This is a genomic window from Pseudoalteromonas sp. BDTF-M6 (assembly GCF_018334135.1).
Classification (GTDB): Bacteria; Pseudomonadota; Gammaproteobacteria; order Enterobacterales; family Alteromonadaceae; genus Pseudoalteromonas.
On sequence record NZ_JAGXTQ010000001.1, the window covers coordinates 519045 to 749730 of the forward strand.

The 230686-nt window shown below is 49.3% G+C and carries 211 protein-coding genes, 1 tRNA gene and 1 riboswitch (2 of these 213 only partly in view); of the genes, 110 read left to right on the plus strand and 102 right to left on the minus strand.

The window, feature by feature from the left end; all coding sequences use genetic code 11:
- The 7 genes from KD147_RS02315 to KD147_RS02345 form a co-directional block, all read left to right on the plus strand.
- A protein-coding gene (locus tag KD147_RS02315) for an NAD-glutamate dehydrogenase (RefSeq protein WP_212546744.1) crosses the window boundary here: on the plus strand, positions 1 to 401 show its end. The gene continues 4438 nt to the left of window position 1, outside the view; 401 of the gene's 4839 nt are visible here — the last part of the coding sequence; the start codon falls outside the window, past its left edge; it ends in the stop codon at positions 399 to 401.
- 76 nt (positions 402 to 477) lie between these two features.
- Positions 478 to 1488, plus strand: coding sequence for a quinone-dependent dihydroorotate dehydrogenase (gene pyrD, locus KD147_RS02320; RefSeq protein ID WP_212546745.1), 1011 nt, complete (start codon positions 478 to 480; stop codon positions 1486 to 1488).
- A gap of 135 nt (positions 1489 to 1623) precedes the next feature.
- Positions 1624 to 2151, plus strand: coding sequence for a cell division protein ZapC domain-containing protein (locus KD147_RS02325; RefSeq protein WP_105189830.1), 528 nt, complete (start codon positions 1624 to 1626; stop codon positions 2149 to 2151).
- 53 nt (positions 2152 to 2204) lie between these two features.
- Positions 2205 to 4325, plus strand: a complete 2121-nt coding sequence (gene rlmKL / locus KD147_RS02330) for a bifunctional 23S rRNA (guanine(2069)-N(7))-methyltransferase RlmK/23S rRNA (guanine(2445)-N(2))-methyltransferase RlmL (protein ID WP_212546746.1) — start codon at positions 2205 to 2207, stop codon at positions 4323 to 4325.
- Positions 4318 to 4566: a glutaredoxin family protein gene (locus KD147_RS02335; protein ID WP_212546747.1), complete on the plus strand. Its 249-nt coding sequence runs from the start codon at positions 4318 to 4320 to the stop codon at positions 4564 to 4566. The genes rlmKL and KD147_RS02335 overlap by 8 nt, the downstream gene beginning before the upstream one ends.
- Positions 4553 to 6463: an ATP-binding cassette ATPase Uup gene (gene uup / locus KD147_RS02340; protein WP_212546748.1), complete on the plus strand. Its 1911-nt coding sequence runs from the start codon at positions 4553 to 4555 to the stop codon at positions 6461 to 6463. Before KD147_RS02335 ends, uup begins: the two co-directional genes overlap by 14 nt.
- An 11-nt stretch (positions 6464 to 6474) precedes the next feature.
- On the plus strand, positions 6475 to 8220 hold the full coding sequence (locus KD147_RS02345) for a DUF3466 family protein (protein WP_212546749.1): 1746 nt from the start codon (positions 6475 to 6477) through the stop codon (positions 8218 to 8220).
- A gap of 85 nt (positions 8221 to 8305) precedes the next feature.
- Here KD147_RS02345 and KD147_RS02350 read toward each other — a convergent pair whose 3' ends face one another.
- Positions 8306 to 10681, minus strand: coding sequence for a TonB-dependent receptor (locus KD147_RS02350; protein ID WP_105254089.1), 2376 nt, complete (start codon positions 10679 to 10681; stop codon positions 8306 to 8308).
- Positions 10682 to 10831: 150 nt separating this feature from the next.
- On the opposite strand from KD147_RS02350, the gene KD147_RS02355 reads away from it, so the two are divergent.
- Complete coding sequence (locus KD147_RS02355) at positions 10832 to 11356, plus strand: YaeQ family protein (RefSeq protein ID WP_212546750.1); 525 nt, start codon at positions 10832 to 10834, stop codon at positions 11354 to 11356.
- A gap of 27 nt (positions 11357 to 11383) precedes the next feature.
- Here KD147_RS02355 and yfaE read toward each other — a convergent pair whose 3' ends face one another.
- The 4 genes from yfaE to ubiG form a co-directional block, all read right to left on the minus strand.
- Positions 11384 to 11641 (minus strand): class I ribonucleotide reductase maintenance protein YfaE, encoded by a 258-nt coding sequence (gene yfaE / locus KD147_RS02360; protein WP_158678865.1) that lies wholly within the window; start codon positions 11639 to 11641, stop codon positions 11384 to 11386.
- Positions 11642 to 11701: 60 nt separating this feature from the next.
- Complete coding sequence (gene nrdB / locus KD147_RS02365) at positions 11702 to 12832, minus strand: class Ia ribonucleoside-diphosphate reductase subunit beta (RefSeq protein ID WP_105254092.1); 1131 nt, start codon at positions 12830 to 12832, stop codon at positions 11702 to 11704.
- A 67-nt stretch (positions 12833 to 12899) separates the two neighbouring features.
- On the minus strand, positions 12900 to 15182 hold the full coding sequence (gene nrdA, locus KD147_RS02370) for a class 1a ribonucleoside-diphosphate reductase subunit alpha (RefSeq protein ID WP_212546751.1): 2283 nt from the start codon (positions 15180 to 15182) through the stop codon (positions 12900 to 12902).
- Positions 15183 to 15687: 505 nt separating this feature from the next.
- A complete protein-coding gene (ubiG, locus tag KD147_RS02375) occupies positions 15688 to 16398 on the minus strand; it encodes a bifunctional 2-polyprenyl-6-hydroxyphenol methylase/3-demethylubiquinol 3-O-methyltransferase UbiG (RefSeq protein ID WP_212546752.1) in 711 nt (236 codons plus the stop codon).
- Between the two features lie 191 nt (positions 16399 to 16589).
- Here ubiG and gyrA point away from each other — a divergent pair, with 191 nt between their 5' ends.
- From gyrA to KD147_RS02425, 10 genes are all read left to right on the plus strand, one after another.
- Positions 16590 to 19292 (plus strand): DNA topoisomerase (ATP-hydrolyzing) subunit A, encoded by a 2703-nt coding sequence (gene gyrA, locus KD147_RS02380; protein WP_212546753.1) that lies wholly within the window; start codon positions 16590 to 16592, stop codon positions 19290 to 19292.
- Positions 19293 to 19405: 113 nt separating this feature from the next.
- Positions 19406 to 20488, plus strand: coding sequence for a 3-phosphoserine/phosphohydroxythreonine transaminase (gene serC / locus KD147_RS02385; RefSeq protein WP_212546754.1), 1083 nt, complete (start codon positions 19406 to 19408; stop codon positions 20486 to 20488).
- Positions 20488 to 21768, plus strand: coding sequence for a 3-phosphoshikimate 1-carboxyvinyltransferase (gene aroA / locus KD147_RS02390; protein WP_212546755.1), 1281 nt, complete (start codon positions 20488 to 20490; stop codon positions 21766 to 21768). Before serC ends, aroA begins: the two co-directional genes overlap by 1 nt.
- Positions 21769 to 21935: 167 nt before the next feature.
- Positions 21936 to 22646, plus strand: a complete 711-nt coding sequence (gene cmk, locus KD147_RS02395) for a (d)CMP kinase (RefSeq protein ID WP_105254097.1) — start codon at positions 21936 to 21938, stop codon at positions 22644 to 22646.
- 97 nt (positions 22647 to 22743) lie between these two features.
- A complete protein-coding gene (rpsA, locus tag KD147_RS02400) occupies positions 22744 to 24411 on the plus strand; it encodes a 30S ribosomal protein S1 (RefSeq protein ID WP_105254098.1) in 1668 nt (555 codons plus the stop codon).
- 62 nt (positions 24412 to 24473) lie between these two features.
- Positions 24474 to 24758 (plus strand): integration host factor subunit beta, encoded by a 285-nt coding sequence (ihfB, locus tag KD147_RS02405; protein WP_105254099.1) that lies wholly within the window; start codon positions 24474 to 24476, stop codon positions 24756 to 24758.
- A gap of 25 nt (positions 24759 to 24783) precedes the next feature.
- A complete protein-coding gene (locus KD147_RS02410) occupies positions 24784 to 25083 on the plus strand; it encodes a lipopolysaccharide assembly protein LapA domain-containing protein (protein ID WP_105254100.1) in 300 nt (99 codons plus the stop codon).
- Positions 25084 to 25085: 2 nt separating this feature from the next.
- Positions 25086 to 26222 (plus strand): lipopolysaccharide assembly protein LapB, encoded by a 1137-nt coding sequence (gene lapB / locus KD147_RS02415; protein WP_212546756.1) that lies wholly within the window; start codon positions 25086 to 25088, stop codon positions 26220 to 26222.
- An 11-nt stretch (positions 26223 to 26233) separates the two neighbouring features.
- Positions 26234 to 26941, plus strand: coding sequence for an orotidine-5'-phosphate decarboxylase (pyrF, locus tag KD147_RS02420; RefSeq protein WP_105254102.1), 708 nt, complete (start codon positions 26234 to 26236; stop codon positions 26939 to 26941).
- Position 26942: 1 nt separating this feature from the next.
- Positions 26943 to 27332: a hypothetical protein gene (locus tag KD147_RS02425; RefSeq protein WP_212546757.1), complete on the plus strand. Its 390-nt coding sequence runs from the start codon at positions 26943 to 26945 to the stop codon at positions 27330 to 27332.
- A 14-nt stretch (positions 27333 to 27346) separates the two neighbouring features.
- Here the strand turns inward: KD147_RS02425 and KD147_RS02430 are convergent, their stop codons facing one another.
- Positions 27347 to 28186 (minus strand): CvfB family protein, encoded by an 840-nt coding sequence (locus KD147_RS02430; protein ID WP_212546758.1) that lies wholly within the window; start codon positions 28184 to 28186, stop codon positions 27347 to 27349.
- On the minus strand, positions 28186 to 29535 hold the full coding sequence (locus KD147_RS02435) for a DEAD/DEAH box helicase (protein WP_212546759.1): 1350 nt from the start codon (positions 29533 to 29535) through the stop codon (positions 28186 to 28188). Before KD147_RS02435 ends, KD147_RS02430 begins: the two co-directional genes overlap by 1 nt.
- A 167-nt stretch (positions 29536 to 29702) precedes the next feature.
- Between KD147_RS02435 and trhO the strand changes: the two genes are divergently transcribed.
- The 6 genes from trhO (at position 29703) to KD147_RS02465 (ending at position 38293) form a co-directional block, all read left to right on the plus strand.
- A complete protein-coding gene (gene trhO / locus KD147_RS02440) occupies positions 29703 to 30689 on the plus strand; it encodes an oxygen-dependent tRNA uridine(34) hydroxylase TrhO (RefSeq protein ID WP_105254106.1) in 987 nt (328 codons plus the stop codon).
- Positions 30690 to 30845: 156 nt separating this feature from the next.
- On the plus strand, positions 30846 to 31175 hold the full coding sequence (locus KD147_RS02445; RefSeq protein ID WP_212546760.1) for a hypothetical protein: 330 nt from the start codon (positions 30846 to 30848) through the stop codon (positions 31173 to 31175).
- A gap of 369 nt (positions 31176 to 31544) precedes the next feature.
- Positions 31545 to 32513 (plus strand): efflux RND transporter periplasmic adaptor subunit, encoded by a 969-nt coding sequence (locus KD147_RS02450; RefSeq protein ID WP_212546761.1) that lies wholly within the window; start codon positions 31545 to 31547, stop codon positions 32511 to 32513.
- A gap of 3 nt (positions 32514 to 32516) precedes the next feature.
- Positions 32517 to 35603, plus strand: a complete 3087-nt coding sequence (locus KD147_RS02455; RefSeq protein ID WP_249318872.1) for an efflux RND transporter permease subunit — start codon at positions 32517 to 32519, stop codon at positions 35601 to 35603.
- A gap of 90 nt (positions 35604 to 35693) precedes the next feature.
- Complete coding sequence (locus KD147_RS02460; RefSeq protein ID WP_105254109.1) at positions 35694 to 37589, plus strand: DUF294 nucleotidyltransferase-like domain-containing protein; 1896 nt, start codon at positions 35694 to 35696, stop codon at positions 37587 to 37589.
- Positions 37589 to 38293, plus strand: coding sequence for a 3'-5' exonuclease (locus KD147_RS02465; RefSeq protein ID WP_349304657.1), 705 nt, complete (start codon positions 37589 to 37591; stop codon positions 38291 to 38293). The genes KD147_RS02460 and KD147_RS02465 overlap by 1 nt, the downstream gene beginning before the upstream one ends.
- Before the next feature lie 67 nt (positions 38294 to 38360).
- On the opposite strand, the gene KD147_RS02470 is transcribed toward KD147_RS02465, so the two are convergent.
- The 3 genes from KD147_RS02470 to asnB form a co-directional block, all read right to left on the minus strand.
- The gene (locus tag KD147_RS02470; protein WP_212546762.1) at positions 38361 to 39938 is read right to left on the minus strand and encodes a BCCT family transporter; all 1578 of its coding nucleotides are present in this window, start codon (positions 39936 to 39938) and stop codon (positions 38361 to 38363) included.
- 247 nt (positions 39939 to 40185) lie between these two features.
- Complete coding sequence (locus KD147_RS02475) at positions 40186 to 42351, minus strand: S46 family peptidase (protein ID WP_212546763.1); 2166 nt, start codon at positions 42349 to 42351, stop codon at positions 40186 to 40188.
- A gap of 151 nt (positions 42352 to 42502) precedes the next feature.
- Complete coding sequence (gene asnB, locus KD147_RS02480; RefSeq protein ID WP_212546764.1) at positions 42503 to 44188, minus strand: asparagine synthase B; 1686 nt, start codon at positions 44186 to 44188, stop codon at positions 42503 to 42505.
- Positions 44189 to 44857: 669 nt separating this feature from the next.
- Here asnB and KD147_RS02485 point away from each other — a divergent pair.
- From KD147_RS02485 to KD147_RS02495, 3 genes are all read left to right on the plus strand, one after another.
- Positions 44858 to 45604 (plus strand): membrane lipoprotein lipid attachment site-containing protein, encoded by a 747-nt coding sequence (locus KD147_RS02485; protein ID WP_212546765.1) that lies wholly within the window; start codon positions 44858 to 44860, stop codon positions 45602 to 45604.
- A gap of 109 nt (positions 45605 to 45713) precedes the next feature.
- Positions 45714 to 46235, plus strand: a complete 522-nt coding sequence (locus KD147_RS02490; protein ID WP_212546766.1) for a GNAT family N-acetyltransferase — start codon at positions 45714 to 45716, stop codon at positions 46233 to 46235.
- Positions 46236 to 46335: 100 nt separating this feature from the next.
- On the plus strand, positions 46336 to 46890 hold the full coding sequence (locus tag KD147_RS02495; protein WP_212546767.1) for an Lcl C-terminal domain-containing protein: 555 nt from the start codon (positions 46336 to 46338) through the stop codon (positions 46888 to 46890).
- 38 nt (positions 46891 to 46928) lie between these two features.
- On the opposite strand, the gene KD147_RS02500 is transcribed toward KD147_RS02495, so the two are convergent.
- The 4 genes from KD147_RS02500 to KD147_RS02515 all read right to left on the minus strand — a co-directional run bounded on the left by KD147_RS02500 (position 46929) and on the right by KD147_RS02515 (position 50300).
- A complete protein-coding gene (locus KD147_RS02500) occupies positions 46929 to 47141 on the minus strand; it encodes a DUF2061 domain-containing protein (protein ID WP_212546768.1) in 213 nt (70 codons plus the stop codon).
- Between the two features lie 130 nt (positions 47142 to 47271).
- Positions 47272 to 48216: a 5-oxoprolinase subunit C family protein gene (locus tag KD147_RS02505; protein WP_212546769.1), complete on the minus strand. Its 945-nt coding sequence runs from the start codon at positions 48214 to 48216 to the stop codon at positions 47272 to 47274.
- A gap of 3 nt (positions 48217 to 48219) precedes the next feature.
- The gene (pxpB, locus tag KD147_RS02510; protein WP_212546770.1) at positions 48220 to 48879 is read right to left on the minus strand and encodes a 5-oxoprolinase subunit PxpB; all 660 of its coding nucleotides are present in this window, start codon (positions 48877 to 48879) and stop codon (positions 48220 to 48222) included.
- A gap of 83 nt (positions 48880 to 48962) precedes the next feature.
- Positions 48963 to 50300, minus strand: a complete 1338-nt coding sequence (locus KD147_RS02515) for an MFS transporter (RefSeq protein ID WP_212546771.1) — start codon at positions 50298 to 50300, stop codon at positions 48963 to 48965.
- Positions 50301 to 50407: 107 nt separating this feature from the next.
- Between KD147_RS02515 and msrA the strand changes: the two genes are divergently transcribed.
- Positions 50408 to 51700: a peptide-methionine (S)-S-oxide reductase MsrA gene (gene msrA / locus KD147_RS02520; RefSeq protein ID WP_212546772.1), complete on the plus strand. Its 1293-nt coding sequence runs from the start codon at positions 50408 to 50410 to the stop codon at positions 51698 to 51700.
- 355 nt (positions 51701 to 52055) lie between these two features.
- On the opposite strand, the gene KD147_RS02525 is transcribed toward msrA, so the two are convergent.
- Complete coding sequence (locus KD147_RS02525; RefSeq protein ID WP_249318876.1) at positions 52056 to 53054, minus strand: GlxA family transcriptional regulator; 999 nt, start codon at positions 53052 to 53054, stop codon at positions 52056 to 52058.
- 120 nt (positions 53055 to 53174) lie between these two features.
- Between KD147_RS02525 and KD147_RS02530 the strand changes: the two genes are divergently transcribed.
- Positions 53175 to 55070, plus strand: a complete 1896-nt coding sequence (locus KD147_RS02530; RefSeq protein ID WP_212546774.1) for a beta-ketoacyl synthase — start codon at positions 53175 to 53177, stop codon at positions 55068 to 55070.
- 69 nt (positions 55071 to 55139) lie between these two features.
- Here KD147_RS02530 and fghA read toward each other — a convergent pair whose 3' ends face one another.
- Together fghA and KD147_RS02540 are read right to left on the minus strand one after the other, a co-directional pair.
- Entirely contained in the window at positions 55140 to 55988 is an 849-nt protein-coding gene (fghA, locus tag KD147_RS02535) for an S-formylglutathione hydrolase (protein ID WP_212546775.1), read from the minus strand.
- Between the two features lie 9 nt (positions 55989 to 55997).
- On the minus strand, positions 55998 to 57125 hold the full coding sequence (locus KD147_RS02540) for an S-(hydroxymethyl)glutathione dehydrogenase/class III alcohol dehydrogenase (protein ID WP_105254254.1): 1128 nt from the start codon (positions 57123 to 57125) through the stop codon (positions 55998 to 56000).
- A gap of 93 nt (positions 57126 to 57218) precedes the next feature.
- Here KD147_RS02540 and KD147_RS02545 point away from each other — a divergent pair, with 93 nt between their 5' ends.
- The 5 genes from KD147_RS02545 (at position 57219) to KD147_RS02565 (ending at position 61879) form a co-directional block, all read left to right on the plus strand.
- Positions 57219 to 58127: a LysR substrate-binding domain-containing protein gene (locus KD147_RS02545; RefSeq protein ID WP_249318878.1), complete on the plus strand. Its 909-nt coding sequence runs from the start codon at positions 57219 to 57221 to the stop codon at positions 58125 to 58127.
- An 86-nt stretch (positions 58128 to 58213) separates the two neighbouring features.
- Positions 58214 to 59422, plus strand: coding sequence for an FtsX-like permease family protein (locus KD147_RS02550; protein ID WP_212546776.1), 1209 nt, complete (start codon positions 58214 to 58216; stop codon positions 59420 to 59422).
- Positions 59415 to 60116, plus strand: a complete 702-nt coding sequence (gene lolD, locus KD147_RS02555; RefSeq protein ID WP_212546777.1) for a lipoprotein-releasing ABC transporter ATP-binding protein LolD — start codon at positions 59415 to 59417, stop codon at positions 60114 to 60116. The genes KD147_RS02550 and lolD overlap by 8 nt, the downstream gene beginning before the upstream one ends.
- Before the next feature lie 5 nt (positions 60117 to 60121).
- Entirely contained in the window at positions 60122 to 61354 is a 1233-nt protein-coding gene (locus KD147_RS02560) for a lipoprotein-releasing ABC transporter permease subunit (protein ID WP_212547038.1), read from the plus strand.
- A 99-nt stretch (positions 61355 to 61453) separates the two neighbouring features.
- A complete protein-coding gene (locus KD147_RS02565; protein ID WP_212546778.1) occupies positions 61454 to 61879 on the plus strand; it encodes a DUF4826 family protein in 426 nt (141 codons plus the stop codon).
- Here the strand turns inward: KD147_RS02565 and KD147_RS02570 are convergent.
- The 9 genes from KD147_RS02570 to cspD form a co-directional block, all read right to left on the minus strand.
- On the minus strand, positions 61866 to 62324 hold the full coding sequence (locus KD147_RS02570) for a GNAT family N-acetyltransferase (protein ID WP_212546779.1): 459 nt from the start codon (positions 62322 to 62324) through the stop codon (positions 61866 to 61868). The genes KD147_RS02565 and KD147_RS02570 overlap by 14 nt on opposite strands.
- An 8-nt stretch (positions 62325 to 62332) precedes the next feature.
- Positions 62333 to 63475 carry a cupin domain-containing protein gene (locus tag KD147_RS02575; protein WP_212546780.1) on the minus strand — a complete coding sequence of 381 codons (1143 nt, stop codon included), beginning with the start codon at positions 63473 to 63475 and terminating at the stop codon, positions 62333 to 62335.
- 76 nt (positions 63476 to 63551) lie between these two features.
- Entirely contained in the window at positions 63552 to 64919 is a 1368-nt protein-coding gene (gene purB / locus KD147_RS02580; protein ID WP_212546781.1) for an adenylosuccinate lyase, read from the minus strand.
- 70 nt (positions 64920 to 64989) lie between these two features.
- On the minus strand, positions 64990 to 65592 hold the full coding sequence (gene hflD, locus KD147_RS02585) for a high frequency lysogenization protein HflD (protein WP_212546782.1): 603 nt from the start codon (positions 65590 to 65592) through the stop codon (positions 64990 to 64992).
- A gap of 1 nt (position 65593) precedes the next feature.
- Complete coding sequence (mnmA, locus tag KD147_RS02590) at positions 65594 to 66694, minus strand: tRNA 2-thiouridine(34) synthase MnmA (protein ID WP_212546783.1); 1101 nt, start codon at positions 66692 to 66694, stop codon at positions 65594 to 65596.
- Positions 66695 to 66779: 85 nt separating this feature from the next.
- On the minus strand, positions 66780 to 67226 hold the full coding sequence (locus KD147_RS02595) for an NUDIX hydrolase (protein ID WP_212546784.1): 447 nt from the start codon (positions 67224 to 67226) through the stop codon (positions 66780 to 66782).
- The gene (locus KD147_RS02600; RefSeq protein WP_212546785.1) at positions 67219 to 67872 is read right to left on the minus strand and encodes a pseudouridine synthase; all 654 of its coding nucleotides are present in this window, start codon (positions 67870 to 67872) and stop codon (positions 67219 to 67221) included. The genes KD147_RS02595 and KD147_RS02600 overlap by 8 nt, the downstream gene beginning before the upstream one ends.
- A 57-nt stretch (positions 67873 to 67929) precedes the next feature.
- The gene (locus KD147_RS02605) at positions 67930 to 70152 is read right to left on the minus strand and encodes an NADP-dependent isocitrate dehydrogenase (RefSeq protein ID WP_212546786.1); all 2223 of its coding nucleotides are present in this window, start codon (positions 70150 to 70152) and stop codon (positions 67930 to 67932) included.
- A gap of 304 nt (positions 70153 to 70456) precedes the next feature.
- A complete protein-coding gene (cspD, locus tag KD147_RS02610; protein WP_105254134.1) occupies positions 70457 to 70678 on the minus strand; it encodes a cold shock domain-containing protein CspD in 222 nt (73 codons plus the stop codon).
- A gap of 200 nt (positions 70679 to 70878) precedes the next feature.
- On the opposite strand from cspD, the gene clpS reads away from it, so the two are divergent.
- Entirely contained in the window at positions 70879 to 71196 is a 318-nt protein-coding gene (clpS, locus tag KD147_RS02615; RefSeq protein WP_105189777.1) for an ATP-dependent Clp protease adapter ClpS, read from the plus strand.
- 27 nt (positions 71197 to 71223) lie between these two features.
- Positions 71224 to 73497 (plus strand): ATP-dependent Clp protease ATP-binding subunit ClpA, encoded by a 2274-nt coding sequence (gene clpA, locus KD147_RS02620; protein WP_212546787.1) that lies wholly within the window; start codon positions 71224 to 71226, stop codon positions 73495 to 73497.
- Between the two features lie 84 nt (positions 73498 to 73581).
- Here the strand turns inward: clpA and infA are convergent, their stop codons facing one another.
- From infA to trxB, 4 genes are all read right to left on the minus strand, one after another.
- Entirely contained in the window at positions 73582 to 73800 is a 219-nt protein-coding gene (infA, locus tag KD147_RS02625) for a translation initiation factor IF-1 (protein WP_023401681.1), read from the minus strand.
- Between the two features lie 91 nt (positions 73801 to 73891).
- Positions 73892 to 74602, minus strand: a complete 711-nt coding sequence (locus KD147_RS02630; protein WP_212546788.1) for an arginyltransferase — start codon at positions 74600 to 74602, stop codon at positions 73892 to 73894.
- Complete coding sequence (gene aat / locus KD147_RS02635; RefSeq protein ID WP_212546789.1) at positions 74580 to 75311, minus strand: leucyl/phenylalanyl-tRNA--protein transferase; 732 nt, start codon at positions 75309 to 75311, stop codon at positions 74580 to 74582. The genes KD147_RS02630 and aat overlap by 23 nt, the downstream gene beginning before the upstream one ends.
- Before the next feature lie 42 nt (positions 75312 to 75353).
- Positions 75354 to 76307 carry a thioredoxin-disulfide reductase gene (gene trxB, locus KD147_RS02640; RefSeq protein WP_105190247.1) on the minus strand — a complete coding sequence of 318 codons (954 nt, stop codon included), beginning with the start codon at positions 76305 to 76307 and terminating at the stop codon, positions 75354 to 75356.
- Positions 76308 to 76563: 256 nt separating this feature from the next.
- Here trxB and pssA point away from each other — a divergent pair, with 256 nt between their 5' ends.
- The gene (gene pssA / locus KD147_RS02645) at positions 76564 to 77889 is read left to right on the plus strand and encodes a CDP-diacylglycerol--serine O-phosphatidyltransferase (RefSeq protein ID WP_212546790.1); all 1326 of its coding nucleotides are present in this window, start codon (positions 76564 to 76566) and stop codon (positions 77887 to 77889) included.
- Between the two features lie 49 nt (positions 77890 to 77938).
- Here the strand turns inward: pssA and ald are convergent, their stop codons facing one another.
- Positions 77939 to 79060, minus strand: coding sequence for an alanine dehydrogenase (gene ald, locus KD147_RS02650; protein WP_212546791.1), 1122 nt, complete (start codon positions 79058 to 79060; stop codon positions 77939 to 77941).
- Positions 79061 to 79202: 142 nt separating this feature from the next.
- On the opposite strand from ald, the gene lrp reads away from it, so the two are divergent.
- The 9 genes from lrp (at position 79203) to KD147_RS02695 (ending at position 88357) form a co-directional block, all read left to right on the plus strand.
- Complete coding sequence (lrp, locus tag KD147_RS02655) at positions 79203 to 79685, plus strand: leucine-responsive transcriptional regulator Lrp (protein WP_212546792.1); 483 nt, start codon at positions 79203 to 79205, stop codon at positions 79683 to 79685.
- A gap of 123 nt (positions 79686 to 79808) precedes the next feature.
- Entirely contained in the window at positions 79809 to 82478 is a 2670-nt protein-coding gene (locus KD147_RS02660) for a DNA translocase FtsK (RefSeq protein ID WP_212546793.1), read from the plus strand.
- A 20-nt stretch (positions 82479 to 82498) separates the two neighbouring features.
- Entirely contained in the window at positions 82499 to 83140 is a 642-nt protein-coding gene (gene lolA / locus KD147_RS02665) for an outer membrane lipoprotein periplasmic chaperone LolA (protein WP_212546794.1), read from the plus strand.
- Between the two features lie 46 nt (positions 83141 to 83186).
- Entirely contained in the window at positions 83187 to 84488 is a 1302-nt protein-coding gene (locus KD147_RS02670) for a replication-associated recombination protein A (RefSeq protein WP_212547039.1), read from the plus strand.
- Complete coding sequence (gene crcB / locus KD147_RS02675) at positions 84475 to 84858, plus strand: fluoride efflux transporter CrcB (protein ID WP_249318882.1); 384 nt, start codon at positions 84475 to 84477, stop codon at positions 84856 to 84858. Before KD147_RS02670 ends, crcB begins: the two co-directional genes overlap by 14 nt.
- A gap of 8 nt (positions 84859 to 84866) precedes the next feature.
- Positions 84867 to 86162, plus strand: coding sequence for a serine--tRNA ligase (gene serS, locus KD147_RS02680; RefSeq protein WP_212546795.1), 1296 nt, complete (start codon positions 84867 to 84869; stop codon positions 86160 to 86162).
- 270 nt (positions 86163 to 86432) lie between these two features.
- Entirely contained in the window at positions 86433 to 86645 is a 213-nt protein-coding gene (locus tag KD147_RS02685; protein WP_212546796.1) for a hypothetical protein, read from the plus strand.
- A gap of 159 nt (positions 86646 to 86804) precedes the next feature.
- Entirely contained in the window at positions 86805 to 87224 is a 420-nt protein-coding gene (locus KD147_RS02690; RefSeq protein WP_212546797.1) for a hypothetical protein, read from the plus strand.
- Positions 87225 to 87307: 83 nt separating this feature from the next.
- Positions 87308 to 88357: a peptidase M42 gene (locus KD147_RS02695; RefSeq protein WP_212546798.1), complete on the plus strand. Its 1050-nt coding sequence runs from the start codon at positions 87308 to 87310 to the stop codon at positions 88355 to 88357.
- 48 nt (positions 88358 to 88405) lie between these two features.
- Here the strand turns inward: KD147_RS02695 and KD147_RS02700 are convergent, their stop codons facing one another.
- The 6 genes from KD147_RS02700 to KD147_RS02725 form a co-directional block, all read right to left on the minus strand.
- Positions 88406 to 88810, minus strand: coding sequence for a hypothetical protein (locus KD147_RS02700; RefSeq protein WP_212546799.1), 405 nt, complete (start codon positions 88808 to 88810; stop codon positions 88406 to 88408).
- A 165-nt stretch (positions 88811 to 88975) separates the two neighbouring features.
- Positions 88976 to 90820, minus strand: a complete 1845-nt coding sequence (locus tag KD147_RS02705; RefSeq protein WP_212546800.1) for an ABC transporter ATP-binding protein — start codon at positions 90818 to 90820, stop codon at positions 88976 to 88978.
- 425 nt (positions 90821 to 91245) lie between these two features.
- Positions 91246 to 92958 carry an AMP-binding protein gene (locus KD147_RS02710; RefSeq protein WP_212546801.1) on the minus strand — a complete coding sequence of 571 codons (1713 nt, stop codon included), beginning with the start codon at positions 92956 to 92958 and terminating at the stop codon, positions 91246 to 91248.
- A 250-nt stretch (positions 92959 to 93208) separates the two neighbouring features.
- Positions 93209 to 93751 (minus strand): manganese efflux pump MntP, encoded by a 543-nt coding sequence (locus KD147_RS02715; RefSeq protein WP_212546802.1) that lies wholly within the window; start codon positions 93749 to 93751, stop codon positions 93209 to 93211.
- A gap of 98 nt (positions 93752 to 93849) precedes the next feature.
- Positions 93850 to 96021, minus strand: a complete 2172-nt coding sequence (locus tag KD147_RS02720) for a hypothetical protein (protein WP_212546803.1) — start codon at positions 96019 to 96021, stop codon at positions 93850 to 93852.
- Between the two features lie 96 nt (positions 96022 to 96117).
- Positions 96118 to 96558: a DUF3010 family protein gene (locus KD147_RS02725; RefSeq protein WP_212546804.1), complete on the minus strand. Its 441-nt coding sequence runs from the start codon at positions 96556 to 96558 to the stop codon at positions 96118 to 96120.
- A 250-nt stretch (positions 96559 to 96808) separates the two neighbouring features.
- On the opposite strand from KD147_RS02725, the gene thrS reads away from it, so the two are divergent.
- From thrS to rplT, 4 genes are all read left to right on the plus strand, one after another.
- Entirely contained in the window at positions 96809 to 98719 is a 1911-nt protein-coding gene (gene thrS / locus KD147_RS02730; protein WP_105254152.1) for a threonine--tRNA ligase, read from the plus strand.
- 63 nt (positions 98720 to 98782) lie between these two features.
- Complete coding sequence (infC, locus tag KD147_RS02735; RefSeq protein WP_105254259.1) at positions 98783 to 99343, plus strand: translation initiation factor IF-3; 561 nt, start codon at positions 98783 to 98785, stop codon at positions 99341 to 99343.
- Positions 99344 to 99551: 208 nt separating this feature from the next.
- Complete coding sequence (gene rpmI / locus KD147_RS02740) at positions 99552 to 99752, plus strand: 50S ribosomal protein L35 (RefSeq protein ID WP_022944197.1); 201 nt, start codon at positions 99552 to 99554, stop codon at positions 99750 to 99752.
- Between the two features lie 15 nt (positions 99753 to 99767).
- Positions 99768 to 100127, plus strand: a complete 360-nt coding sequence (gene rplT / locus KD147_RS02745; protein WP_105189760.1) for a 50S ribosomal protein L20 — start codon at positions 99768 to 99770, stop codon at positions 100125 to 100127.
- Between the two features lie 57 nt (positions 100128 to 100184).
- On the opposite strand, the gene KD147_RS02750 is transcribed toward rplT, so the two are convergent.
- The gene (locus KD147_RS02750) at positions 100185 to 101012 is read right to left on the minus strand and encodes an SDR family oxidoreductase (RefSeq protein ID WP_212546805.1); all 828 of its coding nucleotides are present in this window, start codon (positions 101010 to 101012) and stop codon (positions 100185 to 100187) included.
- Positions 101013 to 101133: 121 nt separating this feature from the next.
- On the opposite strand from KD147_RS02750, the gene KD147_RS02755 reads away from it, so the two are divergent.
- The 8 genes from KD147_RS02755 (at position 101134) to KD147_RS02790 (ending at position 109791) form a co-directional block, all read left to right on the plus strand.
- On the plus strand, positions 101134 to 102912 hold the full coding sequence (locus KD147_RS02755; protein ID WP_212546806.1) for a M14 family metallopeptidase: 1779 nt from the start codon (positions 101134 to 101136) through the stop codon (positions 102910 to 102912).
- Positions 102913 to 102928: 16 nt separating this feature from the next.
- Positions 102929 to 103570 (plus strand): MBL fold metallo-hydrolase, encoded by a 642-nt coding sequence (locus tag KD147_RS02760; RefSeq protein WP_349304667.1) that lies wholly within the window; start codon positions 102929 to 102931, stop codon positions 103568 to 103570.
- Between the two features lie 89 nt (positions 103571 to 103659).
- Positions 103660 to 104118 (plus strand): Lrp/AsnC family transcriptional regulator, encoded by a 459-nt coding sequence (locus tag KD147_RS02765; protein ID WP_105254155.1) that lies wholly within the window; start codon positions 103660 to 103662, stop codon positions 104116 to 104118.
- A gap of 125 nt (positions 104119 to 104243) precedes the next feature.
- Complete coding sequence (locus KD147_RS02770; RefSeq protein ID WP_105254156.1) at positions 104244 to 105800, plus strand: SulP family inorganic anion transporter; 1557 nt, start codon at positions 104244 to 104246, stop codon at positions 105798 to 105800.
- Positions 105801 to 105913: 113 nt separating this feature from the next.
- On the plus strand, positions 105914 to 106639 hold the full coding sequence (locus tag KD147_RS02775; RefSeq protein WP_212546808.1) for an SIMPL domain-containing protein: 726 nt from the start codon (positions 105914 to 105916) through the stop codon (positions 106637 to 106639).
- A gap of 126 nt (positions 106640 to 106765) precedes the next feature.
- The gene (locus KD147_RS02780) at positions 106766 to 107158 is read left to right on the plus strand and encodes an MAPEG family protein (RefSeq protein WP_105254158.1); all 393 of its coding nucleotides are present in this window, start codon (positions 106766 to 106768) and stop codon (positions 107156 to 107158) included.
- Positions 107159 to 107263: 105 nt separating this feature from the next.
- Entirely contained in the window at positions 107264 to 109165 is a 1902-nt protein-coding gene (locus KD147_RS02785) for a cation:proton antiporter domain-containing protein (RefSeq protein ID WP_212546809.1), read from the plus strand.
- A gap of 212 nt (positions 109166 to 109377) precedes the next feature.
- Positions 109378 to 109791 (plus strand): hypothetical protein, encoded by a 414-nt coding sequence (locus KD147_RS02790; RefSeq protein ID WP_212546810.1) that lies wholly within the window; start codon positions 109378 to 109380, stop codon positions 109789 to 109791.
- Positions 109792 to 109809: 18 nt separating this feature from the next.
- Here the strand turns inward: KD147_RS02790 and KD147_RS02795 are convergent, their stop codons facing one another.
- The 20 genes from KD147_RS02795 to KD147_RS02890 form a co-directional block, all read right to left on the minus strand.
- Positions 109810 to 110202 (minus strand): hypothetical protein, encoded by a 393-nt coding sequence (locus tag KD147_RS02795; protein WP_212546811.1) that lies wholly within the window; start codon positions 110200 to 110202, stop codon positions 109810 to 109812.
- A 9-nt stretch (positions 110203 to 110211) separates the two neighbouring features.
- Positions 110212 to 115125, minus strand: a complete 4914-nt coding sequence (locus KD147_RS02800; protein ID WP_212546812.1) for a phage tail protein — start codon at positions 115123 to 115125, stop codon at positions 110212 to 110214.
- Entirely contained in the window at positions 115118 to 115534 is a 417-nt protein-coding gene (locus KD147_RS02805; RefSeq protein WP_349304660.1) for a DUF6950 family protein, read from the minus strand. The genes KD147_RS02800 and KD147_RS02805 overlap by 8 nt, the downstream gene beginning before the upstream one ends.
- The gene (locus KD147_RS02810; RefSeq protein WP_212546813.1) at positions 115512 to 116117 is read right to left on the minus strand and encodes a hypothetical protein; all 606 of its coding nucleotides are present in this window, start codon (positions 116115 to 116117) and stop codon (positions 115512 to 115514) included. The genes KD147_RS02805 and KD147_RS02810 overlap by 23 nt, the downstream gene beginning before the upstream one ends.
- The gene (locus tag KD147_RS02815) at positions 116117 to 116722 is read right to left on the minus strand and encodes a hypothetical protein (RefSeq protein ID WP_212546814.1); all 606 of its coding nucleotides are present in this window, start codon (positions 116720 to 116722) and stop codon (positions 116117 to 116119) included. The genes KD147_RS02810 and KD147_RS02815 overlap by 1 nt, the downstream gene beginning before the upstream one ends.
- Before the next feature lie 104 nt (positions 116723 to 116826).
- Positions 116827 to 117783, minus strand: a complete 957-nt coding sequence (locus tag KD147_RS02820; RefSeq protein WP_212546815.1) for a hypothetical protein — start codon at positions 117781 to 117783, stop codon at positions 116827 to 116829.
- Between the two features lie 51 nt (positions 117784 to 117834).
- Entirely contained in the window at positions 117835 to 120696 is a 2862-nt protein-coding gene (locus KD147_RS02825; RefSeq protein WP_212546816.1) for a tape measure protein, read from the minus strand.
- Positions 120656 to 120997 carry a DUF1799 domain-containing protein gene (locus KD147_RS02830; protein WP_105198963.1) on the minus strand — a complete coding sequence of 114 codons (342 nt, stop codon included), beginning with the start codon at positions 120995 to 120997 and terminating at the stop codon, positions 120656 to 120658. The genes KD147_RS02825 and KD147_RS02830 overlap by 41 nt, the downstream gene beginning before the upstream one ends.
- Before the next feature lie 20 nt (positions 120998 to 121017).
- Entirely contained in the window at positions 121018 to 121341 is a 324-nt protein-coding gene (locus KD147_RS02835) for a hypothetical protein (protein ID WP_105198964.1), read from the minus strand.
- A complete protein-coding gene (locus KD147_RS02840; protein WP_212546817.1) occupies positions 121341 to 122240 on the minus strand; it encodes a hypothetical protein in 900 nt (299 codons plus the stop codon). The genes KD147_RS02835 and KD147_RS02840 overlap by 1 nt, the downstream gene beginning before the upstream one ends.
- Positions 122233 to 122406: a hypothetical protein gene (locus tag KD147_RS02845; RefSeq protein WP_212546818.1), complete on the minus strand. Its 174-nt coding sequence runs from the start codon at positions 122404 to 122406 to the stop codon at positions 122233 to 122235. The genes KD147_RS02840 and KD147_RS02845 overlap by 8 nt, the downstream gene beginning before the upstream one ends.
- Entirely contained in the window at positions 122403 to 122843 is a 441-nt protein-coding gene (locus KD147_RS02850; protein WP_105198965.1) for a phage tail terminator protein, read from the minus strand. Before KD147_RS02850 ends, KD147_RS02845 begins: the two co-directional genes overlap by 4 nt.
- 12 nt (positions 122844 to 122855) lie before the next feature.
- Positions 122856 to 123278 (minus strand): phage virion morphogenesis protein, encoded by a 423-nt coding sequence (locus KD147_RS02855; RefSeq protein ID WP_212546819.1) that lies wholly within the window; start codon positions 123276 to 123278, stop codon positions 122856 to 122858.
- Complete coding sequence (locus KD147_RS02860; protein WP_212546820.1) at positions 123278 to 123745, minus strand: phage protein Gp36 family protein; 468 nt, start codon at positions 123743 to 123745, stop codon at positions 123278 to 123280. The genes KD147_RS02855 and KD147_RS02860 overlap by 1 nt, the downstream gene beginning before the upstream one ends.
- 107 nt (positions 123746 to 123852) lie before the next feature.
- Positions 123853 to 124794 (minus strand): capsid protein, encoded by a 942-nt coding sequence (locus KD147_RS02865; RefSeq protein ID WP_212546821.1) that lies wholly within the window; start codon positions 124792 to 124794, stop codon positions 123853 to 123855.
- 39 nt (positions 124795 to 124833) lie between these two features.
- Positions 124834 to 125229 (minus strand): hypothetical protein, encoded by a 396-nt coding sequence (locus tag KD147_RS02870; RefSeq protein WP_212546822.1) that lies wholly within the window; start codon positions 125227 to 125229, stop codon positions 124834 to 124836.
- 2 nt (positions 125230 to 125231) lie between these two features.
- Positions 125232 to 126386 carry a hypothetical protein gene (locus tag KD147_RS02875; protein WP_212546823.1) on the minus strand — a complete coding sequence of 385 codons (1155 nt, stop codon included), beginning with the start codon at positions 126384 to 126386 and terminating at the stop codon, positions 125232 to 125234.
- A 624-nt stretch (positions 126387 to 127010) separates the two neighbouring features.
- Positions 127011 to 127211 carry a hypothetical protein gene (locus tag KD147_RS02880; protein ID WP_212546824.1) on the minus strand — a complete coding sequence of 67 codons (201 nt, stop codon included), beginning with the start codon at positions 127209 to 127211 and terminating at the stop codon, positions 127011 to 127013.
- Between the two features lie 8 nt (positions 127212 to 127219).
- Positions 127220 to 127414: a hypothetical protein gene (locus tag KD147_RS02885; protein ID WP_212546825.1), complete on the minus strand. Its 195-nt coding sequence runs from the start codon at positions 127412 to 127414 to the stop codon at positions 127220 to 127222.
- A gap of 142 nt (positions 127415 to 127556) precedes the next feature.
- Positions 127557 to 127805 (minus strand): hypothetical protein, encoded by a 249-nt coding sequence (locus KD147_RS02890; RefSeq protein ID WP_212546826.1) that lies wholly within the window; start codon positions 127803 to 127805, stop codon positions 127557 to 127559.
- Between the two features lie 345 nt (positions 127806 to 128150).
- Here KD147_RS02890 and KD147_RS02895 point away from each other — a divergent pair, with 345 nt between their 5' ends.
- Positions 128151 to 128582, plus strand: coding sequence for a hypothetical protein (locus KD147_RS02895; RefSeq protein WP_212546827.1), 432 nt, complete (start codon positions 128151 to 128153; stop codon positions 128580 to 128582).
- On the opposite strand, the gene KD147_RS02900 is transcribed toward KD147_RS02895, so the two are convergent.
- The 3 genes from KD147_RS02900 to KD147_RS02910 are packed head-to-tail and all read right to left on the minus strand — an operon-like array spanning position 128579 to position 132307.
- On the minus strand, positions 128579 to 131248 hold the full coding sequence (locus tag KD147_RS02900; RefSeq protein WP_212546828.1) for an ATP-binding protein: 2670 nt from the start codon (positions 131246 to 131248) through the stop codon (positions 128579 to 128581). The genes KD147_RS02895 and KD147_RS02900 overlap by 4 nt on opposite strands.
- A 54-nt stretch (positions 131249 to 131302) precedes the next feature.
- Positions 131303 to 131809 (minus strand): hypothetical protein, encoded by a 507-nt coding sequence (locus tag KD147_RS02905; RefSeq protein WP_212546829.1) that lies wholly within the window; start codon positions 131807 to 131809, stop codon positions 131303 to 131305.
- 15 nt (positions 131810 to 131824) lie between these two features.
- Entirely contained in the window at positions 131825 to 132307 is a 483-nt protein-coding gene (locus tag KD147_RS02910; RefSeq protein WP_212546830.1) for a hypothetical protein, read from the minus strand.
- Between the two features lie 139 nt (positions 132308 to 132446).
- On the opposite strand from KD147_RS02910, the gene KD147_RS02915 reads away from it, so the two are divergent.
- From KD147_RS02915 to KD147_RS03050, 28 genes are all read left to right on the plus strand, one after another.
- Positions 132447 to 132761, plus strand: coding sequence for a hypothetical protein (locus tag KD147_RS02915; protein WP_212546831.1), 315 nt, complete (start codon positions 132447 to 132449; stop codon positions 132759 to 132761).
- Between the two features lie 41 nt (positions 132762 to 132802).
- A complete protein-coding gene (locus tag KD147_RS02920; protein ID WP_212546832.1) occupies positions 132803 to 133246 on the plus strand; it encodes a hypothetical protein in 444 nt (147 codons plus the stop codon).
- A gap of 16 nt (positions 133247 to 133262) precedes the next feature.
- Positions 133263 to 134180 carry a hypothetical protein gene (locus KD147_RS02925; protein ID WP_212546833.1) on the plus strand — a complete coding sequence of 306 codons (918 nt, stop codon included), beginning with the start codon at positions 133263 to 133265 and terminating at the stop codon, positions 134178 to 134180.
- A gap of 2 nt (positions 134181 to 134182) precedes the next feature.
- Complete coding sequence (locus KD147_RS02930; RefSeq protein WP_212546834.1) at positions 134183 to 135862, plus strand: Mu transposase C-terminal domain-containing protein; 1680 nt, start codon at positions 134183 to 134185, stop codon at positions 135860 to 135862.
- Positions 135852 to 137093, plus strand: coding sequence for an AAA family ATPase (locus tag KD147_RS02935; protein WP_212546835.1), 1242 nt, complete (start codon positions 135852 to 135854; stop codon positions 137091 to 137093). Before KD147_RS02930 ends, KD147_RS02935 begins: the two co-directional genes overlap by 11 nt.
- A 44-nt stretch (positions 137094 to 137137) precedes the next feature.
- Complete coding sequence (locus KD147_RS02940; protein ID WP_212546836.1) at positions 137138 to 137497, plus strand: hypothetical protein; 360 nt, start codon at positions 137138 to 137140, stop codon at positions 137495 to 137497.
- Positions 137494 to 137904, plus strand: coding sequence for a phage protein GemA/Gp16 family protein (locus KD147_RS02945; RefSeq protein ID WP_105198986.1), 411 nt, complete (start codon positions 137494 to 137496; stop codon positions 137902 to 137904). Before KD147_RS02940 ends, KD147_RS02945 begins: the two co-directional genes overlap by 4 nt.
- Positions 137894 to 138088: a hypothetical protein gene (locus tag KD147_RS02950; protein WP_212546837.1), complete on the plus strand. Its 195-nt coding sequence runs from the start codon at positions 137894 to 137896 to the stop codon at positions 138086 to 138088. Before KD147_RS02945 ends, KD147_RS02950 begins: the two co-directional genes overlap by 11 nt.
- A 3-nt stretch (positions 138089 to 138091) precedes the next feature.
- Positions 138092 to 138487 carry a Mor transcription activator family protein gene (locus KD147_RS02955; RefSeq protein WP_249318884.1) on the plus strand — a complete coding sequence of 132 codons (396 nt, stop codon included), beginning with the start codon at positions 138092 to 138094 and terminating at the stop codon, positions 138485 to 138487.
- Entirely contained in the window at positions 138488 to 138676 is a 189-nt protein-coding gene (locus tag KD147_RS02960) for a hypothetical protein (protein ID WP_212546838.1), read from the plus strand.
- Between the two features lie 205 nt (positions 138677 to 138881).
- A complete protein-coding gene (locus KD147_RS02965) occupies positions 138882 to 139037 on the plus strand; it encodes a hypothetical protein (RefSeq protein ID WP_212546839.1) in 156 nt (51 codons plus the stop codon).
- Positions 139038 to 139049: 12 nt separating this feature from the next.
- Positions 139050 to 139484 carry a hypothetical protein gene (locus tag KD147_RS02970; protein ID WP_212546840.1) on the plus strand — a complete coding sequence of 145 codons (435 nt, stop codon included), beginning with the start codon at positions 139050 to 139052 and terminating at the stop codon, positions 139482 to 139484.
- Between the two features lie 4 nt (positions 139485 to 139488).
- The gene (locus KD147_RS02975; protein ID WP_212546841.1) at positions 139489 to 139734 is read left to right on the plus strand and encodes a hypothetical protein; all 246 of its coding nucleotides are present in this window, start codon (positions 139489 to 139491) and stop codon (positions 139732 to 139734) included.
- Positions 139735 to 140114: 380 nt separating this feature from the next.
- Positions 140115 to 140561 (plus strand): D-Ala-D-Ala carboxypeptidase family metallohydrolase, encoded by a 447-nt coding sequence (locus tag KD147_RS02980; RefSeq protein WP_212546842.1) that lies wholly within the window; start codon positions 140115 to 140117, stop codon positions 140559 to 140561.
- Positions 140562 to 140571: 10 nt separating this feature from the next.
- Entirely contained in the window at positions 140572 to 140823 is a 252-nt protein-coding gene (locus tag KD147_RS02985; protein ID WP_212546843.1) for a hypothetical protein, read from the plus strand.
- Positions 140823 to 141326: a DUF1804 family protein gene (locus KD147_RS02990; RefSeq protein WP_212546844.1), complete on the plus strand. Its 504-nt coding sequence runs from the start codon at positions 140823 to 140825 to the stop codon at positions 141324 to 141326. Before KD147_RS02985 ends, KD147_RS02990 begins: the two co-directional genes overlap by 1 nt.
- A complete protein-coding gene (locus KD147_RS02995) occupies positions 141326 to 143065 on the plus strand; it encodes a hypothetical protein (protein ID WP_212546845.1) in 1740 nt (579 codons plus the stop codon). The genes KD147_RS02990 and KD147_RS02995 overlap by 1 nt, the downstream gene beginning before the upstream one ends.
- Positions 143058 to 144551: a phage portal protein family protein gene (locus KD147_RS03000; protein ID WP_212546846.1), complete on the plus strand. Its 1494-nt coding sequence runs from the start codon at positions 143058 to 143060 to the stop codon at positions 144549 to 144551. The genes KD147_RS02995 and KD147_RS03000 overlap by 8 nt, the downstream gene beginning before the upstream one ends.
- 3 nt (positions 144552 to 144554) lie before the next feature.
- A complete protein-coding gene (locus KD147_RS03005) occupies positions 144555 to 145172 on the plus strand; it encodes a DUF3164 family protein (protein WP_212546847.1) in 618 nt (205 codons plus the stop codon).
- Positions 145173 to 145181: 9 nt separating this feature from the next.
- A complete protein-coding gene (locus KD147_RS03010; RefSeq protein ID WP_212546848.1) occupies positions 145182 to 145607 on the plus strand; it encodes a hypothetical protein in 426 nt (141 codons plus the stop codon).
- A gap of 12 nt (positions 145608 to 145619) precedes the next feature.
- On the plus strand, positions 145620 to 145799 hold the full coding sequence (locus KD147_RS03015) for a hypothetical protein (RefSeq protein WP_105199000.1): 180 nt from the start codon (positions 145620 to 145622) through the stop codon (positions 145797 to 145799).
- A gap of 23 nt (positions 145800 to 145822) precedes the next feature.
- Positions 145823 to 146365 (plus strand): hypothetical protein, encoded by a 543-nt coding sequence (locus tag KD147_RS03020; RefSeq protein ID WP_212546849.1) that lies wholly within the window; start codon positions 145823 to 145825, stop codon positions 146363 to 146365.
- Positions 146366 to 146367: 2 nt separating this feature from the next.
- Positions 146368 to 147510, plus strand: a complete 1143-nt coding sequence (locus KD147_RS03025) for a phage head morphogenesis protein (protein ID WP_212546850.1) — start codon at positions 146368 to 146370, stop codon at positions 147508 to 147510.
- A 580-nt stretch (positions 147511 to 148090) separates the two neighbouring features.
- Entirely contained in the window at positions 148091 to 148471 is a 381-nt protein-coding gene (locus KD147_RS03030) for a response regulator (protein WP_212546851.1), read from the plus strand.
- Between the two features lie 6 nt (positions 148472 to 148477).
- A complete protein-coding gene (locus tag KD147_RS03035) occupies positions 148478 to 149386 on the plus strand; it encodes an AAA family ATPase (protein ID WP_105254160.1) in 909 nt (302 codons plus the stop codon).
- A gap of 1 nt (position 149387) precedes the next feature.
- Positions 149388 to 150377 (plus strand): DUF58 domain-containing protein, encoded by a 990-nt coding sequence (locus KD147_RS03040; RefSeq protein ID WP_212546852.1) that lies wholly within the window; start codon positions 149388 to 149390, stop codon positions 150375 to 150377.
- Positions 150370 to 152307, plus strand: coding sequence for a transglutaminase TgpA family protein (locus KD147_RS03045; RefSeq protein ID WP_212546853.1), 1938 nt, complete (start codon positions 150370 to 150372; stop codon positions 152305 to 152307). Before KD147_RS03040 ends, KD147_RS03045 begins: the two co-directional genes overlap by 8 nt.
- Positions 152308 to 152311: 4 nt before the next feature.
- On the plus strand, positions 152312 to 153628 hold the full coding sequence (locus KD147_RS03050; protein ID WP_212546854.1) for a Na+/H+ antiporter family protein: 1317 nt from the start codon (positions 152312 to 152314) through the stop codon (positions 153626 to 153628).
- A gap of 177 nt (positions 153629 to 153805) precedes the next feature.
- Here KD147_RS03050 and KD147_RS03055 read toward each other — a convergent pair whose 3' ends face one another.
- The 3 genes from KD147_RS03055 to KD147_RS03065 are packed head-to-tail and all read right to left on the minus strand — an operon-like array spanning position 153806 to position 155943.
- Complete coding sequence (locus KD147_RS03055; protein WP_105254164.1) at positions 153806 to 154243, minus strand: acyl-CoA thioesterase; 438 nt, start codon at positions 154241 to 154243, stop codon at positions 153806 to 153808.
- The gene (locus KD147_RS03060) at positions 154236 to 155093 is read right to left on the minus strand and encodes a M23 family metallopeptidase (protein WP_212546855.1); all 858 of its coding nucleotides are present in this window, start codon (positions 155091 to 155093) and stop codon (positions 154236 to 154238) included. Before KD147_RS03060 ends, KD147_RS03055 begins: the two co-directional genes overlap by 8 nt.
- Positions 155086 to 155943 (minus strand): 6-carboxytetrahydropterin synthase, encoded by an 858-nt coding sequence (locus KD147_RS03065; RefSeq protein WP_212546856.1) that lies wholly within the window; start codon positions 155941 to 155943, stop codon positions 155086 to 155088. The genes KD147_RS03060 and KD147_RS03065 overlap by 8 nt, the downstream gene beginning before the upstream one ends.
- A gap of 237 nt (positions 155944 to 156180) precedes the next feature.
- Between KD147_RS03065 and fabA the strand changes: the two genes are divergently transcribed.
- Positions 156181 to 156696, plus strand: a complete 516-nt coding sequence (gene fabA / locus KD147_RS03070) for a bifunctional 3-hydroxydecanoyl-ACP dehydratase/trans-2-decenoyl-ACP isomerase (protein ID WP_105199010.1) — start codon at positions 156181 to 156183, stop codon at positions 156694 to 156696.
- A gap of 58 nt (positions 156697 to 156754) precedes the next feature.
- Here fabA and rmf read toward each other — a convergent pair whose 3' ends face one another.
- Together rmf and KD147_RS03080 are read right to left on the minus strand one after the other, a co-directional pair.
- Positions 156755 to 156925 (minus strand): ribosome modulation factor, encoded by a 171-nt coding sequence (gene rmf / locus KD147_RS03075; RefSeq protein ID WP_105189745.1) that lies wholly within the window; start codon positions 156923 to 156925, stop codon positions 156755 to 156757.
- 471 nt (positions 156926 to 157396) lie between these two features.
- The gene (locus KD147_RS03080) at positions 157397 to 159214 is read right to left on the minus strand and encodes a protein kinase domain-containing protein (RefSeq protein ID WP_212546857.1); all 1818 of its coding nucleotides are present in this window, start codon (positions 159212 to 159214) and stop codon (positions 157397 to 157399) included.
- 170 nt (positions 159215 to 159384) lie between these two features.
- On the opposite strand from KD147_RS03080, the gene KD147_RS03085 reads away from it, so the two are divergent.
- Positions 159385 to 161124, plus strand: a complete 1740-nt coding sequence (locus KD147_RS03085; RefSeq protein WP_212546858.1) for a hypothetical protein — start codon at positions 159385 to 159387, stop codon at positions 161122 to 161124.
- Between the two features lie 63 nt (positions 161125 to 161187).
- On the opposite strand, the gene KD147_RS03090 is transcribed toward KD147_RS03085, so the two are convergent.
- From KD147_RS03090 to KD147_RS03120, 7 genes are all read right to left on the minus strand, one after another.
- The gene (locus KD147_RS03090) at positions 161188 to 161961 is read right to left on the minus strand and encodes an SDR family oxidoreductase (protein WP_105199013.1); all 774 of its coding nucleotides are present in this window, start codon (positions 161959 to 161961) and stop codon (positions 161188 to 161190) included.
- Between the two features lie 2 nt (positions 161962 to 161963).
- A complete protein-coding gene (gene mmsB, locus KD147_RS03095) occupies positions 161964 to 162851 on the minus strand; it encodes a 3-hydroxyisobutyrate dehydrogenase (RefSeq protein WP_212546859.1) in 888 nt (295 codons plus the stop codon).
- Positions 162852 to 162860: 9 nt separating this feature from the next.
- Positions 162861 to 163994 carry an enoyl-CoA hydratase/isomerase family protein gene (locus KD147_RS03100; RefSeq protein WP_212546860.1) on the minus strand — a complete coding sequence of 378 codons (1134 nt, stop codon included), beginning with the start codon at positions 163992 to 163994 and terminating at the stop codon, positions 162861 to 162863.
- A complete protein-coding gene (locus KD147_RS03105) occupies positions 163994 to 164770 on the minus strand; it encodes an enoyl-CoA hydratase (RefSeq protein WP_212546861.1) in 777 nt (258 codons plus the stop codon). Before KD147_RS03105 ends, KD147_RS03100 begins: the two co-directional genes overlap by 1 nt.
- A gap of 9 nt (positions 164771 to 164779) precedes the next feature.
- On the minus strand, positions 164780 to 165937 hold the full coding sequence (locus KD147_RS03110; RefSeq protein WP_212546862.1) for an acyl-CoA dehydrogenase family protein: 1158 nt from the start codon (positions 165935 to 165937) through the stop codon (positions 164780 to 164782).
- Positions 165938 to 165995: 58 nt separating this feature from the next.
- Positions 165996 to 167486 carry a CoA-acylating methylmalonate-semialdehyde dehydrogenase gene (locus KD147_RS03115; protein ID WP_105254171.1) on the minus strand — a complete coding sequence of 497 codons (1491 nt, stop codon included), beginning with the start codon at positions 167484 to 167486 and terminating at the stop codon, positions 165996 to 165998.
- Between the two features lie 63 nt (positions 167487 to 167549).
- Positions 167550 to 168743, minus strand: a complete 1194-nt coding sequence (locus tag KD147_RS03120) for a thiolase family protein (RefSeq protein WP_212546863.1) — start codon at positions 168741 to 168743, stop codon at positions 167550 to 167552.
- Positions 168744 to 169036: 293 nt separating this feature from the next.
- Here KD147_RS03120 and KD147_RS03125 point away from each other — a divergent pair, with 293 nt between their 5' ends.
- The 9 genes from KD147_RS03125 to KD147_RS03165 all read left to right on the plus strand — a co-directional run bounded on the left by KD147_RS03125 (position 169037) and on the right by KD147_RS03165 (position 180345).
- Entirely contained in the window at positions 169037 to 169453 is a 417-nt protein-coding gene (locus tag KD147_RS03125; protein WP_105254173.1) for a MerR family transcriptional regulator, read from the plus strand.
- A 5-nt stretch (positions 169454 to 169458) separates the two neighbouring features.
- Entirely contained in the window at positions 169459 to 170634 is a 1176-nt protein-coding gene (locus KD147_RS03130) for an isovaleryl-CoA dehydrogenase (protein ID WP_105254174.1), read from the plus strand.
- A gap of 8 nt (positions 170635 to 170642) precedes the next feature.
- The gene (locus KD147_RS03135) at positions 170643 to 172250 is read left to right on the plus strand and encodes a carboxyl transferase domain-containing protein (RefSeq protein WP_105189733.1); all 1608 of its coding nucleotides are present in this window, start codon (positions 170643 to 170645) and stop codon (positions 172248 to 172250) included.
- An 8-nt stretch (positions 172251 to 172258) separates the two neighbouring features.
- The gene (locus tag KD147_RS03140) at positions 172259 to 173035 is read left to right on the plus strand and encodes an enoyl-CoA hydratase-related protein (RefSeq protein WP_105215900.1); all 777 of its coding nucleotides are present in this window, start codon (positions 172259 to 172261) and stop codon (positions 173033 to 173035) included.
- Positions 173036 to 173038: 3 nt separating this feature from the next.
- Positions 173039 to 175003 (plus strand): acetyl/propionyl/methylcrotonyl-CoA carboxylase subunit alpha, encoded by a 1965-nt coding sequence (locus KD147_RS03145; RefSeq protein ID WP_212546864.1) that lies wholly within the window; start codon positions 173039 to 173041, stop codon positions 175001 to 175003.
- Entirely contained in the window at positions 175003 to 175914 is a 912-nt protein-coding gene (locus tag KD147_RS03150; RefSeq protein WP_105189731.1) for a hydroxymethylglutaryl-CoA lyase, read from the plus strand. The genes KD147_RS03145 and KD147_RS03150 overlap by 1 nt, the downstream gene beginning before the upstream one ends.
- A gap of 18 nt (positions 175915 to 175932) precedes the next feature.
- Positions 175933 to 176634, plus strand: coding sequence for a CoA transferase subunit A (locus KD147_RS03155; protein WP_105189730.1), 702 nt, complete (start codon positions 175933 to 175935; stop codon positions 176632 to 176634).
- A gap of 11 nt (positions 176635 to 176645) precedes the next feature.
- Entirely contained in the window at positions 176646 to 177305 is a 660-nt protein-coding gene (locus tag KD147_RS03160; RefSeq protein WP_105189729.1) for a CoA transferase subunit B, read from the plus strand.
- 253 nt (positions 177306 to 177558) lie between these two features.
- A complete protein-coding gene (locus KD147_RS03165; protein WP_212546865.1) occupies positions 177559 to 180345 on the plus strand; it encodes a M16 family metallopeptidase in 2787 nt (928 codons plus the stop codon).
- 189 nt (positions 180346 to 180534) lie between these two features.
- Here the strand turns inward: KD147_RS03165 and KD147_RS03170 are convergent, their stop codons facing one another.
- From KD147_RS03170 to KD147_RS03180, 3 genes are all read right to left on the minus strand, one after another.
- The gene (locus KD147_RS03170) at positions 180535 to 181632 is read right to left on the minus strand and encodes a DUF4241 domain-containing protein (protein ID WP_105189727.1); all 1098 of its coding nucleotides are present in this window, start codon (positions 181630 to 181632) and stop codon (positions 180535 to 180537) included.
- Positions 181633 to 181758: 126 nt separating this feature from the next.
- Complete coding sequence (locus tag KD147_RS03175; RefSeq protein WP_212546866.1) at positions 181759 to 182115, minus strand: hypothetical protein; 357 nt, start codon at positions 182113 to 182115, stop codon at positions 181759 to 181761.
- Between the two features lie 38 nt (positions 182116 to 182153).
- On the minus strand, positions 182154 to 182765 hold the full coding sequence (locus KD147_RS03180; RefSeq protein WP_212546867.1) for a hypothetical protein: 612 nt from the start codon (positions 182763 to 182765) through the stop codon (positions 182154 to 182156).
- Positions 182766 to 183116: 351 nt separating this feature from the next.
- Here KD147_RS03180 and KD147_RS03185 point away from each other — a divergent pair, with 351 nt between their 5' ends.
- From KD147_RS03185 to KD147_RS03195, 3 genes are all read left to right on the plus strand, one after another.
- On the plus strand, positions 183117 to 184073 hold the full coding sequence (locus tag KD147_RS03185; protein ID WP_212546868.1) for an integron integrase: 957 nt from the start codon (positions 183117 to 183119) through the stop codon (positions 184071 to 184073).
- A 187-nt stretch (positions 184074 to 184260) separates the two neighbouring features.
- Positions 184261 to 184596 carry a zinc ribbon domain-containing protein YjdM gene (locus tag KD147_RS03190; protein ID WP_105199032.1) on the plus strand — a complete coding sequence of 112 codons (336 nt, stop codon included), beginning with the start codon at positions 184261 to 184263 and terminating at the stop codon, positions 184594 to 184596.
- A 291-nt stretch (positions 184597 to 184887) separates the two neighbouring features.
- Positions 184888 to 188220: a S8 family serine peptidase gene (locus tag KD147_RS03195; RefSeq protein WP_212546869.1), complete on the plus strand. Its 3333-nt coding sequence runs from the start codon at positions 184888 to 184890 to the stop codon at positions 188218 to 188220.
- A 213-nt stretch (positions 188221 to 188433) separates the two neighbouring features.
- On the opposite strand, the gene hutU is transcribed toward KD147_RS03195, so the two are convergent.
- Both hutU and hutH read right to left on the minus strand, forming a co-directional pair.
- Positions 188434 to 190434, minus strand: coding sequence for a urocanate hydratase (gene hutU, locus KD147_RS03200; RefSeq protein ID WP_212546870.1), 2001 nt, complete (start codon positions 190432 to 190434; stop codon positions 188434 to 188436).
- A gap of 14 nt (positions 190435 to 190448) precedes the next feature.
- Positions 190449 to 191942: a histidine ammonia-lyase gene (gene hutH / locus KD147_RS03205; protein ID WP_212546871.1), complete on the minus strand. Its 1494-nt coding sequence runs from the start codon at positions 191940 to 191942 to the stop codon at positions 190449 to 190451.
- Positions 191943 to 192090: 148 nt separating this feature from the next.
- Between hutH and KD147_RS03210 the strand changes: the two genes are divergently transcribed.
- On the plus strand, positions 192091 to 192993 hold the full coding sequence (locus KD147_RS03210) for a LysR family transcriptional regulator (protein WP_212546872.1): 903 nt from the start codon (positions 192091 to 192093) through the stop codon (positions 192991 to 192993).
- A gap of 65 nt (positions 192994 to 193058) precedes the next feature.
- Here the strand turns inward: KD147_RS03210 and sucD are convergent, their stop codons facing one another.
- The 8 genes from sucD to sdhC all read right to left on the minus strand — a co-directional run bounded on the left by sucD (position 193059) and on the right by sdhC (position 202926).
- Positions 193059 to 193931: a succinate--CoA ligase subunit alpha gene (gene sucD, locus KD147_RS03215; RefSeq protein ID WP_105199038.1), complete on the minus strand. Its 873-nt coding sequence runs from the start codon at positions 193929 to 193931 to the stop codon at positions 193059 to 193061.
- On the minus strand, positions 193931 to 195097 hold the full coding sequence (gene sucC, locus KD147_RS03220; RefSeq protein ID WP_105199039.1) for an ADP-forming succinate--CoA ligase subunit beta: 1167 nt from the start codon (positions 195095 to 195097) through the stop codon (positions 193931 to 193933). The genes sucD and sucC overlap by 1 nt, the downstream gene beginning before the upstream one ends.
- 180 nt (positions 195098 to 195277) lie before the next feature.
- Complete coding sequence (odhB, locus tag KD147_RS03225) at positions 195278 to 196771, minus strand: 2-oxoglutarate dehydrogenase complex dihydrolipoyllysine-residue succinyltransferase (protein WP_212546873.1); 1494 nt, start codon at positions 196769 to 196771, stop codon at positions 195278 to 195280.
- Positions 196772 to 196781: 10 nt separating this feature from the next.
- Entirely contained in the window at positions 196782 to 199595 is a 2814-nt protein-coding gene (locus tag KD147_RS03230; protein ID WP_212546874.1) for a 2-oxoglutarate dehydrogenase E1 component, read from the minus strand.
- A 114-nt stretch (positions 199596 to 199709) separates the two neighbouring features.
- Complete coding sequence (locus KD147_RS03235) at positions 199710 to 200426, minus strand: succinate dehydrogenase iron-sulfur subunit (protein ID WP_105189709.1); 717 nt, start codon at positions 200424 to 200426, stop codon at positions 199710 to 199712.
- A gap of 11 nt (positions 200427 to 200437) precedes the next feature.
- The gene (gene sdhA / locus KD147_RS03240; protein ID WP_212546875.1) at positions 200438 to 202210 is read right to left on the minus strand and encodes a succinate dehydrogenase flavoprotein subunit; all 1773 of its coding nucleotides are present in this window, start codon (positions 202208 to 202210) and stop codon (positions 200438 to 200440) included.
- Entirely contained in the window at positions 202211 to 202558 is a 348-nt protein-coding gene (gene sdhD, locus KD147_RS03245) for a succinate dehydrogenase, hydrophobic membrane anchor protein (RefSeq protein WP_105189707.1), read from the minus strand. It abuts the gene before it with no gap.
- On the minus strand, positions 202549 to 202926 hold the full coding sequence (gene sdhC / locus KD147_RS03250; RefSeq protein WP_105254189.1) for a succinate dehydrogenase, cytochrome b556 subunit: 378 nt from the start codon (positions 202924 to 202926) through the stop codon (positions 202549 to 202551). The genes sdhD and sdhC overlap by 10 nt, the downstream gene beginning before the upstream one ends.
- A gap of 427 nt (positions 202927 to 203353) precedes the next feature.
- Between sdhC and KD147_RS03255 the strand changes: the two genes are divergently transcribed.
- Entirely contained in the window at positions 203354 to 204640 is a 1287-nt protein-coding gene (locus KD147_RS03255; protein ID WP_105254190.1) for a citrate synthase, read from the plus strand.
- A 518-nt stretch (positions 204641 to 205158) separates the two neighbouring features.
- Positions 205159 to 205242: riboswitch (cyclic di-GMP riboswitch) on the plus strand.
- Positions 205243 to 205338: 96 nt separating this feature from the next.
- Positions 205339 to 207153 carry an Ig-like domain-containing protein gene (locus tag KD147_RS03260; RefSeq protein ID WP_212546876.1) on the plus strand — a complete coding sequence of 605 codons (1815 nt, stop codon included), beginning with the start codon at positions 205339 to 205341 and terminating at the stop codon, positions 207151 to 207153.
- Between the two features lie 82 nt (positions 207154 to 207235).
- On the opposite strand, the gene KD147_RS03265 is transcribed toward KD147_RS03260, so the two are convergent.
- Complete coding sequence (locus KD147_RS03265; protein ID WP_105199048.1) at positions 207236 to 208873, minus strand: DUF11 domain-containing protein; 1638 nt, start codon at positions 208871 to 208873, stop codon at positions 207236 to 207238.
- A gap of 400 nt (positions 208874 to 209273) precedes the next feature.
- On the opposite strand from KD147_RS03265, the gene KD147_RS03270 reads away from it, so the two are divergent.
- The gene (locus tag KD147_RS03270) at positions 209274 to 210485 is read left to right on the plus strand and encodes an aminotransferase class V-fold PLP-dependent enzyme (RefSeq protein ID WP_212546877.1); all 1212 of its coding nucleotides are present in this window, start codon (positions 209274 to 209276) and stop codon (positions 210483 to 210485) included.
- Positions 210485 to 210898 (plus strand): SufE family protein, encoded by a 414-nt coding sequence (locus KD147_RS03275; protein WP_212546878.1) that lies wholly within the window; start codon positions 210485 to 210487, stop codon positions 210896 to 210898. The genes KD147_RS03270 and KD147_RS03275 overlap by 1 nt, the downstream gene beginning before the upstream one ends.
- Before the next feature lie 10 nt (positions 210899 to 210908).
- Here KD147_RS03275 and tcdA read toward each other — a convergent pair whose 3' ends face one another.
- From tcdA to KD147_RS03310, 7 genes are read right to left on the minus strand one after another with little or no spacing between them, the layout of a single operon-like run.
- Positions 210909 to 211703 carry a tRNA cyclic N6-threonylcarbamoyladenosine(37) synthase TcdA gene (gene tcdA, locus KD147_RS03280; protein WP_212546879.1) on the minus strand — a complete coding sequence of 265 codons (795 nt, stop codon included), beginning with the start codon at positions 211701 to 211703 and terminating at the stop codon, positions 210909 to 210911.
- 4 nt (positions 211704 to 211707) lie between these two features.
- The gene (locus KD147_RS03285) at positions 211708 to 212373 is read right to left on the minus strand and encodes a TIGR01621 family pseudouridine synthase (RefSeq protein ID WP_212546880.1); all 666 of its coding nucleotides are present in this window, start codon (positions 212371 to 212373) and stop codon (positions 211708 to 211710) included.
- Positions 212370 to 213119 (minus strand): 3-deoxy-manno-octulosonate cytidylyltransferase, encoded by a 750-nt coding sequence (kdsB, locus tag KD147_RS03290; protein ID WP_212546881.1) that lies wholly within the window; start codon positions 213117 to 213119, stop codon positions 212370 to 212372. The genes KD147_RS03285 and kdsB overlap by 4 nt, the downstream gene beginning before the upstream one ends.
- A complete protein-coding gene (locus KD147_RS03295; protein ID WP_105199054.1) occupies positions 213107 to 213304 on the minus strand; it encodes a Trm112 family protein in 198 nt (65 codons plus the stop codon). The genes kdsB and KD147_RS03295 overlap by 13 nt, the downstream gene beginning before the upstream one ends.
- 1 nt (position 213305) lies before the next feature.
- The gene (gene lpxK, locus KD147_RS03300) at positions 213306 to 214322 is read right to left on the minus strand and encodes a tetraacyldisaccharide 4'-kinase (protein WP_212546882.1); all 1017 of its coding nucleotides are present in this window, start codon (positions 214320 to 214322) and stop codon (positions 213306 to 213308) included.
- Positions 214322 to 216064, minus strand: a complete 1743-nt coding sequence (msbA, locus tag KD147_RS03305) for a lipid A export permease/ATP-binding protein MsbA (RefSeq protein ID WP_212546883.1) — start codon at positions 216062 to 216064, stop codon at positions 214322 to 214324. Before msbA ends, lpxK begins: the two co-directional genes overlap by 1 nt.
- A 59-nt stretch (positions 216065 to 216123) precedes the next feature.
- A complete protein-coding gene (locus tag KD147_RS03310; RefSeq protein WP_212546884.1) occupies positions 216124 to 218163 on the minus strand; it encodes a DNA internalization-related competence protein ComEC/Rec2 in 2040 nt (679 codons plus the stop codon).
- 198 nt (positions 218164 to 218361) lie between these two features.
- Here KD147_RS03310 and KD147_RS03315 point away from each other — a divergent pair, with 198 nt between their 5' ends.
- Positions 218362 to 218865 (plus strand): DUF2062 domain-containing protein, encoded by a 504-nt coding sequence (locus KD147_RS03315; protein ID WP_105254200.1) that lies wholly within the window; start codon positions 218362 to 218364, stop codon positions 218863 to 218865.
- 65 nt (positions 218866 to 218930) lie between these two features.
- On the opposite strand, the gene bamJ is transcribed toward KD147_RS03315, so the two are convergent.
- The 7 genes from bamJ to KD147_RS03350 all read right to left on the minus strand — a co-directional run bounded on the left by bamJ (position 218931) and on the right by KD147_RS03350 (position 224525).
- Positions 218931 to 219548 (minus strand): BamJ family beta-barrel-assembly machinery protein, encoded by a 618-nt coding sequence (gene bamJ / locus KD147_RS03320; protein ID WP_105190239.1) that lies wholly within the window; start codon positions 219546 to 219548, stop codon positions 218931 to 218933.
- A gap of 95 nt (positions 219549 to 219643) precedes the next feature.
- On the minus strand, positions 219644 to 219994 hold the full coding sequence (locus KD147_RS03325; protein ID WP_212546885.1) for a hypothetical protein: 351 nt from the start codon (positions 219992 to 219994) through the stop codon (positions 219644 to 219646).
- Between the two features lie 106 nt (positions 219995 to 220100).
- Positions 220101 to 220191 (minus strand) — tRNA-Ser (locus tag KD147_RS03330).
- Positions 220192 to 220260: 69 nt separating this feature from the next.
- Positions 220261 to 220638, minus strand: a complete 378-nt coding sequence (locus KD147_RS03335; RefSeq protein WP_105254202.1) for a hypothetical protein — start codon at positions 220636 to 220638, stop codon at positions 220261 to 220263.
- Between the two features lie 187 nt (positions 220639 to 220825).
- Entirely contained in the window at positions 220826 to 221377 is a 552-nt protein-coding gene (locus KD147_RS03340) for an NAD(P)H nitroreductase (RefSeq protein WP_212546886.1), read from the minus strand.
- Positions 221378 to 221721: 344 nt separating this feature from the next.
- Positions 221722 to 222411: an HvfX family Cu-binding RiPP maturation protein gene (locus KD147_RS03345; RefSeq protein WP_105254262.1), complete on the minus strand. Its 690-nt coding sequence runs from the start codon at positions 222409 to 222411 to the stop codon at positions 221722 to 221724.
- A gap of 143 nt (positions 222412 to 222554) precedes the next feature.
- Positions 222555 to 224525: an NADPH-dependent 2,4-dienoyl-CoA reductase gene (locus KD147_RS03350; RefSeq protein ID WP_105254204.1), complete on the minus strand. Its 1971-nt coding sequence runs from the start codon at positions 224523 to 224525 to the stop codon at positions 222555 to 222557.
- A gap of 210 nt (positions 224526 to 224735) precedes the next feature.
- On the opposite strand from KD147_RS03350, the gene sppA reads away from it, so the two are divergent.
- Positions 224736 to 226601 carry a signal peptide peptidase SppA gene (gene sppA / locus KD147_RS03355; RefSeq protein ID WP_105254205.1) on the plus strand — a complete coding sequence of 622 codons (1866 nt, stop codon included), beginning with the start codon at positions 224736 to 224738 and terminating at the stop codon, positions 226599 to 226601.
- Between the two features lie 85 nt (positions 226602 to 226686).
- Positions 226687 to 227697 carry an asparaginase gene (gene ansA, locus KD147_RS03360; protein WP_105254206.1) on the plus strand — a complete coding sequence of 337 codons (1011 nt, stop codon included), beginning with the start codon at positions 226687 to 226689 and terminating at the stop codon, positions 227695 to 227697.
- Between the two features lie 79 nt (positions 227698 to 227776).
- Here ansA and gnd read toward each other — a convergent pair whose 3' ends face one another.
- Positions 227777 to 229150 (minus strand): NADP-dependent phosphogluconate dehydrogenase, encoded by a 1374-nt coding sequence (gene gnd / locus KD147_RS03365; protein WP_212546887.1) that lies wholly within the window; start codon positions 229148 to 229150, stop codon positions 227777 to 227779.
- Positions 229151 to 229566: 416 nt separating this feature from the next.
- Here gnd and pyk point away from each other — a divergent pair, with 416 nt between their 5' ends.
- Positions 229567 to 230686 carry the 5' portion of a pyruvate kinase gene (gene pyk / locus KD147_RS03370; protein ID WP_105254207.1) on the plus strand. Its footprint extends 317 nt past the window's final position, so 1120 of the gene's 1437 nt are visible here — the first part of the coding sequence; it begins with the start codon at positions 229567 to 229569; its stop codon lies beyond the right edge, outside the window.

Sequence of the window (230686 nt, forward strand, 5' to 3'; positions counted from 1 at the left end):
ACCTGGCGGAAGTGGCGACACAAAGCAAGCGTTCAACGGCCATCGTTTCAAGCACATACTTCAAATTGGGTGCGCGTATGGGCCTACACTGGTTCCTAATGCAAATTACCAATCAGCCGGTGCAAAACCACTGGCAAGCGCTAGCACGTGCATCGTACCGTGAAGAGCTGGATTGGCAGCAACGTACCCTCACGGATGTTGTACTGCGTAGTTTCGATGACAAGGAGCAGGATGTTGATGCCCAGATCGATGCGTGGATGGAAGATCACGATGCCTTATTGCACCGCTGGCAGCAGATGCTAAGCGAATTTAAGACCTCACAAAGTCATGATTTCGCGAAGTTCTCTGTGGCACTGCGTGAATTGATGTTACTTGCACATAACTGTGATCAACGTAACTAAGCTCACTGTTAATAAGCAGTAAAACTCTGTAGAATACCCCAGCTTTTGGCTGGGGTATTTTTTTCTAGGGGGATCCATGTTTTACGAATTAGCGCGCCGTTTTATGTTCACCAAGGACGCGGAATGGGCGCATGACTTTGCACTTAACAACCTGCGTCGCTTTGCTAACACGCCATTGTCCATGGCCTGGTCGCAAAATGTGGCCGATAAACCAACCGAGTTTCTGGGTCTTGAATTTAAAAACCCGGTGGGTCTGGCCGCCGGTCTGGATAAAAATGCCGAATGCATCGACGCCTTCGCACAAATGGGCTTTGGTTTTATCGAGGTCGGCACGGTTACACCGCGCCCGCAGGCGGGTAACGATAAGCCCCGTATCTTCCGTTTGCCAGAGCAGCATGCGGTGATCAATCGCATGGGCTTTAATAACAAGGGCGTTGATAACCTGGTTGCCAATGTAAAGGCATCTAACTACCGTGGTATCTTGGGGATCAATATTGGTAAGAACAAGGATACGCCAAACGAGCAGGGCAAGGATGACTACATCCATTGTATGCGTAAGGTGTTCGAGCACGCCTCCTATATTACGGTGAATATTTCTTCACCAAACACCCCGGGTCTGCGTGACTTACAATACGGCGAAGCGTTGGACGATCTATTGTCGAGCTTGAAAAACGAGCAGCTGGATCTTATCGCTAAGCACAATAAGCAGGTGCCCATGCTGGTGAAGGTGGCGCCGGATCTCGATCAGGTGCAGGTAGAGCAGGTCACTCACTCACTGTTAAACAACAAGATTGACGGTGTGATCGCCACGAATACCACCTTAGACCGCACGGCCGTGCAGGGCTTGCAATATGCCGACGAAGCCGGTGGCTTGTCCGGTCGACCTGTGCGCGCCAAATCGCTTGAAGTGATTAAGGAAATCAAGCGTATCTCCAATGGTCAGTTGCCGATCATCGGTGTCGGCGGTATCGACAGTGCCGAGGCGGCCAAGGAGAAGTTCAATGCTGGCGCGGATTTGGTTCAGATCTATACCGGATTTATCTACGAAGGGCCGGCGTTAGTAAAACGGATCATTAGCGGCTTATAAGGATCCGCTATTGATACGAACGATCCCTCGTAAAATATTATTAGAATTTATTTTACAGGGGATCGCCAAGAGCTATAATCCAAAGTTATAAGCATTGATTTTATTGACTTTAATTAAGATTAAATCGAGGAAGGGATGTTACAGGCACAGCAAGAATGGCAATGGCAAGTATGCGACGAGCGCAATACACTGTTACTCGACATGGGTGACATGCAGTTTTGCACGCCGTACAAAAGCCGCCAGCTGATTGATGAAGCCTTTACCCAGCCAAAGTTTAATCTGCGAGATGCCGAGTTTTATCAGCAGGTGTGTCAGTACCTGAGTGGTTTCTCGCTGTGGAGCGATGCCCATATCTGTCAAATCGCCCTCAATGCCACCGCGGTGAAGCACTACCTTAAGCCCATGCTGGCAAAAAGCTGGTTTTTCGCCCCCTACAGTGGCGACCTAATTAATCATGAAGCCGTGGTGCAATTGACCTCTTCAAAGCAGAGTGGGCAATTCCTTATCGTCGACTGTGCTGAGCACGCCAGCGTGTGTTTATGCCTAGAGCCAACGTTCGACCTGGATGAAAACTTACAGTTGCAACAGTTTGCAGTGATCAAGGTGCTAAACGACCGTATCACACCGATTTTCTCAGCCCAGGGACAACAAAAAAGCGCCTAACGTAAAGGGGCTGTGATACAATCTCGGGGAATTTACGAGATAGGAAAGTCACCTTGCAATTTGTCGCTTCTACATCCATTGGCATCGAACAACTGCTACAACAAGAACTCACCGATCTAGGTGCTGAGGTTAATAAACAGCGGGTCGGAGCCGTCGAGTTCACCGCCGATAGTTTAACGGCGCAAAAGATTTGCTTGTGCACACGCTTGGCCACCCGAGTCATGCTGGTGTTGCAACAAGGAAGCGACATCGAAGATAAAACAGCCCTGTATAACTTTGCTCGTTTTCAGCCATGGCAGGAGTTTTTCGGTCCGGATCAATCGTTTGCGGTTGAATTCAGCGGCACCAACCGCCAGTTAAAAAACACTCAGTTCGGTGCCTTGGTGATCAAAGACGCCATTTGTGACTATTTCTATGACCTCTATGAGCGCCGTCCCAGCGTTAGCAAAGAAACGCCGGACGTACGCATGGTTGCCAAACTTAATCGCGATAAGCTCACCCTGTATATCGACTATTCAGGCCCGCGCCTGTCGCAGCGTGGTTATCGTAGTGCCCAGGGTAAGGCACCGTTAAAAGAACACCTGGCCGCCGCATTAGTAATGCGCAGCGGTTGGCTGGAAGACACCAGCAAGCCCTTATTCGATCCGACCTGTGGTTCGGGTACCTTGCTTATCGAAGCGGCGCTCATGGCGCAAAACAAAGCACCGGGCTTAAGCCGTCAAGGCTTTGCCTTCGAGCGCCTGCCAAGCTTCCGCCTCGCTAAATTCAAAGAGCTTAAACAAAGCATAAAAGACCAGGTTAGCATGGATGTAAAACCTTGGCTTATCGGTCGTGATATCAACCCTCAGGTGATTAAAAAGGCGCAAGAGAACGCCGTTAACGCCGGCGTTAGCGAATGCATCGACTTTGCCGTCGGCGATCTGGCCGATATGAAGGCTCCGGCTAAACGTCCTGGGGTGTTGTTGGCTAACCTGCCTTACGGCGAACGCCTGGGCTCAATGGCGGAAATCGTCGCTCTGTATCGCCAAATGGGTCACCAGTTAAAACAACACTTTTGCCACTGGCGTGCGGCGCTTTTGATCAGCGAGCCGGAAATGCTCAAGCTGTTCAAACTGGTTAAACACAAGCAATACAAGTTTAAAAACGGCCCACTCGATACCTTGTTGACACTGTATGACATTACCGAGCAACAAACCCAGGGGCAAAGCGAGAGCAAAACACCCTTGCATTTTGAAGAGTCGGTGGCCTTTGCCAACCGCCTTAAGAAAAACCGTCAGGCCCTAAAGAAGTGGCTGAAAAGCGATGAGATCAGTGCCTATCGTCTCTACGATGCCGATATCCCGGAATACAATGTGGCCGTCGATGTTTATCAGCACAGCGCGGTAATTTATGAATACGCGGCGCCGAAAAATATTGACCCCAATGTCGCGCAAAAGCGTCTTCAGGATGTGCTTATGCTCACCTGTGAGACCTTAGACATTGCCCCTGCCCAGGTTGCTCTAAAGGAGCGCCGTAAACAAAAAGGCGACAGCCAGTATCAAACCCAGGGCTCCCAAGGGAAGACCCAGGTGATCAGTGAATATGGCGCGAAATTTGAGGTGAACCTGTTTGACTACCTCGACACCGGTATCTTCCTGGATCACCGCCTTGCCCGTAAGCAGGTACGCGAGCTGAGCCAGGGCAAACGTGTCCTGAATCTGTTTGCCTATACCGGCACCGCATCGGTGCAGGCGGCGCTTGGCGGTGCTAAGTCGGTAACCACGGTGGATATGTCGAAAACCTATTTGCAGTGGGCGCAGCGCAACTTTGCCCTCAACAACCTTAAAAGCCCGCGTTACCGGTTTGAACAGGGCGATTGTATCGAGTGGCTTAAGCGCACCCGCGGCGAGTATGACGTGATCTTCTTAGATCCGCCGACCTTCTCTAACTCGAAACGCATGCGCGACAGTTTTGATGTTCAGCGTGATCATGTTGCTCTGATCAAGGACGCCGCGAAACTACTTGCCAAGCAGGGCACCTTGCTATTTTCCAACAATAAGCGTGGCTTTAAGATGGATGTGGATGCCTTGGCATTACAAGGCTTGCAGTGTGAAAACATTACCGAGCAGACTCAGTCGCCGGACTTCGCGCGCAACAAGCATATCCACAATGCCTGGGTGATCCGCCATGGCTAAGGTGGTGCTCTATCATACCGATGGCTGTCATCTGTGTGAGCAGGCGCAGGCATTATTGCAACAGCATCCGGATATCGACGCCATTGAGCTGCGCGATATTATCGACCAGCCGCACTGGCTCGAAGCGTATCAGATACGCATTCCGGTGCTGGCTTTGGCACATAACCCACAGGCCGAGCTGGGGTGGCCTTTCGACCAGCAGGCAATCAGCGAATTGATTAAGCAGTATGGACCTAATTAGAATAACAAACGGGCAACTAGCCTATGGTACGCATCCCTTACTAGATGGCGCCAATGCCGTTATTGAGCAAGGCGAGCGAGTGTGTGTGGTTGGCCGTAACGGTGCCGGTAAGTCGACGTTTTTAAAGGTACTTAGTGGCGATGTATTGCTCGATGATGGCGATATCAACCAGGTGGGCGAGCTTAAAATCGCACGCTTAGAGCAAGATCCCCCTCGCGACAGCGACGGCACAGTCTTTGATTACGTGGCCGACGGTTTACCGGCCTTGGCTCGCCTGCTAAAAGAATTCCATAACCTCAACGCTGCCTTAGCTGACAATGCCGAGGATGAAAAAGCGTTGGCGCGTTTAGCTAGCATTTCCGCAGAAATCGAGGCCAAAGATGGCTGGCGTTTTGAGTCCAAAATTAAGCTGGTACTGGGGCAATTGCAACTGGAAGCCGATGCCATGCTTGCTACCTTATCCGGCGGTTGGCTGCGTAAGGTTGCACTGGCCAAGGCTCTTGTAGGTGAGCCAGACTTATTGCTGCTTGATGAGCCCACCAACCATCTGGATGTGGCCTCGGTGCAGTGGTTAGAGCAGTTTTTAAAAGAATTTAAGGGCGCCATCGTCTTTATTTCCCACGACCGTGCTTTTATACGTGCCTTGGCAACCCGTATTCTTGATTTAGACCGAGGTCTACTGGTCTCTTACCCAGGCGACTATGCCACCTACTTAGAGCGAAAGGCTCATGATTTAAAGGTGGAAGAGCAGCAAAACGCCGAGTTTGATAAAAAGCTCGCCGAAGAAGAAGCCTGGATACGCCAGGGCATTAAAGCCCGTCGTACCCGTAATGAGGGGCGAGTCAGGGCACTAAAATCATTGCGCCAAGAGCGCAAACAGCGTATCGAGCAAGTGGGTAAGGTGGACTTAAACATCGAAACCGCGACCCGCTCCGGTAAACTGGTGGCCGAGGCTCAGCACCTTTGCCACGCCTTTGGCGATAAGGTGATTGTAGATGATTTCTCGACCTTACTAATGCGTGGTGACCGAGTCGGTTTAGTCGGGCCCAATGGTGTTGGTAAAACGACCTTGTTAAAACTATTATTCGGTCAGTTACAACCCAATAGCGGTAAGCTTAAGCAGGGGGTAAACCTCGAAATTGCTTATTTCGATCAGTATCGCGCCAAGCTTGATGAAGAAGCCAGTGTTCAAGACAATGTGGCCGATGGTAAGCAAGAAGTACAAATCGGCGGACGTAGCCGTCATGTGCTGGGCTATTTACAAGACTTTTTATTCCCACCCAAACGCGCTAGAACCCCGGTTAAAGCGCTCTCCGGTGGTGAGAAAAACCGCTTGTTATTGGCTAAGATCTTCTTAAAGCCTTCCAATGTCTTGGTGCTGGACGAACCGACGAACGACCTGGATATCGAAACCCTTGAGCTATTAGAAGAAATCGTTAACCAGTATCAGGGTACCGTGCTGATCGTCAGTCACGACCGGGAATTTATCGACAACACCTGTTCGAGCGTGTGGGGCTTCGATGGTAATGGCAAAATTACCGAGGTCATCGGTGGTTACAGCGATTACGAAGCGTATAGACAGCAGGTAATCGCCGCACAAGAGGCGGCCAAAAAGCAAGCACAAAAAGCTGCCGTTGATACGCCTAAGGCAGTGAAGCAAAAATCGGCCAATAAATTGTCTTATAAGCACAAACGCGAGTTAGAACAATTGCCTAACCAGGTGGAAGAACTCGAAGAAGCTATTGACAGCTTGCAGCAAGAGGTCAATAGTAGTGACTTTTTTAAGCAAGACAATGAAATAACCAATGCCAAATTGAACCTATTGGCAGAGCTTGAGTCGAAGCTTGAAGCTGCGTTCGCCCGTTGGGAAGAACTCGAAGAATTACAAAATCAGTAGTAGGGAAGAAGATGAAAAAATCCTTAGTTGCATTGAGCATAGTTGCCGGCCTCAGTGCCAGCGCCCAAGCCGCGGTATATCAACTAGAAGAACTCAGTACCTTAGCAGGCGCAAAACACCACTACATTGTTGATGCCAATAATAACGGCGAAGTGATCGGTCAGGCCCGTGGTCTTTATAATCTGCCCATTGACGTCAGTTATATCGATTTTACCGAGAGCGCCATTACGCGCGCCTATGACACTTGGGAAGATAACCAATTCGAACAAATCGATAAGGAAATCACCTTTACCCTGGATGATATTGCCGCCGGTGATTTAAATGCCGACGCCTTAACCTTTATGCTGAGCTTTTTATCGTCAACCAATGGCGATGAAAATTGGCAGAAGATTGCCGATGTGGTGGCCGTAAACTTTACTCCGAGCCCGGCGGTTGAGCAGGTATTGATGGATCAGCCTTCTTCCGATTACGAAGGCTATACCCGCAGCGTAAGCAATTTATATAACGCCATCAGCGACGATGGTGTGCGCGTCGGCAGTGGCTCGGCACCTTATAAGAAAATCGAGTTTACGCCCCAGGGTGATGACGAGCCGGAAACCTATTTTGTTCGCGACTATCGCTCGCGCGGTGTAGTGGTTTCGCCCAGTGGCGAAGTAAGCACGCTGCTACCCATCTCGGACCTTTATGGTGGCACCAGCACGGCTTCCGATATAGTACAGCGCCCAGATGGGGGGTACTATGTGGTTGGCAGTGCTTCTATCGGCGTCGCAGAAGATCGTCAGGAAGATTATGACGACCGTTGTGATGATGAAGATGAGCCTATTGCCGTGTGTGTATGGCGCCTGGAGAACCTAGCATCGAGTAATACCCTCAGCGGTTTTTATGATCGTCGTGCTGTTCTTTGGACACTGGATGCCGAGCTAAACCCCGTTGAAACTAAGGAACTTGGCCTTGGCCTGGTACCGGACGAAGATGATGGTAATGCGTTCGTTTCAGTGGCTTTGGCTGTAAATAGCCAAGGGATTGCCGTGGGTTATTCTCATGTTCGTAAATTTGATAATGAGAACTCCATACGCACAATGCCAGTATTGTATAAAGACGGTCAGGTATTAGAGCTTTTGAATCAAGAGGATGATTGGTTCTCTGGTAAGGCAGTGGCGATTAATGATGAAGGTATCATCACTGGGTTTGGTACTAAGCGGGTCGAAGGACGTACCACCACCAAGTTTTTCTACCATGATGTCAATACGGGTCAAACCGTGTTCCCAAGCGATTACTTCGTTAGTTCCAGCTCGGTGGCTCGTGCCATCAATGCCAATGGCGTGATCATAGGTGAAGGTGAAGTTGATGTAGTGAACTCATCGAGTCGTCGTCGCGAAGGCTTTATCTATAGCATTGGCGATGACAAGATTGCCAATATCAATGACTTGCTTCCTTGCTATGATATCGATGGCGAAAGTAACTACCCTTATAACTTTGCCGAAGCCACCGCCATTGATGATGACGGCATTATTTACGGTGTTGCCACTAAAACCAAAGAAAAGCTGAATGCCCGTGGCGAAGTTGAAGTGGATGACTCGGGTAAGATACTGTACGAAAGTGTGGCCACGCCAGTGAAACTGAGCCCGATTGCCGGTGGCGAAATTGAAGAATGTCCACCAGAAGCGGCAGAAACCTATGAGCGCCAAAGTGGCTCGCTCGGTTGGTTAGCTTTATTGGCGCTGCCTTTATTGGCTCTGAGACGCCGATTTAAGTAATCGCGTATAAATAAAAAGGCCCTGTTTTGACAGGGCCTTTTTGTTATTACTCTTATACCACCCGCTTTGGCGGTGGTGAGCCTAGTTAGAAGTAGGCTCTGATCCCTAGACGGAAGTTGCGCCCGGGTAAGGGAGCCTCATCCTTAATAAAGGAGGTATGCACAAAGCCGAGCTCATCTCCAAGGTTTTGTGCCTGTAAGTAGGCAACACCATCGAACTGGCCTAGGCTAAAGTTATAGTTCACCTTAAAGTCGACCAGGGTGTAAGCGTCTGTTTCGGTTTCAAACGCACTGATGTCGTTTTGTTTCAGGTAATGAGTAGCTATCAGGGCGAAGTCCCAATCTTCAAAACCATAACTTAACTGAGAGCCGATTTTTGCCGCCGGGATACGCGGCAGGTGGTCGCCATCTTTGAGTTTGGCCGTAACCGAGTCGGCAAAGCCCTTAATTTGCCAGTTTGCCGATAAGGCATAGTGGGCGTCGAACTCAAAACCGTATAGCTCGGCATCACCACTGCGATACTGGTACACGGCAAGGGCATCATCGTCGGCAAGACCCGCATCGATAAAACCACCGTCATGGTCGAACACTAATCCAGTGTTTTCCTGGTAGTAGAAATTGTCTACATCGTTATAGAAGGCACTGAAGTTAAAGCCAAAGTCGCCAACGAATTTACGCCAGCTAAAATCGATGTTGGTCGCGGTTTCCTGGGCGATATCGTCGCCTTCAAAATGGGCTTCTCCATCTTCGATATGATACGCCAGACCTAGTTCATAGGTTCCGGTCGCAATATGGGTGCCGTTGGCAAGAAGTTCGCCGGTTAGAGGAGCTCGCTCGGAACGCGACAGGCTTAAGGCTAGGGCATAACCGTCCTGGTAATTCCAAATCCCACCAAGTGATAGGCTTAAGTTAGTATCGCTGTACTCATAGGCGGTCGTTGACTCTTCATGGCCCACTTCTTCTTCATGGTCGTGGTGACCGGCTTCGTCGTTTATCTCACTGTCTAACTGGTAATCTTCGATGCGAGCACCTAATTCCAGAGTCCAGCGTGCAAATTCACGCTCTTCCAGTAGATACAGGGCATGCACCTTGGTTTTTGTTGCTGGAGTGAAAGCTTCTTCACCATCGGCGCGATAATCGGAATCACTGTAATGATAGCCAAGGGTACCATGCCACTGACCAAGACGATGTTTGGCATTTAATCGAGCCTCGCGGCTGGTATTGCTAAACAGCGTGCCTACATTCGCGCCTTCGATTTCACCATGCTCATAATCACTGTATCCGGCGCGCAGGGTTAGCGCTTCAATAAAGCTATCATGGAAGGAGTAGCTCGCCAGGGCCTGCCAACGATCTTGCTGCATGCGGGCAAATACTTTTTCTTCGCCTTCATGCTCTCCTTCATCATGGCCATCAAGCTCACCTTCATGGGCGTGCTCGTCTTCGTGGCCGTGATCATGGCCGTGAGCGGGGATCCCATAATCGCTCTCGATAGTCCCGTAGGATAAACCCAGGGTCCAATGCTCGGTGACATAGCTGCTACCGATATTTACCGTGGCGCTATCGATAAAGGTGTTGGCAACGCGGTCATGGCGCTCTAGTTCGCCATCTTCTTCAAGGGTGAAGGTTGGCGTTTCATAGTCATGGCCAACGCGATCGCTGCCATCAACATGGAAATTAAAGCCATCATAACCTGAGGTAAATTTACCGGCATAGGTATTGGTGTTGGAAACCGTATCATGACTGTATTCGGCCGCACCTTGATAGCCTTCGATGCGATCCGTAGGAATGCGGTTATCAACCACATTGACGACACCGCCAATGGCACCCGAGCCATAGAGTAGGGTAGCGGGGCCGCGTAATACTTCTATCTGCTCGGCTACGATGGACTCGGTGGCCACCGCATGATCCGGACCAACCCGAGAGGCATCGCCGCTATCAAGACCATTCTGCGTAATTTTAACGCGAGGTCCGTCTAGACCACGGATCACCGGGCTTGATGAGACCGGTCCGAAATAGCTGGCATTAATGCCAGGCAAGCCTTTTAAGGTTTCACCTAGGGTCGGCTGCGCTCTATCACGTAGCTCATCACCACCGAGTACGGAAACAGGTGACACCATGTCGAGATTGTTTTTGTCCAAACCGGATGCATAGATGACCACGGTTTCAATCGCGGAGGCGCTGAGCATGATATCCAGTTGTTGCGCTTGTGCGCTGACATCCATGCGTTTATCTATGTAGTTTTCTTTACTGAAATGCAATTGCCCAGCTTGGTCGAGTTCTATGGTGAATCGGCCTTGCTCGTCGCTGCGTACACTATGTTGCTTGCCATGATAGTGAATGACGACGTCACTTAAGGGTTGCTGTTGTTCGTCGACGATGCGGCCTGAAACAACGCCGGCAAAGGCGTTCGCCGAGCTCAATAGGGCAGCAACGGCACAGGATAATGCGGCTGGTTTAAACATAAATAAAATCCGTTAACTAACAATGGTGATACTATAACATTATAAAATAACGCAGCACAATAATGTTATAGTATAACTTAATTAAAAAATGATTTAGCGAGATTACACTATAATTAATGCTATTGAATAGCCAGCGTAAGCAGCTTCACCATGAGCGACAGAGGACGGGTATTTAAAGCACATTTTGCGATTGTCGATAATGTCCATCATTGCCAGCTTAACGAGCACTTTACTACCGCCCGCAGAGATGAAGAGCTGCTTGATCACTTCATCCTGCGTTTAATCGGTTTTTGCTTGTTCGCCTATCGTCATGATTTGGTGTTGTGCGAGAGCAAACAAAAGCCGCAAATAGACATTGTCGCCTATGATCTCCATGACGATTATGAACTGGTGATTGAAGTTTTTAATGACAATTGCGATGAATTAACCAAAATTTATAACCGTGCGCAAACCCTGTACGTGATCACCACCATTCCCATTTCAGATGAACTCAATGCCTGGCAAGTAAGCCACGGCAGTGCGGAGATTATTGCTTTGGAGCTGGGTTTTGTGAGTGCGCTTGAAGCGGTACTAGCGCGCTCTTTGCATTGGGACGTGTGTGTCGAGCGTGATCAGCTGAGCATCACCACATCGGACTGCTATGTGAGCTCACAAGTGTTGATCAGCTGGCCTTAGCTGTGCTTAACAGGTGCTTTCTTTGAGTCAGTCGTCGCTGGCAATCACGACATCGCCATCTGGGATACTGCAACACAGGAGGATTTCGCCGTCGCGAACAAAGGCCAATGGCTCGTGACTATATTGCACTGCGCCTTGCTTTAAGGTTGCCCGACAGGCACCACAAAAGCCCTCGCGGCATTGATAGGCAGGGGTTTCACCTTGGCGCTCCAAGCTGTGCAAGATAGATGGGCTATCCGGGCTATGGCTGAGCGTTTTGCCGTTAAAGGTAATGTTAGAGGCGATTGTTTTGCACACGGGTTTATAGATATGAGAAAAATGGGCTCGTAATGAGCCCAGATGTGTTTACAGGTCGAAATCGCCAAAGTCGTTGGCATCAACCTCGGAATCAATTTGACCGACCAGGTAAGAGCTGATCTCGGCCTCCTGGGGTGCGACCTGAACGTTATCAGACACCAACCAAGAGTTGATCCACGGAATAGGGTTACTCTGAGTGGCAAATTTTGCCGGTAAGCCCACCGCGCTCATGCGCACATTGGTGATGTATTCCACATATTGGCAAAGAATGTCTTTGTTAAGACCTATCATTGAGCCATCCTTAAACAGGTATTCGGCCCACTCTTTTTCTTGTTCAGCGGCGTCAACAAACATTTGAATGGCTTGCTCACGACACTCGGCAGCGACTTCAGCCATTTGCGGATCGTCCTTGCCTTCTTGCATGATATTAAGAATATGCTGTGTGCCGGACAGGTGCAGAGCTTCGTCACGGGCGATCAGCTTGATGATCTTCGCATTGCCTTCCATCAACTCGCGCTCGGCAAAGGCAAAGGAGCATGCAAATGACACATAAAAGCGGATAGCTTCAAGGATATTCACCGACATCATGGCCAGGTACAAACGCTTTTTAAGCTCGTACAAGGACACATCAACGACTTCACCATTAACCGTGTGATGGCCTTCGCCGTACAGGTTATAAAGTGAGGTTAGGTGGATCAGGTCGTCATAATAACGAGTTACTTCTTCGGCGCGCTCATTGATTTTATCATTGGTCACTATGTCGTCGAAAATTACTTCCGGAGACTGGGTGACGTTGCGAATAATGTGGGTGTATGAGCGGCTGTGGATCGTTTCACTAAAAGCCCAGGTTTCAATCCAGGTTTCAAGCTCAGGTAGAGAAACGATGGGCAGCAGGGCCACATTCGGTGAGCGGCCTTGGACGCTGTCGAGCAGGGTCTGATACTTCAGGTTGCTTAAGAAGATATGACGCTCATGCTCGGGCAGAGACTGAAAGTCAACGCGGTCTTTGCTGACATCTACTTCTTCTGGACGCCAAAAGAAAGACAGTTGTTTTTCGATCAGCTTTTCGAAAATAGGGTACTTTTGCTGGTCATAGCGCGATACGTTCACCGTTTGTCCAAAGAACATAGGTTCTTTCAATTGGTCATTACGATTACGGCTAAAGGTGGAGTATGACATATTCGTGGGATCTCAAATCAGGGTCGAACAACAAAGCGAAGCGGCTAAAAAGCCGCTCGCTTAATTATTATATCTTACAAGCGCCGCCTTCACAGCCATCATCGGCCTGTGGCTTAAACTCATCTTGGGCGTCTGCTGCGCCATCACGGGTATTGTGATAGTACAGGGTCTTAACACCCAGTTTGTAGGCGGTGAGTAGATCTTTGAGCAAGAGCTTCATCGGCACCTTGCCGCCATCGAACTTGTTCGGATCATAATTGGTGTTGGCCGAAATAGTCTGGTCAACGAATTTTTGCATAATGCCCACTAGTTGTAGGTAGCCATCGTTCGATGGAATGTCCCACAGCAACTCGTATTGATCTTTTAGACGCTCATACTCTGGCACAACTTGCTTAAGGATACCGTCTTTAGACGCCTTAACGCTAATATGACCGCGCGGAGGCTCAATTCCGTTAGTCGCGTTGGAAATTTGCGACGAGGTTTCCGATGGCATCAGCGCCGACAGAGTCGAGTTACGCATGCCATAGGCTTGGACGCTTTCGCGCAGGCCATCCCAATCCAGGTGCAGTGGCTCATCACAGACGCTATCGAGATCCTTCTTATAGGTATCGATAGGCATAATGCCCTGTGAATAGGTGGTTTCGTTAAATTTAGGACACGCGCCTTTTTCTTTAGCCAGCTCGTTTGATGCTTTCATCAGATAATACTGAATCGCTTCAAAGGTTTTATGCGTTAGGCCATTGGCGCTGCCATCCGAATAACGCTTACCATTTTTAGCCAGGTAATAAGCGAAGTTAATTACGCCTACACCCAGGGTACGACGACCCATGGTGGCATTGTATGCGGCCGGCACAGGGTACTCTTGGTAATCCAACAGGTTATCAAGGGCACGTACCGCCAGCTCGGCAAGCTCTTCCAGCTCATCCAGTGACTCAATGGCACCTAAGTTGAAGGCTGACAAGGTACACAGGGCGATTTCACCGCTGTCGTCGTTCACATCGTTCAGTGGCTTAGTTGGCAAGGCGATCTCTAGGCACAGGTTAGACTGGCGAATAGGTGCAACCTTGGCATCAAATGGGCTATGGGTATTACAGTGGTCAACGTTTTGCAGGTAAATACGACCCGTGCTGGCACGCTCTTGCAAGAACATAGAGAACAATTCAACGGCCTTAATGCGCTTCTTACGAATTGACTCGTCCTGTTCGTATTTCACATAAAGCTGCTCGAACAAGTCTTGGTCTTCGAAGAAAGCATCGTAAAGACCAGGCACATCCGATGGGCTGAATAAGGTAATGAAACCGTCTTTGATCAAGCGGGTATACATCAGCTTGTTAAATTGCACACCGTAATCCAGGTGGCGAACACGGTTGTCTTCAACACCACGGTTATTCTTAAGAACCAGCAGGTTTTCAACCTCTAGGTGCCATAGCGGATAGAACAGGGTAGCGGCACCACCACGTACGCCGCCTTGCGAACAGCTTTTAACCGCGGTTTGGAAGTGCTTATAAAAAGGCACACAACCTGTGTGATACGCTTCACCGTTACGAATTGGGCTACCTAGGGCGCGAATGCGACCGGCGTTGATACCGATGCCTGCGCGTTGAGAGACGTATTTTACAATCGCCGATGACGTAGCGTTGATAGAGTCTAGACTATCGGCACACTCGATCAGTACACACGAGCTAAATTGACGCGTAGGTGTACGAACACCCGACATAATAGGTGTGGGTAGCGAGATCTTAAATTGAGAAACCGCATCGTAAAAACGCTTCACATAATCAAGACGCGTTTCTTTTGGGTAATCCGAGAATAGGCTGGCCGCAACCAACATATATAGGAACTGGGCGCTCTCATAAATATCGCCGGTAACGCGGTTTTGTACCAGATACTTACCTTCTAGCTGCTTAACGGCGGCATAGCTGAAGTTTAAATCGCGGCTATGGTCAATAAACTGATCCATTTGCTCAAATTCAGACTGAGTGTAGTCGGTAACTAAATGCTGGTCATAACGCTTATCTTCAACGAGCTTAACAACATGATCATACAGTTTAGGTGGCTCAAAACGGCCATAGGCTTTTTTACGCAGGTGGAAAATAGCCAGACGCGCTGCCAAATACTGATAGTCAGGCGTATCTTTTGAGATCAAGTCCGCGGCCGATTTGATAATCGTTTCGTGAATATCTTCGGTGCGAATGCCGTCATAGAATTGAATATGGGACTTAAGTTCTACCTGAGATACAGATACATTATTGAGCCCTTCTGCGGCCCAAGTAATGACACGATGAATTTTATCTAAATCCAACGCTTCCTTACGTCCATCGCGTTTGCTAACAGATAACTGTTGAGTCATAGTTATTGCCCGTAATTATAATTAATTGTATTAGCGCACAGCTGCTAAAGATGTCTTTAATCAGCTACAGCAGGCGATGTATTTACTACGTCTAAGCATACCTTTGCTTTGCGCCATCGCCCACGGCCACCAAGCATTTATAGCTGTGTAAGATTTAAACACTAGATATGGTGTTTTCATCTCTGTGATTCACAAGATAGTGGGGTCTGCGTGTATTTGCAAGAGGCGCAAACTGTGACAATCTGTGGATAAGTTGCCGCAGTTAGTAACCGTTAACCTTCAAACATTTTTAATGCTGTCGGTCGGCGAAAATCAACGTCAAAAAACACAAATTTAATGATTTTTTTCTAGTCTAACCGACTGGGTTTTTTATCATCAAGTCGACCATCTTTTCATCACGCGATTAGCACAAGCGCACTATATCTGGTGTTTAAAAAATAACAAACCACCAGATATAGTGTATGCGCTCATTTGAAAAACACAAACCGGATTGGCTACGCTTTGTTTACGCTAGCTTTTCAAAGTGCAAAAGGTAGTTAACGTCCAAGTCCTGGCCTAGGGTGTATTGCTTGCTCAGCGGGTTGTAACTGAGTCCTGCGCTGTGACGCACTTTCAATCCGGCTTGCTCGGCCCACTGGATAAGTTGTGATGGACGGATGAATTTCTTATGGTCGTGTGTCCCCTCAGGTACCAGCTTAAGCAACTTCTCGGCGCCAACAATGGCGAACAAATAGGCCTTGGCCGTTTTATTTAAGGTAGAGAAGTAAACCTGGGCACCGGGTTTTGCCAGAGCGGCGGCACTGGCGATCACCGATTGCGGATCCGGCACATGCTCAAGCATTTCCATACAGGTCACCACATCGAAGCGCTCGGCATGCTCGACGGCATATTGCTCGGCGGTAATTTGTTGGTAGTCGACTTTAATGCCCGACTCGAGACTATGAAGCTTGGCGACATTAAGAGGTTCGCGACCCATATCGATACCCGTGACCTTAGCGCCAAGCTTGGCCATGCTTTCCGCTAAAATGCCACCGCCACAGCCTATATCCAAGGTTTCTTTATCGGCTAAGCCATTGGCATGTTGGGCGATAAAATCCAGGCGCAGGGGGTTGATTTCGTGTAAGGGCTTAAACTCACCATCGAGATCCCACCAGCGCTGTGCGATGGCTTCAAATTTGGCAATTTCATCCGTATCTACATTTTGATGTTCGGTCATAAAAAACTTCCTCGTTTGTCTGAGGCCATTATACGGGGGGATTTTGTGAAATCGCAAAGATTTAGCGCCTGTAAAAATAAAAATTATGTGATAGCATGGTCTGAGATAATAACGACAATGGGGCAGGTGATACGTTCGGCCAAGCCCGTACAAATTGCACCCTGTCGCAAATAAGAAGGAAAGTGATATCAATGACTGATCTCGCCAATGAAGTCCTTCCGGTTAATATTGAAGATGAGTTAAAAAACTCCTACCTGGATTACGCCATGAGTGTAATCGTAGGACGTGCGCTTCCCGACGTTCGTGACGGCTTAAAGCCGGTGCACCGTCGTGTATTGTTCGCCATGAATGAACTCCGCAATGACTGGAACAAACCGTATAAAAAGTCTGCCCGTGTAGTGGGCGACGTCATCGGTAAATACCACCCGCACGGCGACAGTGCCGTATACGACACCATAGTACGTATGGCGCAACCGTTTTCACTGCGTTATATGCTGGTCGATGGCCAAGGTAACTTTGGTTCCGTGGATGGCGACTCGGCGGCGGCGATGCGTTACACCGAAGTGCGCATGGCAAAACTTTCCCAAGAGTTATTAGCCGACTTAGAAAAAGAAACCGTTGATTACGTGCCTAACTATGACGGCACCGAGCAGATCCCGGATGTATTACCGACCAAGGTGCCTAACCTGCTGGTCAATGGTTCATCGGGTATCGCCGTAGGTATGGCGACCAATATCCCGCCACATAACCTCACTGAGGTGATCAACGGCTGTTTAGCGTTAATCAAAGAGCCGCAAACCACCATTGATGAATTGATGGAATACATTCCAGGCCCGGATTTCCCGACCGCCGCTATTATCAATGGCAAAAAAGGCATCGAACAGGCTTATAAAACAGGCCGTGGCAAGATTTACATTCGCGCCCGCGCGGAAGTGGAAGTGGATGAGAAAACCGGTCGTGAGACCATTATCGTTCATGAAATTCCATATCAGGTGAACAAGGCCCGTCTTATCGAGAAAATCGCCGAGCTGGTGAAAGATAAGAAAATAGAAGGCATCAGTGCACTGCGCGATGAGTCCGATAAAGACGGTATGCGCATCGTTATTGAAATTAAACGCGGTGAAGTGGGTGAGGTAGTACTGAACAATCTGTACGCCCAAACTCAGATGCAAACCGTGTTTGGGATCAATATGGTGGCCCTGGACGGTAACCAGCCGAAGTGCTTTAACATCAAGGAAATGCTTGAAGCCTTTATCCTTCACCGTCGTGAAGTGGTGACCCGTCGTACCGTATTCGATTTACGTAAGGCCCGAGAACGTGCCCACACCCTAGAAGGTTTGGCAATAGCGCTTGCTAATATCGACCCGATCATCGAACTTATTCGTAAGTCGCCCACACCGGCAGAAGCCAAGCAAGCCCTTGTCGCTCGCCCGTGGGAGCTAGGCAATGTTAAAGCTATGCTGGAAAAAGCAGGTGATAACGCTGCACGTCCAGATTGGTTGGCGGATGATTTAGGTATTCGCGACGGCCAGTACTATCTGTCCGAGCAGCAGGCTCAGGCCATCCTTGAGTTACGTCTACATAAGCTAACCGGTCTGGAGCACGAGAAGATCCTTGATGAGTATCAAGAGCTACTCGAGCTAATCGCAGAGCTATTGCATATTCTAGGCTCGCCAGAGCGTTTGATGGAAGTGATCCGCGATGAATTGGTTACCATCAAGGAAACCTATGGCGATGAGCGCCGCACCGAAATCAGTGCCGCAGCCCACGATATCAGTCTCGAAGATTTGATCACCGAAGAAAACGTTGTTGTCACCCTGTCTCACGAAGGCTATGTGAAGTATCAGCCACTGAGTGACTACGAGGCACAGCGCCGTGGTGGTAAGGGTAAATCTGCCACCAAGATGAAAGACGAAGACTTTATCGAACGTCTACTGGTTGCTAATACCCATGACACCATCTTGTGCTTCTCGACCGCCGGTCGTTTGTATTGGTTGAAGGTCTATCAATTGCCGTTGGCTAGCCGCGCTGCTCGTGGTAAGCCTATCGTCAACCTGTTGCCGCTGGAAGCCGATGAGCGTATCACCGCTATTTTGCCGGTGCGCGAATACGAAGAAGACAAGTATGTCTTTATGGCCACCGCCTTCGGTACCGTGAAGAAAACGCCATTAACCGCTTATAGCCGTCAGCGTGCCAGCGGTATTATTGCCGTGAACCTTAACGAGGGCGACAGCCTGATCGGTGTGGATATCACCGATGGCAGCAATGAGATCATGCTGTTCACCGACGCCGGTAAGGTTGTACGCTTTAAAGAAGCGGAAGAATCAGCGGTCGTTGACGAAAACGGCAACCCGGTTCTTGACGAAGAAGGCAACCCGGAAATCAAGTTCAAGGGTGTGCGTCCTATGGGTCGTACCGCCACCGGTGTACGCGGCATTAAGATGGCCGACGACCAGCGCGTGGTGTCACTCATAGTGCCTAAGTCCGAGGGTGCTATCTTAACCGTAACCGAAAACGGCTATGGTAAGCGCACCGCTTTAGAGGATTACCCATCTAAGAGTCGTGCGACTCAGGGTGTGGTGTCTATCAAGGTGAGCGAGCGCAATGGCGCCGTGGTCGGTGCCGTTCAGGTGGATGACAACGACGAGATCATGATTATCTCGAATCGCGGCACCCTAGTGCGAACCCGTGTGAACGAAGTCTCTACCGTGGGCCGAAATACCCAAGGGGTTATTTTGATCCGTACGGTTGACGGCGAGCAGGTGGTTGGTTTACAACGTATCGAAGAAATCGATGAAGATGAACTGGCCACGCTGGAACACGACGAAGCCGTGATTCAGGAGGAAGCTCCTGGCGATGAGGCCGAGCAGAGCCCTGAACAAGACTCTGAGTAATCTATAAAAGCGGCTTCGGCCGCTTTTTTTATCCCTGTATAAAATATTTTCAAGTTACATCGTCTGCACAATGGGTATTGTGTGGGTACGCGAAGTGGAATGAGGAAGAAGTAATGAGCGTATATAATTTCTGTGCCGGTCCTGCCATGTTACCTCCGGCTGTGATGCAAAAAGCACAACAAGAATTTTTAGATTGGCAAGGGCTTGGCGTGTCGGTCATGGAAGTCAGTCACCGTGCCGAACCTTTTTTGACCATGGCACAGCAATGTGAAGCACGTTTACGTCGCCTGATGAATATCAGCGATGAATTTGCCGTACTTTTTATGCACGGTGGTGGTCGCGGCCAGTTTGCCGCGGTACCCATGAATCTGCATCTTGATGACGCACCGGCCGTGTATATCAACACGGGTATCTGGTCCGACGGAGCCGCCAAAGAAGCGAAAAAATACACAGATGTGGTTGAAATCAATGTCCGTGATGATAAAGACGGCCAGTTTGGTGTGCTTCCCGTATCGAAGTGGCCTCTACCTGAAAAAGCAAGCTATATCCATTATTGTCCTAATGAAACGATTGATGGCGTTGAATTATTCGACGTCCCAAGTCACCCGACGGCACCTATTGTTGCCGATATGTCCTCGATGATCTTATCGCGCGATATCGATGTGAATCAGTTCGATGTTATTTACGCTGGCGCCCAGAAAAACATAGGCCCATCGGGTCTGGCCATTGTCATAGTACGCAAAACCTTGCTCGCGCGTGAAGGTGTGCCGCGTCCGGGAATTCTCGATTACGCGGTTGAGGCCGAGCAGGGCAGCATGTACAACACGCCACCGACGTTTGCTTGGTATCTGGCCGATGTGGTCTTTAAGTGGCTTGAAGAGCAAGGCGGCGTGCCGGCCATGCAGCGTCATAACAAAAATAAGGCGGCGATTTTATACGATTACATCGATGCGTCCGATTTCTACAGCAACAAGGTTGAGAAAGACTGCCGCTCATTGATGAATGTGCCATTTTGGTTGAACGATGAGAGCCTTAATGATCGTTTCCTGGCTCTATCACAACAGGCTGGCTTACTGGCATTGGAAGGACACCGTTTTGTCGGCGGTATGCGTGCCAGTATTTACAATGCCATGCCGGTCGCGGGTATCGAGGCCTTGGTCACCTTTATGGAGCAGTTCGCCCAGGAGCACAGTTGATGGAATCATTACGCTTAGAGCCCATTAACAAGGTGCAAGGCGAAGTGGTGCTACCGGGCTCGAAGAGCTTGTCTAATCGTATTCTTTTGTTAGCCGCCCTATGCCGCGGTACAACCAAGGTAACGAACCTGCTCGATAGCGATGATATTCGTCATATGCTAGGAGCGCTCGCCTCTATGGGGGTGGATGTTGAGCTCAGTGAAGACAAGACTCAGGCCCTGGTCCACGGCCAGGGCGGTACGCTGAATACACCGAAAGAACCCTTGTTTTTAGGTAATGCAGGCACAGCCTACAGACCCTTAACGGCAGTGCTGGCGGCAACGCAGGGTCAATTTGAGCTTGGTGGTGAGCCGCGTATGGAAGAGCGCCCAATTGGCCACCTAGTTGATGCGTTACGTGCCTTAGGGGCGGAGGTTGAGTATCTGAAAACGCAGGATTACCCGCCGTTGGCAATTAAAGGCCAAGCGTTGGCCGGTGGCGAGGTGAGCATAGATGGCAGTATTTCAAGTCAGTTCTTAACCGCGTTATTAATGGCCGCGCCACTGTTCAGTGGTGATACCAATATCACTATTAAGGGTGAGCTGGTATCTAAACCTTACATCGATATCACCTTAGGTGTAATGCGCAAATTCGGCGTCGAGGTTAGCAATAACCAGTATCAGAGTTTTCACGTTAAGGGTGGCCAGCAGTATGTGTCTCCCGGTGAAATCATGGTGGAAGGAGACGCGTCGTCGGCCTCCTACTTTATCGCTGCTGCCGCTATCAATGGTGGCGAGATCACCATTCATGGTGTGGGCAAGGCGTCGGTGCAAGGTGACATTGGTTTTGCCGAAGTGATGGAGCAGGTCGGTGCCGACATCGATTGGTATGATGATAAGCTGGTGGTACGCAAGGGGCAGCTCAAGGGTGTGGATATCGATGCCAATGCCATTCCCGATGCCGCCATGACGCTTGCCACGGTGGCACTGTTTGCCAAGGGTAAAACCGCCATTCGCAATATTTATAATTGGCGGGTTAAAGAAACCGATCGCTTGTATGCCATGGCAACGGAATTGAAAAAGCTTGGAGCCGACGTGGTGGAGGGGCATGATTATATCGAGATCACGCCATCGGCCCATTTACAGGATGTGGCCATCGATACCTATAACGATCACCGCATTGCCATGTGTTTTTCCATGGTGGCGGTCGGGGGCTGGCCGGTCACTATCAATGACCCAGGCTGTACGGCAAAGACCTTTCCTACCTACTTTGATACCTTAGCCAGCGTCAGTCACGGCTAATATTTATGCCCGCCTACAGCCTATGCTAGGCGGGCATTTCCATTCATACAATTATTGAACTGTTACAAAACAATCGTAAAATTCTGACCTAATAACGCGAATTTACAAAAAAGTTCACGTATAATACGGCGGTTTTGAAATGTTTGCTGTGCATGCAGGAGGTTTAAATGCAGGCATCTATGCCGGTGATCACCATTGACGGGCCCAGTGGGTCGGGCAAAGGTACAGTGTGTCGTTTACTCGCGCAAAAGTTGGGCTGGGACGTGCTCGACAGTGGCGCGATTTATCGTGTTTTGGCGCTCGCAGCGCTGCATCACCAGATCGCACTCGACAATGAAGAAGCCTTAGTCCCGCTTGCAGCAAATTTAGATGTGCAATTTAGCTTCGATGCTGAAAATGAAAGCAGCAAGATTGTCCTCGAGGGCGAGGAAGTGACCCATGGTATTCGTAATGAAGAAGTGGGCGCAGCAGCATCAAAAGTGGCCGCCTTGCCTCGGGTACGTGAGGCCTTATTGCGTCGCCAACGCGCCTTTCGCGGTGAGGCAGGGTTGATTGCCGATGGTCGCGATATGGGCACCGTGGTGTTTCCCGATGCCAACGTGAAAATCTTCCTGACCGCCAGCGCCGAAGAGCGCGCCGAGCGACGCTTTAAAGAGTTGAAGGCCAAGGGTCTGGATGTTACACTAAGTGGTCTACTTGTAGACATTCAAGCTCGTGACGAGCGCGACATGAATCGTGCCGTAGCACCGCTTGTCCCAGCTGAGGACGCGGTCAGCTTAGATACCACTGAGCTCAATGCCGAGCAAGTGTTTGCCAAAGTGATGTCGATTCTCGACGATGCCGTTGTTAACGGTAAATTGGCAAACCTAAGTAAGTAAAAATTCCTACGCATGAGCAGGACGCCCGTGCTTAATTAATAACCCCGCTGAGCAGTGACGCGACGTGGAGATTTAAACTTATAGAGACGTATTAAGTATGTCAGAAAATTTTGCGCAGTTATTTGAAGAAAGCCTACAGGGTTTTGAAGCTCAACAGGGCTCAATCGTAAAAGGCACCGTAATCGCTATCGAGAACAACATCGTTCTTGTAGACGCTGGCCTTAAGTCAGAAAGTGCTATCCCTGCAGAGCAGTTCAAAAATACTGCTGGTGAACTAGAAGTTGCTGTTGGTGACGAAGTAGATGTTGCTCTAGATGCAATCGAAGACGGTTTCGGTGAAACTATCCTTTCTCGTGAGAAAGCGAAGCGTCACGAAGCGTGGATCCGTCTTGAGAAAGCATGTGAAGAAAACGAAACTGTTACTGGTGTTATCAACGGTAAGGTTAAAGGTGGTTTCACTGTTGAAGTTGATTCTATCCGTGCCTTCCTACCTGGTTCACTTGTTGACGTTCGTCCAGTACGTGACACAACTCACCTTGAAGGTAAAGAGCTTGAGTTCAAAGTAATCAAGCTTGACCAGAAGCGTAACAACGTTGTTGTTTCTCGCCGTGCAGTTATCGAATCTGAAAACTCACAAGAGCGTGAAGAACTTCTTCAAAACCTTGTTGAAGGTCAAGAAGTTAAAGGTATCGTTAAGAACCTTACAGACTACGGTGCGTTCGTTGACCTAGGTGGTGTTGACGGTCTACTACACATCACTGACATGGCGTGGAAGCGTGTTAAGCACCCTTCAGAAATCGTAAATGTTGGCGACGAAATCAACGTTAAAGTTCTTAAGTTCGACAAAGAGAAGACACGTGTTTCTCTAGGTCTTAAGCAGCTTGGCGAAGATCCATGGCAAGAAATTGCTAACCGTTACCCAGAAGGCGCTAAGCTATCTGGTCGTGTAACTAACCTAACTGACTACGGTTGTTTCGTTGAAATCGAAGAAGGCGTAGAAGGTCTAGTACACGTTTCTGAGATGGATTGGACTAACAAAAACATCCACCCATCTAAAGTTGTTTCACTAGGTGACAACGTAGAAGTAATGGTTTTAGAAATCGACGAAGAGCGTCGTCGTATTTCTCTAGGTCTTAAGCAATGTAAAGCTAACCCTTGGCAAGAATTTGCTCGTCTACAAAACAAAGGCGACCAAGTTACTGGTAAGATCAAGTCAATCACTGACTTCGGTATCTTCATCGGCCTTGACGGTGGCATCGACGGTCTTGTACACCTTTCAGACATCTCTTGGAACACTCCAGGCGAAGAAGCTGTACGTGAGTACAAGAAAGGCGACGAAATCACTGCTATCGTACTTCAGGTTGACCCAGAGCGTGAGCGTATCTCTCTAGGCGTGAAGCAAATCGAAGCTGATCCTTTCAATAACTACCTGGACGCAAACAAAAAAGGTGCTATTGTTAAAGGTAAAGTGACTGCTGTTGACGCGAAAGGCGCAACTGTTGAGCTTGCTGAAGGCGTTGAAGGTTACATCCGTGTAGCTGACATCGCTCAAGAACGTGTTGAAGATGCAACTGCCGTTGTTTCTGAAGGCGACGAGATCGAAGCTAAGTTCGTTGGCGTAGATCGTAAGAACCGCGCTATCAGCTTGTCTGTTAAAGCGATCTTCGAAGCTGAAGAAAAAGAAGCATTAGAGAAATTGAAGGCAGACGAGCCTCAGTTCGAAAATGCTATGGCTGCTGCATTCAAAAATGCACAGAAAGACTAAGAGTTAGTCTAGTCTTAGGAAGGGCGCAAGCCCTTCCTTTGTAAGCCCCCTAAGGAAACATTATGACCAAGTCAGAATTAATAGAACAACTTGCACAAAGCCACTCTCATATCCAAGCCCGCGATGTCGAGAATGCCGTTAAAGAAATTCTAGAACAAATGGCCGGTTCATTGTCTGAAGCAGAACGAATTGAGATTCGTGGTTTTGGTAGTTTCTCTCTACACTTCCGTGCTCCGCGCACAGGTCGTAACCCAAAAACTGGGGAAACCGTCGAACTAGACGGCAAGTACGTACCGCACTTTAAACCGGGCAAGGAATTACGCGACCGCGTTAACGCCAGTATTTAATCATCACGGATGGAGTAACCGCTGAGTGAAGGTTGTAAAGTTCATTCTGTTTGTACTGTGTATTTTCATCGCCTTCGTATTAGGTTCGCAAAATCCACAGCTAGTCCAGGTTAATTACCTTATTGCCAGCGCCACCATGCCATTAGCCGCGCTAATGAGCTTTTGTTTTATTGTTGGATTATTCTTCGGCTGTTTCGTCAGCTTCCGCCTATTTTCCAAGTTAAAGTGGCAAAACTATCGGTTGCAAAAGCGTAACGAGCAACTTTCCCGTAACGCCCAAGAGCAACGTCAAAGTACCGCTCTGGCGCCTATAAAAGATAACTAGTTATGCTTGAGCTGTTGTTTTTACTCCTGCCCGTTGCCGCCGGTTACGGCTGGATCATGGGTAAAAACAGTGCCAAAAATCAAGCTCATCAACACAGCCGCAAAATTACCGCAGAATACAGTAAAGGCCTGAAATTCCTGCTCGACAGGGAAGACGATCAGGGTCTTGAACACCTTATTCAACTTCTCGAAGTATCCGCCGACTCGGTGGAACACTATTTAACCTTGGCGACTTTATTTCGCCGCCGTGGCGAGCTCGACCGCGCCATTAAAATTCACGAATTGCTACTGGAACACCCCAACCTCAACGACGATCAGCTGACGACCTGTCGCCTGGAGTTAGCGCAGGATTATATCCTGGCCGGGTTGTTGGACAGTGCCGAAGAGCATCTGCTCATTTTAATTAAGCAAAAACGCCCACAAGCGTTAGAGCCGCTGATCACCCTGTACTCGCAAACCCGCGAATGGCATAAGGGGATTGCCTTACATCAGCGGTATGCCCATTTATTTACTCAGCGCCAGCAAAAAATTGCCATTGCTAATTTTTATTGTGAAGCGGGCGCGGCGGATAATGCCCCGGAACTCATGTCCCAGGCATTGGGAGTGGGGGAGCCAAGCGTACGTCCTTTATATGAGCTAGGGCAGCTGGCCTTTCAGCGGGAGGACTACGTACAGGCCATTCACTACTGGCGTGATTTGATCTGCCAATTTACCTATTGCTCGCCCTTAGTGCTCGAGCGTTTAAGCAGCAGCTATCGTCATTTGCATTTAGAGCATCAGTTTGAACATCTATTGGCGGAGTTGGTCGACAAGGGCGGTATTGGTTTAAAGATCCACTATTGCCAGCATTTGGTCAAAGCAGGGCAGCGCAAGCAAGCGGTTGAGTTCATTACCAAGAGTTTAAAGAAACAACCCAATATTCGTGGCTTTCGTTTTTTGCTACAATTACTGGCCGGGCAAAACGCGCAACTAGACGAAGCGCTAAATCCCATAGATAAACTTATTCAATCATATATAGATACCAAAGCAGATTTTCAATGTCAGCATTGCGGCTTTCAAAGTCATAGTCATTATTGGTTGTGTCCGTCTTGCCGCCATTGGGAATCTATGCAACCAAGCCGAGGGCTTGATGGTTTTTAAACAGGAAAAACATGAACGCTGTTGACTCTAAAAAAGTACTTATCGCTTTAGACTACGATGATAAAGCCAAGGCATTGGCATTTGTACAACAACTTTCACCGGATAGCTGTCGCCTCAAGGTCGGCAAAGAAATGTTTACCCATTTTGGTCCGGATTTTGTGAAGCAATTGGTCGAGTTGGGCTTTGATGTATTCCTGGATCTCAAGTTTCACGATATTCCTAACACGGTTGCCAAAGCGGTTAAAGCCGCGGCGGACTTGGGTGTGTGGATGGTAAACGTCCATGCCAGCGGCGGTGTGGAAATGATGCAAAAGGCCAAGGAAATCCTCGTCCCTTATGGTGATAAAGCGCCCTTGTTAATTGCCGTTACTGTGCTGACCAGCATGGATGAAATGCAATTAAAACAATTAGGTATTGAAAAGACACCGCAAGAGCAAGTATTGTATTTAGCGCAATTAACCAAACAGGCCGGCCTTGATGGCGTGGTGTGTTCGGCACAAGAAGCATACGAACTAAAACAACAATTGGGCGCCGATTTTAAACTAGTTACTCCCGGCATTCGACCGGCGGGCAGTGATGCGGGTGACCAAAAACGCATTATGACGCCGAAGCAGGCGATCGAAAGCGGCAGCGATTATCTGGTCATTGGCCGCCCGATCACTCAAGCCGATGATCCGGTTGCGGTGCTTAAGGCCATCAATGAGAGTCTAGGAGACTAAGGTGAAATATTTAGTGCTGATCGTTGCACTCGCTGCAGCGGGTTATTACTACCTTGAGCGCACCAGGGCGCAAAGTAACGCCGAGGCGCTGGCTTTCGTCATCGCTGAGTCCAAGCGACAGGGTGAGGTTGATCTGTTTGATCTAAAAGCGGCACTGACTAAACATGTTTATGCTATTTGTGACAACAATTCCACCATGTTACTGGAGACGGATCGTACCGTAGGGGATTGTGAAGACCTTCATGACAATAAGCATATGCAATGTGATGAAGCTGTTTTTCGTCTGGCGCCGTTAACCATTACCGATAGCGATGAGCTTATCGACTATGCAAAGCGCTACGTACGCTGCGCTTTGCCATATGAAGATCTAATCTATCAGCCAATAAAATAATAAAAAACGCGACCTTATGGTCGCGTTTTTAGTTTTATCTGAGTGGCTTCAATATCGATTACCCCATCTTTAAAGAGGCCGCCTATGGCCTTTTTAAAGTTTGCCTTCGAGGTACCAAACTGACGTTTAATGGCCTCCGGCGCCGATTTATCGCCAAGCGGTAGCAGGCCGCCTCGGGCATTGAGTTCATCGAGGATCTGTTGTTTCAGTGGATCAATCTTCGCCATCCCCGGCGCTTCAAGTACGATATCCAGTTTGCCGTCTTCGCGGCACTGCTGCACGTAAGCCTTTAGGCGCTGGCCCACAAACAGGCTGCGGTGTACACGGTTATGGAAAATAAGACCCCAGTGCAGTTCATCGACAATGACCTTAAAGCCAAGGTCGGTTTTTCCCGCGACGATAATATCGACCAGGTCGCCGTTTTTATAATCCGGTTGGGTACGGCCAACAAATTTATTGAGATTACTCGAGGCACAAATACGTTTTGAAGCATTATCCAAGTAAAGCTTTACCAGGTAACTGCGCTCGGGTTGCATACGCGGCTTTTGTTCGTTAAAGGGCACCAAGAGATCTTTTTCCAGACCCCAATCCAAAAAGGCACCAATTTTATTCACCTGTTTGACCTGGAGCAGGGCAAAGTCACCAACCTGAGCGCTTGGTTTCGTGCGGGTTGCCGTTGGATGCCCCATGTTATCCAGGTAGACAAAAACGCTCAGGCTATCACCGCGCTCAACGTCATCCGGAGCCTGCTCGGCGGGTAGGAATACTTCGCCAAGGTCTGGGCTATGTAAATACAGGCCTTCGCCGGCCACTTCATCAACAAACAGAGTTTGCCATTGTCCTAAGCTACTCATTATTCTTCCTCATCCTGCATCGGTTTTGGCTTGCGTTTCAGTGAACCCATGGCGTTGGGGTCAAAGGGAGCCGCGAGAGGTTTTCTTGGCTTTCCTGCGCCGGCTTTACGCGGCTTCGCTCTGGCAGGCTTGCCACCCTGAGAGGTGACTTTATCTGCTTTTTTAGCTTTGTTGGTCTTCGGCTTAGGCTGGGTAAAGCCTTTAAATTTGCCTACCAAGCCGTCAATTTCACTAAAGGGGAGCGGGCGACGCATAAACTGATTAATGGCTAAATAGCTTTGCCAGTCCTTGGGACCCACAAGGGAAATTGCAAAGCCCTTGAAACCGGCACGGCCGGTACGACCGATGCGGTGGATGTACTCCTCGGCATTTTTCGGCAAGTCGAAGTTAATCACATGGGTCACATTCAAAAGGTCTAGACCTCGAGAGGCGACATCCGTGGTGATAAGCACCTGATATAAGCCGCGGCTGAAGCTGTCCATGATATCAAGGCGCTTATTTTGTGCCAGGGTGCCCTCAAGCGCCACGGCCTTAAAACCCTGCTTGCTGATTTTGTCGCACAGGCGTTGAGTGTCCTCGCGGGTGGCGGTAAAGATAATGCACTGACCTAAGCCTTCTTCGTTAGCGAGGAGATGGTCAAGTAGCGCTTCTTTATGGTCTAAGTGATCGGCTAAGTAGAGACGTTGGGCAATATCCCCATGCTCGTCGGTGGCGGCGCTAATGCTTACCCCTTTGGGGTTTTTCAATAAATTACGCGATAGGGCGCCTACTTGGGCATGCTCAAGAGTGGCCGAAAATAACAGACTTTGGCGCAATCTGTGGTCGGCGCTTTTATTGATAAGTTCGACTTGCTCACTAAAGCCTAAATCAAGAATACGGTCAGCTTCATCGAAAATCAGCATTTCCAGACCGGCCAAGTGCAAAGAGCGGTCTTCGAGGTGATCGGCAATACGTCCCGGGGTGCCAACAACAAAATGCGGGTCTTTGCGCAGTGCTTTTACCTGATCGTTATAATTCTCACCGCCGAGCACTTTTACGGCGCTCAGGGCGGTGCCGGCAATCAGCAAACGCAGTTGGGTATAGACTTGGGTCGCAAGTTCACGGGTAGGAGTAACGATCAACACCCGAGGGTCGCGCTTCGATAAGGCCTTTTGCTTCATCACCCTTTGTACCGCAGGCAACAAAAACGCCAAGGTCTTACCGGACCCCGTTTTTGATTGCGCAAATAAATCGTGCCCGGCTAATGCCAATGGGATCGCCTGGGCTTGAATATCGGTAGGGGTGGTAATGCCCTGGTGCATGATCTGTGCACACAGGCGTGTATCGATACCCAAATCACTGAATTGCAAATTCACTCTCCAACAAATAAATACAGTTAATACAGCGCTATTATAACGTATTGCATCCCTTGGCTGGCAGCTTATTTTGCGTTTTGAGCCATTATGAGTAAAATACGCGTCCTTAATGCGCCGGATTTACGATTCGGTAGAGTTTAAAGCAGAGAAAAGGTGTCTTCATGTCACAACAATACGTCGTGTGTGCGCTGTATAAATTTGTAGCGCTTCCTAATTTTGAACAAATTCGTCAACCCCTATTAGATGTTATGCTGGCCAATGATGTACGCGGTACCTTGTTGCTTGCCAATGAAGGTATTAACGGTACGGTCGCCGGTAAGCGCGAAGGCATCGATGCCTTGCTAGCCTGGTTAGATAAGCAGCCCAACCTGGATAACATAGTAACGAAAGAGTCATTCGATGACGAATGTCCGTTCTACCGCACAAAGGTTAAGCTGAAAAAAGAAATCGTTACCATGGGCGTTGAGGGCATTGACCCGCGTGAAGTCGTGGGCACCTATGTTAAGCCTAAAGATTGGAACGCCTTGATCAGCGACCCAGACGTAGTTCTGGTTGATACCCGTAACGATTATGAAATCGAAATCGGTACCTTTGAAAACGCCGTGGATCCAAAAACCAAGACCTTCCGCGAGTTTCCAGCCTGGGCCGAGCAAAACCTTGACCCCAAAAAGCATAAAAAGGTCGCCATGTTCTGTACCGGCGGTATCCGCTGTGAAAAGTCAACCGCCTACATGAAAGAGCAGGGTTTTGAAGAGGTGTATCACCTTGAAGGCGGTATCCTAAAGTATTTAGAAGAAGTGCCCAAAGAAGAAACCATGTGGCAGGGTGAGTGTTTTGTATTCGATAACCGTGTTGCCGTTGATCACGACCTGAACAAAGGCCAGTACGACCAATGTCATGCCTGTCGCATGCCGATTACCGAAGATGATAAGCAAAAGCCGGAATATATGCAGGGTGTTTCTTGCCACCACTGCCACGAAAATGTCAGTGATGAGCAGCGTGCCCGTTTTGCCGAGCGTCAAAAGCAAATCGAGCTGGCCAAAGAACGCGGCGAAGGCCATATCGGTCACGAAGCACAGGAAATGCTGCATAAGCGCAAAGAGCTTAAGCAGCAGCTTAAAGAGCAACAGCGCGCCGCGAATAAATAGTAGCCGCCTGTGAATCTTTATAAAGGAAGTCGGTATGACTTCCTTTTTTTACGCCTAAACCCTAAAGTCAGGAATATAGGAACAATAACTCCCGTAGCAGTGAAAGCGCAATTGGCTTTCTAACGGGAATAAAATAATGAAAAGGGACGTCAGATCATGAAAAATGCATTACTTATTGTCAGCTTGGTATTTGTCTTGTGTGCTTGCTCAAAGCCCATCCCCAGAGAAAAGGCCGACTATATAGGTTATTGGCGAGGAGGGAACATGGAGCTAACCATACACCCTGACGGCAGCTTTACTTATGAGAGGGAAGAAGGAAATACGTCAACTTCCATTAATGCGCCTTTACAAAAGTTTGAAGGCGATGACTTTGTTGTCGGAATTGGCTTTTTTAATACCCGCTTTGAGGTTTCTCAGGCGCCGCATCAAGTCAACGGTCAATGGCAGATGGTGGTCGATGGGGTGTTACTGACCAAAAAAATGTAATAACTAGATAGAGGGGGGTATGACCCCTTTTTTACTATTCTTTTGCCCATCATCTTTGAAAATACACATCTCCTCTCAAGTGCGCGAGCGCTGTTCAGCGAAAGTAAAGATATGTAAAACCGGCTTTCAAGGCCGATGATTTGTGATCTAATGCTATTAATTAGTACGTATCTGTAATGCGTTAATGTAATTAGTCGCGCGATATCGGGCATTGACCGAAGCGAGGGCGAGTCTCAAAGCGACAAACTGTTACACTGACGCAACAGGATATTTACCCCTTAATAGCCGACGCGGGTCGGGATATAACAAGAAGGAAGGTTCAGGTTGCGACAGCTTTTCAGTGCAATTATTTGTAGTTTAATAATCACTATGCCAGCGTTCGCTAAGGCCACTAAGGTCGTGGTCGAAAGTGTAAGCTTAGAACGCTCACAACAACAGGTTCAAGCGGTAGGCAGTGCCGAAGCGATTCATTCGGTGGTGCTGTACCCGGCCGTGGGTGACAGAGTCACAGCGGTTCACTTTACGCCCGGGCAGCAGGTGCAGGCAGGCGCGTTATTGCTTGAGCTGGATTCTCGTTTGCAACGGGCGGCGCTGGAAGAAGCTAAAATTCGTTTAGCCGATGCCGAGCGGACCTTGGAGCGCCTACAAAACAGCTTCGCCAAGGGCGCGATCCCCAAAAGCGAGCGCGATGATGCGTTAACGACACGGGATCTTGCCAAGGTGGCACTGACTAAGGCCAGCGCCGAGCTTGAAGACCGTCAGGTGAGAGCGCCATTCGCCGGCGTGATGGGGCTCACCGATGTTGAAGTCGGTGACCGTATCAGTGCACAAACCGCCATTGCTAGCATCGATGACATCACTTCTCTTTACATCAATTTCAATGCGCCCGAGGCGGCTTTAACCATGCTCAGAGCCGGCGCCGAAGTCAGCGTGCAACCATGGCAACAGCAACAGGCCATCAAGGCGAAAATCGCGCAATTGGACTCGCGTATCGATACCGACTCGCGCACCCTGAGAGTGAAGGCCGAAATTGCCAACCCAGGTGCCCAGTATATTCCCGGTATGAGTTTTCGTGTGCAATTAAGCATGCAGGGTGAGGCCTATGCGGTAGTGCCCGAAGCGGCCTTGCTATGGGGGGCGACCGGTCCCTATGTTTGGAAAAGTGTAGATAATGTCGCCACCCGGGTTGATGTAAAAATTGCGCAACGACTGTCTGGCCGTTTATTGGTGAGCGGTGCCCTAGACGAAGGCGAATTGCTGATTGTCGAGGGGGTCCAGCGACTGCGTCCAAACCAGAGCGTGCGCTTCGAGCAAACTCAACTGGCGGATAGGAACTAAGCCATGAGCGAGCAAATGAATACGCAAATTCAAGATTTGCCATCGATGGCGATTCGTCGTCCGGTGCTGATAGTGGTGCTCAACCTCTTGATTATCATTGCCGGTATCGCCGCCATCGCCGGCGTAGAAGTAAGGGAGTTACCGGATGTTGACAGACCACGCATCACAGTGTCGGCATCATTCCCCGGAGGCTCGCCGGAAACCGTAGACACAGAGGTCACCAGCAAGCTCGAAGGAGCAGTGGCCCGGGTCAGCGGCGTGAAATCCATTCGTGCGCAAAGTGAAGAAGGCAGCGCCCGTATCGTAGTCGAGTTTCGCCCGGGTGTGAACCTGGATGATGCCGCCAATGAAACTCGCGAGTCCGTCTCCCGGGTGCAACGGGAGCTTCCTGAAGAGGTGGAGCGGGTATCCATTATTAAGGCTGATAATGATGCCGAAGCCGTGGTGTCGCTGACCGTAAGCAGTGAAAGCTTGTCTTTAGAAGCACTCACCGAGCGGGTTGAAACCGACCTGGCCCCGCAATTTTTGACCATCCCAGGGGTTGCCGATGTGCGTCTTAATGGCGACCGAGAGCGGGTGATGCGGGTTCGTATCGACCCCTTAAAACTCAGCAGTTTTAACCTCACCGTGCCCGATGTCGCCGCAGCGCTGCGCCAGGCTCCGTTCGATGTGCCGGCGGGCAGCTTAAAATCCGATGACCAACAACTCATCGTGCGTGCCGATGCTACCTCCGTTAGTGCCGAGCAGGTGGGGGACATCATAGTGCGCGGTGACACCCGCATTGCCGATATCGCTGCGGTGTATTTTGGCCCCGCCGATCCGCGCTCCATGGTGCGTTTAGACGGTAAGCCGGTGATCGGCATGGAAGTCATTCGCCAAGCCCAGTCCAATACCATAGAAATTTCCGATGAAGTGCTGCTGTTATTGGAGCGCATGCGTGAGCGATTCCCGCAAATGGAATTTACGCTGACATCGGACGATGCCCAGTTTATTCGCAGCTCAGTGGATGAAGTATTGAACTCTCTGGTACTGACCATAGTGCTGGTGGTGATCACCCTCTGGGTGTTTATCGGCTCCTGGCGCGCAACCTTGGTGCCAGCTTTTGCCATTCCCGTGGCCTTGGTGGGATCCTTGGCGCTTATCTGGGCCCTTGGCTTTTCCATCAATATTCTGACCCTGTTGGCGCTGGTATTGGCGACCGGCTTAATCGTCGATGATGCCATCGTGGTGAGTGAGAACATTCAGCGTCAGCGCAGCATGGGATTAGGGCGCCGTGCCGCCGCCGTTATCGGTACCCGTGAGGTCTTCTTTGCCGTGGTAGCGACCACCGCCGTACTCGCTGCGGTGTTCGTGCCCATCGCCTTTTTGCCTTCCACCGCCGGACGCCTATTCCGGGAATTTGGTGGCGTGCTCGCCGGTGCGGTGATCATTTCCAGCTTTGTCGCCTTGTCGTTAGTGCCGGCCTTGACCTCAAAATTAAAGTTGAAGTCCGGTGGTCGTCACCCTTTTGCTAGATTTGGTCAGGCCTTGGCGCAAAGTTACCAGTGGTGTATTCACAAGGTCCTCGACCACGCCTGGGTTACCTTTGTCATTTCCCTGCTGGTTGCCGCCAGTTCCGCTGCCTTATACCTACAGCTTGAAAATGAACTCTTGCCATCGGAGGACAGGGGCAAGATCCGTATTTTTGCCCGCGGCCCTGATGGTGTCGGTTTAAACTTTATGGACCGTCAAGCCAAGCAGATGGAAGACGTGTTATTGCCGTATGTTCAAAGCGGGGAAATCGAGTCTATTTATACCGTGGTCGGTCAATGGGATCCAAATATCACCTTTATTACGGTGCCGTTAAAGCATTGGGATGAACGCCACTTTAGCCAGCAAGAGATCATTGCGAAATTGCGCGCTCCGCTGGGGGATATTCCCGGTGCTCCGGCGCGCGCCTTTGGCTCCAACAGCCTTAACCTGCGTGGACAGGGCGGCGGTGTTGAACTGGCATTATTGGGTCAGGACTACAACGATATTTACGCCGCGGCACAGGATTATGCCAAGGCCGTCGAGCAGGCCATTCCAGATGTCGCGCCGGTGCGTATTTCCTATCAGCCCTCACAACCGCAATTGCGGGTTAATATCGACCGTCGCCGTGCCCAGGAGCTGGGTGTGGAGCTGAGCGATATTGCCGTGACCCTGCGCGCCGCTATCAATGGTGATGACGTGGCCGATTTAAACGTTGGCGACCAATCCATTCCCATTATGTTGCAGGCGCAAAATCGCACCATAAATTCGCCCAGCGATCTCGCTAACTTGTATGTGGGTGGCAGCAATGGTCAATTGGTACCGCTGAGCTCGGTGGCCACCATAAGCGAAGAGGGTGTGGCGGCAGAACTTGAGCGCCATGCGCAGCGTCGCGCCATTGAAGTGGATATGCAATTGCCTGAAAAGATGGCCATGGCTGAGCTGGTCAGCGAGCTGCGCGACATAGGTGAAAACACCTTGCCAAGCAGTGTCACATTGGCATTTAAGGGAGAGGCATTGACCTTTGAGGAAACCGCCAATGAGGTGCTGTTGACCTACGTGCTGGCGTTTGTCATCGTGCTTCTGGTGTTGGCGGCGCAATTTGAAAGCGTCAACAGCGCCGTGGTGGTGATGATCACCGTACCCTTTGGCATAAGTTCGGCTATTTTGGCCTTGTATCTCACCGGAACCTCGCTCAATATTTTCTCGCAAATTGGTTTGGTGATGTTAATAGGCTTAATTGCTAAAAACGCCATTTTGCTGGTGGAGTTTGCCGACCAATTACGGGATAAGGGCTATCAGGTGCGTGAAGCGGTTGAGCGTGCGGCCTTGGTGCGTCTGCGCCCAATCACCATGACCCTGGTATCCACCTTGCTGGGTGCCTTACCCTTAATTCTCTCTAGTGGCGCCGGTGCCGAGGCTCGTAATGCCATTGGCTGGGTGGTCTTTGGAGGCTTGGCTCTGGCCGTTCTCTTTACCTTGTTCCTCACGCCGGTGGTGTATTTGGGACTGGCACGCTTTACCAAGCCCAGGGCCGATGAGAGTAAACAATTGGCCGCGGAGCTTGAACAAGCCTCGTGAAGAAAATGTCCGCGATTTCCCGCGGACATTTTTTTTTATGGCCATTTATATTAAGCTTCAGCCTATTAGCACCAGTTTTGAGGTCGCACCATGCAAGCTGAACAGCTAGAAATAGCCCAGTTTCTCAGTAGTCACTCGCCCTTTGACGAGCTCCCCGAAGACGCCTTAGCCCACCTTGCCCAGGAAGTGGAAGTTGCTTACTTTCGTGCCGGTACGGATATTCTCCATTATGGCGACGACATTGCCGACCTTTATGTGATCCGCTCCGGTGCGGTGGAGTCTTATCGCCGCAGCGGCGAGCTCTACAACCGCATGGACAGTGGCGGTATTTTCGGGCAAATGGGTCTGCTGATGAATCGTAAGGTACGCTTTCCGGTGACCGCCATGGAAGACACCCTGGTGTATTGCATCGATGTCGATCTCTTTACCGAGTATTGCGATAAATTTGAGGTGTTTGCCGATTATTTTGAGGCCGATGGCAATGTACGTTTGCACCAGGCCATCGTTGAGCAGGCCGACAGCAATGATTTAACCACGGCTAAGGTAAAGGCGCTGCTACATCGTGATGTGGTGACCGTGGCGGTGGACAGTAGCATTCAGGAAGTGGCCTTGCTGATGAGCGGCGAGCATATCTCCAGTGTGCTGGTAACCGACCCCAATAAGCCCATCAGCGACGACCCGGAAGAAGACGATGGCCAGGTGGTGGGGATCATTACCGACCGGGATATTCGCTCTCAGGTGGTGGCCCTGGGCAAAAGTTTGGATACCCCGGCCCATGAAGTGATGTCCAGTAATCTAACCTTACTCGATGCCAACGCCTATGTGTTTGAAGCGGTACTGGCGATGCTCAGGGACAATGTTCATCACTTGCCTATTTTGCAAAAGCGCAAGCCCATCGGCGTGATCTCCTTATCCGATATCCTTCGTTACGAATCGCAAAGCAGCTTGCTGTTGGTGCGTGGCATTCTCGCCCAACAAACGGTGGAAGACCTAACCCATTTTGCCCAGCAATTGCCCAATGTCTTTGTGCGCATGGTCAACGAGGATGCCAATTCCCATATGATAGGCACCGCCATGGCGGTGATAGGGCGTACCTTTAAGCAGCGCCTGCTGGCCCTGGCCGAAGAAAAGTTTGGCGCCCCCCCTGTGCCATATTGTTTTATAGCCCTGGGCTCCATGGCGCGGGATGAGCAGCTAATTGTTACCGATCAGGATAATGCCATCATTCTCGACGATGCGTTTGATGAGCAAAAACATGATGCTTATTTCCAGGCCTTATCGGATTTTGTTTGCGACGGCCTGGCGGCTTGTGGTTATACCTATTGCGATGGCGAGATCATGGCGTCTTTTAAAAAGTGGCGCCTCACCCGCAGCCAATGGCGAGAGCAATTCGCTTCCTGGATAGCCGAGCCCAAACCACAGGCGCTACTGCACAGTTCTATCTTTTTCGATTTGGACGGCGTGTGGGGTAAAACCAAGTGGGCGGATGAACTTAAGTCCTATATCGCCAAAGAAGGCAGGGCGAACCGTCGCTTCCTGGCAAACCTGGCGGCCAATGCCCGCAACCGTACGCCGCCGCTGGGCTTTTTTAAGGGCTTTGTGTTGGAACACGACGGTGAACACAAGCATTCCATGAACCTCAAACGCCGCGGCACGGCACCCTTGTCCGATGTTATTCGTGTGCACGCGCTGGCGGTAGGTTCACGTAAGCAGAATTCATTTGAGCGCCTGGAAGACATTATTGACGCCAAGCTGTTGCCACCGGGGAAGGCCCAGGACCTTCGCGACGCCCTAGAGTACATTGCCATGATGCGCATTCGCCATCAGGCCTGGCAAATTGAGCAGGGTGAAAACCCAGATAACAACCTGGATCCGAATCTGTTATCACCGTTTGAGCAGCGCAATTTGAAAGAAGCCTTTGCCATATTAGAAAAAGCACAGAGCTTTCTTAAATTCCGTTATCAAAGCGGCAATGGGCTGAACTAGTGTTATCTAATGTGCTCATCGACTGGCCGGCACGATACCGGCAGTTGGCGCTTCAGACGTGCTATCCCGAGTTGCAACGTTTTTATCAGGCCGGCATAGCGAGTGGTGAGCAAACGCTGGGCGAAACCGAGTTTGTTGCCATGGACTTTGAAACCACCGGGCTCGATAGCGCGGGTGATGAAATTGTCAGCATTGGCCTGGTGCCCTTTACCTGGCAACGCATATATTGTCGCCAGGCGCGTCATTGGTTGGTGCAACCCAAGCGTAATTTGGCCGAGCAATCCATTGTTATTCATGGCATTACCCACTCTGAAGTCGAAGACGCGCCGGATTTGATGTCGGTATTGGCGCCCTTGTTAGAAGCACTCGAAAAGCGGGTGGTAGTGGTGCATTACCACGCCATAGAGCGGCCATTCTTAGCCAATAGCCTGTTTCGGCGCATTAACGAGGGCATTGAGTTTGCGCTCATTGATACCATGGCCGTTGAGCGCCAAGCGCTGTTGGCGCGTCGTGGTTTTATCGGTCGTTTACTGGGTGAGAAAATCGGCTCTTTGCGCTTAGCAGACTGCCGTACCCGCTATAATCTGCCGCCTTATGGCGTCCATAACGCCATGACCGATGCCTTAGCCACCGCCGAGTTGTTGCAGGCACAGCTGCGTTATCACTATCGCTGTGACACGCCCCTTAATCAGTTGTGGATGTGATACGCGCGTTATCTTAAGCGATAAAAAAACGCCGCAGATGCGGCGTTTTGTTTTAGTCGAGCGTGCGCTATGAGCTTCTGGGCTCGGTGCGCAGGCCTAAAATCAAGCTCACACACATTAGCAACAGCACTATGGTGAAAGGCAGGCCGGTCGAAACGGCGCCGGCCTGCAGCGCTTCCATGGCTTCTTTGCCACCAATCCACAGTAGGGCCGCGGCAATCGCGCCTTCGATGGAAGCCCAAAACACACGCTGTGGTACCGGCGCATCAACCTTACCGCCGGCGGTGATCGAGTCGATAACCAAGGAGCCCGAGTCCGACGAGGTGATAAAGAACACCAGTACCAGCACAATAGCAATAAACGAGAGTACCTTGGTCATAGGCAACTGCTCAAACATCTGGAACATGGCGAGCGGCACTTCGGTGAGGCCTTTTTCGCCTAACGAGCCCACACCCGAGGCCACTTGATCTATGGCGATGCCACCATAAATTGACATCCATAGCGCGGTCACCAGGGTTGGGATAAGCAACACGGCAATGAGAAACTCACGAATGGTGCGGCCCTTAGAAACCCGGGCGATAAACATGCCCACAAAAGGAGACCAGGAAATCCACCAGGCCCAATAGAATACGGTCCAACCATGCATCCAGGTTTCGTCTTCACGGCCATGGGGGTTACTCAGCGGGATAATATTTTCAACATAGCCAAGAAAGGTGTTGGGTAAATTGCCCATGGCTGCGGCAAAGCCAACAAGAGCAACGAACAAAAGCAGCGCAAAGGCGAGTATCATATTGATGTTACTTAGCACCTTAACCCCGCCTTCGATGCCGCGCACAACAGAGATAATAGCCAACAGGGTCACACCAATAATCACACCGATTTGCAGGCCGACGCCGCCGTCTGTCCCAAAGACATGATTAAAGCCCGCCGAGGCTTGCTGCGCACCTAAGCCCAAAGACGTTGCTAAACCAAATAGCGTTGCCAGCACGGCAAGTATGTCAATGACATGGCCCGGCCAGCCCCAGGCGCGATCGCCCAGGATAGGGTAGAAAATAGAGCGGATCGACAGCGGCAAGCCTTTGTTATAGGAGAAAAAGGCCAGTGACAGAGCCACCACCGCATAGATGGCCCAAGGGTGCAGGCCCCAGTGGAACATGGTGGCGCCCATGGCGGTTTTAGCCGCCTCTGCGGTCTTGGCTTCAACCCCCAGTGGCGTTTCATACCAACCAGTGAAATAGGCCACCGGCTCAGCCACGCCCCAGAACATTAAGCCTATGCCCATGCCCGCTGCAAACAGCATGGCCAGCCAGGAAATACGTGAGTGTGAGGGGGTTGCCGAGTCGCCGCCGAGTTTGATTTTACCGTAGGGGGAGACGATTAATGCCAGACAAAAGAGCACAAAGAGGTTGGCTGCCCACATAAATAACACATCGAAATTACCTATGATGTCCCATTTTATGCCATCCAGGGCCTTTTTAGCGGTGGCAGGATCGGTAACCAGAATAGCTACCAAAAAGATGATGATAAGGCCTGCGCTAATGCCAAAGACGGGATTATGAACATCAAACCCCCACTTTTGTACATTATCCTGGCCGACGGTGTAATCGGTATTCTCTATACTGTATTTGTCATGATATTCACTCATGCCTACCTCTAGTTGTTAAAACCATTAGAGCTAAGGCCTAGTTGAGTGAGTCCACGTAAATCAATGATTTGTAGACTAACTAAATTAGACCCCTTCATATGTACAATAGTTTAGGGGTTAAAATATAAATGTAAATTGTCAGCGCGATAAATGCCATAAATTAGGGCTTTTTATGTTTTTAATGCATAAAAAAAAAGCGCCGAACGGCGCTTTGATTTATATGGAATAATTCGCGGTGGAATTAGTTTTATTTCACTATCACCATTTCTTCAAGCAGGTTATCGGCCTTATCGACGTGGCGCATGACCCATAACATATAACGGCTATCGACATGAATAGAACGGTTTAAGTTGGCATCATAGTCCCAGTCACCGATGATGCTTTCGCTTACACCGTCGAACAACAAACCTACCAGCTCGGCATTGCCATTAAGTGTGGGTGAGCCCGAGTTACCGCCCGTAGTATCCACGGTACTTAAGAAGTTAACCGGCACCGAGCCCAGACTGGCCATTTCGTATTCGCCGTAGTTTTTCGCGGCAATTTGCTGCATTTGCGCTTGTGGTGCATCGAAAGGCGCTATACCCGTGTATTTCTCGGTGATCCCTTCCAGGCGGGTAAACGGCGTATAGGTCAAGGCATCGCGCGGGCTATAGCCTTTAACCGTGCCATAGGTTACACGTAAGGTGCTATTGGCATCGGCGTATACCGGCAGACCTTGCTCCTGGTTGTAGGCAATGATGGCGGCCATGTACTGAGGACGAACACGGTTTAACTCACCACTGAGCATTTTCTTTTCTTGTTCACGGGCTTGGAAGTCGTCGTATGTTGCAACGGCCAAGGCGATGAAGGGGTCGTCGCTTTGTTTGAAATTGGCTACCGACTTATCCATCCACTCCAGACGCACTTGCTCTTCATTGAGCGCCGTTTGCTCGTACATCTTAGCCAGGCGTGTCAGCATGGCATCCTGGTCGTATCCTTTATCCAGGCCAAGGGCCTTATCAAGCGAGCTAATACGTGCTTTGGGTTCAAGTTGAGCATATAGATCAACAAAGTGCGCAAATAACGCTTTATCGACGGCATCGTCATAACGGCGAGACAAGCTGGTCATACCGGCTTTGAAACGGGTCATATCACGTTCTTGATAGCCAGGCTCACGCTGAGCATCCGGCAACTGTTGCTCATTCGCCAGGCGATATAGGCGAGTTGCGGTGGACATCATGGCGCTGCGACCCATGTAACCTAAAATTAGGTCTAGCTCGCTGGTGGCATGTGACTTGGCAATCAAGCTATCAAGTTCTTTAAGTACGTGGGCATATTGCTTTTTACGCGCTTTATCGGCGTTGATCCAGGCGCTGAGATCGGTAGCCAAGTTGTCCTTGCGCGCTTGCATATCGGTTTTTTGGTACGAGTTGACCATACCGCCGTAGTTTTTCGCGTAGTTGGCCAGACCGGCTAGCGTGCTCTCATAGGCGATGCGGGCTTTAGAGCCTTCTGCGGCGGTGGCCTTAATGATGTCCATGGACTGCTCGCGATAGGCCTTGGCTTTAGGGTAGACCTCGGTAAATTGGTGCTCCACTTCGGCATTGGTGCGATAGCGGTTGGTACGACCCGGGTAGCCGGTAACCATCACAAAATCACCTTCTTTAACGCCCTTGGCGCTGACCTTGAGGAAGGAATCCGAACTAAAAGGCACATTGTCTTCACTGAATGGGGCCGGTTTACCGTCTTTACCCACGTAGGCGCGGTAGAAAGAGTAGTCACCGGTATGACGTGGCCACATCCAGTTATCAATATCACCGCCGTATTTACCTATGCCCTGCGCCGGGTTGTAAACCAGGCGTACGTCTTGAATTTCTAGGGACTTGATCAGGTAATACTCTAAGCCGCCGTGGAAGCTATAGACATTACAGCGGTAGCCACCGCCTTGCTCACACTCGGCAACCAATGCCTTTTGTGCCTGCTCAATGGCCTTGTAGCGCTCGTTGCCATCCATTGACTCATTTAACTGGGCGTTGACCTTGGCGGTGACATTGGTCACTTCTTCGGTCACATAGACACGCGAGCCCGGTGAGGCGGGCAGCTCTTCACCATAGGTCTTGGCCAGGAAGCCGTTTTGTAGAATATTGTTTTCAGGCGTTGAATTATATTGAATTGAGCCGTAGGCACAGTGGTGGTTGGTTACCACCAAACCTTTTGGAGAGACGAAAGACGCGGTACAGCCGCCCAGGCTGATCACCGCATTCATAGGGAATTCGGTCAGTTTTGAAATGCTTTTGGGGTCAATTTCCAGGCCTTTCGCCTTTAATACCGACTCAAGTTGCGGTAATTGATGCGGTTGCCACATGCCTTCGTCGGCAAGCGCGGGGTTGATGGCCGTCGCCAATAGGGCGGCGCCAATTAGAGATAAACGCATAGTTCCATCCTAGTTGTTATATTTTCGCCACGCAGTGTCGCGCAGCAAAGGGACGGGTGCAACTTTTTACGTTTACAAAATGTTTCAAGTTGTTGGAGCCGTTAATTAATAAGAATGAGGTTGGCGCAGCCGAGGCTGCGCCGGGTAGGTGCTATTCCTTGAGTGCAGCCTTGGCCGTGTAGGCGGCTTGGTGGGTGTTGGCAGCGCGCCCCGAAGGGTCGGCATTGGCTTGAAATGATGCATCCCAGGCCAGCGCCTGTGGCGTAGAGCAGGCCACCGACTTGCCGTGGGGCACACACAAGGTCGCGACGCCGCCGGGGAAGTGTTGCTCGAAGATATTGCGATAAAAGTACGCCTCTTTGCTATCCGGAGTGTTAACAGGAAATTTAAAGTGGGCGTTTTGCATATCACGGTCGGATACCTGCTCTTCCACATAGGCTTTAAGCGAGTCTATCCAGTTATAGCCGACCCCATCGGAGAACTGCTCTTTTTGCCGCCACAAGACCTCATCCGGCAGATAGCCATCGAAGGCTTCACGTATAATGTGTTTTTCGATGCGCCCGTCCTTACACATTTTCGCATCCGGATTAATGCGCATGGCGATGTCGATAAACTCCTTGTCCAAAAACGGCACCCGTGCCTCGACGCCCCAGGCGGCCATGGATTTATTGGCGCGCAGGCAATCAAACATATGCAGCTTGGCCACCTTGCGGTTTAATTCGTCATGGAATTCCTCGGCATTGGGCGCCTTATGGAAATAGAGATAGCCGCCAAAGAGCTCATCGGCGCCTTCGCCGGAAAGCACCATCTTTATGCCCATGGCCTTAATGTGACGAGCCATCAGGTACATGGGGGTGGAGGCGCGCACCGTGGTGACATCATAGGTCTCCAGGTGGTAAATGACCTCTTTAATGGCGTCAATTCCTTGCTGCACGGTGAAGTGAATAGGGTGGTGAATGGTACCAATATGTTCGGCAACCTTGGCAGCGGCGGCTAAGTCCGGCGAGCCTTCAAGGCCAATGGAAAAGGAGTGCAACTTTGGCCACCAGGCATCACTGGCATCGTTATCCTCGATGCGCTTGGCGGCAAATTTTTGGGTAATGGCGGAGATAAGCGAAGAGTCCAGCCCCCCTGACAATAAAACCCCGTAGGGCACATCGCACATTAGCTGGCGTTTTACAGCGGCCTCCAGGGCATGTTTAAGGGTTTCTGGCTTGGCCTCATTGTTTTTAACCGCCGTAAATTCTTGCCAGTCCCTGTGATAATAGCGCTGGTATTCGCCTACCTCGCTATCGAGGAAATGACCCGGAGGGAACTCCTCAATGTGGTTACAAATCGGCGTCAGCGCCTTGAGCTCACTGGCCACATAGAAATTGCCGTATTCGTCGCGGCCGGTATAAAGGGGGATAATGCCGATATGATCCCTGCCTATCAGGTACTTATCCTTTTCTTCGTCGTACAGACAAAAAGCAAAAATGCCGTTGAGCTCATCGAGAAAGGCACTGCCTTTTTCTTCATACAGGGCGAGGATCACCTCACAATCGCTCTGGGTTTGAAATTCGTAGTCTATGCTCAGGGCATCGGCGAGTTGCTGATGGTTATAGATTTCGCCATTGACCGCTAACACATGGTTGCCGGCTTTATTAAACAACGGCTGAGCACCGCTTTGTACGCCAACGATCGCCAGACGCTCATGCACTAAAATGGCCTTATCGCCGGTATAAACGCCGGACCAGTCCGGGCCGCGGTGGCGCAACAGTTTCGACATATCTATAGCTTGCTCGCGCAATTGCGCAATACTGGACTTGATATCGAGCACCGCAAAAATTGAACACATATTTGTTTTCCTCATTCCTATCTCGAGCTTTTGTTGTAGCAGAAAAAATATGCCAAGTCACACGGGAAATAAGGAGGTGGATGGATTTTTTATGCGTCAATTTAGTGCACGATTTCACCCTTATGCACTAAGGTGGGTTTTTGGTGGTCAATATCCGACCTGCTATCGCAATTTTATGGCAAAAGCGGTCTTATTAAGCGCTCTGGTCTTTGAGGCAATTTGGCTGGTGGACATTTGTTTGCACCAAATAAGCGCAGGCTATAGATGGGGGTATTTGCGTTTATTTAACTGCTTATTGGTGGGAGTAAGAAGACGCACTTCATAACTCGTAAATTTATTGCTCTGTCGTAATTGTTCTCAATAAATACTGCCGAGTCAGCAGATAATCTGAGATGTAATTTAAGTAGGGTGAAGGTGTTTTCATCTTGAGTAACCATTGACTGTGTATATGCACAGTGGTGATTGAATTGTGTGATAGTCAAGAAAACGACCCAATCGCTTCTATTTTGTCGGGCTGCTCTTTTAAGCTACCAGCTTTGAGTTCCACACTAGTAAGGGCTACAAGAATTTGTTATCAATAGAGAAAGGAAAAAAACAAGCAAAACTGTCGTAGAAAAACGTGCAATTTGCTGTTTATAAACATGTTATGCTCAAAAAGGAATCGTACCAATGAAAAGAATATTCGCAATTGTCATCACTTTCATACTGGCTGGTTGTTCGGCAACTAACCCAACCTATTCGTCGCGTTCAACAGACAATATTGCACAAACTTCCTCGGTTACACCTAAATGGGAGCCTTTGGTTGAAGGGGCAGAGTTAAAAACCGACGTTAATTACAAATACTATCCTAGCGAGATGAAGCTAAGTAACGACATGCTCTTACGAGGTGACACTTGGAACGGATTCTTAAAAGAGTATGTTGAAAGCCTTCCATTAGGTAAAAGAAATGACGTACTGAATGGGGTAACAAGATTCTATAAGGAGTATGATAAAGTAGATAAAATCATAAAATTTGAGCCACTTAGATATATATCTGGCCCATACTCTTCCAATTCATACGTTTCGCTGAAAGGTAGTTTTACGAAATCCAAAGCGAGCGCGTTGCTAAAAATACGTTACTACGGAAGCGATTGGATCTTTGCCAATAGAATTACAATTGTTGCCGATGATTTTACCTGGAAATCCCCTGCACTTAAATTCTATAGAGATCACTACACTAAAGTATGGGAATACACCTACCTCGATCTAGATAAAGCGGAGTACCGTATGCTTGTAGACAAAATATCCTCTTCAAAAGAAGTAATAATTCGTTTTCATGGAAAGCAGTACTATGACGATCTGCAGGTTACTGAAAGAATGAAGCAGGATATCTCAGCAATGCTTAAAGCTATAGATGCTATCAATAAAAAAGCATAACAATCGCATTCACTCGGACAGCAAAATGCGCCGCTCCTTCGTCGCTTTTCCCTTTGCTTCCGGTGATGCAAGGCGTTATACCCAGGACTTACCCATAAAAAGAGGCTCTATGTTCCTAAAGATATCCAGTGATATACACCTTGAACATCTAAGCGTTGCAGATGCACCGGCACTGTATGAGGCGGTTGAGCTAAGTAGAGCAAACCTAGCGCAATATATGGCGTGGGAAAAAAGCGTTGCAGATGTTTCCGGTGCTCGAGCCTATATAAAAAGCCGTTTAACGAGTGGCCTAGATAGGGCGCAGTGGTTCTCGATTCAGTTTCACAACCAATTCAGTGGTGTGTTTGGGGTTAAATCCCTTGATCGTGATAAGGGGGTTTGTGAGCTCGGTTACTGGCTTGCCGACAACGCCCGAGGCAATAGGGTGGTTGGGCAAATCTTAGCGGTGATGATCCCCTACTTAGCGAATGAGCAGGGTGTACGAACCATTGAATTCCAGTGTTTAGAAAACAATTTTGCCAGCATTAAAATAATTGAACGTGCCGGAGCAAGGCTTTTAAGGAAAGTGTCAAATACATTGGACATCCCAAATAAAGAACAGGCAATCGGCATATACTCGCTGCACGTATAGACGCTGCTTACCACTGCGTTAAGCCTGAATTGGCTGCGGCAATGTTTAATTAGATAGAGAATAAACAGCCTTGTGCTGGACTAACTAAATTAAGAGACACATGAAATTCAAATTAATTGCAGTAATAGCACTTGCATTGAGTACTACAGTCAGTGGCTCCAGCAATTGCGCTTCTCTCGCAAATAGCTGTATTGATGTCTTCGATACGGGGAGTGGAAAATTGTTTACTAACTCACCATCAGTGGCTTACCTAGACAGTATTGGAGGAAGTCCAACACATCCAACACACCCAACTTGGACTGTGGATGGCACACGGGGACCATCCGGCATTTTCTACCTATTCAATTGGAATAATGCAAAGGCACTGTGTAATACCTATAATTCCCAAAGTCTCGGAGGGCGAACCAACTGGCGCTTACCAACGCGAGAAGAGTTAATAGGGTTATACGACAGTTACGGTAATATGTTTAGCGCCCGCGGTTGGCCAACCGATGGCACTTACTGGTCGGTGACAGCTGATGATTCTAACTATCACGACGTGGATCTCGGTTATGGCTATGTGAGCACCAGTGAACCGAACATCACGAGCGACAACCCCCACTTATTCCCGAGCTTTACTACCTACGCTTCCTGCGTTTCAAATCCTGAGGATTGAGTGTTTTATTTAAATTCACTAGACATAGAGACGCAGCTTTAAGCAAGCATCACACTAGTGTCTTCTACATTAATTGCGTTCTTACGCTCAATCATCCCCCAGGCCTTTTCGTGGAAGTAAAATGCCACTGTATTCACCGCCGGCTCGACAATGGCGACCAGACCGCCGAGCACCAGGCTACCGGTTAATAGGTAGGTGACGCCAAAGGCAATGGTAAAGTGCATGGTTGCAAAGGTGGCTGTTTTTTTCATGACTAATTTTCCAAATCTCCAGTTCTAGTTCGTTTATTATTAGCCAGACATGCTGATAGATAAAATGGATTTATATAATTAATACAATCATAAAAACAGAATGAACAACTCAAATCAGCTTTTGAGCGTTTTAACAAGACTCGCGGCGATAGCGCATGGCCAGACGCAGGCGGTTCAGCTCGTTCTGATGTTGTTGGTTTAAATGTCGCGCCTGTGCCAGTGTCACAGCCATAAAGGAGACGCTGTGGCCGCCCCTCAATTGCCCTAAGCGCGGCAAGTCCGCGGCGATCACCTGACCCAGCAGCGGATAACCGCCGGTGGTTTGGCAGTCATTTAACAAGACAATGGGCTCGCCACTGGGCGGCAGTTGTATACTGCCTGGAGCCACCGCGGTGCTTTTAATGCTTAGCGTATGGCTAAGAGCAGTATTGTTTGGCTCTGCCTGCAGGCGCAACCCCATGCGGTTACTTTGCGCCGATACCTGCCAACTTGTCTCGCTAAACGCCAGTTTCAAGTGCGGTGATAGGCCAAACTCTCTGGGTTCGGCAATATAATGGATTGGGCCCTGGCGCCTGGGTAACTTGGCCCCCCAATTAAGCCACTGAAAGTCGCTGGTGGCGAAGGCAAGTTGTTGCCCCGCTTGCAGGGCTTGTCCATCGAGGCCGCCAAACCCGGCCATGCAATCCGTGCTGCGACTGCCCAAAACCGGCTCTAAGGCAAAACCGCCGCTAACGGCCATATAACAGCGCAGGTTAAGGGACGAGGAGGCAAAAGTCAGCGTTTGTCCAGCATTGGCCTGGTAACACCAGCCCGGCTCTATGCGCCGGCCATCTAGATTGGCGCTCATATCGGCACCGCTGAGGGCAAAACAGGCTGGGCGCTCAAAGCGGAGTTTGGCCATGCCCAGGGTGATTTCCAGGGCGGCGGTTTGTTCGTCATTGCCTACAAGTAAATTGGCGACCCGAAGGGCATCGCTATCGAGCGCACCGCATTGGGAGACGCCTAAATGTCGTTGGCCAAAGCGACCAAGATCCTGAATGGTTAGCTGAGGACCGGGCTTAATTACAGTCAACATGGTTTAGGCCTCCGTAAAGCTCAAGGTATCGCCTGGGGCGAATAATGCCGGTGGCTGACTGAGTGGGTCAAACAAGGTCAGCTCGGTGTGGCCGATAATATGCCAGCCGCCCGGGGAGTTGGCTGGGTAGATGGCGGTTTTATCACCGGCAATGGCAACGCTGCCTTTGGGAACCAGGGTGCGCGGCGTAGCCAGACGTGGCAGATGCAGGCGCGAGTCTAGGCCACTGATATAGGCAAAGCCGGGCTGAAAGCCGAGAAAGTCGACGTCGTACTTACTCGCGCAATGAGCATCGATGACCTGTCGCTCGGTTAAATTGCATTGCTCGGCAACACGCGCTAAATCAATGCCATGATCAGCACCATAACGCACCGGAATAAGGTGATGGCGCGACACCAAATGGCCGTCGTCAAACCCTGACCACAGATCTGTGCACTGACGTTCTAAGGTACTTAAGTCGGTACCAAGTTCGCAGTACAAGGTGAGACTTTCATCGGCACTCACCGCATCTACCACCTCATGGCGAGCATGGCATTGCATGGCCACATAATTAATAAGCCGCTGCTTTTGTTTATGATCTAACTGATTTATGTGTTGGCAATCAATGACCAAGCAAGTGTCGTCGAGGCGATAGTATTGTGGCGGTGGCAGCTTTGCTGACATGGTAGTTTAGGTCCTTCACACGGCTTACCTTAAACCCTGGCAAGCGTCAGTTATGGTTTAATAATTAGCAGGTTGCAAGATAATCACTGTCGAGGCAACAAAATTGCGCTCAACGCTCCTGCGATCCCCATGAGGCTATATATCAAAATGAGTTCGGCATTGTTTAACCAGTTACCCAAAAAGCCGAGGCTACCCAAGACCAGCAAGCACACCCCGATCACCGTATTGCTTACCGCAACATAGTCGGTGCGTTTGTTGCCGTCGGCCATATCGACCAAGTAGGTTTTTCTTCCCAGACGCACACCTTGGTGAGCAATGGTCAATATTAGGTACATGCCGGGTAAGAAGAAGGTACTTGCTAATAACGAGGGTAAATTGGTGGCAACCAAATACACCAAGAGACCATTAACGCTCACCAGTATGGATGCGAAAACCAATACCTGCTTTGAAGAGCGGTCGCTTAAGTGGCCCCAAAAAGGGCCGGATATCAAGGATGCAAAGCCGGATAAAGCCAAAAACACGGCAAGCAGGGAGAAGTTAAACCCTTGCTCTGAGGCTAGGACGATATAAAAAGGTGCACTCAGTGCCGAGCAAAGCAGTAACGCCCGAGTCAGCACAAAATGAGCAAAGGGTTTATCGTCGATAAGCAGGCGTAACTTACCTAGCGCGTGAAGCAAGCCATTTTTTCCACCTTCGGTTGCACCTGGGTATTCGTCGATTTTTGCATAAACCAATGCGGCTAAAACCCACATCAGGGCGCCTGCCCCGAGGGCAATTAATACCGAGGCTTTATCGCCGTGGCGTTGAAAGTACCAAAGCCCAAGGCCAAAGGTGATGGTCGCAAATCCGGCAGCGCTGGCCGCATAGCCAGAGACTCCGCCTCTTTGCTTTTTGGGAATGGTTTTACCCAGTACGTCTTTTGCCGCGACCGAATTAAACCCGCGCGCCAGCGAAAAAATAACGAGCAAGGCAATAATGGCAAACCCGGCCAGGTTGCCTTCTAGGTTGCCATCAAGGTTGCCATCAAGGTTGCCATCTAGGGTCAGGCCCACTAATACCATGGCAAAAATACTCAGGGCTTGCACCAAAGCACCGAAAACCCACACCCATTTGCGAATAGGCAGACTGCGGACATAGTCGGCAATGGCAAGTTGGGGTAACAAGGAGCCCGATTCACGAATAGGCACCAACCAGGCAATGAAGGCACTGGGCACATTAAGGGCGTGTAACAGCCAAGGCAGGGTCACTTTTGGGTTGAGCAGGGCGTCGGCAAACTGACTCAGTACCTGCGAGAGCAATAAGGTGACATAGTTACCCGAGACCACCTTGCAGGCGGCGTCATCAATCCCTTTGCAGGCTCGTGCATCTTCGCTGTTGGCTAAACGCGTGAAGAGTTGTTCTTTGCTTATTTTTGTTTTCATAACCTCAAATGAATAAATTGCATGTTTATACGGTCATCTAAATAGTAAGGCCGATTTTTATGCGGCTATGTAGGTGCGCTGTCATAGTTTAGTTTAGAGAGGTTAGAATGTTTAACAAGTTGTTTTTATGCATAATTTCATTGCTACTTGGGCTCGGCGCAAGCAGCGTGCTCGGCGCCGACAAGGCAAATATGACCGATGCGACGACGCAAATTGTTCTGGGGGCCGGGTGCTTTTGGGGAGTGGAAAAACGCTTTGAAGCCATGCCAGGGGTGCTCAACGCCGAGTCCGGCTATGCCGACGGGCGCGGTTTTAAACCGACCTATAAAAACATCATTGCCAGAAAACGCCGTTACGACGAAAACAACTATGCAGAAGTGGTGCGCGTCACCTTTAATGCCAATGTTGTCGGCTTAGAGCAAATATTGCGGTACTACTTTGAACAACACGACCCCACACAGGTAAATCGCCAGGGCAATGATAGGGGAACCCAGTATCGCTCTACCATTCTGACCTATAATGAAGAGCAGCAGGGCATTGCCGATACAATAAAAAATCAGTATCAAAAATTACTGACAGAGGCAGGCTATGGCCAGATAGCCACGGTGATAAAGCCATTGGATAGGTTTTATCCCGCCGAGCAATACCACCAGGATTATTTGCAAAAGAACCCAAATGGCTATTGCCCGGATCACTCAACCGGGGTTCGTTTTGCAAAACAAGAAGAAGCTCGGATCGATAATACGCTGCTGTTAAAGGGTAAGCATATTGTCATGCTGGATGCCCGTGCCTATTGCCCTTACTGTGAAAAATTTAAGGCGGATGTACTGAATGACTATCAAGGCTCGATCAAGGTACATATGCGCTATGCGTCTCAGCTTGATGGCCTGACGGTGACCACGCCCACCTTTGCGACGCCGACCATACTATTTTTAGAAAACGGCAAGGAGGTGGCGGGCTATCAGGGCTATATGGAACCAGGTCTTTTTTATAAGGCATTGGGCGCGTTCAAATTAGGAAACACCGAGGCCTATCGGGTCGCTTTTAACAAGGGCACGGATAATCGCTTTTGTAAGGAATATGAAATCTTTAAAAACACCCCGGACGGTGTGTTCATAGACAAACTCTCCGGGGCGCCTCTATTCGATACCAGAGACCGCTTTAATTCCGGCACCGGCTGGTTGTCTTTTACTAAGCCCGTTGCCGGGCAGGTCACCCGTCATCAGGACAACAGCTATGGTATGCGCAGGGTGGAAATTCGCTCTAAATCCTCCGGTATTCACCTCGGCCATGTATTCGCTAACGAAGGACCGGGAGGAAAACCGCGTTATTGCATCAATGCCACCGTACTTGAGTTTGTGCCCCGTGCCCAATACCTTGCTGGCACCAAGGCGCAATAGAGCTTGGGCCAGGGTCTGTTTATCTTTGCGGTTTACTTTATGTTCAATCTAAACGCATTCTGATGAATATAATCACTGATTTATGTGGTTAAATTCATCCATGAAGCTTGGTTACATCGCGCATCCATGCGCTCACCTCGCTAAGCTGCGAAGCATTGCTTCGGCCTTGCTCGCCTATGTACATAGCGAGTAACACAGAGCAGGATGCGTTTAGATGAACCCGTAGGGCAGCGCTTGTAGCGCATTTCTACTGTGTTGTTACATGTTTATGTAGAATAACTACACCACACATGTGCCGCCTTGTATAAATACACTACAAGCTGCTGCAGAAACAAACAACAAAGGTCAACAGACCCTAATCACTGTCGCTGCTAAAAAGCTTCTTCCGCACCAGGGTACGGTACTCACTCGGGCTTTGCCCTAATTCCTGGGCAAAGAGCTTATTGAGTAGCGCCTGGTGGTTAAAGCCCAATTCCAGGGCGATGTCGTTAATGCTGAGGTTGGAATTGGCGAGTAACTCTTGCCCGGCCTGTACCTTAAGCTTGCGCCAATATTGATTGGGGCTTAGGCCGGTGGCCTGCTTAAAGCGCCGAGTGAGGGTGCGCTGAGAAATGGCAAATTGACTGGCTATTTCGGCGATGCTTAGTTCGGCACTGAGGTTATTCTTCAGCCAAAATTGGACCTGGGCGATAAGCTCATCGGGGTGGCGCTCATTCATGCCCTCCAGATAACGCTGTTGCTCATAGGGTTTGCGCACCTCATGGGAAAAGTTGCGCTGCACATGCAGGGCACATTCACGGCCATACAGGTTTTCAAGGATATGCACAATGACATCCGCCAAGGCATTAAGGCTGGCAACACAGTAGAGCCCTTCGGCCTGGGTAATAAAGTACTCGGGCTTTAGCTCAACCTTGGGGTAATCCCGTTTAAACTGATCGGCATAATGCCAATGGGTGGTGGCCGGGTGGCCATCGAGCAACTTGGCCTCGGCGAGAAAGCAGTTGCCGGTGCCAACGCCTATCATGGCACAGCGTTTTGGGTCGAGCTTTGACAGTGCCTGTATCATACGCTCCTGTTTTCTCAATACCGGACGCGGGTTACGCCACAGGCTGGGTAAAATAAGTAAGTCACACCTATCTAATGCATCCAAACCGACGTTGGCGGTGAAGGGCAGGCCACTGTGGGCGAGAACCGGCTCAGTGGTTTGTGCCATCAACTGCAGACAGAGTTTTGGCGCTTCTTTATTATGGCGCCGCGCAAAGGCATAGCCGGCGTGGAGCATCTCAAAAGGCAGGGTCAAGCTGGTGGCCAGCATCTGTGGATACAGGGCAATTAAGACGTTAAAAGGCTTCATAAAAGATCCGACCATTTAAAATTGGCCGCATTTGATAAATGTATGGCCATTAAAGCACATATTGACCGCGTTGTTCCACTTACACTAGGGACAATTTCCAAAGTAAAAGAATGAGTTGTTATGAGTGCATTACCTGTAATTGTTGCCATGGGTGGTATTAATGCCGCCGGGCGCACTTCATTTAACCAGGGTTTTCGCCGCGTGGTGCTCGACGCTTTACCATTGGCGCAGCGTCAAGAAACCCTACTAGGCCTGGCCAGTTTAATGAATCTGGTAAGTGACGAGCAGGGACAATTGGTGAGCCAGGATGGCGTTGCCATCAGCGCCGATAATGTAGAGGCCCAACTGGGCGAGCAGATCCTGGCCGGCACCCTGATTCGTCGTATTGAAGAGCGTTTCTTCGATGTCGATGCCACTCATTCACATCAAAAATTGGTTGCCCAAGCCAGCGCACCAATTAGTTTTACTACCCGTAAACGCCAGCTACCTGAGCCGCTGCCAAGCAATTGGCAAGTGACCGAGCTGGAAAAAGGCCAGGTTGAAGTGACGATTTGTGGTGACTTTGAAATTAAGCACGACAGCTACCGTGACAACCCCATTAAAGCGGCGGGTCAATTGCCTACCGGTTTTGAACCATCGCTAATGTATAACAGCCGTTACCAGCCACGTGGCCTGCAAGCCACCATCTTCGCCGCCAGCGATGCCATTCATGCCAGCGGTTTGGATTGGCAAAAGGTGATGAACTCGGTGGAGCCGGATCAAATCGGTACCTACAGTGCGTCTGTGGCTGGTCAGGTGAACAGCGAAGGTCTGGGTGGTCTGTTTAAGGCGCGTCTACAGGGCGACCGTGTGAGCACTAAGCAACTGGCACTGGGCCTTAATACCATGTCCACCGACTTTATCAATGCCTATGTGACCGGTAACGTGGGTACTACCTTTACCACCTCGGGTGCCTGTGCCACCTTCTTGTATAACTTGCGTGCCGCCGTGCACGACATCAAGGCTGGTCGTACTCGTGTTGCTATCGTGGCTTCAAGCGAATGTGCCATCGAGCCGGAAATCATCGAAGGTTTCGGCAATATGGGCGCCTTGGCCAATGACGAAAACCTGAAAAAGCTCGATGGCAGCGACCAGGTGGATTACCGTCGTACCTCGCGTCCATTTGGCGAGAACTGTGGTTTCACCATAGGTGAGGGTGCTCAGGTTACCATCCTAATGGATGATGCCCTGGCATTGGAACTGGGCGCAGACATTCTTGGCAGTGTGCCGGATGTGTTTGTAAATGCCGATGGCTTTAAGAAGTCTATTACCGCACCGGGTCCGGGTAACTATATCACCATGGCCAAAGCGGTAGCCCTTGCTCAGGCCATTGTTGGCGATGAAGCCATCAGCGAGCGCAGCTTTATCCTTGCCCATGGCTCAAGCACACCGCAAAACCGTGTGACCGAGTCGGCGATTTACGACCGTATCGCCACTGCCTATGGCATAAACGATTGGCCTGTTGTGGCGCCAAAAGCCTTTGTTGGCCACACCATAGCGCCGGCCAGTGGCGATCAGCTTGCCTTTGCCCTGGGTGTGTTTAGCGACAACATCATGCCGGGCGTAACCACCATAGATAAGGTGGCAGACGATGTATTTAGCGAGCGCCTTAATATCAGCCTGGAGCACTATCAGTGTGCACCGCAGGACGTGGCCTTTATAAACTCTAAAGGCTTTGGCGGTAATAATGCCACCGCGCCTGTGCTGAGCCCAAGTGTGACGAAACGCATGTTGGCGGCCCGCCATGGCGATGCGGCCATTGCCGCTCACGAAGTGGCTTATAAAGAGACGGCTGTACAGCAGCAAGCCTATTTTGAACAGGCGCAGCGCGGCGAGTTTTCATTGATCTATCGTTTCGGCGAAGGCCTAATCGATGAAAATGCCATCAGCTTCGACACCGAGCAGATGCAGATCCCGGGTTTTGATAAGCCGGTACGTCTGGATATTGCCAATCCGTACAGTGACATGACCAAATAAACCGGTTATAAAAAAATAAAAAAGCCCCGAATGTTCGGGGCTTTTTTATACTCTGCAAATGCGCTTTCGTTAGCCTAGGTATTTGGCGTGAAAACGCAGATGCTGGTCGATAAAGCTACTGATAAAGAAGTAACTGTGATCGTAACCCGGGTGTTGCTCAAGGCAAAGTGAGACACCGGCTTGCTCGGCCGCTGCGACCAAACGCTCCGGGCGTAACTGGCTTTCCAAAAAGGTGTCATTCATGCCTTGGCTGACCAACAGCGGCGGGCAGCTATCAACCGGGGTATGACGCAGCAGCTCACAGCTGTCATAGGCTTTCCAACTCTCCCTGTCTTTACCAAGATAACCATTGAAGGCCTTATCACCCCAGGGGCAATTTAGCGGGTTGGTAATGGGAGCAAAGGCACTAACACTGCGGTATTCGCCGAGGTTACGTAAACCCAGTACCAGGGCCCCATGGCCACCCATGGAATGGCCGCTGATGGCCTTTTTGCCATTACTGGGGAAGTGCTCGTCGATTAAAGCAGGCAGCTCAGAGCAAACATAGTCATACATTTGGTAGTGCTGCTTATAGGGCTCCTCGGTGGCATTGACGTAGAAGCCGGCGCCTAAACCGAAGTCGTAACTGCCCTCGGGATCATCGGCCACCCCCTCGCCTCGCGGGCTGGTGTCCGGTGCCACAAGAATTATGCCGAGCTCGGCGGCGGTTTTAAACGCCGCTGCTTTTTGCATAAAGTTTTCATCGGTACAGGTTAATCCTGACAGCCAGTACAGCACAGGTGCCTTGGTTGTTTCATCCACGCCGGGCGGAAGAAAAATGGCAAAGGTCATGGTGCAGTTATTGACCGACGATTTATGGCTGTAGCGTTTATGCCAGCCACCGTGGACCTTGTTGTTGGCAAGTAACTCTAGGCTCATGTTGCCCCCTTACTTATCGTAATGGATGACGCTGCGAATACTTTTACCTGCGTGCATCAACTCAAACGCTTCGTTGATGTCCTCAAGCGCCATGGTATGAGTGATAAAGTCATTCAGCGCGAACTCATTATTAAGATAACGCTCAACGATTTCTGGCAGCTCGGAGCGGCCTTTTACGCCACCAAAGGCAGTACCACGCCATACACGGCCGGTAACCAATTGGAATGGACGGGTTGAGATTTCCTGACCGGCACCGGCAACACCTATGATCACCGACTCACCCCAGCCCTTGTGGCAACATTCCAGAGCGCTGCGCATGACATTGACATTACCGATACACTCGAACGAATAGTCCACACCGCCGTCGGTCATCTCAACGATCACTTCCTGAATTGGCTTATCATAATCGTTGGAGTTAATAAGGTCGGTGGCGCCGAGCTTTTTCGCCAGCTCAAACTTACTTTCATTAATATCGATACCGATAATACGACCTGCGCCGGCCATTTTAGCGCCGATAATGGCCGACAGACCAATGCCGCCCAGACCAAAAATGGCGACGCTGTCACCGGGTTGTACCTTGGCGGTATTAAGCACCGCACCCATGCCGGTAGTGACGCCACATCCAAGCAGACATACCTCTTCCAAAGGTGCATCCTTATTGACCTTGGCAAGTGAAATTTCCGGTAACACAGTGTACTCGGAGAAGGTTGAGCAGCCCATGTAGTGATAAATAGGCTCACCGTCTTTATAAAAACGCGTGGTGCCGTCTGGCATCAGGCCCTTGCCCTGGGTTTCGCGAATTTTTTGGCACAGGTTGGTTTTACCCGAGGTACAGAATTTACATTCACCGCATTCCGGGGTGTAAAGAGGAATAACATGGTCGCCAACGGCCACGCTGGTTACGCCTTCGCCCACGGCTTCTACCACACCGCCGCCTTCGTGGCCCAAAATGGCCGGGAAAATGCCTTCAGGGTCTTCACCTGAAAGGGTAAAGGCATCGGTATGACACACACCGGTGGCATGGATTTTCACCAGCACTTCGCCGGCCTTAGGCATCATCACATCGACTTCTTCAATTTTAAGTGGTTGCTTAGGGCCCCAAGCAACGGCGGCTTTTGATTTAATAAATTCAGCCATAACCATGGATCTCTTCTTATGAAATGAGGTGAAATTATTACACATTATGGTAAGTTTCAACCGGAATTAAGATACTTTTACACAGAGGTAATAATGCGTTGGCAAGGTATGCCGGAATTTATCGCTGCGGCGCAAGCCCAATCCTTTACCGCCGCGGCACGGCAAATTGGCACGTCGGTGGCCCATATCAGTCGTTCCGTCAGAGCCTTGGAAGAGTATTACAACACCCAATTCTTTGTTCGCAGCACCCGTAAGGTGGTGTTGACGCAACAAGGGGAGTTGTTATTGCACCATGCCAAAAAAGCGCAAAGCGTATTGGAGCAGGGGGAGTGGGCACTGCAACAGCAACAGGCCCAACCCAGCGGCCAATTGAAGATAACCGCGCCGGTGATGTTCGGTGAGCAATTTATTATGCCTCTGGTGCATGACTACATGGCTCGCTATCCCAAGGTCAGCGTGACCATGGTATTGAGTAACCAAACCATGGATTTGATCGGTGAACACATAGACCTGGCCATTCGCATCGGTGAGTTGGCGGACTCCAACCTCAAGGCAAGGCGGCTGGCCTCAAGGGCGGTAGTGGTGTGCGCATCGCCTGACTATTTAAACGAATATGGCCAGCCCTATGCGCTCAGTGAGCTTGCTCATCATCAGTGCCTGCTGGGCCATTCCGATACCTGGCGGTTTCTAGAGGGCACGCGGCTGAGGCAGGTAAAAATTGCCAAGACCAAGTTGCGCTGCAACAGTGGCTGGGCCTTAGCCGATGCGGCTATGCGTGGCTTGGGGTTGGTACAGCTGCCGGATTACTATGTTCAATCGGCATTGCATCAGGGTCTGCTTAAGGAAGTGTTGCATAGCTTTGCTATCCAAAAAGAGCCGATCTCCGCCATTACTCCGGCAAATTTATACCAAGCCAATGCCACCAAGGCGTTGATGGATTATCTGGCCGAGCACCTGAGCGCTAAACTTGGTGCCAGCAATGACCTGGGGCTGGGGCGATAAATTCGCCTAGCAGAGGCGCTGAGCATACCCATGGCCGCGTCCCTGTGTTAGCATCGTGACAATTTCGATTTATTGTTAAGCTGTTGATGTATAAGCCTGTCAGTTTATTTATTGGTCTACGCTATTCGCGCTTATCTAAAGGCAGTGCGTTTGTCTCCTTTGTCTCGTTTTTTTCTATCGCCGGCATCGCCCTCGGCATCACCGCCTTGTTTACCGTGATGTCGGTAATGGATGGGTTTGAAAACAACTTAAAACGCACCATGCTGTCGATGATCCCCCATTTGCAATTTACCATGGCCGAGCGCGAGCCCCAGGCGCAGCAGGAGTTAATTGCCGGTTTAAAGGCACAACCGGAGGTTATGTCGGTTAAGCGTTACCACCAGGCTCAGGCCATAGTACAAAGCGCCGCCGATATTCAGGGCGTGCTGTTGCAAGCGCCTTATACCAGCTTGCCTGATAATGTGGTTGATAACATCGAGGTGGGCAGGGCACAAAGCCTTTATGATGAGCGCTATCACATCGCTATTAGTCGCTATTTGGCCCGTACTTTGGGTGTGGGTGTGGGCGATAAACTGCGCGTTACGATACCCAGCGTCTCTACCTATACCCCCATGGGCCGCATTCCGGCCCAGCGACTATTTACCGTGGCAGTTATCTACCGCACCGGCTCTGAGCTGGACATGCACACCCTGTTTACTTCCGGCGAGTCATTACAACGTTTATTGCGCGTTAGAAACACCGAGGATGCGCCAATCGAAGTCATGCTTGACGATGCTTTTAGCAGTGAGTTGGTGTTGTCGCGCTTAAGTGAGGAGCAGCGTCAGGGAGTGAGTGACTGGCGCCAAAGCCAGGGCAGTCTCTTTGCCGCGGTCGCCATGGAAAAACGCATCATGAGCCTGTTACTCGGGCTGATCTTCCTGGTTGCCGTATTCAATATATTATCGTCCTTGACCATGATGGTCAGGGAAAAACAAGGCGAGGTCGCTATCTTGCAGACCCTGGGGTTAGATCATAACCAAATCGCCCGTATTTTTATGATCCAGGGCCTGTATAACGGCGTGGTCGGCAGTGTCATTGGCGCCATTTTAGCCGTGCTTGTGGTGTACAACCTCAATGCCTTGTTGGCGGCAGTCGGTTTACATTTATTCGGTCAACAGCAACTGCCCGTGGTGGTGTCCTACAGCAATTTGGCGTTGATAGTGCTTGGGGCCGTGGTCATGAGTTTTGTCGCCACATTGTATCCAGCGAAAAAAGCCGCCGAGGTGCGCCCAGCAGAGGTATTAAGGTATGAGTAGTATAGTGATTAGTTGCCACAAGCTGACCAAAGTGTACAGCGATGCGGCGGAGCAAATTGAGGTGCTCAAAGGGGTCGATTTAACCGTCGAACGTGGCGAAAGTGTGGCCATCGTCGGCTCATCCGGCTCAGGTAAGAGTACCTTGTTACATATTCTCGGCACCTTGGATAAACCCACTTCGGGTAACCTGGTTATTTGTGATACCGAGGTAGCGAAATTATCCCGCAAACAACAGGCACTGTTTCGTAATAAGCACTTGGGCTTTATCTATCAGTTTCACCATCTTTTAATGGAGTTTACGGCGCTGGAAAACGTCGCCATGCCCTTGTTGATAGCCGGGATGGATGCCAAGCAAGCTCAGCAAAAAGCGAAAGTCATGCTGGAAAAGGTGGGCCTGTCACATCGTGCCGACCATAAACCGGCCAAACTATCCGGTGGTGAGCGCCAGCGTGTCGCCATCGCCCGCGCCGTGGTCAGCGAGCCCGATCTGGTTCTGGCCGATGAGCCAACCGGTAACCTGGATAAACATAACGCCCAACGGATCTTTGCCTTGCTTATGGAGTTGCAACAGGACCTGGGGACTAGTTTTGTGGTCGTAACCCACGACCTAGACCTGGCCAGTCGCTTGACGCGCACCGTGGTGTTGGACGAGGGCCTACTGAGCCCGCAGCACACCGAGGTTGATACCCTATGAAGGCTATGTCTTTAAGTCTGCTATTGGCACAGCGTTTTCGTAAATCGCAGCGCCATAGCGGTTTTATGGGCTTTATGGCCCGCAGCTCTAGTCTTGGCATTATACTCGGTGTGGCAGTACTTATATTGGCGCTGTCCGTTGTCAACGGCTTTCAGCAACAATTGGTGGAGCGCTTATTGGCTCTGGTTCCTCATGTTGAATATGTGGCCGCCGATAAGCCCATTGCCCAATGGCCGCAAAAGCAACAGCGTTTACAGCAACAGGATAATGTAAAGGCGGCGGCGCCTTTTATCGCCGTTAATGCCATGGCGCAATACCGAGGTCAATTGGAAGCGGCTCAGGTCCGCGGCGTGGTGCCGGAGTTAGAAACCAAGGTGTCCATCGTTGATGAGTTTATTCGCGGTAAAAAGCTCTCGCAGCTGACCAGCAACGAAGTGGTGATGGGAGCGCAGTTAGCCAATGCCCTGGGGCTTGAAACGGGTGATAACCTCACGCTCTTAATGACGGACATCAGCAATCACAGTGATGCACTGAGCGCGCCAATACGATTAAATGTACAGGTAGTCGGATTAATACACAGCCAGGGTCCGCTGGACAAAGTGCAAATTTTTCTGCCGCTGGCCACGTTACAACAGCCCTTTGAGCTCGAACATGATCAGGTGACCGGCCTGCGAGTGACGCTCGATGATGTGTTTAGTGCCCCCAGCGAGGCCATGCGCATTGGCCGCACCCTGGACAACTATGTGTATGTAAATAGCTGGGTAAGAACGCAAGGCGGTCTGTATCAGGACATTCAGATGGTACGCACGATAGTGTATCTCAGCGTGTTTCTGATCATTGCCGTAGCCAGTTTTAATATTATTTCTTCGCTGTTTATGGAAGTTAAAGAAAAGCAAAGTGCGATAGCTATCTTGCGCACCATGGGCGCCGGCGATCTGGTGATCATGCAGGCCTTTATGCTTCAAGGCGTGGTTTCGGCCGTAATAGCCACCTTGATTGGTGCCCTGGTGGGCGTCTTACTGGCCCTGAATATCACGGATATTTTCGTGCTTTGGAGCGATTTTATCGGTGAGAATAAATTAGCCGGCGTCTATTTTATCGATTTCTTACCGGCACAAATCCACTGGCAGGACATCACCCTGGTCTCGGCTATTACCCTGGTGATCACTGTATTAGCATCCATTTATCCGGCGTGGCAGGCTGCCAAGATAGACCCGGCCAAGGTGCTGGGTAATTAACACTAACAAAACTAAACTCCTGCTTTGTATCCTTTAGGGCTTGCAAGGCAGGGCGCTTCTTCGTAAAGTGACCCTAGCAACAACAATAGAAGTAGTATTATGTCGCAACAACAAGAACAATTAGCACAACAAGAACAACAAATTCGTGCCTTTCAACGCCATTGTTTTGAAACCGCCCAGAAGCATTTAGCGAAAAAAGGCATTATGCCGAAAATCGTTGTAGATAAAGACAGCCGCTTTATAGCACCGCTCTGTGCGGTATGGAAGTTTAAGGCACAAAACGGTAAAACCTATTGGGTGATCACCGGTCAATTACCAGCGGATCATGTGGAAGTCTCAGCAGCAAACACGGCGCGCGAAGCCATCCGATATTTTTCTTTGCAATGGCAGGTGAAAGCCGAGCAACTGCTTAGCAGCACCCGATTGGAGAAGACCCAGCAGGATTTCGCCCAGCTTTTGATTAACCGTGCACATGGCCTCTATGAGCTGTACGACAAACAAGATCTATGGGCTAATGAACCATAGTAAAGGGGCTACTGTCACAGCGTGACACCGAGCATTCCAAGCGCTGTCTTGGAATGCCAGCCTCCATAAAGACACACCCACATGGCGAAAAGCCATTCTTCTTAAAGCGTTCCACCTCGTCCAACACGCAATTAATACAAATAGATTCAAAGCCGCAGTTGGCGGCGTTGCTGAGTACAAATTTAAGTATTTCGGTATAGATACCGCGATTGCGGTGTTCGGGCAGAACGGCGATGCGACCCAACAGGCCATCCTGGCAAAGCCGTGCGGTAGCGACCGGCTCGCCATGTTCATCGTAGGCGACAAAGTGAAGGGCACTTGTGTCGCGCTCGTCAAATTCCACGTTTTTGGGAATGTTTAATTCGAAGACAAAGACTCGCTCACGAATTTGGCGTATTGGGTTATCTTTAGACCCCCAGTCGACTTGGTGGATCCGATAGGGCATAAACCCTCCTAATCTGCAAACCAATAACCTTCATTAATCAGTGTAGCCAATGTCTGCCTGAAAAGTAAACAACTTGTATTCATAGCAAGCACATCTGAGGCGGTTGTTTGCTCATCACACAGCAGCTTGATGCTTTCCAAGTGTTTGATTGGCAGGCAAAAGCTGTGACCTTCCACGGCGAGTATCACGGCGTCCGCCTGTTCGATATACAAGGCTCTCAGGCCTCCGGCCTTGTGCAAAACGGGATAATCGCTAAGAAAATCCATTACTTGGTTCTCTTCCAGCGGCTCATCCAGGGGTAATAAATCCTTATCGTGTTTTGCTTCGCTGAGGTTCTCACTGATAAAGCGTAGGAAGGTACTGTCGTCCTCAATGGCGGCAATCATTAACTTACGCAGGCTGGCGATTTCATCGGCGCTAAGCTCGCCGCGACTAGCGCGCTCCGTTAGCTGTTCATCGCTATACCGGGCTTGCCCTAAGTCATGGTCAATCAGATGATCCGCAAAAGAAGAGAGCAGGTCGGTTTGATTCGGCGCCCTAAAACCAATGGAATAGTTTAGCGATGGTTCAATGGCGTAACCTTCATGGGGGGCATTAGGTGGAATATAGAGAATGTCGCCGGGTTCTAACTCGACATCGATCACCGCAGTAAAAGGCCCAACCTGGAGCAGCCCTTTATTGGCGCTAAATTGTTGTACGCTTTTATCAACCTGACCGACTCGCCAATGGCGTTTACCCGAGCCTTGAATTATGAACACATCATACTGATCTATGTGCGGGCCCACACCGCCGCCCGGGGTGGAATAGCTCACCATCAAGTCATCAATACGCCAGTTCGGAATAAAGCGAAATGGCTCAACCAGCTCGGCAGCATCGGGGTGCCAATGGTCGACCGCCTGCACTAGCAGGGTAGAGTGCTCTTCGCCCAAGGCACTGAAATCTTCAAATGGGCCATTGGTACATTGCCAACCGCCGCTATTGGTGACAATACGCGATTCTATGCCTTCTTCCATCGCCAGACCGGCGAGTTCTTCCGCATCGATAGGATCGGCAAAGTTTTTAAAGCCACCCTTTATAAGTAGGGGTTGTTTCTGCCAGTATTGCGCTAAAAACTGCGCCTTGCTGAGCTCGTTTATTGTTAGGCTGTACATGGTTACTCCAATAAAAAAGCGAAAGAGCGACACTTGGTCACGTCTTTCGCTTTATAGCATATTCTAGTGCGACTAATTAAAGGTTATCAATGAACTCAACGGCGCGGCCAATGTAATTGGCTGGGCTTAGCTCTTTTAATTGCGCTTTAACTTCTGGCGGTAGCTCAAGAGTGTCGATGAACTCGGCCATAGCCACCTGATCAACACGCTTACCACGGGTAAGCTCTTTTAGTTTTTCATACGGTTTTTCGATGCCGTACTTACGCATTACTGTTTGAATTGGCTCGGCAAGTAGCTCCCAGTTTTGGTCTAGCTCGGCAAGTAAACGATCGGCATTAACTTCTAGCTTGCTGATCCCTTTAAGAGTGGCTTGATAAGCGATCAGGGTATAACCCATGCCAACACCCAGGTTACGTAGAACCGTAGAGTCGGTCAGGTCACGCTGCCAGCGTGAGATGGGTAGTTTTTGCGCCAGGTGAGCGAAAATCGCATTGGCCAGACCCAGGTTACCTTCTGAGTTTTCGAAGTCGATCGGGTTAACCTTGTGCGGCATGGTTGATGAACCGATCTCGCCGGCAATGGTCTTTTGCTTAAAGTGGTTAAGGGCGATGTAACCCCAAACGTCACGATCGAAGTCGATAAGAATGGTGTTGAAACGCGCTACCGCATCGAACAACTCTGCGATGTAGTCGTGTGGTTCGATTTGCGTGGTGAACGGGTTGAAGGTCAGACCTAGGCTGGTAACAAACTTTTCTGCATGTGTGTGCCAGTCGTAGTCAGGGTAGGCGCTTAGGTGAGCGTTATAGTTACCAACGGCACCGTTGATTTTACCTAGCATGCTTACTTGAGCAACCTGATCGCGCTGGCGCTTAAGACGCATGTACACGTTGGCAAACTCTTTACCCATGGTTGAAGGTGAAGCAGGCTGACCGTGAGTACGTGTCATCATGGCGATTGACTTGTATTCAACGGCTTTTTCTTTAACTGCGTCAAGTAGCTGATCCATGTAAGGAAGCAATACGGTATCGCGCGCTTCGCTTAGCATTAGGCCATGTGACAGGTTATTGATATCTTCAGAGGTACAGGCGAAGTGGATAAACTCGTTAACGGCATTAAGCTCGGCGTTATCGGCCACTTTTTCTTTTAGAAGGTACTCAACCGCTTTTACGTCGTGGTTGGTGGTGCGTTCAATTTCTTTAACGCGGGCCGCATCGGCTTCGCTAAAGTTTGCAACTATGCTATCAAGCAGGGCATTGGCTTCTGCGCTTAACGCTGGAACTTCTGCAATTTCCTTGGCCTCGGAGAGGGCTTGTAACCAACGTACTTCTACCTGTACGCGGTATTTGATCAGACCAAATTCACTAAAAATGCTACGTAGTTCAGTTGTCTTACTACCGTAGCGCCCATCTACCGGAGAGATCGCGGTTAACGCTGAAAGCTCCATATTAACTCCTAAGTTACGTTGAACGATTATCTTTTATTTGCTTGCAAGGCAATAACTCACAAGCCGGGGTTTAAATGTGTTCTTTAGCTAAGGCCAATATTTTGCGTTTGGCAAATATAAAGTGGCGGCGTTTACCACCGACCTGACGCCATAGCACCGCCGCGCGTATGCCTGCCAAGAGCAGGGCGCGAATACGGTTTTGAATGCTGCTTTGTTTTAATAGTGCCGGTTGACCGAATACCTGAATGCGCTGTCCAAGCGGACTGATGATGCGGGCATAGGTATCGGCAAAGGCGGCAATAATAGACTCATCAAGCAGGTCTAAGTGGTTTAATTTATTTTTTACCTGGTCTATATCGCGGCCAAGCTCGGCCAGGGCTTGCGGCTTGCTGCTCAGGATGCGTTCAAGTTGAATTAAGCCACCGACGTATTTGACCAGCTCGACGTTTTTATCACTGCCCGGGCTTAACTGAGAAACCAGGGCGCGATAGCCGGAATGAAGATTACGACTGCTACCGTAAATTTGCTCGGCATTATCCGCATCTGTGGCCAGCAGTGAATTGAGCAGCGGCTCAATTTCATGCTGTTGTGACTGGCCGTATTTGGCCAGCTTTTGCACCTGCAGGGCTACTTGGCACATGGCCGCCAGGGCCATCACTTGATTGGCGTTCATACTAGCGGATCACCGAGTCGATTATACCGCCACCAAGGCAGACATCGCCGTCGTAAAATACCGCTGATTGACCCGGAGTTACCGCCTTTTGCGGCTCATCGAAGAGCACGCGAGCAACGCCGTCTTGGCCAACTAATAAAGTACAAGGGATGTCGTGCTGACGATAACGGGTTTTCACCGTAACGCGTGCCGTGCCTTTAGGACCAACGCGGTCAACCCAATGCAGCTGATCTGCATTAAGGCCATTGCTATACAGGCGAGGGTGGTGTTTACCCTGACCTACAACCAGCACATTGCGCTCTATGTCTTTGTCGACCACATACCAAGGCTCGCCAGAGCCTTCTTTTAGACCGCCGATATGCAGGCCCTTACGCTGACCTAGGGTGTGATACATCAAACCTTCGTGTTCACCCACCTCGTTACCATCCGTGTCTTCGATTACACCGGGTTGGGCTGGAAGGTAGCGTTGTAAAAAGTCTTTAAACTTACGCTCGCCGATAAAACAGATACCGGTACTGTCTTTTTTATCGTGGGTCACTAAGCCTTGTTGCTCGGCGATTTCACGTACCTGCGGCTTAGGTAATTCGCCTACGGGGAACAGGGTTTGGGCGATATGCTCATGGCTTAGGGTGTACAGGAAGTAACTTTGATCCTTGTTGTCGTCCTCACCGCGGAGCATGGCAAACTTACCATCGCGCTCTTCACGGCGCACATAGTGGCCGGTGGCGATATAGTCTGCGCCCAGGGCTTCGGCGGCAAACTCTAAAAAGGCTTTAAATTTGATTTCCTTGTTACACATAATATCCGGGTTGGGGGTACGTCCCGCCTTGTATTCGGCAAGGAAGTACTCGAACACGTTATCCCAGTATTCGGCGGCAAAGTTAACCGTGTGTAATTCGATTCCTAACTTTTCACAGACCATTTGTGCGTCTTTCAGATCTTCTGCAGCGGCACAATATTCATCGTTGTCGTCTTCTTCCCAGTTTTTCATAAACAGGCCTTCGACTTGATAGCCTTGCTCTTTTAACAGGTAAGCGGATACGGATGAGTCAACACCACCGGACATGCCGACGATTACTTTAATTTGGCTGTTATCGCTCATAGGAACTGAATTTTCACATCACTTGGCTTTAAAGGCGCGAATTATATCACGCTTACCCAAGGGCTTGAAGTAGCAAGCGCGCTGGTTATGCATCAACTTGATAGTGTAAATAGTTAAGCGGGATTAACGGCTTGGATTGAGCATCACGAATACACTGGCGTACTAGGTCGGAACGAAGGGGAGAGGTATCAATTTCATCCTGAGTGAGCCAATGGCAAGCGATAATATCGGTATCCTGTGGCTGAGTTTTCTCGCATTTATCAAGCTCGGCGTAAAAGCAAAAACGCAGATAATGGACGCCGTTTTTTGCCTGTAAACTGTATATACCCACCAGGCCAGAAGGCGTCGCCGTTAATCCGGTTTCCTCAAACAGCTCCCGGGTACAGGCATCGAGCAGTGATTCATTTTCTTCTAAATGCCCGGCGGGCTGATTAAAAACCACTTCGCCGCTGAGTTTGTCGCGTTCTTGTACCATCAAGTAACGCTCGCCGCTTTTTAGCACCATGGCCACGGTGACATTGGGTCTATACATGCTGTTTCTCCAAGCGGTATTCACCACTTTGTAAATCGCCCAGGCGATAGGTGCCTATGGCGGCACGAATTAAGCGCAGCGTCGGGTGTCCAACATGAGCTGTCATGCGTCGAACCTGGCGATTACGGCCTTCACGAATTTGTATTTCCAACCAGGTGGTGGGGATATTCTTGCGCTCGCGTATCGGTGGCGTGCGCGGCCAAAGCCCTTGTGGCTCGGCAATAATCTTCACCTTGGCGGGCAGGGTCATGCCGTCATTGAGCTCGACACCTTGTTGTAACATCTGCACAGCCTGATCGCTGACCGCGCCTTCTACCTGAACCCAGTAGGTTTTATAGGTGTTTCTTTTGGGGTTGGCGAGCTGGTGCTGCAACTTGCCGCAGTTGGTCAGTAGCAAGAGACCCTCGGAGTCGCGGTCGAGCCGACCGGCGGCATAAACCTCTTTAATATCTATGTAGTCGGCGAGGGTTCGACGGTTCGCATCATCGGTAAACTGGCACAGCACGTCATAGGGTTTATTGAATAAAACCACTTTAACTTGCTGTGGCGCCAGACTTGGCTTGGCGGCTTTACGCTTGAACCGGTGTTTATCTGCTGGTTTTCCTGCGAAGGGGCGTGGGCGCGTGTTATTTGGCTTTTTTGTCATGGAGTTAAAATAAAAAAAGGCACCCGATTGGATGCCTTGATAATGCAATCGATACGATTAAGCTAGTTTAGCAAGAATCGCATTGAAAGTATTGCTTGGACGCATAGCTTTGAACGCAAGCTCTTCATTTGGCTGGTAGTAACCGCCGATATCCATGCTTGGACCTTGAGCGTCGTTTAGCTCTTTAATGATGGTCTGCTCGTTCTCGCGAAGTAGCGCCGCTACCTCGGTAAAGCGAGCTTTAAGATCTGCATCCTGGTCTTGTGCCGCAAGTGCTTCAGCCCAGAACAGCGTTAGGTAGAAGTGGCTACCACGGTTATCAATTTCACCCACTTTACGTGATGGTGACTTGTTCTCGTCAAGGAACTTAGCCGTTGCTTGATCCAGTGTATCAGCAAGTACTTGCGCTTTGGCATTGTTAGTGCGTGCGCTCAGGTGCTCGTAAGATGCAGCTAGAGCAAGGAATTCACCTAAAGAATCCCAACGTAGGTGGTTCTCTTTTTGGAACTGTTGCACGTGCTTAGGAGCACTACCGCCCGCACCAGTTTCGAATAGACCACCACCGTTCATTAGCGGCACGATAGATAGCATCTTCGCACTGGTACCCAGCTCAAGAATTGGGAATAGGTCAGTTAGGTAGTCACGCAGTACGTTACCTGTTACTGAAATTGTGTCCTTACCTTCTTTGATGCGCTCAAGTGAGAACTTAGTCGCTGCAATTGGGTCAAGGATATGGATTTCCAGGCCTGTTGTGTCATGCTGTGGCAGATAGGCGTTAACCTTTTTGATAAGCTCGGCATCGTGTGCGCGCTCTTCGTTTAGCCAAAATACTGCTGGTGTGTTTGTCGCACGGGCACGGTTAACGGCAAGCTTAACCCAGTCTTGGATAGGTGCGTCTTTCACCTGACACATACGCCAGATGTCACCGGCTTCAACGTCATGCTCGATAAGCACATTGTCGTTGGCATCAACAACACGTACCTTACCGGCACTTTTGATTTCAAACGTTTTATCGTGTGAACCGTATTCTTCTGCTTTCTGTGCCATTAGGCCCACGTTAGGTACGCTGCCCATGGTGCTTGGATCGAATGCGCCATGCTCTTTACAGAATTCAACGGTCGCATCGTATACGCCAGAGTAGCAACGATCTGGAATTACGAAAGCCGTGTCTTGTAGCTGACCGTCGGCATTCCACATTTGACCAGAAGAGCGGATGGCCGCAGGCATAGAGGCATCGATGATCACGTCGCTTGGTACGTGCAGGTTAGTGATACCACGGTCTGAGTCTACCATGGCAACCGCTGGACGCTGCTCGTATACCGCCATGATGTCGGCTTCGATTTCTTTGCGCTTGGCTTCGTCCAGGTTTTCGATGCGAGCGTATACATCACCGATACCGTTATTTACATCAACACCTAGCTCTTCAAATAGGGCACCGTGCTTAGCGAATACATCTTTGTAGAAGACTTTAACCGCGTGACCGAAGATGATTGGGTCAGAAACCTTCATCATGGTGGCTTTCATGTGCAATGAGAACAAGATGCCTTGTGCTTTAGCAGCGTCGATTTGCTCGGCGATAAAGGCTTGAAGCTTAGATGCACTCATGCAAGAACCGTCGATGATTTCGCCATCTAACAGTTTTACTTCCGGCTTCAATACCGTGATGTCACCGTTAGTTGCGACGTGTTCGATACGTACGCTGGTTGCTTTTTCAACGGTCACCGATTTTTCAGAACCGAAGAAGTCGCCGTCCGTCATTGACGCGACGCGAGACTGAGAGTCTTTGCTCCATTTACCCATTGAATGTGGGTTTTTACGGGCATAGGCTTTTACCGATGCTGGTGCGCGACGGTCTGAGTTACCTTCACGTAAAACCGGGTTTACCGCACTGCCTTTAATTTTGTCATAACGAGCTTTAACGTCTTCTTCTTGCTCGTTTTTAGGCTCATCTGGGTAGTTAGGAAGCGCATAACCCTGGGCCTGTAATTCTTTAATAGCCGCTTTAAGCTGCGGGATTGAAGCACTGATATTAGGAAGCTTGATGATGTTCGCTTCTGGCGTCTTAGCCAATTCGCCTAATTCGGCAAGCGCGTCGCCAATACGCTGGTCTTCGTTTAAAAACTCAGGGAATACGGCAATGATACGGCCGGCAAGAGAGATATCGCGAGTTTCTACATCGATACCGGCAACGTTTGAAACTGCTTCGATTACAGGAAGCAAAGAATAGGTAGCCAGAGCTGGCGCCTCATCAGTCTTGGTGTAAATGATTTTCGAGGTCATTTTGTGTCCTAATTTATCGTTGTGTATTATCGGCCTAGGTAAAAATTTCACCTAAATTAGCCGACATTTGCTGTCACTGCGGTGCAGTGTATCAAGCAAAAGAGAAAAGCTCCATTCAACTTAAGGTTAGGGCGAATGTTAAAATTTCAAGTATAGTTTACAAAATGGACGGAAACTTTACGTTGCGACGTGCAAATTCATGGGGATAGGGAAGGGATCAAAGCGAGCTAGTTACTGCATAAGCTCGCTCTTAGACGTGACCGAACAGCTAGGCTGTTACTGCAAAACGCTCACTATTTACCGACTAAACGCCTTCGGAGCCATCAGTGGGTAGAATGTTTGTGGCGTGTAGACCCTTGGGGCCTTGTTGCAGTTCGAAGGTTACATCCTGGCCAGCTTTTAATGTTTTGTATCCATCCATCTTAATGGTTGAGTAGTGCGCAAAGATGTCTTCCTCACTGCCTACTTCCTGGATAAAACCGAACCCTTTGGCATTGTTGAACCATTTGACTTTTCCACAAGCCATACTTCTACATCCTTCTATAAGTTGACTAATTTAGTTAATCTAAACCTGATAGTTTGATAGACTGGCTAATAGATAGACAGCCCAAATCTGACTGTAGTTTATTTGCCCATTCAGTCAAGTTTTTTGTGCATTTTTTTAACAGTTTATTTATTTTTGATTTCGGGTTTGCTTGAGATCTACAGAGAAGACTATATTTATTTATGAGTGGAATGAAAGATTCTGGTGTTGTAGAGCGCAGCCGTGACGAGCAGAAGCAAAAGTTACAGCCGCCGCGCAAATATAAGGTGATACTCAACAACGACGACTACACACCAATGGACTTTGTTATCGAAGTTTTAATGACTTTTTTCAATATGGATAGCGAAAGAGCAACAGACGTTATGCTCAAAGTTCACCATGAGGGTAAAGCGGTATGCGGTATCTATCCTGCAGATATTGCCCACACCAAAACCGAGCAGGTTAATCGCTATGCCAGAGAGCATGAGCATCCGCTGCTTTGTAGTTGTGAGCAGGAATAACGAGTTTTTCAGTTTTGGGGGTTGCCAATGCTAAATAAAGATCTTGAAATTACTTTAAACGATGCGTTTAAAGAAGCCCGCACCCGTCGTCATGAATTTATGACGGTCGAGCATTTATTGCTGGCGCTATTGGATAACCCATCGGCCAACGAGGCCTTAATCGCCTGCGGTTCGGACCTGGCGCTGTTGCGTACCGAGTTGTCTGAATTTATCGATGAAACCACGCCGGTTATATCTGACCTTGAGCAAGAGCGTGAGACTCAGCCAACTTTGGGTTTTCAACGTGTTTTACAGCGCGCCGTGTTTCATGTGCAGTCGTCCGGTAAAAATGAAGTAACCGGCGTCAACGTGCTCGTGGCGATTTTCTCCGAACAAGAAAGTCAGGCCGTTTATTTACTTAAAAAGCATGACGTAAACCGTCTTGATATCGTCAACTTCATCTCCCACGGCATTTCACGCGCCGATGATGAGAATGAACATATCGACGACCATGAGGAAATTTCCGAAGAGTTGGTCGGCGACGCCAGCGAAGAGCAAAATATTCTTGATAAGTATACGACCAACCTCAACGTCGAGGCGCAAAGGGGGTCTGTTGATCCACTTATTGGCCGCGATCAGGAAGTTGAGCGTACGGTCCAGGTATTGTGTCGTCGTAAAAAGAATAACCCCTTACTGGTGGGTGAAGCCGGGGTGGGTAAAACAGCGATTGCCGAGGGGCTTGCGTATCGTATCGTGAATAACGAGGTACCCGAAGTCATCGCCGATGGCGTGGTGTACTCGCTGGATATGGGCGCCTTGTTAGCCGGCACCAAATACCGCGGTGATTTTGAAAAACGCTTAAAGAGCCTGCTTAAACAGTTGCAACAGCAACAGGGAGCCATTCTCTTTATCGATGAAATTCACACCATTATCGGAGCCGGAGCGGCCTCGGGTGGGGTGATGGATGCCTCAAACCTGATCAAACCTTTGTTATCAAGTGGCCAGTTACGCTGTATGGGGTCGACCACCTATAACGAATTTAAGAATATTTTCGAAAAAGACCGTGCCTTGGTGCGTCGCTTCCAGAAAATCGACATCAATGAGCCAAGTGTCGATGACACCACGAAAATTCTTAACGGTTTAAAAGAGCGCTACGAAGAGCACCACGGCATTCGCTATACGCAAAAAGCACTGCGCGCGGCGGCCGAATTAAGTGCCAAGTATATTAACGAGCGTCATTTACCGGACAAGGCCATCGACGTGATCGATGAAGCAGGCGCCAATCAGCGCCTGCAGCCTGTGTCCAAGCGTAAGAAAACCATCAATGTGGCCGATATTGAGCAAATTATCGCTAAGATTGCCCGTATTCCACAGCAGAGCGTTTCTTCGTCCGATAAGGAAGTGTTGAAGAATCTGGACCGCAACCTCAAGATGTTGGTGTTTGGTCAGGATCAGTCTATCGACGCCTTATCATCGGCCATTCGCTTGTCCCGTTCCGGGTTAGCCAATGAAGACAAACCGGTAGGTTCATTCCTGTTCGCCGGTCCTACCGGGGTGGGTAAAACCGAGGTCACCAAGCAGCTGGCCAAATGCATGGGCATCGAGTTTTTGCGCTTCGATATGTCCGAATACATGGAGCGTCATGCTATCAGTCGTTTGATCGGCGCGCCTCCGGGCTACGTAGGGTATGAGCAGGGTGGTTTGTTGACCGATGCGGTGATCAAGCATCCTCACGCGGTGGTCTTACTCGATGAAATCGAAAAGGCGCACAGTGATATTTACAACATTCTGCTGCAGGTGATGGATCACGGTACACTGACGGATAACAATGGCCGTAAGGCCGACTTCCGTAATGTGGTACTGGTATTAACCACCAATGCCGGGGTGCAGGAAACGGTGAAAAACAGCATCGGCTTTGCCGATCAGGATTCCTCCTTTGATGCCATGAGCGAGATCAACAAGGTGTTTTCACCTGAATTTAGAAACCGTCTTGATAACATTATCTGGTTCAATCACCTGGATAGTAACGTTATCTTGCAGGTGGTGGATAAATTCCTGGTTGAACTGCAAGCCCAGCTTGATAAAAAGTCGGTCAATTTGGAGTTGAGTGAAGCAGCTCGTCGCTGGCTGGCTGAAAAAGGCTATGACAAGGCGATGGGTGCACGTCCCATGGCCCGGGTTATTCAGGAGCAATTGAAAAAGCCGTTGGCCAATGAAATTCTCTTTGGCAGCCTGGTCGATGGTGGCGATGTTCAGGTGGATGTCGATACCGACAATGATCGCTTGGCTTTCACCTATGCGGCCCAATTAAGCCCGGCCTAACAATGTAGCGTTAGGTTAAATCGGATAACAAAAAGCCCAGCAGTTGCTGGGCTTTTTGCTAAATCGGCTTAGCGTGCACGCATATTAACGAGCACGGAAAACGATACGGCCTTTTGATAGATCGTAAGGCGTAAGTTCCACTGTTACTTTATCGCCAGTTAAAATACGAATGTAGTTTTTACGCATTTTACCGGAAATGTGAGCCACAACCACGTGACCATTCTCAAGCTCTACACGGAACATTGTATTAGGCAAGGTTTCTAGTACCGTACCTTGCATTTCAATTACGTCTTCTTTCGCCATATCTAGCGTAACACCTCTGTGATAGTTAAACGCATGGGATTGTGCCGAAAAGCAACGGATAAGTAAAGCCAAGGCACTGAATTTGTCGATTTTACAGGCAAATTACATCTTCCCAATGATTATTGCGCAGTTGTTGTGCCGGTAAGTACTGCAGCTTGTATCGCATCTTGCGACATTGGTCTATTTGATAGCCAAGATACAGGTAGCGCTTGCCCCAATCCGCAGCCAATTGGATCTGTTTGATAATCATCACGCTACCAAGGCTTAATTGCTCATAATCCGGGTCGAAAAAGGTATAAATGGCCGATAATGAATGGGCCATCACATCGGTCACCGCCACGGCGATCAGCTTGTCTCTGTCCCAAAGCTCAATAAAGTCGATATCCATCCAGTGACAAAACAAAAAGCTGTCAAATTGTGAGCGCTGCGGCGGATACATGGTGCCGTCGCTATGGCGGGCATTAATGTAGCGTTCGTACAAAGGATAATAGTCGGCTTTTTCACGTTTACTGATGCGAACATGGAAGTCTTTGGCCTTGGCTATGAGGCGTTTTTGTGAGCGGCTTGGCGTATAATGGGGCGCTAACACCCGCACCGCCTGACAGGCATTGCAGGTGGGACAATGAGGCCGGTAAATCTGCTCGCCACTGCGTCTAAAACCTTGTTTTAATAGGGCTTCAAATCCGTTTGGACTGTAACAAATAGGGTCTAGTATAACCAGTAATTGCTCTTCCTGAGCGGCCAAGTAGCTACAAGGAAAACGCTGACTTAGGCCGATTTTAATCGGAAGGTGTTGCGTCATAAGGAGTCTCTAACTGCCGAGCTTGCCAAAACGACAAGTCTATCGACTGATGGTTACTTTCCTTTAGTTTAGTCAAAAATTGCTGGCGTGACAGCGCCTTTGCCCCTAATTGCGCAAGGTAGGGATTCATTAGCTGACAATCGATAAAGGCGCCATTATTGGCCTTGAGTAATTCAACCAGCGCCCACATGGCGAGCTTGGAGCACTCCGGCACACGAAAGAACATCGACTCACCACAGAAAACCCGTGACTGCATAATCCCGTACAAGCCACCAACCAGGCTATCGCCTTGCCATACTTCAACACTGTGTGCCAAGCCGTTTTCATGGGCGTGAATATAGGCTTGCTCCATGGCATCGGTGATCCAGGTGCCTTCGGTGTCTTGGCGCTGCATCTTGCAGGCATGTATGACATCGGTAAAACAGGTATTGATAGTCACTCGGGTGTTGAGGCGACGTGCTGCCTTTTTAAGGCTGCGACTGACATGAAATTCATCCAGCTCTATGATGGCGCGCTCACTTGGCGACCACCACATGAGCGGCTCACCTTCACTGTACCAGGGAAAAATACCTTGTTGATAGGCCTGTTGCAGGCGTGCAAGCGATAAACATCCGCCTATGGCAAGTAAACCATCGGGTTGGGTCAGGGCGGTGTTGGGGTCGGGGAAACCATCGGCAACGCTGCCAAGGTAATGCAAATATTGAGTCATAAAAGCTGGGGTTTAAGGTCTTTACCCTAAACCCCATTTATCTTACTTAAGGTTATCTAAGTAACGTTCGGCATCAAGTGCCGCCATACAACCTGTACCGGCTGAGGTAATAGCCTGACGGTAGATGTGATCCGATACATCACCAGCGGCAAACACGCCTTCAATGCTGGTTTGAGTAGCATTGCCGTTTAGGCCTGACTCAACAACTAGGTAGCCGTCTTTCATTTCTAATTGGCCTTGGAACATGTCGGTGTTTGGCTTGTGACCAATAGCGATGAATACGCCGGCTAGATCAAGCTCCTCGGTCGCATCAGACTGGCTGTCTTTCATGCGCAGGCCGGTTACACCCATCTCGTCACCCAGTACTTCGTCAAGCGTGCGGTTCCAGTGAATAGTCACGTTGCCGTTTTCTGCTTTTTCTAACAGACGGTCCGATAGGATTTTCTCACTGCGGAAACTGTCGCGGCGGTGGATCACATGCACTTCAGAGGCAATGTTAGATAGGTAAAGGGCCTCTTCAACGGCGGTATTACCACCACCGACAACGGCTACTTTTTGGTTCTTGTAGAAGAAGCCATCACAGGTTGCACAGGCAGACACACCACGACCCTGGAATGCAGTCTCTGATTCTAAGCCTAGGTATTTCGCCGACGCACCGGTGGCGATGATCAAAGCATCGGCGGTGTAAGTGCCACTGTCACCTTTAAGCTCGAACGGGCGCACATTCAGGTTTACTTCGTTGATGTGGTCAAACACGATCTCCGTTTCGAAGCGCTCGGCGTGTTCTTTCATGCGCTCCATCAACGCTGGGCCTGTCAAACCGTGGGCATCACCGGGCCAGTTTTCAACTTCGGTCGTGGTGGTCAACTGACCGCCTTGTTGAATACCGGTTACCAATACCGGATTTAGGTTTGCACGGGCAGCGTAAACGGCGGCTGTGTAGCCAGCGGGGCCTGAGCCAAGGATAAGTAACTTACAGTGTTTGGCGCTCATAATACTTCTCAATTAATTTATAGAATTAGGTTATGCGGGTGATTCTAAGAAAAACAATCCATATGTAAATAAAATTACGAATTTTCCATTTGCATAAATACTTAAGCTGTCAAAATAACTGTACTGTGTGATTAAGCAGCAAATAGCGACGGCCTAAACGTTATTTCATGACCTTAGATATTTTTTTTGCTATGTTCTAGGCAAATAAAAACTCGCCAACAGCGCCAAGCCGGCGGCGAAGCAGAAAAATAAGGGCCTTATGTATTTTTGGCAACATCAAGCAGGCTATGGCCTCGAACAACAAGATATAGACATACTACTTGATGCAAAAAGCTATCGAACCAAGCTACTTGAGCTGATCGCAAATGCGAAACGCCGTATCTACATCACTGCGTTATATCTGCAAGATGATGAAGCGGGACGTGAAATTCTAGCGGCCCTGCACACAGCCTCGCGTAATAACCCTGATTTAGAAGTAAAGGTACTGGTCGATTTTCATCGTGCCCAACGAGGTCTTATTGGCGCCGCGGCCAGCGAAGGCAATGCCGCCTTGTATCTGAGCGCTCTTGAACAACATCAATCCAATGTTCAGGTCTATGGTGTGCCAGTCAAGGCCAAAGAGTTATTTGGTGTACTTCACCTAAAAGGTTTTGTAATCGATGATACCTTGCTTTATAGCGGTGCCAGCCTTAATAATGTCTACCTGCAGTACTTCGATAAATATCGCCTCGACCGTTATTTCTTGGTACGCCAACCTCAGCTATGCGATGCCTTTGTCGAATTTACCGAAAGCACCTTGCTGGCCAGCGAAGCGGTGCCGCGTCTTGATACCAGACCCATACCCAAATTTATCGATATCAAGGGCGCTCATCGTCAACTCGTTAAGGCACTCAAAAAAGCCAGTTATGCGCTTGCCAACAATGAGGACGAGGGCGACTTAACGGTGCGACCCTTTATCGGCTTAGGGCGCAGAAATAACAAGCTCAATCGTCTGATAAAGCAGCTGTTCGATATCACCGAGCAGGAATTGGTACTTTACACCCCTTATTTTAATTTCCCGACGCCTCTGTTACGCGCTTTGCGCCGACTTTTACGCCAAGGTAAGCAGATCACCATAGTCGTTGGCGATAAAACCGCCAATGATTTTTATATTCCACCCGAGGAAAAGTTTTCCAAGGTCGGGGCGCTGCCATACTTATACGAAACCATTTTGGCTAAATTTTTAAAAACGCAGCAGCGTTATGTAGAGGCCGGCAACCTGAATGTGTACTTGTGGAAGCACGATAATAACTCGTTTCACCTCAAGGGTATTTGTTCTGATAACCGCTACCATCTGCTGAGCGGCCATAACCTTAATCCCAGAGCCTGGGGCCTGGACATCGAAAATGGCATTTTTATCGATGATAAAAAAGGGCAAATCAGCGATGCGGTAGCACAAGAAAAAGCGGCGATCATGGCCCATTGTACGCGCTTGCAAAGCTACACCGAGCTTGAGCAACTAGGCGATTACCCTGAGCCGGTGCAAAAGATATTGGGTCAGGCCAAACGGGTAAAGGTCGACTTTATTATTAAGCGCTTTATTTAAAATAAAAAACCCGCCAATTGGCGGGTTTTTTGTGAACACTAACTAGAAATTATAGTGTTTCAACGGCAGTGCGTGGGTCAACATATTCCATGTTGAACGCTTCTGCTACTTCTTTGTAAGTTACCTTACCCTTGATCACGTTCAAGCCTTCTAGGAAATGCTTGTCTTCAAGTAGCGCTTGCTTGTAGCCCTTGTTTGCTAGCTTGATGATGTAAGGTAATGTTGCGTTGTTAAGCGCGAACGTAGAAGTACGTGGTACAGCGCCTGGCATGTTAGCAACACAGTAGTGAACAACGTCATCAACGATGTAGGTAGGCTCATCGTGCGTAGTCGGCTTAGAAGTCGCGATACAACCACCTTGGTCGATTGCTACGTCTACGATAGCGGCACCTGGCTTCATCGCTTTGATGTGCTCGGCAGTTACTAGCTTAGGCGCAGCAGCACCTGGGATAAGTACGCCACCGATCACTAGGTCGGCATCAATAACGTGCTTCTCAAGGGCATCAGCAGTTGAGTAAACAACTTTAGCCAGTGAGCCAAACTGTGCGTTAAGGCTGCGTAGTACGTCGATGTTACGGTCAAGGATGGTTACGTCAGCACCCAGGCCAACAGCCATTTGCGCTGCGTTACGACCAACCATACCACCACCGATAACTACAACCTTCGCAGGCTCAACACCAGGAACGCCACCAAGAAGCATACCAAGACCTTGCTTAGACTTTTCTAGCGCCTGAGCACCGGCTTGGATTGACATACGGCCAGCTACTTCTGACATAGGTGCTAGTAGCGGTAGACCACCTTTAGCGTCGGTTACTGTTTCGTAAGCGATACAGATCGCGCCACTTTTCACTAGGTCTTCTGTTTGTGGAAGATCCGGTGCTAGGTGCAGGTAAGTGAATAGGATTTGATCTTCACGTAGCATCGCACGCTCAACGGCTTGCGGCTCTTTTACTTTGATGATCATTTCAGCTTGAGCAAAAATCTCAGCTGCAGTTGGCAAGATTTTAGCGCCAACTTCAATATAGTCTTCGTCGGTAAAGCCAATACCTAAGCCCGCGTTGGTTTCAACGATCACTTCGTGACCGTGGTTGATCAGCTCGCGTGCGCTCGCTGGGATCATGCCCACACGGTACTCGTGGTTTTTAATCTCTTTTGGTACACCGATAATCATAAGTAACTATACCTTTTTTGAACGGAAAAATTTTTCACTATTGTACATATGGCTAAATAGTGTGTCTCACTATTTTGCAATCTACAGCCAGTGTATTACACTTTATTAATTCTAAATTCAGTGCAATTAACTATTATCAAATATGCATCAACAACTCGATAGAATCGACCGTAAAATTTTAGTCGAATTACAGCGCGATGGCCGTATTTCTAACGTTGAACTGGCCAAGCGCATTGGCTTGAGTGCGACTCCGTGTTTAGAGCGAGTAAAAAAGCTGGAACGCGAGGGGTATATCCGTGGCTATAAGGCGGTGGTTGACCCTGCCAAACTAGGTCAGGGCTTATTGGTGTATGTCGAGGTGACCATTACCAAGACCTCGCCGGATGTGTTTGACGAATTTAACCAGGCGGTGAGAAAGCACGACGAGATCGTCGAGTGCCATTTGGTGTCCGGTAATTTTGACTTCCTACTGAAGACACGGGTAACGGATATGTCTGAATACCGTCAGGTGCTTGGCGACATACTTTTAAAGTTGCCAAACATCAGCGAGAGCCGGACCTATGTGGTGATGGAGGAGGTGAAAGGCGAAGAGGCCTTGATCATCCGCCCTCAGGTGCCCCAATAGAGGCGTAAAGCCTAGGTTGGAATTACAATTACTGATTATAAACCCAGTGCATCTTGTGCTTAGAATTGGTAAGGTAAGGGTATTGCGCTGAAGTACCTAGATAAATAATAAGGATAATGGAATATGCGCCTAAATGGTGTACAAAGACTGCTTGAGACGGGCTTAATCATAAGCACCGCCTTTGCCATTTTTATATTATGCGCACTCATCAGTTTCGATCCTGCCGACCCCTCGTGGTCGCAAACCGGCGAATTTGTCGATGTAAAAAACATTACCGGCACCGCTGGCGCCTGGTTAGCCGATATTCTTCTCTTTAGTTTTGGCTGGTTGGCATTTTTAGTGCCCGCCGGCGTACAGTTATTTGGTTATTTTGCCTTTAAACGCCCTCACCAGGTGTTACGTTTAGACTATATCACCTTGGCTTTGCGCCTTATCGGCCTGGTGTTGTTTGTGCTAAGTGCCACTGCAATCAGTTCGGTTAATTTTGACGATATTTTTTACTTTTCTTCCGGTGGGGTAGTAGGGGATGTAATCGCCGGCGCCATGATGCCCGCCTTTAATTTTACTGGCACCTCCATTCTTTTATTGTGTTTCTTTTTCGCTGGTCTAACCCTGTTAACCGGTATTTCCTGGGTGCAGTTTGTTGACACCTTGGGCGCCTATGTCATGAAGGCCGGGCTATGGCTTTGGAATTGGTTGCAACGTAAACGTGGCCAGTGGCAAGAGGAATACGACCAAGCCGAATTACAACCGGTCATTGAAGGCAGCGCATCCGAACTGGCCATGATTAAAGAGGTTTCTGCAGATAAAGAATTAACCTCGGACTTAGAAGACAAAAATACCGGCAAACAAAAAGCGGCTTCGCTCTTGGATAAGGCGGCGGCCATGTTTGCACCCGAGCCTCAAGCCGAGGAAAAAGAAGAGCCAGCCTTTATTGGCGATTTAGATACAGCGCAGCGCGCCTCAACGGATCAAAAGACGCAAAGTGCTCAGGCTAACAATCAGCCTGCGCGCCAGCATGCCGCCTTAGATGAGCTCGATGATATTTTTGCCGATGAAATGGCCTTCAGTGCCATCGATGATGAAGGCTTTGATACCGTCGATGCATTAAACGAATTAGACCGCGAGCAGCCGTTAGCGAAAGCTCAGTCGCAGGCGGTGCCAAAGGCCGCACCTCACGAACAGACTCAAACAACGACGAGGGGTGCACCGCGACAGGCACATCAGCCCACACCTGTGAATAACAAGCCGCTGTCTGCGAAAGAAAAGTTTGACCAACTGATGGCCGAGCAGCCCCCCATGGCGCCTTTGCCTTCGCTTGATTTACTTGACCGTCCGGATAAACAAAAGAATCCGATTTCCGAAGAAGAGCTTGAGGCGGTATCGCGTCTGGTCGAAGCCAAGCTACAGGACTTTGGTGTGCAGGCCGCGGTTGTCGGTGTGTACCCGGGCCCCGTGGTCACTCGCTTTGAATTAGACTTGGCGCCGGGCGTAAAAGTGGCGAAGATTTCCGGCCTTGCCAAAGACCTGGCTCGTTCATTATCTGCGGTCAGTGTTCGCGTGGTTGAGGTGATCCCAGGTAAAACCTATGTTGGTCTGGAATTGCCAAATAAACACCGTGAAGTGGTGCGCCTGTCAGAGGTGATTAACGCGCCAAAATTCGAACAAAATAAATCACCACTGACCATGGTGCTGGGTAAGGACATTGCCGGCCAGCCGGTGGTCGCCGATCTGGCTAAAATGCCACACCTGCTTGTGGCCGGTACCACGGGTTCCGGTAAGTCAGTGGGCGTTAATGTGATGATCTTAAGCTTGCTGTATAAGTCGCCGCCGGAAGATGTGCGTCTTATCATGATTGACCCGAAGATGCTTGAGCTGTCGGTGTATGAAGGGATCCCACACCTTCTGTGTGAAGTGGTTACGGATATGAAAGAAGCGGCCAATGCCCTGCGCTGGTGTGTGGGGGAGATGGAGCGCCGCTACAAGCTGATGTCGGCGCTTGGGGTGCGTAACCTTAAGGGTTACAACCAGAAGGTACTCGATGCCAAAGCGGCGGGGGAACCAATTCTCGACCCGCTGTTCAAAGACACAGATGGTATGGCCGATGGCCCGCGAGAGCTTGATAAGTTACCAAGTATCGTAGTGGTGATCGATGAATTCGCCGACATGATGATGATTGTTGGTAAAAAGGTGGAAGAGCTGATTGCGCGTATCGCGCAAAAGGCCCGAGCCGCAGGTATCCACCTGGTGCTGGCTACGCAGCGACCCTCGGTTGATGTAATAACCGGCTTGATAAAAGCGAATATCCCAACCCGTATGGCGTTCCAGGTGTCGTCTAAAATCGACTCGCGCACCATACTCGACCAGCAAGGTGCCGAACACCTGCTGGGTATGGGTGATATGCTCTATCTGCCGCCGGGCACCAGCGTACCTATTCGTGTACATGGCGCGTTTGTCGATGACCACGAGGTGCATGCGGTGGTGAACGATTGGAAGGCGCGAGGCAAACCCAATTATGTGGAAGAAATCCTCAACGGTGATGCGGTGGAAGATGTATTATTGCCAGGCGAAACGCCAGAGGACGAAGATGGCGAGGCCGATCCGCTTTACGATGAAGCCGTGGCCTTTGTTATCGAAAGTGGTCGCGTATCGGTTTCCAGCGTGCAACGTAAACTACGCGTTGGCTATAATCGCGCCGCACGATTGGTTGAGCAAATGGAAATTTCCGGGCTAGTCAGTCCGCCGGGACATAATGGCTCCCGAGAAGTATTGGTGAAGAATAACGCCAATTAATTGCCTGTAATGGAGGTAGTATGAAACGTATTTTTATGTCCGCTGTGCTTTTTTCTCTGACAGCGACGCATGCCTTGGCCGATGACGCCAAGGCGCTAAAAGCAAAACTCGCGACACTCAATTCGCTAAGCAGCGAATTCTCGCAGCAGGTTTTTGATCCCGAGGGTGAACTGGTGAGTCAAAGCCAGGGCCAGCTGCAATTAGAACAACCACGTAAAATTCGCTGGCAACAACAAACGCCGGATGAAACCTTGTTTGTGTCTAACGGTGTTGACAGCTACTACTATGACCCGTTTGCCGAGCAGGTAACCCTGCTTGATACGACCAAGCTCATCGATAATACGCCGTTCATTTTGTTGACCACGGACGATGAGCAGCTGTGGCAGAAATTTACCATTACTGCCATAGAGCAGGGATTCGCCGTTAAGCCAGTCAGCAAAGAGCAGGGGCAGGTAGAGCAGCTGAGTCTGTACTTTAACGAGCAAGAGCAGATCTCCGCTTTGGAGGTAATTGATCAATCCGGACAGCGCTCTAAGTTTCAGTTTAAGGATGCTAAAATCAACGGCGACATCGATGATGGACGTTTTGAATTTACCATTCCTGAGCAGGTCTTTATCGATGACCAACGAGAGCCGCGAGGAAGCCAGTTAAGTGGCGAATAGTTTTTCCCTCGACTTTGCCCCCGATGTGCGCCCACTGGCGGCGCGCATGCGGCCAACGTCCCTGCAGCAATACATAGGCCAAAGCCACATTCTTGGCCCCGAACAACCCCTTTATCGCGCTATTACCTCTGGTCATTGCCACAGCCTGATCTTATGGGGGCCGCCGGGGGTGGGAAAAACCACCTTGGCACATATTATTGCCCATCACTGCGATGCCGAATTTATCACCTTATCGGCGGTGACGGCCGGGGTAAAGGATATACGCGAAGCGGTCGAGCAGGCCCAACTTAGTTTGCAACAAGGGCGCCGTAGTCTGTTGTTTGTGGACGAAGTACATCGTTTCAATAAATCCCAACAAGATGCCCTGTTACCTTATGTGGAAAACGGCACCTTTATCTTTATCGGTGCGACGACTGAAAACCCGTCTTTTGCGCTGAATAACGCGGTGCTTTCGCGAGCTCGGGTATACACCTTAAAAAAACTCAGCCTGGATGAGCTAAAGGCCGTGGTCAATCAGGCCCTGACCCAGGATGATGAGCTGAAAAATGCTCATATCAGCATTGCCGATGACAGCCTGGAGCAACTGTGCCAGGGGGCCTCTGGCGATGCGCGCAGCGTACTTAATCTGCTTGAGTTGGCAACCACCTTTGCCATCAGTGCCAAGGAGACGGCAAGAGGCAAGGGGGTGGTGATCGATCAGCAGGTAATGCAGCAGGTTGCACCGCAAATGGTCGCCCGCTATGACAAGGGCGGTGACCATTATTACGATTTAATTTCCGCCTTTCATAAGTCGGTACGAGGCTCAAGTCCGGACGGGGCTCTTTATTGGTATTGCCGTATTATTACCGCCGGTGGCGATCCCCTGTATGTGGCACGTCGTTTATTGGCCATTGCCACCGAAGATATCGGCACCGCTGACCCCAAGGCGATGGAGGTGGCCTTGAACGCCTGGGATATCTATCATCGCGTGGGCCCAAGCGAAGGGGAACGTGCTATCGCCCAGGCCACCATTTATCTTGCCAGCGCGCCAAAAAGTAATGCCGTATATCGTGCCTTTAACGAAGCAAAACAACATGCGATAGCGACCGCCGATCTCGACGTGCCTTTGCATTTGCGCAATGCTCCCACGGCATTGATGAAAGAGCAGGGCTTTGGTGCCGATTACCGCTATGCCCATGATGAGCCAGGCGCTTATGCTGCTGGCGAGAGCTTCTTGCCGCCGGAAATTGCCACAACTCAGTACTATCAGCCCAGCGACAGGGGTCTGGAAAAGCGCATCGCCGATAAGCTGCAATATTTAAAGGAGCGCGACCAGCAGAGTCCGCGTAAACGCTATGAGCGTGATTAATACCTATCTTTTGATTGCTCTCGGTGGGGCGCTTGGTGCTTGTATGCGCTTTGGTATTAATGAATTAGCGCTAAAACTCCTGTCCAAGGGATTCCCTTTTGGTACGCTGACGGTTAATATTCTCGGTTCATTGTTAATGGGCGTTTTATACGGCCTTTTGGATCGTGAAATACTGACCGATCCGCATCGCCTGACCCTGGGCATAGGGTTTTTAGGCGCACTAACAACATTTTCAACATTTTCGCTCGATACCCTGCTGCTAATGCAGCAAGGTCAGTGGCTGAAAGTGGCGTTAAACATCCTGCTCAATGTCGGGGTGTGTATTTTTATGGCTGCATTAGGCCTCATGCTAACAACGCAAAAAGGTTAATAACTCACATGTTAGACTCAAAGTATCTCCGTCAGGACGTAGAGCAAACAGCCGCACGTTTAAAAACGCGTGGTTTCGAATTAGACGTTGCCAAGCTTGCCGAGCTTGAAGAAAAGCGCAAAGCACTACAAGTAAAAACACAAGAACTACAAAGCGAGCGCAACTCCCGTTCCAAGGCCATCGGCCAGGCAAAAGCCAAGGGCGAAGATATTCAACCGCTACTCGATGCCGTTGCGCACCTCGGTGATGAGTTAGAGAACGCGAAAAAAGAACAAGACGATGTTTTAGCCGAGCTAAACGATATCGCCTCTGGCTTACCAAACTTACCAGCTGAAGAAGTCCCCGTGGGTAACGATGAAGACGATAACGTTGAGGTTACTAAATGGGGTGAGCCTAAGTCGTATGACTTTGAGGTAAAAGACCACGTCGATCTGGGTGAAGCCTTGGACAAGGGTCTGGATTTTGAAGCCGGCGTTAAACTATCGGGTGCCCGCTTTACCGTGATGCGCGGCCAGGTTGCCCGCATGCACCGAGCACTTGTGCAATTCATGCTTGATACGCATACGGATAAAAACGGCTACACCGAGATGTATGTGCCTTACTTGGTAAACAAGGACAGCCTGTTCGGTACAGGTCAACTTCCTAAGTTCGCCGAGGATCTCTTCCACACCGAAAAACTGGGTGAGCATGATGCAGGCTTTAGCTTAATTCCAACCGCTGAAGTACCGCTTACAAACTGCGCGCGCGATGAAATCTTCGATGAAAAGCAGTTACCTGTACGCATGACGGCGCACACACCCTGTTTTCGTAGTGAAGCGGGCAGCTATGGCCGTGACACGCGCGGTCTAATTCGTCAGCACCAGTTTGATAAGGTCGAGTTAGTACAACTGGTTAAACCGGAAGACTCAATGCAGGCTTTAGAAGAGCTAACCGGCCACGCCGAGCAGATTCTACAGGCTCTTGAGCTGCCGTATCGTAAAGTCGTGCTGTGCACCGGCGACATGGGCTTCGGCGCGGCCAAAACCTATGACCTAGAAGTGTGGTTGCCGGCTCAAGACACTTACCGCGAGATCTCATCTTGTTCCAATATGGGGGATTTCCAGGCACGCCGCATGCAAGCACGTTTCCGCCGTGCCGGTGAGAAAAAGCCAGAGCTTCTTCACACCCTAAATGGCTCAGGCCTTGCGGTTGGCCGTACCCTAGTTGCCATCTTGGAAAACTATCAACAAGCCGACGGCTCTGTTGTGGTACCAAGTGTACTGCGTCCATATATGGGTGGCTTAGACGTTATTCGTGCGCAATAAGCTCTGATACAGAAATAAAAAAGGTCGCCTGGTGGTGGCCTTTTTTTGTGCCTTGAATTTAAGCCTTATACTTGTGCCTTTATTTAATTTGCCACTATGAAGCTGGTTTACTAACCAAGTTGGCGGATTGAGTCTACCCTGGCAAAGGTTGTAACTATCTGTTATCAATAGAAGAAGTGAATAAACAGGGAAACACGTTGGCGGAGTATGCCTATGTCCTGGTACAGCATTCACATAATAAAAATATACAACGATTAACAAGGAATTATTATGAAAGTTATCCCATCTACGCTGTTACTGATCCTAAGCACATTCTTACTATCATTTTCTGGGCTGGCAACGCTGTTGGCGACACCGAACGCCAGTGATAGCCGAGGCATCTTCATTATCGCCCTCGGTGCGGCAGGCCTTGTCCTTGGTGCAATGGCTATTTTGCAGCTGAAGAAACTGAATCGGCTCTTGGTTGCACAACAGACAGCGTAAAAAGAGAAGGTAGCTTTGAGGTAAGAGCAAGGAATTGTACCTTAAGCCACCAGCGACCTAGGTCGCTAAAATGCCCGCATGGTCTAGACTATTTAGTTAGCGACCCAGGCAATGACTCCCCCTAGCTGGGGAGTTTTTTATAATAGAAAGGACTCAACAATGAAATACGCGTTTTACCTGCTGGCCCCCGTGGCCGTGGCCCTCTCTTCATCGGCATTGGCCGAACAGCTTAGCTTTGAACAGGCAAAATCCCGCGCCGATAACATAGAGGCTACCATGTCGGCAAATGAAGCCGAGCGCTTAGTTCAGGCACAAGGCAAGCTGGCTTCTTCGGCATTTCCGCATTGTTTACGGCAAACAAACTCAATTCCCATCAAGTTTACGGTTGTAGTGCAAATTGACGCATCGGGACAGGTGATCAACTCCTGGCATCAGGGTAGCAGCAAGTTTTCCGAATGTTTTGCAGATGTTATGGCCAGTTCCTTGTCATACACGTCCGACAGACAGCCATTTTACACCTCGTTTGAATTCGAAAACGTCAATCAATATCAAAGTAAATCAATGCCTAGTGTGAAATAGATTGACTCACACATCGGCCTGCTCTAGCTTCGCTTATTGAGAACACACCCATTTTATTTTCGTTTATCGAGTTAGATGCAGCTATGTTAAACAACGAGTTTATTGATTTGCTAAAAACCATTATCCGCCAACCCAGTGTGGTGGGGGCTGAGCACTCATTTTTTAGGGTATTACAAAGGGAATTAGAGGAGCGTGGTGCGCATGTAACCTGGTATGAGGGCTTATTGGTAGCCCAGGGAAGTAAGCCCTTTAGTACCATGTTCTCGGCCCATATCGATAGGCATGGCTTGATCTGCATCGGCCCCAATGAGTTTCAATACGCGGCGTTTATTTCCGCCAATCGCACGGATCTATTGAATAATTCGGTGTCTGAAGAGCTGATGGCCAAGGTCACCGAGCGTTTTCAAAATGAGCCGGTCTATGCTTACGAGCCATGGTCTGGTGCCTACCGCGGCAGTGGGGTGATCACCAAGGCTTATGTCTGCGAGTATCGCAATAACCTGATCTTCGAAATTGATGGCTTAGAAGGCCTAGTCGCGGGGACCCCTGTGGCATTTAAAGATAAGCTGAAAATACAAGAGCAGCGTCTTTATGGGCAACTGGACAATGTGCTGTGTGCCGCCGCACTGGTACACATGTTTAGTCTCGGCTTCCAAGGCACGGCGTTTTTTACGGCACAAGAAGAAGCGGGCAAGAGCTGGCGTTATCTGCTCGAATGGTTCCGCCGTTTTGGTGGGTCTACAAACCGCCTGTTTGTGGTCGACACCAGTCCGTTTCCCGATGTCGCCGCGGCCGATAATCAACAAATCGTGCTAAGAAATAAAGATGCTAACGCCGAATTTAACAGCGACGCGACTCAGTTGGTGCAACAGCTATGTGACCAGGAGAACATCAGCTATCTGTTTAAGGACAAGTATGTGGAGGCCGCGAACGCGCAGCTAGTTGCTCAGGGTGAAGAGCCAAGATCCATTGGCAGTACTGAATTGGGTCGGATCATCGCCGCGTCAAATGGCTTAGTGGACGGCACCACGATACAGATCCCTTCGACCGGTTATCACACCATGGCGGAGTCTGCGTCCGTGGGATCCGTTGACACCTTTTTATCCTTACTCAACGCCTTATCAAAGGGGTAGGTGGGCTGTGGCAAGCAGAGCCAGCCGATGGGCTCTGCTTGATGTGAGCTAATCCCTGAACTTCATTTCCTGCAATAAATAGGTGCTCATAATGGTGCGATACTCGGCACGATTACCACTTTCTTCATGCATCTTTTCCATGCTCTTCTTAACCCAGGCGAAGTAAGCTTCTCGGCGCTTTTCATTCTCGGCGACCGACGCCATATTTTCAAACACCCGAACTATGTATAGATCGGGTTCGTCTGCTCTGGGATGAACATTTTTAACAATGGAGTAGCTGCTGATCCAGCCTTGTTCCACCGCAAAATCCGAGCTTTTGCGCCACTCGGACGCTAACCACTTCGCATATTTTAAGCCAGCTCCATCTGCTATCTTGATCCCGGTCACTTCCCAGTAGTTGCCCCTGATGAAGGGAGGTTCGTGATCGTCAGCGTGTACGACTTGAATAGACATCAAACTAAAAACACAAAACAACGCTCCTATTAGTAAGTTCTTATACATAATAAGCCCCTTGTTTCAAGTTGCGAGATTGCAACAGGCCCTATAAAACCTAGTCCCAGTTAGTGGGTCTGTCTATTACTGTCGTAAAGCTCCGCTATAGGGTAAGTCACATAGTCATTACTCGGTACCAATGAAGCCGCCTGTTTGATGCGCCCACAGCTGAGCATAAATGCCGCCGGCGGCGATCAATTCTTGGTGCGTGCCTTGTTCAACGATGTGACCCTTATCCATGACCACCAGGCGATCCATTTGCGCTATGGTCGATAAACGGTGGGCGATGGCAATGACCGTTTTATCCTGCATCAGGGTATCTAAACTGGCTTGAATCGCGGCTTCGACCTCGGAGTCAAGGGCGGAGGTCGCCTCATCGAGTACCAAGATAGGAGCGTCTTTTAGCAGCACGCGTGCTATGGCAATACGTTGGCGCTGACCGCCGGAGAGCTTAACTCCGCGCTCGCCCACCTGGGCGTCCAAGCCCTTATTGCCCTTGCTGTCTTCAAGTTCTCCGATAAATTCCCAGGCCTTGGCTTGCTTGGCGGCATTGATGATCTGTTCATCGCTGGCATCGGCCAGGCCATAGCCGATATTTTCGCGCACACTGCGGTGTAACAGGGCGGTGTCCTGCGATACCATGGCGATATGCAGGCGCAGGCTTTCCTGGGTAACGCAGTCGATTGGTTGATTGTCGATGCTGATGGAGCCTTGCTCAACGTCATAAAAGCGCAGTAAGAGGTTAACCAAGGTCGATTTTCCGGCGCCGGAGCGTCCAACCACACCGACTTTCTCGCCGGCGCGAATGTGCAAGTCTAACCCCGCCAGAACGCTGTGCTGTTCATCCTGCTGGGCCTTGCCATAGTTGAAACTAATACCATTAAAGCTAATAGCGCCGGATGTTACCTTAAGTTCTTTGGCATCGGGTTTGTCTTCAATGGCGATGGGCTTAGTGAGGGTACTCATGCCATCGGTAACGGTACCAATATTTTCAAACAGGGCGCTTATTTCCCACATGATCCACTGAGCCATGCCATTTAGACGCAAGGCCAGGCTTACGGCAATTGCGATGGCGCCGACGCTGATGGCACTTAAGGACCAGAGGTAAATCGACAACGCCGCGGTGATGCCCACAAGCGTGTAGTTGAGCACCTGGACACTGACTTGTAATCCGGTGGCCAAACGCATCTGGCGATAGACGGGGTCTAGGAATAGCTCCATCGATTCCTTGGCGTAGCGCTCCTCGGTCGACGAATGTGAGAAGAGCTTAATTGTGGAAATATTGGTATAGCTGTCAACGATGCGCCCGGTCATTTGCGAGCGCGCCTCGGCCTGCTGCTCGGCAACGCGTTTTAAGCGAGGGATAAAATAGCGTTGGATACAGGCATAGCCTACCAGCCACAGCAGCATGGGCGCGATTAGGCGCCAGTCCGCCTGACCAATAAACAGCAGCATAGCGGAAAAATAAACCAGTATGTATACCGCTACATCTAGCAGTTTGATCACGGTTTCCCTTACCGCCAGGGAGGTTTGCATCACCTTGGTGGCGATGCGCCCGGCAAAGTCGTCCTGATAAAAGCTCATGCTTTGGCGCAGCAGGTAGCGGTGCGCCAACCAGCGAATCGACATGGGGTAATTACCAAGCAAGGCCTGATGTAACACGGCAGAATGCACAAAAACCAAAATGGGTAGGATCACCAGGGTCAGTATGCCCATAAACCAGAGTTTAGCGCTGTCTTTTGCGAACAATTCTTCGGGGGTGGTCTGATTAAGCCAATCAACCAGCTGGCCCATAAAGCTAAACAGGGAGACTTCAATCACCGCCAACAGCGCAGCACTGATTGACATAACCGCCAGCGGCCATTCCATTCCTCGGGTGTAATAACGACAAAATGCCAGCAGGCCCTTAGGCGGCGCTTGCGTGGTGCGCTCGGGGAAAGGGCGGGTTAGCTTTTCAAAAAATGTAAACATAAGACCATAAACAACTAATTCCGTTAATGGCGCAGTGTAGCGGCTTTAAAAAGAGCTGCCTAGGGTCTGTTGACCTTTGTTGTTCGTTTCTGCAGCAGCTTGTAGTGTATTTATACAAGGCGGCATATGTGTGGTGTACTAATATACATGAACATGTAACAACACAGTAGAAATGCTCTACAAGCGCTGCCCTATGGGTTCATCTAAACGCATCCTGCTCTGTGTTGCTCGTTACTGACATAGAATAACTATGCGGTATAACGAGCGTCGTGATCAGAATGCGTTTGGATTGAGCATAAATTAAACCGCAAAGATAAACAGACCCTAACCATGACGCGTGGCAATTCGGCGACAGTGTGCGGCTTAGGTTATTAATTACTGTTACTTGGAAGATAAGAAAGGCCCCGGTATTGGGGCCTTCGGGCTTATACCGCTAACGCTTGCTGTGCTTTAAGCTTTTCAATCATTTGCTCACGCATCTTGAACTTTTGTAGCTTGCCGGTCACCGTCATTGGATATTCCTCGACAATTTCTATGTACTTGGGAATTTTAAAATAAGCGAGGTGCTCCTTAAGGTAATCACTTACCTGCTGCTCGTCGAGGTAATGACCGTCTTTAAGTTTCAGCCACAAACATACTTGCTCACCGAATTTATCATCAGGAATACCGAAGACGGCGGCATCGCTGATGGCGTCATGCAGATAAAGTAACTCTTCAATTTCGCGCGGATAGATGTTCTCGCCGCCACGAATGATCATGTCCTTAATACGACCGACTATGGTGACATAGCCTTGCTCGTCCATAACCCCGAGATCGCCGGAGTGGAGCCAGCCTTGGTCGTCAATAGTGGCCTTGGTTTTCGCGGCATCGCCCCAATAACCATGCATCACACAGTAACCACGGGCGCATATTTCCCCAGCGCTACCGATGGCGGCAATATCGCCGCGCTCATCGATGATTTTTACCTCGGTGTGGGCCATGGCGCGACCTACGGTTTCAACCTGTTTCTCGATGGGCGAGTCTATTTCGGTAATATGATTAATGGGGCTGCATTCGGTTTGCCCGTATCCGATCAACACTTGGGTCATGTTAAATTGGCTATGGACCTTACGCATTAATTCCTGTGGGCAAGTGGCGCCGGCCATCACTCCGGTGCGCAGGGTGCCGAGGTCAAACTGCGCGAACTCGGGTAACTCAAGCTGGGCGATAAACATGGTCGGTACACCATGCAGGGCAGTGCAACGCTCTTGCTCCACGGTTTGCAAGGTGGCAAGCGGCTCAAACGAAGGACTCGGATAGATGGCGCAGGCGCCACTGGCAACGCATACCAGGTTGCCCAGCACCATGCCAAAACAGTGGTACAAGGGCACAGGAATGCACAGGCGGTCAGTTTCGCTAAATTGCATGGCACGTGCAACGAGCAGGGCGTTATTGAGAATGTTGCTATGACTTAGGGTTGCGCCCTTGGGGTTGCCCGTCGTTCCGGAGGTAAACTGAATATTGATGGCGTCATCCGGGCTTAACCGGCCGGCGAGGTCATGCATTTGCTGATAATGTTGTGCTTGTCCCAAGTTCTGAAGTTTAGAAAAGGGAAGCATGCCGGCGCGCTCTGTTTCACCTATGCTGATTACGCCCGTTAATGACGGCAGTTTAGTAATGGCACCCTTGTGGTGTGAATCTTTCAATTCCGGTGCCAGTTGATAAAGCATTTCTACGTAATTAGAAGCCTTAAACTGCTGCGCCATCACCAGGAATTTTACTTCGACATTATTAAGGGCAAATTCGAGTTCATGGGGCCGGTAAGCGGGGTTTAAACACACCATAATGGCACCAATTTTGGCGGTCGCCATTTGAATCAGTGACCATTCGATATTATTGGGAGACCAAATACCCACTCTATCGCCGGGCTGCACTCCAAGTGCCAGCAACCCGGTGGCCACCCGCTCTATTTCTTCAAGATAACGGCGATAAGTCCAGCGAATGTTTTGATGGCGTACCACGATGGCCTCATGGTCAGGGAAGGTGTCGACAATGCTCTGTAGGTAATTGCCTATGGTGAGATCACTTAAGCTTACCTCGCTACTGCCTCTATAGGCACTGCTGGCAAGGGGAAATTGCGGTGTTAAATGCATCGGCATACTGAGCCTCCTTGGCGCAAAATGAATTTATTTCAATCAATTCTTACTCACCAATGAAGCATAGATTGTCGACACATTCCATTAAAAAAGACGATTTAGACCTTGTTTGCGACTAAAGGTGTAGAGGGGTGTCGACAAATAAAAACAGACAGAACATGGGTAGGTATATGGAAACTGAGGAAATAGAGGATAAATCAATAAGGCGGGAAGCCGGGCCCAGGACAGCTGTGCCCGGGCCGTGTAAGTTCGACTATTTGAAGAGCAGTATTTTAAAGCCGATCAGGATCAACACCACACCGCCGAGTAATTCCGCTTTGTTCTCTAACCAGGTGCCGCTGCGCGCGCCAACGAAGACACCGGCAACACTGAATATCAAGGTGACGACACCAATAATTGCACACGCCAGTAAGGGGTGCACACCGAGCAGGGTTAAGGTAAAACCCGCAGCCATGGCATCGATACTGGTGGCGATGGCAAGAATCAATAGTACCTTGTGGGTGATTTGGGCAATGTCCTCTTCAATGCCTTCGCTAAGGGCTTCATAAATCATTTTCGCACCGATAAGGAGCAACAGACCAAAGGCTATCCAGTGAGCATAGGCTTCCACCCAACCCAATACGCCTTTACCACCTAGGTAACCGAGAAGTGGCATTAAACCCTGAAATAAACCAAAATAAACGCCGGCTTTAAGTGCCAACGAGCGCGTTAAGCTGGTGTGCTTTGAGCCAAGCCCGACGGATACGGCAAACGCATCCATACTTAGGGCCACGGCCAAGATAAAAACTTCAATCATCTGAAAACTCTTAAAAAACTTTTGTACTCGCTACTGACATAAAGTGACTCAAAACCTTATCCATCAGTAAGAAAATGCATTATAACAATTCTTTATAACTAGTATGAGTCATCACTTTCTCCGTAGGCCTGCCATACTAGAGAATTTTCAATTATTTTTACAAATTGATTGGCATCGAACCCTTGGTTATACAGAGAACTAGCTGTGAATCTTTCCTCTGATTCCTTTGGAGTTAAAATTTCATTTTCTAAATCAGACAAATAATGCGCGCTGTCAGACAAAGCTATCAATATTTCTTGTATAGATACTTTTGGGTATCCAGCAAAATATTCATGGTCAAACTCAATAGAAGTATCCGCAATCCAGCCGACTATGGTTGGTTTGCTGTCTGCAATGCCTAGCTGTTGAGCCAAGCCATTCTCTAACTCCCTTTTGATTGCCGTAACTTTGTTTCTAATTTGTATACCGGCTTTTCGCAAAGTCCTATCACGGTGGTACACAATTTCTTTTTTACTTGTGCGATAAAACGTCGATTTAACTTCGATTATTATGACGAGGTTATCAATTGCACAAATCAAATCTATTTCGCCAGCTTGAGGGTCTTGTGGTGTGTATCCTTTTAGAACATTGAATCCTTGATTGGCAAATGCGTCTCCTAATTTACTCTCTATTCTTGAAGTTTCATCCTTTAATGAGGGACGCGCATTTGCAAAACGTCTTAAGTTGTTAATGACATTAACTGAACTGATTTGGGAGGGCATAAGCCATGGCAATTGAACACAATAATTTCCAATTTTGAAAATAGGGCGTTCTGTTAATTGCTGGCGATTAATAGCTGTTTTAGACCGTAATAACTTACTGTGTTCCTTTAAATCAACGCTCCAAAAGTCAAGCATAGCTTTGGCCGCATTTTTATCACCCTTAGGATGTTTGTCACACACAGTCCAGCCAACCAGGTTGTTAATTTTGTCTTTAATATTTGACCAAGTTATCGGAAAGCGGTTTTCACCTTGCAGAAGGCCATTAAATGCCAGTTGGCTCAGAGCTGTTTGCCAATGCCCTGTTTCTTCGACATATTGATAGAATGTCGCAGTATACTCTTTCAGGTAAAACGCCATCATTAACTCTTGAGCTAATATTGCTTGAAAGATATTTACTTTGACGTTTTTCCCTATAGCGACGTACTGGCTGAATCCATACACCTCTTCAAGCTCTATCTTGCTGGCTAGAGCTTTTACATAGGCAAATTGATTCTCTTCATGATTTTCTGCAGAGCCGATTTGATTTCCCGCGATGTCACTGTTACAAAATTCATCGATTGCTCTATTAAACCAATAGCCCCTTAGTGCGCGTTGCCTCCTGCCATTACGCTCCCAATTATCATTGGCGCTACTTTCTGAGTTTAAGACCAATTCACCATTGATAAGTGAGAAACTAAAGCCTTCATCAAAACAATACGGGTGAATACTTCGTGATATGAATTCATTCAATTCCACTTGCGCTTGCATAAGGAGAGAAAATTCGTTTAACAGCCTTATAACGCGTGGGTTTTGCTCATCGTTAGGGAAGATAAAAGGTACTTGAAATATTTTTATAGCTAGGGCTATTTTGTCGTCAGTGAGATAAAACTCGTTCAGGTTGCTTTCTTTAAGTTTCCAATTAACTAGTTCTTTAAGAGCTATTAATTGCATATCTACAGTTAGGTTTTCACCGTTCATAGTTTCCGCCTTATTAGTCATGCACTTAAATGAATAGATGGCAGATAAGGCTAAAAACTCAAAAATTGTCAACCGACTAAAGGGCTCAGCTTGGCTTTTTAGGAAGTTTAGTCGTTCAGAATGTGCATTTTGAAGCGCATCACATGTTGCAATAAGATCTTCTAAGTTGTCTGGGTATTTCCTTGCAAGGAAATGGATCTCATGCCATTTAACATGATCCTTTTTCAACACCAATTCAGCTTTAAGAATTGCAGCCTTCAAAACATCCGGCTCGTGCTGTAAGACCTTGACTAAAAAATCATAATTGAACGTTGAGGTAAGGGTAAAATATCTGGTTAATACTAGCTGAAAGTCTTCACTGCGATAGAAGCTAGGTGGGAGTTCATGAATAAATAGTGAATTCCAAAAGCTTTCGTCTTTATTTATATTTTTGCTTGTTGTTTTTCTGTAGAGATAGGCTTCTAGTACCAATTGATGTGGCGTAATGGGAGAAGATGAACTTTGAAATTTTGAGAAAAGGTTATCGTAATAATTGACGTTATTGGCTGCCATTAGCTTCCTCTGCTTATGAAAAAATGATTAAACCAACAAAAGCCGCTAGAGAAAGCGGCTTTTGTTGGTTTAATCATTAGCGTTTATTTTTGGCGCTTAATCCTTAACGTAGGTACGCTGCATGATATACACATAAGCGGTGATAAATGCTTGTTCTTGGAATTTCTTCAAGCCAGTTTCTTCAAAATCGATAGGAACAGGGTTGCGCTTCAATTGCTCTTTCATGGTGGTGGCATTAAGTACACACACATCTAGGTCGGGAATAAGTTGCAGCGCTGTTTCCATTTTAAAACCAACGGCACCACCGGCGAACTTGCCCTTTTGTGGGCGACCTTTAATGGCAATTGAATCAACGCCATAGTCTTCCATCAGCTTTTTAAAATCGCGGTAAAACTTTTGTACTTGTTCCGTGTCGTCGGCGTCACTGAGTACAAAACGTGTTTGTCGTACGTCGCGAATGTCGAAAACGTCATTGTCTTTTGATAATAAGCACAGCAGCACTTCGCTGCCTTTTATTTCTACACCACAGGTATTCATGTTATATCGCCCTTGTATTCAATGGCATCTAGTATATCAGAGATGGTGTAAAAACAATGGAATAAAATTATTCCCTTAGCCTTGAATTTGTATGCAGGGCACGCGAGAATAGCCGCTTGCGCTCATACTCGGGCGCAACAACATCATCGCAATGCTTGTTGGTATAAGCGTTGATTATGAATTAAATCGATTAAATATAACTTACTACATGTGGCGCGGCGTAGGTGTCACCACTGTAAAAGGATTAAACATGCCTGTAATTACTCTTCCTGACGGTAGTCAGCGTATTTTTGATAACCCAGTCTCAACTTTGGATGTGGCCCTTGATATCGGTCCTGGCCTTGCTAAAGCCACCATCGCCGGTCGTGTAAACGGCGAGCGCGTTGATGCCTGTGACCTAATCACCGAAGATGCGCGTTTAGAAATTATCACCGCCAAAGACGAAGATGGTTTAGAAATTATTCGCCATTCGTGTGCTCACCTTATTGGCCACGCCATTAAGCAGCTTTACCCGGACGCCAAAATGGCCATTGGTCCGACAATCGACAACGGTTTCTATTACGATGTTGATATGGAGCACTCGCTGACCCAAGAAGATCTTGAAGCGCTAGAAAAGCGCATGCATGAGCTTGCCAAAACAAAATACGACGTTGTGAAGAAGGTCGTCAGCTGGCAAGAAGCGCGCGATGCTTTTGCAGCGCGTGGCGAAACCTACAAGATGGAAATCCTTGACGAGAATATCTCTAAAGATGACCGTCCGGGCCTATACCATCACGAAGAGTATGTCGACATGTGTCGCGGTCCACACGTACCAAACATGTCGTTCTGTCAGCACTTCAAACTAATGAAGGTGGCCGGCGCATACTGGCGTGGCGACTCAGACAACAAGATGCTGCAGCGTATCTACGGCACCGCCTGGGGCGATAAAAAGCAACTTAAAGGTTACTTGCAGCGCCTTGAAGAAGCGGAAAAGCGTGATCACCGTAAGATAGGCAAAGCCCTTGATTTATGGCACTGGCAAGAAGAAGCGCCTGGCATGGTGTTTTGGCATAACGATGGCTGGAGCATTTACCGCGAACTAGAGGACTTCGTTCGTGAAAAATTACGCGAGTACGATTACGAAGAAGTAAAAGGCCCATTGATGATGGACCGTGTACTGTGGGAAAAGTCGGGCCACTGGGACAAATATGGCGATGCTATGTTTACCACCGAGTCGGAAAAGCGCGAATACGCCATTAAACCGATGAACTGTCCGGGACACGTACAAATTTTTAACCAAGGTTTGAAATCGTACCGCGACCTGCCACTGCGTATGGCCGAGTTTGGTTGTTGTCACCGTAATGAGCCATCGGGTGCCCTGCACGGTTTGATGCGTGTGCGCGGCTTTACCCAGGATGATGCCCATATCTTCTGTACCGAAGAGCAGATCCTCGACGAAGTAGCAGCCTGTATCGACATGGTGTATGACACATACTCCACATTCGGATTTGAAAAAATCGTGGTTAAATTATCAACTCGTCCAGAGCAACGTATCGGTGAGGATGCGCTTTGGGGTAGAGCCGAGCAAGCGCTTGCCCAAGCACTAACAGATAAGAATATTGAATTTGAATATCTGCCGGGTGAGGGCGCCTTTTACGGACCAAAAATTGAGTTTACGCTTTATGATTGTTTGGAACGTGCATGGCAGTGTGGTACTGTGCAGCTAGACTTTATGTTGCCGGGCCGTTTAGGAGCAACTTATGTTGCTGAAAATAACGACCGTCGCACGCCGGTAATGATCCACCGTGCGATTCTCGGTTCAATCGAGCGCTTTATCGGTATTTTGACCGAAGAATATGCCGGCTTATTCCCAACCTGGTTGGCGCCAAAGCAGGTGGTATTGATGAATATCACCGATAAGCAGGCGGATTATGTGCAAGAAGTTGTACAAAAATTAAATAAACTGGGCATTCGTGCCGCAGCCGACTTGAGAAATGAGAAAATTGGCTTTAAAATTCGCGAACATACTTTAAAACGTATACCTTACTTATTAGTTGTTGGCGACAAAGAAGTTGAACAACAAGAAGTCGCAGTGAGGACACGTACAGGTGAAGACCTGGGCAAGTTTAAAGTCGATGACTTTATTACAAAAATCGCAGATGAAATTAAGAATAGACGCTAGTCTGTGATGGAAAAAGGGTGTGCCAAATACTGACGGTAACACCCTTTTTTGTTTTTAATATTCTTGGAGGAACGTACCATTAGAGGCGGAAAAAAGGGTCAACAAACGACTCAAAAAAATCGTATTAACGAAGACATCACGGCAAAAGAAGTTCGACTAATTGGCTTTGACGGTGAGCAAGCAGGCATTGTGTCTTTAAGTGAAGCGTTGTCATTGGCGGAAGAAGCTGGTGTCGATCTCGTTGAGATCAGCCCTAATGCTGAGCCACCTGTTTGTAAGGTTATGGACTACGGTAAGTTCATTTTCGAGAAAAGCAAGGCACAAAAAGAACAGAAGAAGAAGCAAAAGCAAATCCAGATTAAGGAAGTTAAATTCCGTCCGGGTACTGACATTGGTGACTACCAGGTTAAGCTTCGTAACCTTCGCAAGTTCTTAGAAGCTGGCGATAAAGCGAAAGTAACTATCCGCTTCCGTGGCCGTGAAATGGCCCACCAAGAGATCGGCATCGAGCTTCTAAACCGCATCAAGACGGATTTAGAAGATTTGGCAACCTGCGAGTCTTTCCCTAAGAAAGTCGAAGGTCGTCAAATGATTATGATGCTAGCGCCAGTGGCTAAAAAATAGTATACTGCGCGCCTTAAGATTTAGTGCAGGTTTACAAGCTACTTGAATTGCTTCGGTAATTTATTTAGCACCTGTATCTATCCGGTTGAAAGTAAGGGGCTTTTTAAGTCCCTTCACCGGTTTTGGGAGTAAGTTAGGCCACTAAAGTGTCAGCGTAAGCTGGACGCCTGCTTGCTAAATTTAAGCAATATCAATTGGAGTTATTGCAATGGCTTATAAGCTAAAAACACACCGTGGCGCCGCTAAGCGCTTCAAGAAAACTGCTTCTGGCGGTTTTAAGCGTAAACAAGCGCACCTTCGTCACATTCTGACCAAGAAAACCTCTAAGCGTAAGCTTCACCTACGTCCTAAGCTAATGGTTCACAAGAACGACCACGGCTTAGTTTCTCGTATGTTACCATTCGCTTAATAGGGGTATAGAATAATGGCAAGAGTAAAACGCGGTACTATCGCGCGCGCACGTCACAAGAAAGTTTTAAAGCAAGCTAAAGGTTACTACGGTGCACGTTCACGTGTTTACCGCGTAGCTTTCCAAGCGGTTACTAAAGCGGGTCAATACGCTTACCGTGACCGTCGTGCGAAGAAACGTACTTTCCGTCAACTATGGATTGCTCGTATCAACGCTGCAGCTCGTCAAAATGGTTTGTCTTACAGCCGTTTCATCAACGGTCTTAAGAAGACTTCTGTAGAGATCGACCGTAAGATCCTTGCAGACATCGCTGTTTATGACCAAACTGCATTCGCAGCACTAGTTGCTAAGGCTAAAGAAGGCCTAGAAGCTTAATTTGTGCTAGCAGAGAAAGGAGCCGATTGGCTCCTTTTTTATTGCCTGAAATTCCCGTTAACGGGATTTGGTTAAGACCCAGTCCATCCAGCTAATAGGCAAAATTCTTCTCAAAAAGCCGAATAAATAGGTTGGGGTAGTGACATAATACCTTGCCTGTGGTCGTTGCGACTCCAAGGCATGGACCAAGCGCTTATAAACAGCCTCCGGGCCCAAAGTAAAGGGTTGCGGCCCAGTGGCCGATTCCAACCGGCGTTGTTGCGCCAAGTAGTTTTCCCGGTGTGCACTCGTTTCAATATTTATTCCCGAGGTTAAAAAAGCCTGTAGGGCATTTTCGCGAAATTTCGAGGTAATGGGTCCGGGCTCAATCAGCGACACCTGCACGCCGCTACCTTTAAGTTCTAATCTCAGGGTGTCTGTTAGACCTTCTAAGGCAAACTTACTGGCGTTGTAGGCGCCGCGATAGGGTAAGGTCACCAAACCCAACACCGACGAGTTTTGAATAATGCGGCCATGGCCTTGTTGGCGCATTATTTTACAAGCCAACTGGGTGAGGTGGTGCCAGCCAAACACATTGGTTTCAAATTGCTTGCGTAGCGCCTCTATGGGTAAGTCTTCTACGGCTCCGGGTTGACCATAGGCGCCATTATTAAAGAGTGCATCGAGTTTACCGCCACTTTGGGCAAGTGCCTCGTTAAAGCCGCTTTCTATGGATTGCGGATCGCTGTAATCAAGCTGAACACAGGTAATGCCCTCGGCGTTGAGTTTACGAACGTCCTCTAAGGCACGACAGCTGGCTATGACCTTATAGCCACGCTTTAGTAATTGTTGCGCGCAGTAATATCCTATGCCGCTGGAGCAGCCGGTGATAAGTATGGTTTTCATGGTTTGATTTTATGCTGTATACATCCTTTGCGAGCAAACTACCATTTCATCGCAGCCCTCGCCAGTGTTTGTTTATCCTTGTTATACTCAAACCCACTTATAAGAATAACAAGAGCTTATTATGCTAACGTCTTTATTACTTAGCGCTGCCCTAAGCCAAGATGCGCACCTACCACCTTTAATTTCTTGGCACGGAGACAGCGAAGTGCTGATGCAAAGTGACGGTCCCTTACAGACCGACTTTGAGCGCTCCGGTGGTGTTGACTCACCAAATTATGAAAACACCATGGCGTATTTGGCACAGCTGGTGAAGGCAAATAGCGCACAGTTCCATACGGTGACTATAGGCAAAAGCGATGCCGGGCGAGATATTCGCATGCTGATTGCCACCGAGCATGGATTGAGCTCCGCCGAGCAGCTTGTTGCGGATAACAAACCCACCTTGCTTATTCAAGCGGGTATACACAGCGGTGAAATCGACGGCAAAGACGCAGGTTTTATGCTGCTTCGCGATATCGCCAAGGGTCATCGCCCGGACATACTAAAAAGTGTCAATCTGCTGTTTATTCCTATTCTCAATGTCGATGGTCATGAACGCCGTAGTGCCTTTAATCGCATAAACCAACGTGGCCCGAACATCATGGGCTTTCGCACCAACGGCCAAAATCTTAATTTAAACCGTGACTACACCAAGCTGGACACTCCGGGTATTCGCGCCATCGCTCATGTTGTTAATACTTATCAGCCGGACCTCTATATTGACGTTCATGTCACCGATGGCGCCGATTATCAGTACGATATTACCTATGGTTATAACCCCAGCTTTGCCAGCAGCACGCCCAAGGTGACGCAGGCTCTGGACAAGTGGGTCGCTCCGGTTATCGATGCCAAGCTGCAAAAGCAGGGGCATATACCAGGGCCTTTGGTGTTTGTGATGGATAAAATGGAATTTTCAAAAGGCCTGGCCGGTTGGGTTGCCGGGCCCAGGTATTCGAATGGCTGGGGGGAGTTGCGTCATCTGCCCACCATTTTGGTTGAGAACCATTCCTTAAAGCCCTACAAACAGCGCGTGCTTGGCACCTATGTGCTGTTGGACGGGGCAATTGAAGCCTTAGCAACACACGGTGAGCAAATTGATAAGGCGGTTGCGGACTCGATTAACACCAGTTACAAAGAGCTGGTCGTTGCACGAGACTATGCCAGTGAGCCAGACTCTATATCCTTTAAGGGGATCGCCTACGAGCATTATACCAGTGCGGTTACCGGTTCCCGCGAGGTACGCTACCTAGGGGAAGCTCAGGAGTATGAAAGTTTGCCTATTTACTGGCAAAAAGAGGTGAAAACCAAGGTGGCAATTCCCAAGGCCTTTTATATTCCTCGTCAATACGCCGAAACCTTGACGGTGCTGAGCCTTCAAGGGGTTAAATTAGAAGCCGTGAGCGAGCCTCTCACACTCGCATTACGCCAAGCGCAGATAACTAGCTACGAGTTTGCCAAGGCGCCATTTGAAGGGCGCTTTCGCGTAACCCCCGAGCTTGAATACACCCAGGTTAACGTCAGGCTTGATAACAATTGGGTAAAAGTCGACACAGATCAGAAGCTCGGCCTGTTGGCCACCCATATACTGCACCCGGATGCTCCGGATTCCTTATTGCAGTGGGGCTTTTTCCATACCCTTTTTCAGCGTACCGAGTATGTTGAGAATTATGCCTTGGCTCCCTACGCAGCGCAGCTGTTAGCTAGCGATGAGGAAATCAGAGTCAAGTTTGAACAAAAGCTAAAAGATCCTAGTTTTGCTCAGGATGCCGAAGCACGTCGCGCTTGGCTTTACCAGCAAAGCCCGTATTATGATCAGCAATATTTGAATTACCCCGTTTTAATGCAGTACGAAAACGAATAGATAACGAGCTATGACAATTAAAATACTAACGGTGCCGGTGACACCGTTTCAGCAAAATTGCCGTATTCTGGTGTGTGAGAGCACCAAGAAAGCGGCTATCGTGGACCCGGGCGGCGATGCGCAAAAAATCGTAGCCATCTTGAATGAGCATGGACTTAAGCCTGAGGTCATTTGGCTCACCCATGGTCATCTGGATCATGTGGGGGCGGCCGATGAGTTGGCTAAAGCTTACAGCGTAGAGATTATCGGCCCCCATAAAGACGAGCAGTTTTGGTTTGATGCGCTGCCACAGCAGGCACAGATGTTTGGGTTTTCGCCTCGTCCTGCTTTTCTACCGACACAATGGTTGAGCCATGGTGATACCTTAAGTTTAGGTAACCTCAGTTTTGAGGTACGTCATTGCCCCGGACATACCCCAGGCCATGTCATTTTTGTGGAGCACGCACAAAAGCAGGTACTGGTAGGGGATGTGATTTTTAAAGGGTCAATTGGGCGCACCGACTTTCCAAAGGGGGATGCACCCACATTGATTGCATCTATCAAGAGTCAGGTATTGTCTTTGCCGGATGATTTTGTCATCTTAAGTGGTCATGGTGAAAACACCACGGTGGGCCAGGAACGCGCCACTAACCCTTTTATCAGTGGACGTTTTGGCTAACTTGAATCGGTTTCGGCCCTAAAAAAAAAGACGATCCCCGCAGGATTGTGTATAATTTTACCTAATTAAAGAAAGAATAAGAAAAATCAATGTCATTAAATCAAGTTGATCGCCAGATACTGGCGCTATTGCAGCAAGATGCAAGTCTCTCTACTGCAGAAATTGCCGATCAAGTCGGCTTGTCGCAATCGCCTTGTTGGCGCCGTATTGCCCGTTTAGAGCAAGAAGGGTACATCAAGGGGAAGGTGGCTTTACTCGATGAGAAAAAGCTCGGCTTTGATATGCTGGTGTATGCTCACGTGCGTTTATCTAACCACGGCCGCGATCAATTGGCACAGTTTGAAGAGCTCATCATGAGCTATGACGAGGTCACCGAGTGTTATACCATGGCCGGAACCATGGACTTTATGCTGCGTATTATCTCTAAAGGCATAGAGGGGTATGAATTGTTTGTGCGCGACAATTTACTCAGTCTGCCTTATGTACAAGAGGTACACTCCAACGTCACCATGACCTGCGTAAAACGCTCCACTTCTTTACCTCTGTAAGCTTACTTCTTAGGCGATCGTTACGGTCGCCTAACTCTTTGCTGAATTGTTAATTTCTCTTTGTTTTGCTAGAATCTGCACCCCTTTCGCAGCTTGTTTCTAATCGCACCGCAAACGAGGAATGAATGTTTAACTTACTCAGCAAAGCTCCTAGCTCTGCTAAAAACGATATCCTATCGGGATTAACCGTTGCCTTGGCATTGGTACCCGAAGCCGTGGCCTTTGCCTTTGTAGCTCAGGTAGACCCTCTTGTTGGCTTATACGCCGCCTTTATCGTCGGTTTGATCACCTCTCTAATTGGTGGCCGCCCTGGCATGATCTCCGGTGCAACCGGCGCTTTGGCCGTGGTGATGACCTCGTTAGTTATTACCCATGGTGTCGAATATCTGTTTGCGACTGTGCTGCTGATGGGTCTCTTACAGATCCTGGCGGGCGTATTTAAGCTCGGCAAATTTATTCGCATGGTGCCCCATCCGGTCATGCTGGGCTTTGTGAATGGCTTGGCCATTGTAATTTTCCTCGCTCAGCTAGGACAATTTAAGGTCCTGGGTGACGATGGGCAAATGCAGTGGATGCAGGGCGAACTCATGTATACCATGTTAGGCCTAGTGGCTTTAACCATGGCCATCATTCATTTCTTACCGAAACTAACAACGGCCATTCCATCAAGCCTTGCTGCTATCGTGGTGGTCACAGGTTTAGTGCTGGGCTTAGATCTGGAAGCACGCACCGTTATCGACTTTGTTAAAGATATGACCGGCGATAGCGCCGCAACCATAGCCGGTGGCTTCCCCGAGTTCCATATCCCGCAAGTACCATTTAACCTTGAAACCCTGAAGATCATTCTGCCTTACGCTGTGATTTTGGCGGCCATTGGTTTGATCGAGTCGCTTCTGACCTTAACTCTGATCGACGAAATTACCGATACCCGCGGCCATAGTAATAAAGAGTGTGTGGGTCAGGGCGCGGCAAACGTAACCTGCGGTTTCTTCGGTGCCATGGGTGGTTGCGCCATGATAGGTCAATCGATGATCAATATTAATTCCGGTGGTCGTAGCCGTTTATCGGGTATTACCGCGGCATTGTTGCTCCTGGTCTTTATTCTATTTGCCGCCAGCTACATTGAAATGATCCCGCTTGCCGCGCTGGTTGGCGTTATGTTTATGGTGGTTATCGGCACCTTCGAATGGTCAAGCTTCCGTATTATGCGCAAGGTACCCAAATCCGATGCCTTCGTTATCTTCTTAGTGAGTGCGGTAACCGTAGCCACCGATCTGGCCATTGCCGTATGCGTGGGCATTATTGTCTCGGCCCTGGTCTTTGCATGGCAACATGCCAAACACATCTACACGGAAAGTTATGTCGATGAAGAAGGCTCTAAAGTGTACGAATTACATGGCCCCTTGTTCTTTGGTTCGGTGAAAAATTTCTTAGAATTGTTCGATATTAAGGACGATCCAAAAGACGTGATCATTGAGTTTAAACACAGCCGTGTGGCCGACCACAGTGCCATCGAAGCCATCGATACCTTGGCGGATAAATACACTAAGGCCGGTAAAACCTTGCACCTGCGCCATGTCAGCGCCGACTGTAAAGAGCTCTTACACAAAGCCCGTGATCTTGTGGAAATCAACGTAATTGAAGACCCCAAATATCGCGTTGCCTCGGACGAGCTAGGTTAAAACGCATTTCTAACCTAATCATAAGGCCAGCACTCCGCTGGCCTTTTTTATTCAGTTGCAATTAACCAGCCTATACATAGACTTAAAGCAATTCTTCAATAATGGGTACGACTATGAAACGACTAATTTCGGTGTTACTGACTTCCACCTTGGCGATGGGCGGAGCCTTTGGCGTGCAAGCGCAATCCATACCCGATGAGCCCCATTTACAGGTACGCGGCATTGGTGAGGTGTGGGCCACCCCGGATAAGGTGACCATAAATCTCAGCGTTAACGAACAAAGTATGGATGTGCTTGAAGCTAAACGCGCCGCAGACAGTAAACTGGCGAACATGATCCTTGCGTTAAAAGAGCAGGGCATTGAAAGCAAGGATATTCATGCCAGCCAACTCAGCATCCACAGTAAAACCCGTTATAACCGTGACACGCAATCCAATGAGTTTGACGGCTATGAAGTAAGCCGTAATGTCAGTGTTATTCTGCGCCAAATCGATAACTATGCATCGGTTTTGCAGTTGTTGGTACAGCAAGGAGCCAATCAGGTAGGGCAATCCCATTTTGGTCTGAGTAATTACGACGAACTGTATAACCAAGCGCAACAGCAAGCCTTTAGTGATGCCAAGCAAAAAGCAAAAACCTATGCAGAGGGCTTTGATACTAAGGTGGGCAAAGTTTACAGCATTAACGTAATGAGCCATGACAGACCGATTCCATATCCGCGTGCGGAAATGAAAATGATGGTCAGTGCGGATGCCGCGCCCGGTGTCGAGCAAGCGTACAATGTTGGCGAGATCAAAGTCACCGCCTCGGTCAATGCGGTATTTTTACTGGATAATTAACCTAGAAAATAAACGCCGTGCGTAACCTCGCCGAAGGCAAAACCGCAAAGAGTTTTCCTTCGGCGCTTTTCTTTTAAATCAATTACCTGTACCTTCTAGCCTGATAATGTACTCAGGAGAGCAGACGTGATTGTTTCCATCTACGCCGCCATTTTAGCGCTGGTCTATTTGCAACTTAGTCTTTACGTGGTCAAAGAGCGCCGTCGTAGCCAACGTTCTATCGGCACCGGCGACAGCGAAGCTCTGCAACGTGCCGTACGCGCTCATGGTAACTTTATCGAGTATGTGCCGCTGGCCTTGCTACTGCTGTTTTTTAATGAGTATCAAGGACTCGCAAGTCACTACTGCCATGCTCTTGGGGTGACCTTAGTATTAGCACGATTAATTCATGCCAGTAATATTTCCCAGTTAGATGAAAATATCAAGGTGAGGGTAGTGAGCATGATGCTGACCTTCGCGGTGATATTAATTACCTCGGTGTCTTTATTGCTCGACGCCACCTTGGGTATTTATCTTTAATCTGAACCTTCGTTATCTTCTTGGCAAAATCAATGCCTTAGTATAAATAGTCGTCTAAAATTGCCCTTAAGCGTGATTCAAAATTACTAGCTCAAGGGCAAATTGATGACAGACATTCTTATTGTTGCCTGTATTTTTCTCATCTCCTCCATAGTGGCCGTTCCCATTGCCACGCGCTTTGGTTTGGGCTCCGTTCTTGGCTATCTGATAGCCGGAATTATCATTGCGCCCTTATTGGCGCTACTCAATATTGATCTGATATCCATTCAGCATGTCGCCGAATTTGGCGTAGTAATGATGCTATTTCTGGTCGGTTTAGAACTGGAGCCAAAAAAACTCTGGTCAATGCGCGCTCAGTTAATCGGTCTTGGGGGTGGGCAGGTGATACTCACGGCCTTGGCTATTATGGGCGCGGCCATGTTTTTGGGGTATTCATGGCAACTAGGCCTTAGTATCGGACTTATCTTAACCTTGTCATCCACAGCCATAGTATTACAGAGCTTGGCCGAGCGCTCAGAGCTTGATACCGAGGGTGGGAAGGCGACGTTTTCGGTATTACTCACCCAGGATATCGCCGTTATCCCTATTTTAGCGGTTTTACCCTTACTGGCCATGACCGATATAAGCGGCGCCGACATGGCTGGTGCACATGCTACGTCCCAACTAAACATACTAAGTGGATTAAATGGCTGGCAAAGCGCGTTAGTCGTGCTGGCTGTAGTGTTAGCCGTGGTAATAGGGGGCGCGTACCTCACCGGACCCATCTTCAAATTTGTTGCCCAGGCTAGATTAAGAGAGCTGTTTACCGCAACCGCTTTATTACTCGTGATTGGCATTTCGCTGATGATGACCTTAGTTGGGTTATCACCGGCGCTCGGTACCTTTATTGCGGGTGTGGTTTTAGCCAACTCACCCTATAAGCATGAACTTGAAAGCAACATTGAGCCATTTAAAGGGCTGTTGCTTGGGGTTTTCTTCATTACCGTGGGGGCGGGAATCAACTTTGGCCTGTTGGCAGAGCAGTTTACTGTTATTGCACTAACCACGTTAGCTTTGATAGCCGTCAAGGTAGGCGTGCTCTTGGTCTTGGGCAGAATACTTGGCATCAAAGGCGCGGCACTTTGGCTCTTGGCATTGGGATTGGCGCAGGCCGGTGAATTTGGCTTTGTTTTACTGTCGTTTTCCGTTAGTAATCAGGTAATGGCAGCGGCCATGGCGGACCAAATCTTGCTAGTCGTAACCTTGTCCATGCTGATATCGCCTTTGCTTTTTATCCTTTACCAATATGTGATAGCGCCACGTTATGTGGTGGAAGGGAAAAGCCGTGAAGACCAGTTTCCGGAGCAAAGCCATGTTATTATTGCCGGCTCAGGTCGGGTTGGCGGTCTAGTGGATAGGATACTAAAAATCGGCGGGTTTCGTGCCACCGTGATTGACCATAACTATCACCATTTAGAAGCCATGGCCCGAGTCGGCGTGCATTATTTTTATGGTGATGCGACACGACCGGATTTACTTAACAGTGCCGGGATAGACAAAGCCAAGTTATTGGTCATCGCGTTAGACGACAAAGAACAAATCACCACGCTAACACACTATGTACTTCAAAATTACCCGCATGTTCATGTGCTAACTCGGGCGGTCGACAGACATCACGTTTATCAGTTGTGGGCATTGGGGTGCCGTGACATTATCCGCGAAACCTATGACAGCTCACTGCGCATGGGGCGCGCCGCGTATGAAGCGTTAGGAATTAAAAGCGAACAGGCGCAGCAAATCATTTCAAAGTTCGATGCCTATGATAAAAAAATGATGCGGGTCACTGCTGAGGCCTTTGATGCCAGTTTGCCATTTCAGGATAATGATGAGTACGTGAAGTTAGTGAAAGACTATATGCAGCAATACGCGCCGGAATTAAAAGAGTCTGTTGCAAGCATCATCAATACCGAGAAACAATCCAGTACCACCGACAAAGACACTTACGCTGACTCTAGAGACAGACACTGAAACTAGGCAAAAAAATACCGTGGTAAATTCAGAGCAGGAAAAAGGGCTGCTGTAAGCCGCTACGAAATTTTGGATTTTGCGACGCTGATTATTGGAATGAATCAATTATGTTAAATGAGGCCTATTTAAAGTCTGTTTGAAGTAGGTTTAAAGAATGTTTAAAGTCGTAGGCTGGATCAATTGGTTGATATGTACAGATACGGAGTTAAACAATGGAAGTTGGTGATAAAGGGATAAAGCAGGAAGAAGACAAGATACCAACATGGTGGTGGTTGAAGGCTGGTTCTCCTTTTTATTTCAATAGATGGGTTTTGTTAGTGGTAGCGATTGTTTATTTAGTACTTTCTATTTGGTTTTCATTTAAATTCGATTTACCTACTCTTGTTTCTTCTTCAGGAGCTGTGATCGGTCTTATGGGCTTCTTACTCACAATCAAACACTCCCAACTATTTCATAGAAAAGATTTAAGTTTAAAGGATAAGTATGATGCGGCTAATGGGGCTATGAGTTTTGGTTCAACTGCTTTCCCAGTGTCACATCAAGTATGGATAAAAAACATCATGCTTGATGAAAAATTGAGTGTTCTATTAATGATAGCAGGGACGTTAATATGGGCTTACGCTTAACGCCCCTAAAACTAGAGATTAGATAGCAAGGAAAGTAGTAAGCGTGCTTTTCTTGCGCACAACTTTGGGGATCATCTCAGCACTTACATCAGCAATCCAGGTGTAAATGTCTTCCGTGCCGTTGTTCACCGCCTCAATGTTAAGCGAGTGAACCTCGCATACCTTAATTTCCCGACCTGAAACTAACACAGCGCTTGCGGCTTCGTCGTTATTAACAAGCTGGACAGTAAATTTACCATCCAGTGTTTCTATAGTGCCGTTGCCATCAGTATCTTCAAAGTTTTTGCCGACGTTGACCAGCACTAAATGTTGAGCGCCGTTGTCCGTTACTATAAACGCTCGCTCCGTAATTTCACTTGTTTTTTGCAAACTAAATAGCAAGGTGGTTTCATCGGCAGGCTGTATGTTCATATAGGTTCCTTAAGGTTTATAAGTGCCGTTGTGGGTAATGATGCGATTATGTTTATCAACGCCAGCAGCGAATGAACCATCACCAATTGATATGTGATAGACAACATCCTCTTTGATTATGTCGGCGCGAGTTACGTGCTCCCAATAAAGTGTTGGGTCATCTCCCTTTAAAGTCGCAATCAAGTCGATGCCTGGTCGAATATCACAGGCTCTTATTGTTTTGTGATCACGAAGTTCTATAGGGGTTTCCGCTGATACTTGTACAATCGCACCACTAGAAGTTTGAATTTCAACGATCGGTTGCACTCTTGCAATAGGCCGGATTTGCAGTATCGGACTTTTGATGCTGTCTTCTCCAAACCACCAGGTATCAATCACGTCCTTCTCACTAGCGTCTTTCGCTCTTAAATGAGGAGTAAGGTACATATCAGGCGTTACACAATCCCCCGGGTCGGGCCATGTAGAGCCACCGCCATTTGCAGGTGTAGTGACAGTTGACACAAATATACGATGGTTGCCGGCGGCCACAGTTTGTATATTAGTTGTGGCATGGTACGTCACAGCACCGCCTGTGTACGTTGGATCATCGTAATACACGTAATATTTGGTGCTAAAAGCTAACCCTGTTATTGAACCAGCGTTAAGAGACAGGGAGCCAAATCCATACTGTCTTGAGTGGCTAGCAATGGTGATTTTTGCGCTAGAACCATTGTCGCTTGCTGACAACGGGTTAACATTTAGAGCTGTGCCGGCACCCGCTGATACTAAATTAGGCATGTATTTTTGATTGGCTACTTCTGTATCTTCTATTGCTGGCGTCCAAGCCGTTGCTTTAGTACCTTTCTCAAATTTCAAATCCGCAAAAGTGACAACATCACCGTTAACTAAGCCACCTAATTTATGAAATAGCCAACTGCTTCCTTGCCAGTCCTGAGTGATCTCAAAATATCCCGTGCTCGGATCGTAATTATGTTGTTGTAGGTTGTTGCCATAGGTACTGCAAAGACCCGTTCCAAATTGCGCTGACGTGCCAGGCGTGCCATTAACCAAAAAATAGCCGCTTATCGTATGCAAACCTGACGGCATCACCCAGCCACTCTTAATTAGCGTGAAATAGCCAGTAGTATCGCTTACATACGTGGTGGTAATAACGTTATCCGACTCAGTCGGTGTGGTGTTATAAGGTGTATACGACGACCAAGGGTAGCTTTTTTGCAGAAGGTTCCTGCCGCTTATTTTCAATGCATCAAGTTTTGCCTGGGCTTCTGTATCGGCTGCAGCAATTGCGGCGGCTTGTGCAGCATCGGCTTTAGCAGTGGCATCAGCAATAGCTCGTGCTTCTTCAGCAGTCACGATACCATCGGCATAAGCTTCGGCTTGTGTTTGCGCTAAGTCAGCTTTGGCTTGTGCAGCTGTCTCAGCAGCGGCTATAGCTGCGGCTTCGGCCGCATCAGCTTTGGCGGTCGCATCAGCGTAAACGTCTTCTATTGCTGGCGTCCAAGCCGTTGCTTTAGTACCTTTCTCAAATTTCAAATCCGCAAAAGTGACAACATCACCGTTAACTAAGCCACCTAATTTATGAAATAGCCAACTGCTTCCTTGCCAGTCCTGAGTGATCTCAAAATATCCCGTGCTCGGATCGTAATTATGTTGTTGTAGGTTGTTGCCATAGGTACTGCAAAGACCCGTTCCAAATTGCGCTGACGTGCCAGGCGTGCCATTAACCAAAAAATAGCCGCTTATCGTATGCAAATCTGACGGTATCACCCAGCCACTCTTAATTAGCGTGAAATAGCCAGTAGTATCGCTTACATACGTGGTGGTAATAACGTTATCAGACTCAGTCGGTGTGGTGTTATAAGGTGTATACGACGACCAAGGGTAGCTTTTTTGCAGAAGGTTCCTGCCGCCAAGTTTAATGGCGTAATTACCTATCCGGCTGTCAGTATAATCTGTAGTATCGCTAACCAGCACCCAATCACCAGGATCATAACTATCTCCCACTTCTTTGGTATTAATACTGCGTTTAATACCACCGCCAATATCCCACAGATCGCCCGCGTCATAAGGTGGTGCTGGCTGAGCGACGAACACGCGACGTTTGCTGTCGGCGGTGTCTTGCGCTTTAGCTGCATCGGCTAAGGCTTTGGTAACATCACTGTCGCTGACTTTGTTCCATGAGTAAACTGTGGCATTAATCATAAACCGGTAGGCATAGCCCGTTACGTTGTCATAGTACAAGTCACCCAGATGGGTATTTTTATCATCGGTAGTTGCCCAGTTCACAGCCGGCTGGTTACTCAGGGTTGGCTCGCCGTCATAAAACCATGTTGTTATCGCTTTATCTATTTGCGCCTGCAGTACCGCTTTTTCTTGTGCGTACAGGTCTTCGGTGACAAAGCCGGTTATTGCTGCGTTACTAATGCGAGGGTCTGTATGGTCGATGCTATCGGCGTCTAATACTTCGTCAAACATACAATAGTCAACCTCTGCAATGCCGTTCCCCGATGCATAGTTAACAATAAACATAGGTCGCACATATACCGTATTGGCACGAAATTGATTAGCTAATAAGCCGACCCCTGTGATCACAGCATCAAACATTTGCCAGCCATCTGCAACGGTAATGGAGTGGCCTTTTACTGCAAAATAACGATGCGTACCGGCACCACCCGTTAGATTGTTAAAGTCTTTATCGAGAGTGGCTACCCCTGCATAGACGTTAGCACCGCCGCTAGTGGGATCTTGGGTTTGGCGAACCTTGAAGCGCATCCGATATGTTTTATTGACGTCGATCGGTATGGCTTGACGCCAATAAAGAGTGGCTTGGCCACTTATTTGAGCTGAATTACCGCCATATGACCCCGATTGGACGATAGATAAATTGGGGTTGTTGACGCCTGAAATTGCTTCGCCAACATAATCTTCTGACCACTTACTCAAACCCTCACTAAACGTAGGATCACCAAAGCGCGAATACATAGGCGAGGGCACAGACACGGCAAAATTTAACGTGGCGACTTCACTTACATATTTAGCAGTTAAGGCGCTTAGCTTAGCTACATAAGAGCCAATTTCTAAATTAAACAACTCCAGCGTGAATTCGGCGGTGTCGACGCTCTTTATCAGCTCTGTGCCAGCGTAGATTTCAATGCGATGCTTAATTACCTTTATGTTCTGTGGGTTATCCCATACCAGCCGGCCTTGTAAGGTGTCATGGTTTTTGTATTGCGCGTAACTCAAACCAGTTGGGCGGGCAGGGGCTGCAACAATATAGGCAAACGTTATAGTGTCGCTCTTTTGACCAAACAGGTTTACAGCTGTAAGTTTGGCAGAAAAGCTACCTTCACCTAGATCAGGCAGCAATGCCTGGCTATCGATGACAGATGTTTTGTGTTTTAAACTCCCAGCTTGATAAATCTCTAATTCAAACTTATCGACTGCTGCAATGGCCGGGTGCGACCAAATTAGATAGGCTTTTTCATCGTCAGAAACGTCTACCCGGACATCAAAAACGGGTTGAGGTTTACCCAATCGATACGAGCTGTTGGGGGTTAAGTCTTGCGCGCCTGGTACCAGGTTGTCGGCCCAAAGGGTCGGACCGTCCTCGATACACATCAAGGTTACACCGCCATCTAAACGAAAGCGGCGCTCCACCACGCGGTAGATTTTATTACTCAATGCCTCTTTAGGCAGGTTGACATAAATAGTGCGGCCAACGGCAGCGGCTAAGCCTTTGTGTTTTAGTGGCAGCTCTATACCGCCCAGGCGCGACTGTTCAAGGTGAATAGCGCTTAAGCGCTGTGCTGTTGTGCTCGAACGTACAAAGGGCAGGGAAATAGACTTTTCCAAGCGCTGACCGTCTTTTTCCATATAGCCGGCCGCTTCAACCGGCGGCGCGTCGGTACGTTCGTAGTTCTGGTCTGGGTCACTAAAGGTCGCCCGGACAATATTGGCTCTATCACGCAGATCAGCATGCCACTTAATTTTGATATTGCCATGCACATCATCCTCACTCACGGTATAGGTTGGCGTGCCGTACCAGGCACCCACGCGCACATACCACTGGCCCATCTGGCGGAATATCTTTCCTGCAAAGCTGCGCTCAAGCTGGCTCAAAATGTCTAAGGGGTTATTGGTGAACTGGAAAGAGCCATTTACCGTGTAGCGCTTTTCGGTGGTCACCGTACCACCGGGCTCGGTGTACTGGGCGTCTTCGTCACACACGTTAATGCCGGCTATCCACCAGGTAAGCGGCAGGCGCTCAAAGGGCACCTCATGCGCACCATAAAAACGCACATAGTGCAGGGCACATAGCACCGCGTTCTGGCTCCATTGCCAGGTGTTTTGGTCGTCCGGGTCTTGGGCTGGATCACGCGGGTCCCATACTCGCACACCGCGTATCAAAAACTCACAATCACTGATCCCGTCTGGGAACACTTCACGGTTGTTTTCAAACTCAAGGAAGATATGCGCCTGGCCATGGCCGATATGCGCATTCGTCCAGCCGGCCATTTTGCTAACCGCTTTGGCGCTGGCGGTAGTATGGCGGCCATCTTTGAGCTCATAGTCGTAACTACCAGCTGGGTAATCGGTGATTGGCTTATCGGCAATATAGATCTCTTCCAGCGCATCGATGGGCGCGCCATTGATAAGCACAATGAGCTGCATGTACTTTTTATCGCCGCGTTCAACTTCCGCCTGGTGGGCAATAACCCCACCAACACGGTCGCGGCCAAAGGTCACCCTCCGAGGCTGATCAATGCCTTTTTGCAAGCCCTTACCCAAGGTTGCCAGGTCTTCTTCTGGCAGCTCAGGGGTAAGCGAGTCCCACAAGGCGCCAATGGTTTTATTGTATACACTGCGCCCAATGCCAAACAGGTCACCACCGGTATCTACTACTATGTCGGTTGCTTTAGACACTGCGCGCCTCCAACGGGAAAACCTCGGCAACGCGATCCATTGGCAGACTCACCAAGCCTTCTTCACATACGCAGTAAACAGACCCCACACCAATAATGCCACCGATCAGCTCGCCGTTATCTTCTACCAAAGCCAGGTCGCCCCGGCGCGCATAATGTACCGGCACAGGCGTATTTAAACGGTCTTTAAACACGCTTCGAACATCTTTAAAGCCGAGTTTAAAAATGTGTTTAAAGGCACCTGCTTGGGTCGAGTATGCATCTCTGCAGCCAAAGGCTGGGTCATGGCCAGTGGCACATTCAACCCAATCGGCCACAAATAGGCAGCAGTCGTTAATACCCCACTCGAAGGGCATATTGGTGCGTGCCGTTATAAAATCGTGAAACTTAACGTTGATACTGACGTCCACCTTCTTTATTCCCTCTACTTCCGCCAACATAACTACCTGGTTGGGTGTCATTGATGTTTTGTGTCGACGATGCCTGCTCGCTAAAAAATTCATCGTCCGGGTAAAGTGCTTTTTGGGTAGCGTTATTCCAACGTTGATTGAGTCGCGCCTGCTTCCAGCGCTCGGCCTCACCAGCTACAGAGAGTTGAATTTGCGATACATCGCCGCGCTCCACTTCGCAAGAGACGATATAGCCGCTTTCCAGCAACTGGCTTTGGCTTACGCGGTAATGCTGATCAACGGTTACCAGGTAGATCTCACACACCACACCAACGGGGTCATTCTCGGCCACCTCGGCCATGAGCGCGGTGTCGGTGGTGTGCAGGGTTAAGCGAATACGGTTACTGTTGTTTTTATCGCTGGCCGGGATTTCGCTTACCTGGCCAAGCATGCCCAGGCCATACCAGGTCCAGCCCATAAAGCGGCGTTCACCGACCCCAGTGTGCAACAGCACATCGCCGCTTTTAAACATCAGGCGCACAAAGTAACGGGCACGCCCAGCGGTTGCCAATTCACTCAGTAGCCCAGCGTTTAACGACTCCATTAAAACGCCTCCCGGCAACGAATTTTCCAGCTGGTAACAATGCCGCGTTTAAACTGGGCGGTATCGATACCTTGTTTGTTATCGGCCAGGCGAAATACGCCCACAGGCTGTTTAAATATGATTTGGGTGTTATGCGCAGGGATTTTGCGCATGGGTGGCTCAAACACAACGGTCGCTGCGCCGGTTCCGTCGGTGACTAAATCCTGAGTGAGAATTTTAAGCTCGGCATTTTCGCCGGTATTAACCTGGATACGCTCACCGGTGAGGGCGACTGTGGTCGATGCGGGCAGGCCAGCGATGTTTAATATATTGCCGTCCTGGTCGGCTCCGCTAACAAAGGCGGTAAAGTCTTTATCAAGCTGTTCGCGGCGGTAATCAAACATCAGGAACTTGCCTACCTGGCCACGCAGACTGGCTAAAAAGCCCTCCAGCTGCAACGCATCTTGCTCACGCACATGGGCCAGTTCAATGTCAAACTCCCAATAGGCACCTTCATGGTCGTAAACCTCGGTGGCATTGTTGGCTTTATTGACATGGGTTTGGCTGTTGGGCACCAGCTTAAAGGTGCAGGATTTAGGTCGTTTAGGTAAGGGGAGTAATTGCATCGATGCGCGTTCGCGATTAGATAAAACACTGGTATCGAGTATAAAAAAACGGCCCTAAGTGGGCCGCTGGAAATGGGTTTACATAGTCCCTTTTGGGTGAACAATTAAGGTAGCATGGTTTTATAATTTGGGTCTAGTGCTGGCTGCATTGCATAGATCAAGTGTAGGTAGTCTAGCTTATCGAAAACCATATTAAACATTTTTATTTGCTCTATATAACTTTCATCTCTGTTCAAATCATCAATGGCACCTAAAAGCAAAAACGCCATCACTTCGGTAGACAGCCTACTCAACACCAATTGACACAAAAACTTAACCTCGGGGTTGTCATGCCACTCCTGAAGTAGTTCGCATAATATTTTTCTATGCAATCTGAAATAAGATTTCTTTTCAGGCCGTTTTAAATAGACGTCGCTAGCAAAGAAGTGTACGTCAGAAAAATGCTCTAATGTTTCACTAGTATGATCGTTTGAATAATAAAACCTCAAATAATAACCTATCATAGTCATCATGGTATAACTTCCCTGACACTCTATCCCCCGTCCTATATGAGTCAATTTCTGCTCGTTAGAGCACTCTGACCAATCGAAAGCTGGGCTGCCCAATCTACTTTGGGCTTGACTACGCTGTACATCTAATGAAGGAGTACATTGCCACCGGTCTATATTGTTAACAATTTGCTGCCTAAAAGCAGGACCTAATGGGATTGTTGTATTGATATCTTTAGACAGCTCATCAACAATCAATAACACCTGCTTCCTAGCTGACTCATAGTTAGCATGCTCAATCTGGTTTTTGATTAATTGCCTAGTTCCTTGAAGTTCGGCCTTGTTATCTCTGTACGTAAAATAAACCAGAAATATCGTAATAAGCAAAAACACCGGGGAAAGAATGTTATTGAAATAGACTGCCGTGTTGACCCAGTCTGACATCGGTAGTGAGGGGTTGATATCGAAATACAATAAGAAAACGACTAATGTTCCAACTGAGTACACTACTGCAATGGCTACAAGCCATTTAGCGAGTACGTCTTTGTGATTATTTGTAGCTAACACCGACATAAAACCTCCCTTTAAAAGAGAGGTTTTACATCATATCTAGCCACGCATCAACTAAGCTGCACTGCGTATCGCCCTGATTAGCGGGCCATTTTCACTTACGCTTTGCACCAGGTGCGCCTCTATTTGACGACCAATATCACCACCAATGCGGTTGGCTTGCTGCTCTGACGCACCGCCTTCAACCATGATCTGATTGACGATATCAAAGGTAATACTGCCGCCGGCTTGGCTACCGGCATTGTAATGCCGTGCCATGGCACTGATTTCGGTGTTCTGTTTGGGGCTCAGTACGCGCTCACCACGTTGCAATAAGTAGGTCGATTCATTGGGCACATAATCCAAACCACCGTGGGCAATACCCGCCGGCTGTTGTGCTTTAATTTGCCTAACCTGCTGCATACCCATTAGCACCGCAGCCGCAGCTGCTGCACCGCCAAGCACCGGGCCAACAACGGGTATCGATGCCAGCGAGTTAAACGCGCCTGTGGCCGACTGGTAGGTATTGATGATCGCCTGGCTAATGGCAAAAGCCTTATACGCCTTAAAGGCCTTTTTACTCTGTGCGCCCATGGTTTTAAACATGGCCGCGCCATAACCGACAATGGAGCTAGCTTTTTCAGCCTGGGTCTGCTTCTCAAAGTTAGCAAACGCCATGATATGCGATTGCATAGCGCCCATGTGCTGGGTACCAATTTGTACCAAACGCTCCTGGTGCGCCGCTTCGTGCGCTTCGCGTTGGCTATGGTAGCCCTGGGCGGCTAGCAGCTCTTGCTGGCGCTCCATTTCACGAATTTGATTATCCGTGTTGTACTCGAGCTCGCCTTTTTCATCATTGGCATCTAAACCGAGCTGTTCACGGCGCTTGGCATCGATACGCGCTTGCTGGCGCGCTTGTTCTACGGCCATTTCATTGTTATAGGCTGCCAGCGCTTCGCGGCCAGCAAAGCCCTTAACCACGGCAATACGGTTTTCTAACTCGCGGCGCAGGGCATTGCGGCGCGCTTCTTCGGCCTGGTTCTGAATGCGGGTTTTATCCGCCTCGCGTTTGGCGGTCAGGGCTTTAACGTCTTCGCCGTACTTGGTATCGAGGTTCTTTAAAATGGCATCGTATTTGGCCTTGTTGGCCACATCGTTGTCACGCGCCTTGATCACCATGTCACGGCGTTTCTCATAGCTCGCCTTTAAACGCGCTTCTTCGCCCAGCAGGCTCAGCTCCAGGCGCTTAATGTTCTCTGGTAACTCGGCCCCGGCTGCTGGGGCAGTGTCGGGCTCGTTCTTAATGTTTAGCACCGCCTGCAAGGCAACAATTTCATTTTTGAGCTTAGTAACCTGTGCTTCAGCGGCTTCTACATCTGCAAACTTGCCTTTTAAGAATGGGTTGTTAAAACGCTGTCTGGCTTCATCAGCCAACTGAATGGCCCCTTTAATACGCTCCTGGGCCATTAGTAACAAGCCTTCGGCCTGTTTACTGGTAAGGTTGGCGTAGGGGTTAAGGTCTTTGGTTGCTTTTTTGAGTTGATTCACCGAGTCGGTGGCATCGTCGCTTTGCGAGGCAAAATAGGCAATGGCAAGACCAGCTGTTACCGCGATACCCACAGGGCCACCCAGCAGACCCATGGTCATACCCAGGGTACGGCTGGCTAAAGACGCTCGCGTCGCCGCAGCTGAATAGGTATTAGTGGCAGCGGTTAAGGCAGCTTCGGTGGCTATAGCGCGTTGATTGGCGGCAGCCAAACGCGCAATTGCAGCGGTGCGCATATCGGTGGTGCGGGCCACTTTAAGCGTATGGGCAGCATAGGCTTGCTGTTGGGTTGCGCGCTGATGCTCAAGGGCTGCACTGGCCATGCTCTGTTTTGCCAGGGCGGCATCGGCAACCAGGGCGCGGTTCTTGGCAACCACATTGGCGATAAAACCCTGGGCGCTACGAGTAAGGCCTGCAGCCAAGTGGCCACCAAGTACAGCGGCCAACGCTGCAGCAGAGGTGGCTAGGCCATCAACCACACCTTCGTTTTCACGCAGATACTGCATCACCTCGGTGGTGGCATCGATAACGCCTGTCACCGCAAAGTTAACCGGCTCTTCATACTGGCGCACAAGTCGCTGGTACTCGTTGCTCATCTCGGCGAAGCTGGCCTTAATTTTACCTTCGGTGGCTTCGGCAGCGCCGGCATATTCGTTCAGGGCTTTAACCAGGTATTGCTTAAACATCTGGCTGGTAACTTGGCCATCGTTAACCATTTGTCTAAAGCCGCCGGCAGCCATACCCGCCGCTTGGTCCAGCTTTTGTAAAAGTCCGGGCAGCGGCTCAGTCACCTGGTTAAGTTCTTCGGCACGCAGTACGCCAGCGGTCATACCCTGGGTCATACCGAATAGGCTTTGCTCTAATTGAACATTGCTGGCACCGGTTTTAGCGGCGGCGTTGGCCATGCCTTCTAAAATAGCGCGCCCTTCTTCTTGAGTAACTACGCCTACCTGCTGCAGGTTGAGGATCTTGCTGTAAGAGTCTGCCAGGGTAGTGTAGTTGGTGTTGAGGCGATCAGAGCTTGAAAACAGGTACTCTTGCACCTCGGCGTATTCTTTCGACGAGCCGGTAAGGCCTTTTAAACGCTGATCCAACATTTGTGCTGCAGAGGTGTCGCGCACGTACATGGTAGCGGTGCCAATACCCACCAAGGTGGTAATGGCAGCGCCAACCTGGTTGTAAGAACGTTCGAGCAAGCCCAGCTGGCGCGACATAGCGCCTTGTTGAGCCATCAACTGCGCCTGGCTGGTACCGAGCGATTGATTTGCAGCAACCTGACGGCTAATGGCCTGGGGAATGCGGTTTAGCTCGGCAACGTTCTGCCGAGCACCGGCGCTAACAGCCCTGCCGTCATACCGTAAGCGTAACGCCAAATTCAGATTGTTGCTCATCGGGCCGCCTTATGTGTCCTATTATTGTTCTTTCTAAGGTTTGTACCCTGGCGAAATCGTCCGGGCTTAACTCTATGCCGGCATAACGCCAGGCTATATCGGCGCAGTTATAATCCAGCGCCAGTTCAACGCCTTGATGGTCTAGCTTCCACTGGGTTCCGGCGGTGGTGATGGCCGTCACGGCCTGCCAGTTATCGCTTAAAACCCACAGGGTTGGCTGTTCAACCGGCTTTTCCTTGGGGGCGCCGAAGTGGGCAAGGTCATCGTCTAGGGTTTTACTTTGGGTTGCCAGGTCGCCCACGAACCACCTGGCAACGTCGGTTAGTTTTTTTCCTGTACGCGGTAGTTAGCGTTAATACATTCCACTGACAAACGCCCAGTAACAGCAGGAACCGACAACAGCTGCTCCAGCACTTCGTCACTAAAGGGGACGTCTTTACCTTCGTCCTGGAAGTCTTCCCAGCCAGCGAGCAGTTCTTTGACTATCTCTTTATCTTGCTGAGCGCCAGAGGTGATTTTCTCCAGCTCTTCATTGGTCTTCACCCGCACATGCAAGGTCATGGCGATGGTTTCACCGGCAAAGGTAAAGTTGACTGGCGCGGCTATAGTGGCTTTCTTAAGCCGGTCTAAAAGTTTCAATTTCATTATTCAAATACCCAGGTTAATTCGTCATAACCGGCACCGCTTGGTACCAACTTGCCATCGAGCTCGTAGCCCGTCAGTTCAGACTCCAAGCTGGCATACTTGGGCTGCGGCATTTGGAAGCGGCCCAGCAAGGTCACTTTTTTGCCCACGGCCGTGCCATGGCTAAACTCGTAATCCACCACGGCGCCTACCTGATTGAACGGGTCGAAGTTGGCCAGGGTGTCGGCTGTTAGCGTCATGCTGGTTGTGCTTTCGTGGCCGGTGATCATGATTTCTTCATGGTTAATCGCACGGTCGAATACCACGTTGTTGCCTTGGTCCACGGTCAACTTATGCAAGGTGCGCTGCACGCTATCGAGCAAGAAGTCAGAGCTATTGGCCACGCCCAATACCTCGGGGCGCTTCCAGCGGTCCCAGTCCACTGCCGGCGGCGCGGCACTTTGAATGGGTTTGCTAAACAGGCCTTTAAATTGCCAGTTCAGTTTGGGAATACCTTTTTCCAGGCTCAGACTGACATTACCCAGCATTTCATCGATCGCATGGGTGTTTTGGCCAAAGCGCACCAGACACTTGGCCTTAGTGGCCGTGCCCTTGGTGTAGGTAACCGAGGCCACATCGGCGACTTGCACCATGCCACAGGCTAGCAGCAGTGGCGCAATGGCCGGCGCATCACCAGGTGTACCGCTTACCGCCAACGGCGTTTTAAAGTTCAGGGTGACATGCTCGCCGTAGAACTCTTCCAAGCTGGCACCACTGTGCGGGGTTTCCAGCTCGTCTTTCTCGCTTTCGCTCTCGATATTAAATTCCACATCGGTGGCATAAATCGCATGCAGGCCGGTTAAGGTCGTACCCAGCGCATCAGCCAGGATCAGTTTGTCTTTAAAGCGCCAACTACTCATTGCTATCTCCTTCGGTAGATGCCTTTACCGGCTGCAGCCCTTTGTCTGTCACCTTGAAACTGCCGCTTAGCTCATTACGCTGACCGGTGCCATGCAGTTTGGCATGGACGTTCTGGGCAATTTGCTTTGCCTTAGAAGGCGCGGCTTTCTTTGCTTGTGTCGTCATGTGATCACCTTGGTTTTTACGGTTAACGTGCCTTTTACGCTGAATTGGCACTGGTAAATTAAGTTATTGGTTTCGCGGTTAAGCTCGACAATGCGTGAACGGTTTAGCTTGATGGGCTCCCAGGGCAGGAAGGCCACACCGGCCAAGGTAGCTTTAACCTGGTTGCGCAGTTCTTTTATTTGCTGATCCGTTGTCGCGTTGGCCGCCAGACAGGGGATCACTATCATCACCGCAAAAATGTCATTCACCCGATACTCGTCTTCGCCGGTGATGGCGGTGGTTTCCTCGTTGTTGTCATCGATGCCAATCACATACAGACAAGGCGACTGCACCGGGGTTTTGCGCGCCTGATTAAAGTCAGATGCAAACCCCACTCGGGCAAAATTCGCCTCTTTAAGCAGGGTTTCAACGCGCTTTAAATCAAAGTTAAACTCCATTCGAACCCTCCTTTAAACCAGCCAGTCGCTGATAATGTCGTCAATTTCATTGGCCTGCAGAGCACCAATACCCACTATTGGTCGGGCCGGAAGTAAGGTTGCTTTGTTGCGCCCAGTGCGGCCACCAAAATGGTGAATAGCTGCATATTCTTCGCCCAAACCATGCTCAAGGGTGTCGCCAACTACATTGTGGGTAATTGAGCCTGCCAGGTTGCGCTTATCCGTTAGCGTTAAACCGCCACGGTCTTTGGCCGCTTCTGATTGCTGCCACTTAACCCCCTCTGGGGTCTGTTCCTTCATAAAGCGAAGGGTGACGTCCGTGTCCAGGAATGCGCCGATCTCATCCAATACATCGGCAGGCCGCTCAGCCTTGTCAGCAAGTAAACCTAAGCGGGGAATCGCATCGCCGCTAAATTCGATAAATACGCTGGCCACTAATAGCCGCCCCAGTTAAAAGAGGTGCCCGCCGCCTTGGTGCGCATCCCAGTTCTGGCAGCGGCGGGCGCATCTTCCTTAATTTGGATCAAGCCTTTACTAACTTTCTCTAACAGTGCCATGGCACTAGTTTTACGCGCTTTGATATTGTCATCGCCCGGATTCACTGCCAGCTCAAAATAGAGCAGGTCACAGGCAATGCCCGGAAGCACAGAATTGTCGATTTGCTCCTGGCTGATATCTGTGTTCGGCAAAAAGCCGCTCACAATCGCAGTGACATTTTTCTCGGCACTTTGGTACCAGGCGAGGATCTGCTGCTGCAACTCAGTAGCCGGCACACCAAGCAGGGCAGTGGTCACATCATCCGATGTGGGGTAACTGCCAGCCTCTGCGAACTTGCCACTGGCGAATTGCAACAGCACATTCACGCCAATTTTGTCGATAACGTATTGAGTGGTAACAAACATCAAAACCTCTGTTTAGAACTCGTGTATGTACTCAGTTGGTAAAAAAGGCGCTTGAGCTAGGGAGAACCCAAGCGCCTTTGACCACAGGGAACAACAATCGGAATTAATTACGCGGCGGGTGCCAGCACATTGGTCAGCAGGATGCCGCAGTCTTTGGCGATAACTTGCTCTTTCACCGCTTCACCCACCATGATTTCAACGCCACCATTTAAGCCTGCTGCAACGTCACGCATACCCGATGTACGCTCACCGTAACGCGCCGTCAAAGCAAAGGTCATGCGGTTGTTTTGCAGTGATGCGAGTGGGTCTTGATAGGTAAATGACAAGCTATCGGCCCACGCCTGCTGCAACTGCAGTGGCTTGCCTTTTTTGGCGGTATTAAGACGCGCCTGGCCAACGTTAATAAAGTCCAGCTCCAGCACTTCTTTAATGTAGCTCCATGGCACCAGGCCCTGGTCGCCGTTTGAGCCGTTGTAGGCTTTCACCAACAGCGGGTTAGTGCGCAGCGCCGTGCCCACTTTTTGTGAAACGGTCATGGTGTTAGGGCGCATAATGGGCGTATCGAGCATTTCCAGTAGGAACTTCAACAAGCCAGCATGGTCTGCTGCGTCCAGGTATTGCTTGCCGGCTGAACCGTCGAGTGCCAGGGTGTTACCGAAGTTGGCGGCGGTGTTCATCATAGTGGCCACGCGAATCTCACGTTGCAGCAGCACCAAGTCTGTTAGGCCTTCCACGGCGTGGGTGCGTGGGTTATAACCCGCTGGTGCGTTTGTTACGTCATCATTGGGGATCACATCTGAAAGACCGTGGTCTTCTACGCTAGCAGTCTGTTGCACCGAACCGAACTCAACCTGGTTAGGGCTCGACTTACGGCCAATCTTAGTGTCTGGTACAGTGAACTTGTCACCTTTACCAAACTCCATCCACTTGAATTCACGTTTACCAACTGGCGAATAGGGCGCTAATTGGTCTGCAATTAGCTTGCGGTTACTGTAAGCAATCGCGACTGCGGTTTGCTCTGTATCCGGGGTAAATGGCATGCCATTCATGGTATTTCCTTACTATTAATGTGTTACTAAACGTCGCGGTTAAGCTGCAGGGATATTTGCAACCAGATGCGGGTTTAAGAAAATGTCACCGATGGTGCCGGCATCGCCGTCTTCCATCACCCAGCCAGCTACATGCACTTCACTGGCGCCGACAAAGTTGGCAGGGTCAAACTCAACGGCTTTGCCATCAGCATCTGCAACAACCCACATGCCAGCGACAAGATCGCCACCAAACTCCACCGGGGCGATTTGCGTCATCACCACATCAACGCGGTTGTTGTTGTCGGTGCCTTGCTCGGTCACACCAGCAAAGACCGCTGTAGCGCCATTGGCCTGGTTGACTTCAAAGTCATTGGCCGCCGATACACTCACCAGGCGGTTAGCTGCAATGGCGCCCGCCGCGATAAAGTTACGAATAAATCCAGGTAAGGCCATGCTTACGCTCCTTCTTTAGTTACGTGGGCCATGGCTTGTGACACGCTAATGGTGACGCCCTGGTCCGCTTGGGATTTTTGATACTCCAGCGCCTTGCTAGCTAACTGCTGGGCGTTAAGCTCTTCCGGCTCGTCATCGCCTTCTTGCTTGTTAAACTCGCGAGCAAGGCCTTTTTGCTCTGGCAGGCTGGTCAGGAACGACTTAAACCAGGCCGCTGATTTAAGCTGCTGCGGCTGCTCGCCGTCGGCTGCTGCGAACTCAAATGTTTGTTCGCCTTCGGTTTCCAGGCTGGCCATGAACTCGGCCACGCCTTCGGTCTTGGTTAAGCGCGGGGCATCGCCGCCGTTTACTTCCTTATCGATAAAGGTTTGCGCTGCCGCTAGACGCTGGTTGTATTCCAGCTGGGCGTTTTTGTCCTGCTCGGCTTTGAGCTGGTCTTCTAACGCTTGGCGTTCTTCTTCTGTCACGGTGTTATCCTCGTCGGGTGTGTGTGGATCTGATTCAGGGTTAGCGCTGTACTCGCTGTGCACGTCTTTGTTGCGCACATGCTCAGCAATGACCGTCTGCTCTTTCAGCCATTCGGCTTCCCATTCGGGCACAACTTGGTCGGCGGTTTCGGTACCAAACTTATCTGCAATAAAGGTGCGCAGGTTTTTGACTAGACGGGTGACTACATTCGACGTCTGCAGGGCAATACGATCAGCATCGTCAGCGGCACTAAATTCAAAGGTCAGGGCAGGGGCGTTGTCTTCGGCGTTAAACTGCCAGCTAAGGCCATCGACCGCTGGCGGCTTACCGCCTAAATAGCCGATATGGCCAAGGCGATAACCGCCATCATCGGTGGCAAACAGCTGCACGCTGCGGTTGGGGTAGCGCTTATCGGCTACAGCGTCGGCGAACTCGCCACAGACGTCTTCGGCCTGGGCATACAGTACGCCGTCTTCCACTTTGAGGGCGCTGGCCCAACCCCATGCGGGGTCGTCAATTTTAGGGTGGCCAATGACCAGGGGCGATTTTTTCGCCTCAAAGTTGGCAACCACGCTTTGTAGGTCTTCGCTAGAAAACTCTTGGGTAGTGCCTTTTGAGTCCGTGTGCGTACCGGCACGGAAAATATCGAACCAGTCAAAGGTAGTGTTGGGCTTTTTCTGCTGTGGCATTTCGGTTAACCATCGTTGTTCTGATGGCAACCAGTGTATGAAGTAGGGGGCGCGTTAACCCCTGGAAATGGGTTTACATAGAAGGGTTAGGGGTAACGTTATTAGGCTAATCTGCTGTTAAGTTTAGATCAAGAAGAAAATAAAAAGGCCCGCTTGGGGGCCTTGGAGGGTTAGTTGTTTCCTATATTTCATCAATTGCATGTATCTGTTCTATCGTGATGGGTGTCAATCGTAATAGCGACCTAATTTTATTGACCGCTTCCATTGCCTCTTCCCTGGACAAGCCATCACTATCAAAAACTTCTACAGTGCAGCTTTTCACCAATTCCCCATCAACATAACTAACTCTAAATTTCGACACTCATTTCCCCTCTACTGAAATTCCGAAAATGACTTTATTATCCAGTCCTTTCTCGGCGCCATTTTATCTGACTTAACCACTTCACTTTCCGGCCGAGGACATTCAGTTGGAACTCGCCAGAACGTAGCTTCTTTCGCCTTATTGTCGGCTTGATGTGGAATTACAAATCCAGTGTCTTTGCATCCGAAAATAAGCATCCCCATCGCGTCAGATACGTTGATTCTCGGGCAGTTACCGCACGTTTTCTCGGCCATAAATTTTTCCTATGTTTTTTCTATGCCCAAAAAAGCCAAGCTGATGATTGTCAGTTTGTCGTGATGTTCAGGCTCTATCAGCGGCTTAATATTCATGTAATCCTGGTTGTTTGTGATCCTGCTTTCTAAAAGCGCAATCCCATCGATATTAACAAACTGGCCTGGTGTAGTTTGATACTTAGCGCAATAATGATAAATGTATCTCTTCACAATATTACCTATTCAACTGGCACCGCACTTAAAACGCATTTTTGAGAGCGGGGCAGCTCCCGCTCACACGCTTCTATCGCGGCCTTTGCTTGTTCTTCCAGTTTGCTATCAAAAAAGATGGCATTGACCCCATATCCGAGAGCGGCAATACCAATAACGGTTGCCGCGAAAACAACGAGTATTAGACTTTGAATCTGGTGCATGGCAGGTTCCACTTTGTTGTAACTTGGAGTAGCGCCCCGACTGCAAACCGGGGCTGTTGGTTTTCCCAACCTAGCGCATTGCTTTATCTCCAATAGGTTATCGATGTTATTCGACGCACCGACACGCCACTAGAATATTTATTTAGTGAGCACTAAGCCATAGAGCCTCTATGGTGCCTTTCACTTTCTCCCTGGCATCCTCAACAAACGGATCAAATGCCTTCGACAAGATAAAAAACAGCGCGCCTTCATTTTCGTATTCGCCGTGTTCCTCGCTGTAACAGTACAAACGCCAACCTTGGTCTAGTGACTCCAGTTTGACGGTGCTGCAAAACGAGCGAAGATGAATAAGCATTTGCTCAACAGTAAAGCCACGGTAGGTAGATGCCATCTTATCAACCTTAAAAATGTGTTGGAAAAGGCTACAGAGTAGTGGGGGTTAAGAATAAGCGCTCAGGGAAAACACTTTACATGGTGGTTGGAAGGGGGATGGCCATGGTAAATCCCACTGGTAAATTTACCACAGCTTTTAACCTTGTCTTTAAAAGTGTTTCAAACCAAGTTTAAACCCTGTTTAAATCGCACCAGATTTGTTTAAACGGTTTTTAGGTGACACATCGTACACCTAAAAGCAGCACAGGCCATTACAGAGCGTTACAGGCGCTTTACTCATTTATGGCTAATAACGTATGGTTAGGGTGCCAATTAAGGCCAATCATAAAAACAAGGACTCATTATGAAACGATTGCTACTTATCGCAGCGCTTGCTGCCACCACCATGGGCTGTAAGACAACAAGCAATGCCTATGAACAGGCCAAGCTGCTTAAGTACCCGCCAGCAGCAAGCGAAGAGGATGTATTGGCAGAGGCCAGCTACAGGATCAAGCCTCTGTTAAAAGACCCGGACTCGCTCAAGAACGTGACGATCAGCAATGCTTATAAGTGCTACGCCAGCAAGATGGGGGTTGCCGACAACGTATCGCCCAAGTACGACTACGGCTATTGGTGTTACTTTCTTACCTACAATGCCACCAACAGCTACGGCGGTTACGTGAAAGAAGGGTATGACCTTATCTTTGACGGCGAGCGCCTTCTAACCGTTGAGCAACTAGGTGAAACGGTAAGAAAGCACGATGATGTGTGGACCTACCGCTCGCCCATGAATTAACCCGCCTGGCCTTGCCGCTGCTCAAGAATAAGCGGGAAGGCCAATTTAACCCTAGTCCCTCGGCGGCGGTTGGAAGAAAACACTAGCTTGGTGTTGTAGTGCTTCGCCACTTGACCCATTACATAATGCCCCAATCCAAAATCGGTTTTACGTGACAGGCGTCTGCAACCAATGCCGTTATCGCTAACCTTAACCTGAATACTCTGGCCCACCTTATTCACCTGCACATCGATGCGCGAGGCTTTGGCATGCTGCTCTACATTTTTAATGGCGTGATACAACACGCTGTATATGTCCTGTTGCAGCTGCGGTGCTAAACGCTCTACACCCAGGGTTACATCGAAATGGGTTTCCAGCGCCGCCTCGGTCAGGCAGTAGGTTTGCAAGTTGGTAATACCATCGTGCAGGCTAGACGAGCCCAGACTGGCATCGGTGTTGGCGATGGGGTAGAGCCTGCACATAGCTTCGTCAAGCTTTACCAAGCCTTCGCACAGCATGTTTTCATCACCACTGGCGCACAACTGCTTGCCTTCGTTCAACTTCATTACCGCCTCTGATAAGCCCTCGCGCTGCATCTGCGTTTGGTGCGAGCGGAATACCCGATGGAAGCTCTGTATCCATTGCATCACATAGACGATACAGAAGATCACCAAAGCACCAGCAATACCGGCATAAGCCAAAAATGCGGTCTTGGTGCGATACCAAGGGGCATCGACAATAAACTGAAACGAGTGACTTGGCGACCAGCTGTCTTCGTTTACCGCCACGCGCCAGTCTAATTCGTAATAGCCGGTACCTAGCTTATTAAGCTGGATAAGCGGGGTAGGAATGTTATGCCAGGTACCATTATTGATACGGTACTGGTATTGCACATCCGGTTTAGTCGCAAAGTCGTAGTCGGTCAGGGCAATATCAAGCCAGCGATCATATTCAATGCGCACCTGGGCTGGGTTTAAAATGGTCTTATTCTCTGAGCGCACATAGCTTATTTGTGGGTTCAAGCCAGCATTTGGGCCGCGCATCAATACCGTTAATACACCTTGGTTACTGGCCGCAGTAATCGTATTGCCTACTTCTAAAATACTGCCCGGAGTAAAGGCGTGCTCGCCGGTACCCTTGAGTAGTTCGGTATGGTCATGATTTGCGGTTAGGGTATGAATACCGTGGTTGGTGGATAAATATAAGGTGTCGCCGTGTACATTCAATTCATTAATAAATAGCGGGCTTACCACCGCTTCCCACTTGTTAGCATGCAAACGAAACAAGCCATTGCCATAGGTGGCCGCATAAATTTCATTACCGAGCTGTGCGGTATCTGCCACCGGCACTACGTCCACCAAGGCCGTGCGCGAACCCGCGCTATCGCGGATCACCAGGCCTTTATCGGTGGCCACATACAAGTCATCTTGGTGTTGTCTTACACTCCACACGGCACCTTCAGGCAAGCCGCTATTCAATGTCGTACTATCCAAGGCTGCCAGCGAGGCATTAAAGATCTGTATGCCGCTATTGTCTGTGGCTAAATACAGCGCCCCATTAAGTACATGCGCGCTTATCACATAACCGCTAAATAGCTGCAGCGTTACGCCCGTTGCTAAGTCATAGGCATAGGCACCTTTGTTGGTGGCGATAATAGCCTGGTCGGCAAACTCCAACAAGGTGGTAACCGAGAATGCCCCAGGGCCAATAGCGGCATTAATATCGGTATGTGGTTGGAACCCTTGTGGGGTTTTCAGATACACGCCCTTAGTAGTGCCCACCCAGGCTTGACCTTTTATATTGGCCATCACGTTATACACCGAACCGATATCTAAACGCTCAAGACTCATATCGCCACTAAAGACTTCAAAACGGTTGGTGTTTAACCCCCACAGGTTTGACTGGCTATCAACAAATAAACGCTTGTAGGCGCCAGGGGCCGAGTTAATATTGCGACGGGTATAACTCAGGGTCGACATTTCCATCTCTTGGATATAACCCCGCTCGGTAAAGTACAGGTAGTGGGGGGCTGCAAAGGTTAAGTTGTTAAGCTCTTTGATGGTGTCGTTTTTAATTGCGTGATTATGCTTGTGTGAGTATGAGAAAAGTGTGTCGTTGATATAATACGCAGCCCCCCAGGTGGTTGCTGCTAGTTCTCCATGCGTGACCTGCGCCTGGGTCAGCAATGAAATACGATCCCCGTTAAGCAAATACACGCCATCGTTGGTCAACGCATAGGCATGGCTCTCATTGGCCGATAGCGAGAATATACGAGCTTTATTGTCCAGCACCTTGGCCTGCAGGCCGGTGCGTATATCCATGACCACCACGCCCTTGTTGGTCAACGCATAAAGGTGGCTGCGTGTCGCTGCCAGGCGCAGGGCTGACTGCTGGATAATAGGTTTGGCGCTATAGTCGCCTAAGTCTAGTTGCCATACCTGGCCATTGTTATAGGCAATGTACAATATCTCGTCCTGGTAAATCGCATCGCTGGTCCACTTTTTCGGTAGCGACGACACAGTTGCCAGGTTTAAATAGTGATGGCCATCGTAGCGATAGACGCCGTTATGGGAAGACAAATAGATATTGTTGTTGTTGTCTTGAGTTACCGCATTCAAATGCTGCATCTCAATTGCCGCGCTACATACAGGGGCAAACACTAATAGCAATGTAAGTAGGAATTTCATTGGCAGGTTCCATCTATAAAGATGGCCAGCTGGGCTGGCCATCGCATCCTTTTATTATAATTCGTAGGGAATATGGTCCCGTGAACCACACGACCCATAGAGGCCAGGCATACTCGATGTGGCGCTGTCAGTACTCATGTCCAGCGATTGACTGCTAAGCGTGTCGTTGCTGAGCTTTGGTGCGGTTTGTTGCCAGTCGAAGGTTTGGCTTCGCGGTGCGGTGATCACCAAAAAGGTGGGCTTGCGCGGGTCAGACTCGGCGACCTTGTTATTCCATTTGTCCATAACCTGCTGGCCAAACTCCACACCGTATAAGTGGGTATAGGCTGCTGCCAGCAATTGCGCGCCGGCGTCGTTGGTCACCAGCACAGCGGTATCGTGGAAGTCGCTGCCACAATCAAATGACATATCAACGTTAAGCAGGGAACCATCAGGTAGCAGTAAATCGCTGTTCATATGCTGTACTACGGCTCGGTCTTCCAATGGCTCAAGGGCCTGAGCAGGTGAACACAAAGCGCCCATAGCCAGGGCAGCACATAAAATCAGAGTTTTCTTTAGCATGTTTTCTATCCTTAGTTATGCCATATGAAGCGCTCCCTCCGCCGTCGTCCGCACAAACAACTCATTTAAATCGTATTTAAACGCCGTTTGAATCAGTTTAGGCCTGAGCTTCTTACGTACAATCAGTTCGCGGTCAGCTGGCAAATTTTTATGAAAAAGTACATCGTCCAAAACCTTCTCAACGAGTGCGTCAGCTGCAATTAAATCATCAACGTTGGGCACTCGCTTTTCAGGCTCTTTTTGTTGCGGCTGGATAGGGCTCGGTTTGCTCTTGGCAACCTTGATACCAAAAATCTCATCTGTTGATAAACCGTACTTCGCACATGAGTTAACAATTGCAGAGTAAGGCAGAGAGTTCTTTCTCCTAGCCATTGCGATGCCAGAGTGGGATAGGCCCAACTTTAGCGACAACGCCCTATCACTAGGTGCATCAAAAGCTTCCGCGAGCCGATCAATAACCCCATCAAGCTCAACAGCACTTATCTTATCGGTAAACATATTTAGCAGTCAACGCCTATTTTATTTAGCATTTATTTTAATCCGCCTATTGACGGTAAATATATTTAGCGCTATTACTAAAAAAGGCAAAACGCTAAATATATTTGGCAAACTAATTTACATAGGATTTAAATTTACCATGACTTCGCAAGAAATGACATTTGATGAAATCAAACGAGAGCTAAACGAAAGAAAGGTGCTTTTCTCAGATATAGCTGAGGCTATGAAAGTTAAACCTTCCCACGTATCGAATGTAGCTCGAGGCTTAGTCTCTTCTTTTCGTATAGCCACGGCTCTAGCACTGTCACTAGATAAACCCATTACAGAAGTATTTGGTGACAAGTACGCTAACCCTGGAAAACGTGGCCCTAAAGATCGCAGTGAAAGAAAAAGACAAGTCATTGAGGCTTTAACAAACAATAAGCCAGTTCCAGCACCAACCACTATTTCTTAATTGAATCCGATAATAAAGGTTAATTTCAGGGAATAATTACCATGAACAACAACGAGTTAAATAAAAGCATTCTGCATTCTGAAACTCCGCCATCCTGCGGCATTTACGATTTGTTCTGCCATACAGTAAACCGCTGCATGCGCCAAAGCCCTTATTCGCGCCCCGGCATTGCAGACCGTATGAACAGCGCCTTAGACACCGGCCTCAAAGAAGTGGACGAAACCAAACTCAATAAATGGTTTGCGCCAAGCCAGCCCAACAACATGCCCACCCATTACCTGCCAGCTCTGTGCTGGGCACTGGAGTCGGTCGAACCCGCCGAAGTGCTGTTAGGGCCAATCCAGTTTAAACCCGTGGACCAACGTGCCCAGCTGTTACAACAGCATGCCGAACTGGAGCTGGAAAAAGAGCAGCTCACCCAACGACAGCACCAGATCCTTCAAACCCTGTCGCCAAGCAAACTTTCCCCAATCGATCTCGCGTAATTAAGTAGGTTTAACCATGACAATCAAAGACCAAGATCTGTCTGAAATTCACGCTTTAAGCGCCGAAGAGCAGCAACAGCTGATCGCCAAAATAGAAAAGCTGGCCGGGCATATTCAAATGGTGCTACCCGACACCCTAGACGAAGCCTGGCAGGAAGTAGTGCGCTTGGAAGAGCAAGCAGTAGTCAACACGGCTAAGCGTGGCTTCTTATATATGAGCATCAAGACTCAATGTGCTCATGGCGAATTCGAATCGAAGTTAAAAGAATTCGGCATCGCAGCGCGTACTGCACAGGATGCAGTATCTATTGCGAAGATGTTTTTAGCGTTACCGGATGCAAAAACGCGGACGTCCGCGCTTTTGAATATAAGCAAAAGCAAACTCGTTGAACTGGCACGGTTGCCAGTAGAAACCGTTGAAGCCCTGGACGAAGACGATCTCGACTCCCTTAACGAGCTGTCGGTTCGTGAGTTCCGCAAAGAAATCAAAAAGCTTAAAGACAAGAACCAGGAGCTAAGCGAGGGCAACGCCAGCCTTATCAACGAACTTGAGAACGAGCGCTTGCGCAAAGCGCCAGACCAGCTCTATGGCATTCCTACCTTGTGTGCCCATGTACGCCGCGAAACCTTTGCCCATTCCAGTGTAGTGAACGAGTCGCTGGAACAGAACATTGCTGAAGTCGAGGCATTGCTGCAGCAACGTGACCTAGACCTGGACGCCCGAATCGGGGCAGGGCAGAGCGTGTATCACCTGTGGCTGGGTGTACAGCAGCGCATCAACAAGATGTTGCAGTCGGTCGTTAATGAATTTGGCGAAGAGCACTTTATTGGTGCCGAGTCGCTGCCTGTGTACAGCGAAGACGAATGGCAAGACGCCCAGGCCAACCGCGAATTTATGTTGTCGCAGTTCGCTGCACGTAAAGGAGGGCAGTAGCCATGCACCCAGCCGTTCAGAAATACAATAACCTGCCGGTGCAGGCCGAGCAGTCGCCCTGGAACAGCGCCAATGAAAAAGCCCGTAAAACGGCGAGCCTGCGCGCTGTGATCATACGTTACCTGGTAAGCAAAGAAGACGGCGGCATTGCCACTGCCTTTGCCAACCTGGTTGCCCAGGTTCGCCAGGGTACCGCACCCGCTGCCGTGGCCAATGCGATATCGACCATTGGCAAACTGCCCGGACGGGCCACTGTTTATAACTGGTATAACGCCTATAAAGAGCAGGGCATTAACGGCCTGCTACCGGGCTACAAGGGTAAAACGGCCATCGCCCATAAGTGGCTGCCCCGTTGCCTGGAGCTATACCACAGCCCCAACAGCCCAAGCTTCGCCCAGGTGGCCGATCAACTGGTGAAAGAGGGCTATGACGCCCAGCATCATCAGGTACGCCGCTTTATTAACAGCCTGCCGCATGAGCTGGGGCCAAAAAGCCCGTACCGCATGGGCGCTAAATTGTACCGTGAGAAGCACAAGGATCACTTGCTGCGCTCCACCGCCAACATTAAGCCTGGGTTCTTATACAACGGCGATGGCCACACCTTGGACGTCTACCTGGCGCACCCTAAAACAGGCAAGCCGTTCCGCGCCGAGCTTACCGCCTTTCAGGATGTGGGCAGCCGCTGCATCGTTGGCTGGGAGCTGGGTTTTGCAGAAAACACCATCGATACGCTGACCGCCATTAGCCGCGCCATGCAGGTGCATAACCATGTGCCGGCCATGTTCTACCTGGATAACGGCTCAGGCTACAAAAACAAGCTGATGAACGACGACACCACCGGCTTTTATGCCCAGTTTGAGATCGATGTGATTTTTGCCATCCCAGGGAATGCCCGTGCCAAGTGGATAGAGCGCTTCTTCTTGTACATGGAAGACCGCGTTGGCAAACGCTTCGACAGCTATTGTGGCCGCCACCATGACGAACGTCATAAGCACCTGGTGCTTAAAGAGGTGAAGCAAGGCAAGCGTACCTTGCCGACCATGGAAGAATGGATTGCCGAGTTCACCGCCTTTTTGGATGACTACCACAACAGCCCGCACCCTGAAATTGAGGGTAAAACCCGCCAGCAGGTGTGGGATGAAATAGAGCGCGTACCGCCGCTTGAGAGTGATTTTGTCATTCTACCGCGTGAGAAGGTGAATATTCGCCGCGGCCGCTTTGTACTGCATAAGCGTACCTACAGCGCCGATTACCTACACCAGTTTAACGACCAGGAGCTGGTAGCCGCCTACGACTTGCACGACGACAGCTACGTGAAGCTTTACCGCCTAAGCGGCGAGTTTTTGATGATTGCCAACCTTAAAACCAAGGCGATGGCCCTGCCTGACTCGCGTATTGAGCAGGCCGAGCAAAAACGCCGCGCTGGTCGCCTTAAGCGTCTTGAAGCACACCGCCAAGAGGTATTGGCCCAGGAAGCAAGCGACCGTGTGATTGACGTTGATGCCGTAGAGCAGCTGGCGGCGCCAGCCCAGACACAGGCACTGGATCACAAGCAAGGCAACACCTTCGACGTATTCGATTTTGCAGTAACCACTGAGACTACGGCCAAAGCGCCGAATCTAGAAGACCTTTTTAGTCAACCTGAACAACACAACAAGCAGGAAAGCAGCTATGAACTTTAACAACAACTACACCGAGCGCCAGCAACTACAAGTCACTCTGATAAACACCGAGCTAGAAGCCACCGGCATGACCGATGTGGAGCTAAATTGTGGCTACGCCCTAAGCGCGGTTAAAACCATTTTGGCGGGAGAGTCGCCGGTTAACCCGGCCAAGGTAATAGACGCACTATGGCAGATGATTTTTGGCGATGCCGACCCAGAGCAGCTCGATGCCGGCTTGGGTTACCAGGACTCATATAGCCCGGATGACGTAACCCTGTGTACCCGCATTCGCTTGCGTTTGCATGCACCAGAGCTGCGCGCCCAGGGGGTGACCAGTGCCAGCATTGCTAGCAGCTTAAAGAAAAGCCCCGGCACTATTTCGCAGCTTATTAACGGTAAATACCAGGCTAAGCCCAGCAAGCACCTGCACGACATTTGGGGCTTGATTGCCCCGGCAGAACTGGAGCAGGCCAAGCAGGCTGATGCCGAGGCAGAGCGTAAAGAACCGATACATATCGTTTACGGCGCTGAGCCATTTGTAGACATCAGCACAGTGCGCCTTATCACTCTGGCCTGTGAGCAAGCAAAGCAAAAACGCCGCTTTAGTGTGTTCTCCGGACAAGCCGGTATCGGCAAAAGCAAAGGCATTGCCGAATACTGCCGCAACGACACCGACGCCATTTTGATTGAGGGCTCGGAGCAAACGACCAGTACCCAGGTGCTTGAAGCCTTGGTGTATCAGCTGGGTTTAGCGCGCAGCGGCAGCGGCTATAAGAACATGGAGAAGATCATTAAAACCCTGCGTGATACCAACCGGGTGATCATCTTAGACGAGGCCGACAAATGTAAGCCCAATGCCTTGGACCCACTGCGCACCATTAGTGACCGTGCCCGCGTAGGGGTGACCCTGGTGGGCAATATCCAGTTACAAGACAAGCTGCAAACCCACGAACGCTACGAGCTGATTTCCAGCCGTGTGTGCTTTTGGCCCAAGCCGGTTGGCCAGATCACCGTTGAGGATATTCGCACCCTGTTCTTAGAACTGACCCAAGGCACGGTAAAGCTCGCCAAAGACGACGCAGCATGGTGGACCTGGTTACACAAGCGCGTTGAAGGAAATGCCCGTGAGCTGGTTGGCAACCTGCTGCCGCACCTTTTAAACCACACCTACAAGAAGCCGGATGTGCCCGTAGACAAGCTTTTGGTGAACGGGATCTTTTCTTCTGTATTAAACAAACCCGCCGTTTAACGGCGGTTTAAACCCACTTTAAATTTTTAAAAAGGAATAACAACATGGCTTTTTCAATCACTGTAAACACCATTCGTTTTAGCGCTCGTATCGCCGTTAACGATAACGTATCGAACACCACCATGATGCAGTCGCTACGCGATTTAGACCCCGAGGGCACGCGCCTGGATATGTGCGACGGCAATGTTAAGGGTGCCTTCGCCATGCTGGTTGCGGACAAGTTCCACTCTATGGCCGAGGTGCATAAAGACAACAGCATCGAGGTGACCTGCCGCCGCTTTAACCTGTACAACCGCAAGTTGCCACCGCTGCACACCGGCGACGATGAAAACTGGTCGGTGCGTATTATCTCTATTAAGCCGTCACCCTCGTTTGAAGTGAAAACCCTGGAGCAAAGCGCATGAGCAACCTGGTGCAACAAATTAAGATTGCACAAAAAGCGGCAGGCATCAGCGATGATGCCCACCGCGCCAATGTGCTTTATATCTCAAACCGGCGCGAAAACAGCAGCACCAAATTGACCAAGCTGGAGCAACAGCAATTGCTTACGCGCTACCGCTCTATGGCACCCAAAGAAAGTAAAGAGCTGCCGCCACAGCTCAAAATGATTTACAGCCTGTGGGGCCAGTTGTTCCGCGCCGGCGCGGTAAACATTGATTCAAAGCAAGCCTGCGACAACTTCTGCGCCAAACACCTGCAGGGTAAAACCCTGGCGCAAAGCGCCAGCCAGTGGGGCGCCATTATCGAGGTGCTTAAGCAGTGGCTTAAGCGTGCTAAGGCGCAACAAAAGGAGCGTTGCCATGGCCAGTGAAATTCAGTGGAGCATGGTGATAAACCCGCGCCACCCACGTTACCAGGAAAAGGATGTGTCGGACCGCCGCAAGGTGAAAGAAAAGGACAAGGAGCAGCTACGCATTCGCCGTGATATCGAGGCATATCACGAACAAAGAGCGATAGACCGCAGCCACGGCCAGGATCATTTGTTGGAGGACTGAATTATGGCCTTAGATATTGATACCCGAGCATTGCCTTATGGCCTGCGCATCATAGTTGAAAAGCTGGGTGCCGAGCAGGCGATCACCGTGTTAACCGAGCATCAAGGGCAGGTGTTTTACATCCCGCCGACGCCTAAAAAAGGCGATGTGGTGGTTAAGGTGTTTGGCCAGGAACTGGCGCAGTTGTGGGCGGAGCAAATGGGCGGTGGCACTTACCAGGTGCCCATGCTCAACAAGGTGCTGATGCAGTTGCGTAACCGCGAGATATGCAGCGCCCTGGATAAACGCGAGTGCTCGATACAAGAGCTGGTGCGCCGGTTCCGTATTACCCGCCAGCAGATCACCTCGATTTATGCCGAGCACAAACAAGATCGCTCGCAGCTGGGGCTGGGCTTTTAGATGGATAAGGACAACTTTGTAATGGCTACCGCCTTGCAGTTATCAGGTGGTACCAAGCCAAACAAATGGCAACTTAACTTTGGGCTTAAGTTACTGGCCCAACACATCAAGCAAAGGCAGTTACTTGGCTTACAAGTCGAGGCACTGTTAAACGAACTGCGCGAAGCGCAGCAAGAATTAGGGAAATAAGATGATTAATTACCGAAACATGGCGATACGTTTTGCCGGTTCACTGTGGTCTTTCCATGGCGTATGTCCTGAATGTGGATGCAATAAAGAGAACCACTTTGATTCATGTAAGAGAACTTACGAGAAGTTGGACAATCCACGCGATGCCGAAAAGGTATTTGCCGAAGCGTTTGAGTCCACGGATTCAAAATAGAAAGAGGTCAGTATGGATAAGAAACACAAGTTTGAACGCTGGATCATCACTCAATTTGGCGAGCATATAAAGCGCAAGCTAGCCGACTTTGATATTGAGGACGGCTATCACGATGAAACGATAAATGCCATGTGGATCGGCTTTTGTGCCGGCATGATGGTTGGCTAAGGGAGAAATAGCATGACGATTTTATCTGAACAAGAACTACAGGAAATAAAAGACCTTAGTGCAAGAAAAAGTGAAATTGAAACCCGCCTTGCAGAATTGAAAGACAAAGAAAAAGATCACCATATGTCGACCTATGTCGGCAGGTGCTTTAAGTATAGAAACAGTTTCTCGGTGCCCGAAAACGAAGAGGATCACTGGGATCTTTATTATTACGTATATGGTCAACTTGATGACGGGCAAATTACAGCCATCCAATTTGAAAAGCGTAAAGACAATTCAATAGAGATTCGGTTTGTATCCTGGTACCAGAGCATGACCTTACGTGATTGCGATGAAATTCCTTATGAACAACTATGCCAAGCTCTAGACGAGTTGAAAGAAATTGTGCAAAGCATAAACCTTGAGTCAGTGCCTGATTTTGTAGACTTCCACTACTATGAGGGCTAAGCCAATGAGCGGAGCTAAAGAAGTGGCGGCGCTGGCCGTCGATAACATCGAGCCACTGTTAACGGATATGTTCGACGGGGATTATGCCGACAACGAGGTGTCACTGGGTGAGCTGCAAAGCGGCAACGAAGTTATCCAGGTGCAACTTAAGATCACCCGCATCCCAAGGGATTTTGTTGATACCGACTATGCCGACCCGGAGAAGTCGTTTAAAAGCATCAATGAAACCGACTATTTAACCCATGTTTAAACGCACTTTAAATTAACTGGCGTGCCCCTCTTGTAATGGCACGCCTTTTTATTCTAACCTAGTTACTCCCCGTAGATATTCCCTCGCTGAAAAGCACTTTACATAGGTTTTAAACCCTCACAATTGACACACTTGGGGCATGACAACATCGCATGCACCGCTTCTGTGTTTATTGGCCGAACAAATCGCCCATGAGCCTTGTGAGCAAAAACGCAATCAACTATGGCAGCAATGTCCTGATCGCTATTCGTTTATTTTACGAAAGCAAGTTGACGCCATAATTGAGCGCGAAACACAGCCCACACCGCCGCCTAAACGACTGCCTGCGTGTTATCTGATGAATAAAAACAGACTTAAACAACACAACAGGACAGTATGCGATGAAGCCTCATGCTAGAGTGAAAGTGCCCAAGGCACCCAACTTTATCTTCCAAGAACTGGTACCCAAGGATGTGTATGAAGCATTCGCGGACAACCCGTTATTTCTAACCAACCTTTTTGACCCCCGCGCCCTGGAAACACTGCAGGCACTGCGCGAAGCCTTTGGCCCTTGCATTGTAAATACCTGGCACACGGTTAACGGCGGCTTGCAATACCGTGGCTATCGCCCCTTGCTGTGCGAGGTTGGCGCCACGCGCAGCCAGCATAAGCTAGGCAAAGCCTTTGATTGCTCGTTTAAAGACTTTAGCGCCGAAGAAGTACGCGAGTATGTGCTGGAGCACCCCCACTTATTCCCTCATATCACTGCCATTGAAGCCGATGTGAACTGGTTCCATTTTGACGTGCGCACGCCCACCTGGGCTGGTATTAAAGTCTTCAAACCATAAAGGTGCCAGTATGACTCCAGAACAAGAAAATCTACTTTTTCAGAATATAGGCCAGATTCAGGCCGGGCAGACGGCGATTCTAAAGCAGATCAGCTCGCTAAAAGAAGACATCAATGCCCGTGTCGATAAGCTGGAAGACCGTGTTTCGACCGTTGAGCAACAGGTTTCAAACAACCGGGTAAAGATGGCCAGCGTCGGTGGTGCAGCTGGGCTGGCCGTCGCTTTGGTGGCCGAAGCCCTCAAGCAGGGGGTGCTTAGCTAATGGCTCACTCCCAAGACGTCAAAGATGCTGTACGTCACAGCTATGTCACTGAGTTACTGGCGCTGTCTGTGGCGGCCATTAAACATAGTGTTGCCGATGGCACCGCACGGCGCTGGAAGATGGAAGCCAAGGCCGCAGGCGATGACTGGGATTTAGCCCGTGCCGCCAGCCGTCGCACAGAAGGTGAAGCGGGCGAGTTTACCGCCGACTTTATCGAAGAGTTTACCATCCAGGTAAACGAAACGTTTAACTTGCTCAAAGAAAATGGCGAGGGATTGCCTTTACCTGAGCGCACTAAGATCCTTTCCAGCCTCACCGATATGATGAGCAAGGTAATGAAGGTGTCAGGCGGTAATAAGCGCCTGGAAAAGCGCACCATAGCTACCGAGGTGATTAAGAAGCTGGCGCAGTTTGTGTCGCGCAAGCACCCTGAGTTTACCGAGCCCCTTGTCGAAATACTGCAGTCGTTTGGCCCTGTCCTGGATAAGGAGCTAGACGACTAATGGCGGATATGAATTCCAAAGAGTTCTTGCAAGAGATAGAGCAGATCACCGGCGCGCTGCGCCGCGACATAGAAGCCAAAGAGCGCAACATAGACCCAAGCCCTGCGGCCATCGCCGAGCGCCGCAAGCGGGTGTTAGGCGGTGATTTCGAATTCTTTGTGTATACCTATTTTCCGCACCATATGTGGTTATTGGAAGGCCAAAAGCCGTCCGAGTTTCAGCAGTATTTTATGGATTGGTTCCCCAAGGCGCTTAATCTTAAAAACGGCTGGAAAGATTGGTTTGTGGCGCCCCGTGGTGAAGCTAAATCGACCTTGGCGGTCAAACTTGGTCCTGTGTATGTGGCCGTTCTGGCTTTATTGCAAGATGCCGAGGTGCGAGCAGAAACGGGCCTGAGCAAGCCGGATATCTTTATCGACTTTGTAATCTTGTTTGGTGCCGAAACCAAATTACCGACCAAAACCTTAGAGGTGGTTAAAACCGAGCTGTTGAACAATAACAACCTGGCATTGGATTTCCCCGAAGTATGTCAGGCCAGCCCGGTGTGGAAAATAGGCGAGTTTATTACCGCACAGGGCGTGCGCTTTGAAAGCCGAGGTGCGGATCAATCGGTGCGCGGTACCTTCCACGGCGCCAGCCGCCCCAAGCTGCTTTTATCCGATGACATTATCACCGATAGCGAGGCCAAATCGGCCACTATGCGCGATGCGCGCTGGCGTTTCCTTGAAGCTGCAGTGCAATACCTGGGCCCACCCGATGGCACTGTTAAGTTCCTCGGTGTGAATACGGTGCTTAACAACGACGACCCTATCTCTCGTGCCGAGCAAGCGCCGGGCCATATGGTGCACCGCTTTAAGGCCATTAAACAAATGCCCGAGCGCATGGACTTGTGGGAAGAATGCCGTGAGCTGATGCTGCACAAGGATAAGGAGTATCAGAAGAAGGCTGCAGCCAAAGGCGAGGCGGTAAGTACCGAGGACAAGCCAAGCTTTAAATTCTGGCTTAAGAACAAAAAGCAGATGAGCAAAGGGGCGCAAACGTCTTGGCCCAGCGTGCGCACACTGTATGACTTGATGGCCATGTGGGCAGCCAACAAACGCGAATTTAATCGAGAGATGCAGGGCATCGCCAAATCTGACGAAGAAGCGATTTTCTACCAGTTCGATTTCTGGGTAGACCGCCTAAGCGACTGGATAGCCTACGGCGCTTGCGACCCGAGTATGGGCAAAACTGAAAAGGCCGACCCCAGCGCCATATTGGTGGGCTTTTATAGCCGTGACCTGGGCAAGTTGCACGTTGAGTACGAGAGCCGCAAAGTGCGGGGTGCCAGTCGTTTGCTTAACGACATTATCCGCGCCCAGCGCGAGTACAACTGCAAGGTGTGGGGCTTTGAAAACAACAACGCTTTTGACTTTATGCGCAGTGAGTTTATTAAGCGCGGCCTGGAGCAGGGCATAGCACTGCCGCTGCGTGGGGTTACTGCATCGCTGAGCCAGGAAGAACGCATTGGCGCCCTTGAGCCTTACGTTACCAACCAGCCCGCGCAGATTGCCTTTCATTCTAATTGCCGTCTGGTGCTTGATGAGCTGGAAAACTGGCCCGACAAACAAACCGGCCACCACTATGACCTGAGCTGTACGCTGGCCATTTTGTGGATGCTGGCAAGCACAGGGGCGGGCGGCATTCCACGTACGGCCAGCCGCCGCGTGACGAAATTAATACGAGGTTACCATGTATAGCAAGAGCAAGCCGCGAGTTAACTCGAAGGCCTATGAAGCCATTACCCGGATGTTTAGCAGTAGCACGCTGGATCAACGCCTGTTGCCGCTACTGGGGGAATTACCGAACCTCGATCCAATATTGCGCAAAGCCGGTAAAAACACCGCTATTTATAACGAAATAAGCCGCGACCCCCATGTAATTGGTGAGCTGCGATCGTTACGCAGTGGCCTGCACAGCTTTAACTATGAGCTGGTACCCGGCGGCGAAGACGCAGCCAGCATGAAAAGCTATGAGCTGGCTAAGCGATTCTTTGCTCGTCGTCCGATGGTAAATACCTCTTGGCTTGATATGGATTGGCATGCCTACAGCGCTATTTTGCACGGCTTTAGGGTGTTGCACCTGGGCGCGTATGAAAAGAGCGATGGCCAGTGGCTGCCGGGCAGTGTTGAGGCGTGGAAGTCTACCCAATTTGTCTTTAACCAGGCGCACGAACTTAAGGTTAAAACCGCAGAAAGCCCCATGGGTGAGCCAACCGATCCCCGCCGCTGGGTATGTGTTCGCCATATGCCAGAAGCCGATAACCCCTATGGTGTGGCGCTGTTGAGCAGCTGCTTTTGGCCATGGACCTTTAAACACGGCGGCTTTAAGTTCTTTGTCCAGCTATGCGAGCGCTTTGGTATTCCATTCCCCGTGGGTAAATACCCAATGGGCGCCGACGATAAGGAAATTGGCAACTTACTTGATGGCTTAGCCAAGTTGGTTGAAGACGGCATTGCTGCCATTCCCGACGATACCAGTGTGGAAATACTGGAACGCAAAGGCGGCGGCGAGCCTCTCCCTGAGCGCTTAATCAACCTGTGTAACGCCGAAATCAGCAAGGCACTGACCAGCCAAACGCTGGCCACCGAGCAAAAGGGCGGCGGCGCCCGTGCTGCCAGCGAAACCCACGCCAAACGAGCCGGAGAAAATCAGCGCGCCGACAGAGCCCTGGTAGCCGATGCTCGCAACCAAATTATCGAGCAGTTGCACCAGGTTAATTTCGATGGCGGCGAGTTGCCTAAGTTCATCTACAAGGATAAGCGCGATGTAAACGTAGAAACCGTTAACCGCGTGAAAGAGTCGGCCAAATTGGTGCCGGTGTCGGTGGCATGGGCCTATAAAGAATTAGGCATTCCCCAGCCTAAAAAAGGCGAAACTCTGCTGGATGTGCCAGAAGACGGTAAAGGCATAGCTACCCCGGCTAAGTCTGAGTTTTCCTTTGCCAGCCCGCCGGAACTCGATATTGATGGCCAGCAGCAATTCGATGCTGCAACGGATCACACCCTTAAACGGATCTTTGAGTTTGCCAAGGCCGCCGAGAACCTCGAACAGCTTAAAACCAAGATTAAAGACGCATTCCCGCACATGAACGACAGCGAACTAGCCAAGGTTACCGCCAGCGCGTTGGAGTATGAATTTGCGGCGGGCATGTTTGACGCCAATACCACAGAAATGACGGAGTAACCCATGACAAACCCAATCCCCGAAGGCTACAAACAAGACGGCAAAGGCAACCTGGTAGCTATTGCCAACATCAAACAAACCGACTTGATCAAAGACGAGTTTGTGCAAAAAGCCGTTGCACTGGCCGAAAAGCAACAAGCAGAGCTGGCCGCGTTTAAACAGGCACAAATGCAGGAGGTTGACGATTTTATCGAGCTGCTTGCCCAGGAACATGAAGTAGAGCTGGGCGGTAAAAAGGGCAATGTGACCCTGCGCTCGTTCGACAACAAGTTGTCTGTAAAAGTGCAAACCCAGGAGCGCATCGAGCTTGGCCCTGAGCTGACACTGGCCAAACAACTCATTGATGAGTGCCTGGAAGAATGGACCGCCGACGGCAACCAAAACATTCGCGCCATTGTCAGCAAGGTGTTTTCAACCGACAAGCAAGGCTCGCTTAATCCGCAGCGCATCCTATCGCTTCGTAAGCTCGAAATTGCGGACGAGTCGGGCAAGTGGCAAAAGGCCATGAACATTATTGCTGAGTCGGTTGGGGTAGTGGACTCAAGCCGATTTATTCGCTTCTACAAGCAAGACGCCAATGGCCATGACGTTGCCATTTCGCTAGATATCGCCAAGTTGTAGGAGGTTCCTATGCCCATCACAAAAGAGCAATGGAGCGAGATAGAAACCAACTTAGCGGCGATTCTAGGCCATGCGCGATTCAAGCTAGGGGAGCACGAAATCTCTGTGCATCGAGTTAAGAAATCGGAGTCAACAACCATGCTAGCCGTTTACATCGACCATGAAATCAAAGGCGAGTGGTATACAAAATCAGATAGCCGCCCCAGCTGCTTAGAGCAAGTGTGGCGTAAACGTACCTTCAGTGTTTTTAAGGCTGCTGACATCAAACGCATAGAGAAGGCGTTTGGTAAACGCGGTGCCAAGAAGCACTACCCAAACTTGTACGAAAAACGTGAGTTCTTCGACTGCTCATTTACTACTGCAAAGTCGCTGGTACGCCAGTTCAAGCGGATTGAAGGGTTAGAGCTAATAGATACCAACAGTTGCCAATTTTAATAGGAGAAAGCTATGAGTGAACAAGTCCCATCTTTAAAACCTTCTCAAGATGAGCGGAAAAGAAAATTGCTTGAGTATATGCGAGAAGCAGAAAAGCTAGCTCATGAATACTTTGTAAATTGCGAGTTGGGCCCTGAAAGAATCGCTGCAGCTCAAGTATATGAAAACATCAGAAACGCCACTCGCGTATAACATTAAGGCACTAGGAGAATCCTATGGAACCGATCACAATTGCGCTTGGGTTAGCCAAGCTTACTGGCCTGGATAAAAAAATAGGGCAGTGGATAGGAGGCGATAATGGTGAGGCGGTGGCCTCAAAAGTCGTTAACATTGCGCAAACGCTCACCAATAGCGCTACGCCTGAAGAAGCTTTAGCCCGTGTTCAACAGTCAGAAGAGCTGCAGAACCAGCTGAAGATGATGCTCGTTAACCGCGAGAATGAGCTTGATAAACTCGCTTTTCAAAACACCCAAAGCGCACGACAAATGCAAATATCAGCCCTTAACCAGGATGATAAATTTTCAAAGCGCTTCATCTATTACTACGCCTGGTTCTGGTCGATTGTTACTGCACTATATATAGGCCTTATTACGTTCACCGAGATACCCGAAGCGTCAACGCGGTTTGCCGATACCATCCTTGGTTTTATCCTTGGTACCGTGGTTGCTTCGATACTTAATTTCTTCTTCGGTAATAGCCGCGACAATTCCCGCCGCAATGAAATTCAAGACATCCAACAGTCGTTAAAAGAGCAGTAACAATGCCTATAAGCGCCCCCCAATATGGCGATTTAACTCCTTTTAAAGAAGCGATCGCCTTTTTTCGCCAGAAAATTAAAGTGCCCACCGCTGAATACCGCGATATGCGCGGCCTTATTCACTCAAAGGCTTTTACCGTTGCCGGCGTGACCAATATGGAAATGCTCACCGAGTTCTATAAAGCGGTGGACAAGGCCATTGCCGATGGCGAGACGATCACTGCGTTTAGAAAGCGCTTTGATAAAATCGTCGCGGACCATGGCTGGTCATATAATGGCAAGCGGGGTTGGCGCAGCGAGGTCATTTACCAAAACAATAAAAACACGGCGCGAGCTGCAGGGCGCTGGCAACAGCAAGAAAGGTTGAAAGGGCGCAGACCTTATCTTTTATATACCACTGCAGGTGATAGTCGGGTTCGCCCGGATCACAACCGCTGGAACTACATCTTACTGCCGCTGGATCATCCGTTTTGGGACACCCATTACCCGCCAAATGGCTACGGCTGCCGCTGCAAAGTGGTCTCACTAAACAAACGTGATATCGAGCGCATGGGCTTGAAGGTTACAGACCCCAGCACCTTATCCGAGCACCTTAAAACATTCGATACCACTGATACGGTTACAGGCGAGGTATTACAGAAGTACCCAGGTATAGATCTTGGCTGGGATTACAACCCAGGTAAGGCATGGCTAGGTGCAGACATTTCAGCGGGCAAAGCCATAGCTAAGCTGGATAGTGAATTACAAAAGATAGCGATTCCTCAGTTTAATGAAGCGGTGGCCAAGGCTAACGGCTTTTTAAGCAAACAGGTGGCGGCCATTGCAGCACAAAGCGCGACGCAAACAATTAGCGCTGCCAATAAAGCATTTACCTTGGGGCATATGTCAGCGGATGCACTTGGAAAGCTGCGCATCAAGAACAAAGCAGCAGAAACGAGTACCGTGGTGATCACATCCCAGGTAATAGTAGAACTATTGCAAAACGGTATGGCCTTAGAATCGATCACTAATATAGTAGAGGTAATTGCTGGCGCCACGAATGCGGTGGCTACGGGCAAACAAATCCAATTGCTCCTAGGTGATGTCATTGTAGTGCTTGAGCGAGGATCACAATTTAACTCTGTAGTAGCGATCAGAAATCTTTAAAGCGGATTTAAAACGTATTTAAAGGGCGTTTAAAGTGAGTTAAACCCATCCAAAAATAAACGTCGAATGAGCAATAGTGAATGGGTTTTGAGATAGTTTGAACGGTGTTTGTCTAAAACTCACCGTAATCGATGTTTTATAAAATCGACGCGCAGGTTGCCCGAATGCCAGTAAAATAGGGCTTTGCAAAAACCAGATGGCCAAATTTTTCATAACCTCTGCATTCTAGAAATGAACAACCCCTTACAGCTGCGCAAACACATGTTTTATTAAGGGGATAATGCTCTTTATTCATGTAAATATCTAATTTAACATAACATAAATTATAGGTGGTTTTGGATTTTGCGTATCATGCTCGGTTCCTTCACCTTTTAAATGTCCAATACTAGACGGTATCGGACATTTTCTTGTTTATTGCCGCTCTTATACTTAGCGCTAGCATTGATCTTAGACAGACGCTGTAAGTGCACGTTAAATTTCAATTAAATTAACGATAAGTGTTTAATCATGCGTTGGTTGTATTGAGCAAATGCGCCTTATCGCATAGTATTATTTAAAACAGCAATAAAAAAGACGCATTATGGAGTTTGTTCGCCCGCTGGAGCCAATTCTGATCATCGACAATGATCAGTCCATGCGCTGTTCTTTAGCCGCGATTCTCACCGACCTAGGTTATGACCAGATCACCGGTAGCGCGGATATTAACGACGCTAAGCCTTTACTCGCACAACTAGACCCTAAGGTTATCTTTGTCGATATCGCCTTACCCGATAGCGACGGCTGCGATATCATCAGCTACCTGTCAGAGCTACACCCGCACTGTAAAATCATTCTTTGTGCCGATCATAACTCCTACGAGAATGTTGAGCACAACTGGGAATTTGGCGCCGAGGAATACATTAGTAAGCCTTTTAATGCCAATAAAGTCGACATGGTAATGAAGCGCTTAGAGCTTAATTAATCCCTTATGCAAGAAAAATTAAAACAACTTACGCTGGGTTTGGCGGATGTCATCTATGGCAAAGAACAACAAATCAAGCTAGCGCTGTGCGCCATGCTTTCTCGCGGTCACTTGTTGCTGGAAGACCTTCCTGGCATGGGTAAGACAACCCTGTCTCATGGTCTGGCGCAAACCCTGGGCATGAGCTATCAACGTATCCAATTTACCAGTGACTTACTGCCCGCGGATATCCTGGGTGCCAGTATTTTTAACACCAAAGAACAAAAGTTTACGTTTCATAAAGGCCCTATTTTCAGTCAAATTGTTTTGGCCGATGAAATTAACCGGGCCGGCCCCAAGACCCAAAGTGCCTTGCTTGAAGCCATGGAAGAAGGCTGTGTCAGCATCGACTCCGAGCGCTATACCTTGCCAGCGCCCTTTTTTGTTATTGCCACTCAGAACCCGCAACATCAATCCGGCACCTTTCCACTACCCGAATCCCAGCTGGACCGGTTTTTTATGCGCATAAGCCTGGGTTTCCCACCGGCAGACGCTGAAAAACTACTTATTAAGGGCCTTGGTCCACAAAGACACAAGATCATCGAGCCCATTATCACCTGTGATGAATTGCAGCATATGCAAAATCAGGTGGATACAGTCAACATCGCTAACACAGTGGTCGACTATATTCTTGCTTTAGTGACCTTAACGCGTCACGACCGGGATATTACCCATCCATTATCACCGCGAGCCAGCATAGCTTTGGCCCAAGGTGCTAAGGCTTGGGCTTTTTTGGAAGGCCGTGACTACGTAATGCCCGAGGATGTACAGGCTGTGTTTGCCAGTATCTGTGAGCATCGTGTAAATCCACACGACAATTACAGCCAGGCCAGTGTCTGCGAGGATATTTTGCGCCGGGTGAAGGTGCCTTTGTAGTATGGCCGCCCTGCTACACAAGGTCTTCGCCCCACTCCATCACCGTCTACAACATTGGCTACTAAGGGATAAACATAAAACGGCGGCCTTGACCTTAAGTCACAACACCGTTTACGTATTGCCCTCAAAGCTTGGCTTTGGTTTTATTCTGGTCGCCGGGCTCAACTTTATCCTCGCCGCCAACTACCAAAATAACCTGGTGCAATTGAGCTCCTATTTAATGCTGGTGTTGGTACTTATGTCCTTGATCCAATCCTACGCCAATATCAAAGGGCTGCAGTTGCAATTTAAAGAAGTTGCCAGCGGTTATGCCAATCAAGGACGAACCTATCGTCTGAGTGTGGCGAACAAGCAGCGTAATAGCTATGCCATTCAATTACAGTGGCGTGGTAGCACGGCCTTGGTGGAAAAGGTCGATAGTAATAGTCAGGATGTTACTATCGGTGGCGAAAAACAGCCTCGGGGTTGTTACCAGGTACCAAGGTTAAAGATATTTTCGACCTATCCCTTTGGCCTTGCAAAAGTATGGAGTTACCTTGAGGCCAATGCCGATTATTACGTTTATCCGGCGCCCCAGTCTCACAACCATGGCCTCAGTAAAGAAGCGATCGTCGAGTCCCCACAACAAACCCGAGGTGCTTTAACTCAGTCCGGCAACGACGAATTTGATGGCCTTAAAGAACATAAACAACTGGCCGATTATCGCCGTATTTCCTGGAAGCACTTCGCCAAGCGAGAGCAGCTGTTAGTCAAAGAATTTATAACCGAGGCGGACAGTGCCTATGTTGTTGATTTTGATAAACTACCTGGTGACGTTGAACATCGCCTAAGCCTGATGGCGTATAGTGTCGAGCAGGCGCAGCTCCAACATATAGCCATCGCCGTTAAGTTGCCCGGCGTTACCTTGGCCTGTGACAACAGCGATGAACATTACCTAAAAGCGCTGCGCGCCCTGGCCGTTTATAGAAACCGGGGCACACATTATGACTAATTTTGCCAGCAGCGCCTTAAGTTTTATCTATATTGGCATCATCATGTTGTTAGCAAATGAGCTGCCGACCATGCTGTTGAGTTTGTTGCTGCTCTTGTGTCTTTGGAACCTCTTGATGGCGAGTAAGGGGCTCACTCGCCCTGCGACGCTGATCACCAATATTCTCGCGGCGGCCTTATTGGCGGTACTCTTTATTACCGTGGACTTAAAACAAAGTGTTTTATTGTTTGTGACCATGTTGCTTCAGGCCAGCATTTTAAAACTACTGCAAGCAGGTAATGCAAAACAGCAACAAACGGTGATCGTACTGACCTTTTTCTCTATTTCAACGGTCTTTTTGTATCAGCAATCACTCTATAGCACCCTACTCGTAGGTCTTTTTTTCATCACCCTAACCATTGCGCTGGCGAGTCTTAACGGCTTACCAACCACGCGTTTGGCCACGCGTAAGAGCATTTATTCGCTGAGCATAGCAGTTCCCCTGGCAGCGTTGATGTTGGTATTCGTACCAAAAATGCCGGCCTTTTGGCAGTTGCCCGGGGCTAATTCCGCTAAAACCGGGCTGAATGAGCGAATCGACCCCTTCGATATTGCCAGCTTGGCAAAATCCGATGAACTGGTATTTCGCGCCGAATTTAACGACACTCAAGCCGCTCCTCCCTATTACTGGCGCGCCATGTTACACACGAGTTTCGATGGCAAAGCCTGGGTTAAGGAGCAAGGCCCGGCACAAGTGCGCCAAGATATCGACTGGCCAGCGTATAGTGGCTCGGCACAAATTTACCTGGAAAAAAGTGCCAACCGCTGGCTTTATACACTCGGTGACGGAGTAAGTCGCGCATCCGAGGTCAGAAACCTCTATGATGGCTTGTTACAACGTAAAGACCCTTCCGCCTCAAGCTTTAAATACCCTTTGCGCTATCGCCCGCAATTACCCGCGACCCTTAGTCGTTACGAATACCAGTTTTACACCCAACTGCCACAGCAAGGTAACCCCCACGCTCGCAGATTGGCGAAGCGCCTCGGAGCCTCAAGCAAGGACGCTGAGGCGTTTGCTTCCGAGCTATATGGCTATTATCGCAACCAGGGCTTTACTTATACGCTGACTCCAACGCCTATCACCGGCAGCGATACGCTGGATATTTTTTTAACCCAGACACAGCGTGGTTTTTGCGGCCATTACGCCAGCGTCAGCGCCTTTATGATGCGCAGCGTGGGAATACCGGCTCGGGTGGTCTCCGGTTATTTGGGTGGAGAAAATGTGGGTGGCAGCAATTACCTGTCCGTCTACCAGTATGATGCCCATGCTTGGGTGGAATACCATGACGGCGAGCGTTGGCAACGCTTTGATGCCACTTCTGTGGTGGCACCCGAGCGCCTCAATGGCTCGCTCTCCCAGGTTGATCAGCTGCAGCAGGAATTTCGTGCCAACCTGGAGCTGGGCCTTTTACAACTTAGCAATTTTGAGTCATTGAATTGGTTGCGTATTCAATTGGAAAAAATTGATTATACCTGGACTAAATGGGTGCTTGGCTTCGACCAGGAAAAACAAAATAACTTACTAAAGGGTTTACTGGGGAGTCAGTTTGCACAATACAGCATGGCCTTAGTCGTGATTGTCATCGCCCTTGTATTGTTTATTGTATTGATGTTAAGTTCACGCCAACGCAAGGTGCAACTAAGCTTTGGTGCCACACAGCTAGCCAAGTTGTTTAATGCCGCTGACGCCAGCGCCCTATTGTCGCCACAGCAATTGACTCCGGTCGCGCAACTCGCCTACCTGGCCACCCATACACCAAAACTAAAAGCGCAGATGGAGCAAATATCTCGCCTGTATGTTCAGGCCACTTATAAGCAAAAGCCATTGACGAATAAACAGCGTCTGGAGCTCAAAAAACTAGTGAATCAATCTATAAAAATAATAGGTTAAAAAAATGAATTCAGTCATAGTCGGCGTGCTACTCATGCTCCTATTAACCCTGTTTCGGGTTAATGTTATTGTCGCCATGACGGTGGCGGCACTTGCCAGTGGCTTGGTCGGCGGCCTCTCCCTCACCGATACGGTAAATGCTTTCAATAATGGCCTTTCAGGTGGTGCAGAAATAGCCTTGAGCTATGCCATGCTCGGTGCCTTTGCCGTGGCCATCGCCAAGTCTGGCCTTACAAATTTACTCGCGGCGCGACTGTTGGCACTAATGGGTAAGGAGCAAACCTCTGAGCGCTATTTATCCTTTGCCATCATGACTATTGTTCTCTTTTGTGCGTTAAGTTCGCAAAACCTGATCCCCGTGCATATCGCCTTTATCCCCATTTTAATTCCGCCCCTGTTGGCAATCTTTAATCGCTTGCAATTAGACCGCCGCGCCATCGCCTGTATCCTCACCTTTGGCCTAGCCACCGCGTATATGGTGCTGCCCTATGGTTTTGGCGGCATTTATCTCTATAACATTTTGCATCTTAACCTGGTTGAAAATGCCCTGGTGATTGATAAAAGCTCGGTGCCAAAGGCCATGATACTTCCGGCCATCGGCATGTTCGTCGGCTTGTTGGTGGCGGTGTTTATTAGTTACCGTCGTAAGCGTGAATACAATCACACCTTAGTAACCGAGGCCGACGTTATTCAGGTAGAGAGCCCGGGCAAAGTAATATTGGTTGGTACACTGGCCATCGTTTTGTCGCTGATAGCCCAGTTTATGAGTCAGTCTATGATCCTGGGTGGTTTGGTTGGGGTCATGGTCTTCACCGTCTTTGGTATTGTTAAATGGCATGAAAACCAAGATGTGTTCTCTAAGGGCGTGGCCATGATGGCAATGATAGGCTTTATTATGATATCCGCTCAGGGCTTTGCCGAAGTGATGAAGGCAACCGGGCACATCGACACCTTGGTCAGCGGTGCCGCGGATATGATAGCCGGGAATAAGCCGTTGGCCGCCCTGCTAATCCTGTTAGTTGGTTTGATGATCACCATGGGCATAGGCAGCTCATTTTCCACCGTGCCCATCATCGCCGCCCTTTTTGTGCCACTGTGTTTGCAACTCGGTTTTTCACCCATGGCCACCGCCGCTTTAGTGGGCACCGCCGGTGCGTTAGGAGATGCAGGCTCCCCCGCTTCCGACTCGACCTTAGGGCCAACATCGGGCCTAAATGTTGATGGCCAGCACGATCATATCTGGGATTCCGTGGTCCCTACCTTTATCCACTTTAATATTCCTTTGGTGATATTTGGCTGGATTGCAGCCATGGTGCTGTAACACCTCTTTGTAAAACCTAAATGTGCCGCCATGCAGCCAAATATCGCTTTTACTTACCTTTTGGCAGTCATGTTCTCACTATTATTCACGATGCTAAGGTTTACATCATCAAGTATAGGTATGATGTGTTCAATATATGTGCCATTATAAAAAAGGGAGCCTCAGCTCCCTATTTCATTAGTCTTGGAATCCGTTGAGCATGCGCTCACAGACCACGGGGGTCGGTCTATGGTTTTCATCAACGGCAACAAAGGTGAAGCTACCACGAATAGCCAGGTGCTTATTGTCTTTGTGCATAGTCTCTAGGAATATTTCCACGTCGACTTTTAAACTGGTGTTACCTACGTGTACGACAGTAGACACCAATTCGGCAAACGTACCAGCCGGGATAGCCTCTTTAAAGTCAACCCGATCTGAGGAGATGGTTACTAAAGGCTTACGGCAAAAACGCGTTGCGGCAATAAAGGCAACCTCGTCCATCCAAGCCAAGGCGTCACCGCCGAACAAGGTGTTATGGTGGTTGGTTCGCCCAGGAAACACGGTTTTAGTTACGTGGGTGATTGAGTCTTGTATACGCTGTGCAACAATTGCGTCTTTATCTAGGGTATTAGTCATTCGTGTTAGTTTCGCTCGCTAGAGTATCTATCATCATAAGTTGTGGATCTAACCGGGTGTTAAACCAGTTAAAACGCCAGTCTAAATGCGGGCCTGTTACCCGCCCTGTGGCACCGATTTGGCCGATGCGCTCGCCAGTTTTAATCATTTCACCTTCATCCACCAACACCTTGTGCATATGAATATAGGTAGAACTAATGCCGTGACCATGGTCGATGATCACCGTACCGCCGGAGTAATAAAGGTCCGGGTGTGCGAACACCACGCGCCCAGGTAAAGGCGCATAGATGGGCGTGCCCGTTTTATTAGCGATATCTAAACCGAAGTGTGGGCGCTTAGGCGTACCGTTGAAATAACGTTGGCTGCCATACACTCCCGAAATACGCCCTTGAGCCGGGCGATAAACCGGAGCCATGAATGCCGTTAAATCCGACTCTTTGGCACGGGCTTCACGAACCATGGCGGCATCACTGCTAATTCGCTCTAACACTTCTTTGGGTGGGGCGACATACTTTTGCTCCACCCCTTCTATTTTATCTATCTTGTAGTCGCGCTGGCTCACAGTGAAATCCAGCTGCTGCCATTGGCCCTGCTTATCAAGCCATTTAAGTTGTTGCTGCGCCTCGGCATCGCGACCAATGCCAAACACAAAATAGCCTTCGGCGTTTCGTTTTAGTTCGCGCTCGGCAAACACGACTTTTTGCGCGTTGGGCAATTGCCCGATGAGCATGGCGCCTTGGGTAAGCGAGCCCTTAACTAAAGGCGCAGGTAAGTCACCCCCTTGGGCGGCTAACGAATTACCTAGGCATGCAAGCGTAATAAAACCTGAGCAAATGAGTCGTTTAAGCATAACTGATGGATCCTTTCCCTACCCCTTCATAAGCGGTGACCTTCACTTTCCTGTCGGGATATTGTTGCTTTAATTCTTGCGCCATAAAATCGGCGATGCATTCAACCGTGGTATCACAAGGAAGAATTTCAACACGCTCGGCGCTAATGGCCAACTCAAATTCACCCTGGGTCGAGCGATAACGGCTGCATAGGTCGCCATCTTTAGCCTGGATATGCTGCAGTTGCGAGGCCTCAACCCGATCTTCGGCGCTCAGTAAATAAATATCTTGCCAACGATCGGCCCATTCCTTTTGCAGCCTTGGCATCGCCATACCATCAAGTTCGATACCCAGGGTACTGCGGTGGCCGTGAATAATGCGCTGGCAATTACCGTCGTGCTTTTTCAGGCCGTGAGAATAGTGGTAATAGAAGCTATTACTTGGTTCCGGACGCAGATTCAAACCCATGCCGGTCACATTTTCCGGCAATTGCGGGGTGATCAAGGCAATTAGGTGTTCAGTCAAGGCCTGCTCGTCGATGCGTGGCGCGTCTATTTTACTGACCGCCTGCAACGGTGCACTCATGGCTAGATGGGAATTGTCACCAAATTGAGCGTCTAGAATCACCAAGGCGTCATTTTCAACCAGGCGTAAATCAGCCTGCATCGGCACGGCCAAGGTGTGGTCGACGCTGTCATCGATAATGCGCTTTATCTGCTTTTTGACCAAACCAAAATCAAGCACCATGGACTCATCATTCAGATCGCCATCCAGGGTCAAATCAACAATCCAACTTTCTCCTACCGGTCCGCGGTCGGGACAAAAATATGAAAAATCGATAACGGTAAGATCGTTGACAAACAAAGTCATAGGCTAGCCTAACAAGCAATTAAGAAGTTTGCCCAAATTATACAGAGGAAAGGTTTAAATTGCTGCCCTTTTGGGGATTTATTGAAAATTCTCGCCCCTGTAACAGCGACACAACGCCACATTCACATAAATTAAATAAAAAACCTGTAAATCTAGACCATTAAATGACTGCTCAGAGTTGTTTAGCGTACAGGTGTACGCTAAAGTAGCTGCAAATTTTCAAACAATAAGTGTGTTATGGAACGTAAGAATAGCTACTCAAAAGAAGACTTGGTGTTGTGTGGTGAAGGTAAAATGTTCGGTGAGAACAACTGCCGCCTTCCTAGCGACAATATGTTAATGATGGACCGCATCGTTTCTATTACCGAAGACGGTGGTGAGCACGGTAAAGGCCAGATTGTAGCCGAGCTGGACATTGATCCATCACTGTGGTTTTTTGACTGTCACTTCAAGGGCGACCCGGTTATGCCTGGTTGTCTTGGTCTTGATGCTATGTGGCAAATCGTGGGCTTTTTCTTAGGTTGGTCAGGTGGTCCTGGTCTGGGTCGTGCACTAGGTGTGGGTGAAGTTAAATTCACCGGTCAGATCTTACCGACGGCTAAGAAAGTGACCTACCGCATCGATATGAAGCGTGTTATTAAACGCAAACTATTCATGGGCATGGCCGATGGTACCGTAGAGGTAGATGGTCGCGTTATCTATGAAGCGAAAGATTTGAAAGTGGGTCTATTCCAAGACACCAGCGCGTTTTAATCAGCACGATTCAAAACGTAAAAACGCCGCTATTTAAGCGGCGTTTCTATTTGTAAATTTAGACTTTAAATTGGGCTCGTTCTTCGATGGCCTCTCGCCACCCGCCAAGCCATTGTGATCGCGGGTCGAGCTGTTGGTAGGGGCAGTTTTCTTTTGAGCGGCCTGCCATGCCTGCTTTATAACCTTGAGAATGGGCGCGTTCTAGACGATCACGTTTTTGTCTCTTCATAGGTAAAGTCCTCACCATTGTAGTTTCGTCATTTGTAGTGTTTTTATCATCTACAAGTAATGGATAATTAATAGAACTGTCACTTTTATTGGCCATACTTAAAATCACATTGGGTTAGTTTGGCTCATTGAACAGTTGTTGACTGCGAAAAAATAAGTGGCCGTACCTCTGTTTCTTCGACCGATTACATGGACTCCGTAATAAAGGCATCGTCTAAAGTGCAAAACCCCGTGTAATTGACGGTAATATTTTTTTGCACAAAACGGACGATACTTACAACTACTGACAGCAAAAGCGACTAATAAGTTCCGCTGTCCCTAAGTTCAATCTGCCGTCTCTTGAGGCAGTTTTCAAGTCTTATTTTTTTATCCAGCTAGATATAATATGTGCACGCTTTTGGTAGAAAACAAAAGTGGCTCGGATCTTCTCGACAATGCGTTTTCGAAGCGCGATCTTATGTTAATTTTTGCATCAACTATGTTTTTTTGGGTTCTTAGATAAAAATTTATCCGGCTGTTTTGCACACAGCGAAAACTCTCGTGTGTTCTTATAGGGCAGCTTCATAAAGCCCGCCACACCTACCCCGTCTATGCTCATGGCATACTGCATAATTTCATTTAAGAGTTGCGTAAAACGGGCCTCTTGGCTGGCATCAAGTAGGCGATAATAATGGTGGATTTTCAGACGTTGCGCTAAAGACTCAAAGATAATACAGCCGGTGTGGTGAATTTTATTGAGCTCAAAAACGCACTGGATGATCTTTTTCGGCAACTGCAACTGTTCGTCCGGGTCTTTGCCATCCTCAAAGTACGAATGCGGCCTCAGCATCTCCGTGGAGGGTATATCTATGACGTCATAGCTCAGCTCGGGTAACTGCTCAAACACAAAGGCGCCGGTGTCATCTCTCTCCACTTGAATGGTTTGCCTGGCGTCAAATAAACAACACTTAAATAAGCCCTTTTGTTCAATGCCTTGCGCCAATTTAACCGTATTATCGACCGCACCCTGAAACGCTAACTGCAAGGATTCGTCATACAAAATCAGGCTTGACTCGACAAACAGGTTTTCCTGTTTCCAATGAAAACTTAGGCCACCCACCACCGGATATTTAGCCAAACGGCTAATGGCGGCAAGGAAGGCCTTTTCCGTATCACCCGTATCGAATAGAAACTCGCGGTAATAACGCTCCAACTGGGCATCATTCACATCACTTAAACGCTTATCGCTGTCGGCCTGACGCAAAAACTGTTTGCGCGAGCTATAAACCACGGTATCTGGCAAGGTGGTCGCCACCGAGCTCCAAAATGGGATCAGTGACTTGGATGGGGCTCGAAGCTGCGCCGGTACATAGGCCCGCGCCATGGACGGCATATTACGGATAAAATAATCTCCTGCCTTGTCCCGCGTGGCCTTGTCCTTACTGAGCATACCGTCTATGACCTTGGCGAACTCCATAGGCAGGCCCAAGGTGCTGGCCGGAATAACCTGGGCGCCAAAGCGACAAGACTGAGCGGAAGCAAGGGCATACAGGGTCGAAGCCACGCCCTGCTCATCGAATCGCGGCGATGATTTTGCACCGGACATCTGCTCATCGCCGATAAAGTACACATCGCCCATGCGAGCATTGGTATTGGCCATATCCGCCGACATTAAATCCATCACATTGGCCCCCACGGGATGCCCCTCGGCATCCAGCTGGGCATACACCGAGCTGCCCCAATCAACCAGGGATAAGGCCCCGGTGCGAGGGTCCCACACCAGGTTAGAGGGTTTAATATCTCCATGAACCACGGGCGTGGGCGTAATGCCGTTTTTGTGCTGGCGCAACAGCAAGAGTAACTGGTGTAATTGCAATGCCAGAGCCAGCAGTTGTTTGGCGGATATTTTCCCTAAACGCAGAGAAAAATGCTCTAAATCATGGCCCGAGGAGCGCTCCATCATTAGGATCCCTTGTTTTTTAATGCGCTCAAAGGCATAAAACTTAGGGATCATCGGATGGTTAAAGCGCGACAGCATATAGGCTTCGTCTTCGAGGCGATCGCGGACCGATTGCGCCAAGGTAATACGAGAGAATTTAAACACCCATTGCTGCGCTTTGTCGTCGACACCGGCAAATACAAACCCATAGGCACCGGAGCCGATCAACTCAACATCTTGATACCCGAGCATAGTCAGTTGCTTAATACAGATATTAAGCCACTGTTTGTGTTTTTTTGCATCACGGTGTGAGAGCAAGTAGATAGACTGCTCTTCGTTGATGTAAAAGTTCGTGATCGGCCGTTGCGCCACCGCCACCTCAAGGTATAAAGAAATGCTAACTATCTGCTCAGTTTACGCTTTTTTTTTGCCATTCGAAATAATAGGAAACAAATTCGTCATTTCTGAGCGCTTGTTAAGGCAGGTTCAATACAGTATGCTTTTTGCTCACAATTACTCATATAAATAGAAATGGAGTTCTCATGAAGAAAGTCCTCGTTGGCGCGGCGGTTGTTGCTGCCCTTGGTGCTGGTGTGTATTACCAGCAAACGAATCAAACCAGCGCTGCAATTAATCTCGCCGAATTGGACTATGTGCCCGCAGACACGGTGTTTTTCGCCTCTCAGCTTGCCCCCTTCCCCTATGAACAATATGCCAAGCTGCTACCGGCGACCATGCTGAGCGATGAACAACGCGGTCAGTTTAGTGAAATCACCGAGGCACTAAGACAAGAAGGCGACGCTACGGCGGTATTCATTGCCGAGGTTGTGAGTAAGTATGAGCAGGCCATGGTGAATCAGAGTGCAGATAAGATTTGGGGGTTTGGCAGCGAGCTGCGTTACCTAACCTATGCGGTTGGCCTTATGCCGGTTGCCCGTATCGAGCTGGCCGAGCCACAAACCTTTATCGCTACACTTAAAGAAGCGGCCGATAAAGCGGGCCTGAATTATCAAGAAGAAACTTTGGCTAACACCGCCTACACCCGGTTTATCCTCGAAGCCAAGCAAGGCCAGTCTCTCGAACTCATCACCAGCGTGCAAGGCCAGTGGTTAACCCTGACCTTAAGCAGTGACATGATTACCAGCGACGACGACCTCGCCCTTGCCTTGGCAACTAAAAAGCCCGCAAACTCTTTGGCTGGCACCGGTCGCTTACAAGCCTATGCGAAAAAATACGACTGGGACGGCAGCTCGGTCAATTTTATCGACAATAAGGCCTTGGTTTCAGCCCTGGTTGCCGAAAAGCCTTCACGCCTGGGTACCATGATAGACACCTTTATAGCCAAAGCCGGTAAGGAAGATGCGCTAGACGCACTACGCACCCCCGGCTGTAAAAAAGACCTACCCGCCATCGCCACCAAATTCCCGGCCGTGGTATGGGGCACATCGGATTTAGAAGTCACCAACAGCTATGCCAATTTTGATGCCGATGTTATTTTTGAAAGCAGTGATAGCGACCTGCTTGGCACCCTGGCTACCCTGCGCGGTTTTATTCCACAACATGTTACCCAAGCCGATGCAGCCATTTTGAGCCTGGGCTATGGCATTGACGTGTCAAAGGTGGGGTCACTAACCAACACCTTATGGAGTTCCTTCACCCAAGCCGAGTTTGAATGTGAGCCGTTATTGATGGCCCAAGAGCAAGCCCAGGGGGCCAACCCCATGGCCATCGCCATGGCGACGGGGATGTTTGCCGGCGTTAAGGGGGTCAGTGTCACCATAAACGATTTAGAGCTGGATTTAACGAACCCACATGCGCCTGATATCAAAGAGTTTAGCGGCCTGGTAACGCTCAGTGCCGACGACCCTATGACACTCATCAATACCGCCAAATCGCTGGTACCAGAGCTTGCCCAGGTAACAATTCCAAGCGATGGCAGTGCCGTTTCAGTGAGCGAGCTACTGGAAATGGGTATGGAACACGACTTAGACGTGAAATTAGCGGTCAAAGGTAACCACATTACCCTCTATACCGGTGAGCAAGCCCAGCAGCAAGCCGGCGCCTTGCAAAACCAAGCGCTTGAAGCCAATGGCCTGCTTGGTATGACGGTTAATCTTGCACCATTAATGGAAATAGTTGTCGCCGCCAATGAAGCAAGCGGTCAAGAGCTGCCGCCGGAGTTAAAAGCTCTGGCCGAGCAAAATATTTCCGGTTCAATGACCACGGACATCAATGGTCATGGGATACAGCTAAGTTCTAGCTCGCATATTCGCAAGAACTAACGCATAAAAAGAGAACACAAAAAAGGCGGTCATTGACCGCCTTTTTTACGTCGAATATACGTCTTACAAACGAATACCACCGTCGATTTCTACCACACGTCCGGTGAAGAAATCGTTTTCAAAGATATACTTGGCGGTATGGGCGATTTCCTCGGCTTCACCAAGGCGACCTACCGGCTTCATCTTCACCAGGCGCTCTTTGGCTTCTGGCTTCATGGCATCCGTCATCTTGGTACGAATAACTCCTGGGGCAATGGCGCCCACGCGAATACCAAAACGACCCAGCTCTTTAGCCCAGCTGGTCGTCATGGCAACCACGCCGGATTTAGCCGCCGAGTAGTTGGTCTGACCCATGTTACCGGCACGTGCCACGCTACTCATGTTGATGATCACGCCACCCTCGCCGCTTTCAACCATGTGTACCGCAGCTTCACGGCCACATAGGAAAACACCGGTAAGGTTAACGTCAATAACAGACTGGAACTGCGCCAGTGACATCTTATCAACCACCTTGCCTTCTTTGGCCTTGATAAAGAGACCGTCGCGCAGAATACCGGCGTTATTGATAAGGCCATGAATGGCACCAAAGTCTTGAGCGATAGCAGCAAAGGTTGCTTCCACTTCCTGCTCAACACTGACGTTGGCTACATAGGCTTTAATTTTTGCATCCGCATTGGTACTGGCCTGACGTAAATGCGTCACGGCTTCATCCAACAGAGCACTGTCCATATCGATTAGGGCCAACTGGGCGCCTTGCTCGGCGGCCATTTGTGCCATAGCTAAGCCCAGGCCCTGAGCGCCACCGGTGACAACTATGGTTTTATTATTTAAATCCATGCTTATTTCTTCTCAAATAGGGTAAAAATAGCGCTGAAGTCTTTCGCTCCTGCCCCTTGGTTTTGCAACAGGGTGTAGAGGTTTTTGCTAAGCGCACCAAGTGGGGTTACCGAGCCTGAGTTTTGCGCCGCTTCCAGCGCCAAACCTAAGTCTTTGGCCATCAAATCAACCATAAAGCCCGGCTGATACTGGTTGCTTGAAGGCACGGAATCAATCACACCCGGACATGGGTTATATAGCTCTAGCGTCCAGTTACGGCCTGAGCTGTTAAGCATTATCTCAGACAGCACTTTAGGGTCTAAACCGTGGTTGATACCCATTTGCAGCGCTTCACTGGTACCGGCCATCAAGATACTCAACAGCATATTGTTACAGATTTTAGCCACTTGTCCGGCGCCAATGGCACCGGCATGGAAAATATTCTTACCCATATTTTGTAAAATGGGCTCAACCGCGTCGAAATGTTCCTGCGCGCCACCGACGATAAAGGTTAAGGTACCTGCTGCGGCCCCTGCTACGCCACCTGAAACCGGCGCGTCGACAAAGGCAATGCCCTTGTCCATTAGCGCTTCGCCAAGGCTCTTGGCACTGGCCGCATCTATGGTTGAGCAGTCGATCACGATTGCATCGTCATTAAGGTGGTTAATTAAGCCATCTTCGCCTAAATAAAGTGATTTCACGTGCTTGGCCGCTGGCAGCATGCTGATCACAAAATTCGCACCCTGGGCGACATCATTGGCGTTCTTACACGCCGTTGCCCCTTCCTCGGCCAACTGGCTGACCACATGCTGGTTTAAATCAAATACTTGCACTTGGTGGCCGGCGGCAATCAGGTTACGCGCCATTGGCGCGCCCATATTACCCAGGCCGATAAATCCTATTTTAGCCATGCCTTTCTCCTAAGCTAAGCTTGCCAACGGGTGGCTCTCACCCATGGGTGCAAAAAATCGTTCAATTACATCCGCAGGCACACTCTCTAAAGTGGGGTATTGCCACTTCGGTGCCATGTCTTTATCGATCAAGAGCGCGCGCACGCCCTCTTGGAATTCACCTACATGACAGCAGGTTACCGACATGCCCAGTTCCATTTGGAAACAGGCTTTAAGGGATAAACCCTGAGCGCGTTTAAGCTGTTCGAAAACCAGGTGTGCGCTGAGCGGACAGCCGTGTTTCAGGGTTTTGATGGCCTTGGCCAACCACTTATCCTCGGTCTCTATGCCGCTCAGGTAATCAACCTTGGCTGCCAGAGTGTCAAACTCGGCTAGCTTGGCGATAACTGCCTGATGCTTGCGCAGGCCACCTTTTTCCATCGCCTTAGACTCGCTTTCGAATTTCTTCAACAGCTGCGTCAATTTATCGTGATTAAGAGCGGAAACCTGGCCCCAGCTTTGTTCACACAAGGTGCTGAGCAACTCAACAAAGCGCTCGCTGTCGATGCTGTGATCCGCCAAACTGGCAAAACGAGCATCATCGGCATTCATTAATGCCCCGGTTAGACCGAGGAATAAACCCACCTGGTCTGGCGCTTTTTGCAAGAAATAGCTGCCGCCCACATCCGGGTATAAGCCTATGGTGATTTCCGGCATGGCAAGCTTAGAGCGCTCGGTGACCACGCGGTGGCTGGCACCGGCCATCAGGCCCATACCGCCCCCCATGATAAAGCCATCACCCCACACGATGATCGGCTTGTCATAGCAGTGGATGGCATAATCCAGGCGGTATTCTTCGCTAAAGAAGGTCTTACCATAGTCTTTGGGCTCACCCGTGGCCATGGCGCGGTGCAGGCTGACCACATCGCCGCCGGCGCAAAAGGCTTTGTCGCCGGCGCCCTTGATGATCACCAAGGCAACCTCGTCGTCGCTTTGCCAATTGGTCAGCTGCTCGTCGAGCAGGCGGATCATATTCAGGTTTAAGGCATTGAGTGCTTTTGGCACATTTAAGGTAGCAAGGGCGATTTTTGCGCCATTGCTACACTGAGCCAGCTCAAACACCACCTCTGATTCTGGGTTATTGAGAGGGATCAGTGTATCCATTAGCCGTTCACCCAGTTCGCTTTGCGTTTTTCCAAGAAGGCATTTACACCTTCTTTTTGGTCTTGGGTGTCGAACAATTTCACAAACAGTTCACGCTCAAGCGGCAGTGCACTGGTGATATCGCCGTGACGACCTTTTTGAATCAGCTCCTTACAGTAGCTAACCGCTACCGGGCTTTGGTCGCCCACTTGCTCGGCAAGGGCCATGGCTTTATCAAGGGCACCACCTGTCGCTACCACTTCTTCTACCAGACCGATTTCTTTGGCCTTGTCGGCTTTAATGCGCTCACCACACAGGATCATGCGCTTGGCCCAGCCTTCGCCCACCAGCCATGACAGGTTCTGAGTACCACCGGCACAAGGAAGCAGACCCACCTTGGCTTCCGGCAGTGCCATTTGTGTTTGCTCTTCGGCAATACGGATATCACAGGCCAGGGCCACTTCTAGACCACCGCCCATGGCATAACCATTGATAGCGGCAATCGACACACCGCGGAAATTGCTTAGCGCTTCAAAGGCGGCGCCAAATACTTGTGACATCTGCGCCGCAACGCCCTTGTCACCACTGGCGAATACATTCAAGTCGGCGCCGGCAGAGAAAAACTTCTCACCCTCACCTGTCAGTACCAAGGCGAAGATGTCTTTATCGGCGTTAAGGGCTTCAACCTGCTCTTTAAGGCTGATTAGCGTTTGTTCAGTCCAGGTGTTTGCCGGCGGATTACTCATGGTAAGGACGGCAATGTGCCCTTTTTTTTCTAGTTGAATTTGTGCTGACATAACTTCCTCCTAAAGAATTTCGTTCACTTCATCGGCCAGAATACGTCTAGCAACGATTAAGCGCATGATTTCGTTCGTACCTTCGAGAATTTGGTGAACACGTACATCACGCAGATGACGCTCAAGCGGGTATTCTTTGATGTAACCGTAACCACCGTGGATCTGCAGTGCATCATCACACACCTTCACGCCCACATCGGTCGCAAAACGCTTGGCCATGGCGCAATAGGCTGTTTTTTCGCTATCGCCACTGTCCAGTTTAAACGCCGCCAGGCGAACCATTTGACGTGCTGCCACCAATTCGGTGTTCATATCCGCCAGTTTAAATTGCAATGCCTGGAATGCCGCCAACGGCTTACCGAACTGCTCACGCTCTTTAAGGTAGGCTTTCGCCGTGTTCAAGGCTTGTTGTGCGGTACCGATTGAACAGGTGGCGATATTAATACGACCACCATCCAGGCCCTGCATTGCAAACTTAAAGCCTTCGCCTTCGTTACCTAACAGGTGATCGGCTGGGATACGTACGTTTTCGAAGGTAACCAGACGAGTCGGCTGTGCGTTCCAGCCCATTTTCTCTTCCGCTTTACCATAGCTGATACCTTCCGCGTCCGCAGGAACCACAAAGGCGCTAATGCCTTTCGGGCCTGCTTCACCGGTACGGGCCATGACCACCAGCACTTCTGTGCTGCCGGCGCCAGAGATAAACATTTTCGAACCCGTGATGTAGTAATGGTCACCATCACGTACGGCCTTGGTTTTAAGCGAGGCCGCATCCGAGCCGCTGCCCGGCTCAGTCAAACAATAAGAAGCCAATTTTTCACCGGTTACCAACTCAGGGCAATAGATGTCTTTCGCCGTTTGGGTACCGAAACTTGCTACCATCCAGGTCGCCATATTGTGAATGGTCAACATCGCCGTGGTCGCCGTACAGCCTTTAGCCAGCTGTTCAAAAATAATGCTTGAGTCTAGGCGAGAAAGACCTAAACCACCGGCTTCTTCCGGGGTGTAAAGGGAACAGAAGCCAAGCTCACCGGCTTTCTGAATGGTTTCTTTGGGGAAAATATGTTCCTGATCCCACTTTGCTGCAAAGGGGGCTAGTTCCTGGCTGGCAAAACGCTCGGCCATATCGGCAAAGGCCAGTTGATCTTCACTAAGATTAAAGTCCATAACACACTCTCTTGTACTACATGCTTATCGGGCCGCTCCCAGGCGACCCGTAAAGAAATTATTTAAGGTGAATACTCATGTTTGGTCCACTTACCACGTCGTCTTCAAACCAACGCGCGGTAATAGTCTTGGTCTCGGTATAGAAACGGACACCCTGCTTACCATAGGTATGCTGGTCGCCGTAGAACGAGCCTTTCCAACCTGTGAACGAGAAGAATGGCAATGGCACAGGGATTGGTACGTTCACACCAACCTGACCTACTTCGATATGGTGCTGGAACTTACGCGCCGCAGCGCCGCTGGCGGTAAAGATAGAAGTACCGTTACCGTATGGGTTGTCATTGATAAGGGCAATGGCTTCGTCCAGGGTATCTACAAACACACAGCACAATACCGGACCGAAGATTTCTTCGCGGTAAATGGCCATGTCAGGCGTGACATTGGTGAACAGCGTAGGTCCAACCCAGTTACCTTCTTCATAGCCTTCAACGGTGAAGTCAGAGCCATCAAGCAGACAGTCGGCGCCTTCTTGCTTACCTTGGGCAATTAGCGACAGGATACGTTGCTTCGCGGCGATGGTTGTTTGCGGACCATAGGCTGAGTCAGCTTGGTCCCAAGGACCTGGCTTAACAACACTCAGTGCATCTTTAAGCTCATCAACCCAGTCTTTCGCACTGCCAACGAATACGGCTACCGAAATACCCATACAACGTTGACCGGCAGCACCTACCGATGAACCAACCAGGTTATTGATGACGTTTTGCTTGTGAGCATCTGGCATGACGACCATGTGGTTTTTTGCACCCACACAGCATTGCACGCGTTTTAGGTTTGCTGTGCCCTTGTCGTAGATATACTGACCAACACCACAAGAACCTACGAATGAAATAGCACGGATATCTGGGTGCTCTAGTAGCTGATCTACCTGACCCTTGGTGCCGTGAACTACTTGCAGTACGCCCTTAGGTGCACCGGCTTCTTCGAACAGCTCTACTAAGCGCATTGGCGTTAGCGGGTCTTGTTCAGACGGCTTCAATACGAAGGTGTTACCGCATACAATCGCCAGTGGGAACATCCACAATGGGATCATCGCCGGGAAGTTAAAGGGTGTTACACCGGCACACACGCCTAATGGCTGGATAAGTGAATAGGTGTCGATATTACGTGCGACGTTAGACACGGTTTCACCCATCATGTTCGATGGTGCGTTAGCCGCTTGCTCAACCACTTCGATACCACGCCATACATCGCCCTTGGCATCCTCAAAGGTTTTACCAAGCTCATGACAGATGATGGTGGCCAGCTCGTCGTGGTGGTCTTTTAGCAACTGAGCGTAACGCATCATAATGCGCGCACGCTCACTTACCGGTACTTCTTTCCAGGTTTGGAACGCTTCTTTGGCAGAGGCTATGGCTTCACTTACTTCTGCTTCGGTGGCCATAGGCACTTGTGCAAGCACTTCCTGGTTAGCCGGGTTTACTACGTCTAACCACTGAGATGTTTCAGATTGGCGCATTTCGCCGCCGATATATAATGGTACCTTGTGCATAATACAGGTCTCCCCAAATTGACTGCGCGCCCGGAAATTATCGTTATACGGGCGCTGGATAAATTAAAGTGCTTCGACTGCCAAGGCTACGGCTTCGCCGCCACCGATGCATAAAGAAGCAACACCACGGCGTTTGCCCTGGTTACGCAAAGCGTGAATAAGTGTGGTCAGAATACGGGCACCGCTGGCACCGATTGGGTGACCTAGGGCACAGGCGCCGCCGTTAACGTTCACCTTGTCTTTATTCAGACCCATTTCATTAATGGCCAACATGGTCACCATGGCAAAAGCTTCGTTGATTTCCCATAGATCAACGTCATCCGTGCTCCACTCTAGCTTGGCCAGCAGTTTTTCCATGGCGCCCACGGGAGCAATGGTGAATTCCGCAGGCAAACGCGAATGTGTGCTGTGACCGCTGATACGAGCGATAGGCGCAAGACCCAGCTTTTGCGCTTCAGCATAGCTCATTACCACTAGCGCAGAGGCACCATCTGAAATAGACGATGAGTTTGCCGCAGTGATAGTGCCGTCTTTTTTAAATGCTGGACGTAGCGAAGGAATTTTATCTGGGCGGGCATTACCAGGTTGCTCATCGGTATCAACTACCAGGTCGCCTTTGCGCGTGCTGATGGTATGGGCAACAACTTCGTTGCTAAATGCACCGCTGCCGATGGCCTTATTGGCTTTTTCCAATGAAGCGACGGCAAATTCGTCCATTTGTTCGCGGGTAATGTCGTATTGATCCGCCGTGGCCTGGGCAAAACAGCCCATTGCTAGGTTATCGTACGCATCTTCAAGACCGTCCATCATCATATGGTCTTTTACTTCACCGTGACCCATGCGCATACCGCCACGGGCTTTAGGTAACATATAAGGGGCATTAGACATGCTTTCCATGCCGCCAGCCACTACGCTGTTTACGCTGCCGGCCTTAATAAGGTCATGGGCCAACATAACGGCTTTAAGACCAGAGCCACACACCTTATTAATGGTGGTTGCGCCGGTGTGCTTGTCCATACCGGCTTTAATCATTGCCTGGCGCGCCGGTGCCTGACCCAGACCCGCAGGCAGAACACAGCCCATAATGACTTCATCGATCTCACTAGGGTTAATATTCACACTCTCGAGCGCGCCTTTAATAGCAGTGGCACCCAGTTCGGTGGCACTTGCGCCGCTCAAGGCGCCCATAAAACCGCCCATGGCGGTACGCTTCGCACTGACAATTACAATGTCGTTATCGTTTAACTGTGAGCTCATATTCCGGTCTCCATAATCAATTTCACTTGAGCATACATAAAATTTACGTTTACGCCAACGTCAATTAGATAAGTTTAATCTGTCCACTTTTTGAGCTGTAAACTTATCTAACCAGCCCAACCCTGCTTCCTAAAAACCCCTGCACTTTCTCGCAAGGCCAATAACAACCGGCTCTGGCGCCCATATTTGTGATTTTGTACCTCTCCAAAAGAGAGTTGAAATCCAGCTTTACCTTTACGTAAACTTCACTTATATTGGTGTTAATATTTTGTAGTAGATAAGACTAAATAACGATGACTGAGCAAAGCCAAAGCCCCAGCGAGCAACCGGAACAGACTTTCTCCATCAGCGATCTGGCAAAAGAATTCGATATCACCACCCGCAGTATTCGTTTCTACGAAGACCAGGGACTGATCATGCCACGTCGTAACGGCCAAACCCGCATTTACTCAAAACGCGATAAGGTCCGTCTAAAGCTGATCTTACGGGGCAAACGCCTGGGCTTTAGCCTGGCAGAAACCGGCCGTTTGTTCGAGCTTTACGACGCCGACAAATCCAGCGCCAAACAGTTAGTCACTATGTTAGACCTTATCGAAGAGAAAAAAGCACACTTAATACAGCAAATGGACGACATTAAAGTCGTACTAATGGAACTCGTAACGGCCGAAAAACGCTGCCGTGAAACTCTCTCACATTTACAACAGGATTAATCATCATGAGTACTATCTCTCTATATAAAGAGCTTAACTTTGGCTTAGGCGAAACCGCCGACATGATCCGAGCCCACGTTAATAGCTTTGCCAGCGCCGAGATCGCGCCTTTAGCAGAGCAAACCGATGAGCAAAATATGTTTCCTAATGAGCTGTGGACCAAGTTTGGTGATATGGGCCTGTTGGGCATGACGGTTAGCGAAGAGTTCGGTGGTGCCGGCCTGGGTTACCTAGAGCACGTAATTGCCATGGAAGAGATCAGCCGTGCCAGCGCCTCTATCGGTCTAAGCTATGGCGCTCACTCTAACCTGTGTGTAAACCAAATTTTCCGTAACGGTAACGAAGAACAAAAAGCAAAATACCTGCCTAAGCTAATCAGCGGTGAACACATCGGTGCCCTGGCCATGAGTGAGCCAGGTGCAGGTTCAGACGTGGTTTCTATGCGCTTAAAGGCAGAGAAAAAAGGCGATCACTATATCCTTAACGGCAATAAAATGTGGATCACTAACGGTCCAGACGCCCACACCTATGTGATCTACGCGAAAACCGATTCTAACGCCGGTCCTAAAGGCATCACCGCCTTTATCGTTGAACGTGACACTCCGGGATTCACTCAAGCGCAAAAGCTAGACAAACTAGGTATGCGCGGTTCAAACACCTGTGAGCTGGTATTCGAAAACTGTGCGGTTCCAGAAGAAAACATCCTGGGTAACCTAAACGAAGGCGTTAAGGTGCTAATGAGCGGCCTGGATTACGAGCGTGTAGTTCTGTCTGGCGGTTCACTGGGTATCATGCAGGCCTGTATGGATGTGGTTGTGCCTTATATCCACGAGCGTAAGCAATTCGACACGCCTATCGGTCAGTTCCAGCTGATCCAGGGTAAGATTGCCGACATGTACACGCAAATGAATGCCGCGCGTTCATACGTGTATACCGTAGCCCGCGCCTGTGACCGTGGTGAAACCACACGTAAAGATGCCGCTGCGGTTATCCTTTACGCTGCCGAGCTGGCAACCAAGATGGCCCTGGATGCGATTCAAATCCTAGGCGGTAACGGTTATATCAACGAATACCCTACAGGCCGTCTATTACGCGATGCTAAGTTATATGAAATCGGTGCCGGTACGTCTGAAATTCGTCGTATGTTGATCGGCCGCGAACTGTTCAGCGAAAGCCGCTAAGGTGTTGTATGACCATTCTATCTTCAAGTATAAACCCTAAGGACCCGCAGTTCGCCGTCAATGATGAAGCGATGCGTGCCCTGGTTCAAGACCTGCATGACAAGGCGGCCACCCTGCGCGGTGGCGGCGGCCCTAAATATGTAGAACGTCACCAAAGCCGCGGCAAGTTATTTGTGCGCGACCGTATCGAACACCTGCTCGATGAAGGCTCACCCTTTTTAGAGATTGGCCAATTCGCCGCGTTTGGCGTGTATGAGCAAGACATTCCGTGTGCTGGCGTTGTCGCCGGTATCGGCCGCGTTCAAGGCGTTGAGTGCATGATAGTGGCTAACGACGCCACGGTTAAGGGCGGTACCTACTTCCCACTGACGGTGAAAAAACACTTACGTGCCCAGGAAATCGCCGAGCGCTGTCACCTGCCCTGTATTTATCTCGTGGACTCAGGCGGTGCGAACCTGCCGGAGCAGGACGAGGTATTCCCAGACAAGCTGCACTTCGGTCGCATCTTCTTTAACCAGGCGCGCATGTCGGCCAAAGGCATAGCGCAAATCGCCGTGGTAATGGGTCTGTGTACCGCAGGTGGTGCCTATGTACCGGCCATGGCCGATGAAAGCATTATCGTTAAAGAGCAAGGCACCATTTTCTTGGCCGGTCCACCGCTGGTTAAAGCGGCTACTGGTGAAGAAGTGAGCGCCGAAGACTTGGGCGGTGCGGATGTGCACTGTAAGGTGTCTGGTGTGGCGGATCACTATGCCGATAACGACGAGCATGCGCTGTCTATCGCCCGTCAGTGTATTGCCCGTTTAAACCATGTACGCCCTGTGGCGCCTGTTCTGAATGAGGTGAAAGCGCCTCGTTACGATATTCATGAGCTTTACGGCATTGTCGGTAGCGACCTGAAAAAAAGCTTCGATGTACGCGAAGTCATCGCCCGTATTGTCGACGATTCATCGTTTGATGAATTTAAACGCTACTTTGGTGAAACCCTGGTAACCGGCTTTGCCCATATTTATGGCCACCCGGTGGGGATTGTCGCTAACAACGGCGTGCTCTTCAGCGAGTCGGCGCAAAAAGGTGCCCACTTTATCCAGCTGTGTGCCAAGCGTAACATCCCACTGATTTTCTTACAGAACATCACCGGATTTATGGTTGGTCAGAAATATGAAGCCGAAGGCATTGCCAAGCACGGCGCCAAAATGGTGACCGCGGTTTCTTGTGCCGAAGTGCCTAAATTTACCGTGTTGATCGGCGGTTCATACGGCGCCGGTAACTACGGTATGTGTGGTCGCGCCTACGACCCTACCATGATGTGGATGTGGCCTAACGCCCGTATCTCGGTCATGGGTGGTGAGCAAGCCGCCGGCGTACTAGCTCAGGTGAAACAAGATGGTCTTGCGCGTCAGGGTCAATCCATGAGCGATGAGCAAGTCGCAGAGTTTAAAAAGCCCATCGTTGAGCAGTATGAGCGCCAGGGTCACCCCTACTACGCCAGTGCGCGCCTATGGGATGACGGCATTATCGACCCAGCGGATACCCGCTCTGTTCTCGGTTTAGCCCTTGAAGCGGCTGCGAACGCGCCACAAAAAGACACCGAATTCGGTGTGTTTAGAATGTAGGAGGCGCTATGTCAGTTACACTCAATATTAGTAAAAGCCGTATCGCCACGCTTACTCTGCAGCGCGTAGAAAAGCACAATGCCTTTGACGATGCGCTAATAAGTGAAATGATCCGCTTAATCGAGCATGCAAGCACACTCGATATTCGTGCCTTGGTGCTTAATAGCGAAGGCAAACACTTCTCAGCGGGTGCCGATCTGAATTGGATGAAATCCATGAAAGACAACTCGTTCGAGGACAACGTCGCCGACTCGCTGGAGCTTGCCAAACTCATGCATGTGCTGCACACCTGCCCGCACCCAACCATTTGTTTGGTGCAAGGCGCGGCCTTTGGTGGGGCCCTGGGTCTAATCGCCAGTTGTGACATTGCCCTTGCCAACCCGACTGCCAAATTCTGTTTGTCAGAGGTAAAACTTGGCCTTATCCCGGCTGTGATCAGCCCCTATGTGATCAAAGCCATCGGCGAGCGTAACGCCAGACGTTACTTCTTAACCGCAGAGGTCTTTAACGCCGACAAAGCGCACGCCATGGGACTAATCCACGAAGTGTGTGAAGACCTGCAAGCAGAATGCGACAAGTTTCTCGATATCATTACCGACAACGGTCCCATGGCCGTTAAAGCAGCGAAGAACTTAATTAATGACGTTGCCGGTAAAGACATTGATGCCGACCTGCGCCATTTAACTGCCGAGCGCATTGCCGCCATTCGCGTAAGCGACGAAGGGCAAGCGGGCTTAAACGCGTTTTTCAATAAACAAGCGCCGGCTTGGCAACAACAAGGATAACTCATGCTAAAACGAATTCTTATTGCCAACCGAGGTGAGATCGCCTGTCGCGTTATTCGCAGCGCCAAAATGCTGGGTATGCACACCATTGCCGTCTATTCCGACGCCGATGCAAATGCTCAGCACGTACAAATGGCCGACAGCGCCTACCACATAGGCCCGGCACCGAGTAAGTCGTCTTACTTGGATATGGACAAGCTGTTTGCCGTTGCCGAACAGGCCGGCGCCGACTGCATCCACCCGGGTTATGGTTTCCTCTCTGAAAATGAAGCCTTTGCCGCACAGTGCGAGCAAAAAGGCATTACCTTTATTGGTCCCTACGCCAAAAGCATCGAAGCCATGGGTTCAAAAACCCGCGCCAAAGAGATTATGGCTGGCGCCAACGTGCCTTTGGTACCCGGCTATTACGGTGACAACCAAGACCCGACTTTTCTAAGCGATGAGGCCGATAAAATCGGTTACCCTGTGCTTATCAAGGCCGCCTACGGCGGTGGTGGTAAGGGCATGCGCGTGGTACGGGATAAAAAAGACTTTATCAGTGCCCTGGAAGGTGCCAAGCGCGAAGCGATCAGCAGCTTTGGTAATGACCTGGTGTTGATTGAGCGTTATGTCGATAATCCGCGTCACGTGGAAGTACAAGTATTTGCCGATAAACACGGCAACTGCGTGTACTTGGGCGACCGCGACTGCTCATTGCAACGCCGCCACCAAAAAGTGATTGAGGAAGCCCCCGCTCCCGGTCTGAGTGACGCCATGCGCAAGAGCATGGGGGAAGCGGCGGTACGCTGTGCTCAAGCCATCGATTATGTGGGTGCCGGTACGGTTGAGTTCCTGCTGTGTGGCGAGGAATTCTTCTTTATGGAAATGAATACCCGCTTGCAGGTAGAGCACCCGGTTACCGAAATGGTTACGGGTGTGGACCTGGTGCAGTGGCAGATCGCCATTGCCGGCGGTGACACCTTGCCTCTTTCGCAAGAGCAGGTAACAATCACAGGCCACAGCTTTGAAGCCCGTTTATACGCCGAAGACCCAAGCGAGCAGTTTATGCCTTCAAGCGGACGTCTGACGCACTTACGCTTCCCGGAGCAAAATGCAAACGTGCGTATTGATACCGGTGTTACCTGTGGCGACGAGATCAGCTCATTCTACGACCCCATGGTTGCCAAGCTGATCGTCAAAGGCGACAACCGAGCTCAGGCGCTGTCATTGCTGGAGCGCTCTTTACGCCATACCTATGTTGGCGGCGTTAAGGCCAATACCGGCTTCCTTGTAGCCCTGTGCGAGTCGCAGCCACTGCAAGATGCCACCATGGACACCCATTTTATCGACAATAACTGTGACAACCTGACTCAGGCACCACAGGCCGATGTGCATGCCTTAGCCATGGCTGCTTGGGTGTACTATTGTCACTTACAGGGTACCAGCAAAGCCCCAGCTACAACCTCACCTTGGCAGAGTTTATCGGGCTTTAAACTGAATTCCATCAATGAGATCTCCGTGCCGCTAGCGGATCATCAGGTCATGCTGCATGTGACATCTACCGGAATTAAAGTCGATATCGATGGCCAAGGCCATAGCTTGAGCGGTGAGTATCAAGGTCACGGTCACTATGTTGCCGTAGTCGACGGTCAGCGCCTAAGCGCCGATGCTCAAATCGATGACGAAGCACTGAGCATCATGTATCAGGGTGCTCAGTATGACTTCGCCCTGACCTCTAAGCACTATGTAGGCGCCGAGCAAAGCGGTGGCGATGCCCTGGCAGCACCTATGAACGGCACTGTGGTAAAACACCTGCTGGATATTGGCACCGAGGTAAAACAAGGCGATGCCATAGTCGTCATGGAAGCCATGAAGATGGAATATACCCTTAATGCGCCATTCGATGGCGTGCTCAGCAGCTACTGCTATGGCGAGGGCGAATTGGTCAGCCATGGTGCCCTGCTTGCTATCGTTGAGGAGCAAAGCTAATGGCTTTTCCACAACAGGTGCGTGTCGTTGAGGTAGGTGCTCGTGATGGCCTGCAAAACGAGGTCAATGTCAGCCTTGAAGACAAGGTGACCTTGATCAACAGCCTGGCCAAGGCGGGATTAAAGCATATTGAGGGCGGTGCTTTTGTATCGCCTAAATGGGTGCCACAAATGGCCGACTCCAGTGCGGTGTTTGCTGCCATTGAGCGCCATGATGATGTGTTGCTCAGTGCCCTGACGCCAAATCTTAAAGGTGCGGAATTGGCATTGGCAGCCGACGTGGGCGAGTTTGCAATTTTCACCGCCGCCAGCGAGGCCTTTACGCAAAAGAACATCAATTGTTCAATCAGTGAAAGCATTGAGCGCTTCCGCCCCGTGGTAGAGCTTGCCAAGGCAAACAACATCAAGGTACGCGGCTATGTCAGCTGCGTCCTAGGTTGCCCTTACCAGGGCGCGGTTGCGCCTGAACAAGTGCTTGAAGTGTGTAAACAATTGTTGGCTCTGGGCTGCTATGAGGTCAGTTTGGGTGACACCATAGGCGTAGGTACGGCCAATGAGGTTGAGCAGTTGCTTGCCCTGTTGCTTGAGCATCTGGATGCAAGCCAGCTTGCGGTGCATTTTCACGATACCTATGGCCAGGCCATTAGTAACATTTATGCCGCCTTAAAAATGGGCATTAGCACGGTAGACAGTGCGGTTGCAGGCCTGGGTGGCTGCCCTTATGCCCAAGGTGCGTCAGGAAATGTTGCCACCGAAGATGTGGTCTATCTGTTACAAAAACTTGGCATAGACACAGGAATTGATTTAAAAACACTGGCCCAAGCAGGCGCTACAATTTGCAAGGCGCTGAACAAGCAGCCCCAGAGCAAGGTGGCCAATGCCATACTTGCCCAATGTGACCAAGAACAATAAACCTAGGAGTGCTTAGACATGTCCGGATTCGATAAAGTAGTAACAAGTTATGCCGATGCCATGGCAGGACTAAAAGACGGCGATACCATTATCGCCGGTGGCTTTGGGCTATGCGGCATCCCCGAGGGCCTAATAGCCGAAATTAAGCGCATGGGTACCACAGATCTTACCGTGGTTTCTAACAACTGTGGTGTTGATGATTTCGGTTTAGGCGTGCTGCTTCAAGACAAGCAAATCAAGAAGATCATCGCCTCTTATGTCGGTGAGAACGCGCTATTCGAAAAACAAATGCTCGACGGTGAGCTGGAAGTAGAACTGACACCTCAGGGTACACTGGCAGAAAAAATGCGTGCCGGCGGTGCGGGTATTCCAGCATTTTATACCGCTACCGGCTACGGTACACCGGTTGCCGAAGGCAAAGAAGTAAAGGAATTTGATGGTCGCCCGTATATTCTTGAAGAATCCGTTACCGGTGAATTTGCCATCGTTAAAGCATGGAAAGCAGACCGTTACGGAAACCTGGTATTCCGCCACACGGCAATGAACTTTAACCCTATGGCCGCCACTGCCGGTAAGATCACCGTGGCCGAGGTAGAAGAAATCGTTGAGCCGGGTGAACTGGAGCCAAGTCAAATCCACACCCCAGGCATTTATGTTAATCGCGTTATCAAAGGTACCTTTGAAAAACGCATCGAACGCGTAACCACACGTAAAGCCTAAGGAGACTCAAGATGTCATTAAATCGTGAACAAATTGCTCAACGTGTTGCCAAAGAATTGGCCGACGGCTATTACGTAAACCTGGGTATTGGTATCCCTACCCTGGTTGCTAACTATGTACCCAAAGGCATTGAAGTCATGCTGCAATCAGAAAACGGCCTGCTGGGTATGGGTCCCTACCCAACCGAGGACGAGCTTGATGCAGACATGATCAATGCGGGTAAAGAAACCGTTACAGCAGCTAAAGGTGCAGCGATTTTTAATAGTGCCGATAGCTTTGCCATGATCCGCGGTGGTCATGTAGACTTGACGGTCTTAGGTGCATTTGAAGTTGATCAGCACGGCAACATTGCCTCGTGGATGATCCCGAAGAAGTTAATTAAAGGTATGGGCGGCGCAATGGACTTAGTTGCCGGCGCGAAGAACATTATTGTTACCATGACCCATGCCAGTAAACACGGCGACTCTAAGTTACTAGAAGAGTGTTCACTGCCACTGACCGGCGTGAATTGTGTGAAAAAAATAGTAACCGACCTGGCCGTGTTAGAAGTCAAAGACGGCGCTTTCCATTTGCTAGAGCGCGCCCCGGGTGTTAGTGTTGATGAAATCATCAGTAAAACAGCGGGTAAACTCATCGTCGAAGGCGATGTACCAGAAATGAGCTTTGACTAACGGATAGCCTGACAGAGTGTCTTAGGCATACCCGTAAATGTACCGACCTCATTCCCAGTGCTAGTTGGCACTGTGTTACCCAAAACCCCTCTTGCGAGGGGTTTTTTTTCGCCTTCCTCCGTGTAAATTATATATTAAACATTTGCTTACAACTTTATTGCTGCAGACTAACGCGTTCAATTTAACCGTTCCCAATATAGTGTTAGATTAGTTTTGGATACATAGGACACCAACTATATTAATAAGGACTCCCATGAATAAGATGACACTCAGTGCCCTCAGTGTGGCAGTGATGATCTCTCTTGGCGGCTGCTCTGCCACCAGCGATACGCAAACCTCGGCACAGCAACAACAAGTTGCACAAAATGCCGCTAATTATCCGTTTGTAGATATCAAATACGACTCTTTCACCCTGGATAACGGCCTTAAGGTTATCGTTCACACCGATCGCAAGGCACCCATAGTTGCCGTCAACGTTTGGTATGACGTGGGTGCCAAAAATGAAAAAGTGGGTAAAACCGGTTTTGCCCATTTGTTTGAACACCTGATGTTTAACGGCACCGAGAACTACGACGACGAGTATTTCGGTCCGTTCGAGCGTGCCGGTGCCACCGAGCAAAACGGTACCACCAACTCGGACAGAACCAACTATTTCCAAAACGTACCAACCCCGGCGCTGGATATGGCGTTGTGGATGGAGTCAGAGCGTATGGGCCACTTGCTTGGCGCCATCACGCAGGACAAGCTCGATGAGCAACGTGGCGTAGTGCAAAATGAAAAACGCCAGGGCGAAAGCCAGCCTTACGGCACCATGTGGGACAACATCTGGAAGAATACCTTCCCTCAAGGTCATCCCTACTCCTGGTCTGTGATCGGCTCAATGGAAGACTTAAACGCGGCGTCGTTAGACGACGTACACCAATGGTTTAAAGACTACTACGGCCCGAACAATGCGGTGTTGGTGTTAGCCGGTGATATCGATGTTGAGACGGCGAAACAAAAAGTGGGTAAGTACTTTGGCGATATTAAACCGGGTAAACCGGTAGCCAAGCTGCAAAAATGGATTGCCAAGCGTGACGAACAGACTCGTTTAGTAATGCAAGACCGCGTGCCAGCCTCACGTATTCTCAAGGTTTGGAACACGGCGGAAAAAGGCAGTGTCGATGGTGAATACCTGTCGCTGTTAAGCGATGTCATGGCCGGCGGTAAAAACTCTCGTCTGTATCAGCGCCTGGTGTATGACGAGCAACTGGCTTCAAGTGTCTTTGCCTTTAACTATCAGCGCACCCTGGCCGGTCAGCTGATGATAGGGGTCGATGCCCTGGATAAAAACAATATCGACAAAATTGAGCGCATTATCGATGAAGAGATAGCCCGTCTTATCGCCGAGGGCCCAACGGCCGAAGAGCTAAGCCGCATTAAATTTGCCAATGCCGCCGGCTGGGTAAAAAATGTGGAAGGCGTGGGTGGTTTTGGCGGTAAGTCCGACGTATTGGCCTCGGGCGCCGTTTACCACAATAACCCCACCTATTATAAAGAAGCCTTTGCCATTACCGCCAATGCGACACCGAGCGACATTCAGATGGTGGCTAACAAGTGGTTAAGTAGCGGCGACTTTGTACTGACCGTTCACCCATTTGCCGAACTGAGCGCCAACGACCAAGGCGTGGATCGCAGCACGGGTGTGCCCAGCGCCGGCGAGGTTCCTGCCCTGGACCTTCCTGATGTTGACAGCTTTACCCTGAGCAATGGCCTAGAAGTGGTACTGGCTAAACGCAGCGATACCCCGGTGATCAACATTCGTTTAGACTTTGCCGGCGGTACCGCCACCGATGCTAACGACAAGCCTGGTGTTGCCAATTTCGCCGCCAGCATGCTTGATGAAGGTGCCGGCGAGCGCGACGCGTTGCAACTGGCTGCCGAGCTCGAATCTTTAGGTGCGTCCATCTCGGCCAATGCCGGATTGGATAAAACCTCGGTGATGATGTCGGCCATGACCACCAACTGGCAGCCAAGCCTGGCACTGTTTGCCGATGTGCTGCAAAAGCCTCGCTTCGCCGATAGCGACATTGAGCGTGTACGTAAACTGCTGCTTCAAGGTATTAAGCAGGAAAAGGCGAGCCCAAGCTCCAATGCCCTGCGCGTGTTACCGCCGCTGCTCTACGGCGAAAACCACCCTTATGGTAAGCCGCTAACCGGCTCAGGCACGGAGCAATCGGTCGCGCAAATCAGTCGTGATGACTTATTAGCCTTTACTTCGACCTGGTTACGTCCGGATCTGGGCCGTTTAGTAGTGGTTGGTGATATCGATAAAGCCGAACTACAAACATCCTTGGAAACGGCTTTGGCAAGCTGGGAAAAACCACAAACAGCGGCACCGAAACTTGATATCGCCGATGTGGCCATTCCTGAAAAAGCACGGGTATTTGTATTGAACAAGCCTGAGTCGCCGCAGTCCTTGATCATCTCTGGCCTATTGGGTCCAAACAGCCAATCATTAAGCGCTCAGGATGAAGTAACCCTGGATATGATGAACACCATCATAGGCGGCAGCTTTACCTCGCGCATGAATATGAACCTGCGTGAAGACAAGGGTTGGTCATATGGCGCGCGCACCATTCTTATGGATACCAATGCGCAAAGCCCCTTCTTTGTTTACGCCCCGGTGCAAACCGATAAAACCAAAGAGTCTATTCAGGAAATCCTAAAAGAACTCAATGGTTATATCGGCAATAAACCGGCAACCGATGAAGAGCTGGCCAAGGTGGTATCGAATAAAACGGCTAAGCTACCCGGTCGTTACGAGAAGAAGTGGTCACTGCTTAACTCACTGGCGGATGCCTACAGTAAAGACCGTGACGTCACCTATCTGGAAAATTACGCCGAGCTGGTTCGTAAGCCGGATACAAACACCCTGGCCGCAGAGGCCAAGAAGGTGATTAAACCTGAGCAACTGACCTGGGTGATCGTCGGTGATGTAGCCAAGATCAAAGAGCAAATCGAAAGTCTAAATCTAGGTGAAGTAACTTACCTGGATTAAGCACCAAGTTTAATCTTTGAAAAAACAAGCCCCTGCCTATGCAGGGGCTTGTTTATGGGTTGTTTATAGAGATTGATGCTCAGAGCGGGCTGTGAGAAAAGAGTGAGTGGTGGAAACGCTTTGCGCTTTGCTCTGAGGCAAACCGGAGCGCAGCGTAGGTTTATCCCTAGCAGCACTTTATAAGGTGATTTAGATTGATTCATATATGCCGTTTTCATTCTCTTTTACAAGTATCATGAAATCGATATATAGAGAGATTACTTCATCTTGTTTGTTGACACCCCAATATGCAGGATAAGCGCCATCACCAAAGCCACTTGTGGATATAACGCAGTCATTCGTGCTTGTCATTGACACTAATTCAGGCTTGCCTGAAATGCACCATCCATTAAAGATTTTTTCTTTCCCTATTCTGTTTAATACCATGAGCTTACTCACATCAAATATAGCTAAATTCCCTGCATCTACGCCATAAACTCCGTTACCACTTGGAGTGTTAGCTGCATGCCATTTTATTGGTTCTTCGCTATCGCTGAATTTGACTCGAATACCAGCAACCCGGTCATGTATTGTGACTGTTTCTACTGGGTACTCCCCTGGCTTTATTTTTCTATGCAGAGGTTCAAAGTCGTAAATGTCATAGCCAAAATCTAAAATACCGACAACCCCGGAACTGATTCGTAGATTTCCGATTCGTTCCAATCTTGCCTCACCTTCATCTAAATGTGGGGTCTTAATATTGCGAACTTTTTGAAAAAGAGTATTTTCATTGAGATCTATATGTTTCGCTCTCTCCATGAAAGGAGCATCTTCGCTGCTCATAGCTAGGATTTCTGCATGCTTATTAACATCGATGACAGAACTCTTAGGTGGGTGAAAGAGTGTAAATATATCAGTTATTTTCCAGCCACTCTCTACATCACGCACAAGTTCATAAACGTGATACTTTGAGAACTTACGTGACTCTTGGTAAATCTCCGTAAATACTTGAGCGATTTCTCCATCAATTTCGCATTCTGTTATTTTTTCTGTTTTAGGATCATAATCAGGTGCTAAGCCAATAGAATTTCTAGATCCTGAACTTCGGCCAGTAATGAAGTGGGTCTCATCAACTTCCGATATTTGATTACCCCAATAATCGAAATCTACATTTTCGCCCATTTTTTTTCGGGCTTTCGACCATTGTTCATGCCAGTGAGAAATAAACGCTTTGACTCTATCTTCAGGAGAATCTACTCGGTCACTGAAACTATTCGTTTTTTTAAAGAAATTAAATATATTTTTCATGCTCGATTTCGAATTCCGGTTTCACCTAACGCCCTAATAATGGGCAAAAAATTGTTTGCTAAAATGTTGAGGAACGAAAACAGCAAACTGTTTTTTGTCCTTATTTATTAGCTTGTTATATGGCACTTACCTTAACTCAGAGTTTAGAGGTGAGCCACTTTTAATTAAAGTTATTATTTCTGAACACTGTTGAGCAATCTCAGAATTATTAGAGCTCCAATATGTTCTTTTTTGCATTTGAGCTAAATAATCATATTCTGACTCGTTAGCTTTAACCTGCTCAACTAGCCAATGATTTGATTTTAACCATTGGCTTATTTCATTATTTGCGCCACACGACTCTTGTGAGGTTTCAATAATCGACAGCATCCAAGCCGCTGCACTACCCACTTGAGCACATTTTTTTGAATTAGCATCACAAATTTCATTTGAGCTAACTTGCCATGAGAATAACGCAATAATTAGAAATAAACACCGAGCCATATTTGTGCCATATAACGTTTAGCTAAGGGGTCGGCCGACTAGGCCAGATCCGCTTGAGCGACTTGTTGTATGGCTTTTTTAAAGCGGCCATTAAGTAAAAATAATGCAAACCAAACAACTAGCCCCAAGGCAGCCATAAACCATGGTGTCCACTGTAAATGTCCCTCTGGCTTGATATACCCGTAGTAGAACTGAGGCCAAAACCATAGGCTGAGTACGAGCAATAGTATGCAACCTGAAAGAAAAAAAGCCCCAAAACCTGCAACGAGGTACCACTCTATCCGTGAGTGTGCAAACAGCGAAATAACTCCAACGAATGTAAAAGCCCACCCTGCCAATAACAACCAACCAGTTGAGGTCTCGGAGTGTGCTGCCATGACTGAAACTGCGTAATAAGTAGGCACCAGCAATAATAGGGCGAAGAACAAACCAACAGATGCTAGCCCTCGGTTTAGTTCGAAACGCTGGATATGAAACTCGGCTACAGCTACCACCGGAATGCCGGAAAAGAAAACTGCTGCTTGAAACTGACCAACAAGATCACGCTCAGACTCGGGCGCGAGGCTCAAACCAGCTGTAATGATAGAGACAATAAGAAAACAAGCCCATGTGAGGCTGCGAGCTAGTGTAGATACGAAGTTACGTGACATCCATCTAATCCGTACAACAGCTTATTAGTGCGAATTCCCGGTTAAGGAAGTTATCCACAGCAGGAGTAACTCTCACTAATAAAAATTTTATTTAATAATAACACCAAGTTATCAGGTGTTTTTCTCACACGCAATCAAGAAGTAAGCCATAAAAAACGTGCCTTCATTTATTCGAGCCTTCACTGGCTCGCTATGCAATTTATTTTTTTAATAAATATCAGATACCTATATTTCATTGGCACATAAACGAGCCATTTTTTTCATTACATAACGTGCCATTTCATTGATATTTTCAACACATCCACTTATAACTGTATATATATACAGCTCCAAATCCAAAAGGAGATCAGGATGCAATCACCATTTTTGGAAACCGTTCGAACAGAGCTACGGACACGCCGTTACAGCCTTAAAACAGAGAAAGTGTACTTAACATGGATTAAATCATTTATTTTGTTCAACGATAAAAAGCACCCTAATAAGATGGGTAACCATGAAATAGAACGTTTCTTAAATCATTTAGCCATAAATCGCCAAGTCAGCGCAGCAACACAAAACCAAGCCTTGTGTGCCATCATTTTCCTTTACCGCTATGTAGTTAAAAAGGAAATTCACGGGCTGAACTATTCATTTACTAAAAGAGAACAATGCATACCAAGCGTTCTTACCCATCACGAAGCAAAAAAGATTCTGTCTCACATGACAGGCATTCATTGGTTAATAGCATCAATTTTATATGGGAGCGGTCTTAGAATAAATGAAGCTCTCAGCCTCAGGGTTAAAGATATCAATCTGGCAGACAACACAATATTCGTCTTTAGAGGTAAAGGTAAAAAAGACAGGTATTCAATTTTACCCAAATCATTGAACCATGCCATTGCCAACCAGATAGATAAAGTAAAAACGATACACAATAAAGACGTGAGCGAAGGCCATGGATTCACATCGTTACCTCCTGCACTGATGCGTAAGTACAAAAACGCTCTCAAAGACTTTTCATGGCAATATCTTTTCCCCTCAACAACTCGCTGTGTTCACCCCTATGATGGTTATGTATGTCGGCATCATATTCATGAGTCAGCGTTTAGGAAGCACCTTAGAAGAGCCGTTCTGTGTGCTGATATTGGTAAACGTGTAAAAGCGCATACTTTCAGACATTCCTTCGCCACCGAACTTCTTCGAAATGGTACAGACATTAGGACGGTTCAGGAGCTACTTGGGCACACCGATTTAAAAACAACAGAAATCTACACGCATGTAGTAGGTTCCAGATTTAGTCATACGGTCAGCCCCATTGATCGACAATAAACCTAAGGTCTGTTCTCGGCGCGGATCCGACCATTAAATTGCCTATCTGTCACCGTATAGGTATGATAATTTATTCGTCTTTGGCATATTTTAAGCCTTAATTCACCGCCTAAATTCACTGCGCGCTCGATCCCTGTGCTGAGAAGTTTTATTATTGGCGTACAGTAAACTAAAGAGCCCGAGCATTATGGCCCACCCAGCTTGTTTAAATTGTAATTCTCCCTATGTGTATCAAGATCAAAATCAACTTATTTGCCCCGAGTGTGGCTATGAATGGGATCCGGCCCAACTGGCCGAAGAAGAGCTGATCACCGCCAAGGATGCCAACGGCACCGAACTTAACGCCGGCGATAAGGTGACGCTGGCCAAAGACCTTAAGGTCAAAGGCAGCTCCATGATTATGAAAATAGGCACCAAGGCGCAGATCCGCAGCATCAAAGACAGCAAAGACCATGAGCTGGATTGTAAGGTTGATGGCGTCGGCGAAATGATGATCACCGCCAAGTTTGTTAAAAAAGCCTGACCAAGGTTAATCATCGCCTCTTTGCGGCTGGCCTTTTCTGCCAGCCTGTAACACCCCCTAGTCTTCTTTTTACATTAGCGGTCAATAGGTAAGCTGTTGATTGCGAACTTTTAATTGCAGCAGGCATAAATAAAAGCATTCAAAGATGCAAAAAGCAGTACTAAATTACTAATTTTTTGTTGCTGTTTTGTAAACTTTAACTAACCTAAATCTGGTACTAAAGGTCAATTGGAATTGGGTCGTATCTTTTTGCCCTCATAAACTCTTCCCTTTATTGATATAGGTTCGACAATGAACAAACAGATCACAACAACAACCAGCACAATTGCTCTTGCCATTAGTTCCGCGCTTAGCTTTTCGACCCTTGCCAACGAATTAAGTTTGGCGCCAAATCAACCCTCGAAATTAAATACGCAGCTAAACGTACAGCAAAAAGCAATTCAAACTAATACTGAGCGCCGTATATATATCGTTGAACTTGAATCCGCTCCCGTGGCCACCTATGAGGGTGGCGTTAAGGGCCTAGCACCAACCAGTAATAAAATTACCGGGGCAAAGAAACTCAATACTCAAAGCAAGCCTTCGCAGGCCTATAGAAAATTTTTAAAAGAGCAACAACGCCAGCTATTAGCCAGCACCAAGTTGAATAATCGCGTCAAATACGATTATCAATGGGTGTTTAATGGCATGGCGCTGGAGATGAGCGCTGCCGAGGCTAAACGCATGGCCAGTATGCCAGGTGTTAAAAGCATCGCCCTGGAACGCCATGAAACCCTAAATACCGATTCTGGACCACAATGGATTAATGCCGAAGTAATTTGGGGCAATTCACCGAGCAATGTGCCCCATTCCCAAGGCGAAGGCATAGTGGTAGCTGTGCTTGATACCGGTATTAATGCGGATCACCCTTCATTTGCACCGATAACCTCCGACGGCTATCAACATATCAATCCTTTGGGCTCTGGTAACTATGTACCCGGCAGCTATTGCGATGTTGCCGATGCCAGTTTTTGTAACGACAAGCTTATTGGCGCCTGGTCGTTCGTCCCCTTTGACGCTAACTATCCATCCCCGGAGGACAGTGACGGGCACGGCTCACACACCGCCAGTACGGTAGCGGGAAATCATCTGAGTGCTGAAATATACGCACCGACAACAAGCATGACGCGCGCTATCTCTGGTGTTGCACCTAGAGCTAATATTATCGCCTACGATGTGTGTATCGAAACCTGCCCAGGCTCAGCGCTATTGGCGGCTGTAGAACAAGTTGTAATTGATGCCTCCAACTTACCCAATGGTATTCACTCGCTTAACTACTCCATCTCAGGTGGCAGCAATCCCTACAATGACTCCGTTGCCCTGGGCTTTCTTAATGCCACTGCCGCCGGTATTTATGTCGCGACCTCTGCCGGTAATGGCGGGCCCGGCGCATCAACGAACGGCCACAATGCTCCCTGGGTAGGCACTACGGGCGCCAGTACACATACCCGCGTACTGGCCAATAGCCTAATTGATATGAGTTCGGATACCGACAGCCTCGCCGATATAAATAGTGTTGGATTCACTTCGGGCTATGGCCCTGCACCCATTGTCTATGCGGGTGATTACCCGACCAATAACGGCTCGAGCAATGACACCCAGCCCGCTCAGTGTCTAGAGCCTTTCCCTACTGGACACTTTGACGGTCAAATCGTGATCTGTGACCGCGGCACCATCGCCCGGGTGGCCAAAGGTGCCAATGTTGCCGCCGGTGGTGCTGGTGGCCTGGTGTTGGCAAATCTTGCAGCGCAGGGTGAGTCGGTCTCGGCCGATGCTCACTTTATTCCAGGTATTCATGTCGGCGTCAGTGACGGCGATACCCTCAAGGCTTGGGTTGCCTCGGTAACTAACCCGGTCGCGTCAATCAGTGGCTTCAGTGCACAAGATGATGAGCAAAGCGCAGATATCATGGCTGACTTTAGCTCTCGCGGCCCAAATAATCGACTTGATATAATAAAACCAGACATAACAGCACCTGGCGTCAGCATCTTGGCGGCGGTAAATACCAATGACCCGAGTGCCCCCGCAGAATTTGGGTTCCTCAGCGGCACATCCATGTCTTCCCCCCACCATGCCGGGGCTGCGGCTATTTTATCGGCGGCGCGTCCCGACTGGAGCCCTTATATGATTCGCTCGGCATTGATGATGACCAGTGACAATTCAATGGTGCGCAAGGAAGATGGTGTAACCCCGGCGGACGCCTTTGATATGGGCGCCGGGCGTATTGATTTATCTCGTGCCGTCGAAGCCGACCTGGTACTGGATGAATCACCGTTAAACTTCTTTGGCGCCAACCCGGACGAGGGTGGCGACCCAAAAACCTTAAATATCGCCAGTATGCAAGACAGCCAGTGTCTGGCCACTTGTAGCTGGACTCGCACCTTTACCAATGTCACCGCGCACACGGTTCATATGGACTTAACGACACAAAGTCATGGCGATGCCTCTTTTTCAGTTAGTCCCTCTCACCTCAAAGTAAAGGCCGGTGAAACTGCCACTGTGACAGTCACGGCAGACACTCGCTTTGCCAGCGGCTGGCAGTTTGGTCAGGTCAACCTTAACCGAGATGGCGATGGCCCGGATCTGCACCTGCCCATCGCCGTAAAAGCCATAGATACCACAGCAGCTGGCGTCCTAAGTAAAACCGTAAGCCAACCACAGGCACAGATAGGCGACACCCTTAGCTATGTTATCCAGATAAACAATGGCCCATACACTGATGTTATTAACCTCAGTGACCATATTCCTGAGGAACTCGAAGTGGTTCCCGGCTCGGAATCGGCTGTGATAGATGGTGGCAGCACCCTGACCCCATTTACCATAGAGGGTAATCATGCGAGCTGGAGCGGCACACTCAATACCAGTGGGTTAGCAGTCAATGCCTCACCCGCCCCATTCGGCTATGTTTCTTTGGCTAGTCTTGGTGTTAACCCCTTTGGCTGCCCTGGCAACTGCGATGACGGCGGCACAATCTTGAATGTACCTAGTTTTACCTACAATGGTGAGCAATACAGTTCGGTGATCTGGTCGGTCAACGGTACTTTGGAAGCCGGCATTTCAAGCATGCTAGCCACTTCCGCTAGCAATACAAATATGCCTAGCAGTGCTGTGCCTAATAATTTGTTAGCGCCTTTGTGGATGGATCTGAATATGGGTGTCAACGGTGACGGTGCCGAGTGGCGTGTTGCCGTTCTCAGTGCCGGCCCTGACCAATACACCGTCTACGAATGGGACAATGTCCCTAAGTTTGGCGACGCCGCCAACCGCTATAGCTTCCAAATTTGGGTACTCAATGGCCCTACTCAAGGTATCTGGTTCGCCTATGCACAATTAGGTGACCTAAGTACGGCTACGGTCGGGGCTGAAAACTATAACGGCACCCTAGGTAGCAGCTATTGGTATAAAGGAACCGGCACAACGCCTATGATAGGCACGGACTTACGCGTGGAGTCCGTAGCCGGTGGCACGGCGACCTTTAGCTTTGATGCCAACGTTAAAAACTGTACAGACGGTTTTGCTAATATCGTTGAGGTTGATCACGATACCAAGCAAGATAAAGCGATGGCCGCGACCAGTTGTAATTAAATCTTGCAACGGCTAATACACAAACGCCACTGCTTTTTATGCGGTGGCGTTTTTATAACTAGCCTTAATGCAACCAGTACGCTGTTGATAACTCTCGGGCAAACGCATTGCAGACAATTTAATCCCCTAACAAAACTGGCTGGGGAAACATCAAGTAGGGATAAAAAAAGGAAGCACTTAGGCTTCCTTTTAAAATTACATTTGTTCGGCAAATTAGAATGACAAGTTATTGAGGATCTCGTCATCAACCAGGTTTGCCAAGGTTACCTTCAGCTTAGGCGTACGGGCCATTTCGCGCTTAATCGCGAAGTTGGCTTCTTCGTTACGGGCCCAGCTACGGCGTGCAATACCATTGTTTACGTCGAACAACAGCATGGATTTCAAGCGACGCTCGGCACCTTCAGTACCATCAAGCAGCATACCGAAACCACCGTTGGTTACTTCACCCCAGCCTACACCGCCACCATTGTGGATAGAGACCCAGGTTGCGCCACGGAAACTGTCGCCGATCACGTTGTGAATCGCCATATCCGCGGTAAAACGGCTGCCATCATAGATGTTTGATGTTTCACGGAACGGTGAGTCGGTACCGCTCACGTCATGGTGGTCACGACCTAGTACGACCGGGCCAATTTCACCGCGATTAATGGCATCGTTAAAGGCTTTAGCGATTTCCATACGACCTTGGGCGTCGGCGTAAAGAATGCGCGCCTGTGAACCCACAACCAGCTTGTTTTGCTTGGCGTCTTTGATCCAGGTGATGTTATCCTGCATCTGCTGCTGAATTTCTTCCGGCGATTCGGCCATGATCTTGTTCAGTACTTCTGCGGCGATGGCATCGGTTTTATCCAGATCTTCCGGGTTACCAGAGGCACATACCCAACGGAATGGACCAAAGCCATAGTCGAAACACATAGGACCAAGAATATCCTGCACGTACGACGGATATTTAAAATCGATGCCGTTTTCGGCCATCACATCGCCACCGGCGCGCGACGCTTCCAATAAGAAGGCATTACCATAATCAAAGAAATAGGTACCACGGGCCGTGTGCTTGTTTACCGCATCGGCATGACGCTTCAAGGTCTCTTGTACCTTAACCTTGAATACTTCTGGCTCTTCACGGATCAATCGGTTTGACTCTTCAAACGTAATATCAACCGGATAATAACCGCCCGACCAAGGGTTGTGCAGTGACGTTTGGTCTGAACCCAGGTGAACAAAGATTTCTTGCTCGTAGAAGCTTTCCCATACATCAACAATGTTACCCACGTAGGCGATAGACACCACTTCTTCATTGGCTTGCGCCTGACGAACACGTTCAATCAAGGCATCCATGTTGTCGATCAGCTCATCAACCCAGCCCTGCTCGTGGCGCTTAATCGCGGCCTTGGCGTTCACTTCGGCACACACGGTAATACAGTTGGCGATGTTACCCGCTTTTGGCTGCGCACCACTCATGCCGCCCAGGCCCGCGGTTAAGAAAATTTTACCCTGCGGACTTTCGCCTTTTTCAAGCACCTTACGGAAGGCATTCATTACCGTAATAGTTGTACCGTGTACGATACCCTGTGGGCCTATATACATAAATGAACCGGCGGTCATTTGCCCGTACTGAGTTACGCCCAGGGCATTGAACTTCTCCCAGTCATCCGGCTTGGAGTAGTTCGGGATCATCATACCGTTAGTCACCACCACGCGCGGCGCATCTTCTGATGATGGGAACAGCCCCATAGGGTGACCCGAGTAAATGTGCAAGGTTTGGTCTTTTTCCATCTCGCTCAGATACTTCATGGTTAACAGATACTGGGCCCAGTTTTGGAATACCGCACCGTTACCACCGTAAGTGATCAGCTCCTCGGGGTGCTGAGCAACGGCTGGGTCCAGGTTATTGTCGACCATCAACATGATGACCGCAGCTTGCTCACATTTAGCCGGGTAGTCAGAGACCGAGCGCGCCTTCATGTCATAGTTAGGCTTAAAACGATACATGTAAATACGGCCAAACTGCTTCAGTTCCTCGGCAAATTCAGCGGCAAGTTCCTGGTGCCATTCTTTAGGGAAGTAACGCAAGGCGTTGCGCACCGCCAGTTGCTTTTCCTCTGGGCTAAGAATGTCTTTACGCTTTGGCGCACGGTTAACACCGGCCGGGTATGGCTTTGGCTCAGGTAAAACACTGGGAATACCTTGTTTAATTTGTTCTTGGAAATTCATTGTAATTAGCCCCCTTAGTTCACGCTAAACGCTTGTGCTTTAACTAGTTCAATCATGGCATCGATATCCGGCTTAAGTAGACGGTCTTCTTCAAGCTTGGCCACCTTTTCGCGAATAATGGCGAAGTTTTTCTCTATGATCTCAGAGCATTTATTCGGACGACGGAACTCGATAGCTTGTGCCGCATACATCAATTCGATGGCAAAAATCTTTTCCAGATTACCCAGGATTTGATTCAGCTTTCTGCCCGAAATGCTACCCATGGATACGTGGTCTTCCTGGCCCATAGAGGTAGGTACGCTGTCTGCCGACGGTGGGAAACACAGTGATTTATTCTCTGTTACCAAGGCTGCCGTCGCATACTGCGGGATCATCATGCCCGAGTTCAAGCCACCGGAGGTGGTCAATAAACGTGGCAGACCGTGCAGGCCTTCAAGCATTAAATAACAACGGCGGTCGGCGATGTTGCCAAGCTCGGCTGCGGCAATCGATGCATAGTCCAATACCATGGCCAATGGCTGACCGTGGAAGCTACCGCCAGAAATCGCTTCTTCTGAGCTGATCACGATTGGGTTATCGGTCACCGAGTTCATCTCGATTTCTACCAGCTCTTTTAGGTGGTTATAGGCATTACGTGACGCACCATGTACCTGCGGGATACAACGCAGTGAGTAAGGGTCTTGCACGCGGTCACAGTCAGTGTGCGAGGCCATGTTCTGTGAGTCTTTGAAGAAAGAACGCATGCGCTTGGCCACTTCGATGTTACCCTCAAACGGGCGGGTTGCATGCAACTCTTCTCTAAATGGTGAAGCACTGCCCTGCATGCCTTCAATGCTCATGGCACCGGCTAAATCGGCTAAATCAAGCAAGTAGCGCATCTTAGTCAGCGCGGTAATACCGTGTGAAAGAATAAACTGGGTACCATTAATTAGCGCCAGGCCTTCTTTGGCGTGCAGCTCAAGCGGCGCTAAGCCATTGGCTTCAAGCAGTTGTGCCGCTGGTACGGCTTTACCGTCTTGCCAGAATTCACCTTCGCCGATCAGTGGCAGGAATAGATGTGAAAGCGGCGCCAGGTCACCCGATGCACCGACCGAGCCTTGCTCAGGCACCACGGGGATAAGATCTAGCTCCAGGAAGGCCAACATGCGCTCTACCACTTCCAGGCGAATACCCGAGAAGCCCTGACTTAAGGCGTGCACCTTAGTGATCAGCATCAATTTTGAAATTGATTTGGCGATAGGCTCACCCACACCCACGGCATGGGTGATCAATAGGTTTTTTTGTAAAAGATGGGTTTCTTCTGGTGAGATCTGCGTATCGCACAAAGGACCAAAGCCGGTATTAATACCGTATACGGCCTTATCGGAAGCGGCCATCACATCAACATTCTGGCGGCTTTTATTAATTTTATCCAGTGCTTGTTGGCAAAGCTCGGCTTTAATGCTGCCATCGGCGATGCCATTAACAATGTCAAGATTTAGCTGGTCTACACCATATCTAAACGTCATCTTATTCTCCTAACTCGTTGTCTGTGCAAAGCAATACTGCTTAATACGGCCATGCTAACTTGCCATAGATGTTTTATAAATACATAATAATCGTAATTCATTCCGATTTTATCGAACTAAAGCTTATAACAAACAGTAAGGGGGTCTGGTGCAAGTTCATGATGTTGATTTACGCTTACTACGCATCTTTGTTGCGATTGTCGAATGTGGCGGATTGGCGGCGGCGGAATCGCGCTTAAACATTGGCCGATCAACCATTAGTTCACATTTATCGGACTTAGAAGTACGCCTCGGCATTAAGCTCTGTAAACGCGGACGCAGCGGATTCGAACTCACCGAGCCCGGACGCATTACCTATCAGGCCTCTTTGGAGCTGTTGCAGCAATGCGAGGCCTTTGCCAGCACGGTCGCGACCTCAAAAAATGAATTATCGGGTCGGGTCAGCCTGGCCATCATAGACACCCTGGTCAGCGACCCGCGCTGCGCCGTTGCGCACGTTATTGCCGAACTTAAAGAGCGAGGCAACAACGTTCAGTTCGATATCAATGTGTGTGAGGCGCGCGAGGTGGAAACCTCTGTGGTTAATGGTCGTGCGCTGGTGGGCATAGGCGTAAGCCGCCATCATTTAAGAGGCCTGGACTATTACCCACTCCATGATGAAACCAACTACCTGTATTGCGCCGAGGGCCATCCCCTGTTCGACTGTGAAACGTCCGCCATTACCGAACTCTTGCAAGATGCAGAGGTGATCACCAGTAACTATATGCGCGACAGGGAAAGCCGAAATGATGGTTTAAATTATCAAAACAGTGCCATCGCCTATCATGACGAAGGTATCGCCCATTTGATTTTATCCGGGAAGTTTATCGGTTACCTACCCGAGCATTATGCCCAGCATTGGGTGGACAAGGGGTTGTTTAAGGCCATCCTGCCCGAGGTGTATAGCTATACCATTCCTGTGGTGTTGATCACCTCAAAAAGCAATTCCGCCTCACCGTTAGCACAGGCGCTGATAGAAGAAATGAAGCGCTGTCACAATGCCATGGCGTAAGTAGGCGTCTTGCAGAAACAAAAAACCCGCCAAGAGGCGGGTTTTTCATAAGCGTTATGCGGAGATTACCAACCGGTTTTCTCTTTAAGCGCTTTACCGATATCGGCAAGTGAACGTACAGTTTGTACGCCAGCTGCTTCAAGGGCTGCGAACTTCTCGTCAGCAGTACCTTTACCACCGGCAATGATGGCACCAGCGTGGCCCATACGTTTGCCCGGAGGAGCAGTAACACCAGCGATGTAAGATACTACAGGCTTAGTGACGTTTTCTTTGATGTACGCTGCCGCTTCTTCTTCAGCTGTACCGCCGATCTCACCGATCATTACGATAGCTTCAGTTTGCGGATCTTTTTCGAACATCTCTAGTACGTCGATGAAGTTAGTACCAGGAATTGGGTCACCACCGATACCTACACAAGTAGACTGACCGAAGCCAGCGTCAGTAGTTTGCTTAACCGCTTCGTAAGTAAGCGTACCAGAACGAGATACGATACCTACTTTACCAGGCTTGTGGATGTGACCAGGCATGATACCGATCTTAGTTTCACCCGGAGTGATAACACCTGGGCAGTTAGGACCGATCATACGAACGCCAGTTTGATCAAGCTTAACTTTAACGTCAACCATGTCTAGCGTTGGGATACCTTCAGTGATACAAACGATAAGCTCGATGCCAGCATCGATAGCTTCAAGGATTGCATCTTTACAGAAAGGTGCTGGTACGTAGATTACTGATGCAGTTGCGCCAGTTGCTTCTACTGCGTCACGTACTGTGTTGAACACAGGTAGACCAAGGTGAGTTTGACCGCCTTTACCAGGTGATACACCACCTACCATCTGCGTGCCGTACTCCAGTGCTTGCTCAGAGTGGAAAGTACCCTGACCACCAGTGAAACCTTGGCAGATTACTTTAGTGTCTTTATTAATTAGTACAGACATTATTTGCCCTCCGCAGCAGCAACAACTTTTTCAGCAGCGTCTGTTAGAGATTCTGCAGCAATGATGTCTAGACCTGAGTTCGCAAGAACGTCACGACCTAGTTCAGCATTAGTACCTTCAAGACGTACAACTACAGGAACGTTTACGCCCACTTCTTTAACTGCACCGATGATGCCTTCTGCGATCATGTCACAACGTACAATACCGCCGAAGATGTTAACTAGAACAGCTTTAACGTTGTCGTCAGAAAGGATGATCTTAAACGCTTCAGCTACACGCTCTTTAGTCGCGCCGCCACCAACGTCTAGGAAGTTAGCTGGCTTACCGCCGTGTAGGTTTACGATGTCCATAGTACCCATTGCTAGGCCTGCACCGTTAACCATACAACCTACGTTACCGTCTAGTGCAACATAGTTAAGTTCCCACTGTGCCGCGTGAGCTTCACGCTCGTCTTCTTGCGAAGGATCGTGCATAGCGCGGATTTTAGGCTGACGGTACAACGCGTTACCATCAACACCGATTTTACCGTCTAGACAGTGAAGGTTACCTTCTTCTGTGATTACTAGAGGGTTGATTTCAAGTAGAGCGAAATCGAAATCGTTGAACATGTTCGCAAGACCCATGAAGATCTTAACGAATTGCTTCATTTGTGTTGGGTTAAGACCCAATTTGAAGCCTAGTTCACGAGCTTGGTAAGCTTGAGGACCAACTAGAGGATCGATCTCAGCTTTGTGAATTAGTTCAGGCGTTTCTTCTGCAACTTGTTCGATTTCAACACCGCCTTCAGTTGACGCCATGAAAACAACTTTGCGTGAAGCGCGGTCGACAACAGCACCAAGGTAGAGTTCGTTAGCAATGTCTGTGCAGCTTTCAACAAGGATCTTAGCAACTGGCTGACCGTTTTCGTCAGTTTGATAAGTTACTAGGTTTTTACCTAACCAGTTTTGAGCGAAATCTTTGATCTCTTGTTTGCTGTCAGCTAGTTTTACACCGCCCGCTTTACCGCGGCCACCGGCGTGAACCTGACATTTAACAACCCATTTGTCACCACCGATTTTATCAGCGGCTTCAGCAGCTTCTTGAGGCGTGTCACATGCGTAGCCTTCAGAAACTGGTAAACCATATTCGGCAAAAAGTTGTTTTGCCTGATACTCATGCAAATTCATGATGCTTTATCCAATTTTTTGTACTAAAAGAGCTGAATAAATATGCAATTTATTCAACCATCCCAAATTGCGCACCTAGTATAGTTCTCATGGCAATGCTTGAAAACCCTAGTACGACTAAAGGTGGCAAAAAAAAGCTGCGACAAGGGCCGCAGCTTAATTTTTATGCAAATATGACGCTTATACGTCTAGTAGAAGACGCGTAGGATCTTCTAACATCTCTTTGATAGTTACCAAGAAGCCTACCGACTCTTTACCATCGATTTGACGGTGGTCATACGATAGTGCTAGGTACATCATAGGTAGGATTTCTACCTTACCATTTACCGCCATAGGACGGTCTTGGATCTTGTGCATACCTAGGATTGAAGACTGCGGCAAGTTGATGATAGGCGTAGAAAGCAGTGAACCGAATACACCACCGTTAGTGATGGTGAAGTTACCACCTGTCATATCTTCAACCGTTAGCTTGCCGTCACGGCCTTTAAGCGCTAGCTCTTTGATGCCTTTTTCGATTTCAGAAACAGACAGTTTGTCACAGTCACGAAGTACCGGCGTTACCAGACCACGTGGAGTAGATACCGCGATGCTGATGTCGAAGTAGTTGTGGTAAACGATATCATCGCCATCGATTGACGCGTTTACTTCTGGGAAGCGCTTAAGTGCTTCAACCACTGCTTTCACGTAGAAAGACATGAAACCAAGGCGGATACCGTGACGCTTTTCGAATACTTCTTGGTATTGTTTACGAAGATCCATGATAGGCTTCATGTTTACTTCGTTGAAGGTCGTCAACATGGCCGTTGAGTTCTTCGCTTCAAGTAGACGGTTAGCAATGGTCTTACGAAGACGTGTCATAGGAACACGTTTCTGCGTACGGTTGCCAACTGGCGCAGGAGTCGCAGCGGCAGCAGTTTCTTGCTTAGCAGGCGCGCTCTTAATGAAGGCATCAACGTCTTCTTTGGTTACGCGACCGTTTTTGCCAGAACCCTTGATTTGTGAAGCATCAAGACCTTTCTCAGCGATTAGACGACGTACTGAAGGTGTAAGTGCGTCGGCTGCACTGTCATCGCTTGATGCGTCGGCAGCAGGAGCCGCAGCAGGCGCAGCGCCAGCAGAAGCACCGGCTTTCATTTTACCGATCACTTGCTCGGCAAGTACCGTTTCACCTTCGCCATGGATGTGCTCACCCATTACGCCATCTTCAGGTGCTACCACCTCAAGAACAACTTTATCAGTTTCGATATCAACCAGGTTTTGGTCGCGGCTTACCGCCTCACCTGGTTGCACGTGCCATGTAGCGATTGTTGCGTCAGCAACAGATTCTGGAAGTACAGGAACTTTAATATCCACTTCTTTACCTTCTTGTGCGCCAGCAGCGACTGGAGCGGCTTTGTCTTCAGATGGAGCTGGCTCAGAACCAGCGTCAGCGGCATCAGCTTCACCGATAATGGCAATTACCTGCTCGGCAAGCACTGTTGCGCCTTCTTGTTCTTTAATTTCAGTGATCACACCGTCTGCAGGTGCAACAACTTCTAAAACAACCTTGTCGGTTTCGATGTCAACCAGGTTTTGATCGCGACTTACTTTGTCGCCAACACTCACGTGCCATGTTGCGACTGACGCGTCAGCAACTGACTCAGGAAGAACAGGAACCTTGATTTCTGTGGTCATCTCTTATCCCTTATTTTTTAATGGTAAGCGCGTCAGCGACTAACGCTTGTTGTTCTTTAGTATGTACGGCCATATAACCGCATGCAGGCGCTGCAGAGGCTTTACGACCTGCGTATGTTAGGTTTGCACCCTCTGGAATTGAATTCCAGAAATGGTGTTGTGAGCAGTACCAAGCACCTTGGTTCTGTGGCTCTTCCTGACACCATACAAAATCTTTCACATGGCTATAGCGCTCAACAATGTTTGCCATTTCCTGGTGAGGGAACGGGTATAACTGTTCAACACGCACAATAGCAACGTTATCAAGCTCTTGCTTGCGACGCTCTTGCAGTAGTTCGTAGTAAACCTTACCGCTACAGAACACCACACGCTCAACTTTCTTGGCATCAAGATCATCGATTTCGTCGATCATGTTGTGGAATACGCCTTCAGAAAGCTCTTCCAATGAAGATACCGCAAGCGGGTGACGTAGCAATGATTTCGGCGTCATTACGATAAGCGGACGACGAAGAGGACGTACCGCCTGACGACGAAGCATGGCGTAAACCTGTGCCGGAGTCGAAGGCACACATACCTGCATGTTGTGATCCGCACACAGCTGTAGGAAACGCTCAAGACGTGCCGAGCTATGCTCTGGGCCCTGGCCTTCATAGCCATGAGGTAGCAAACAAGTTAGACCACACAGACGGCCCCACTTTTGCTCACCTGAGCTTAGGAATTGGTCGAATACAACCTGAGCACCGTTAGCGAAGTCACCGAACTGCGCTTCCCACATAACCAGCGACGTAGGCTCTGCCGTGGCATAACCATACTCAAACGCCAGTACGGCCTCTTCAGAAAGGACCGAGTCATATACCTCGAAGGCACCCTGGTTCTCGCTGATATGTTGCAGTGGCAAATACGTTGCAGCGTCGGTTTGATTGTGCACAACCGCGTGACGGTGGAAGAAAGTACCACGGCCTGAATCCTGACCCGTTAGGCGGATGTCCGTGCCCTCTTCTACCATGGTTGCGTAGGCAAGCGTTTCCGCCATACCCCAGTCCAGCTTTTTGTCGCCGGCAGCCATGGCCTTACGATCGTCATAAATTTTCTTAACGCGCGACTGAGCCTTGTGGTTTTCAGGGTATGAAGCCACCTTGTTGCCAAGCTCTTTCAGCTTTTCAACAGGCACGCTGGCATCGTATTGCGTATCCCAATCGTGGCCAACAAACTTAGACCATTCTGAAGAATGCTTAGTCTCTGGCTCAATTTCTTCAACCACGCAGTGACCATCATCAAGACCACCGCGGTAGGTATCGATCAGGTTTTTGATTTCAGCTTCTGTGAACAGACCTTCGGAAATCAGCTGTTGCGCATAAATTTCGCGTGGTACAGCATGCTTTTTGATCTTCTGATACATCAAAGGCTGTGTAGCATTTGGCTCGTCGGCTTCGTTGTGACCGTGACGACGGTAACAAACCAGGTCGATAACCACATCACGCTTAAATTGGTTACGGAAATCAAGGGCGATTTGGGTAACCATGGCAACCGCTTCTGGGTCGTCTGAGTTAACGTGGAAAATCGGCGCCTGAACCATTTTAGCGATGTCGGTACAGTAGTCAGTAGAACGTACGTCATCCTGGTTCGAGGTTGTAAAGCCAACTTGGTTGTTCACAACGATACGTACACTACCTCCCACCTTAAAGGCGTTGGTTTGTGACATATTGAAGGTTTCTTGCACTACGCCCTGACCGGCGATCGCCGAGTCACCGTGAATGGTAATAGGCAGGGCCTTAGAACCGCTTTCACAACCAAGACGGTCTAGACGAGCACGGACCGATCCCATGACTACCGGATTAACGATTTCAAGATGCGACGGGTTAAATGCAAGTGCCATATGGACACTGCCGCCAGCGGTTGCGAAATCTGAAGAGTAACCCATGTGGTATTTAACGTCACCCGAACCTAGGGTGTCGTCGTGCTTACCGGCAAACTCATCGAACAAGGCCGACGGGTTTTTACCCAGTACGTTTACAAGCACGTTAAGGCGACCACGGTGGGCCATACCAATAACCGCTTCTTGCTGGCCACTTTCACCGGCGCGGTGAATCAGCTCTTTCAGCATAGGTACTAAAGCATCACCACCTTCCAGTGAGAAACGCTTTGCGCCTGGGAATTTAGCACCCAGGTACTTTTCTAGACCATCGGCGGCGATCAGACCTTTTAGGATACGTTTTTTGGTCGCGCTATCGAATTGCGGGCGAGCCTGCACCGATTCTAAACGCTGTTGTAACCAACGCTTTTCTTCGGTCGATGTGATGTGCATGTATTCAGCACCGATAGAACCACAATAGGTGGTCTTAAGTGCTTGATAGAGATCACCCAGTTTCATCATCTCACCGCCTGCGGCGAATGAACCTACATAAAACTCGGTATCGAAATCTTCTTTGGAAAGGCCGTGGAATTCTAAGTCTAAATCGCGTACGCGTTCACGCTGCCATAGACCCAATGGGTCAAGGTTCGCATTTTGATGACCACGGAAACGAAAAGCATTGATAAGTTGCAGAACTTTGATCTGTTTCGGGTCGCCTTGACCCCCTTCTGCAATAACTACTTCTCGGTGTTTATTTTTTGCCAGTTCGGCGAATTCGGCTCTAACTTGTGAATGTTTGGTTTCTACATCCACGCCTTCCACTTTTGGAAGTTGTTCGAACACTACACGCCATTCTTCTGGCACTGAAGTCACATCATCAAGATATGCTTCATAAAGCTCCTCAACATAAGCAACGTTGCCGCCGTATAGATGAGAAGACTCTAGCCATGCCTTCATCACACCATCGTGCATTTATAAGCCCTTTTATCTAGCGCAGATTTACATTGTCTAGCCTACTCAGTAATTGAGTAAGTGATCGAAGAATGGCCAGACAGATGTCTAGCCATTCTTTGCGTTATTATGCCCTTAAACAGAACGATTAAGAAGCATAGATTTGATTTGACCAATCGCTTTAGTCGGATTCAAGCCTTTCGGGCACACGTTGACACAGTTCATGATGTTGTGACAACGGAATACGCTAAATGCATCGTCCAAATCGGCCAAGCGTTCTTCGGTTGCTGTATCACGGCTGTCCGCTAGGAAACGGTATGCGTGTAGCAAGCCTGCTGGGCCAATAAATTTGTCTGGGTTCCACCAGAAACTCGGACAAGAAGTAGAACAACACGCACACAAGATACACTCGTATAGGCCGTCAAGCTTGTCACGCTCTTCGATTGATTGAAGGCGCTCGCCTGCTGCCGGCGTGTCATTGATTAGGTACGGCTTCACTTTCTCGTATTGGGTATAGAACTGAGTCATATCAATTACGAGGTCGCGCACTACCGGTAGACCTGGAAGTGGACGAATAACTACCTTGCCCTTGCCGTTTTTCTGCAATGCAGAAATAGGCGTGATACAGGCCAGGCCGTTTTTGCCGTTCATGTTTACACCGTCAGAACCACATACACCTTCACGGCAAGAGCGGCGGAATGCTAGGCTTGGATCTTGTTCTTTTAATAGAATCAAGGCATCAAGCACCATCATATCGCGGCCTTCTTCCACCTCTAGGGTGTAGTCCTGCATGCGCGGTGCGTTATCCACATCTGGATTGTAACGATAAACAGATAATTCTAAAGTTGCCATCGTCATCTCTCCTAGTAAGTACGAGCTTTAGGTGGGAACGCTTCACGCAGCTTAGGCGCGTAGTTCACGTCACGTTTTGACATCTGCTCTGTCTCAGGGTTGTAAACACTGTGACATAGCCAGTTATCATCATCACGCTCAGGGAAGTCAAAGCGTGAGTGCGCACCACGGCTCTCGGTACGGAAGTTAGCAGCAACAGCCGTCGAGTAAGCAGTTTCCATCAGGTTGTCTAGTTCTAGACATTCGATACGCTGGGTATTGAAGTCGCTTGATTTGTCATCAAGACGAGCGAACTGTAGACGCTCTTTGATTTCTTTAAGTTCTTTAAGACCGGTGGCCATTGCATCACCTTCACGGAATACCGAGAAGTTAAGCTGCATGCACTGCTGTAGGTCTTTCTTAATTTGAACTGGATCTTCACCTTGACCAGGCTTAGATGTTTCCCAACGATTGAAGCGTGCAAGTGCACCATCGATGTTGTCAGTTGAAGCATCACGCTGCGCTTGGTAATCGTTTAGGTAAGTACCTAGGAAGTTACCCGCTGCACGGCCGAATACTACAAGGTCAAGAAGTGAGTTACCGCCTAGACGGTTAGCACCGTGTACAGATACACAAGCAATCTCACCTACCGCGAATAGACCTTCTACCAGCTTTTCGTTACCAGCATCATCAATGTTCAGAACCTGACCATTAACGTTAGTCGGTACACCACCCATCATATAGTGACAGGTTGGGATAACTGGAATTGGCTCTTTTGCAGGATCTACGTGGGCGAATGTTTTCGCCAGGTCACATACGCCAGGAAGACGTAGGTTAAGCGTTTCTTCACCTAAGTGGTCTAGCTTAAGTTTGATGTGAGGACCCCAAGGACCTTCACAGCCACGACCTTCACGGATCTCAGTCATCATTGAACGAGCAACAACGTCACGTGATGCCAAGTCTTTAGCATTTGGAGCATAACGCTCCATGAAACGCTCGCCGTCTTTGTTTAGAAGGTAACCACCTTCACCACGACAACCTTCCGTTACCAGTACACCGGCACCGGCGATACCGGTTGGGTGGAACTGCCACATTTCCATGTCTTGCATTGAAACGCCGGCACGCGTTGCCATACCAACACCGTCACCTGTGTTGATGTGTGCGTTTGTGGTAGAGGCGAAGATTCGACCTGCACCACCAGTAGCAAGGACAACCGCTTTAGACTTGAAGTAAACCACTTCACCGGTTTCGATGTCGATTGCTGTACAACCCACAACGGCACCGTCGTCGTTCTTAACTAGATCTAGTGCATACCACTCAGAATATACGTTGGTTTTGTTCTTAACGTTCTGCTGGTATAGGCAGTGAAGAAGTGCGTGACCTGTACGGTCTGCCGCAGCTGCTGTACGCGCAGCCTGCTCACCACCAAAATTCTTCGACTGACCGCCGAAAGGACGCTGATAAACACGGCCATTTTCAAAACGTGAAAATGGAAGACCCATGTTTTCTAGCTCGGTAATCGCTTCCGGGCCTGTTTTACACATGTATTCGATAGCGTCTTGGTCACCGATGTAATCAGAACCTTTAACGGTATCGTACATGTGCCATTCCCAGTTATCCTCGTGCGAGTTACCTAGCGCTACGGTGATACCACCCTGCGCCGATACCGTGTGAGAACGAGTTGGGAAAACTTTAGAAATAAGAGCACAAGACTTGCCCGATTCGGTGATAGCCAGTGCTGCACGCATACCTGCGCCGCCGGCACCAATTACTACCGCATCAAATTCGCGAACTGAATATTTCACTTAAACACCCCATAGAACGAATAGGCCGATTACTACGTAAGTAAGCGCCATAAGGTTTAGTACGAAGCCAAGAAACGCGCGTAGTTGAGCGTTCTTTACGTAGTCAGTTAGTACCTGCCAAAGGCCGATACGTGCATGCACCATGATGCAAGTCAGTGCCACAAGCGTGAACACTTTCATTGCTAGGTTGCCGAAAAGGCCTGACCATGCTTCATAGGTTAGTGCTGGAGTGCAAAGCAGATAACCAATAATAAAGAGTGCATATGCGCTGATTACTAACGCGGTAGCACGAAGAGATACGAAATCCTGAACGCCATTGCGCTTAAGAGATGCTTGATTTAAGACCATAGCCAAACTCCCGCTAAAACAGCAACAATTACCCACAACACGAAACCAGCTTTTGCAGTCGCGTTAGCTGAGTCTAATTCTTTCCACGGACCCAAATCTTGGATTAAGTGGCGTACACCTGCGATGAAGTGATACGAAAGAACGGTGAGGGTACCCCAGGCGATAAATTTGGCAACAAACCCGGTTAACAGGCTTTTGACAAATTCAAATCCTTCCGGAGAAGATAAAGACTCAGCCCATGCCCAAATCACAAAGGTCAAGGCAAAGAACATTGCTACACCGGTGACGCGGTGAAGAATTGAAGCTTTGGCCGTTGCTGGCATAGAGATGGTCGTTAGATCGAGATTTACAGGTCTTTGCTTTTTCACAGTTACTTGCCCATCTTGCTCACATTGAAAAATAGAGCCATCTACATTGTTTTTATAACCATTTATGCATCACTGCATAAATGCGCTCACAGAAATAAACCGCAGACATGCGAAAAATTCACTTTAGGTGTTCGACTTTAAAGCGAATTTCCACTGATTTGTCATAATCGGTTTACTCAAAGACGTTACGGTATTGAACCTCAGACAGTATATAAGTCTGTAGAGGATATTACAATTCTTGTTTAGTCTCGCAGGTTTGCGAATTAGCCATTGGTATAATATTTAATCTGCGAGGAATATTTATTATACGAATATGCATTAAAATTGACTTTCTACCCCTCTTGTACGTTAGAATGATCGCAATTTGCTTAACATTAGTATCACGCATAACAGCAGCAGCTTGTTATTCTTATTAGGAGATAAATAGATGGCAGATAAGAAAGCCACAGTTCATATCGATGGACACGACCCGATCGAGCTTCCAATTTATGAAGGCACAGCGGGTCAAGACGTTATCGACGTTCGTACCTTGGGCTCTCACGGTTACTTCACTTATGACCCAGGTTTTATGTCGACTGGCTCTTGTGACTCATCTATCACCTACATCGATGGCGCCAAAGGTGTACTACTACACCGCGGTTACCCTATCGACCAGCTAGCAGAGAACTCAAACTACACCGAGCTTTGCTACCTTCTTCTTAACGGCGAACTGCCTACCGCAGAACAGCTTGAGAAATTTTCAAACTCAATCACATTAAGCACCATGGTTCACGAGAAAGTAGCCGCTTTCTTCCAGGGCTTCCGTGTTGATGCTCACCCAATGGCGATGCTATGTGGTGTGGTTGGTGCTATGTCTTCTTTCTACCACCAGGACCTGGATATTGCCGACCCTGCACAGCGTAAGCGCAGCGCAATCCGCTTGGTAGCTAAGTTGCCTACTATCGCAGCCATGGCGTACAAATACACCATTGGTCAGCCTTTCGTTTACCCACGTAACGACTTGAGCTACGCCGAGAACTTCCTACACATGATGTTCTCCGTACCGTCTGAAGAATACAAGGTAAGCCCAGTGCTAGCGAAGGCAATGGACCGTATCTTTATGCTTCACGCCGACCACGAGCAAAATGCGTCTACTTCTACAGTACGTATCGCGGGTTCTTCTGGCGCTAACCCTTATGCCTGTATCGCAGCCGGTATCGCATCACTGTGGGGCCCTGCTCACGGCGGCGCTAACGAAGCTTGCTTAACCATGCTACAAGAAATCGGTTCGGTCGACCGTATCGACGAATACGTTGCCAAAGCCAAAGACAAGAACGATCCGTTCCGTCTAATGGGCTTCGGTCACCGCGTTTACAAGAACTTCGACCCACGTGCCACGGTAATGCGTGAAACCTGTCACGAAGTACTGAAAGAGCTTAACATCGAAGATCCACTACTAGACGTTGCAATGCGCCTAGAGCAAATCGCCCTAGAAGACCCGTACTTTGTTGAGAAGAAGCTTTACCCGAACGTAGACTTCTACTCAGGCATCATTCTTAAGGCTATCGGTATTCCTACCAGCATGTTCACCGTTATCTTTGCCATGGCCCGTACCGTAGGTTGGATCTCACACTGGGATGAAATGCTATCTCAGCCTGGTCACAAGATCAGCCGCCCACGTCAGCTATACAAAGGCGCAACTATGCGTGACTACGTAAGCCAGGATAAGCGTTAAGCGCCCTGCTGTAGGCACTAAGTAGTAAACATCTACTTAACTACGATGAAATCGGCTAAAGAATTCTCTTTAGCCGATTTTGTTTTTTGGGGCTTTTGCAAAGTAAAATGAACGAAAGCTGAAAAAACAAAATTCCTATCTTTAAAATCTTTAAAATCAATATGTTATAGAACCAAAAACTAATTATCACCCCGTTTGGTTCATGGTGAAAATGAAGCCTTACTGAATGTTCTTGTAAATATATAAATTTATTTCGTGCCTATCTAAACTCTATATCTTGATCTAATTTCCTGCCTATCTTTTCAGCATCTAATTGAGTTTCAAAACGTTTTTTCAGCCTTCAAAAATCTAATGAAAAAACATTAAAAATTCTCCCTTAGATTACTTGCTTGAGTTGATCATTTTTTATACCATCCCTCCACGAATCGTATGGAATGTAAACAACAGGCACTTCCTTACTGATATGAGCTTAAAAGCCGTTTTTACTAATTTTACGCTCAAGCATACAGATATTGTTAGCTAGAAAAAGGCAAATTAAGGGAAACCTTGATACGCAAAACGACCGGCCTAAGGACATTGTCTAAGGCAGCGGAGTTGCCGAGGCGATGATATGTCATCTCCCTCTTCCCGTTTTCATGCACGAACACTTTATTCGCTTTGTTGCGCTGTATCGCTGAGCTATTTTGATGTAGGTAAACATGAAACAATCTTCCAATAAGCTAACAGCATTTCTCCCAGCTCTTAACGATGGGGGCAAAACCATTGCCAAATATCTTCTCCCAAGCGTAATGGCTCTATCCGGTGTTGCTTACTCGGCCTCTTCCCTGGCTTCTACAACCGGTGAGCAAAAAACCCTGGTCCTTATGGTTAACTTCCAGGAAAACCCCGCGGAGCAGCCTATGACCAGCGCAGAAGCCCGTGAACTGATGTTCGGTACCATCAATGATTACTACAAGGCGAATTCATACGGACAGCTTTGGTTTACTGGCGAGGTAGGAGGCCTGGTTACCGTGCCCTTGTCTAATCAGGATTGTAATACCTCTTACATCCTCGAAGAGGAAGCCAAAAAACAAGCTCAGGCTAAAGGTATCGACCTCTCAGGCTATACGCGCTTTGTCTATCTCACCACCGGCGATGGCTGTGCTACTGAGGGCTCTGCAACCACGTCCAGTTTACCTTCGAGAGTAATCATAAATGGTGCCAGAGAACCTAGAGTATTAGCCCATGAGCTGGGACATAACCTAGGGCTGCGCCATGCAAATGCTTTGAACTGCACCGATGGAGTACTTGGCGGCAGTTGTCGTACAATTTCTTATGGCGATAGTTATGACACCATGGGTAATGATGATATGGGCTACTTTAGTACCTTCCAAAAGGAGCGTTTAGGTTGGATGACTTCCTCTGTTGCACCGGAAATTAGTGTGGCCGAGCGCACAGGTACCTACTCCCTCGGCGCCTATGAAGAAAACGATGGCCAACCAATTGCTATTAAAATTCCCCGTGGCCTTGATGCCAACGGCAAACAGCGTTGGTTATATGTCGAGTATCGCCAAGCAATCGCCCACGATGATTTTCTCGCTGACCGCTCTTACAGCTTTTTTCGCGATGATGTTACTGCCGGTATTGTCGTGCGCCAGGCAACCGAGGGAGACGCGTACAGTAGTCAGCTACTGCATATGAAGCCCAATTCTTATTATGAGCAACAAACGGGCTATAAAGACTGGGGAGATCCGGCCCTTCCCGTCGGAGGCACCTTTACAGATCCAGAATCTGGCGCAACCATTAGTTTGATAAGCGCACAAGATGGAAAGGCCGAGGTGAGCGTCACCTTTGGTCAAACAAGCTGTGCGGCGCAGACACCTAGCCTATCTGCTACGCCACTTTCCTCCACTGAAGTCAGTGCCGGAGCTCAAGTTAGCTACATGGTGAGTGTAACCAATCGAGATTCAAATAGCTGTGGCACTTCCACTATTGACGTGCGAGCGCTCTTGCCACAGGGCTGGTATGCCGACAGTGAGCAGGTATCTCTTGCGCCAGGTGAATCTGTAGACGTTACGCTAAGTGTCACCTCGGCTGTAGATGCCGCAGCCAACACCTATCCGTTAACAATTAATGCAAGCAATAGCGACAAGGTAGCAAGCACACAGGTCGCTTACACTGTTATCAGTTCATCGGGTGAATTGCCGATTACACCTGTACTAAAGGCCAATGACGACCAGGTGGCAATCACCAGCCTAAGCTCAGTTATTGTCGACGTTATGGCCAACGATACGCTGTCAGAGCCTGAAACGGTTAGGCTAGTAACGGTAAGCGGAGCCAGCAAAGGCAGTGTCGAATTATTATCGGATGGAGCCGTACGCTACACCCCTGGTAAGCGCTTTAAAAACAGCGATAGCTTCAGCTATACCATTAGTGACGGCATCACCAGCGCAACGGCCAATGTTAGTATTGCACTGCAAAAAGGCGATACAGGTGGGGGAGCCACTAAGCCTGGCCGAGGTAAAAATAAATAAGACAAAAAAAGCCTAGCGAATTTACCGCTAGGCTTTTAAATTGAAACGATTTATCTCCTTAGTTTACATCCCTGCTAGTTATCTATTCCCCCTCTGGACAAATAGGACAGGTTGCAAAAGCAGTATCTTGAACGGGATCACCTGTAACCTTTAACTCGCCCGTTGCGAGCACTGTATCTTTGAAAATTTGACCACTTTCTTCAAAGGCAGTTGGTATATAACTACCATAGTAAGGCTTACATTCATCCTGCTCTAATTCCACCGTACCAAATGGGATAGTCATCTCAGAATCCGCGTATACGTCTCCTTTGTCATCTGTAACAGAGACATTGGCCAAGGTTAGTGGCTGAGCCTCTGTAGTAATATTACAGACTTGCCCAGAAAAACTGACCTTAGCTATGACTCCTGCGTTTGTTTCAACAAAGTTGGACTCACATACTTTCGATACGCTAATCTCACCTGACAAGCTAGGAGGATCACATTCGCTACTCGCAGTATCGGTAACTGTGGATGCGCCAGCTGGTGTGGCCGATGCACTCACCTCTACCATATTGATAAACCCTTCTGGAGAGGTACTCTCAAAAGTTCCACTGTAGTTTGCAGTTTCGCCTTTCGCTAAAGTACCAAGAGCATGTGTTTGACCAGCTTCTAGGTCTGTAACTAGCACATTATACAAGGTGCCCGAACCGTCGTTGGTAACCACACCACTGTACTCATAGACATAACCATCTTCTGCTTCATTTACTTGACCTTGCCCACACTGTTTGGTGATATCTATGCTGCAAAGCTCGAAGTCACGTAACACCCAGTCTTTCAATGTCGCGGTAAACTCACTTGATGAGCGGGTTTCGGCCATAAAACTACTAAAGCAATTATCACCGCCGACCAATTGGGTTAGGTTAATGCCTCCTTCAAAGATGGACTCATAAGGAAACACATTTGGATCCGGGTGGTTTTTAGACTGGTAAGGCCAAGGCGAATTAGTGGGGTCATATGCACCACCCTCGTCATTGGTGATAGCACAAACTAGGTCATCACTTTCAGAACCACAAATAGCAGCGCCTTTATACAATAGCCTTAGGTTTTTGGCGTCACATTCACCCACTGACGGGTTATTGTTTGCCGCCTTGCCACAGGTATCATCCCAGACATCCACTCTGATTTCGGGACTGGCGTTATTAGCCTGTGGAAAGTTGGTGAGTACCAAAACGTCGCCATTGGTATGTTCACCCATAAACGAACCATCTGGATTGGCTTCAATGTGTTTCTTAAAGAACCAGAATCCCATAAAGGCATCACCTTTATTTGAGATCCTGTCGGCACCAAAATAAACAATGGTATCGCCGGCCGCATTGTTATAGGCCGCCGCATAGGCGTTGGTGATCTCATCCTTATCCGGTGAGCTACCCGACTTGTGTCCCCAGTCACTTATATCCTGGATATCTTTACGACCCCCCGTGAATATAGAGTCATCCACGCCACTGGCATTGGGCTCATCATTGACTATGCCGGTGAAAGCATTGGCGTTACCACCGTTATTGAGACCTCCATTGTATAAGGTCTCCCAATCATAAGGAGGGGCCATAGCGTCTTGAACCGCGTTACCCTCCAACTCAAATATTCCGTTATCATGCACTGCATACGCATGTGGGGAACACAAGGAGATCACCGCCCCAATACACAGGGACAGAGCTCCTTGTTTAAGATTTAGCATCTTCATTTGTACACTCCTCTCACATCGTTGACATAAACCCCACTCGCTGCAATACTTTTTTACTAGCCTCAAAAATCAGCTAAAAAGCGAGCAAGTATGTGTCTCACTGTGTTACGAGTGAGGTTGAGTGCCCATAGAAGCATAAAGCAAGCCAGTATCTAATTGGTTGATTTTTAATGATTTAATTTGTGAGGCTTGGATTGAGATAGAGGTAGGTGTTACACTTTTTAAATAATGGCGTGAATACTCATCTATTTTTCATGCACTTGAAGTGCGATCAGGCAAATCCATCAAGTGTTACACTCTGTCCACCTAGCTTAATTGCTGGCCTTTATATTTACCAATCACATGCAATTCTCTACAATATCGGCCATTAATTTCGCGCTAAAAGTGACTTACCGCCCTTATGTTTGATATCGAGGCCATTCGCAGCGACTTCCCTGCCCTTAATCACCACCAACAACAGGGCATAGTCTATCTCGATTCTGCGGCCACCAGTCAAAAGCCCCAATGTGTGATAGACGCCGTCAGTCATTTTTATGAAAATGGCAACGCAAATGTACACCGTGGCGCCCACAGACTCAGTAGTGACGCTACAAAATGCTACGAACAATCCCGCGCTAAGGTCGCCCAATTCATCAATTGCCATGCCAACGAACTGGTGTGGACCAAGGGAGCGACCGAGGCCATCAACCTCGTTGCTTACGGACTCACTCCTCTTGTCGGCAAAGATGAGGTGATCCTCATCAGCGAGCTCGAGCACCACGCCAACATAGTGCCTTGGCAGCAATTAGCCAAACGCAGTGGCGCTAGCTTGCGCGCTATTCCGGTAGACGTCGATGGGATAATAAATACCGAGCAGGCGCTTGAGCTGATTAAGGAATTAAAACCCAAGGTCTTGGCCATCAGCCATGCTTCCAACGCCCTTGGCAACATCCAACAGGTAGAAACGCTTATCAAGGCAGCCAAAGCATATGATGCTTTCACCTTGGTCGATGGTGCCCAATCCCTGTTACACCTGCGCCCCGATGTCAAAGCCTTGGACTGTGATTTTTTCGTGTTTTCCGCCCATAAATGCCTCGGCCCCACCGGTATTGGCGGCCTCTATGGCCGCTATCCATGCTTGGAAGCGCTTGAGGTGTTTCAAACCGGCGGTGAGATGGTCACCAAGGTGAGTATTGAGCAAGCAGAATTTAACCCGCCACCGGGCAAATTTGAAACCGGCACCCCCAATATCGCCGGCGTGGTGGGTTTCGGTGCCGCCATTGATTACCTCAGCACCCTTGATATGGAGCAGGTTCGTGAGCACGAAATGCAGCTCTTTACCTATTTGCATCAGCAACTCGCCCAGTTTAGTCAGGTGCGAATATTAGGGGATTTGAACAACAACATAGGCACCATCAGCTTTGTGGTTTCAGGGGAGCATCCCTATGATTTGGCCACGCTGATGGATATGGAAGGAATCGCCCTGCGCCACGGCCACCATTGTGCGCAACCACTTATGGCGGCGCTCGGGGTAAATGGAACGGTACGAGTAAGTCTGGCGTTTTACAACAATCAGGCCGATGTGGATGCCTTTATTGCGGCACTGGCCAATACCCTGGAGATGATAGCCTGATGATTGCCAGTTTTGATGAGTTAAAAACCAAGTTTACCGCACTTGGCGGTTGGCAGCAGCGCTACCGCGAACTAATGCTGCTAGGTAAAGAACTGCCCGTGATGGCGAATGAATTAAAGGTCGACGACGCCAAGGTTGCCGGTTGTGAAAGCAATGTATGGATGTACATTGATTTTACCCCTCAAGAGGACCAGCTGCTGATCATTGCCGACTCGGACACCCGTATCGTTAAGGGCCTGCTAGCGGTGATCCTGCTTATGTACCGTAACAAGACGCCGGCTCAGGTTGTTGCCATTGACGCCGAGCAGGAATTTGATGAGCTTGGCTTACTAAAACACCTAAGCCCATCACGAGGAAACGGCATTCGTGCCATAGTGCAGCAAATTAACGCCTTCGCACAACAGCACCTTTAAAAGCCGCAGACTATTTTGCCAGGCGTGCGCGCTTATCCAGATATTTGCGCACCGCCTTGGCGGCGGCAAAAAAGCCAAAAGTGCCGGTGACCATGGTGGCCGAACCAAAACCGGTGGCGCAATCCATGTTCATGCTCGAGTCCGCCCCCTGCTTGGCCTTACACACCTGACCATGACCATCCGGGTAAACCAATTGCTCGGTTGAATAGATACAATCCACGTCAAACTTGCGCTTAGGGTTAGAGCTGAAGTTATATTGTTTGCGCAGGATATAGCGTACCTTAGCCAATAATGGATCATGGGTGGTCTTAGCAACATCTCCAAACTTGATTTCACTCGGGTCCGTCTGCCCACCGGCGCCACCCGTGGTGATGATGGGTAGCTTGTTGCGCTTACAATGGGCTATTAAAGCCGCCTTTTCTTTTACCGCGTCGATAGCGTCGATCACATAATCAAAGCCCTGAATGTGTTCGCGGTAATTATCCAAGGTGATAAAGTCGTCGATAACGCTGACTTGAATGTCTGGATTGATCAGCTCGCAGCGCGCCTTCATGGCATCCACTTTGGCCTCGCCGACACTGTCGCGATGGGCATGAATTTGTCGGTTGGTATTGGTGACACAAATATCGTCTAAGTCTATCAGGGTCAATTTGCCCACCCCAGTGCGGGCCAGCGCTTCGGCCACCCAGCTACCCACGCCGCCTATACCAATAACGCAAAAATGCGCTTCGCTTAACCATTGTGATTGCTGTTGACCATAAAGGCGGCTAATGCCACCAAACCTAAGTTCGTAATCTTGTGTCATGTGTCTACCACTCTAACTGCCACGGCTGCTCGGCAAATTGACGGGTGAGTTCTGTCATATACTGATTTAACTCCCCTTGGCCTGGTGGCATAGAGAATTGAAAATTCTGTTGTTGATATTCAAATTGTAATGCATAGGCATGCAAATAAGTGCGATCCGCAGCCAAGCCACCATAAAGCTTATCGCCAATAATGGGTGCCGACAGAGACTTCATGGCCACCCTCAACTGATGGGTTTTACCGCTGTAAGGTTTCAGCACAAAACCACGCACCTTGGGTGCCAAAGAGTAGGAATAAAACCGGGTGATGGCTGGATTTTCCTGGCTTTTTAGTAGCTTGAACGCACCGCGTCGCGCCTTGACCATATCCCCTTTGACCCAGCCCTGCTTTTTCTTTGGCTTATCACTGGCCAAGGCCAGGTAGTATTTATTCACTCGGCGACTGGTAAAAAGCTCGGTAAATTGCGCCGCTGCCTCTGAGCTTGTAGGTAGTAACACCAGACCAGAAGTGACCTTATCGAGACGGTGCACCGGAAATAGCGGCAGTCCGAATTGTTCAGTGGCCAAGGCGACCAAACCTGGGGCCTCATCTTCGCTATGAAAATTCATACCCGCAGGCTTGTTGACGACGATAAAGTCACGCTCTTTGGCAACCAGCTGCAATGAACTCATTGTAAGGTCGCAATCACACGCGCTAAGTCTTCAGGTGTATCCACACCGGCAGAGGGCACCACTTCGGCCTCGGCAATTTTAATGGTGTAACCATGGTATAACACCCGTAACTGCTCCAGCGACTCGAGTTTTTCAATGGGTGACGGTGCCAATTCAATGTATTGCGAGATAAATCCGGCGCGGTACGCGTAAATGCCGATATGACGTTGCATATGGCTAAAGTCCAACTCACATTGTTTTGCCAATAGAGCATCGCGATGATACGGGATAGGCGCGCGCGAGAAATACAGGGCATTATCGCTGGTATTACTCACTACCTTAACGGCATTGGGGTTTAGCGCTTCTTCGGCATCGACAATAGGTGTCGATAAGGTCGCCATGGGCGCATCATTACCATCAAGCAGTCGAGCCACCTGGGAAACATTTTCAGGCGCCAACAGCGGCTCATCTCCCTGCACGTTAACAACCAAGGTGTCGTCACTGAGGCCAAGCTTTGTAACCACCTCGGCCAGGCGCTCTGTACCGGATTGATGGTCTTCGGACGTCATCACCACCTCGGCGCCAAACGCCAGACAGGCTTGTTCAACCTCGGGGTGATCGGTCGCGATATAGACGGCGCTGGCTCCCGATGCCTGAGCTCGCTCATAGACATGCTGGATCATGGGCTTGCCGTGAATATCGGCCAGCGGCTTGGCTGGCAGTCGAGACGAGGCATAACGAGCAGGAATAATGACTACGAATTCCACTTCTCGACCTCTTCGCTGCTCAGCTCCCGCGCTTCATTTTCAAGCAATACGGGGATGTCATCACGCACCGGATAAGCCAGTTTGGCGGCGGTGCTGATCAGCTCCTGGTTTTCTTTATCATAGTGCAGCTTGCCCTTGGTCACCGGACAAGCAATGATTTCTAACAACTTGGTATCAAACGCCATTTTAAATGACCCCTTTACGTTTAAGTAGGCTGTGCAATTGTTGCTTCAGAGCCTCATTGGCCTTGGCATCAACGCGTAAATAATAACATTGCCGATGGGCAAAGGCGCGACATTTTACCGCGTCCTTTTCGGTCATATACACCGCAGCCTCGCTAGGCAAATCGACCACTTGGTATTGATGATGGTCGCGAAAATGTCTGTGCCCCAGCAACTCAACACCCAGCTCGGCCAAACTGCGCTCAAAGCGCTGCGGGTTACCTATGGCACTGATGGCCACACCCGATGCGAAAGGTGGCTCGAGAGGAGTGTCGTCGGCAACACTGAACATGCCACTGGGTTGCAATTGATAACCGGCATCGAGAGGACCCGCTTCACCGTTGAAAATAACTAGGTCAACGGTTTTTAATCGCCACTTTCCTTCACGCAGCGGCCCAGCGGGGATCAGCAAGCCATTACCAAAGCGACGCTCGGCATCAACAATACAGAGTTCGATATCTCGAGCCAGGGCATAATGCTGAAGACCATCATCACTGATAATGATATCAATTTGATGCTCGGACATCATTTTTTCTATGCTGGCGCCGCGATCCCCGCCAATCACCACGGGACACTGGGTGCGTTGTGCCAATAACACAGGCTCGTCGCCGCCTATTTGTGTGTCGCACTGGCCATCGACCAGATATGGGGTGTAAGGCGGCTGGGCACCATAGCCACGGGTGATGATACCCACCCTTTTACCTTGTTGCTTCAGCAGCTCGGCCAGATAAATGGTCATCGGCGTTTTGCCATTACCACCGACGCTAATATTACCTACGACTATAACGGGTACTGGGGCGCGATATGTTTTTTTTAGCCGCAAGCGAAATAACACCCGGTTAAAGGCACTGAGTAACCAAAACAGCGCACTCAGGGGCAGCATAAGATATGCTAGCCAGTCACCCTGTCGAAACCAGGCCCGCTCTAAGCGTTTGGCAAACCCTGGAGACTCCTTGGCCGATTGATCTTGCCAATCCGCCATTAATTATCGCCCTGTTGCATTTTGGCCAGCGCCGCATAGGTGCCATCGTGAGACAGTAATTCCTGATGGGTTCCCTGTTCAATGATTTGCCCCTGGTCCAGCACATAGATGCAATCGGCCTGCTCTATGGTCGATAAGCGATGGGCGATGATAATGGCGGTTTTATCGCGCATCAGTGATTCCAACGCATTTTGGATCAGCTTTTCGGACTCGGTATCAAGCGCCGAGGTGGCTTCATCTAGGATAAGAATAGGCGCATCTTTGACAATCGCACGGGCAATGGCAATGCGCTGACGCTGACCACCGGAAAGCATGACCCCGTCTTCCCCGACCAGGGTATTTAACCCCAGCGGCATATCCTTCACAAACTCCCACACATGGGCTTTTTTAGCGACATCGATCAACTGCTCTTCGCTAAGCGGCGTTTCCAGGCCATACATGATGTTGTTGGCTATGGTGTCGTTGAACAATACCACCTGCTGGGAAACGATGGCGAACTGTTGACGCAGGCTGCGCAGCTTGTAATCACACAGCGGTATCCCGTCGAGGGTGATGGCGTTGCTGGGTTCAACATCATAATAACGAGGTAACAGGTTGGATATGGTTGACTTACCCGAACCAGAGCGGCCCACCAACGCAATATTACTTCCCGGTTTAACATCCAGGTTAAGGTTTTTAATAACCGGCTCGGCACTGCTTGGGTAGGCAAAGGACAAGTCCTTAATTTCGATGTGACCTTTGGCCTTGGCGATATCCAGGGTGCCATGGTCTCTCTCAATCTCAGTATCGAGCACTGCAAAAATGCTTTGTGCCGCGGCAATGCCACGTTGTAATTCGCTGTTGACGTTAGACAATTGCTTTAACGGACGCAACATGAGCATCATCGACGAAATCAAGGTGACAAAGGTACCCGAGGTGATGCTGTCGATCATGCCGGGCATGGAGATTAATACTAAAATAACCGCCATTGATGAGGCAGCGAGAATTTGGATAACGGACACACTCAGCGCCTTTGTGGCATCCATTTTTACGCGTTGCAGGCGGTTGAGGTTATTAACCTTACCGAATCGGTCGGTTTCTTGCTGTTGACCGTTGAAACCGTGGATCACCTTGTGCCCGGCAAGCATTTGCTCCGAGCAACGGGTGACATCCCCCATGGCATTTTGAATGTTCTTTGAGATACGGCGGAATCGCTTTGACACCACGGCGACGATCACCGCTACTATCGGCGTGATCACCAAAAAGATAAGGCTTAACTTCCAACTGGCGTTAAACATCACCATCAGCAGGAATACCACGTACGCCCCTTCACGCACCAGCACCAAAAGTGCCTTGGTAATGGCCTGTTGAACCTGCTCGGTATCAAAGGTAATTTTAGAAATCAGCTCTCCATTGGAGTGGTTATCATGGAAGGTCACCGGCAAGTTGAGCATGTGCACGAACAAGTCCTGGCGCAGAGCACGTACCACCTGAGAGCCCACATAGGCCAAACAATAGCTGGACAGAAAGTTAAAGGTGCCACGACCGAGCACCAAGGCGATCACCACATAAGGCGCCCAACTTAATACCGTGCTATTGCGATCGGTCAGTCCGTCATCAATAAAGGGCTGCATTAGCCAGACAAAGGTGGCATCCATGGCGGAATAGCCAAGCATACCTATGATGGCGACTATGGCAGCGGACTTATAACTGGTTACGTAGCCTAAAAGGCGCTTATAGGTTTGGGTGGCGCTATGTTGCATAAGACTCTCAAATTCACGCATTAGCGGCTATTGTAGCTTTGCGCGGCAAAAAACAAAACTCAATCGGTGATAAACCAATAGTTTTTCTGCTCTTTTGCTGCCTTTATGACAAGTTTATCCTGATAAAACTCAACCCTTATTCCTCCTTGGGTTTTGGTCTGCCATTGCCTTGCGCCCACCTGTCTATACCTCGCCGTCACCTCCGGATGAGGCATCTGCCAGTTGGTACGTGCACTGCTGGAATGAATAACCTCTGCGGGGTCGAGGGCAGAGATAAAGGCACGACTCGAAGAAGTACGGCTACCATGGTGAGGGCTCACCAGTACATCCACCGTCGGCAACGTCCCTAGCGCGACCAGTTGGCGTTCTTCCTTGACGCTGATATCTCCACTTAATAACACCTTAAATTGACCATCGGAGATCAGCAATACACAGGAATTAGCATTATCATTGCTCCCGGGCCGTTTTGGCCATAAAGGCCTGAGCTCCAGGCCATGCCAATGAATCGTTTGCTGAGCACAACTTAACCGACCCTTGGGATGAAATTGCGCTAAGGTCTGCCCAAAACCCGCAGCACGCCAATGCCCTAACCCACCGGCATGGTCATTATCCCGATGAGAGATAAGGGTTAGCTCGGGACTGAGGTTTTCACTTTGAATAAAGGGCAACAAGGTATTATCGACGATGGAATAGCGACCAAAGTAACTGGCGCCGAGGTCATAGACCAGGGCCTGGCGTCCACGACTGACCACTATGCTCAGGCCATGACCAACATCCAGCACATCCATTTGCCACCTCGGTGCCCAGGCCCGCTCCATCAGTGTAAAGCCACCTATCAATACCAAGGTGTAGATACCTGGCCACCAGGAGCGTACTAGTATCATCACGAACACAGCAATATAGCCTGATAACACAAATAGCACAGGTAGGTGAGCGCTTTGCAGCCAAAATACCTCACTCCATGGCCGCAGATACCCTATGCCTTGTACTGCCAAGGAATCGAAGGCACCTAAACTCGCCATCAGCCAGGGTGCAAATCCGCTAAGTGCTGTAAGTATTAACAGTGGCAGCAAGACAAAGCTAACCAAGGGTACGAACAATAAATTAAAAATCGCTGCAGAGCTGGAGAAACCGCCAAACACGAACAGACTCAGCGGCGCTAGTCCGATGCATAATCCCACCTGCACCCATAGGTAACGCATCAGCCAATGTCGCCCTGTGCTCATTCTGAGGGCGATAAAAATCACCGCCACCGCAAAGAAAGAAAACCACATGCCCACATCTAACAGAGCAAAGGGATTGATAAGCAGTACCAGGGTGAAGGCCAACAACAAACTATGGCCTAACTGGTAACGTAAGCGACTAAAATATAGGGCGACAAAAAGCGCCAACATCAGCCAGGCACGCTGGGCACTGATAGGTAATTCACATAACAAGACAAACAACGCACAGGCACAAAGCGCCAGCACTGCGATAACCGTATTGATGTGCAGTGCCTGGCGCAGTCCCCTGTAGAAGCAGGCGCTTAGCACCCAGAACATCAGCTTTATACCGTAAAAACAAAACCCATACAGCAGCGCGATATGCAACCCGGAGATGGCCAGCAAATGGATGGTGCCGGTATCACGAAACAGTTGTCTGTCTTGGTCGGAAATAGCACTTCTGTCGGCGCTAAGTAAGGCTTTATAGACACCATACAGTTGAAAGTCGCGCAGATGCGTATCCAGCCAACGTCGATAGCGCTGGGCTATTGGCGTTGGAGCCTGAGTAATTTTAAGGGCTACGGGCTTTGAGGCGACCAGGTGCGGCCCATGTAAAAAGCCGTAAATGCGGGCATCGCGCACGGAGAAGTTAAGGCGCCATTTTTTTACACGTACCCGAGTCGTTGCTGTGACCCTAGCGCCCAGGGGCACATCTACTTCCGTCGTCAACGGAACGCTAATAATAACCTTCTGATAAAAAGGTACCTTATACTTATCAAGGTGAGTGAGCTTGAGCGTGACAAACTGGCTGCTCGGCAATTCACTCAGTGCCAGTACCTGCCCCTCTAGGTGGCGAACCCGATTATCAATTTCGGGTCCATGCCACTGATAAAACACCTGAAAATAGACTAAGGTATAAAGGAGTGCACAGAGGCAAGCACGGGTCTGGCCGATAAAATAACCAGTTACTGTTCGAATAACTAGCAATATGGCTATTATTGTAAAAAGTACTGGCAGTGACGGGGTGAAAAGTGACAAAATACAGCCGAATGAAAACCCACTGCACAGCGCAATAGATGTACAGGGCCCCATCCAATGGCGAAGAAAACCATTCAACGGTTCTTACCCGATCATAATAAGATCAAGCAGCTTAAATCGCTTCGTATTTTTGGGCGGCTGTTACATGATGCTAATCTCTGGCACCTTAATAGACGTTCGGCACGCGGAGCCTTTTCCGTTGGCTTATTTTTTGCGTTCATTCCAGTTCCCTTTCAAATGATTTTAGCCGCGGCCGTCGCTATTCCCTTGCGCGTTAATTTGCCGCTTTCCATTGCCCTTGTGTGGATCACCAACCCCCTAACCATGCCACCGATTTTCTATTGCTCTTATGTGGTAGGTACGTGGATCCTCGGGCACCCACAGCAAGAGTTTTACTTTGAACCCAGTTGGCAATGGCTCAGTGATAGCCTGACCACCATAGGCCCGGCCTTCTTGCTCGGCTCTGCTGTCTGTGGCGCTTTGGCTGCACTGATAGGGTTTATTTTAGTTGACTATTTATGGTGTCGGGGTGTGAAAAAGGCCTGGGAAGCACGTAAATAGCCTAAGCTCTGAATTTAGAACCAAAAAAAACCCGCTAATTAGCGGGTTTTTTATCACACTTAAAATTATAGAATTTCAAGTAGCTCGATATCGAAGATCAGCGTTGAGTAAGGCGCAATCGCTGCACCGGCACCGCGCTCACCGTAGGCAAGGTCATGCGGGATGTATAAACGCCATTTTGAACCGGCTGGCATCATTTGCAATGCTTCGGTCCAACCTTTGATCACGCCGCCCACTGGGAATTCAGCAGGTTGGCCGCGCTCGTAAGAGCTGTCGAACACGGTGCCGTTTACTAGCGTACCGTGGTAATGCGTACGTACCGTTGATTCAGCAGTCGGCTTTTCACCAGAACCCGCTTCAATTACTTCGAACTGTAGGCCAGACTCGGTAACCGTTACTTCCGCGCGCTTTGCGTTTTCAGCAAGGAAAGCTTCGCCTTCAGCGGCAAGTACTTTCGCTTCTTCTTCACGACGTGCTTGAATTTCAGCATTGATCTTTTCGAAAGCAGCTTGAATTTCAGGGATCTCAACTTGGAAGCTCTCACCAGTGAACGCATCTTTCATGCCTTCGAATACTGAGTTCAGGTTAAGTCCATCAAAAGGGTTGGCTTTAAGTTGCTCGCCCATTTGCAGGCCAATGCCGTAGCTGGCTTTATCTGCATGGGTAGTAAATTTATCAGACATAAAATCGTCCATCTTTTTGAAAATATAAAATTCGGGCACAGGGTACCATACTCAAGACGGTACGTCAGGCTTACGCCTAAAAACGGCCCCTATAGTTATTTGTTTGCCGATATATTGGCCATTCTTTTTGCCACAAAAGGCCATGCCCAGGTAAAGACCAGCAAAGACACTATCAAATAAGCCCACAGCCAATATGGCATATTGATAAACCAGGGCCATAAGATAACCCCACAGCCGATCACGCCCAGGCATCCGACCAAGAGCGCACACAAGGTTGCAAATTGTGTCTCATACTTCACTATCAGGTGCGCAACTAAAGCATTGAACACAGCAAAACTGGCCAACTGAGCGATCAGGTTCAACTGCGCATCGAGCACCATGGTGTTAACCACATCCAAGCCCATGGCGTAGAAGAAGGCTAACGCTAGCCAAAAGAATATGCGCATTGGTGCTGCCATCATTGGTGCTGCCATTTTGTAAACTCCATTAAGCTCTTAGAATCCAAAACACTATAACGAAAAAACCGCCACGTGGGCGGTTTTTAGAATGAGGTGGCGGAGAGATAGGGATTTGAACCCTAGATGGGCTATTAACCCATGCCGGTTTTCAAGACCGGTGCATTCAACCGCTCTGCCATCTCTCCGCAATGGCGCGCATACTAAAGGCTATTACCGTAAAAGTAAAGCGATGTGCCCAGCGTTTACACTGTTATTTAGTAGTATTGCTTGGGGCGCTTGGCTACCAGTGCACAAAGCACACAGCCAATTAAGGCGACCAGTGCAAACAGCAGGCTTTGGATGATCAACTCACCGCGTTGTTGTTTTGTCGCCGGAATAATCAGCAGGGTCAACGCCGGCAGTACACTAAAACACAATACATAGGCGGTGACCTTAAGGGCGCGCAAGAAATCGTAGCGCTTGCTGTAGAGCATCCAGCTGGATACCAATATTACAACACACATGGCGCTCAGAGTAATGTATAAAGGCGCCTTAGTGGCCATCGCCACATACGTGGTCAGCATAGCGCCGACCACACCCCAAAATGACCATAATCCCCAGCGCTCTTTTTCTCTTAAGAATAAGTTACCCATCGACTCTTATCTTCTTATTATTTTGTTGGTTACAATTCTGTACATTTCTTAGCCTAACAAAAAATAACGGTATAAAAAACCACTCAAAGTGATTAATTAAGCAAAAAAAAGAGTATAAATGGGCGAATATTAATCTAAGATGACGATGCCGCTTTTTCGCTCCATCAGCACGGCGTCCTGTGCGAGATTAAATACCAGAAGAAAAGAAATCACCCACCTGGTGGCGGCGTTTTTTCGGACAATCGAGTGTGGGAGTGCCAAGGTATAAGAAGCCAATAATTTCATCCTCCTCGTTCAACCCCAACTCGGCCTTCACTGTCGGCGATTGCGCAAAAGCGCCGGTACGCCAGATACCCGATAAGCCTTGTGCAAATGCCGCCTGTTGCATGGCGAAGGTCGCACAGGATGCACTGGCTATTTGCTCGACGCGCGGCACCTTGTCGTGAGGGGTGTATTTCATGATACTTACAATCACCATGGGAGCTCTATCCACGAGCGTCGCGGCCCGCTCTATGGTGCGCTCACCCATATCTTCGGCGACCGCAGCTTTGACAAAGATGCTGCCAAGTGCATCCCGTTGTTCATCTTCTAAAACAATAAACTGCCAAGGAGCTAGGTTGGCGTGATCCGGCACTCTAAGTGCAGCTTGTTGGATCAGCTCCATCTGCTGTGGCGATGGACCCGGGTAAGATAATTGGCTATCTGATTGGCGATTTAATAACAGCTCGGTTGCATTCATGATGGGCAATTCTTTCTCTTAAGTGCTTTTGCCTAAGGCTACCACAGTCACCCTAGGCTGATAAGAGAACCTAGGGTCTGTTTATCTTTGCGGTTTACTTTATGTTCAATCTAAACGCATTCTGATCGCGACGCGAGCTATGCAGCATAGTACTCTATGTAAATTAGTGAGCAACAAAGAGCAGGAAGCGTTTAGATGAACCCACAGGGCAGCGCTTGTAGTGTATTTCTACTGTGTTATCGCATGCTCGTGTAGAATAACTACACCACACCTGCTCTGCCTTGTATAAATTCACTACAAACTGCTGCAGAAACAAACAGAAAAGGTCAACAGACCCAAATGACTTATGTACGCCGTCTTCGTGGCACAAGATAGTAATCCAGGCTCACATAACGCCCCCCGCCGACAAAGAACAGCGACAGCAACATAACAAAATAGATAGCGGCAAACTCAATACCATTATTAAGAATAACGATATTGCCGCGCTCATAGAGATAACTGGGACGTCCATGCTCTGCGACCAAAGTTTTGATGACCTCTAATCGCATTTTTGCTGCTGCTGAATTCTCGAGGCTTTCCTTGCCAGCTTCAATGCCAACCCAGTGCAATACCTGCGCTGGACTGGTTTGTGTATCCGTTGGCGTAATGGCAAACCAGCCGTTATCCCAGTGTACCGTTGTGGCCGCCACCACCATGGTGATCATCAAAGGAATAGCAACCAAGCGAGTAAACAACCCAACCAGGAGCAGCCAGCCGCCGGCAAACTCCGCCCAACCCGCCAAAAACGCAAACACATCGGCAAAGGGTAACCCCAAGCCCCAATCGCTGTTACCGAACCAGGCCACCACATTGGGGTCGGCGAGTAGTCGTTGTGTCCAGGGCAAATCACTTTGGCCGAGATTCAATTTAGTAAACCCGGCGATGATCATCACCGGCGCCAAAATTAATCGCATAAGCAAGGGCGCTAAGCCATCAAAGGCCTGCAGAGGCCCTAACGGGGCTTCCTGGTGGGTAGTGGCAACTCGAGTGTGCATGGTACAACCTTTGTAAGTAAACAAGCTGTTAATGATATAGCACAAAGACCCGCATTCCCCTGCTTTTATTACAAAAAATATTAAAGCCATAAAAAATGCCGCACTTAGGCGGCATTAAAATTAACGATTATAAGGGCGGAAAATTAAATCTCCCTGGCCACCATCAAGGCTTCTTTGATGGCGCGTTTGGCGTCGATTTCCGCCGCTAATTTGGCGCCGCCTATTACATGCAGGCCAGCCTTACCTGTGCCCTGCTGTGCCTGCTTTAACTCACCGTCGTTCGCGGTTTGGCCGATACAGCCGATCACGGTATCCACATCCAGTACCTTGGCGGTACCGGCCACGCTGATGTGCAATCCGTCGGCATCGAAACGCTCATAATGGCAATCGGCGATTTGCTCGACGCCATGCATCTTGGCCACCTGACGATGGATCCAGCCGGTGGTCTTACCCAAGCCCGCACCAAAGCGACCACTGCTGCGTTTAAGCATGTAAAGTTGCTTGTCGCTCTTGTGTAACTCAACGGGCTGCTCTATGCCCCATTGCGCCTTGAAGTTGGCAATGCTCTGATGGTGTTCTTCTGTTAAAAACGCCACCATGTCAAAACCAATCCCGCCGGCGCCAAGAATGGCAATGCGTGATCCAAGCTCGACTTCGCCGCGGATCACCTCATCATAGCTGTAAACGCGTTTCCCATCTTCACAAGGGAAGCTTGCCTGCCGCGGAGACACACCACAGGCAAAGACGATATCGTCGTAGTCATTTTGCATGGACGCATCGTAGGCGGTGTTCATATGTAGCTGTACGCCCTGACGCACCACCTCTTCACTGAAATATTTCAGTGCCAATTGAAAGTCTTCTTTACCTGGGATGCGCATGGCCAGATTAAACTGACCGCCCAAGGTATCGGAGCGCTCAATTAAGGTGACCTGATGGCCACGCTGACGTAAATAGATGCTGGCGGCAAGACCCGCAGGGCCGGCACCGACCACCAGCACATTTTTACTTTTCTCTGCTTTTTCTATCGCTAAATCTAGCTCAAACCCCGCCAAAGGGTTAACCAAACAGGTGGCGCGCTGGCCTTTGAAAACATGGTCTAAGCACCCTTGGTTACAGCCAATACAGATGTTGATCTGCTCACTGCGCTGCTGGGCATACTTGTTAAACAATTCCGGGTCGGCCAACAAGGGGCGTGCCATGGAGATCATGTCCGCTTGCCCGGCGTTTAGAATTTCATTGGCTATCTCCGGGGTGTTAATACGGTTTACCGCGATCACCGGTTTATCGGTCGCCGCTTTTAAACGCTGTGACGCTTCACGAAAGGCGCCTGGGGGAACCATGGAGGCGATGGTGGGTACCCTCGCCTCATGCCAGCCAATGCCGGTATTAAAAATATCGACGCCCGCCTTGGCTAACACCTGGGCTTGCTCGGTCACTTCCTCTGAGCTTGAGCCGTTGGGGATGAGATCCATCACAGACAAACGAAAAACAATAATAAACTCGTCGCTCACCTGTGCGCGCACCGCCTCGACGATTTCCCTGGCAAAACGCATACGGCCTTTGTTATCACCCCCGTATTCATCTTCGCGCTTATTGGTATGGGGAGCCATAAACTCATTGATCAAATAACCCTCGGAGCCCATGATCTCAATGCCATCATACCCGGCTTGTTGCGCCAGACGCGCGCTCTTGGCAAAGTCCTTAATGGTACTTTTAATCATGCCCTTGGTCATGGCCTTGGGTGCATAGGGAGTAATTGGCGACTTGATAGCACTCGGTGCACAGTTAAAGGGATGATAGCCATAACGTCCGGCATGGAGCAGTTGCAGACAGATTTTTCCACCGTGTTTATGCACCGCCTGAGTGTACTTTTTATGCTTAATTACATCGAACAGAGTATTAAAGGACGATGAGATTGGGGTGAGCTTACCGCGAATATTAGGGCTATAGCCGCCGGTGATAATAAGCCCGACGCCGCCTTTGGCACGCTCCTCATAGAAGGCCGCCAGGCGCTTACGGTTATGCCACCCTTCTTCTAAACCTGTGTGCATTGAGCCCATTACCAGGCGATTTCGTATTTGCCCATGCGCTAATTCTAATGCTTGTTCTAGCATGGCTATCCTCTTCTAACTAATCTGGTCATACCTGTTTGAGAGTAGCGATTTTTATCTTAAGCGGCAAGTAGATTCGACAGCATCCATGATCTAAGCAGCGATAACTGTAAACACTTAGTTACTTTTTTCTGTTTAAAATTTTGAAGTCTTTGGGCTAATATGGAAGTCTAAACAAGGTGTAGAGCAGATTTTAATATTAAGGGTCTGATTTTGATTAAAAAAGTAGTAAAAGCCACCTGGGATGGAATTAACTTTTCCCGCCGCCTGGTGGTCAACATCATCTTCATAGTACTGGTTATCCTGGTAATTGCTTCAATTACCAGCGACGACGGCGAGATCATGGTTCCCAAAGGCTCGGTGCTAAACCTAAACCTAAATGGCTACCTGGTCGAACAAAAACGCTATGTAGACCCTCTCGATACCGCCCTCGCCCAATCCATGGGTGCACAAGATGAACCAGCAGAAATCTTGGTTGATGATGTTGTTGATGTGATCAACAAGGCCGCCAAGGACGAGCGAATAGAAGCCATGCTGTTAAATGTGCAAAACCTAGGCGGTGCCCATATCAATAAACTGGCGGCCATAGCTAAAGCCATCGATGCCTTTAAGGCCCAGGGTAAGCCGGTTATTGCCTCAGGCTACTATTACACCCAAAGCCAGTACTACCTTGCCGCCCACGCCGATGAAATTAATCTACACCCTTATGGCGGCGTGTCTATCGAAGGCTTTGGTGTTTATCCGGTGTATTTTAAAGACGCCTTAGACAAGCTTAAGATCACCCAACATGTGTTCCGTGTCGGTACCTTTAAATCAGCGGTGGAGCCGTTGATCCGTAACGATATGTCGCAAGCGGCCAAGGAAGCGAATAAAGAGTGGCTGTCACACCTATGGCAGCAGTATAAGGACGAAGTTGCGAGCCTACGTGGTTTTGAACAAACAAACTTCGACGAAACCCTGGACGCCTACCTGGCGAAGCTAGAGAAAGTAGACGGCAACGGCGCCGAATATGCGCTTAAATACGGTTGGGTTGATGCCCTGAAAAATAACCAGGAGCTACGTCAACAGCTGATCGACTTGGTAGGCCTTGATGATGAAGGCAACAGCTTCCGTCAAATTGGCTTCAATGATTACCTGGCTACCTTCAAGCTACCCATCGCTGTGGATAATCCTCTCACCGAAAAAGTGGCGGTGATCGTGGCCAAAGGCACCATAGTTGATGGTCATCGTAAAGCCGGTGAAATTGGCGGCGACAGCACCGCTGCCCTACTTCGCGAAGCACGTAACGATGATCGCGTTAAGGCCGTGGTTCTTCGTATCGACTCAGGTGGTGGCAGCATGTTTGCTTCTGAGCTAATTCGCCGTGAAGTCATCGCCCTTAAAGAAGCAGGTAAACCCGTGGTCGCCTCCATGGGCTCGGTAGCCGCCTCTGGTGGTTATTGGATTGCCAGTGCCGCCAACGAGATCTGGGCCGCACCTAGCACCATCACAGGCTCTATCGGCGTGTTCGGTACCATTATGACCTTTGAAAACAGCGCCGCAAAGCTAGGTGTTTACTCCGATGGCGTCGGCACTACAGAGCTAAAAGGATCATCTGTGTTACTTGGCCTTAATGATAAATTGGCTCAAGCCATTCAAATGAGTGTTGAAAACGCCTACTCTCGCTTCTTAAAGGTGGTATCCGAGTCTCGTGGCCTGCCAGTTGAAGAGGTGGATAAAATAGCTCAGGGACGCGTATGGATTGCTACGCAGGCACAAGAATTAGGCCTTGTTGACCAACTTGGTGACAAACAGGCAGCCATTAGCGCAGCGGCCAAACTCGCGAGCCTCAAACATTATGATGTGAAGCTGATTGAGCAGCCGCTATCACCACAGGATATCTTCATTCAAAACCTGTTTGGGAATGCTATGGTTCAGTCTCTGGTTGCCAAACAAGCCCCACACAGCGCCAGCGTTGGAGCAGCCATGCAGTTTGATAACTTTGTTGAGCAAATTGAACAGCAAGTCAGCTCCTTAAAAGCCTTTAATGATCCCGAAGGCATCTACGCTCGCTGTCTGGTGTGCGCCGTAACGAATTAATTTTCGTAAATAAATCCTAGCGCCACGTTTAGTCACGGCGCTACAGCATGTATACTTAGCCCGATAGCATCTATCGGGCTTTTTTATGAAACGTAAACGTATTTATATCGCCTATACCGGCGGTACCATAGGCATGAAAAAATCAAGTCAGGGCTTTATCCCTGCCGCTGGCTACCTGACCGAAACGGTAAAAAACAGTGCCGAGTTTAACCGTGATGAAATGCCGCTGTTCGATATCGAAGAATATTGCCCTCTCATCGACTCTTCCGATATGTCGCCGGCCCATTGGCAGATGATAGCCGATGATATTCAAGCCAAATACCATGACTACGATGGCTTCGTGGTGTTGCACGGTACAGACACCATGGCCTACACGGCGTCGGCGCTGTCGTTTATGTTCGAAAACCTGACCAAGCCGGTGATCGTCACGGGCTCTCAGATCCCCCTGTCGCAACTGCGCTCCGATGGCCAGGTTAACCTGTTAAATGCCATGTACTTGGCGGCGAACTACCCCATAGCCGAGGTGAGCCTATTCTTTAACAATCAGCTATTTCGAGGTAATCGGGCAACCAAGATCCATGCCGATGGTTTTAACGCCTTCGACTCTCCGAACATGGCGCCCCTAGCCAAAGCCGGTATCAATATTCGTCTGATAGAAGGCCAACTCAGCCCCTATATCGACAATGAGCTTCAGGTCTCACGCATTACCCCGCAAGCCATTGCGGTATTGCATCTGTACCCTGGGATCAGCGCCGATGTGGTTGGCTCTATCATTAACGACGATATTAAGGCACTCATTTTATTGAGCTTTGGTGTCGGTAACGCACCGCAAAACCATGAGTTTTTGGAGCTGTTAGCCAATGCCAATGAGCGCGGTATTGTGATTATCAACCTCACCCAGTGCTTACAGGGTCAGGTTAATATGGGTGGTTATGCCACCGGCAATGCGCTGTTGAACGTGGGCGTTATCAGCGGTTTCGATATGACCTTAGAGGCCTGTTTAACCAAGCTGCATTATTTGTTGAGTAAGCAGATTTCAACACAAAGCATTCGCCACCTTATGCAGGACAATCTGCGCGGTGAATTAAGCCGTTAACGGCGAATAAGAAGCGAAACAAAAAGCCCCGCTAATGCGGGGCTTTTTAGCCTTTAATCATTTCGATTAGTCTTGGCTATTAACGAACCTTGGCATCTATCTCAACTAGGTCCGTCAGGTGGCACACCTCACCGCTGTGCGTTTTAATACCGTGCTCCCCAAAGTAGTCGCGTTGCGCCTGCACCAGGTGACCATTGCTCGGCGTGCTTAAGGTCGCCAAATAGTTTTGCGTGGCGCTCAGCACAGGGAATGCAAGGCCGGTGCTAACCGCAGCACCACTGATGCGACGCAGAGCTTTCACTTGCGTATCCAAAGTATCGATAAACTCTACGCCTTGGGCAATTTGGTCGAGGTAATCGGCGCGGATAATACAGCCGGCACGCCAGGTTTGCAGGGTTTTAGCGAGATCGACTTTCCACTGATGGGCGCGTGATGCACCTTTGATCAGCGCCAGACCCTGGCGATAACAGAGCAGACTCGCCAGGTGGAAGGCATCTTTTAGCTCGTCCAGGTCGATATCAATGCTTTCTGTTGCCTTAGCGGCATAGGTCATTTCTTTTGCCGCATGGGTGTCACCGGTATTAGTCAGGTGACGCGCTTGTACCGCAGCAACCAAGGAAGGCACGGCAATGCCCAATTCCAAGGCATTTTGCGCCGTCCACAAGCCCGTGCCCTTGGCGCCAACCTTGTTGTCGATTAAATCGACTAAGGCAGTGCCTTCTGTGGTTTCCAGTTTAAGAATATGGCTGGAAATAGCCAGTAGATAGCTGTTGAGTTCGCCTTCTGACCAGGCATCGAAGATTTCGGCGATTTGCTGTGGGGTCTTACCCGCGCCCAGGCGCAATAATTGGTAAACCTCGGCGATTAACTGCATCAACGCATATTCGATGCCGTTATGTACCATTTTTACAAAATGGCCGCTGGCGGATTGGCCCACACGGGCAAAACAAGACTCGCCATTGTAGCTGGCCGCTACTTTTTCAAAGGAAGACTCGATGCGCTCCCAGCCGCCCTCTGAGCCACTGGCCATCATTGCCGGACCATGGCGAGCACCCTCGGCACCACCGGAGATACCCATGGTGGCGAATTCAAATTTATTCTGATATTTCAGTTTGCGGGCAATACCGTCTTTGTAATTACTGTTACCGCAGTCGACGATGATGTCATCTTTGCTCACACCCGCATCAACCAGGTCCTGACACACACGGTCAACCAGTTCACCGGCAGGCACCAACAAGAGGATGGAGCGTGGCGCTTCTAAACGACGCACCATATCATGAAGATCGGAGACGATATGCAAGCGATCGGCCGTTCCTTGCGATTTGGCGCAGCTTAGTAATTCTTCACCAGCGTCTGGATTTTTATCATAAGCAACGAGCGTGAGCCCTTTTTCGATTAAGTTCAAAGCAAGATTTTTGCCCATCACTCCCAGACCTACTAATGCTACTTGCATCGAGTTTCCTCCTCGGTATAAACGTGTGACTGGTCTAGAACACCCATGGGTGCAACAACATAATAATGTTAGCGTAAGAGCCTAACTCGCTGACAAATATTCACCTGTTAGCGTGTCTGTGCCCGGCGCTTGGATTGACCACCTTTAAAAATTGGGTGTATAACCTGATTACGGCGGGCATTATAGGGAAAACTATGCACCATTCAATCCCCGCCTTGGAATTATATCAAATTAGCCCAATATCATTGCATAAAGGAGTCAGCTGGCGATTATAGCACAATTGACTGCATCTGACACCGGTGTCATACTACCGAAACATAAATAGTAAAAAATAAGTAAAAAGCGGACTCCAAGCTGTAATCAAGCCAGAGTTTGCTACCATGCTATAAAAGCAAATACGCCTACGGGAGACTTTAATGCTTAGACGTACAAAAATCGTGGCCACCCTTGGTCCGGCAACGGACAGAGACAATAATCTAGAAAAAATCATCCGCGCCGGCGCTAATGTGGTGCGCTTAAACTTTTCCCATGGTAAAGCCGCCGACCATCAGCAACGTGCCGATGCGGTACGCGATATTGCCAGCCGCTTAGGTGTTCACGTCGCCATTCTTGCCGATTTACAAGGCCCTAAAATTCGTGTTTCCACCTTTAAGAATGGCAAGGTTACCCTCACCCAGGGCGAAAAATTTATTCTTGATGCGGACTTAGGCCCAGATCAAGGCGACATCAACGGCGTCGGAATCGACTACAAAGAACTACCTCAGGATGTAAAAAGCGACGACCTGCTGTTATTAAACGATGGCCTTATTCAACTAACTGTTGACCATGTTGAAGGCAACAAGGTCCACTGTATCGTCAAAGTCGGTGGCGTGCTGTCGAACAATAAGGGCATTAACCGCCTAGGCGGCGGCTTAACGGCACCGGCCTTTACCGATAAAGACAAAGAAGACCTGATCACCGCCACCGACATTGGCGTTGATTATATCGCCGTGTCTTTCCCACGCTCTGGGGAAGATATGCGCTATGTACGCTCTTTGGCCGAAAAAGCGGGCTCTAAGGCGCAATTGCTGGCCAAGATAGAGCGCGCCGAAGCGGTCGAAAGCGTTGAAGCCATCGACGATATCATTCTCGCTTCCGATGCGGTCATGGTGGCCCGTGGTGATCTGGGGGTGGAAATTGGCGATGCCGAGCTGGTGGGTAAACAAAAAACCATCATCAATCGTGCCCGCTCGCTTAATCGTGTGGTGATCACCGCCACGCAAATGATGGAGTCTATGATAGACAATCCGATGCCGACCCGCGCCGAGGTGATGGACGTGGCCAACGCAGTATTGGACGGCACAGATGCGGTCATGCTCTCTGCCGAAACTGCGGCCGGTGACTACCCGGAGCAAACGGTTGCGACCATGGCGCGCGTTTGTTTGGGTGCCGAATCGCAAAAAGAAACACATATTTCCAAACACCGTCTCGATAGCATGTTTGCCGACAACGCCGAAACCATTGCCCTTTCGGCCATGTATGCGGCCAACCACCTAG

What these genes read in the sequence shown, in the direction of transcription:
- thrS (WP_105254152.1), top strand. Translation starts at nt 96,809, where the DNA reads ATGCCTGTAATTACTCTTCCTGACGGTAGTCAGCGTATTTTTGATAAC.
- KD147_RS03125 (WP_105254173.1), top strand. Translation starts at nt 169,037, where the DNA reads ATGACTGAGCAAAGCCAAAGCCCCAGCGAGCAACCGGAACAGACTTTC.
- KD147_RS02500 (WP_212546768.1), bottom strand. Translation starts at nt 47,141, where the DNA reads ATGAAAAAAACAGCCACCTTTGCAACCATGCACTTTACCATTGCCTTT.
- KD147_RS03340 (WP_212546886.1), bottom strand. Translation starts at nt 221,377, where the DNA reads ATGAATGCAACCGAGCTGTTATTAAATCGCCAATCAGATAGCCAATTA.
- KD147_RS03270 (WP_212546877.1), top strand. Translation starts at nt 209,274, where the DNA reads ATGTTTGATATCGAGGCCATTCGCAGCGACTTCCCTGCCCTTAATCAC.
- KD147_RS02545 (WP_249318878.1), top strand. Translation starts at nt 57,219, where the DNA reads ATGCGTTGGCAAGGTATGCCGGAATTTATCGCTGCGGCGCAAGCCCAA.
- sucD (WP_105199038.1), bottom strand. Translation starts at nt 193,931, where the DNA reads ATGTCTGTACTAATTAATAAAGACACTAAAGTAATCTGCCAAGGTTTC.
- cmk (WP_105254097.1), top strand. Translation starts at nt 21,936, where the DNA reads ATGCAGGCATCTATGCCGGTGATCACCATTGACGGGCCCAGTGGGTCG.
- KD147_RS02930 (WP_212546834.1), top strand. Translation starts at nt 134,183, where the DNA reads ATGCACCCAGCCGTTCAGAAATACAATAACCTGCCGGTGCAGGCCGAG.
- lrp (WP_212546792.1), top strand. Translation starts at nt 79,203, where the DNA reads ATGCATCAACAACTCGATAGAATCGACCGTAAAATTTTAGTCGAATTA.
- ihfB (WP_105254099.1), top strand. Translation starts at nt 24,474, where the DNA reads ATGACCAAGTCAGAATTAATAGAACAACTTGCACAAAGCCACTCTCAT.
- KD147_RS02550 (WP_212546776.1), top strand. Translation starts at nt 58,214, where the DNA reads ATGTATAAGCCTGTCAGTTTATTTATTGGTCTACGCTATTCGCGCTTA.
- KD147_RS03345 (WP_105254262.1), bottom strand. Translation starts at nt 222,411, where the DNA reads ATGCACACTCGAGTTGCCACTACCCACCAGGAAGCCCCGTTAGGGCCT.
- KD147_RS03145 (WP_212546864.1), top strand. Translation starts at nt 173,039, where the DNA reads ATGCTAAAACGAATTCTTATTGCCAACCGAGGTGAGATCGCCTGTCGC.
- nrdA (WP_212546751.1), bottom strand. Translation starts at nt 15,182, where the DNA reads ATGACTCAACAGTTATCTGTTAGCAAACGCGATGGACGTAAGGAAGCG.
- infA (WP_023401681.1), bottom strand. Translation starts at nt 73,800, where the DNA reads ATGGCGAAAGAAGACGTAATTGAAATGCAAGGTACGGTACTAGAAACC.
- KD147_RS02600 (WP_212546785.1), bottom strand. Translation starts at nt 67,872, where the DNA reads ATGACAAAAAAGCCAAATAACACGCGCCCACGCCCCTTCGCAGGAAAA.
- serS (WP_212546795.1), top strand. Translation starts at nt 84,867, where the DNA reads ATGTTAGACTCAAAGTATCTCCGTCAGGACGTAGAGCAAACAGCCGCA.
- KD147_RS02525 (WP_249318876.1), bottom strand. Translation starts at nt 53,054, where the DNA reads ATGAAGCCTTTTAACGTCTTAATTGCCCTGTATCCACAGATGCTGGCC.
- KD147_RS02720 (WP_212546803.1), bottom strand. Translation starts at nt 96,021, where the DNA reads ATGGCAGCCAATAACGTCAATTATTACGATAACCTTTTCTCAAAATTT.
- KD147_RS02570 (WP_212546779.1), bottom strand. Translation starts at nt 62,324, where the DNA reads ATGCCCTATCGGATCCACCAAGTCGACTGGGGGTCTAAAGATAACCCA.
- KD147_RS03030 (WP_212546851.1), top strand. Translation starts at nt 148,091, where the DNA reads ATGGAGTTTGTTCGCCCGCTGGAGCCAATTCTGATCATCGACAATGAT.
- KD147_RS02485 (WP_212546765.1), top strand. Translation starts at nt 44,858, where the DNA reads ATGAAAAGAATATTCGCAATTGTCATCACTTTCATACTGGCTGGTTGT.
- KD147_RS02495 (WP_212546767.1), top strand. Translation starts at nt 46,336, where the DNA reads ATGAAATTCAAATTAATTGCAGTAATAGCACTTGCATTGAGTACTACA.
- KD147_RS03035 (WP_105254160.1), top strand. Translation starts at nt 148,478, where the DNA reads ATGCAAGAAAAATTAAAACAACTTACGCTGGGTTTGGCGGATGTCATC.
- clpS (WP_105189777.1), top strand. Translation starts at nt 70,879, where the DNA reads ATGAGTGGAATGAAAGATTCTGGTGTTGTAGAGCGCAGCCGTGACGAG.
- KD147_RS03350 (WP_105254204.1), bottom strand. Translation starts at nt 224,525, where the DNA reads ATGCTAGAACAAGCATTAGAATTAGCGCATGGGCAAATACGAAATCGC.
- ubiG (WP_212546752.1), bottom strand. Translation starts at nt 16,398, where the DNA reads ATGACCGAACATCAAAATGTAGATACGGATGAAATTGCCAAATTTGAA.
- pyrD (WP_212546745.1), top strand. Translation starts at nt 478, where the DNA reads ATGTTTTACGAATTAGCGCGCCGTTTTATGTTCACCAAGGACGCGGAA.
- sdhD (WP_105189707.1), bottom strand. Translation starts at nt 202,558, where the DNA reads ATGGTCTTAAATCAAGCATCTCTTAAGCGCAATGGCGTTCAGGATTTC.
- KD147_RS03265 (WP_105199048.1), bottom strand. Translation starts at nt 208,873, where the DNA reads ATGAAGATGCTAAATCTTAAACAAGGAGCTCTGTCCCTGTGTATTGGG.
- KD147_RS02870 (WP_212546822.1), bottom strand. Translation starts at nt 125,229, where the DNA reads ATGGCCTTACCTGGATTTATTCGTAACTTTATCGCGGCGGGCGCCATT.
- KD147_RS02950 (WP_212546837.1), top strand. Translation starts at nt 137,894, where the DNA reads ATGGCCAGTGAAATTCAGTGGAGCATGGTGATAAACCCGCGCCACCCA.
- lpxK (WP_212546882.1), bottom strand. Translation starts at nt 214,322, where the DNA reads ATGGCGGATTGGCAAGATCAATCGGCCAAGGAGTCTCCAGGGTTTGCC.
- KD147_RS02660 (WP_212546793.1), top strand. Translation starts at nt 79,809, where the DNA reads ATGCGCCTAAATGGTGTACAAAGACTGCTTGAGACGGGCTTAATCATA.
- KD147_RS02475 (WP_212546763.1), bottom strand. Translation starts at nt 42,351, where the DNA reads ATGCGTTTATCTCTAATTGGCGCCGCCCTATTGGCGACGGCCATCAAC.
- KD147_RS03335 (WP_105254202.1), bottom strand. Translation starts at nt 220,638, where the DNA reads ATGGGTAACTTATTCTTAAGAGAAAAAGAGCGCTGGGGATTATGGTCA.
- gnd (WP_212546887.1), bottom strand. Translation starts at nt 229,150, where the DNA reads ATGCAAGTAGCATTAGTAGGTCTGGGAGTGATGGGCAAAAATCTTGCT.
- KD147_RS02970 (WP_212546840.1), top strand. Translation starts at nt 139,050, where the DNA reads ATGACGATTTTATCTGAACAAGAACTACAGGAAATAAAAGACCTTAGT.
- KD147_RS03060 (WP_212546855.1), bottom strand. Translation starts at nt 155,093, where the DNA reads ATGCTTAAACGACTCATTTGCTCAGGTTTTATTACGCTTGCATGCCTA.
- KD147_RS02900 (WP_212546828.1), bottom strand. Translation starts at nt 131,248, where the DNA reads ATGAAATTCCTACTTACATTGCTATTAGTGTTTGCCCCTGTATGTAGC.
- KD147_RS02345 (WP_212546749.1), top strand. Translation starts at nt 6,475, where the DNA reads ATGAAAAAATCCTTAGTTGCATTGAGCATAGTTGCCGGCCTCAGTGCC.
- msrA (WP_212546772.1), top strand. Translation starts at nt 50,408, where the DNA reads ATGTTTAACAAGTTGTTTTTATGCATAATTTCATTGCTACTTGGGCTC.
- KD147_RS02430 (WP_212546758.1), bottom strand. Translation starts at nt 28,186, where the DNA reads ATGAGTAGCTTAGGACAATGGCAAACTCTGTTTGTTGATGAAGTGGCC.
- ald (WP_212546791.1), bottom strand. Translation starts at nt 79,060, where the DNA reads ATGATTATCGGTGTACCAAAAGAGATTAAAAACCACGAGTACCGTGTG.
- KD147_RS02695 (WP_212546798.1), top strand. Translation starts at nt 87,308, where the DNA reads ATGTTAAACAACGAGTTTATTGATTTGCTAAAAACCATTATCCGCCAA.
- aroA (WP_212546755.1), top strand. Translation starts at nt 20,488, where the DNA reads ATGGAATCATTACGCTTAGAGCCCATTAACAAGGTGCAAGGCGAAGTG.
- KD147_RS02565 (WP_212546778.1), top strand. Translation starts at nt 61,454, where the DNA reads ATGTCGCAACAACAAGAACAATTAGCACAACAAGAACAACAAATTCGT.
- KD147_RS02460 (WP_105254109.1), top strand. Translation starts at nt 35,694, where the DNA reads ATGCAAGCTGAACAGCTAGAAATAGCCCAGTTTCTCAGTAGTCACTCG.
- KD147_RS02630 (WP_212546788.1), bottom strand. Translation starts at nt 74,602, where the DNA reads ATGACGCAACACCTTCCGATTAAAATCGGCCTAAGTCAGCGTTTTCCT.
- gyrA (WP_212546753.1), top strand. Translation starts at nt 16,590, where the DNA reads ATGACTGATCTCGCCAATGAAGTCCTTCCGGTTAATATTGAAGATGAG.
- KD147_RS02690 (WP_212546797.1), top strand. Translation starts at nt 86,805, where the DNA reads ATGAAATACGCGTTTTACCTGCTGGCCCCCGTGGCCGTGGCCCTCTCT.
- pyrF (WP_105254102.1), top strand. Translation starts at nt 26,234, where the DNA reads ATGAACGCTGTTGACTCTAAAAAAGTACTTATCGCTTTAGACTACGAT.
- KD147_RS03135 (WP_105189733.1), top strand. Translation starts at nt 170,643, where the DNA reads ATGACCATTCTATCTTCAAGTATAAACCCTAAGGACCCGCAGTTCGCC.
- KD147_RS02515 (WP_212546771.1), bottom strand. Translation starts at nt 50,300, where the DNA reads ATGAAAACAAAAATAAGCAAAGAACAACTCTTCACGCGTTTAGCCAAC.
- KD147_RS02890 (WP_212546826.1), bottom strand. Translation starts at nt 127,805, where the DNA reads ATGGCATCTACCTACCGTGGCTTTACTGTTGAGCAAATGCTTATTCAT.
- KD147_RS02975 (WP_212546841.1), top strand. Translation starts at nt 139,489, where the DNA reads ATGAGCGGAGCTAAAGAAGTGGCGGCGCTGGCCGTCGATAACATCGAG.
- KD147_RS03015 (WP_105199000.1), top strand. Translation starts at nt 145,620, where the DNA reads ATGAGTGAACAAGTCCCATCTTTAAAACCTTCTCAAGATGAGCGGAAA.
- KD147_RS03285 (WP_212546880.1), bottom strand. Translation starts at nt 212,373, where the DNA reads ATGAGTTCATTGCAGCTGGTTGCCAAAGAGCGTGACTTTATCGTCGTC.
- KD147_RS02455 (WP_249318872.1), top strand. Translation starts at nt 32,517, where the DNA reads ATGAGCGAGCAAATGAATACGCAAATTCAAGATTTGCCATCGATGGCG.
- KD147_RS03050 (WP_212546854.1), top strand. Translation starts at nt 152,312, where the DNA reads ATGAATTCAGTCATAGTCGGCGTGCTACTCATGCTCCTATTAACCCTG.
- KD147_RS03140 (WP_105215900.1), top strand. Translation starts at nt 172,259, where the DNA reads ATGTCAGTTACACTCAATATTAGTAAAAGCCGTATCGCCACGCTTACT.
- sucC (WP_105199039.1), bottom strand. Translation starts at nt 195,097, where the DNA reads ATGAATTTGCATGAGTATCAGGCAAAACAACTTTTTGCCGAATATGGT.
- KD147_RS03235 (WP_105189709.1), bottom strand. Translation starts at nt 200,426, where the DNA reads ATGGCAACTTTAGAATTATCTGTTTATCGTTACAATCCAGATGTGGAT.
- KD147_RS02450 (WP_212546761.1), top strand. Translation starts at nt 31,545, where the DNA reads ATGCCAGCGTTCGCTAAGGCCACTAAGGTCGTGGTCGAAAGTGTAAGC.
- KD147_RS02845 (WP_212546818.1), bottom strand. Translation starts at nt 122,406, where the DNA reads ATGACGACACAAGCAAAGAAAGCCGCGCCTTCTAAGGCAAAGCAAATT.
- asnB (WP_212546764.1), bottom strand. Translation starts at nt 44,188, where the DNA reads ATGTGTTCAATTTTTGCGGTGCTCGATATCAAGTCCAGTATTGCGCAA.
- fghA (WP_212546775.1), bottom strand. Translation starts at nt 55,988, where the DNA reads ATGAGCCTAGAGTTACTTGCCAACAACAAGGTCCACGGTGGCTGGCAT.
- KD147_RS02595 (WP_212546784.1), bottom strand. Translation starts at nt 67,226, where the DNA reads ATGTATAGACCCAATGTCACCGTGGCCATGGTGCTAAAAAGCGGCGAG.
- KD147_RS02940 (WP_212546836.1), top strand. Translation starts at nt 137,138, where the DNA reads ATGGCTTTTTCAATCACTGTAAACACCATTCGTTTTAGCGCTCGTATC.
- KD147_RS03020 (WP_212546849.1), top strand. Translation starts at nt 145,823, where the DNA reads ATGGAACCGATCACAATTGCGCTTGGGTTAGCCAAGCTTACTGGCCTG.
- KD147_RS02785 (WP_212546809.1), top strand. Translation starts at nt 107,264, where the DNA reads ATGACAGACATTCTTATTGTTGCCTGTATTTTTCTCATCTCCTCCATA.
- KD147_RS02445 (WP_212546760.1), top strand. Translation starts at nt 30,846, where the DNA reads ATGAAAAATGCATTACTTATTGTCAGCTTGGTATTTGTCTTGTGTGCT.
- KD147_RS02865 (WP_212546821.1), bottom strand. Translation starts at nt 124,794, where the DNA reads ATGAATGGCATGCCATTTACCCCGGATACAGAGCAAACCGCAGTCGCG.
- KD147_RS02530 (WP_212546774.1), top strand. Translation starts at nt 53,175, where the DNA reads ATGAGTGCATTACCTGTAATTGTTGCCATGGGTGGTATTAATGCCGCC.
- KD147_RS03180 (WP_212546867.1), bottom strand. Translation starts at nt 182,765, where the DNA reads ATGTCACGTAACTTCGTATCTACACTAGCTCGCAGCCTCACATGGGCT.
- crcB (WP_249318882.1), top strand. Translation starts at nt 84,475, where the DNA reads ATGAGCGTGATTAATACCTATCTTTTGATTGCTCTCGGTGGGGCGCTT.
- KD147_RS02810 (WP_212546813.1), bottom strand. Translation starts at nt 116,117, where the DNA reads ATGGAGTCGTTAAACGCTGGGCTACTGAGTGAATTGGCAACCGCTGGG.
- KD147_RS02990 (WP_212546844.1), top strand. Translation starts at nt 140,823, where the DNA reads ATGGCTCACTCCCAAGACGTCAAAGATGCTGTACGTCACAGCTATGTC.
- uup (WP_212546748.1), top strand. Translation starts at nt 4,553, where the DNA reads ATGGACCTAATTAGAATAACAAACGGGCAACTAGCCTATGGTACGCAT.
- bamJ (WP_105190239.1), bottom strand. Translation starts at nt 219,548, where the DNA reads ATGTCTGATAAATTTACTACCCATGCAGATAAAGCCAGCTACGGCATT.
- KD147_RS02470 (WP_212546762.1), bottom strand. Translation starts at nt 39,938, where the DNA reads ATGAGTGAATATCATGACAAATACAGTATAGAGAATACCGATTACACC.
- hutU (WP_212546870.1), bottom strand. Translation starts at nt 190,434, where the DNA reads ATGAATTTCCAAGAACAAATTAAACAAGGTATTCCCAGTGTTTTACCT.
- rpsA (WP_105254098.1), top strand. Translation starts at nt 22,744, where the DNA reads ATGTCAGAAAATTTTGCGCAGTTATTTGAAGAAAGCCTACAGGGTTTT.
- trhO (WP_105254106.1), top strand. Translation starts at nt 29,703, where the DNA reads ATGTCACAACAATACGTCGTGTGTGCGCTGTATAAATTTGTAGCGCTT.
- KD147_RS03105 (WP_212546861.1), bottom strand. Translation starts at nt 164,770, where the DNA reads ATGTCAGCACAAATTCAACTAGAAAAAAAAGGGCACATTGCCGTCCTT.
- KD147_RS02700 (WP_212546799.1), bottom strand. Translation starts at nt 88,810, where the DNA reads ATGTCTATTCAAGTCGTACACGCTGACGATCACGAACCTCCCTTCATC.
- KD147_RS02790 (WP_212546810.1), top strand. Translation starts at nt 109,378, where the DNA reads ATGGAAGTTGGTGATAAAGGGATAAAGCAGGAAGAAGACAAGATACCA.
- KD147_RS02560 (WP_212547038.1), top strand. Translation starts at nt 60,122, where the DNA reads ATGTCTTTAAGTCTGCTATTGGCACAGCGTTTTCGTAAATCGCAGCGC.
- KD147_RS02920 (WP_212546832.1), top strand. Translation starts at nt 132,803, where the DNA reads ATGAACAACAACGAGTTAAATAAAAGCATTCTGCATTCTGAAACTCCG.
- KD147_RS02860 (WP_212546820.1), bottom strand. Translation starts at nt 123,745, where the DNA reads ATGTTTGTTACCACTCAATACGTTATCGACAAAATTGGCGTGAATGTG.
- KD147_RS02575 (WP_212546780.1), bottom strand. Translation starts at nt 63,475, where the DNA reads ATGTACAGCCTAACAATAAACGAGCTCAGCAAGGCGCAGTTTTTAGCG.
- KD147_RS02960 (WP_212546838.1), top strand. Translation starts at nt 138,488, where the DNA reads ATGGATAAGGACAACTTTGTAATGGCTACCGCCTTGCAGTTATCAGGT.
- KD147_RS02505 (WP_212546769.1), bottom strand. Translation starts at nt 48,216, where the DNA reads ATGTTGACTGTAATTAAGCCCGGTCCTCAGCTAACCATTCAGGATCTT.
- nrdB (WP_105254092.1), bottom strand. Translation starts at nt 12,832, where the DNA reads ATGTCATACTCCACCTTTAGCCGTAATCGTAATGACCAATTGAAAGAA.
- KD147_RS03040 (WP_212546852.1), top strand. Translation starts at nt 149,388, where the DNA reads ATGGCCGCCCTGCTACACAAGGTCTTCGCCCCACTCCATCACCGTCTA.
- KD147_RS03065 (WP_212546856.1), bottom strand. Translation starts at nt 155,943, where the DNA reads ATGACTTTGTTTGTCAACGATCTTACCGTTATCGATTTTTCATATTTT.
- KD147_RS03005 (WP_212546847.1), top strand. Translation starts at nt 144,555, where the DNA reads ATGACAAACCCAATCCCCGAAGGCTACAAACAAGACGGCAAAGGCAAC.
- KD147_RS02705 (WP_212546800.1), bottom strand. Translation starts at nt 90,820, where the DNA reads ATGTTTACATTTTTTGAAAAGCTAACCCGCCCTTTCCCCGAGCGCACC.
- KD147_RS02775 (WP_212546808.1), top strand. Translation starts at nt 105,914, where the DNA reads ATGAAACGACTAATTTCGGTGTTACTGACTTCCACCTTGGCGATGGGC.
- KD147_RS02795 (WP_212546811.1), bottom strand. Translation starts at nt 110,202, where the DNA reads ATGAACATACAGCCTGCCGATGAAACCACCTTGCTATTTAGTTTGCAA.
- KD147_RS02915 (WP_212546831.1), top strand. Translation starts at nt 132,447, where the DNA reads ATGACTTCGCAAGAAATGACATTTGATGAAATCAAACGAGAGCTAAAC.
- aat (WP_212546789.1), bottom strand. Translation starts at nt 75,311, where the DNA reads ATGACTCAATATTTGCATTACCTTGGCAGCGTTGCCGATGGTTTCCCC.
- KD147_RS02925 (WP_212546833.1), top strand. Translation starts at nt 133,263, where the DNA reads ATGACAATCAAAGACCAAGATCTGTCTGAAATTCACGCTTTAAGCGCC.
- hutH (WP_212546871.1), bottom strand. Translation starts at nt 191,942, where the DNA reads ATGACGTTTAGATATGGTGTAGACCAGCTAAATCTTGACATTGTTAAT.
- KD147_RS02710 (WP_212546801.1), bottom strand. Translation starts at nt 92,958, where the DNA reads ATGCCGATGCATTTAACACCGCAATTTCCCCTTGCCAGCAGTGCCTAT.
- hflD (WP_212546782.1), bottom strand. Translation starts at nt 65,592, where the DNA reads ATGAACGCCAATCAAGTGATGGCCCTGGCGGCCATGTGCCAAGTAGCC.
- KD147_RS02980 (WP_212546842.1), top strand. Translation starts at nt 140,115, where the DNA reads ATGAAGCCTCATGCTAGAGTGAAAGTGCCCAAGGCACCCAACTTTATC.
- KD147_RS03110 (WP_212546862.1), bottom strand. Translation starts at nt 165,937, where the DNA reads ATGGACTTTAATCTTAGTGAAGATCAACTGGCCTTTGCCGATATGGCC.
- KD147_RS03085 (WP_212546858.1), top strand. Translation starts at nt 159,385, where the DNA reads ATGAAGAAAGTCCTCGTTGGCGCGGCGGTTGTTGCTGCCCTTGGTGCT.
- KD147_RS02335 (WP_212546747.1), top strand. Translation starts at nt 4,318, where the DNA reads ATGGCTAAGGTGGTGCTCTATCATACCGATGGCTGTCATCTGTGTGAG.
- KD147_RS02750 (WP_212546805.1), bottom strand. Translation starts at nt 101,012, where the DNA reads ATGAAAACCATACTTATCACCGGCTGCTCCAGCGGCATAGGATATTAC.
- tcdA (WP_212546879.1), bottom strand. Translation starts at nt 211,703, where the DNA reads ATGACACAAGATTACGAACTTAGGTTTGGTGGCATTAGCCGCCTTTAT.
- KD147_RS03160 (WP_105189729.1), top strand. Translation starts at nt 176,646, where the DNA reads ATGTCATTAAATCGTGAACAAATTGCTCAACGTGTTGCCAAAGAATTG.
- KD147_RS02835 (WP_105198964.1), bottom strand. Translation starts at nt 121,341, where the DNA reads ATGAAATTGAAACTTTTAGACCGGCTTAAGAAAGCCACTATAGCCGCG.
- KD147_RS02840 (WP_212546817.1), bottom strand. Translation starts at nt 122,240, where the DNA reads ATGAGTAGTTGGCGCTTTAAAGACAAACTGATCCTGGCTGATGCGCTG.
- KD147_RS02755 (WP_212546806.1), top strand. Translation starts at nt 101,134, where the DNA reads ATGCTAACGTCTTTATTACTTAGCGCTGCCCTAAGCCAAGATGCGCAC.
- KD147_RS02885 (WP_212546825.1), bottom strand. Translation starts at nt 127,414, where the DNA reads ATGCACCAGATTCAAAGTCTAATACTCGTTGTTTTCGCGGCAACCGTT.
- KD147_RS03130 (WP_105254174.1), top strand. Translation starts at nt 169,459, where the DNA reads ATGAGTACTATCTCTCTATATAAAGAGCTTAACTTTGGCTTAGGCGAA.
- KD147_RS03000 (WP_212546846.1), top strand. Translation starts at nt 143,058, where the DNA reads ATGTATAGCAAGAGCAAGCCGCGAGTTAACTCGAAGGCCTATGAAGCC.
- KD147_RS03255 (WP_105254190.1), top strand. Translation starts at nt 203,354, where the DNA reads ATGGCAGATAAGAAAGCCACAGTTCATATCGATGGACACGACCCGATC.
- KD147_RS03175 (WP_212546866.1), bottom strand. Translation starts at nt 182,115, where the DNA reads ATGGCTCGGTGTTTATTTCTAATTATTGCGTTATTCTCATGGCAAGTT.
- KD147_RS02985 (WP_212546843.1), top strand. Translation starts at nt 140,572, where the DNA reads ATGACTCCAGAACAAGAAAATCTACTTTTTCAGAATATAGGCCAGATT.
- pssA (WP_212546790.1), top strand. Translation starts at nt 76,564, where the DNA reads ATGTATTTTTGGCAACATCAAGCAGGCTATGGCCTCGAACAACAAGAT.
- KD147_RS02490 (WP_212546766.1), top strand. Translation starts at nt 45,714, where the DNA reads ATGTTCCTAAAGATATCCAGTGATATACACCTTGAACATCTAAGCGTT.
- KD147_RS02540 (WP_105254254.1), bottom strand. Translation starts at nt 57,125, where the DNA reads ATGGCTGAATTTATTAAATCAAAAGCCGCCGTTGCTTGGGGCCCTAAG.
- serC (WP_212546754.1), top strand. Translation starts at nt 19,406, where the DNA reads ATGAGCGTATATAATTTCTGTGCCGGTCCTGCCATGTTACCTCCGGCT.
- KD147_RS02350 (WP_105254089.1), bottom strand. Translation starts at nt 10,681, where the DNA reads ATGTTTAAACCAGCCGCATTATCCTGTGCCGTTGCTGCCCTATTGAGC.
- mmsB (WP_212546859.1), bottom strand. Translation starts at nt 162,851, where the DNA reads ATGGCTAAAATAGGATTTATCGGCCTGGGTAATATGGGCGCGCCAATG.
- KD147_RS02875 (WP_212546823.1), bottom strand. Translation starts at nt 126,386, where the DNA reads ATGCCACAGCAGAAAAAGCCCAACACTACCTTTGACTGGTTCGATATT.
- clpA (WP_212546787.1), top strand. Translation starts at nt 71,224, where the DNA reads ATGCTAAATAAAGATCTTGAAATTACTTTAAACGATGCGTTTAAAGAA.
- KD147_RS03185 (WP_212546868.1), top strand. Translation starts at nt 183,117, where the DNA reads ATGCAATCACCATTTTTGGAAACCGTTCGAACAGAGCTACGGACACGC.
- KD147_RS03195 (WP_212546869.1), top strand. Translation starts at nt 184,888, where the DNA reads ATGAACAAACAGATCACAACAACAACCAGCACAATTGCTCTTGCCATT.
- ansA (WP_105254206.1), top strand. Translation starts at nt 226,687, where the DNA reads ATGAAACGTAAACGTATTTATATCGCCTATACCGGCGGTACCATAGGC.
- KD147_RS02685 (WP_212546796.1), top strand. Translation starts at nt 86,433, where the DNA reads ATGAAAGTTATCCCATCTACGCTGTTACTGATCCTAAGCACATTCTTA.
- mnmA (WP_212546783.1), bottom strand. Translation starts at nt 66,694, where the DNA reads ATGAGCGATAACAGCCAAATTAAAGTAATCGTCGGCATGTCCGGTGGT.
- KD147_RS03010 (WP_212546848.1), top strand. Translation starts at nt 145,182, where the DNA reads ATGCCCATCACAAAAGAGCAATGGAGCGAGATAGAAACCAACTTAGCG.
- msbA (WP_212546883.1), bottom strand. Translation starts at nt 216,064, where the DNA reads ATGCAACATAGCGCCACCCAAACCTATAAGCGCCTTTTAGGCTACGTA.
- KD147_RS03115 (WP_105254171.1), bottom strand. Translation starts at nt 167,486, where the DNA reads ATGCACAAGGTACCATTATATATCGGCGGCGAAATGCGCCAATCTGAA.
- KD147_RS03230 (WP_212546874.1), bottom strand. Translation starts at nt 199,595, where the DNA reads ATGCACGATGGTGTGATGAAGGCATGGCTAGAGTCTTCTCATCTATAC.
- KD147_RS03090 (WP_105199013.1), bottom strand. Translation starts at nt 161,961, where the DNA reads ATGGATTTAAATAATAAAACCATAGTTGTCACCGGTGGCGCTCAGGGC.
- KD147_RS03325 (WP_212546885.1), bottom strand. Translation starts at nt 219,994, where the DNA reads ATGCGCATATTCTTTTGGCTAGCGTTAGCCTTCTTCTACGCCATGGGC.
- rmf (WP_105189745.1), bottom strand. Translation starts at nt 156,925, where the DNA reads ATGAAGAGACAAAAACGTGATCGTCTAGAACGCGCCCATTCTCAAGGT.
- KD147_RS03190 (WP_105199032.1), top strand. Translation starts at nt 184,261, where the DNA reads ATGGCCCACCCAGCTTGTTTAAATTGTAATTCTCCCTATGTGTATCAA.
- KD147_RS02905 (WP_212546829.1), bottom strand. Translation starts at nt 131,809, where the DNA reads ATGCTAAAGAAAACTCTGATTTTATGTGCTGCCCTGGCTATGGGCGCT.
- KD147_RS03170 (WP_105189727.1), bottom strand. Translation starts at nt 181,632, where the DNA reads ATGAAAAATATATTTAATTTCTTTAAAAAAACGAATAGTTTCAGTGAC.
- KD147_RS03100 (WP_212546860.1), bottom strand. Translation starts at nt 163,994, where the DNA reads ATGGATACACTGATCCCTCTCAATAACCCAGAATCAGAGGTGGTGTTT.
- KD147_RS03045 (WP_212546853.1), top strand. Translation starts at nt 150,370, where the DNA reads ATGACTAATTTTGCCAGCAGCGCCTTAAGTTTTATCTATATTGGCATC.
- KD147_RS02965 (WP_212546839.1), top strand. Translation starts at nt 138,882, where the DNA reads ATGGATAAGAAACACAAGTTTGAACGCTGGATCATCACTCAATTTGGC.
- KD147_RS02815 (WP_212546814.1), bottom strand. Translation starts at nt 116,722, where the DNA reads ATGCAATTACTCCCCTTACCTAAACGACCTAAATCCTGCACCTTTAAG.
- KD147_RS03155 (WP_105189730.1), top strand. Translation starts at nt 175,933, where the DNA reads ATGTCCGGATTCGATAAAGTAGTAACAAGTTATGCCGATGCCATGGCA.
- KD147_RS02770 (WP_105254156.1), top strand. Translation starts at nt 104,244, where the DNA reads ATGTTTAACTTACTCAGCAAAGCTCCTAGCTCTGCTAAAAACGATATC.
- rplT (WP_105189760.1), top strand. Translation starts at nt 99,768, where the DNA reads ATGGCAAGAGTAAAACGCGGTACTATCGCGCGCGCACGTCACAAGAAA.
- KD147_RS02850 (WP_105198965.1), bottom strand. Translation starts at nt 122,843, where the DNA reads ATGGAGTTTAACTTTGATTTAAAGCGCGTTGAAACCCTGCTTAAAGAG.
- KD147_RS03025 (WP_212546850.1), top strand. Translation starts at nt 146,368, where the DNA reads ATGCCTATAAGCGCCCCCCAATATGGCGATTTAACTCCTTTTAAAGAA.
- KD147_RS03275 (WP_212546878.1), top strand. Translation starts at nt 210,485, where the DNA reads ATGATTGCCAGTTTTGATGAGTTAAAAACCAAGTTTACCGCACTTGGC.
- lolA (WP_212546794.1), top strand. Translation starts at nt 82,499, where the DNA reads ATGAAACGTATTTTTATGTCCGCTGTGCTTTTTTCTCTGACAGCGACG.
- lolD (WP_212546777.1), top strand. Translation starts at nt 59,415, where the DNA reads ATGAGTAGTATAGTGATTAGTTGCCACAAGCTGACCAAAGTGTACAGC.
- KD147_RS02725 (WP_212546804.1), bottom strand. Translation starts at nt 96,558, where the DNA reads ATGAATACCTGTGGTGTAGAAATAAAAGGCAGCGAAGTGCTGCTGTGC.
- rpmI (WP_022944197.1), top strand. Translation starts at nt 99,552, where the DNA reads ATGGCTTATAAGCTAAAAACACACCGTGGCGCCGCTAAGCGCTTCAAG.
- KD147_RS03120 (WP_212546863.1), bottom strand. Translation starts at nt 168,743, where the DNA reads ATGAGCTCACAGTTAAACGATAACGACATTGTAATTGTCAGTGCGAAG.
- lapB (WP_212546756.1), top strand. Translation starts at nt 25,086, where the DNA reads ATGCTTGAGCTGTTGTTTTTACTCCTGCCCGTTGCCGCCGGTTACGGC.
- cspD (WP_105254134.1), bottom strand. Translation starts at nt 70,678, where the DNA reads ATGGCTTGTGGAAAAGTCAAATGGTTCAACAATGCCAAAGGGTTCGGT.
- KD147_RS02935 (WP_212546835.1), top strand. Translation starts at nt 135,852, where the DNA reads ATGAACTTTAACAACAACTACACCGAGCGCCAGCAACTACAAGTCACT.
- KD147_RS02605 (WP_212546786.1), bottom strand. Translation starts at nt 70,152, where the DNA reads ATGACCTCGAAAATCATTTACACCAAGACTGATGAGGCGCCAGCTCTG.
- KD147_RS02910 (WP_212546830.1), bottom strand. Translation starts at nt 132,307, where the DNA reads ATGTTTACCGATAAGATAAGTGCTGTTGAGCTTGATGGGGTTATTGAT.
- odhB (WP_212546873.1), bottom strand. Translation starts at nt 196,771, where the DNA reads ATGACCACAGAAATCAAGGTTCCTGTTCTTCCTGAGTCAGTTGCTGAC.
- KD147_RS02765 (WP_105254155.1), top strand. Translation starts at nt 103,660, where the DNA reads ATGTCATTAAATCAAGTTGATCGCCAGATACTGGCGCTATTGCAGCAA.
- purB (WP_212546781.1), bottom strand. Translation starts at nt 64,919, where the DNA reads ATGGAGCTTTCAGCGTTAACCGCGATCTCTCCGGTAGATGGGCGCTAC.
- KD147_RS03295 (WP_105199054.1), bottom strand. Translation starts at nt 213,304, where the DNA reads ATGGCGTTTGATACCAAGTTGTTAGAAATCATTGCTTGTCCGGTGACC.
- KD147_RS02325 (WP_105189830.1), top strand. Translation starts at nt 1,624, where the DNA reads ATGTTACAGGCACAGCAAGAATGGCAATGGCAAGTATGCGACGAGCGC.
- KD147_RS03260 (WP_212546876.1), top strand. Translation starts at nt 205,339, where the DNA reads ATGAAACAATCTTCCAATAAGCTAACAGCATTTCTCCCAGCTCTTAAC.
- KD147_RS02670 (WP_212547039.1), top strand. Translation starts at nt 83,187, where the DNA reads ATGCGGCCAACGTCCCTGCAGCAATACATAGGCCAAAGCCACATTCTT.
- KD147_RS02945 (WP_105198986.1), top strand. Translation starts at nt 137,494, where the DNA reads ATGAGCAACCTGGTGCAACAAATTAAGATTGCACAAAAAGCGGCAGGC.
- KD147_RS02715 (WP_212546802.1), bottom strand. Translation starts at nt 93,751, where the DNA reads ATGATTGAAGTTTTTATCTTGGCCGTGGCCCTAAGTATGGATGCGTTT.
- KD147_RS03165 (WP_212546865.1), top strand. Translation starts at nt 177,559, where the DNA reads ATGAATAAGATGACACTCAGTGCCCTCAGTGTGGCAGTGATGATCTCT.
- KD147_RS02355 (WP_212546750.1), top strand. Translation starts at nt 10,832, where the DNA reads ATGAGCGACAGAGGACGGGTATTTAAAGCACATTTTGCGATTGTCGAT.
- KD147_RS02820 (WP_212546815.1), bottom strand. Translation starts at nt 117,783, where the DNA reads ATGTCGGTGTTAGCTACAAATAATCACAAAGACGTACTCGCTAAATGG.
- KD147_RS02995 (WP_212546845.1), top strand. Translation starts at nt 141,326, where the DNA reads ATGGCGGATATGAATTCCAAAGAGTTCTTGCAAGAGATAGAGCAGATC.
- KD147_RS03055 (WP_105254164.1), bottom strand. Translation starts at nt 154,243, where the DNA reads ATGACTAATACCCTAGATAAAGACGCAATTGTTGCACAGCGTATACAA.
- KD147_RS03315 (WP_105254200.1), top strand. Translation starts at nt 218,362, where the DNA reads ATGGCGAAGAAAACCATTCAACGGTTCTTACCCGATCATAATAAGATC.
- pxpB (WP_212546770.1), bottom strand. Translation starts at nt 48,879, where the DNA reads ATGTCAGCAAAGCTGCCACCGCCACAATACTATCGCCTCGACGACACT.
- KD147_RS02895 (WP_212546827.1), top strand. Translation starts at nt 128,151, where the DNA reads ATGAAACGATTGCTACTTATCGCAGCGCTTGCTGCCACCACCATGGGC.
- KD147_RS02825 (WP_212546816.1), bottom strand. Translation starts at nt 120,696, where the DNA reads ATGAGCAACAATCTGAATTTGGCGTTACGCTTACGGTATGACGGCAGG.
- KD147_RS02955 (WP_249318884.1), top strand. Translation starts at nt 138,092, where the DNA reads ATGGCCTTAGATATTGATACCCGAGCATTGCCTTATGGCCTGCGCATC.
- KD147_RS03150 (WP_105189731.1), top strand. Translation starts at nt 175,003, where the DNA reads ATGGCTTTTCCACAACAGGTGCGTGTCGTTGAGGTAGGTGCTCGTGAT.
- fabA (WP_105199010.1), top strand. Translation starts at nt 156,181, where the DNA reads ATGGAACGTAAGAATAGCTACTCAAAAGAAGACTTGGTGTTGTGTGGT.